The 210,755-nt window shown below is 35.7% G+C and carries 165 protein-coding genes, 1 tRNA gene, 1 pseudogene and 2 riboswitches (1 of these 169 only partly in view); of the genes and pseudogenes, 100 read left to right on the top strand and 67 right to left on the bottom strand.

Features of this window, described 5'->3' with window-relative positions; genetic code table 11:
• Positions 1-322: 322 nt before the first annotated feature.
• The gene (locus K7G79_RS03070) at positions 323-1,645 is read left to right on the top strand and encodes an alpha-L-fucosidase (protein ID WP_223549026.1); all 1,323 of its coding nucleotides are present in this window, start codon (positions 323-325) and stop codon (positions 1,643-1,645) included.
• Positions 1,646-1,844: 199 nt separating this feature from the next.
• Here the strand turns inward: K7G79_RS03070 and K7G79_RS03065 are convergent, their stop codons facing one another.
• Together K7G79_RS03065 and K7G79_RS03060 are read right to left on the bottom strand one after the other, a co-directional pair.
• Complete coding sequence (locus K7G79_RS03065; RefSeq protein ID WP_223549025.1) at positions 1,845-2,090, bottom strand: hypothetical protein; 246 nt, start codon at positions 2,088-2,090, stop codon at positions 1,845-1,847.
• Positions 2,091-2,168: 78 nt separating this feature from the next.
• Positions 2,169-3,431, bottom strand: a complete 1,263-nt coding sequence (locus K7G79_RS03060) for a 3-deoxy-D-manno-octulosonic acid transferase (protein ID WP_223549022.1) — start codon at positions 3,429-3,431, stop codon at positions 2,169-2,171.
• A 126-nt stretch (positions 3,432-3,557) separates the two neighbouring features.
• Here K7G79_RS03060 and K7G79_RS03055 point away from each other — a divergent pair, with 126 nt between their 5' ends.
• Together K7G79_RS03055 and galE are read left to right on the top strand one after the other, a co-directional pair.
• Positions 3,558-4,691: a DegT/DnrJ/EryC1/StrS aminotransferase family protein gene (locus K7G79_RS03055; RefSeq protein WP_223549021.1), complete on the top strand. Its 1,134-nt coding sequence runs from the start codon at positions 3,558-3,560 to the stop codon at positions 4,689-4,691.
• Positions 4,684-5,703: a UDP-glucose 4-epimerase GalE gene (gene galE, locus K7G79_RS03050; protein ID WP_223549019.1), complete on the top strand. Its 1,020-nt coding sequence runs from the start codon at positions 4,684-4,686 to the stop codon at positions 5,701-5,703. Before K7G79_RS03055 ends, galE begins: the two co-directional genes overlap by 8 nt.
• Before the next feature lie 52 nt (positions 5,704-5,755).
• On the opposite strand, the gene K7G79_RS03045 is transcribed toward galE, so the two are convergent.
• Both K7G79_RS03045 and K7G79_RS03040 read right to left on the bottom strand, forming a co-directional pair.
• Entirely contained in the window at positions 5,756-6,871 is a 1,116-nt protein-coding gene (locus K7G79_RS03045) for a sensor histidine kinase (protein WP_223549017.1), read from the bottom strand.
• A gap of 8 nt (positions 6,872-6,879) precedes the next feature.
• Positions 6,880-7,674 carry a LytTR family DNA-binding domain-containing protein gene (locus tag K7G79_RS03040; protein WP_223549015.1) on the bottom strand — a complete coding sequence of 265 codons (795 nt, stop codon included), beginning with the start codon at positions 7,672-7,674 and terminating at the stop codon, positions 6,880-6,882.
• Between the two features lie 523 nt (positions 7,675-8,197).
• Between K7G79_RS03040 and K7G79_RS03035 the strand changes: the two genes are divergently transcribed.
• Both K7G79_RS03035 and K7G79_RS03030 read left to right on the top strand, forming a co-directional pair.
• Positions 8,198-11,269, top strand: coding sequence for a SusC/RagA family TonB-linked outer membrane protein (locus K7G79_RS03035; protein ID WP_223549013.1), 3,072 nt, complete (start codon positions 8,198-8,200; stop codon positions 11,267-11,269).
• 11 nt (positions 11,270-11,280) lie between these two features.
• Positions 11,281-12,852 carry a RagB/SusD family nutrient uptake outer membrane protein gene (locus K7G79_RS03030; protein WP_223549011.1) on the top strand — a complete coding sequence of 524 codons (1,572 nt, stop codon included), beginning with the start codon at positions 11,281-11,283 and terminating at the stop codon, positions 12,850-12,852.
• Positions 12,853-12,897: 45 nt separating this feature from the next.
• On the opposite strand, the gene lspA is transcribed toward K7G79_RS03030, so the two are convergent.
• The 4 genes from lspA to K7G79_RS03010 all read right to left on the bottom strand — a co-directional run bounded on the left by lspA (position 12,898) and on the right by K7G79_RS03010 (position 16,381).
• Complete coding sequence (lspA, locus tag K7G79_RS03025; RefSeq protein WP_223549010.1) at positions 12,898-13,386, bottom strand: signal peptidase II; 489 nt, start codon at positions 13,384-13,386, stop codon at positions 12,898-12,900.
• Positions 13,387-14,280 carry an ACP S-malonyltransferase gene (fabD, locus tag K7G79_RS03020; protein ID WP_223549009.1) on the bottom strand — a complete coding sequence of 298 codons (894 nt, stop codon included), beginning with the start codon at positions 14,278-14,280 and terminating at the stop codon, positions 13,387-13,389.
• A 123-nt stretch (positions 14,281-14,403) separates the two neighbouring features.
• Positions 14,404-15,519: a DUF6340 family protein gene (locus tag K7G79_RS03015; protein WP_223549007.1), complete on the bottom strand. Its 1,116-nt coding sequence runs from the start codon at positions 15,517-15,519 to the stop codon at positions 14,404-14,406.
• Positions 15,470-16,381, bottom strand: a complete 912-nt coding sequence (locus K7G79_RS03010; RefSeq protein ID WP_223549005.1) for a dihydrofolate reductase — start codon at positions 16,379-16,381, stop codon at positions 15,470-15,472. The genes K7G79_RS03015 and K7G79_RS03010 overlap by 50 nt, the downstream gene beginning before the upstream one ends.
• A gap of 277 nt (positions 16,382-16,658) precedes the next feature.
• On the opposite strand from K7G79_RS03010, the gene K7G79_RS03005 reads away from it, so the two are divergent.
• Entirely contained in the window at positions 16,659-16,955 is a 297-nt protein-coding gene (locus K7G79_RS03005) for an isoamylase early set domain-containing protein (RefSeq protein ID WP_223549003.1), read from the top strand.
• Between the two features lie 54 nt (positions 16,956-17,009).
• Here K7G79_RS03005 and K7G79_RS03000 read toward each other — a convergent pair whose 3' ends face one another.
• From K7G79_RS03000 to K7G79_RS02980, 5 genes are all read right to left on the bottom strand, one after another.
• On the bottom strand, positions 17,010-17,834 hold the full coding sequence (locus K7G79_RS03000; protein ID WP_223549001.1) for a thymidylate synthase: 825 nt from the start codon (positions 17,832-17,834) through the stop codon (positions 17,010-17,012).
• Between the two features lie 197 nt (positions 17,835-18,031).
• Positions 18,032-19,567, bottom strand: a complete 1,536-nt coding sequence (locus tag K7G79_RS02995) for a NupC/NupG family nucleoside CNT transporter (protein WP_370634182.1) — start codon at positions 19,565-19,567, stop codon at positions 18,032-18,034.
• A gap of 10 nt (positions 19,568-19,577) precedes the next feature.
• On the bottom strand, positions 19,578-20,189 hold the full coding sequence (locus tag K7G79_RS02990) for a bifunctional nuclease family protein (protein WP_223548999.1): 612 nt from the start codon (positions 20,187-20,189) through the stop codon (positions 19,578-19,580).
• Positions 20,190-20,311: 122 nt separating this feature from the next.
• A complete protein-coding gene (locus K7G79_RS02985) occupies positions 20,312-21,271 on the bottom strand; it encodes an electron transfer flavoprotein subunit alpha/FixB family protein (RefSeq protein WP_223548997.1) in 960 nt (319 codons plus the stop codon).
• A gap of 95 nt (positions 21,272-21,366) precedes the next feature.
• Positions 21,367-22,113 (bottom strand): electron transfer flavoprotein subunit beta/FixA family protein, encoded by a 747-nt coding sequence (locus tag K7G79_RS02980; protein ID WP_223548995.1) that lies wholly within the window; start codon positions 22,111-22,113, stop codon positions 21,367-21,369.
• A 234-nt stretch (positions 22,114-22,347) separates the two neighbouring features.
• Here K7G79_RS02980 and K7G79_RS02975 point away from each other — a divergent pair, with 234 nt between their 5' ends.
• Positions 22,348-23,325, top strand: coding sequence for a pyruvate dehydrogenase complex E1 component subunit beta (locus K7G79_RS02975; protein WP_223548994.1), 978 nt, complete (start codon positions 22,348-22,350; stop codon positions 23,323-23,325).
• Positions 23,326-23,388: 63 nt separating this feature from the next.
• On the top strand, positions 23,389-25,893 hold the full coding sequence (locus tag K7G79_RS02970; RefSeq protein ID WP_223549038.1) for a DUF5686 and carboxypeptidase-like regulatory domain-containing protein: 2,505 nt from the start codon (positions 23,389-23,391) through the stop codon (positions 25,891-25,893).
• A gap of 135 nt (positions 25,894-26,028) precedes the next feature.
• Here the strand turns inward: K7G79_RS02970 and K7G79_RS02965 are convergent, their stop codons facing one another.
• The 3 genes from K7G79_RS02965 to K7G79_RS02955 all read right to left on the bottom strand — a co-directional run bounded on the left by K7G79_RS02965 (position 26,029) and on the right by K7G79_RS02955 (position 29,805).
• Complete coding sequence (locus tag K7G79_RS02965; RefSeq protein WP_223548992.1) at positions 26,029-26,904, bottom strand: hypothetical protein; 876 nt, start codon at positions 26,902-26,904, stop codon at positions 26,029-26,031.
• 157 nt (positions 26,905-27,061) lie between these two features.
• Positions 27,062-27,553, bottom strand: coding sequence for a YdcF family protein (locus K7G79_RS02960; RefSeq protein ID WP_223548990.1), 492 nt, complete (start codon positions 27,551-27,553; stop codon positions 27,062-27,064).
• Positions 27,554-27,588: 35 nt separating this feature from the next.
• Positions 27,589-29,805 carry a M1 family metallopeptidase gene (locus tag K7G79_RS02955; RefSeq protein WP_223548988.1) on the bottom strand — a complete coding sequence of 739 codons (2,217 nt, stop codon included), beginning with the start codon at positions 29,803-29,805 and terminating at the stop codon, positions 27,589-27,591.
• A gap of 131 nt (positions 29,806-29,936) precedes the next feature.
• Here K7G79_RS02955 and K7G79_RS02950 point away from each other — a divergent pair, with 131 nt between their 5' ends.
• From K7G79_RS02950 to K7G79_RS02940, 3 genes are all read left to right on the top strand, one after another.
• Positions 29,937-30,464: an inorganic diphosphatase gene (locus tag K7G79_RS02950; protein ID WP_223548986.1), complete on the top strand. Its 528-nt coding sequence runs from the start codon at positions 29,937-29,939 to the stop codon at positions 30,462-30,464.
• Between the two features lie 127 nt (positions 30,465-30,591).
• Positions 30,592-32,985 carry a sodium-translocating pyrophosphatase gene (locus K7G79_RS02945; RefSeq protein WP_223548984.1) on the top strand — a complete coding sequence of 798 codons (2,394 nt, stop codon included), beginning with the start codon at positions 30,592-30,594 and terminating at the stop codon, positions 32,983-32,985.
• Positions 32,986-33,093: 108 nt separating this feature from the next.
• Positions 33,094-34,089, top strand: coding sequence for an App1 family protein (locus K7G79_RS02940; RefSeq protein ID WP_223548982.1), 996 nt, complete (start codon positions 33,094-33,096; stop codon positions 34,087-34,089).
• Here the strand turns inward: K7G79_RS02940 and K7G79_RS02935 are convergent.
• Genes K7G79_RS02935 through K7G79_RS02920 form a run of 4 tightly spaced genes read right to left on the bottom strand, consistent with a single transcriptional unit; the run spans position 34,086 to position 37,697 of the window.
• The gene (locus K7G79_RS02935; RefSeq protein ID WP_223548980.1) at positions 34,086-34,700 is read right to left on the bottom strand and encodes a deoxynucleoside kinase; all 615 of its coding nucleotides are present in this window, start codon (positions 34,698-34,700) and stop codon (positions 34,086-34,088) included. The two genes, K7G79_RS02940 and K7G79_RS02935, sit on opposite strands and share 4 nt — an antisense overlap.
• 1 nt (position 34,701) lies before the next feature.
• On the bottom strand, positions 34,702-35,481 hold the full coding sequence (locus K7G79_RS02930; RefSeq protein WP_223548978.1) for a hypothetical protein: 780 nt from the start codon (positions 35,479-35,481) through the stop codon (positions 34,702-34,704).
• A 34-nt stretch (positions 35,482-35,515) separates the two neighbouring features.
• The gene (locus K7G79_RS02925; protein ID WP_223548976.1) at positions 35,516-36,199 is read right to left on the bottom strand and encodes a response regulator transcription factor; all 684 of its coding nucleotides are present in this window, start codon (positions 36,197-36,199) and stop codon (positions 35,516-35,518) included.
• Positions 36,192-37,697: a sensor histidine kinase KdpD gene (locus K7G79_RS02920; protein ID WP_223548974.1), complete on the bottom strand. Its 1,506-nt coding sequence runs from the start codon at positions 37,695-37,697 to the stop codon at positions 36,192-36,194. Before K7G79_RS02920 ends, K7G79_RS02925 begins: the two co-directional genes overlap by 8 nt.
• Before the next feature lie 123 nt (positions 37,698-37,820).
• On the opposite strand from K7G79_RS02920, the gene K7G79_RS02915 reads away from it, so the two are divergent.
• From K7G79_RS02915 to K7G79_RS02895, 5 genes are all read left to right on the top strand, one after another.
• Complete coding sequence (locus K7G79_RS02915; RefSeq protein WP_223548972.1) at positions 37,821-38,675, top strand: GLPGLI family protein; 855 nt, start codon at positions 37,821-37,823, stop codon at positions 38,673-38,675.
• 103 nt (positions 38,676-38,778) lie between these two features.
• Entirely contained in the window at positions 38,779-39,639 is an 861-nt protein-coding gene (locus K7G79_RS02910; RefSeq protein WP_223548971.1) for a GLPGLI family protein, read from the top strand.
• A gap of 102 nt (positions 39,640-39,741) precedes the next feature.
• Positions 39,742-40,605, top strand: a complete 864-nt coding sequence (locus tag K7G79_RS02905) for a GLPGLI family protein (RefSeq protein WP_223548969.1) — start codon at positions 39,742-39,744, stop codon at positions 40,603-40,605.
• A 36-nt stretch (positions 40,606-40,641) separates the two neighbouring features.
• On the top strand, positions 40,642-43,362 hold the full coding sequence (locus K7G79_RS02900) for a TonB-dependent receptor (protein ID WP_223548968.1): 2,721 nt from the start codon (positions 40,642-40,644) through the stop codon (positions 43,360-43,362).
• 249 nt (positions 43,363-43,611) lie between these two features.
• Positions 43,612-43,694: transfer RNA gene (locus K7G79_RS02895), tRNA-Tyr, on the top strand.
• Between the two features lie 277 nt (positions 43,695-43,971).
• On the opposite strand, the gene metK is transcribed toward K7G79_RS02895, so the two are convergent.
• The gene (gene metK / locus K7G79_RS02890) at positions 43,972-45,225 is read right to left on the bottom strand and encodes a methionine adenosyltransferase (RefSeq protein WP_223548966.1); all 1,254 of its coding nucleotides are present in this window, start codon (positions 45,223-45,225) and stop codon (positions 43,972-43,974) included.
• Between the two features lie 693 nt (positions 45,226-45,918).
• Here metK and ilvD point away from each other — a divergent pair.
• The 5 genes from ilvD to ilvA are packed head-to-tail and all read left to right on the top strand — an operon-like array spanning position 45,919 to position 52,719.
• The gene (gene ilvD / locus K7G79_RS02885; RefSeq protein WP_223548964.1) at positions 45,919-47,604 is read left to right on the top strand and encodes a dihydroxy-acid dehydratase; all 1,686 of its coding nucleotides are present in this window, start codon (positions 45,919-45,921) and stop codon (positions 47,602-47,604) included.
• Positions 47,605-47,644: 40 nt separating this feature from the next.
• The gene (ilvB, locus tag K7G79_RS02880) at positions 47,645-49,381 is read left to right on the top strand and encodes a biosynthetic-type acetolactate synthase large subunit (protein WP_223548962.1); all 1,737 of its coding nucleotides are present in this window, start codon (positions 47,645-47,647) and stop codon (positions 49,379-49,381) included.
• An 11-nt stretch (positions 49,382-49,392) separates the two neighbouring features.
• Complete coding sequence (gene ilvN / locus K7G79_RS02875; protein ID WP_223548960.1) at positions 49,393-49,926, top strand: acetolactate synthase small subunit; 534 nt, start codon at positions 49,393-49,395, stop codon at positions 49,924-49,926.
• 15 nt (positions 49,927-49,941) lie between these two features.
• Positions 49,942-51,417 (top strand): ketol-acid reductoisomerase, encoded by a 1,476-nt coding sequence (ilvC, locus tag K7G79_RS02870; protein WP_223548958.1) that lies wholly within the window; start codon positions 49,942-49,944, stop codon positions 51,415-51,417.
• 36 nt (positions 51,418-51,453) lie between these two features.
• A complete protein-coding gene (gene ilvA, locus K7G79_RS02865) occupies positions 51,454-52,719 on the top strand; it encodes a threonine ammonia-lyase IlvA (protein WP_223548956.1) in 1,266 nt (421 codons plus the stop codon).
• A 73-nt stretch (positions 52,720-52,792) separates the two neighbouring features.
• Here the strand turns inward: ilvA and K7G79_RS02860 are convergent, their stop codons facing one another.
• From K7G79_RS02860 to K7G79_RS02850, 3 genes are all read right to left on the bottom strand, one after another.
• Positions 52,793-54,412 carry a RagB/SusD family nutrient uptake outer membrane protein gene (locus K7G79_RS02860; protein ID WP_223548955.1) on the bottom strand — a complete coding sequence of 540 codons (1,620 nt, stop codon included), beginning with the start codon at positions 54,410-54,412 and terminating at the stop codon, positions 52,793-52,795.
• Between the two features lie 12 nt (positions 54,413-54,424).
• Positions 54,425-57,721, bottom strand: coding sequence for a TonB-dependent receptor (locus K7G79_RS02855; protein WP_223548953.1), 3,297 nt, complete (start codon positions 57,719-57,721; stop codon positions 54,425-54,427).
• A 212-nt stretch (positions 57,722-57,933) separates the two neighbouring features.
• Positions 57,934-59,100, bottom strand: coding sequence for a FecR family protein (locus K7G79_RS02850; protein WP_223548951.1), 1,167 nt, complete (start codon positions 59,098-59,100; stop codon positions 57,934-57,936).
• Positions 59,101-59,203: 103 nt separating this feature from the next.
• Here K7G79_RS02850 and K7G79_RS02845 point away from each other — a divergent pair, with 103 nt between their 5' ends.
• Positions 59,204-59,794, top strand: coding sequence for an RNA polymerase sigma factor (locus tag K7G79_RS02845; protein ID WP_223548949.1), 591 nt, complete (start codon positions 59,204-59,206; stop codon positions 59,792-59,794).
• A gap of 63 nt (positions 59,795-59,857) precedes the next feature.
• Here the strand turns inward: K7G79_RS02845 and K7G79_RS02840 are convergent, their stop codons facing one another.
• Entirely contained in the window at positions 59,858-61,303 is a 1,446-nt protein-coding gene (locus K7G79_RS02840) for a Gfo/Idh/MocA family protein (protein WP_223548947.1), read from the bottom strand.
• A gap of 14 nt (positions 61,304-61,317) precedes the next feature.
• Complete coding sequence (locus K7G79_RS02835) at positions 61,318-62,115, bottom strand: DUF1080 domain-containing protein (RefSeq protein WP_223548945.1); 798 nt, start codon at positions 62,113-62,115, stop codon at positions 61,318-61,320.
• A gap of 427 nt (positions 62,116-62,542) precedes the next feature.
• Between K7G79_RS02835 and K7G79_RS02830 the strand changes: the two genes are divergently transcribed.
• The 12 genes from K7G79_RS02830 (at position 62,543) to K7G79_RS02775 (ending at position 84,865) form a co-directional block, all read left to right on the top strand.
• Positions 62,543-64,135 (top strand): NADP-dependent glyceraldehyde-3-phosphate dehydrogenase, encoded by a 1,593-nt coding sequence (locus tag K7G79_RS02830; protein WP_223548943.1) that lies wholly within the window; start codon positions 62,543-62,545, stop codon positions 64,133-64,135.
• Positions 64,136-64,266: 131 nt separating this feature from the next.
• Positions 64,267-64,782 carry an azurin gene (gene azu, locus K7G79_RS02825; protein ID WP_223548941.1) on the top strand — a complete coding sequence of 172 codons (516 nt, stop codon included), beginning with the start codon at positions 64,267-64,269 and terminating at the stop codon, positions 64,780-64,782.
• Positions 64,783-64,948: 166 nt separating this feature from the next.
• Positions 64,949-66,835, top strand: coding sequence for a DUF1080 domain-containing protein (locus tag K7G79_RS02820; RefSeq protein ID WP_223548939.1), 1,887 nt, complete (start codon positions 64,949-64,951; stop codon positions 66,833-66,835).
• A 5-nt stretch (positions 66,836-66,840) separates the two neighbouring features.
• Complete coding sequence (locus K7G79_RS02815) at positions 66,841-68,778, top strand: auracyanin family protein (RefSeq protein WP_223548938.1); 1,938 nt, start codon at positions 66,841-66,843, stop codon at positions 68,776-68,778.
• Between the two features lie 615 nt (positions 68,779-69,393).
• The gene (locus tag K7G79_RS02810; RefSeq protein WP_223548936.1) at positions 69,394-69,984 is read left to right on the top strand and encodes an RNA polymerase sigma factor; all 591 of its coding nucleotides are present in this window, start codon (positions 69,394-69,396) and stop codon (positions 69,982-69,984) included.
• Positions 69,985-70,511: 527 nt separating this feature from the next.
• Complete coding sequence (locus K7G79_RS02805) at positions 70,512-71,957, top strand: LamG-like jellyroll fold domain-containing protein (protein WP_223548934.1); 1,446 nt, start codon at positions 70,512-70,514, stop codon at positions 71,955-71,957.
• Between the two features lie 143 nt (positions 71,958-72,100).
• A complete protein-coding gene (locus K7G79_RS02800; RefSeq protein ID WP_223548932.1) occupies positions 72,101-73,279 on the top strand; it encodes a FecR family protein in 1,179 nt (392 codons plus the stop codon).
• A 142-nt stretch (positions 73,280-73,421) separates the two neighbouring features.
• A complete protein-coding gene (locus tag K7G79_RS02795; RefSeq protein ID WP_223548931.1) occupies positions 73,422-76,820 on the top strand; it encodes a TonB-dependent receptor in 3,399 nt (1,132 codons plus the stop codon).
• Between the two features lie 11 nt (positions 76,821-76,831).
• The gene (locus K7G79_RS02790; protein WP_223548929.1) at positions 76,832-78,658 is read left to right on the top strand and encodes a RagB/SusD family nutrient uptake outer membrane protein; all 1,827 of its coding nucleotides are present in this window, start codon (positions 76,832-76,834) and stop codon (positions 78,656-78,658) included.
• A 31-nt stretch (positions 78,659-78,689) separates the two neighbouring features.
• Positions 78,690-79,733, top strand: coding sequence for a discoidin domain-containing protein (locus K7G79_RS02785; RefSeq protein WP_223548927.1), 1,044 nt, complete (start codon positions 78,690-78,692; stop codon positions 79,731-79,733).
• 429 nt (positions 79,734-80,162) lie between these two features.
• On the top strand, positions 80,163-84,176 hold the full coding sequence (locus K7G79_RS02780; RefSeq protein WP_223548926.1) for a discoidin domain-containing protein: 4,014 nt from the start codon (positions 80,163-80,165) through the stop codon (positions 84,174-84,176).
• On the top strand, positions 84,173-84,865 hold the full coding sequence (locus K7G79_RS02775; RefSeq protein WP_223548924.1) for a hypothetical protein: 693 nt from the start codon (positions 84,173-84,175) through the stop codon (positions 84,863-84,865). The genes K7G79_RS02780 and K7G79_RS02775 overlap by 4 nt, the downstream gene beginning before the upstream one ends.
• Positions 84,866-85,121: 256 nt before the next feature.
• Here the strand turns inward: K7G79_RS02775 and K7G79_RS02770 are convergent, their stop codons facing one another.
• The 12 genes and pseudogenes from K7G79_RS02770 to K7G79_RS02715 all read right to left on the bottom strand — a co-directional run bounded on the left by K7G79_RS02770 (position 85,122) and on the right by K7G79_RS02715 (position 101,276).
• Positions 85,122-86,564 carry an alpha-L-fucosidase gene (locus tag K7G79_RS02770; protein ID WP_223548922.1) on the bottom strand — a complete coding sequence of 481 codons (1,443 nt, stop codon included), beginning with the start codon at positions 86,562-86,564 and terminating at the stop codon, positions 85,122-85,124.
• 42 nt (positions 86,565-86,606) lie between these two features.
• Complete coding sequence (locus tag K7G79_RS02765; RefSeq protein WP_223549036.1) at positions 86,607-87,599, bottom strand: c-type cytochrome; 993 nt, start codon at positions 87,597-87,599, stop codon at positions 86,607-86,609.
• Between the two features lie 72 nt (positions 87,600-87,671).
• Positions 87,672-89,966: pseudogene (locus K7G79_RS02760) on the bottom strand (ThuA domain-containing protein); the annotation flags it as partial.
• A gap of 11 nt (positions 89,967-89,977) precedes the next feature.
• Positions 89,978-92,788, bottom strand: a complete 2,811-nt coding sequence (locus K7G79_RS02755; RefSeq protein WP_223548920.1) for a TonB-dependent receptor domain-containing protein — start codon at positions 92,786-92,788, stop codon at positions 89,978-89,980.
• A gap of 102 nt (positions 92,789-92,890) precedes the next feature.
• The gene (locus K7G79_RS02750; RefSeq protein ID WP_223548918.1) at positions 92,891-93,250 is read right to left on the bottom strand and encodes a transmembrane 220 family protein; all 360 of its coding nucleotides are present in this window, start codon (positions 93,248-93,250) and stop codon (positions 92,891-92,893) included.
• Positions 93,251-93,264: 14 nt separating this feature from the next.
• Entirely contained in the window at positions 93,265-94,707 is a 1,443-nt protein-coding gene (locus tag K7G79_RS02745; RefSeq protein WP_370634180.1) for a Gfo/Idh/MocA family protein, read from the bottom strand.
• Positions 94,708-94,719: 12 nt separating this feature from the next.
• Positions 94,720-95,643, bottom strand: a complete 924-nt coding sequence (locus tag K7G79_RS02740) for a TIM barrel protein (protein WP_223548917.1) — start codon at positions 95,641-95,643, stop codon at positions 94,720-94,722.
• A gap of 12 nt (positions 95,644-95,655) precedes the next feature.
• Positions 95,656-96,984: a Gfo/Idh/MocA family protein gene (locus K7G79_RS02735; protein ID WP_223548915.1), complete on the bottom strand. Its 1,329-nt coding sequence runs from the start codon at positions 96,982-96,984 to the stop codon at positions 95,656-95,658.
• A 25-nt stretch (positions 96,985-97,009) separates the two neighbouring features.
• Positions 97,010-97,957 (bottom strand): SUMF1/EgtB/PvdO family nonheme iron enzyme, encoded by a 948-nt coding sequence (locus K7G79_RS02730; protein WP_223548914.1) that lies wholly within the window; start codon positions 97,955-97,957, stop codon positions 97,010-97,012.
• Between the two features lie 6 nt (positions 97,958-97,963).
• Positions 97,964-98,725: a DUF1080 domain-containing protein gene (locus tag K7G79_RS02725; RefSeq protein ID WP_223548912.1), complete on the bottom strand. Its 762-nt coding sequence runs from the start codon at positions 98,723-98,725 to the stop codon at positions 97,964-97,966.
• A 207-nt stretch (positions 98,726-98,932) separates the two neighbouring features.
• Positions 98,933-99,538 (bottom strand): gluconate 2-dehydrogenase subunit 3 family protein, encoded by a 606-nt coding sequence (locus K7G79_RS02720; protein WP_223548910.1) that lies wholly within the window; start codon positions 99,536-99,538, stop codon positions 98,933-98,935.
• A 13-nt stretch (positions 99,539-99,551) separates the two neighbouring features.
• Positions 99,552-101,276 (bottom strand): GMC oxidoreductase, encoded by a 1,725-nt coding sequence (locus tag K7G79_RS02715; RefSeq protein WP_223548909.1) that lies wholly within the window; start codon positions 101,274-101,276, stop codon positions 99,552-99,554.
• 78 nt (positions 101,277-101,354) lie between these two features.
• Here K7G79_RS02715 and K7G79_RS02710 point away from each other — a divergent pair, with 78 nt between their 5' ends.
• The 6 genes from K7G79_RS02710 (at position 101,355) to K7G79_RS02685 (ending at position 107,769) form a co-directional block, all read left to right on the top strand.
• A complete protein-coding gene (locus tag K7G79_RS02710) occupies positions 101,355-102,431 on the top strand; it encodes an AraC family transcriptional regulator (protein WP_223548907.1) in 1,077 nt (358 codons plus the stop codon).
• Between the two features lie 175 nt (positions 102,432-102,606).
• Positions 102,607-103,563, top strand: a complete 957-nt coding sequence (locus K7G79_RS02705; protein WP_223548906.1) for a sugar phosphate isomerase/epimerase — start codon at positions 102,607-102,609, stop codon at positions 103,561-103,563.
• 25 nt (positions 103,564-103,588) lie between these two features.
• The gene (locus tag K7G79_RS02700) at positions 103,589-104,752 is read left to right on the top strand and encodes a sugar MFS transporter (protein WP_223548904.1); all 1,164 of its coding nucleotides are present in this window, start codon (positions 103,589-103,591) and stop codon (positions 104,750-104,752) included.
• 25 nt (positions 104,753-104,777) lie between these two features.
• The gene (locus tag K7G79_RS02695; RefSeq protein ID WP_255575932.1) at positions 104,778-105,926 is read left to right on the top strand and encodes a Gfo/Idh/MocA family protein; all 1,149 of its coding nucleotides are present in this window, start codon (positions 104,778-104,780) and stop codon (positions 105,924-105,926) included.
• 18 nt (positions 105,927-105,944) lie between these two features.
• The gene (locus K7G79_RS02690; protein ID WP_223548902.1) at positions 105,945-106,997 is read left to right on the top strand and encodes a sugar phosphate isomerase/epimerase; all 1,053 of its coding nucleotides are present in this window, start codon (positions 105,945-105,947) and stop codon (positions 106,995-106,997) included.
• Positions 106,998-107,022: 25 nt separating this feature from the next.
• On the top strand, positions 107,023-107,769 hold the full coding sequence (locus tag K7G79_RS02685) for a DUF1080 domain-containing protein (protein WP_223548900.1): 747 nt from the start codon (positions 107,023-107,025) through the stop codon (positions 107,767-107,769).
• 36 nt (positions 107,770-107,805) lie between these two features.
• Here K7G79_RS02685 and K7G79_RS02680 read toward each other — a convergent pair whose 3' ends face one another.
• Both K7G79_RS02680 and K7G79_RS02675 read right to left on the bottom strand, forming a co-directional pair.
• On the bottom strand, positions 107,806-108,246 hold the full coding sequence (locus K7G79_RS02680) for a doxx family protein (RefSeq protein WP_223548898.1): 441 nt from the start codon (positions 108,244-108,246) through the stop codon (positions 107,806-107,808).
• A 90-nt stretch (positions 108,247-108,336) separates the two neighbouring features.
• The gene (locus K7G79_RS02675) at positions 108,337-109,815 is read right to left on the bottom strand and encodes a vanadium-dependent haloperoxidase (RefSeq protein WP_223548896.1); all 1,479 of its coding nucleotides are present in this window, start codon (positions 109,813-109,815) and stop codon (positions 108,337-108,339) included.
• A gap of 246 nt (positions 109,816-110,061) precedes the next feature.
• Between K7G79_RS02675 and K7G79_RS02670 the strand changes: the two genes are divergently transcribed.
• A complete protein-coding gene (locus K7G79_RS02670; protein WP_223548894.1) occupies positions 110,062-110,742 on the top strand; it encodes a LytTR family DNA-binding domain-containing protein in 681 nt (226 codons plus the stop codon).
• Here K7G79_RS02670 and K7G79_RS02665 read toward each other — a convergent pair.
• Positions 110,726-113,359 (bottom strand): sensor histidine kinase, encoded by a 2,634-nt coding sequence (locus tag K7G79_RS02665; protein ID WP_223548892.1) that lies wholly within the window; start codon positions 113,357-113,359, stop codon positions 110,726-110,728. The two genes, K7G79_RS02670 and K7G79_RS02665, sit on opposite strands and share 17 nt — an antisense overlap.
• A 470-nt stretch (positions 113,360-113,829) precedes the next feature.
• On the opposite strand from K7G79_RS02665, the gene K7G79_RS02660 reads away from it, so the two are divergent.
• The 12 genes from K7G79_RS02660 (at position 113,830) to K7G79_RS02605 (ending at position 126,366) form a co-directional block, all read left to right on the top strand.
• Positions 113,830-114,447, top strand: a complete 618-nt coding sequence (locus tag K7G79_RS02660; RefSeq protein ID WP_223548890.1) for a GNAT family N-acetyltransferase — start codon at positions 113,830-113,832, stop codon at positions 114,445-114,447.
• 4 nt (positions 114,448-114,451) lie between these two features.
• The gene (locus K7G79_RS02655; protein ID WP_223548889.1) at positions 114,452-115,630 is read left to right on the top strand and encodes an argininosuccinate synthase; all 1,179 of its coding nucleotides are present in this window, start codon (positions 114,452-114,454) and stop codon (positions 115,628-115,630) included.
• A gap of 51 nt (positions 115,631-115,681) precedes the next feature.
• Positions 115,682-116,665, top strand: a complete 984-nt coding sequence (argC, locus tag K7G79_RS02650; protein ID WP_223548887.1) for an N-acetyl-gamma-glutamyl-phosphate reductase — start codon at positions 115,682-115,684, stop codon at positions 116,663-116,665.
• 43 nt (positions 116,666-116,708) lie between these two features.
• Complete coding sequence (gene proC / locus K7G79_RS02645) at positions 116,709-117,503, top strand: pyrroline-5-carboxylate reductase (RefSeq protein ID WP_223548885.1); 795 nt, start codon at positions 116,709-116,711, stop codon at positions 117,501-117,503.
• 1 nt (position 117,504) lies between these two features.
• The gene (locus K7G79_RS02640) at positions 117,505-118,641 is read left to right on the top strand and encodes an aspartate aminotransferase family protein (RefSeq protein WP_223548883.1); all 1,137 of its coding nucleotides are present in this window, start codon (positions 117,505-117,507) and stop codon (positions 118,639-118,641) included.
• A 50-nt stretch (positions 118,642-118,691) separates the two neighbouring features.
• On the top strand, positions 118,692-119,888 hold the full coding sequence (locus K7G79_RS02635) for a glutamate-5-semialdehyde dehydrogenase (RefSeq protein WP_255575931.1): 1,197 nt from the start codon (positions 118,692-118,694) through the stop codon (positions 119,886-119,888).
• Position 119,889: 1 nt separating this feature from the next.
• Positions 119,890-120,654: a glutamate 5-kinase gene (proB, locus tag K7G79_RS02630; protein WP_223548882.1), complete on the top strand. Its 765-nt coding sequence runs from the start codon at positions 119,890-119,892 to the stop codon at positions 120,652-120,654.
• A gap of 9 nt (positions 120,655-120,663) precedes the next feature.
• The gene (locus K7G79_RS02625) at positions 120,664-121,605 is read left to right on the top strand and encodes an N-acetylornithine carbamoyltransferase (protein WP_223548880.1); all 942 of its coding nucleotides are present in this window, start codon (positions 120,664-120,666) and stop codon (positions 121,603-121,605) included.
• 93 nt (positions 121,606-121,698) lie between these two features.
• A complete protein-coding gene (argB, locus tag K7G79_RS02620) occupies positions 121,699-122,475 on the top strand; it encodes an acetylglutamate kinase (protein ID WP_223548878.1) in 777 nt (258 codons plus the stop codon).
• 1 nt (position 122,476) lies between these two features.
• Entirely contained in the window at positions 122,477-123,544 is a 1,068-nt protein-coding gene (locus tag K7G79_RS02615) for a M20 family metallo-hydrolase (protein WP_223548876.1), read from the top strand.
• A 66-nt stretch (positions 123,545-123,610) separates the two neighbouring features.
• Entirely contained in the window at positions 123,611-124,885 is a 1,275-nt protein-coding gene (gene argH, locus K7G79_RS02610; RefSeq protein WP_223548875.1) for an argininosuccinate lyase, read from the top strand.
• Between the two features lie 116 nt (positions 124,886-125,001).
• The gene (locus K7G79_RS02605) at positions 125,002-126,366 is read left to right on the top strand and encodes a TrpB-like pyridoxal phosphate-dependent enzyme (RefSeq protein ID WP_223548873.1); all 1,365 of its coding nucleotides are present in this window, start codon (positions 125,002-125,004) and stop codon (positions 126,364-126,366) included.
• A 168-nt stretch (positions 126,367-126,534) separates the two neighbouring features.
• On the opposite strand, the gene leuB is transcribed toward K7G79_RS02605, so the two are convergent.
• Together leuB and K7G79_RS02595 are read right to left on the bottom strand one after the other, a co-directional pair.
• Positions 126,535-127,653: a 3-isopropylmalate dehydrogenase gene (leuB, locus tag K7G79_RS02600; RefSeq protein WP_223548871.1), complete on the bottom strand. Its 1,119-nt coding sequence runs from the start codon at positions 127,651-127,653 to the stop codon at positions 126,535-126,537.
• Positions 127,654-127,663: 10 nt separating this feature from the next.
• Positions 127,664-128,839 (bottom strand): 2-isopropylmalate synthase, encoded by a 1,176-nt coding sequence (locus K7G79_RS02595; protein WP_223548869.1) that lies wholly within the window; start codon positions 128,837-128,839, stop codon positions 127,664-127,666.
• A gap of 148 nt (positions 128,840-128,987) precedes the next feature.
• Between K7G79_RS02595 and K7G79_RS02590 the strand changes: the two genes are divergently transcribed.
• The 4 genes from K7G79_RS02590 to K7G79_RS02575 all read left to right on the top strand — a co-directional run bounded on the left by K7G79_RS02590 (position 128,988) and on the right by K7G79_RS02575 (position 136,789).
• Entirely contained in the window at positions 128,988-130,538 is a 1,551-nt protein-coding gene (locus K7G79_RS02590; protein WP_223548867.1) for a hypothetical protein, read from the top strand.
• Positions 130,539-130,630: 92 nt separating this feature from the next.
• Positions 130,631-130,774, top strand: a riboswitch (SAM riboswitch).
• A 115-nt stretch (positions 130,775-130,889) separates the two neighbouring features.
• On the top strand, positions 130,890-132,167 hold the full coding sequence (locus tag K7G79_RS02585; protein ID WP_223548865.1) for an O-acetylhomoserine aminocarboxypropyltransferase/cysteine synthase family protein: 1,278 nt from the start codon (positions 130,890-130,892) through the stop codon (positions 132,165-132,167).
• On the top strand, positions 132,167-135,568 hold the full coding sequence (gene thrA / locus K7G79_RS02580) for a bifunctional aspartate kinase/homoserine dehydrogenase I (RefSeq protein ID WP_223548863.1): 3,402 nt from the start codon (positions 132,167-132,169) through the stop codon (positions 135,566-135,568). Before K7G79_RS02585 ends, thrA begins: the two co-directional genes overlap by 1 nt.
• Positions 135,569-135,616: 48 nt before the next feature.
• Positions 135,617-136,789, top strand: coding sequence for a PLP-dependent aspartate aminotransferase family protein (locus K7G79_RS02575; protein ID WP_223548861.1), 1,173 nt, complete (start codon positions 135,617-135,619; stop codon positions 136,787-136,789).
• Positions 136,790-136,793: 4 nt separating this feature from the next.
• Here K7G79_RS02575 and K7G79_RS02570 read toward each other — a convergent pair whose 3' ends face one another.
• Together K7G79_RS02570 and K7G79_RS02565 are read right to left on the bottom strand one after the other, a co-directional pair.
• The gene (locus K7G79_RS02570; RefSeq protein ID WP_223548859.1) at positions 136,794-138,002 is read right to left on the bottom strand and encodes a DUF2264 domain-containing protein; all 1,209 of its coding nucleotides are present in this window, start codon (positions 138,000-138,002) and stop codon (positions 136,794-136,796) included.
• Positions 137,999-139,195: a glycoside hydrolase family 88 protein gene (locus K7G79_RS02565; RefSeq protein ID WP_223548857.1), complete on the bottom strand. Its 1,197-nt coding sequence runs from the start codon at positions 139,193-139,195 to the stop codon at positions 137,999-138,001. The genes K7G79_RS02570 and K7G79_RS02565 overlap by 4 nt, the downstream gene beginning before the upstream one ends.
• A 173-nt stretch (positions 139,196-139,368) precedes the next feature.
• Here K7G79_RS02565 and K7G79_RS02560 point away from each other — a divergent pair, with 173 nt between their 5' ends.
• The 16 genes from K7G79_RS02560 to K7G79_RS02485 all read left to right on the top strand — a co-directional run bounded on the left by K7G79_RS02560 (position 139,369) and on the right by K7G79_RS02485 (position 156,894).
• Positions 139,369-139,806, top strand: coding sequence for an Rrf2 family transcriptional regulator (locus tag K7G79_RS02560; RefSeq protein ID WP_223548855.1), 438 nt, complete (start codon positions 139,369-139,371; stop codon positions 139,804-139,806).
• A 141-nt stretch (positions 139,807-139,947) separates the two neighbouring features.
• Complete coding sequence (locus K7G79_RS02555) at positions 139,948-140,247, top strand: DUF2061 domain-containing protein (RefSeq protein ID WP_223548854.1); 300 nt, start codon at positions 139,948-139,950, stop codon at positions 140,245-140,247.
• Complete coding sequence (locus K7G79_RS02550; protein WP_223548853.1) at positions 140,247-140,867, top strand: phosphoadenosine phosphosulfate reductase family protein; 621 nt, start codon at positions 140,247-140,249, stop codon at positions 140,865-140,867. The genes K7G79_RS02555 and K7G79_RS02550 overlap by 1 nt, the downstream gene beginning before the upstream one ends.
• A 13-nt stretch (positions 140,868-140,880) precedes the next feature.
• Positions 140,881-141,798 (top strand): sulfate adenylyltransferase subunit CysD, encoded by a 918-nt coding sequence (gene cysD, locus K7G79_RS02545; protein ID WP_223548851.1) that lies wholly within the window; start codon positions 140,881-140,883, stop codon positions 141,796-141,798.
• Between the two features lie 94 nt (positions 141,799-141,892).
• Positions 141,893-143,140 carry a sulfate adenylyltransferase subunit 1 gene (locus K7G79_RS02540; RefSeq protein ID WP_223548849.1) on the top strand — a complete coding sequence of 416 codons (1,248 nt, stop codon included), beginning with the start codon at positions 141,893-141,895 and terminating at the stop codon, positions 143,138-143,140.
• 113 nt (positions 143,141-143,253) lie between these two features.
• Positions 143,254-145,356 carry a HEPN domain-containing protein gene (locus K7G79_RS02535; RefSeq protein ID WP_223548848.1) on the top strand — a complete coding sequence of 701 codons (2,103 nt, stop codon included), beginning with the start codon at positions 143,254-143,256 and terminating at the stop codon, positions 145,354-145,356.
• 9 nt (positions 145,357-145,365) lie between these two features.
• Complete coding sequence (gene cobA / locus K7G79_RS02530; RefSeq protein ID WP_223548846.1) at positions 145,366-146,127, top strand: uroporphyrinogen-III C-methyltransferase; 762 nt, start codon at positions 145,366-145,368, stop codon at positions 146,125-146,127.
• Between the two features lie 3 nt (positions 146,128-146,130).
• Complete coding sequence (locus tag K7G79_RS02525; RefSeq protein ID WP_223548844.1) at positions 146,131-146,715, top strand: bifunctional precorrin-2 dehydrogenase/sirohydrochlorin ferrochelatase; 585 nt, start codon at positions 146,131-146,133, stop codon at positions 146,713-146,715.
• A 1-nt stretch (position 146,716) separates the two neighbouring features.
• The gene (locus K7G79_RS02520; protein WP_223548842.1) at positions 146,717-147,769 is read left to right on the top strand and encodes an NAD(P)/FAD-dependent oxidoreductase; all 1,053 of its coding nucleotides are present in this window, start codon (positions 146,717-146,719) and stop codon (positions 147,767-147,769) included.
• A 48-nt stretch (positions 147,770-147,817) separates the two neighbouring features.
• The gene (gene epsC, locus K7G79_RS02515; RefSeq protein WP_223548840.1) at positions 147,818-148,561 is read left to right on the top strand and encodes a serine O-acetyltransferase EpsC; all 744 of its coding nucleotides are present in this window, start codon (positions 147,818-147,820) and stop codon (positions 148,559-148,561) included.
• Positions 148,545-149,435: a cysteine synthase CysM gene (gene cysM / locus K7G79_RS02510; protein ID WP_223548838.1), complete on the top strand. Its 891-nt coding sequence runs from the start codon at positions 148,545-148,547 to the stop codon at positions 149,433-149,435. Before epsC ends, cysM begins: the two co-directional genes overlap by 17 nt.
• Before the next feature lie 78 nt (positions 149,436-149,513).
• Positions 149,514-149,636: riboswitch (SAM riboswitch) on the top strand.
• A 52-nt stretch (positions 149,637-149,688) separates the two neighbouring features.
• On the top strand, positions 149,689-150,708 hold the full coding sequence (locus K7G79_RS02505; RefSeq protein WP_223548836.1) for a homocysteine S-methyltransferase family protein: 1,020 nt from the start codon (positions 149,689-149,691) through the stop codon (positions 150,706-150,708).
• A gap of 223 nt (positions 150,709-150,931) precedes the next feature.
• Positions 150,932-153,607, top strand: coding sequence for a methionine synthase (gene metH / locus K7G79_RS02500; protein WP_223548834.1), 2,676 nt, complete (start codon positions 150,932-150,934; stop codon positions 153,605-153,607).
• A gap of 368 nt (positions 153,608-153,975) precedes the next feature.
• Complete coding sequence (gene metF, locus K7G79_RS02495; RefSeq protein ID WP_223548833.1) at positions 153,976-154,932, top strand: methylenetetrahydrofolate reductase [NAD(P)H]; 957 nt, start codon at positions 153,976-153,978, stop codon at positions 154,930-154,932.
• A 34-nt stretch (positions 154,933-154,966) separates the two neighbouring features.
• Positions 154,967-156,064 carry an acyloxyacyl hydrolase gene (locus K7G79_RS02490; RefSeq protein ID WP_223548832.1) on the top strand — a complete coding sequence of 366 codons (1,098 nt, stop codon included), beginning with the start codon at positions 154,967-154,969 and terminating at the stop codon, positions 156,062-156,064.
• Between the two features lie 83 nt (positions 156,065-156,147).
• Positions 156,148-156,894: a head GIN domain-containing protein gene (locus K7G79_RS02485; RefSeq protein ID WP_223548830.1), complete on the top strand. Its 747-nt coding sequence runs from the start codon at positions 156,148-156,150 to the stop codon at positions 156,892-156,894.
• A gap of 156 nt (positions 156,895-157,050) precedes the next feature.
• Here K7G79_RS02485 and K7G79_RS02480 read toward each other — a convergent pair whose 3' ends face one another.
• From K7G79_RS02480 to gldA, 3 genes are all read right to left on the bottom strand, one after another.
• Positions 157,051-158,238 carry an acetate/propionate family kinase gene (locus K7G79_RS02480; protein ID WP_223548829.1) on the bottom strand — a complete coding sequence of 396 codons (1,188 nt, stop codon included), beginning with the start codon at positions 158,236-158,238 and terminating at the stop codon, positions 157,051-157,053.
• Between the two features lie 3 nt (positions 158,239-158,241).
• Entirely contained in the window at positions 158,242-160,332 is a 2,091-nt protein-coding gene (pta, locus tag K7G79_RS02475) for a phosphate acetyltransferase (protein ID WP_223548827.1), read from the bottom strand.
• A 118-nt stretch (positions 160,333-160,450) separates the two neighbouring features.
• Positions 160,451-161,347 carry a gliding motility-associated ABC transporter ATP-binding subunit GldA gene (gene gldA / locus K7G79_RS02470; RefSeq protein ID WP_223548825.1) on the bottom strand — a complete coding sequence of 299 codons (897 nt, stop codon included), beginning with the start codon at positions 161,345-161,347 and terminating at the stop codon, positions 160,451-160,453.
• Between the two features lie 281 nt (positions 161,348-161,628).
• Here gldA and K7G79_RS02465 point away from each other — a divergent pair, with 281 nt between their 5' ends.
• From K7G79_RS02465 to K7G79_RS02450, 4 genes are all read left to right on the top strand, one after another.
• Positions 161,629-162,456 (top strand): prephenate dehydratase, encoded by an 828-nt coding sequence (locus K7G79_RS02465; RefSeq protein WP_223548823.1) that lies wholly within the window; start codon positions 161,629-161,631, stop codon positions 162,454-162,456.
• A complete protein-coding gene (locus K7G79_RS02460) occupies positions 162,453-163,598 on the top strand; it encodes a pyridoxal phosphate-dependent aminotransferase (RefSeq protein WP_223548821.1) in 1,146 nt (381 codons plus the stop codon). The genes K7G79_RS02465 and K7G79_RS02460 overlap by 4 nt, the downstream gene beginning before the upstream one ends.
• A gap of 109 nt (positions 163,599-163,707) precedes the next feature.
• Positions 163,708-164,559, top strand: a complete 852-nt coding sequence (locus K7G79_RS02455; RefSeq protein WP_223548820.1) for a prephenate dehydrogenase — start codon at positions 163,708-163,710, stop codon at positions 164,557-164,559.
• An 89-nt stretch (positions 164,560-164,648) separates the two neighbouring features.
• Positions 164,649-165,731: a bifunctional 3-deoxy-7-phosphoheptulonate synthase/chorismate mutase type II gene (locus K7G79_RS02450; protein ID WP_223548818.1), complete on the top strand. Its 1,083-nt coding sequence runs from the start codon at positions 164,649-164,651 to the stop codon at positions 165,729-165,731.
• A 46-nt stretch (positions 165,732-165,777) separates the two neighbouring features.
• On the opposite strand, the gene K7G79_RS02445 is transcribed toward K7G79_RS02450, so the two are convergent.
• The gene (locus K7G79_RS02445) at positions 165,778-166,230 is read right to left on the bottom strand and encodes a hypothetical protein (protein ID WP_223548816.1); all 453 of its coding nucleotides are present in this window, start codon (positions 166,228-166,230) and stop codon (positions 165,778-165,780) included.
• Positions 166,231-166,316: 86 nt separating this feature from the next.
• On the opposite strand from K7G79_RS02445, the gene rsgA reads away from it, so the two are divergent.
• From rsgA to K7G79_RS02400, 9 genes are all read left to right on the top strand, one after another.
• Complete coding sequence (rsgA, locus tag K7G79_RS02440) at positions 166,317-167,264, top strand: ribosome small subunit-dependent GTPase A (protein ID WP_223548814.1); 948 nt, start codon at positions 166,317-166,319, stop codon at positions 167,262-167,264.
• A gap of 26 nt (positions 167,265-167,290) precedes the next feature.
• On the top strand, positions 167,291-167,743 hold the full coding sequence (dtd, locus tag K7G79_RS02435; RefSeq protein WP_223548812.1) for a D-aminoacyl-tRNA deacylase: 453 nt from the start codon (positions 167,291-167,293) through the stop codon (positions 167,741-167,743).
• Between the two features lie 176 nt (positions 167,744-167,919).
• Complete coding sequence (locus K7G79_RS02430) at positions 167,920-169,842, top strand: DUF3857 domain-containing protein (RefSeq protein WP_223548811.1); 1,923 nt, start codon at positions 167,920-167,922, stop codon at positions 169,840-169,842.
• Positions 169,835-171,775: a DUF3857 domain-containing protein gene (locus tag K7G79_RS02425; RefSeq protein WP_223548810.1), complete on the top strand. Its 1,941-nt coding sequence runs from the start codon at positions 169,835-169,837 to the stop codon at positions 171,773-171,775. The genes K7G79_RS02430 and K7G79_RS02425 overlap by 8 nt, the downstream gene beginning before the upstream one ends.
• Positions 171,776-172,102, top strand: coding sequence for a nucleotide pyrophosphohydrolase (locus tag K7G79_RS02420; RefSeq protein WP_223548808.1), 327 nt, complete (start codon positions 171,776-171,778; stop codon positions 172,100-172,102).
• 119 nt (positions 172,103-172,221) lie between these two features.
• Entirely contained in the window at positions 172,222-173,454 is a 1,233-nt protein-coding gene (locus K7G79_RS02415) for a 3-phosphoshikimate 1-carboxyvinyltransferase (RefSeq protein ID WP_223548807.1), read from the top strand.
• A gap of 170 nt (positions 173,455-173,624) precedes the next feature.
• Positions 173,625-174,674, top strand: a complete 1,050-nt coding sequence (queA, locus tag K7G79_RS02410; RefSeq protein WP_223548805.1) for a tRNA preQ1(34) S-adenosylmethionine ribosyltransferase-isomerase QueA — start codon at positions 173,625-173,627, stop codon at positions 174,672-174,674.
• A gap of 233 nt (positions 174,675-174,907) precedes the next feature.
• Positions 174,908-175,948, top strand: coding sequence for a 23S rRNA (adenine(2503)-C(2))-methyltransferase RlmN (rlmN, locus tag K7G79_RS02405; protein WP_223548803.1), 1,041 nt, complete (start codon positions 174,908-174,910; stop codon positions 175,946-175,948).
• Between the two features lie 207 nt (positions 175,949-176,155).
• Positions 176,156-177,133 (top strand): polyprenyl synthetase family protein, encoded by a 978-nt coding sequence (locus K7G79_RS02400; protein ID WP_223548801.1) that lies wholly within the window; start codon positions 176,156-176,158, stop codon positions 177,131-177,133.
• Between the two features lie 34 nt (positions 177,134-177,167).
• Here the strand turns inward: K7G79_RS02400 and K7G79_RS02395 are convergent, their stop codons facing one another.
• Positions 177,168-177,548, bottom strand: a complete 381-nt coding sequence (locus K7G79_RS02395) for a DoxX protein (protein ID WP_223548799.1) — start codon at positions 177,546-177,548, stop codon at positions 177,168-177,170.
• A 183-nt stretch (positions 177,549-177,731) separates the two neighbouring features.
• Between K7G79_RS02395 and dnaG the strand changes: the two genes are divergently transcribed.
• Positions 177,732-179,690 carry a DNA primase gene (gene dnaG / locus K7G79_RS02390; protein WP_223548797.1) on the top strand — a complete coding sequence of 653 codons (1,959 nt, stop codon included), beginning with the start codon at positions 177,732-177,734 and terminating at the stop codon, positions 179,688-179,690.
• On the opposite strand, the gene K7G79_RS02385 is transcribed toward dnaG, so the two are convergent.
• Together K7G79_RS02385 and nadE are read right to left on the bottom strand one after the other, a co-directional pair.
• A complete protein-coding gene (locus tag K7G79_RS02385) occupies positions 179,691-180,323 on the bottom strand; it encodes a response regulator transcription factor (protein ID WP_223548796.1) in 633 nt (210 codons plus the stop codon). It lies immediately after the preceding gene.
• A 106-nt stretch (positions 180,324-180,429) separates the two neighbouring features.
• Positions 180,430-181,218 carry an NAD(+) synthase gene (gene nadE / locus K7G79_RS02380; RefSeq protein WP_223548794.1) on the bottom strand — a complete coding sequence of 263 codons (789 nt, stop codon included), beginning with the start codon at positions 181,216-181,218 and terminating at the stop codon, positions 180,430-180,432.
• Positions 181,219-181,313: 95 nt separating this feature from the next.
• Here nadE and gldB point away from each other — a divergent pair, with 95 nt between their 5' ends.
• Positions 181,314-182,282 (top strand): gliding motility lipoprotein GldB, encoded by a 969-nt coding sequence (gldB, locus tag K7G79_RS02375; RefSeq protein WP_223548792.1) that lies wholly within the window; start codon positions 181,314-181,316, stop codon positions 182,280-182,282.
• Complete coding sequence (gene gldC, locus K7G79_RS02370; protein WP_223548790.1) at positions 182,283-182,618, top strand: gliding motility protein GldC; 336 nt, start codon at positions 182,283-182,285, stop codon at positions 182,616-182,618.
• Between the two features lie 70 nt (positions 182,619-182,688).
• Here gldC and rodA read toward each other — a convergent pair whose 3' ends face one another.
• The 7 genes from rodA to K7G79_RS02335 all read right to left on the bottom strand — a co-directional run bounded on the left by rodA (position 182,689) and on the right by K7G79_RS02335 (position 190,662).
• Positions 182,689-183,966: a rod shape-determining protein RodA gene (gene rodA / locus K7G79_RS02365; RefSeq protein ID WP_223548789.1), complete on the bottom strand. Its 1,278-nt coding sequence runs from the start codon at positions 183,964-183,966 to the stop codon at positions 182,689-182,691.
• Positions 183,967-183,974: 8 nt separating this feature from the next.
• A complete protein-coding gene (gene mrdA, locus K7G79_RS02360) occupies positions 183,975-185,903 on the bottom strand; it encodes a penicillin-binding protein 2 (RefSeq protein WP_223548787.1) in 1,929 nt (642 codons plus the stop codon).
• Positions 185,900-186,406: a rod shape-determining protein MreD gene (locus K7G79_RS02355; RefSeq protein ID WP_223548786.1), complete on the bottom strand. Its 507-nt coding sequence runs from the start codon at positions 186,404-186,406 to the stop codon at positions 185,900-185,902. The genes mrdA and K7G79_RS02355 overlap by 4 nt, the downstream gene beginning before the upstream one ends.
• Complete coding sequence (gene mreC / locus K7G79_RS02350) at positions 186,399-187,211, bottom strand: rod shape-determining protein MreC (protein WP_223548784.1); 813 nt, start codon at positions 187,209-187,211, stop codon at positions 186,399-186,401. Before mreC ends, K7G79_RS02355 begins: the two co-directional genes overlap by 8 nt.
• 22 nt (positions 187,212-187,233) lie before the next feature.
• A complete protein-coding gene (locus K7G79_RS02345; RefSeq protein ID WP_223548782.1) occupies positions 187,234-188,262 on the bottom strand; it encodes a rod shape-determining protein in 1,029 nt (342 codons plus the stop codon).
• 220 nt (positions 188,263-188,482) lie between these two features.
• Complete coding sequence (gene purH, locus K7G79_RS02340; protein WP_223548780.1) at positions 188,483-190,015, bottom strand: bifunctional phosphoribosylaminoimidazolecarboxamide formyltransferase/IMP cyclohydrolase; 1,533 nt, start codon at positions 190,013-190,015, stop codon at positions 188,483-188,485.
• Positions 190,016-190,206: 191 nt separating this feature from the next.
• Positions 190,207-190,662: a GAF domain-containing protein gene (locus K7G79_RS02335; protein WP_223548778.1), complete on the bottom strand. Its 456-nt coding sequence runs from the start codon at positions 190,660-190,662 to the stop codon at positions 190,207-190,209.
• Positions 190,663-190,702: 40 nt separating this feature from the next.
• On the opposite strand from K7G79_RS02335, the gene xrtF reads away from it, so the two are divergent.
• The 3 genes from xrtF (at position 190,703) to K7G79_RS02320 (ending at position 192,914) form a co-directional block, all read left to right on the top strand.
• Positions 190,703-191,305, top strand: coding sequence for an exosortase family protein XrtF (xrtF, locus tag K7G79_RS02330; RefSeq protein WP_370634179.1), 603 nt, complete (start codon positions 190,703-190,705; stop codon positions 191,303-191,305).
• Complete coding sequence (locus K7G79_RS02325; RefSeq protein ID WP_223548774.1) at positions 191,298-191,732, top strand: exosortase F system-associated protein; 435 nt, start codon at positions 191,298-191,300, stop codon at positions 191,730-191,732. The genes xrtF and K7G79_RS02325 overlap by 8 nt, the downstream gene beginning before the upstream one ends.
• Before the next feature lie 72 nt (positions 191,733-191,804).
• Complete coding sequence (locus tag K7G79_RS02320; RefSeq protein ID WP_223548772.1) at positions 191,805-192,914, top strand: exo-alpha-sialidase; 1,110 nt, start codon at positions 191,805-191,807, stop codon at positions 192,912-192,914.
• Positions 192,915-192,958: 44 nt separating this feature from the next.
• Here the strand turns inward: K7G79_RS02320 and K7G79_RS02315 are convergent, their stop codons facing one another.
• The 8 genes from K7G79_RS02315 to miaB all read right to left on the bottom strand — a co-directional run bounded on the left by K7G79_RS02315 (position 192,959) and on the right by miaB (position 200,766).
• Positions 192,959-193,597: a DUF6090 family protein gene (locus tag K7G79_RS02315; protein ID WP_223548770.1), complete on the bottom strand. Its 639-nt coding sequence runs from the start codon at positions 193,595-193,597 to the stop codon at positions 192,959-192,961.
• 113 nt (positions 193,598-193,710) lie between these two features.
• Entirely contained in the window at positions 193,711-195,342 is a 1,632-nt protein-coding gene (gene groL, locus K7G79_RS02310; RefSeq protein ID WP_223548768.1) for a chaperonin GroEL, read from the bottom strand.
• 98 nt (positions 195,343-195,440) lie between these two features.
• Entirely contained in the window at positions 195,441-195,716 is a 276-nt protein-coding gene (groES, locus tag K7G79_RS02305; RefSeq protein ID WP_223548767.1) for a co-chaperone GroES, read from the bottom strand.
• Between the two features lie 159 nt (positions 195,717-195,875).
• Complete coding sequence (secG, locus tag K7G79_RS02300) at positions 195,876-196,244, bottom strand: preprotein translocase subunit SecG (protein WP_223548765.1); 369 nt, start codon at positions 196,242-196,244, stop codon at positions 195,876-195,878.
• A gap of 2 nt (positions 196,245-196,246) precedes the next feature.
• Positions 196,247-197,197 carry a hypothetical protein gene (locus K7G79_RS02295; RefSeq protein ID WP_223548763.1) on the bottom strand — a complete coding sequence of 317 codons (951 nt, stop codon included), beginning with the start codon at positions 197,195-197,197 and terminating at the stop codon, positions 196,247-196,249.
• A gap of 189 nt (positions 197,198-197,386) precedes the next feature.
• Entirely contained in the window at positions 197,387-197,893 is a 507-nt protein-coding gene (gene lptE, locus K7G79_RS02290; protein ID WP_223548761.1) for an LPS assembly lipoprotein LptE, read from the bottom strand.
• Between the two features lie 69 nt (positions 197,894-197,962).
• Entirely contained in the window at positions 197,963-199,231 is a 1,269-nt protein-coding gene (locus tag K7G79_RS02285) for a sigma-54-dependent Fis family transcriptional regulator (protein WP_223548759.1), read from the bottom strand.
• Between the two features lie 89 nt (positions 199,232-199,320).
• Positions 199,321-200,766: a tRNA (N6-isopentenyl adenosine(37)-C2)-methylthiotransferase MiaB gene (miaB, locus tag K7G79_RS02280; RefSeq protein ID WP_223548757.1), complete on the bottom strand. Its 1,446-nt coding sequence runs from the start codon at positions 200,764-200,766 to the stop codon at positions 199,321-199,323.
• 380 nt (positions 200,767-201,146) lie between these two features.
• On the opposite strand from miaB, the gene K7G79_RS02275 reads away from it, so the two are divergent.
• The 8 genes from K7G79_RS02275 to gldN form a co-directional block, all read left to right on the top strand.
• The gene (locus K7G79_RS02275) at positions 201,147-201,917 is read left to right on the top strand and encodes a hypothetical protein (protein ID WP_223548755.1); all 771 of its coding nucleotides are present in this window, start codon (positions 201,147-201,149) and stop codon (positions 201,915-201,917) included.
• A gap of 17 nt (positions 201,918-201,934) precedes the next feature.
• A complete protein-coding gene (locus tag K7G79_RS02270; protein WP_223548754.1) occupies positions 201,935-202,702 on the top strand; it encodes a hypothetical protein in 768 nt (255 codons plus the stop codon).
• A gap of 138 nt (positions 202,703-202,840) precedes the next feature.
• The gene (topA, locus tag K7G79_RS02265; RefSeq protein WP_223548753.1) at positions 202,841-205,324 is read left to right on the top strand and encodes a type I DNA topoisomerase; all 2,484 of its coding nucleotides are present in this window, start codon (positions 202,841-202,843) and stop codon (positions 205,322-205,324) included.
• Positions 205,325-205,570: 246 nt separating this feature from the next.
• Entirely contained in the window at positions 205,571-206,737 is a 1,167-nt protein-coding gene (locus K7G79_RS02260) for a formimidoylglutamase (protein WP_223548751.1), read from the top strand.
• Positions 206,738-206,892: 155 nt separating this feature from the next.
• Positions 206,893-208,260 (top strand): gliding motility lipoprotein GldK, encoded by a 1,368-nt coding sequence (gldK, locus tag K7G79_RS02255; protein ID WP_223548749.1) that lies wholly within the window; start codon positions 206,893-206,895, stop codon positions 208,258-208,260.
• Positions 208,261-208,338: 78 nt separating this feature from the next.
• Positions 208,339-208,974 (top strand): gliding motility protein GldL, encoded by a 636-nt coding sequence (gldL, locus tag K7G79_RS02250; RefSeq protein WP_223548747.1) that lies wholly within the window; start codon positions 208,339-208,341, stop codon positions 208,972-208,974.
• A 50-nt stretch (positions 208,975-209,024) separates the two neighbouring features.
• A complete protein-coding gene (gene gldM, locus K7G79_RS02245) occupies positions 209,025-210,584 on the top strand; it encodes a gliding motility protein GldM (protein ID WP_223548745.1) in 1,560 nt (519 codons plus the stop codon).
• A 96-nt stretch (positions 210,585-210,680) separates the two neighbouring features.
• A protein-coding gene (gene gldN, locus K7G79_RS02240) for a gliding motility protein GldN (RefSeq protein ID WP_223548743.1) crosses the window boundary here: on the top strand, positions 210,681-210,755 show its 5' end (the start). Its footprint extends 816 nt past the window's final position; 75 of the gene's 891 nt are visible here — the first part of the coding sequence; it begins with the start codon at positions 210,681-210,683; its stop codon lies beyond the right edge, outside the window.

The following is a 210,755-nucleotide window of genomic DNA, read 5'->3' as shown; positions in this document are numbered from 1 at the left end:
CAAGGATAACTCAGTGCCTTTATTCATCAATGTAATTTAAAGCACAAAGAAAATTATTTTTCTCTTTAGACCCAACTTTTGAGATTGATCCGTTTTCTTGGTAATATGTAGTTTCATGCTAAACTTGAAATTTTATCTATATTTGATTAGTTGTGTAAAAGGAATTAATATAAAACGAATTTGCAGTTTGGATTAAAAATCAGTGATTTTCTTTTGGGCTCAACGAACTAACTTAATGCAAAACATAGTGTGTAAGCATTAAGCTAGTGAGATTTAATTAGTATAAATAAAGTATAATAGTTGAAATAAAATATAGTCTAACATGAAATTACGTATAATTTTAGTATTTATCTGGTTAAGTGTAATATCCGTAAAGGTTAATGCACAAGAGGTAAAACCATTAAATCTAAACAAGCCTGAAAGAGAGCAATGGTTTACAGACTTGGGTTTTGGAATGTTTATCCATTGGAGTATGGATGTTCAATTAGGAATGGTTATAAGTCATAGTATGGTTGGTGCTTCGAACGATTATCTTAACAGGTATATAAATGAACTTCCTAAAACCTTCAATCCTGTAAATTTTGATGCAAGAGAATGGGTGAGTGCAGCTAAGCTAGCAGGTATGAGATATATTGTTTTTACAGCCAAGCACCATAACGGCTATTGCATGTATGATACTAAAACAACCGATTTCAACATAATGAATAGTCCTTATGGTAAAGATGTTACAAAGATGCTTGTTGATGCTTGTCGTGAGGCTGGTATAGCAGTAGGGCTATACTTTTCTCCAGATGATTTTTATTTTCTACATAAACAAGGAACACTCATATCAAGGGTGCGAGAGGAAGCTCTTGCTAGTAGTAATCCTGAGTTAAACGCCTATGTAAAAAAACAAATGAAAGAGCTTATGATCAATTATGGAAAAATTGATATTGTCTTTTTGGATGGCATGGAACAATTTTCAAAAACGGAGTTGGCAAAGGTGTGCTGGGATATAAATCCAGATGTAGTCGTTACCCGGGGAGCTATGGAAACCCCTGAGCAGGAAACTCCTGAAACCCCAATTCCTTCCCCTTGGGAGGCGTGCTACACCTTTGGAGATCAATGGCAATATAGGCCCACAAATGAGAATTATAAAACAGCTAAAGATGCCATTCTTAAACTTATAGAAATAAAGGCAAAAGGAGGTAATTTATTATTAAATTTTGGTCCCGATGCATTCGGTAATTTTCCAAAAGAACAACAAGGTGCTTTAAATGAAATTTCTTTATGGATGTTTATTAATCAAGAGGCATTTAATCAAACCGAGCCACATCATACTATTAAGGAGGGTAACATGTGGTTTTTAACATCTAAAGATAAAAAAACAGCATATGTGTTTATAGATACGGACGAATGGAAATATGGTGATCGTAAATTATTTAGTATTGAAACATTGAAAGCTACAAAAAAGAGTCAAATTTTTGTTTTGGGCCACAATGGAATAGTTAAAGAATATGACAAGAATGTGGATCCAGCTCCTGTTATTAAACAAACAAACGAAGTAATGGAGATATCGATTACAAGGTCTCAGCGAATCTATAATGACCGTAAATGGAACAACCCTATTGTTGTAAAAATAACAGAATTAGATATAAGTGAGTAAACAAACTCCACGACATTAATATATTTTAAAAGTAGACAGGGATAGGTTTTAAATCTATTTTGATGATTCAAAATGGAATAGTCCCCGATAAAAAAGAACACCTCCAATATTTTGGTAGCGTTTGTTTAAAGTATTGGTTTCAACCTATAAAAAAGACCGTTTTAAAACGGTCTTTTTTATATGGATACTATGAAGTTTTTTATTCTTCCTTTTTTATGGCATCGCCGACTGCTTCAACAGCATCTTCGGCTGCTTCTACAGCATTTTCAGTAGCTTCAGCGGCTTCATCCATAGCTTTTCCAGCTTCTTCTAATGCTCCTTCGGTAGCTTCAGTTGCATTTTCAATAGTAGCTTCCATAGTGTCTGATTTTTTAGTATCTCGACATGAAGTAAAAGATAATACTAGTGCAAGTACAAGCACCATACTTAATAATGTATTTTTCATAATTTTCAATTTAGGTTAATTGTTTTTAAGTCAAAAGCCAATTATAAATTTTTATTGACAATTATATTTCTAGGCATACTATATACGTAGATAATCCAGTATTTGGATGACGGCACCTTTATTTTCTTTAATATAGTCTTGATTTTTTGCGCCACTAATCGATCGAAAATTAGAGTTTTGAAGTAATTTGTTTAGAATGGAATTAAATCCATTTGTGTCTTTAATCGAAAACATCCCACCCTTGGTAATCATAGCTTTGGCTTCTGGGAATTTTTGATGATGGTTTCCTATTATAATGGGAACGCCAAATACAGCAGGTTCTAAGGTGTTATGCAATCCTGTATTGCCTATGGCACCACCTACGTAGGCAATATCTGCATAACTGTAAATTTTAGAAAGCAAGCCAATAGTGTCAATAATTAAGACCTGACTATTAGCCAATGCATCTTTCTTTTTTTCAGAAAATAGTACAGACGTAGTATTGATCTGGTTTTTAAGTCTTTGTATTTGATTACTTTTTATATTGTGTGGAGCTATAATAAATTTAGTGTCTTTTGAAGCTTCTGTATTAATGTAATTTATAAGTAGTACCTCATCTTCAGGCCAAGTGCTACCAGCAACAACACACAGTTTGTCTTGTTTAAAGCTTTCCATAAAATCAAGAGCGTTATTTTGTTTCAACTGATTGGAAACCCTATCAAATCGTGTGTCTCCTGTAACAGTGACATCAAGGTAATTAATAGATTCTAAAAGTGTCTTTGAATTTTCGTTTTGGGTGAAAATATGTTCAAAAGCTAATAATGCATGCCTAAACAATCCACCATAAAATTTAAAAAAACGTTGATTTTTTCTAAATGCAGCAGAAATTAAGATGGCCCTTAAGTGTCTCTTGTTGATTTCATTCAAATAGTTGGGCCAAATATCATACTTTACAAATATTGTAAGGTCAGGGTTAACAATATCCAAAAAGCGTCTCGCATTTTGTTTGGTGTCCAATGGAAGATAAACAACGCAATCTGCGACTGGGGAATTCTTTCTAATTTCATAGCCGGACGGTGAAAAAAAACTAAGTATTATTTTATGTCTTTTATAATGATTCCTTAGCTCATTAAAAACAGGTAGCCCTTGTTCGTATTCACCAAGCGATGCGCAATGAAACCATAAGGTTTTGTCTCCTTGATTTAAATGTTCCTTAAGAATACTGAAGGTTTTAGAACGACCTTTAACTCCCAAAGCAATTTTTAGGTTAAAATTTGCAATGGATTTTAGTCCTAAATTAGCTAATCTTATAATATTGTCATATAAAACCCCCAATCCTATATTGTTTGTGCTAAAATACATTTCTTTAGAAGAAAACTATAAATAAACAGTATGAATTTTGTAATTTTGTGGGCTCAAAAATGACATACAAAATGCAAATCTAATTATGGTCATCCAGGTTAGATTTTGGTTCTTTAAACATAAAATATGAAGAAAATCCAAATGGTTGACCTTAAAGGTCAGTACTCCCAAATAAAGGATGTCGTTAATCCTGCTATACAAGAAGTTATTGAAAACACTGCTTTTATAAATGGCCCAAAAGTCCACCAGTTTCAGAAGAACTTGGAACATTATTTAGGCGTAAAGCATGTTATACCTTGTGCCAACGGAACGGATGCGCTTCAAATAGCTATGATGGGGCTTGGGTTAAAACCAGGCGATGAGGTTATTACTGCCGATTTCACTTTTGCAGCTACTGTAGAAGTTATTGCTTTATTGCAATTAACACCAGTTTTAGTTGATGTAAATGAAGACGATTTCAACATTAATATTGAGGCTGTTAAAAAGGCTATTACACCCAAAACCAAGGCCATTGTACCAGTACACTTATTTGGACAATGTGCAAATATGGAAGCTATAATGGAGATAGCCCATGCACATAATCTGTATGTGATTGAAGATAATGCACAAGCCATTGGTGCTAATTATACCTATAAAAATGGGGAAAAGGTAAAAGTGGGTACCATTGGACACGTTGGGGCGACTTCTTTTTTTCCATCCAAAAATTTAGGTTGTTATGGTGATGGCGGTGCTATTTTCACCAATGATGACTCCTTAGCTAATACCATTAGGGGAATTGTTAACCATGGGATGTACGAGCGTTACCATCATGATGTAGTAGGTGTAAATTCTAGGTTAGATAGTATTCAAGCCGCAGTTTTAGATGCAAAATTACCGCACTTAGATAGCTATAATACAAAACGAATTGAAGCAGCCAATAAGTATGATGGGGCTTTTAATCAAGTACCTAATATTGAAGTTCCTGTAAGAACAGGAGATATAGATAATCATGTGTTCCATCAGTATACATTAAAATTAAAAGATATAAATAGGGATGCTTTAGCCAAACATTTAAATGAAAAAGGCATTCCTTTTGGGATATATTATCCCATACCACTTCACAAACAAAAGGCGTATGCCGATGTGCGATACAATGAAACTGATTTTGTTGTAACCAATCAATTGGTTAAAGAGGTTATTTCTTTGCCTATGCATACTGAATTGGACGACGAGCAAATTGAATATATTACATCAACAATAATTAAATTTATAAATGGATAAAATATTAGTAACGGGAGGATTAGGGTTTATAGGATCACATACCGTTGTAGAATTACAAAATGAAGGATACGAGGTTGTTATTATTGATGATTTATCCAACTCGTCAATTAGTGTTTTAGACGGTATTACTTCGATTACAGGTAAGAAACCTGTTTTTGAAAAGTTGGATTTAAAAGATAAAGCAGATGTAGATGTTTTTTTTAATACCCATAATGATATTAAAGGAGTTATCCATTTTGCTGCTAGTAAAGCCGTTGGTGAAAGTGTTGAAAAACCGTTATTGTATTACGAAAACAATATAAATACCTTAGTTTACTTACTGAAACAATTAAAAGAGTTACCAACAGCTTCATTTATTTTTAGTTCCTCCTGTACGGTTTATGGTCAGGCAGACAAATTGCCAATAACAGAAAATGCGCCGGTAAAACAAGCAGAGTCACCATATGGTAACACCAAGCAAATAGGAGAGGAAATAATTAGAGATACTTGCAAGGTTACACCAAATTTAAAAGCTATAGCCCTGCGTTATTTTAATCCTGTAGGGGCACATGAATCAGCTAACATAGGAGAGCTCCCTATAGGGGTTCCTCAAAATTTAGTGCCTTTTATCACCCAAACAGGAATAGGCTTGCGCGAGCAACTGTCTGTTTTTGGAGATGATTACCCAACTCCCGATGGTACTTGTATTAGAGACTATATACATGTGGTTGATTTAGCAAAAGCTCACGTTGTAGCACTTAAGCGTTTGTTGGAAAATAAGAATAAAGCCAATTATGAAACGTTTAATCTTGGAACAGGCAAGGGTAGTTCAGTTTTGGAAGTGGTTAAGGCCTTTGAGCGTGTTTCAGGTAAAACACTCAATTATAAAATTGTAGGCAGAAGGGAAGGCGATATTATTTCGGCTTATGCAGATACTACAAAAGCTAATGAAGAATTAGGCTGGGAAACAAAACTAACCTTAGACGATGCCATGCGCTCTGCTTGGAAATGGGAGCAGAAGATAAGAAGCTGATTTAAATTTTACATATTGAGAAAGGGCTGCTTATTAAGCAGCCCTTTCTTTGTTATTGATAGTCTTCACTTATTTCGGAGATTGAATATTGAATAGGGAAAATAATTTCGGTTATCACCCTGCTCTCATGATTATAGATTTTTAAATCATATTCAGTTTTGTATAGTGTTTTCAGTCGTTCATTGATGTTGCTTATCCCATTACCTTTTTTTAATAAAGCAAAAAGGGATTCGTTTATTTGTTTACCAGTGTTTTCAATTTTAATTTTAAGTTTTTCCTTGGCTTTTTTAATTGAAATATTAACATCAATGGTTTTATGGACGTTACTATAGCCATGTTTGGTGGCATTTTCAATAATGGGTTGCAAAATCATATTAGGCACTAATACGTTTTCTAAACTATCTTCAACATCAATAGTAAAGGTTAGTTGATCGGAAAAGCGTGTTTTTTTTATATGGATGTATTTTTTAAGTATGTCTAACTCCTCCTGTAATTCAATTAAGTTTTGGTCTTTTTTATCCAAAACATTTCTTAAGAGATCGCTTAAATCGACAATCATAGTTTTAGATTTTTCAGTATTGATATCTATCAATGAATGAATGCCATTTAAGGTGTTAAATAAAAAATGGGGATGCATTTGTGTTTGTAAAAACCTTAAATGGGCTTGAGATAATTTATCCTGCAATTTTATAGTTCTTAATTCGCTCTCTTGCGTTTTTTTAAAGTAGTAATACATGTATATAATGGTTACTAAAGAGATATAAATTAAAAAATGTAAATCTATAAGTCGAATAAAATGTATAACCATATCACTTAAGTCATTTTTCATATCAGCTTCTGTGGTACTTAATAAATCAATTCCCCATGAAATTCCTAGAGTGAAAGCACCAATAAAGAATGAGAAGAATAAATGAATGATAACTATATGTAAAAATTTTACTTTTTTAACAAATAAGTATTTGGTTGTCATGGCTATAAAAATCATAAAGACGGTAATAAGACACCAATCCAAAACATTTTCAAAAATGAAATTTCCCCAGGCTGTGTCTCTACCATGATAAATTCTCAAATACGCATTTTTAAATGAGTAAATAATGACGAAAACAGCATATACAAGAGACAAAATGCCTATAAGCTTAAAGTCGATGTGTTTTTTTAAGTTTCTCATCGTGAAATTTATATACCCATTTTTTTCTGAAACTCTTTTTTGTGAGTCTTACTTATCCTAAATAATTTTTCATCTTGCATTTTTACATCAATCTCACCATAATTGGAATATAATACTTCCTTAATTAAGGCTATATTAATAATTGTCGATCTATGTATACGTTGGAACTTATTTGCTTTAAGTTGATCGAATAATGAATTTAAGGACTCTCTTAAAACGTATTTCTTTTGTTCGGTATAAATTTCGGCATAATAACCCGATGCTAGAATATATTTTATATCATCTTTATTTATAAATGAGATTTTCCCGTTGGCCTTTATGGCCAATTTGGTTTGTTTTACTTCTGAAAACTCCTGATTGGGATTTTCAATATATTTTAATAGGTTGGTTATTTTTTTGCTTAAACCATTGGATTTATTAGAATTGAAAAGTTCAATAACCCGGTTTGTAGATTGAAAAAAGCGTTCATCCTTAAAAGGTTTCAACAAATAATCAAAAGCAAAAAAATCGAAAGCCTTTAAGGCAAATTCATCAAAAGCGGTTATAAATATGACCAAAGGCATATTGTTTTGATCTATTTCCTTTAAAATATCAAACCCAGTCATATCTGTAATTTTAATGTCTAAGAAAATTAAATCTGGCTTTATTGAGTTGATTTTTGCGATAGCCTCTTTTCCAGAGCTGCACTCATCTATAACCTCAATGTCCTTAATATCATTTAATAGGTTAGAAACACGCTTTCTAGCCAAAAATTCATCATCAATTATTATTGTTTTAATAGGACTAACCATAGGAATTGGCATTAATCAAGGTCTAAACTAGCATAAAAAAATGACTTAGCATGAGTGAATTTGTGTTGTTTGCATCAATTAATAAGCAACTCATATCATTTTAATCACTACAAACTTCAAAAAAATATATGTTCACATCAATATTGGAGCAATTTATTTCTGCTAGTTGTAAAAACGGTTTATTATTTTTAAATAACTGAATATAAGTGAGTTAAAATATTTTTATTCGAAATTTAAATATTCAAAGGTTAATTTATAATAACTTAAGTTTAATTGTATCATAAAAAGCTTATTCTACCCCATTTTATAAATAGGTCAAATCATAATTTTGTTAAGCGTACAATTAAACCATTTCCTTTACTAATGCAATTGTAAAAGGTAAGGTGGTTTAGAACTTTACTTATACACGCTGAGGTTTTCGCTAAACTTTAGTTTTTATTTTTTAGTATCGAATTTTTTTGAATTAGTCCTTAAAAAAAATCTTCGCCGCCTACCTTTCTTACAATCTGCTTAGACTAACTCAAATTTAAATAATATGAAAACAAAGTTTCACAGAATGCTGGCACTGTTCCTAGCGTTAGCTGTGCAATTTTCTTTTGCACAAGAAAAAACGGTTACGGGTAAGGTTTCAGATGGAAATGGATTACCATTGCCAGGGACAACCGTTTTAATTAAAGGTACTACTACAGGTACTTCAACTGATTTCGATGGTAATTATTCCATTCAAACTAGACAAGGACAAACACTAGTCTTTAGTTTTGTGGGCTATACTACCCAAGAAATTGCTGTTAGCTCATCAAATACCATTGATGTTACCTTAACAGAAGATGCCGAGTCTTTGGAAGAAGTGGTTGTAATAGGTAGTGCCCAAGGAAAATCAACAAAAGAACTAAGTTTCTCGGTTGGGCAGGTTAAAAATGATCTTTTGGAGAATGTTCCTGCAACCGATGCCGCTTCAGCATTGCAAGGTAAAATTGCTGGTTTGTCTGTGACGCCTTCAGGGGGTAATCCAGGCAGTAATGTGTCTATTCAATTGAGAACAGCTAACTCATTGGCCACAGGACAAGATCCTTTAGTTATTGTTGATGGCGTTATTTTGGAAGGTGGATTGGCCGATATTAACACTGAAGATATTGATAGAATTGAAGTAGCCAAGGGCGCTGCGGGAGCTTCTTTATATGGGTCTAGGGCTTCCAATGGGGTTATTCAGATTTTCACTAAAAGAGGAAAAGGAAATAACAAGGTTAATGTGACTTATAGAACGGAACTTGGTTGGAAAAATATACTCGATAAGTATGATTTAGCAACAACACACCGCTTTAAGTTAACGGCTGATGCTTCTGCATTCGATTTAACTAGTGGCTCACGAGAAGTAGATGCAGATGGTTTATCCGATAACCCTTACCCAGGAACTAATTACGACTATCAAGGTGAAGTTTTTGAAACGGGGATTTATAATACACATTATGCCTCTGTTACTGGAGGAAATGAAAATGCTAGGTATCTATTTTCTTATCAAAGACTTCAGGATGAAGGTATATTAGCGTTAGTAGAGGACTATAGAAGAGATAATTTTAGGTTGAACTTGGATAATACCATTTCAGAAAAAATTAAATTAAAAACATCATTCTTCTATAGTAATTCCAATAGGGATGCATCCATAAATGGAGGTACAACCTCTGAAAATCCTTTGTTCGAAGCCTTGATTACGGAGCCTATTTACGATTGGCAAGCACTGAATGAAGAAGATGGATCACCTTACAATTTTGATAGTAATACGTTCGATCCAAACATTTATAATCCTCTATATGAATTGGCCAATAGGGATTTGGTTGAAAAGAGAAACCGATTTTTAGGCAATGTATCCTTAGACTATCAGGTATTGCCTTGGTTAAAGTTAAACGGTGCCTATTCAGTAGACTTCGAAAACAACGCCTTTGAAGATTATATCCCTAAGGGGTATTTGTCAGCCAGTCCAGATGGACAAGCACAGAATATTGGATTTATTCAGCGATCAACATTTAATGGTAGGGCTCAAAACATTAGGTTCAACAGTTTAATAACCAAATCTTTTGGAGCTGATGATGATTATAACCTAAGCTTAAGATTGAGTTATCTGCATGAACGCTATATTAATGAATTTAATAATGCAGAAGGGTATAATCTTGCTGTATCCGATATCCGTTCTTTAGATAATATTTCAGATAGACCTTCTGTCTCTTCGGCCACCCAAGAAATTTTAACGGACAGTTATTTTGCTGTTGCAGATTTCGATTATCAAAAGAAATACATATTTAGTGGTGTTATAAGACGTGAAGGTTCTTCTTTATTTGGTCCGGATACCAGATGGGCAAACTATTTTAGAACAAGTTTGGCCTATCGTATAACAGAAGATATAGAAATCCCTGGCATTCAGGAATTAAAATTGCGAGGTTCTTATGGTACTGCCGGTATTAGGCCAACATACGAAATGCGTTTTGAAACTTTTGCTTTGCAAAATGGATCTCCTACCAAATCCACTTTAGGAAATAATGAATTAAAACCTGCAAAAACTGGAGAGTTGGAACTTGGTATTAATGTGGATTTCTTGGATCGTTTTTCTTTTGAATTCAATTATGTGAAAGCAAAAACCGATGATCAAATTTTAAGAGTACCCTTATCGGCAGCAACTGGTTTTGGAGCACAGTGGCGTAATGCAGGTGAAATAGACGCCACCACCTATGAGGCGTCTCTTAATGCCAATATTATAAAAAATGATGATTTTTCATGGGATTTGGGCATTATTTGGGACAAATCCAAACAAAAGATTAGTCGTCTAGATGTTCCATCATACTTAACTGGGCCTGGAGCACAGGAAACGACATTGTTTAGAATTGAGCAAGGTCAAAATTTTGGTGTCATGTACGGTAATATATTTATTAGAAGTTTGTCCGATTTGCCTACTGGGTTGGATCCTAATAACTATGCCATTAATGAGTTTGGTTATGTGGTTGATGCCGCTACAGGAAGTACAGCTGTAAAACAAGTAGATAGTGGAGGTAATGAATTCTTTGTTATGGGTGATATTACGCCAGATTTTAGAATGGCATTCAATACCACTTTAAAGTATAAAAATTTAGCATTTTATGCTCTTGTCGATTGGAAACAGGGTGGCGATATTTATAATAAAACCAAGCAGTGGTTATATAGGGATGGTAGACATTTAGATATTACCAGTGGCTTGCCGTATAACTTTTTCCAAGGTTTATACAATACCAATTTGGCGAGCTCTGCTTTTGTAGAGGATGGTACTTTTGTTAAGTTAAGAGAACTTTCACTTTATTACACTCTTAAAGGTGATGCGCTAGGAAACGTTGGAAACTTTGTCAACAATGTCAAGTTTGGCTTTGTTGGAAGGAACCTATTTACCATTACAAATTACTCTGGTTTTGATCCTGAAATCACAACGCAATCTGAAACTAACAGAGCTAATTTAACGTCTAGGGATACAGATGGTATTGGTAGTGATGTGAATACCCCTGGAGGTGATCCTAATGTTTTTAAGATTGATAATTTCCCATATCCTTCAACAAGAACATTTAGTTTTTCTGTACAATTAACCTTTTAAAAAAATTGAAAATGAAAAAAAATAATATTATAAAATTACAATTGGTTTTTGCCAATTTCTTGTTGCTGTTTTTTTCATGTAGCAATGAGATTGATAATGTTGTAAATTCGAATAACCCCGATAGGAATCAAGTTATCGCTAATGGTTCAGATTTAATAGGGGTAGTGAGCGGCGGATTTGTTACTTGGTGGCAATCTACGAGTAGGGATCTTTACCCGCCTTTGGCCGTAGCCGGTGATATTGCCACTTGTTCTTGGGGTAACTTTGGGATGCGTGTATTGTCAGCCGAACCTAGAAACCCAATTATCAATGCCGCATCATGGGCAGATGTTAGTGTATTGGAACAACCATGGCAAGGATGTTATGGTGCCATATCGTCTGCTAATGACGTTTTGGGTGCCATAAATAATAATGGAGTGACTTGGGTAGTTGCAGGTACCGATAATACACCTATGGTTTCAGCGGCAGCGTATCTACTTAGAGGGCTTTCTTATGGAAATTTGGGACTTTTATTTGAAAAAGGATTTTCGGTTGATGAGAATACAGATCTTTCCCAAAAATTGGAATTTGTTCCTTACCAAGATTTGATTGCATTAGCAATTGCAGATTTAGATAAAGTGATTCAATTGGCCAATTCCAACAGTTTTGAAATCCCTAATACGGTCATTAACGGAGTTTCATTGCCTTCGTCAGAACTAATAAAATTGTGCAACTCCTATAAGGCTAGGTTCATGGTGCAATCGGCTAGGGATATGACCGAAACCAACGCGGTGGATTGGAACCAAGTTAAAACCCTAACTGAAAATGGTATCACAGCAGATTTCGGGCCAACCGGAGATAACGGTATCAGTTGGTGGAACAATGCCAATGTATTAATGGATTCGCCCAATGGCTTTGGACCTTTTGGTGCACGGTTGGATATGCGGATTGTACATTTGTTAGACCCAAGTCAGCCCGAATTTTTCCCTGCCGGTTCAGGTTCTACATTAGATAATCCACAGATGACCACCAACGACGCTAGGGTTGGTCCCGGTAGGGATTTTGAATTTAGATCCGATATTTTATTTAGGTCGGAAAGGGGTAGATTTCATTATTCGCATTATATCCATACGCGATTCCAAAACGACCCAACCTTTTCTGACGGTGCTGATGCAAAACAGATCAAGACTTTTACTTTTGAGGATAACAGATTGTTAATGGCTGAGGCCAAAGCACGTACTAATGATTTGTCTGGAGCCATTGCCGATGTTAATGCTGGTTCGAGGACGGCTAGAGGAGGATTAGCCGATTTGCCATCGGATGCAATGCAACAAGATATACTTGATGCCATATTCTACGAGCGTTTTATAGAGTTATTTAATACCGCTGTTGGAAGTGGGTATTTTGATAGGAGAAGGATTAATCAACTGCAAGTAGGAACCTTTAGACATTTACCAGTACCTGCAACCGAATTGGAAGTGCTATCTGAAGCATTATATACTTTGGGCGGAACCGATGCAGACCCATCGGGAAGGGTGCCACATTACAATTTAGCGGCTAAGCCAGAACGAACTGACGATTCTTTTATACCAACGTTTAATTAACCAACGTTCATAACAAGCCGTCCAAGTTTGGTTTTGGGTGGCTTGTTATTTTTTATCTTTTTTAAAATTAACTATAATTAAAATAGCCATTCCAGTGGTAACAAACATATCGGCCATATTAAAAATCCCTGTTCTTAGAACATCTGTAAGCTTAATAAATAGAAAATCGGTTACCGACCCGAAGGCTATTCGGTCAAAAACATTTGCAATACCACCTCCAATAATAGCAGAAAAGGCAAATAAAGACCATTTATCCAAAGCTTTGTCTTTAATGATATAGCGCAAGACAAAACCTAATACTACAACGGGTAAAATGAGTAATAAAATAACACGTAAAGGTTCATTTAATTCACTTCCCATACCCAAAAAAGCCCCTTCATTCTCTACGTTATGCAGTGAAAAAAAGTTACCAATTACAGGGATAACTTCATTTTTTTCGATAGAAGCCCTAACAATAACTTTAGTAATTTGGTCTATAACTATAGTTATTATTATTGAAGCAATAATAAAAATATTTCGATTGGATAACTTCATCTAGGCATTCATTTCAAAAGTTGCCGAAACGGTTTCTGCTTCCCGGTTTATTTTTTTAACCAAACCTTGCAATACCTTACCAGGACCTACTTCAGTAAATAAAGTGGCACCATCGGTAATCATCTGTTGTACAGATTGTGTCCAACGTACTGGAGCAGTTAATTGTGAAATTAAGTTTGCTTTAATGGCAGAGGAATCAGTAACCGCATTCGCAGTCACGTTTTGGTAAATAGGACAGTTTGGTGTTTTGAACGCTGTGCTTTCAATAGCTGCTGCAAGCTCTTCTCTGGCTGGTTCCATTAATGGAGAATGAAAAGCACCTCCAACAGGTAAAACTAAAGCTCGTCTGGCACCTTCTGCCTTTAAGGATTCACAGGCTTTATTGATAGCTTCAATTTCTCCAGAGATGACCAATTGTCCTGGGCAGTTGTAATTAGCAGCAACCACAACACCTTCAGTAGTAGCACAGATTTTTTCAACAATGTCATCATCCAAGCCCAAAACGGCGGCCATAGTACTTGGTTGCAGTTCACATGCTTTTTGCATGGCCAAAGCACGCTGGGAAACCAATTTTAAACCATCTTCAAAATTTAAAGAGCCATTAGCTACTAATGCAGAAAACTCACCAAGAGAATGACCAGCAACCATATCAGGTTTAAAGCTATTTCCTAATGTTTTAGCTAAAATAACAGAATGTAAAAATATAGCTGGCTGGGTAACTTTGGTTTCTTTAAGGTCTTCTGCAGAGCCCTCAAACATAATATCAGTAATATTAAAACCAAGAATATGGTTGGCTTGTTCAAACAGCTCTTGTGCTAGAGGTGAATTCTCATAAAGATCCAACCCCATGCCTGTAAATTGGGCACCTTGACCAGGAAATATATATGCGTTCATTTTAGTTCATTTTTAGTGCAGCAAAAGTACATGTTTTTTTTTATTTATAAATTCTGGTATAAATGAAAAAAAACATGTACAAGCCTAGCCGTTTCTCATTAGAAAAATAGGAATAAATTAGAACTAAAATGTATTGTAATTTTGTTCTGCCAGCCTTTGGTTTTGTGATACCCGATACTTAAGAATATTTAAGTATCGCAATGCTTCTTTGTTATTGTAATCACTATAAGCTTTTGATGCCCATTCAATAGCAGTCTCTATATCGCCATTAATTTCATTGATTATTGCCATATTGTAACAAGCGCGCCCTGCGATTTTGGATTTAGGGTTAGCAAGTTCCCGTTCCCAATGAAGTGCAGCACCATCCCAATCTCCTGTTTGGGCCTTGCGTTTGGCTATTTCAAATTGATCTGTGCCCTTTACAAAATAGTCTCGGGCCACTCTGGTTCTGTAAGGTACAATGCTTAATGCGTAGTTTTCTCCAATGAGCCTGCTAGCATCCATAACAAGGTCTTTTCGCATTTTAAGGGCCTCGAGTGCCTTGGCAGGATTTATGCCTTTCCCTGAAGTGGTAATCCCTTTAGAGAATGAAAATGAATCCAAAATCAATCGGTTGGTAGGGTCATAAATTTTAAAACCACCTTTTATAAGGGTGTTTGCCGTAGCATGGTGTTCTAAAACAGGAATTTTTACACCCAGTACATTTTGTGAAAAGGCTTGTTTTGTGTTATAGCTTATTTTGGAATCGGTATCAAAAAAGGATAAAACGTAAAGTACATCCACATCGCTAGCTTTACACAATTGTTCTACTGTATCCCAAGTTAAAGCTGTTGGGAAATCTACAGTATTGTTTGAAACTAACAATGAATCGTTTACAATAACAACATCAAATCGGTCTTGTTGTTTCAGTAATTCGTTTAAGCCTTCAATAACCTTGTTTGATGCGTCTCGGTCAAAGTTTTTGCCTTCAGCAGAGAAGACTTCATCAATTTTACTTATAACATTATCTGAGGTATTGTTAAATCGGTTTAAGATACCCACCCTGCTAATGTTTTTTGGTATGCTTACAGGGGCTGGTTCAGTGACGCTTATGGTTAATCTGTTAGTCGAAGCGCAACTAACCATGAGCAAAATAATACATAAAAAGGGAAACATTTTTTGTAGGGGCTTGGTTTCCATAATAGCTTTTTTATAGGCGTTTATAAGTAATGAAGGAGTACTTATAGTCGTTGTTTTCATCTTTGTCATGCAAAGTGTGTGCCATTTCTTTCCAAATGGTTGTATCAATATTTGGGAAGTAGGTGTCTGCATCAAAATTTTCATGTACTCGGGTAAGCTCAATTTTATCGGCAATAGCCATAGCTTGGTTATATATTTCTCCACCTCCAATGATAAAAGGTTGAGAATCATTTTTAGCAGCATCTAGAGCATCATCTAAATTGTTTACTACAATAACACCGTCAGGGACAGTATAGTTTTCTTGCCTCGTAATAACTACATGGGTTCTATTGGGTAAAGGTTTAGGGAAGCTTTCAAAGGTTTTGCGACCCATTATAATAAAATGACCATTTGTTAGGTTTTTAAATCGTTTTAAATCGTCACTCAAATGCCATATTAATTTATTGTCCTTTCCAATAGCATTGTTTTTGGCAGCTGCGGCAATAATTGTAATTTCAGGCTTTTTATTCGAAGTCTTTTGAGTGTTTGTCAATTCATTTTTTACTGCTGCAGATTCATCTTTAATGAAATTAGCTTTTAGTTTTTCAATACGTTCCTGTTGTTTGGCAACCAATTTTTCCAATTGTCGTTTTTCCCAAGGTTTACCCATAAATTTATTGGTAATAAACACATTGAAAACATGATATAGAAAAAAGAAAGTCCATAATAAAATAGCATAAAGAAACCATGCTTTACCAAATAAGGTATATTCTTTACCAATACCCAATAGCGTATTGCTTATTATGAGCAATATGGTGCCAATAAGAAAACCGACAAAGTGTATGTATAGCCATTTTTTCTGCCTAATCCGTTTTTGAGCATTTTCTATAAGCTCTAATTGGTCTTTATCAATCTTTATTTCTGGTTTCTTTTTTCCAAACATACTATTAGGTTAATTGCTGTAAATTTAGAACATTTTACCGAATTCCTTAAGTCTAATTGGGGAATCAATTAATTATTAAGGGATGTGTAAATCAATAAAAAGGCTATTTTCAGTATGCTAATTTTATAATTTAAGCTTTAAATTTTTTTAAACATTAAATTAATGTAAAGGCATATTATGAAATTGATAATTCTTTAGGGTTTAGTATCATAGCGTATGAGTTGCCTCACTTCTTATTGTAAATTTGCCCTATGTTTAATGTCTAAAATAAGGAATTATGGCTATTAAAAAACAATACTTAAAAAGTAAACCGGTATGTAAAGTAACTTTTTCTATAGAAGCTGAAGAAGCTAAGAAAGTTTCAGTTGTTGGAAGTTTTAACGATTGGAATGCAAAAGAAGCACCTTTAAAAAAATTAAAAAATGGAACCTTTAAAGGGACGCTTGACTTGGAAAAAGACAATTCTTATGAATTCAAGTACATCGTTGATGGTGACTACGTTAACGACAGTGATGCAGATGCTTATGCTTGGAATGATTATGCAGGCTCTGAAAATAGTGTAGTAGCTGTATAATGATGTATCTCATTAAAAAACTAAAGGCTTCCCTAATGGAAGCCTTTCTCTTTTTTACACAGCCACCACCCCTTTGATATGGGGATGCGGGTTATAATCGACTAAAGTAAAATCTTCAAACGTAAAGGCGAAAATGTCCTTTACTTCTGGGTTTAAAATCATTTTTGGTAAAGGTCTTATGTCCCTTGATAGTTGTAGTTCCAATTGCTCATAATGGTTGCTGTATATATGGGCATCACCAAAGGTGTGGATGAATTCCCCTGCCTCATAGCCACATACCTGCGCCATCATCATGGTGAATAGGGCATAGGAAGCGATGTTAAACGGCACACCTAAAAAGATATCGGCACTACGCTGGTATAATTGGCAGGACAGTTTGTCGTTAGCTACATAAAACTGAAAAAAGGCATGGCAAGGCGGTAATGCCGCTTTACCATTGGCTACATTATCACTAAAGCTTTTTGATATGTCTGGAAGTACAGATGGATTCCATGCCGATACTAACATACGGCGGCTATTTGGATTGTTTTTAAGGGTATGGATAACCTCTTTTATTTGATCAATGTCATCACTATTCCAGTTGCGCCATTGGTGTCCGTATACAGGGCCCAAATTACCATTTTCATCGGCCCATTCATTCCAGATTCGTACCCCATTTTCAGTTAGATAGTTAATATTGGTATCCCCTTTTAAAAACCAAAGTAATTCATAAATGATTGATTTTAAATGCAATTTTTTTGTAGTGACCATAGGAAACCCTTCACTCAAATCAAAACGCATTTGATAACCAAAAACACTTTTGGTTCCCGTTCCTGTCCTATCATTTTTTTCGTTTCCGTTTTCTAAAACGTGCTTTACTAAATCGTGGTATTGTTTCATAAGCCAAATTCCTGTGAAAAACAGGAATCTCTCAATTAGTTAAAAATTAGTTGTATAATCAAACATGATTAGGCATGGACGAATTTAAACAAAATGATGTTTTCAGAATGGATTTTAATAAGCCTAAATATTAAAAAGTTATTAACGTTGCAAAAGAGAGTTGGTCGACTAGATTTCCTGCTTTCGCAGAAAGTGTTTTACCCTATAATCATCCCAGCAATCGTAGCAGAAACCAAAGAGGCTATAGTACCACCAATAAGGGCTTTCATGCCAAATTGAGATAAGGTTTTGCGTTGTCCAGGTGCTAAAGAGCCGATACCTCCTATTTGAATGCCAATGGAGGCAAAATTGGCAAATCCACAAAGCATATAGGTGGCCATGATGATTGATTTTTCATTGTTGAGGTGAATGACGTTCGACATGTTTTTTAAATCGGCTAACTGAATATATCCAATAAATTCACTAGCTACTAATTTAATGCCAAGTAGTTGTCCCATAAGTGTCATGTCATCCAAAGGAACACCAATTAACCACATAACAGGAGCAAATAAATAGCCCAGCAAAAACTCTAATGAAAACGCATCATAAGTTGTATTATCTACAATCCAAGTATTTAAAGTAGTTACATTTCCAACCCACCCTAATATACCATTAATCATAGCGATAAAAGCTAAAAACACTAGCAACATTGCACCAACATTAACTGCCAGCCTTAAACCTTCTGAAGTACCATTGGCAATTGCATCTAGAATATTTGAACCAATGTTGTCCTTGGTTACTTTTATTTGAGAATTTATTTTTTCTGTCTGTGGATAAAGGATTTTAGAAATTACAACAGCACCAGGGGCAGCCATAACAGAGGCAGCCAATAAATGCTTAGCATAAAATATTTCCATCACTGGATCTCCTGCCCCCAAAAATTTTATGTAAGCAGCTAAAACGCCGCCAGCAACAGTTGCCATACCGCCTATCATGACAAGCAGTATTTCAGAACGATTCATTTTTTCCAAATAAGCTTTTATCATTAGGGGAGATTCTGTCTGACCTAAAAAGATATTACCAGCTACACTCAAACTTTCCGCTCCTGAAATTTGCAAAAGTTTAGTTAACAACCATGCAAGACCCTTAACTATTTTTTGGATAACACCTAGATAGAATAAAACGGACGTTAAGGCAGAAAAGAATATTATTGTAGGTAGTATGGTTATTGCAAAATTGACAAGAGAGCTTTCCAGTTCTTTAGAAACAAAAGAGTTAAATAAAAATTCTGTGCCAGCCATTGTAAAGTTAAGTATGTCCACAAATCGACCTCCTACCCACTCAAAAGTCAATTGTATAAAAGAAACCTTTAAAACTCCAATGGCCAGTAAGACTTGAGCTCCTAATCCTAGTCCAACGGTTTTCCAATTAATGCCTTTTCTGTTTTTACTAAATAGAAACGCAATAAAGATTAAGGAAATCATTCCTAAAACACCATGCCATAAACTTTTAAAAGAAAAGCCTTGACTAGGAATCAACGTTTGAGGCGTTTCTGAATTTATTTTTGATGAAATTTGGGTCTCAGTAGTTTCGGTTATTATTGTGTTTTCCATTTGGGCGATGGAATCTTTTACCGCAGTACTTTCTATTGTAATTGTGCTATCCGAAGCAATAGGAGTATTACCATCTTGAGCGTGTAAATTAGTGAAAAAGCATAGCAACAAGATGAAAAAGAATAATCGAAACTGCTTCATAAATCAAGGGTTATCGTTTGGAAATCTCGTCGCGAATTTTGGCAGCCTTTTCATAATCTTCATTTGCAACAGCTTCATCTAAAAGATTATGGAGCTCCTCTAAACTTTTGGTTTTGTAGGTTTCTTTTGGAACTTCCTCTAATTCATCTGCCATTAAATCGTCAACCAAAACACTGTCTTCTTGTTCATCGTCGTCTTTTTTCGGATTGACTTTTAAATAAATGCCAGCTTTATCCAAAATGTTTTTGTACGTGAAAATAGGGGCGTCAAAACGTAATGCCAATGCAATGGCATCACTCGTACGTGCATCAATTATTTCTTCAATTTTGTCCCGTTCACAAATTAAGCTGGAATAAAATACGCCATCAACTAATTTGTGAATAATCACTTGCTTTACAACAATATCAAATCGATCTGCAAAATTTTTAAACAAATCGTGGGTTAAGGGTCTGGGTGGACGAATTTCTTTTTCAAGTGCAATGGCAATAGATTGCGCTTCAAAGGCACCAATAACTATGGGTAATTTGCGGTCACCATCAACTTCATTTAAAATAAGTGCATAAGCACCGTTTTGTGTTTGGCTATACGAAATGCCTTTTATGTTTAACCTTACTAAGCTCATAAATTATAAAAACGCAAAGAACTGTTTAAATTAGGACTTTACCAACTGCCAAGGCAGAATTTGGAAATTTTATGCTAACTTAAGCAGTTCTAATACGGTTATACAAGTTATAAAAAAATAATTTATTGTTGTGCTTTAAAGGCCTTTAATTTTTCAATCAAAGTTGGTACGACTTCAAATGCATCACCTACAACACCATAGTCTGCAGCTTTAAAGAAAGGTGCTTCTGGATCTGTATTGATAACGACTTTAACCTTTGAGGCGTTTATTCCTGCCAAATGCTGAATGGCACCAGAAATACCTATAGCAATATACAAATTTGAAGCTACAGGTTTACCTGTTTGCCCAACGTGTTCGCTATGTGGTCTCCATCCTAAATCGGATACAGGTTTGGAACATGCCGTGGCAGCACCCAATATATTGGCTAGTTCTTCTATCATGCCCCAGTTTTCAGGACCTTTTAAGCCACGCCCTCCAGAAACAACGATATCGGCATCAGCAATGGTCACTTTGTCTGTGGCTTTATCAACAGACTCAACTTTAATGGTGTTTTCTGAAAGTGTAGGAGAAAAAGCTTCTTTAGTAGCGTCACTTTTGTTTTCAACCAACCCAAAAGAGTTACTGGAAATACCAATAATCTTTATCTCAGTATTTATTTGTGTTAATTCAAAAGCCTTATTGGTAAAAGCACTACGTTTTATAACAAAAGGTGATAAGCTTGTGGGAGCGGCTACTACATTTGATACATAACCTGCTTGCAGTCCAACAGCCAAAAACGGTGACATATACTTGCTGTTTGCTGAAGCGCTAACAACTATCACTTTAGCACCTTCTTTTTCGGCAGCTTGTTGTATGGCTTCAGCGTAAGACTTTGCATTAAACGAATCTAATTGTGAATGGACTATACTTAAAACTTTATCAACACCATAGTTGCTCAGTTCATTGGTATTATCGGCATTAATAGTAACCGCAGTAACGGTTGTGCCTAATTGGTTGGCAACAGATTTAGCGTAAGATGCCACTTCGAAAGCTATTTTTTTAAATGCTCCTTGTTCGGATTCGGTATATACTAAAACAGACATAATTATTACAGTTGTTTGGGCACTGAGGCTCTTGAAGTGCCTTGAAATTGTTTAATTGTTCATTTCGAGAGCCTCAAAGAACAAGTTTTACCAATTTAAATCACCTTAGCTTCTGTATGAAGCAAATCAATCAATTCATCCAAATTATCTGAAGCTACCAGCTTAACGGCGCCTTTTGGTGCAGGTTTTTCATAAGATACTGAAGTTGTATGTACTTTAGATTCTATGGGTTCAGTAATTGTTAGTGGTTTTTGTCGCGCCATCATAATGCCACGCATATTAGGTATACGCAAATCACTTTCTTCCACCAACCCTTTTTGACCAGCAACGACCAATGGTAATGTTGTAGAAACCGTTTCTTTACCGCCATCAATTTCACGAACAGCTTGGGCGATACCATCATTAATTTCTAAGCCAATACATTTATTTACAAAATTCATATTGGTCAACCCTGCAATCATACCTGGTACCATGCCACCGTTATAGTCGATAGATTCGCGGCCGGTAATTACTAAGTCAAAATCGCCATCTTCAACCACTTTCGCCAATTGCTTTGCTACAGAAAATCCGTCAGTTGCCGGGGTATTTATCCTAATGGCTGCATCGGCACCAATGGCCAAGGCTTTGCGTAGGGTAGGTTCAGTTTCTGGGCCACCAACATTAACAACTGTTACATTTGCACCTTGTTTTTCCTTAAACCACATGGCACGGGTTAAACCAAATTCATCGTTAGGATTTATAACAAATTGCACACCATTAGTATCAAATTTGGTGTTATTTTCTGTAAAATTGATTTTCGATGTAGTGTCCGGAACATGACTAATACATACTAATATCTTCATTTTTTAAATACTTTTTAAAGATTGTATTTAACCGTAACCCAGCCAAGTGCTTTTATATTTGATTTCAAGAAAAAATTGCGGGTTAAAGCTAAAAAAGAACGATTAATTTTAGGATACGAAGGTAAATATTTTATTTCGATTATTTACTATGCACGCATAATAAAATTACATAATTCTTTTAAAGAGATTATGGCATTAATTATTATTTTTGCAATTCGATAAAAAACAGATTAAATGAAGACTATTCAATTTAGAGAGGCTATTTGTGAGGCCATGAGTGAAGAGATGCGCCGGGATGAGAGTGTGTATTTAATGGGAGAGGAAGTAGCAGAATACAATGGTGCCTATAAAGCGTCTAAAGGTATGTTGGACGAGTTTGGACCTAAGCGTGTTATAGATACTCCTATTGCTGAGCTTGGGTTTGCAGGAATTGCTGTGGGGTCAACTATGACAGGCAATAGACCCATAGTAGAATACATGACCTTTAACTTTTCTCTAGTTGGAATTGATCAAATAATAAACAATGCCGCTAAGATTAGACAAATGTCTGGAGGACAGTTTAAATGTCCTATCGTATTTCGTGGGCCAACGGCTTCGGCGGGACAGCTTGGTGCAACTCACTCACAAGCTTTTGAAAACTGGTTTGCCAACACTCCTGGTTTAAAAGTGGTTGTGCCTTCTACACCTTACGATGCTAAAGGCTTATTAAAAGCAGCTATTAGAGATGATGACCCAGTGATTTTCATGGAGAGTGAGCAGATGTACGGAGATAAAGGTGAAGTGCCAGAAGGAGAATATATTTTGCCACTTGGTGTTGCCGATGTCAAGCGAGAAGGTACCGATGTAACTGTTGTATCTTTTGGGAAAATAATAAAAGAAGCCCATAAAGCTGCAGATGTATTGGAAAAGGAAGGTATTTCCTGTGAGATAATCGATTTGCGTACCGTTCGACCTATGGATAAGAATGCTATTATAGAGTCGGTTAAAAAAACCAATCGTTTGGTCATTTTAGAAGAAGCTTGGCCATTTGCAAATGTCGCTTCTGAAATTACTTATGTGGTACAGAACGAAGCTTTTGATTATTTAGATGCACCAATAATTAAATTAAACACAGCCGATACGCCTGCACCATATTCTCCTGTATTATTGGAAGAATGGTTGCCAAATAGTAACGATGTTATAAAGGCCGTTAAAAAGGTGCTTTACAAATAAATATAATTTTTTTACGTTATATAAACTTCATTAGCATATTTGTTGATGGAGTTTTTTTGTATGATGAACATAAAACGACTTATACTCCTGTTTTTTTTCATAAGCAGTTCTACGTTTGCCCAAACCAAGGTAAGTGGTTATGTTTTTGATGAATATGATGCTCCAATTTCCTTTGCCAATGTCATTTTTAAAGGCTCTACAAAAGGGACGATTACCGATGAAAATGGTAAGTTTTATTTGGAGTCCGATGAAACATGGGATGCCTTAACCGTATCGTTTATAGGCTATGAGATCTTAAATATTCCTTTAGAAAAAAGGGTAAACTACAATTTAAGATTTATATTAAAAGAAGAAACGGCACAGTTGGGTGAGGTGGTTATTATTTCTGGGAAACAATCTAAAAAAAATAATCCGGCCATAGATATTTTACGCAAAATATGGGCTAATAAACGTAGCAATGGCTTAAAGCAGTTTAAGCAGTACGAATACGATAAATACGAAAAAGTAGAGTTCGACATCAATACCATCGATAGTGCCTTAATAAAAAGCAAATTGTTTAGGGGTATGGAATTTGTCTTCAATGAGGTGGATACGTCTCGGGTGACAGGAAAGACATACCTTCCTATGTTTATTAATGAGGCTATATCGAAAGTTTATGGCGATAATAACTCTAATAAGAAAAAGGAGGTGTTAAAGGGAAATAAAAACTCTGGTTTTAGTGATAATCAGGTTATTATTGATTTTGTAGGTGACCTCTACTCCGATTTTAATGTATACGATAACTATTTAAAATTTTTCGATAAAAGTTTTGTGAGTCCACTGTCTAGAACAGGAATTAATACCTATAACTATGTGTTGTCCGATAGCACCTATATCGACAATAAATGGTGCTATAATATTATTTATTACCCGCGCCGAAAAAACGAACTCACCTTTAAAGGTGATTTTTGGGTAGCAGATACCACCTATGCCATCAAGGAAATCAATATGCAGGCTTCCAAAAGTGCAAACATTAACTGGGTAAAGGAAATTTATATTGAGCAGGAGTTTGAAGTGTTGAACGACTCACTGTTTTTGGTAAAGCGCGATTATATGATGAGCGACTTTGCATTCAACAAAAAGGAAGCCTCCCGCGGTATTTATGGTAAGCGCACCACACTCTACGACAATTACCAATTTGATATTAAGAAAGACGAAAAGTTCTACGATACCGAGGTTTATAATTACGATCAGGATATTTACGATAGGGACGATGCGTTTTGGGATGCCAATAGGTTAGAAGCACTTAGCAAAGATGAAAAAGGGGTTTATAAAATGTTGGATACCCTAAAGACGGTTAAAAAGTTTAAACAGCTTTACAATTTGGGAAGTATTTTGGCATCGGGTTATATTGAATTTAATAGCTTGCCCTTAGATTATGGCCCCATCTTTTCAACATTTGGTTTTAATGAGGTAGAAGGCTTACGCTTACGAACTGGTGGACGCACCTATTTTGGAAGAAATGACCTTTGGCGTATGGAAGGCTTTGTGGCCTATGGTTTTAGAGATGATAAATTTAAATATGGTATTTCGGGGAAATGGTTGTTGGATAAAAAAAGCCGACTTATTATTTCTGGAGGGAACCGTCGCGATGTGGAACAAATAGGAGCCAGTTTAACCACCTCTACCGATGTATTGGGGCGTAGTTTGGCATCATCGTCGGTAGTGGGCACCAGTGCCAACGATAAGTTAACCTCTATTAACCTAACGAGTTTTGCTGTTGAAGCAGAACCTTGGCGAAACCTTATTTTTAGATTGGGCGGTAATTACCGTACTTTAGAATCGGCATCACCAACTTTTAGCTTAGATTATAATACACCAACCGGGGTAGAATCTGAGATCAAACAATATGAAACCACCTTTTCCTTATCCTATTTTCCTAAGCGTAAAATGACCGGTTTTGGCGTGGAACGCAAAACTGCCAATGATGATTTTGCACGTTTGTTTGCCCAAGTGAGTCGAGGCGATAAAAGCCTATTTAATAGTGATTTCGATTATACCAAAGTACAATTCTCTTATGTGCAGCCTTGGCAAGTGGGCGGTTTTGGACGTTTGGTAACTACCGTGGAAGCTGGAAAAACCTTTGGTGAAGTGCCCTTGGGCTTACTGAGCGTTATTCCTGGAAACCAATCTTATTTCTCCATTTACAATACCTTTTCACAACTCGATTTTTATGAGTTTGTAAGTGATACCTATACGTCCTTTCATTTTGAACATAATTTTAATGGCAGGTTCTTTTCCAGAGTGCCACTTTTGCGTAAGCTTAATTTAAGGGAGATTATTAGTATACGAGGTGTTTGGGGAGAGATTTCCCAAGAAAATATTGCTTTAAACACGACCAACAACCCGAATAACATTCCGTTAATTGCCCCTAACGATAAACCCTATTACGAGTACAGTTTAGGGGTGGGTAATATTTTTAAGGTCTTTCGTATCGATTTTAACTTTAGGGGCAATTATAAAGATCCTGTGCTAAACCCCGATGCTCGAAAATTTGGCGTAACGGGTAGTTTTGGGTTTTATTTTTAAAGGTTGTTTAGCATTCAGGTTTATGAAAAATAATTTCATTCAGTATGCAGAATGTTTTTATCATTTAGTTGATTTTCGATTTTAATTGATGTTCTAGAGTAAATAAACTATTTTTATTTGCTATGTTAAGTGTTATTATTTCATTTGGATAATATACTCCTCAACAGATTTATCATCAAGTGATGTAACCTCTCTAGTGAAAATCATATACGTTGTCCATCCAGATCCATGAATTCTATTAGTAACATAGGTTTCGTTTTTTAATTCTGGTATTTGATCTTCTGGGATATTCAGTTTTTTTGCTACGACTTTTTTTAACTGATTTTCGTTAACATTTTGATAAGTTCTTAAGATATAATTGTTGTTTTCGGAGTCAATTTCATCAAGCCAAACCGTTACTTTTGTATCAAATGGATTATTGGTGTCATAGTTGTTTACTGTTTTCAAATTTCCATTGTATTCTTCATTTAAATCATACTTAGCTCCGTGAAATGTGTAAAAACTTGATATGTCTTTAATTGAATTCGTTAATATGTATTCAGGATTTTCAAATTGTTTTCGAGCTGAATTTATGGCTTCTAATGTTTGTTTGTCATCAGCATATGTATTCGATAATGAATTGAATTTTTCTCTGTAATATTCAGTTAATTCTTCAATATTCAGGATCTTTTTAAAAGCTCCAAGTTCATTTGTTTTAAAAACTACTTGAATTGTGTCTTTACCTCCAGAGAGTTTTCTAGCTAATTCCGTTCCTTGAATAAATTTGTGATTATGGTATATCCATCGAATGGTGTATGTTGAATCTGTTTGGCCTAAAACTTTAATGTTTACATCATAGTTCATTTTTGAGAGATAAATGGTGTCCTGATTTTTGACCTTGTAATTGTCATAGCTTCCCGAAAAAGAATATTCTTCATTCAAGTCCCAGTATGCAACTGTTTGAACAGAAATTTGTGCATTTGATATAGTGAATGAAAGTAGAAATACGATTAGTAAAGATGAAATTCTCATTAAATAAATTTAGTTTATTGTATAGAAATTTTAAAACTTGGAGCTTATATTTTTTATTTAATAATGCCTAACTATAGTGGATATAGAGTCGCTTTAATGATATATACAAAAGCAAAACGAAGGTAGCCGAAAATTTTTACAAAGCCAACGGGTCCTTCTAAAAATAAAGCCCATGTTTTAAAATAGACTGTACCGCTTTTTCTTCATGGGCCAATAGGGACTTGTACTGGGCTTGGTCTAGATTACTTTTGGCTCCTATATATTCTATGGCATATTTTTTAAAAACGGCATTAAAGATCAGTTTCACTCGTTTTAAATGAAAGTCCGATGTAATAACAGTTAAAGCAACAGCATCCAATTTAGAGATAATCTCATGAGCTTTTACGGCATCTTCCACTGTATGTTTTGATAATGCAAATTCTAAAAAAGCACTTTCGGGTATGTCTTTACTTATAAGGTATTGCTTGGAATAAAAGGCATGAGGTTGTTGGGACGTATTAAAATGTTCGCCCCAACCACCCGTACAAAGGATTTTCATATTGTCCTTAAAATGGGCTAAACAACAATTTAACCGACTTAAGGCTATATCACTTAACTCACCATGAGGGCCATTGGGCGATCCCAAGACAATTACTATTTCGGTTGGCATGATGATGCAGAATCTTTTTACGGCATTAATTCGAGTTATTGATTGTTTTTAAATCGATCAAACACACTTTGCGATTCACTTTTTGGAAAACTGTTATTGTCCGTATTGGTATCAGCAAACTCAAAATTGGGATCGAGTGTTACGGTCTTAACCTCTTTATCCTTAACAAAGGTGTGTTTGACTTCGTATTCGTTTCTGCGCCATATATCGGCTGGCAATCGGTCTATTTCGGTAGAGCCATCGGTGTATGTCCATTCAATGGTGACGGGCATGACCAAGCCACCTACATTTTTAATGTTAACCTCATAGAGGTTTTTGCCCAATAGCTGCTGTCTTACTGCTTCTTCGTCCAATCTGGATAAAAAACCACCATAAGCATCATCTGGTGTGGCGCTCATTTTAATTACCTCAGGGCCATCTGAGAAATCTTGTGTTGCTACTCGCGTGTCTTGGTTTTCTGATTTTAATTGTATGTTTTGCTTGCGGTTTTCAATGTTTTGCTCAGCTTCATACACCTTAAACCATGTAACATTGCTTAATTCCATATCCACATGGTCTGTGGTAAAAAACCAGCCCCTAAAAAACCAATCCAAATCGGTGGCTGTCGCATCTTCAAGGGTCCTAAACAAGTCTCCTGGATTGGGATGCTTGTATTTCCAGCGGTTGGCGTATTCCTTAAAGGCGGCATCAAACAATTCTTTGCCAACAATAGAGTTTCTTAGCATTTGCAACCCTACGGTAGGCTTTCTGTAGAAGTTGGATCCAAACTGACTCAGCAGTTCGTTATCGGAAGTCGTCATGATAGGGCGTAAAATATTTTTATCACCACTCATGAAAGGCACAATGCTTTTAGGCGTGGTGCTGCTAAAATCGGGATAACGTTCTGCAACTGTACGTTGGTGCAAAAAGGTGTTTAGACCTTCGTCCATCCACATCCACTTACGTTCGTCTGAGCTAACAATCATAGGAAACCAATTGTGGCCCACCTCATGTATAATAGTGCCTATCATACCCGCTTTTGCATTTTTGGTCATTTGTCCATTTTTCGGCCTTCCCCCATTAAAACTAATCATGGGAAATTCCATGCCAATATTAGAAGTGTTTACCGAAATACAAACAGGATAAGGATAATCAAAAGTCGCTTCAGAATAAACTTCTAAAGCATGTTTAATGGCTTTGGTCGATTCTTCTTGCCATACAGGCATGCCTTCCTTTGGGTAAAACGACATGGCCATAACCGTATTGGTAGGTAATTTAACCGCTTGGGCGTCCCATATAAATTTCCGTGATGAGGCAAAGGCAAAGTCACGTACATTTTTAGCTTTAAATCGCCATGTTTTCTGTTTTTTTGTTTTTGTCTTTTCGTTGGCTTTGGCTTCTTCTTCAGTTACAATTAAAATGGGTTGGTCAAACGATTGCCTTGCTTTCTCCAATCGGTCACGCTGTGTTTTGCTAAGTACATCTTCTGCATTCTGTAATGTTCCTGTTGAAGCTACAATATGGTCTTCGGGTACGGTGATTTCAACCTCATAATCCCCGAATTCCAGAGCAAATTCACCCAGCCTTTGAAATTGTTGGTTTTGCCAGCCTTCGGTGTCATTATATACCGCCATTCTTGGGAACCAATGTGCAATTAAATAAACGGTATTGTCATCACTAGGGAAATATTCGTAACCTTCCCTGGATAGTTTAAACATACTGCGATCGGTAATAGTATAAGACCACCCAATTGAGAACGTTAAAGAGCTTCCTGATTTTAACGGTGTGTTCAATAACACTTTCATCATGGTATTGTTTATCAAGAATTTCAAAGAGTTGCCTGAATTGTCCTTTATATATTTAATGGAATAACCAGCAGGGAAATCTATAGCTCTAGTTAAAAATTGCATGTTCCTTGCGGTGATGCCATCTTTTAAATCATTGCTAATACCCCCAAAATCCTGATTCCCTTTTTTATTAACGTTTTGTTCCAACTGAATCCACAGATAGTTTAAATCGTCTGGGGAGTTGTTATAGTATGTTATGGTCTCATTACCTGAAATGGTGTTATTGGTTTCGTCTAAAGTTACCTTTATGTTATAATCGGCACGTTGTTGCCAATAGGCTTTTCCAGGGGCGCCACTGGCCGTTCGGTAGCTATTAGGCGGCGCAATCATATGGTCAATGGGTTCAAATTTACCTTGCCAAGGTTGTGTTTGTGCTTGCATATTCAGAAAAAATAAAGCACAATAACAGATTAAAATAGTTTTCATAGTATTTGAGTTAGTCACATTCAAAATAAAATAAGTTTGCCAAGGTAAGAAATAAAGTATAAATCTAGGCTTTAATTGTTGTTTAAACTTGAAGTGTTCAGTACATTTGCAGTCTTTTAAGACTAAAGTATATGAGCGAAAATAAAAAAATAACATTTGATGTATTGATAGAGATACCCAAAGGAAGTAGAAATAAATACGAATACGATTTTACTTTACATAAAATTAGGTTCGACCGTACTTTGTTTTCTTCTATGATGTACCCTGGAGATTATGGGTTTGTACCAGAAACATTGGCGCTGGACCAAGACCCTTTAGACGTATTGGTTTTATCAACAGAGCCTTCTTACCCTATGGTAGTTATGGAGGTTAGGCCTATTGGGGTATTTCATATGGCAGATGAAAAAGGACCAGACGAGAAAATTATTTGTGTGCCCGTATCTGATCCTGTTTGGAGTCAACGTAGTGATATAACCCATTTGAATCCACATCGTTTAAAGGAAATAGAACACTTTTTTCAAGTGTACAAGGATTTAGAAAAGAAAAAAGTTGATGTTGGTGGATGGGGTAATGCTAAAGAAGCAGAGGAAATTTACCTTAAATGTGTGAAGCGTTATGAAGAAAGTGAACACAAGAAAAAAAGAACGTTTACTATCTAATTGAAAGATTAATAATTCAGCCTAAAAAAATTAAACCATCTTTAATTTAAGGTGGTTTTTTTTATCACTTATATTTTCCTATTTTTAGCTCCGTTAATTTTTTTTTACTAACAACTAATCTAAAAAAATGGAATTATTATTAAGATTTTTACCTGCTTTTGGAGCTTTAGGTCTCCTTTTTGTTTTTATAAAAAACGTTTGGATTACCAAACAAGATGTTGGTTCGCAAAAGATGGCCAATATCGCAAAACATATAGCAGATGGTGCTATGTCATTTCTAAAAGCCGAATACAGAATTTTAGCAATTTTTGTGATTGCAGTAGCCATACTGTTATTCTTTAAGGGAAATTCTGAAGAAGGTTCCCATGGTATGGTTGCTTTATCTTTTGTGGTTGGAGCTATTTGTTCAGCTTTAGCAGGATTTATTGGTATGCGTGTAGCTACTAAAGCCAATGTAAGGACAACACAAGCAGCTAGAACATCCTTAGGAAAAGCCTTAGAAGTGGCTTTCGCTGGTGGCTCAGTTATGGGGCTTGGTGTGGTTGGATTAGGTGTGTTGGGCCTAAGCGGCTTATTTATAATTTATCAAAATATATGGCCGGGTTCAGAAAATATCCCTATGGTTTTAAATGTGCTTTCTGGCTTTTCTCTTGGGGCATCTTCTATTGCGCTTTTTGCCCGTGTGGGTGGCGGTATTTATACTAAAGCGGCAGATGTGGGAGCCGATTTGGTTGGAAAGGTTGAGGCTGGAATTCCTGAGGATCATCCATTAAATCCTGCAACTATAGCAGATAACGTGGGAGACAACGTAGGCGATGTTGCTGGTATGGGAGCCGATTTATTTGAATCTTATGTAGGGTCTATTATTGGTACTATGGTATTGGGAGCTTTTATCTTTACCCCAGAATATGGAGGATTGGGCGCCGTTTATTTGCCATTGGTGCTTGCGGCTGTTGGTATTGTGATGTCTATTATAGGAACACTGTTAGTAAGGGTTAAAGACGGAGGGTCACCTCATAAAGCCCTTAATTTAGGTGAGTTTGGTTCTGGGTTATTAATGATTATTGCATCTTATTTTATAATTGATATAATGCTGCCTGAAACTGTTGAAGGGTTGCCTTATGGTTCTTTTGGCGTATTTTGTGCCACACTTGCAGGTTTAATTGCTGGTTTTTGTGTTGGAAAAGTTACAGAGTATTATACAGCAACAGGAACAAAACCTGTATCGTCTATTGTTAAACAATCTGAAACGGGATCTGCTACAAATATCATTGCCGGTTTGGGTGTAGGAATGATGTCAACAGCACTTCCAATAATATTGATTGCTGCTGCTATTTTAGTATCGCACTACTATGCTGGATTATATGGTATTGCTATTGCAGCTGTTGGTATGCTTGCCAATACAGGAATTCAATTGGCTGTAGATGCTTATGGACCGATTTCAGATAATGCTGGTGGAATTGCTGAAATGGCAGAATTGCCAAGTGAAGTGCGTCAACGTACCGATAAATTGGATGCTGTAGGAAATACAACTGCTGCAATTGGAAAAGGCTTTGCTATCGCTTCAGCAGCGCTAACCGCATTGGCATTATTTGCTGCATTTATGAAGACTGCAGGTGTTACAGCAATCGATGTATCTCAACCTAAAATCATGGCAGGGTTATTAGTGGGAGGTATGTTGCCATTTGTTTTTTCTGCTCTGTCTATGAATGCTGTTGGGCGTGCGGCTATGGCCATGATTGAAGAAGTACGTCGCCAGTTCAGGGATATCCCTCAACTAAAACAAGCTTTAGAAGTGATGCGTAAGTATGATTCGAATATGAGCAAAGCTACTGAGGAAGATAGAAAAATATTTGACGAGGCCGATGGTTATGCTGAATACGAAAAATGTGTGGAAATTTCTACAACAGCTTCCATTAAAGAAATGGTATTACCAGGATTATTGGCATTAGCGGTACCTGTTGCCGTTGGATTTTTAGGAGGTGCAGCAATGTTAGGTGGTCTTTTGGCCGGTGTAACTACTTGTGGCGTACTTATGGCAATTTTTCAGTCCAATGCTGGAGGTGCATGGGATAATGCTAAAAAAACAATAGAGGAAGAAGGTCGTAAAGGAACCGATGCCCATAAGGCAGCTGTTGTAGGCGATACAGTAGGTGACCCTTTTAAAGATACTTCAGGACCTTCATTAAATATTTTGTTAAAATTAATGAGTGTTGTGGCCTTGGTAATTGCCCCTAGTATTGCAATGACATCCGATACGTTAACAGCTTATAATAGCAGTACAAGCGAAGTTGAAGAGGTGTTTAAGGAAGTTAAAGTTAAAATGACGACTAACGATGATGGAACTGTTACGGCTGTTGTAACTACAGTAACTACTAAAAATGGAGAAACGTTCACAGCTTATGAAACTTTTGAGGGTACAGAAGGTGAGGTTAAAAACAGTATAGAAGCTTTAAAAACTAATGTGCATACGGTAAAAGACAAAGTTGTTGAAGACATTAAAGAAGAGGTTACGCGCTAACCTTTTCAAGTTTAAAATTAAAACCACATCTTCTTTCCGCTAACCAGAAAGGAACGATGTGGTTTTTTTATTTTTTAACCACCAAATTAAGATTTAGTAGACGATTATATGTTTAAAAAAGATCCGCTTCAAATTATTGTTTTTCAAACTTATGGAACTTCTAATCATGTTTACTTAAGGGGAAGGGCTATTGAAGATGAGAATATCAATTTAGAGGAGAAAGGAGCTTTTAAGTTACTTTTTAATGCTTGGAAACGATTTGAAACAGACGAAATAAAAAATTCAAAAATTAGAATTAGATTGGGTGACAACCATCCTTTTTATGTAAAAACCGATAATGACGGTTATTTTTTGTTTGATGAAACGATAGAAGGTATTGGTAATTTTGCCAATAGTGAGGGTTGGGTGACTTTTGAACTCTCCTATGAAGAAAGTCAGTTGAAAAGGGATATACAATCTAAAAATTGTTTCCCGGGAGAAATGCTTATTCCCTCCCAAACGGCTTCATTTGGAGTGATAAGCGATATAGACGATACTATATTGCATACAGGTTTGGTGTCTGTTTTAAAATGGCGTGTTGTCTTTAACACATTATTGACTTCAGCAGCTAAGCGTTTGCCTTTGGAAGGTGCACCAGAATTTTATAATTTATTGCACCAAGGTAAAACAGGAGAAGAAGCCAATCCTATTTTTTATGTAAGCCATAGCCCATGGAACTTATATCGTTATTTGGAATATTTTTTAAAGAAAAATCATTTTCCAAAAGGACCTATAATTCTAAGAAATTTCCCGAAGCCGTTTTCAAAAAAGAAAACGGAAAAACCTCAAAAGCAAAAAGAAATTTTAAACCTTTTAAAGACCTATCCAAAATTAAATTTTATACTTATGGGAGATAGTGGTGAATATGATCCGGATATTTATTTGGAAATTGCTCGGCAGTACCCTAACCGTATTTTGGCAATTTATTTAAGAAGTGTAAACCACCAAAAGAGAACGTTGCGTGTCTCTAGTTTATATGAAGGTTTTGAATCCACTCCCGTACTGTTTATGGAAAGTAGTGAACAAGCCATAATACATGCCAAAAAACATGGGTTTATAAATTAAAATAAGCCGTGTATTTCGGCATCAATTCTATTGATAACATTTCCTAAATCTTCAGGGTTATCTACAAAGTTAAGTTTGTCAACATCTATAATCAATAATTTACCTTTGTTGTAACCATGAATCCAAGCTTCATAGCGTTCGTTCAAACGACTTAAATAATCAATGCTTATAGAGTTTTCGTAATCACGGCCGCGTTTATGTATTTGAGATACCAAATTAGGAATGGAACTTCGTAAATAAATTAATAAATCGGGTCCCTGAACCAAGGACTCCATTAAATCGAATAGATGACGGTAATTTTCAAAATCCCTGTTGGTCATCAAGCCCATAGCATGTAAATTGGGAGCAAAAATGTGGGCGTCTTCATAGATGGTTCTATCTTGAATAATATCCTTACCACTTTTCCTTATTTGTAACACTTGACGAAAACGGCTATTTAAAAAGTATACTTGCAAATTAAAGCTCCAGCGTTCCATTTGGTTGTAAAAATCATCCAAATAGGGATTGTCTACAACATCTTCCAATTGAGGTTCCCACCTATAGTGTTTAGCCAAAAGCTTTGTGAGTGTTGTTTTTCCGGCTCCTATGTTTCCAGCAATTGCAATGTGCATGTTACTTTAATTTTAAATGGTATTCGTAAAGAAATTTAGAATCGTAAATATACAAGGTTTCGTTGGTTGCAAAAAACTGATTTATCAACAAATTTGAGGTTTCAATAGGTGCAGGGGTTCCTTTGCCTTGCTTTAAATAAAATAAACTATTCTCCTTTTTTAAGTAGAGATTATTGTTGTTTTCAGAGAGTTGTGTATAACCGTTGTTTTTCATTTTTGCCAATAAACTACCAAAATAATTGTATACATATAAATACTCTTTAGTGAGTAACCAACAGGTGTTGTAGTTACTTTTTAAATCTAAAGTCTCGGTTTGTACAGGTAGGGTTTTGGCTTTTGTATAATTGGCTTTATAATCGTAAAGCTCCAATTGTTGGGTATCTTGGTTAAACAGCCAAAGTGTATTGTCATGTCCGGTAGATACATGTGTCACATTTCTATATTCTGAAACGGTATTAAAATCGATTTTAAATATTTCGGCCAATCTATTATCTAAAATAATAACGGTATTGAAGTCTTTGTAAAACAAATTGATTTTAAGTGGATTAAAAATATAAATACTGGTTAGATTACCTAACTGTAAATTATTATAGCTTATGGTTTTTAAAGCCGAATTTTTATAAAAGACATTATTTTGAATATAGTAAGTCGATTTAAAATTATCAATGCCTACGAAGGTTTCGATTTCTAATTTCGTTTTTTTGATAAGTGTGGTTGCTATAGTTTCTTGGGAAACTAAAGATAATGGAAATGATAAAAATAAGTAAAATAGCGTTTTCATGTGCGACATGAAAAATACAAAAATCAAACCACATTTAGCAAATTAACTTATAGCCAAATCCACGTACGTTAATGATTTGTATGTTCTCGTCCGAACTTAGCTTTTTACGTAGTTTGGTGATGAACACATCCATGCTTCGCGCACTAAAAAAATCATCATTGCCCCATAGTTTTGTTAGTATTAATGAGCGATCCAATACCTGATTTTTATTTTTAATTAAATGGAACAACAAGTGAGCTTCCCTGTGGGTTAATTGTACTTGGGTTTCTTCTTTGTATTGAAGCAACTGCTTAGGGAAATTAAATTTATAGTGCCCTAAATGTAAAATTGTACTTGCTTTCTGTAGCTTAGTTCGGTTTAATAAATTGTTAATACGAACAATAAGCTCTTCCATACTAAAGGGTTTTTTTAAATAATCGTTGCCACCAATGGTAAAGCCTTCAACCACATCTTGGGTTTGCGATTTGGCCGTTAAAAAAATAATGGGAATGGTGTCATCTAAAGCTCTTACGTCTTTTGCTAAAGTAAATCCATCTTTTTTTGGCATCATCACGTCTAGAACCAACAGCTCGGGATTTTCCTTTTGGTACACGTCAAATGCATCTATCCCATTTTCACACAGCAGTACCTTAAAATTTCGGGTTTCCAAGCTCTCTTTTATAATTTGTCCCAATGCTGGTTCATCTTCTGCTAAAAGTATCGTGGTCGTATTATCCATTTGGAAGAATAATTTTAAAAGTGGTTTTGTGGTTAGACACATCAACTTTTATTGAGCCATTGTGTTTTTCTATTATGGTTTTGGTATAGTAAAGTCCTATGCCAAAACCTTTAATGTCGTGGGTGTTTCCCTTAGGCACGCGGTAAAACTTTTCAAATATTTTGTCTTTGTTGGCTTTTTTTAAGTTGTTTCCATTATCTAAAATGGAAATGTTGAGATTGGCCTTGTCTTGAGTTAAATAGATTTCAATACTGTTACCACCATATTTAACAGCATTGTCCAAAATGTTGTTTAGTGCATTTTCAATATGAAAGGCATCAGCATAAATATTTTGTATATCAGAATAGTTGCTAAGAATGAATGCTTTATCTTGATGTTGCATTTTATAGCGGGTCACTAGGATTTCCAGTAAGTTGGCCAAATTCAGATTTTCTTTTTTGAGTTCTAGGGTCTCACTGTTTAAAGTTGCTGTTTCCAATAGTTTTTCAACCATAATATTTAATTTGTTTAGTTGGTTGGAAGACATATCTAAATATGTTTTGGTTTTAGCTTTATCATTAATAACATTAAAGTTGTTGATACTTTCTAATGCTACACCAATAGTAGCTATTGGGGTTTTAAACTCGTGTGTAATATTGCTTATTAAGTCGTTTTTTACTTCGGCCAGTTGCTTTTGGTGCTTTATGATTTTTAATAGGAAAAATAAACAGCTTACAATGGCTAGTACTAAAAGAGTAGATATTAAAATGCCAAACAGGCTTCGCTTTAAAATGGTTTTTGTGGTGTTGTTAAAATATACTTTTAGTTTAGTGTCTTGAGGCAAATAATTAGAACTAGAAATAACATTTAAGCTTGAGGAATTAATATTTTCAGGTTTTAGTTTCTGAATTATTTTTAAAGGCGATTCTAGGGTTATTCCATAATCAAGGTCAATTTGTTTTCTTAGTAATGCTTTGTTGAAAAGACTATCTATGGTATTAAGTTGTATATTGTCATTGGTCATTGAAATAATGACTTTAGTGGTTAATCTTCGAAAATCTTTGTAATTAAAAATTGATCCAGAATCCTTTACAGAAAATTTTCTTGTAGTAAGTTGTGTTGAATCACTATAACCGTTATGTAAAATACCAAATAAAGAATCAACACTTTTGCTTTTAAAAATGGAGACATTTTCAGTGAATTCTCTTGGAATTGAATCTATATTTATGGTTTTATGAGCTTTTAATCTAATAGTTTTTAAAATACTGTCTATCTCTTTGTTGTTGTCAAACAGGCTGTCAGTCGATTCGCTTTCTATAGCATAGGCAATAGTGCTTTTTTCTGCAAGATTGGCAAAATAGGTTTCAATAGCACCATCAGTACACTGTTGCACATCATTAGTTAATTGCTGTTTGTTTATAAGATAGTTTTTGTAATTCCAATACACCTGAATGCCAATTGTGGTTATAATTACAAGTACAATAGAGTAGAGCAACCAACTGTATTTCATGTTCTTCATAATTCAAAAATAGAAGTAAAAACTAAAGAAAACTAATCGCTTAACACTAGTTAACACTAGTTAACGCTTTTATTGATATGAATCTTCCATTTTTGTACTGTTAAATCAAAATCAAATCAAAAAATGAAACAGTTAATTATTATATGCCTGGCGTTCTGCCAAATGCAACATACTTTTGCTCAGGATTTTCAGGGTATTGCTACCTACAAATCGTCCCGCAAATTGGATATTCAATTAGACAGTACCCAGATGAATTCTGAAATGCACCAACGCATGATGGATATGATGAAAAAGCAATTCCAGAAAACTTATCTTTTGAGCTTTAACAAATCGGCATCTATTTACAAGGAGGATAAAGAGCTAGGACCCCGACAACCAATGGGTATGGAAGTTATTATTGTAAGTTCGGGAGATTCAGATATTTTGTATAAAAACTTAAAAGAAAATCGATTTACCAATCAGAATGAATCCTTTAGTCGATTGTTTTTAATTCAAGATGAATTACAAAAACACGATTGGACTTTAACCAATGAAAAGAAATTTATTGGAGCGTATGAATGCTTTAAGGCGACTAAAATGATCGAAGTACCCATAATGCGTACAAGAATTAGTATGAATGGAGATAGGGATTTGGATGCTGAAGAGGAAAACAATGATCCAGAAACAAGAATGCAGGAAGTTGTGGCTTGGTATGCACCTAAAATTCCAGTAAATAACGGACCAGCAAATTATCATGGCTTACCCGGGTTGATTTTAGAGATTAATGATGGCACAACAACTATAATTTGCAGTAAGATTGTGTTGAATCCAGAAAAAGGTGTGCGTATCGTTGAGCCTAAAAAGGGTGATAAAATGAATCAAGAGAAATACGATGCAATTATGGAGAAGAAGATGAACGAAATGCAGGATCGTATGCGCGATAACCGTAGAGTTAGGGATGATGGTGCTCAGGAACTTGAAATAAGAATTAGCGGTTAGTTTTAAGAATAATTTAACGTTTTAATAATTAAACCTAGTACTCTGGTTTTGGTCTAAGAGGGATAATGTGTTAGTTTTAAAAAACTAATAAAAAATTAGACCAATGGTGCGCCGTGTAATTAAAATTCGACTTTCAATTATTTTTATCCTAACTACTTTAAATTCATTTGCCCAAAAAGATTTCCAAGGAAAGGCCTATTATGAATCGAAAACTACTGTAGACATGAGTAATTTTGGTGGTGGGCAATTAAGTGAAGAGCGTAAAAAACAAATAGCCGACCGTATGAAAAGTGCCTTAGAAAAAACTTTCATACTTAATTTTAATCAGTCGGAATCCCTATACAAAGAAGAAGAGCGTTTGGATGCACCTGGACAAGGGCGAGGCTTCCGATTTGGTATGATGAGTAGTACTGGAGGCGATTTATATAAAAATGTGAAATCGCAACAGTTGTTGCAAGAACAAGAGTTTTTTGGAAAGCAATTTTTGGTAAAGGATAGTTTAAGCAAGCTGGATTGGCAATTGGGTTTAGAAACTAAAACTATTGGTCAATATACTTGTTTTAAGGCCACCGCCGTAAAACAAGTAACGGGTTTCGATTTTAATAGCTTCAGGAGAAGACCAAGTAACGAAAAACCAAAAGACTCAACAAATACTCAAAACGATGAAAATAATGATAATACCAAAACGCCTAGAAAAGTTTTTGTAACTGCTTGGTATACACCACAAATACCAGTTAATCAGGGTCCTGATGTATATTGGGGTTTACCAGGATTAATATTGGAGCTAAATGTTGATAGAACAACCATTTTGTGTTCTAAAATTATTTTGAATCCATCAGAAAAAGAGGTTATAAAAATGCCATCAAAAGGAAAAGAAGTGTCACAAACAGAATATGATAAGATTGTAAATAAAAAAACTGAGGAAATGCGAGAGATGTTTAGGGGCAGAGGAGGACGAAGATAAGGTATAGAAAGATGATTAGTCTTGAAAATAATAATTAAATGTTAAAGCTAATATATTGTTTAATAAATACTTATATTTGTTAAACAAAAAATTATATTAATTATGAAGAAAATATTAATAAGATTATTAGCTTTTTCGTTAGTGTTATTTATAAATAAAACTCTTAGTGCTCAGAGTTTTCAAGGTAAAGCATATTATTATAAGAAGACCAAAATGGAACTTGGTAGTTTTGGTGCTCGTATGAGTGAGCAACAAAAAAAGCAAATAGAGTCACGACTGAAAAATAGACTTGAAAAGACATATCTGTTAGCATTCAATAAAGAAGAGTCAATTTATAAAGAAATTGAAAAATTGGATGGAATATCGGGAGCAACAGACTCTTGGGGCAAAAACTTTTCTCCTGGTAAGTTATATAAAAATGTAAAAACAAATACATTACTTCAACATCAGGAATTTTATGGTAAGAGGTTTTTAATTAAAGATAATTTACAGTCACTAAAATGGAATTTAGGTTCTGAAACAAAACAGATTGGAAACTATACTTGTTTTAAGGCTACTGCAGTGGTACCTAGTTCAGAATTAGAATGGTGGTCGTTCTCTTGGGATAGATTGAGTAACATAGATAGGACAAATGCCCAGCATAATGATACTATAAATAAGGAAGCTGAATCAAATATGGATTTAATGGATAAGGATAATATTCAATTAACCCAGGTTTTAGCTTGGTACTCTCCGCAAATACCTGCTGCCCATGGTCCATTGGAATATAATGGGCTTCCTGGATTGATTTTGGAGGTTAGTGCAGGTAATACCGTTATACTTTGTTCCAAGATAATTTATAATCCTGATGAAAAAGAAGAAATTGATAAGCCTAGTAAAGGAGAAGAGGTTACCAAAAAGGAGTATCAAGAGATTGTTATTAATAAAATGAGAGAGTTCAGGGACAATCGACTGGGAAGAAGGTAAGGGCTTCATTTATGTTTTCAACCAAATAATAACCAAATGAATAAAGCTAATAGTACATTTTATATTTTGCTTTTTAGTATTAGTTTCATCGCTAAAGGCCAAGTTAAACTAGAAGGAGTCGTAAAAGACAGTATTGGAACACCGCTCGAATTAGCAAATGTTATAGCCATTAATCAAGAGTCACAAAAACTAGATTCTTACGGGATAACTAACAACGAGGGTTATTATAAGTTATCACTGGAAAAAAATACCAATTATAAAATTCAAGTGAGTTATATAGGGATGAAAACTGCTCAAGAAGATGTTCAAACTACCGAAATTGATTTAGTTAAAAATTTCATCCTTCAAAATGACAATACTTTAGACGAAATTGAACTGATTTACGAAATGCCCGTTACCGTTAAAGGCGATACCATAGTTTACAATGCCGATTCTTTTACATCGGGTACAGAGCGTAAATTGGGTGATGTGCTTAATAAGCTGCCAGGTGTTGAAGTGAATGACGAAGGACAAATTGAGGTAGAAGGTAAAGCGGTAGGTAAAGTGATGGTTGAAGGCAAGGATTTTTTTGACGGCGATTCTAAATTGGCTACCCAAAACATACCGGCTAATGCGGTCGATAAAGTAGAAGTTCTTAAGAATTATGCTGAAATTGGGCAGTTAAGTGGTGTAACAAATAATCAAGATAATATTGCTATAAACATTAAACTTAAGGAAGGCAAAAAGAATTTTTGGTTTGGTAATATTACAGCTGGTGCAGGTGGAGCTGATGATAAAACATTGTATTTGGCTCAGCCAAAAATGTTTTATTATAGTCCGGAGTACAGTTTAAATTTTATAGGAGACATGAACAATATTGGCGAAATAGCCTTTACCCGACGTGATTATTTCAATTTTATGGGAGGTTTTAGGAGTCCCAGTAGAAGCAGTGGTACTAACATTAATTTAGGTAGTAATAATTTAGGTTTTTTGTCCCTTCAAAATAACAGGGCAAAGGATATTAATACCAAGTTTGGCGCAGCTAATTTCAGTTACTCACCAAAAAAGACATTAGATTTAAGCGGGTTTGCCATTTTTTTAAGTAGTAGAACCGATTTGCAGGAAAATAGCTCAGTGGTTTATACTAACCCAGATTTAAACATTCCAGATGAAACCACAGAAAGTAACACCACACAACGTAGTGATTTGGCTATGGCTAAGTTTAGTGCCAAGTACAAACCCAACACCAACAATCAGTTGGATTATGACGTTTTGGCACGGACTTCAAAAGAATCACAAGACCAGTTGTTTTACTCTTCTGTAAATGGTAACATAAATGAATTGGAAAACGCAAAGCCTTTTAGCATCAATCAAAATGTGAATTATTATTATACCTTGGATGACGCTAATATTTTTGCTCTAGAGGTTCAGCATTTGTGGCAGGATGAAGATCCGTTTTATAATGCGTTTCTAGAAGACAAAGATAGTTATATCAATACTGCTCAAGTTTTAGGATTTGATAATACCCAAATAGGTTATGATGTAGCACAGGAAAAGCGTGTAAAATCTAACCAATTAGATGCCAAGTTGGATTATTGGAATATTTTAAACACCAAAAGCGACATTAATTTCACTTTAGGGACCATTTATAGCAAGCAGGATTATAATTCTGATATTTTCCAATATCTTGATAATGGAAGCAAATATGACAATGTGCCTACCCAAAATAACGGATTGGACATAAATGATATTGCCTATCGCTTTTCTGATGTGTATTTGGGTATTCATTACCGTTTGAAATTGGGGATTTTTACGTTTACCCCAGGTTTTTCAGCGCATGCTTACAGTGCTAAGAACAGTCAGTTTAATGAAACGTATACCGATAACTTTTTCAGACTCTTGCCCGATTTCAACACTCGAATCCAATTAAAAAAGAGTGAACAGCTTATTTTCAACTATAGAATGCAAACCCAATTTACCGATGTCAACCAATTTGCAAGGGGTTTGGTTTTAAATAGTTATCGTTCAATATTTTCAGGAAATCCGGAATTGGAGAGTGCCTTGTCCCATAATGTGAATTTGTCCTATTTCAGTTTTAATATGTTTAACTATACCAACGTAAATGCAAGTATAAACTATAGCAAAGCGGTAGATAGAATAAGAACCACATCCCAGTTTTTGACCAATAGTGTAGTGCGGGTTAGTACACCATTTAATTCTGGTTTGGCCGATGAAAGTGCAGGAGCCAATGCACGCATCCAAAAAACATGGGGTAAATTTAGGGGAACGCTTAACGGCAACTTTAACTATAGTAAGTTTAACCAGATTATTAATGGACAAACCTCGGTAAATGAAAACTATTCCCATAGCTATAGGGCAGAACTACGAACTAATTTTAGGGAAGCGCCTAATTTTGAACTGGGCTATCGCTATAGCATACAAGATAATGACCAAGGCGATCGACGCACCAAGTTTTTTACTAAAGCACCTTCGGTAGAATTTGATGCGCTTATTTTTAAAACTTTCACGTTTAAAACTAACTATTCCTATAATAGTTTTAGTGACGAAGACAGAAAAATCAATTCCTTCGAATTTTGGGATGCCTCGCTAGCTTACAGGAAAAATGCAGACAGCAAATGGGAATATGAAATTAAAGCCACAAACTTATTGGATACCCAATCACAGAACACCAGTAGGTCGGGGAATATTTCAGTAAGTGCTACCGAGTATTTTATCCAGCCCCGATTTATTACGTTTAGATTACGTTATGAATTATAGTCAATTTCTCTTGCTAAAAGATATTTTTATAAAACAGGATTTTCCTTTGCATAATAGAGAAACAATAATATATTTGCGCTCGGTTATACCGGTTCTGATTTAAAATTGCTCAAATAAAACACAGTAATTTTTTTATCTAGGCAAGAAAGAAAATTTAAGCATAGCCTAAGCTACGGTTAAATTTTATTTTGAAGCATAGGAGAAAAAGGGCAAATTTTAATGAATAATTTTAAGTTAGAAATGGTATTAGGGAAGATACTCAAGCGGCCAACGAGGACAGACTGTAAATCTGTTGGTTTTCACCTTCGCAGGTTCGAATCCTGCTCTTCCCACGAATAAACAAAAAAGCCAAACGTCAAATCAAGCTTGTTTGAATTTGTAAGTTTGGCTTTTTTGTTTTCAAAGCGAGATAAAAAGGATATGCAATCCTGCATGGCTTTTTATCTCGTTTTGTATCTATTACAAGTTGTTCATTGACTTATTGAAAATAAAGATTTGCTATAGTAGTGAGGCTTTTTATTTTCGGGAGTGGATAAAAAGGATATGCAATCCTACCTGACTTTTTATCTCACTTTATATTTAAAAATGTATAGGATAATAGTTTAGTTTTTACAGTCCAAAAATTTCCTTTACCCTATCAACATAATCCAGTTTTTCCCAAGTAAACAACTCAACATCTAAGGTTACACTTTCTCCATTAGGTTGGGTAAAGGTTTTGGTAACAGTTTCGTTGGTGCGCCCCATATGGCCATAGGCTGCTGTTTCACTATACATGGGTGAGCGTAGTTTTAAACGTTTTTCAATAGCGAAAGGACGCAAATCAAAAATCTGTGATACTTTTTCTGCGATTTCGCCATCGGTCATGTTAAACGGACAAGTGCCATAGGTGTCAATAAAAATACCCATAGGTTCTACAACACCAATAGCATAACTTACTTGTACCAAAACTTCGTCGGCAACACCAGCAGCGACTAAGTTTTTAGCAATATGCCGAGTTGCGTAGGCAGCACTACGGTCTACCTTGCTAGGGTCTTTCCCAGAAAATGCACCACCGCCGTGGGCACCTTTGCCTCCATAGGTATCAACAATAATTTTTCGCCCGGTCAATCCCGTATCACCATGAGGGCCGCCAATAACAAACTTCCCTGTGGGGTTGATATGGTATTTAATATCCTTATTAAATAAAGCTTGTGTGGCTTCTGGTAATTTGGAAACCACACGTGGGATTAAAATGTCAACAATGTCTTTTCGTATTTTAGCCAACATGGTCTCATCATCGGCAAAATCGTCGTGTTGAGTAGATATTACAATAGCATCAATTCGCTGAGGGATATTGTCATCGCTATATTCAATGGTCACTTGGCTTTTGCTATCAGGTCTTAAATAAGTAATGTCTTTGTTTTCTCGTCGTAGCTCAGCCAACTCCTTTAGTATACGATGTGATAAATCTAATGCCAATGGCATATAATTTTCAGTTTCATTAGTAGCATATCCAAACATCATCCCTTGGTCACCAGCACCTTGCTCTTCTTTAGTTGCTCTATCTACACCACGGTTAATATCGTCCGATTGTTCATGAATAGCCGAAAACACCCCGCAGGAATTTCCGTCAAACATGTATTCTCCTTTAGTATATCCTATTTTATTAATAGTATCCCGGGCAATTTTCTGCACATCTAAATAGGTATGCGATTTAACCTCACCAGCAAGTACTACTTGTCCCGTGGTAACCAAGGTTTCACAAGCCACTTTCGACTCTACATCAAAAGCCAAAAAGTTATCGATTAGGGCGTCGCTAATTTGGTCAGCAACTTTATCTGGATGTCCTTCAGAAACACTTTCTGAAGTAAATAAATAAGCCATAAAATAAAATTTATCGGGAGATTTGACGATAGCGTCAAAGGAAGTTTACACTGCCTTTAGCATTTTTTCTTGAGGTTGCAATCAGTCAAATCTATCCTCTATTGTTTTACTCAGGCAAAATTAAAAAAATAAAAAGAAATGAAGATGAATTACATATCGATTTTAACTTTTTTTTCAAAATTAAAATTGAGCTTAAAATTTATTTTTGAAAATTTGTAGTCTTGAAGATTAATGAACAAGTGTTTCATATCATTTCTGTTATTGTGCTTATGTCAATAGAAAAAACATGATATATGATAATATAAAGTGTATTGGGCCTTCCTTAACAGGAAGGCTTTTTTTATTGCTTTAAGTTATTGCCTTAAAGCAATAATCCTGAATTCATTTTAGGATTTATATATAGAACTATTTAAAGAATTATTCTTCAAGTAATAGCTTATGGGTTTGAGTGCATATTTTTTGATTTTTTGAACGTCATAAAAAACACAATTTAAATTATTGATATATAGCTTTTTATCTAAAATTTTAGTGTTGTGGGTTTAACCTAGTTTTATAAAGAAAACAATGTATAAGTGATCAATAATTTAATTTCGACAAGTATTTTAAAATATTGAAGATTTTTTACAAAAAAACTTAAAACGCAAAGAATAATAAATCATAATAAGACAGAACCTGAAATTATCTGTAATAAAAATGAAGGAACTTAATAAATATAGCAAAAGACTAACACAGGATGAATCGCAGCCTGCATCACAGGCCATGTTATACGCCGTAGGATTGACTGATGAGGATATGCATAAACCCCAAGTGGGGATTGCCAGTACGGGTTATGATGGTAACCCGTGTAATATGCATTTAAACGGTTTGGCAGGTGAAATAAAGATTGAGTGTAACATAGCGGGCATGGTTGGTTTAGGGTTTAATACCATTGGTGTTAGTGATGGTATATCTATGGGAACTTCTGGTATGAACTATTCCTTGGCTTCTCGAGATATTATTGCAGATTCTATAGAAACGGTAATGAATGCTCAAAGCTACGATGCGTTGATATCGGTTGTTGGATGTGACAAAAATATGCCTGGAGCGATTATCGCCATGTTGCGTTTAAATAGACCGTCTATAATGATGTACGGTGGTACCATAGCTTCTGGGAATTATAAAGGTAGAAAATTAAATGTCGTTTCGGCTTTCGAAGCGTTAGGACAAAAAGTAGCAGGAGAAATAGATGAAGAAGAATACCGTGAAATTATAAAAAGGGCCATTCCTGGTGCTGGAGCTTGTGGTGGTATGTATACGGCTAATACTATGGCTTCGGCAATCGAATGTATGGGCTTAGCCTTACCCTATAATTCATCTATTCCAGCTGAAAATCCAAACAAGCTTTCTGAAGCAGAAAGAACAGCAAGGGCTATTAAAAACCTACTGGAATTGGATTTAAAACCGTTGGATATTATTTCTAAAAAATCCATTGAAAATGCTATTACATTGGTTAATGCCTTGGGTGGTTCTACGAATGCGGTATTGCACTTTTTGGCCATTGCTCATGCAGCCGATATTGAATTTACATTGGAGGATTTTCAACGTGTTAGTGACAGAACCCCATTAATAGCCGATTTAAAACCATCTGGTAAATATTTAATGGAAGATGTTCATGGCGTAGGAGGAACACCAGCAGTAATGAAATATTTATTGGATAAAGGCTATTTATATGGTGATTGTTTAACTGTAACGGGCAAAACATTGGCTGAGAACTTAAAGGATGTGGCACCACTTGAATTTGAAAATGATCAGGATGTCATTTACCCAACGGACAAAGCTTTAAAATCGTCTGGTAATCTTCAGATCCTTTATGGAAACCTAGCTACCGAAGGTGCTGTTGCAAAAATTTCAGGAAAAGAAGGTTTGGTGTTTGAAGGTAAGGCTGTGGTTTTCGATGGCGAACAGGCAGCCAATACAGGAATATCTAATGGAGAAGTTGAGAAAGGTGATGTGGTTGTTATCCGATACGTTGGTCCCAAAGGTGGGCCAGGTATGCCAGAAATGTTAAAACCTACGTCGTTAATTATGGGTGCAGGATTAGGAAAGTCGGTAGCTTTGATTACTGATGGCCGATTTTCTGGTGGAACACATGGTTTTGTGGTCGGCCATATTACTCCCGAAGCACAAACAGGAGGAGCTATCGCGTTGATTAAAACAGGAGACCGTATTCGCATTAGTGCTGAAGACAATTCCATAAACGTCCTTTTGTCCGATGAAGTATTGGTTGAAAGAAAGGCACAATGGCAAGCTCCAGAATTGAAACATAAAAAAGGAATATTATATAAATATGCAAAATCGGTAGCTTCGGCCTCAAAAGGTTGTGTTACTGATGCATTTTAATTCCTGCGAAAGCAAGGAATCTTTCAAAATAGTTAAGCTTATGAAAGAAACACAAACTTTAGAAACAAAGAAAAATTCAGAACGTTCAACCGAACGTATCTGTGGAAGCGAGGCCGTTATAAAATGTTTAATAGCCGAAGGTGTTGATGTGCTTTATGGTTATCCTGGAGGGGCTATTATGCCGGTATACGATGAGTTATTCAAATATCAAGACCAGATTCATCACGTACTTACCCGACATGAACAAGGGGCTGCCCATGCCGCACAGGGATATGCTAGAATATCTGGTCGAGTAGGTGTAGCAATGGCTACGTCTGGTCCTGGGGCAACCAATTTAATTACGGGCATTGCCGACGCACAAATAGACTCTACGCCATTGGTGTGTATTACGGGGCAGGTACCATCCCATTTATTAGGTAGTGATGCTTTTCAGGAAACAGATATTGTTGGTATTTCTACGCCGGTTACGAAATGGAATCACCAAGTAACCAAGGCAGAAGATATTCCTGAAGTTATAGCCAAGGCGTTTTATATTGCGAAAAGTGGACGCCCTGGGCCCGTATTAATTGATATTACAAAGAATGCCCAGTTTGGAGAACTGGATTTTAAATATGAAAAATGCACGGGTGTTAGAAGTTATATTCCAGTGCCAAAAACAGCTCCCGAATCTTTGCAAGCGGCAGCCGATTTAATTAATAGAGCCAAGAAACCAATGGTTGTTTGGGGGCAAGGCATTATTTTGGGAGAAGCCGAAGCCGAACTAAAAGCCGTTATTGAAAAAGCGGGTATACCAGCAGCTTGGACCATTATGGGAGCTTCGGCAATACCAACATCTCACCCGCTAAATGTAGGTATGGTTGGGATGCATGGCAATTATGCACCAAATGTTTTAACCAACGAATGTGATGTATTGATAGCTATAGGTATGCGTTTTGATGATCGTGTTACGGGCGATTTAAATACTTATGCAAAACAAGCTAAGATAATTCATTTTGAAATCGATCCTGCTGAGGTCGATAAAAATGTAAAAACTGATGTGGCTGTTCTAGGAGATGCCAAAGCTAGTTTGCAAGCTTTATTGCCTTTACTAAATGAAAATTCGCATACAGATTGGCTACAAGAGTTTAAAAAGCTTTACGACATCGAGTTTGAAAAAGTAATAAAGCATGATATTACGCCTACCAAAGAAGGTTTGACCATGGGTGAGGTACTCAAGGAAATTAATAAACAAAGTGGTGGTAATGCAGCTATTGTTTCCGATGTGGGACAGCACCAAATGATTGCTTGTCGCTATTCTGAATTTAATAAAACAAAAAGTAACATTACCTCAGGAGGTTTGGGCACTATGGGATTTGCACTACCAGCAGCTATGGGTGCTAAAATGGCTGAGCCGGAACGCGATGTGGTTGCTATTATTGGTGACGGTGGCTTCCAAATGAATATTCAAGAGTTAGGAACCATTTTTCAAACGCAAATACCAGTAAAAATTGTGGTTTTGAACAATGAATTTTTAGGTATGGTACGTCAGTGGCAACAATTGTTTTTCGATAAACGTTATGCCTCGACCGAAATGACCAATCCAGATTTTATAACTATAGCTAAAGGATATCATTTAGAAACAAAACGCGTAACAATAAGAGAAGAATTGGCTGGAGCTGTAGAAGAAATGATGGCCTCAGAAGGAGCATACTTTTTAGAGGTTTGCGTAGAAAAAGAAGATAACGTATTCCCTATGATTCCTTCAGGAGCATCGGTTTCAGATATTCGATTAAGCTAAATTTTGAAAACATGAACGAAGCAATAAAAACATTTACGATATCGATTTATACCGAAAACAACATCGGTTTACTAAATCGTATTTCAGCAATTTTTCAGCGTAGACATATCAATATCGAAAGTTTAACCACGTCTCAGTCAGAGATCGAAGGGGTTAATCGTTTTGTAATCGTGGTGAATATTACCGAATCTCAGGCTAAGAAAATCATTGGTCAGATACAAAAGCAAGTTGAGGCCATTAGAGCCTATTATCATACCGATGAAGAGACCATTTTTACAGAGTCTTGTATGTTTAAGATAAAGTCCGATTTATTGTTTGAAGAACCACAAATTCAAAATATCATAAAAGACAGTGATACCAGAATAGTTACGGTAAACAAGGAATTTTTTGTATTGGAAAAATCTGGAAGACGTCACGAGATTGAAAATTTACGTAAGGCCTTAAGTGCTTTTGGGATTATGCAGTTTGTGCGCTCGGGTCGAATAGCCGTAACAAAAGAAGAAATGAAAATAACCGAAATGCTTTTAGCATTCAATAATCAATAGTAATTAAAATTAGAAATGGGAAATTATTTTAACACCTTATCATTAAGGGACAAATTAGAGCAGTTATCGAAGTGTAGATTCATGGAAACTTCAGAATTTGGAGATGGTGTAAATGCTCTTAAAGGAAAGAAAATAGTTATAGTAGGTTGTGGGGCTCAAGGCCTTAACCAAGGATTAAATATGAGGGATTCTGGATTGGATATTTCTTATGCTTTACGGGCTGAGGCCATAGCAGAAAAGCGTAAGTCGTTTGTTAATGCCTCAGAAAACGGATTTAACGTAGGAACCTATGAAATGTTAATTCCAACAGCCGATTTAGTATTAAACTTAACACCAGATAAACAGCACACTAGTGTGGTAAACGCGGTTATGCCTTTAATGAAAAAAGGGGCAACATTATCTTATTCTCATGGCTTTAACATTGTTGAAGAGGGAACCCAAATTCGTGAGGATTTAACCGTAATCATGGTGGCACCTAAGTGTCCGGGATCTGAGGTAAGGGAAGAGTATAAAAGAGGATTTGGTGTGCCAACACTAATAGCAGTACACCCTGAGAATGACCCAGAAGGAAAAGGTTGGGCGCAGGCAAAAGCGTATGCAGCTGCAACTGGAGGTGATAGGGCAGGTGTTTTGGAGTCCTCTTTTGTGGCTGAGGTAAAATCAGATTTAATGGGTGAGCAAACTATTCTTTGTGGTTTGTTGCAAACAGGATCTATCCTTTGTTTCAATAAAATGATTGAAAAAGGAATTGAGCCTGGATATGCATCAAAATTAATCCAGTACGGATGGGAAACCATTACCGAAGGTCTTAAATATGGTGGTATCACCAATATGATGGACAGGCTTTCTAATCCAGCTAAAATTAAAGCGTTTGAGTTATCGGAAGAATTAAAAGACATCATGCGTCCGTTGTTCCAAAAGCATATGGATGATATTATGGAAGGTCGTTTCTCTAGCGGCATGATGGAAGATTGGGCTAATGGTGATGAGAAACTATTAACATGGCGAGCAGCAACTGCAGAAACAGCTTTCGAAAAAACGCCTGCAGGTGATGTTGAAATCACAGAACAAGAGTACTACGACAATGGCGTACTAATGGTTGCTATGGTAAGAGCAGGTGTGGAATTGGCTTTTGAGGCTATGACCGATTCTGGAATTATTGATGCTTCAGCTTATTACGAGTCATTACACGAAACACCACTTATAGCCAATACTATTGCAAGAAGGAAATTATACGAAATGAACAGTGTAATATCTGATACGGCGGAGTATGGGTGTTATTTATTTGATCATGCCTGTAAGCCATTATTGTCAGATTTCATGAAAACCATTGACACCGATGTAATAGGAAAGGCTTATGCAAAAGATAACGGTAAGGCAGTTGATAATGCGAAACTTATAGCAGTGAACAAAGCATTACGATCCCATCCTGTTGAAAAAATAGGTGAATTTTTAAGGGCATCGATGACGGCTATGAAGCCTATAGTGTAATATAAAGGCTCGAGAATTCAAAAAAAACAGTTTGTCATGAATCAGGAAAAAATCACATATTTTCCTAATATTAGTGATATAAAGCTAGCTGCTGATACGATTAAAAACGTATCGGCAGTTACGCCTTTAAGCCCTAGCTTTAGGTACTCCAAACAGTTTGATGCTAATATCTATTTTAAACGTGAAGACCTTCAACAAGTACGTTCTTATAAAATAAGAGGGGCGTACAATAAAATTAATTCTCTAAATTCTGAACAGGCAAACCATGGAGTGGTTTGTGCAAGTGCGGGAAACCATGCCCAAGGAGTAGCTTTATCTTGTAAATTATTACAGATACATGGAACCATTTATATGCCAGCACCAACACCTAATCAAAAGGTGGAGCAGGTTAAAATGTTTGGTGAGGATTATATAGATATTAAACTAGTAGGTGATACCTTCGACGATGCCTATTATGCTGCCATGAAAGAATGTGATGAATTGGAAAAAGCATTTATTCATCCTTTTGATGACGAAAAGGTTATTGAGGGACAAGCTACCATAGGATTGGAAATATTAGAGCAATCGAAAGTCGCATTAGATTATGTATTTGTTCCCATAGGAGGAGGTGGTTTGGCCGCAGGTTTATCGACAGTGTTTAAAATCTTATCACCTAATACAAAGATTATTGGGGTTGAACCAGAAGGTGCCCCCGCCATGCAAATCAGTATTAAGAATAACAAAAACACGGAGTTAGAACACATTGAAAAATTTATTGATGGCGCTGCCGTAAAACGTGTGGGTGATTTAACCTTTGATATCTGTAAAGCCCAACTTGATGATATCGTAACCGTTCCAGAAGGTAAAGTATGCCAAACAATTTTAGAACTGTACAATAAAGATGCTATAGTGTTAGAACCTGCGGGCGCTTTAAGCATCTCGGCATTGGATTTTTATACTGCTGATATTAAGGGTAAAAACGTGGTTTGTGTGGTAAGTGGTAGTAACAATGATATTACCCGTACCCCAGAGATTAAGGAACGCGCTTTGTTGTACGCTAATTTAAAGCATTATTTTATTGTGAAGTTTCCCCAACGTGCGGGTGCTCTTAGAGAGTTTGTAGTTGATATTTTGGGGCCAAACGACGACATTACCTATTTTCAGTATGCCAAAAAAACCAATCGTGAAAATGGATCTGCGGTAGTTGGTGTTCAGTTAAAAGCTGCTTCTGATTTGGAACCACTTATTTCCAAGATGAAAAAACACAATTTTTACGGTAATTACTTGAACAACAAACCCGACCTGTTCCAGTTTTTGGTGTAAACAATAAAAAAAGAGGAGCCTTTAGTGCCCCTCTTTTTAACAAACAAACTAATTGAAAAACTAACTTCGAATATTAATACCCAGGATTTTGTGTCATATTAGGATTAGAGTCCATTTCTTCCTGTGGAATTGGCCATAGGTAATCTCTTGGAGCAATAAAACTTCTAATATCAACAATTCTTCTTACATATTGCCAGTCTGCTGTTGTTCCCATTCCATCACCAGGATAGGATTGATCTTTAAGATAAGTATGGTCATAACCTTCAGAGTTAACCATAACGTCCTCTCCTATTTTCCATCTTCTTATATCATTTAACCTTAGACCTTCATATAAAAATTCAACTCTTCTTTCGTTTCTAATAACCTCTCGCATTTCGGACTGACTTAACCCTGGCATAGCAGCAGTTAAAGTTGTCATCCCAATGCGATTCCGTAACTCATCTATAGCAGCATACACAGAAGCATCAGGTCCTGAAGCTTCATTTTTTGCCTCTGCATAGGTTAACAAAACCTCTGCATACCTTAAAAATATTTTATTGTTTCCTTCTCCACTCCATCTATCCATTTGTTTTCCATCATTCATCCATTTTTTGGGTTTAAATCCTGTTCCACCTAGTATCCAATTTTCTTGAAATCTGTTATCAGGAGCTGTTCTTCCCCAAAACTCTACTCTCCAAGGTGCTCCTGGATAATAAATAGAAGCATATAACCTTGGGTCTCTGTTCATATAAGGATTATCAGGATCGTAACCTGAACTTGGATCTGTAATAGGTAATCCATTATCCATATAGTATGCTTCTGCCATACTAAGGGACGGAAGCACCATAGGCCACCATTCCATTATCGGTGTTTGGAAAAAGGAGGCATTAACATTTGGTGTATAAAAGACTTCTAAAATAGCTTCTGAATCTGAAACTGCAGATTCATTTACCTCTAGAAACAAACCTTCATAATCTGAGAATAATGAGTAAACCCCTAAATCCATACATTCTTTTGCTACTGCAGCTGCTTCATTCCAGCGTTCTTCAAACAATAGTACTCTTGCTTTAAATGCAATTGCAGCTCCTTTTGTAATCTTTCCTTTTTCATTGCCAGTATATGAAAGTGGTAAAACAGGTATTGCTTCGTCCAAATCCTTTAAAATTTGGGTTATTACTTCAGCTTTTGGAGTCCTGCTTGGTTGTCCATCTGCCAAATCAGGCTTCCCTAGCAATAATGGAACATCACCATAAAACATAACTAGATCATGATAATACCAAGCTCTTAAAAACTTGGCTTCAGCAAAATATCTAGGAATCTTATCAGATTCTATTGGAGATTCACTTACCAAATCTATAAATGTATTTGCTCTGGCTATTCCTTGATAATTGCGTTTCCATTTCCATCTTACTCGCTTATTATTGGCTGGAACTCCTCCTTTAGCAAAGGCAGTTGTCCCATGCCAGGGCTGTAAATCAACAGAATTGTCAGTCATATTATCAAAAACAAAAGGGTTCAGTTTTTGGTCAGCATCATTGGTCCCACCAAAATCCAATTGGTGATATACGCCATTTAGTAAGATTTCTACTTGTGCTTCATTTTCTAGGAAAGTTGCAGGAGTAATAAAATCCTTAGGTGTTGTATCTAAGTAGTTTTCACTACACGAATGAACCAAAATTCCTAGTATAAATAATTTTATAACTAATTTTTTCATTTTCATAATAGTTTAAAATTTTACGTTAATTCCTAAAGAATAAATTCTTGATTGCGGGTACTGCAAAGAACTTGTTGTAGAACCCGGTTTTTCTGGGTCAAAACCATATCTCATTTTAGTCCAAGTTAAGGCATTTTGTATATTACCATGAATTCTAAAACTGGTTATGCCTAATCCATCTACCAAAGATGAAGGAAGTGAGTAACCTAAAGTGATATTTTTTAGCCTTAAATAGGAAGCATCTTCTAAATAATAATCAGATATAAGATCAAATCTACTATTGTCTGTGATTACACGTTGTATGGTTTCACTTGGGTTTTCCTGAGTCCAACCATTTTTATACCAGGCACCAGTTCCTGCAGCACCACCATGGAAGGGAAATACTGCGAATTGACGATTAAAAGTGTTTAATCCTGTTACCCCTTGGAAGAATAAAGATAAATCCCAATTCTTCCACTTAAAATCAAGATTTGTTGAAAATATCCAATCAGGGAAAGATTGTCCTAAAATAGTTTTATCATCTTCATTAATTAAACCATCATTATTTCTATCTTTTAATCTTATATCTCCTGGTTCAGCTACTAAACCAGCATAAGTATTACCCATACCCGTAGCAGTTAAATGAGCATCTATTTCGGCTTGAGACTGGTAAATACCTTCTGTTTGATAGCCATAAAATGAATTGAACGGATGTCCTTCTTTCCAAATAATATCATTAAAAACAATAGGATCTTGACCAGCTAAATCAGTAATTTTAGTTTTTGTATTAGATGCTGTTAGATTTGCATTGAATTGAACTTCTTTTATCTTTCCAGAATAACTTAATAGCAACTCAATTCCCTTATTCTCCATGGCAGCAACGTTTTGATATGGGAATGTTGATAAACCTAAGGTGCTTGATAATGGTAATTGCATTAGGATATCAGAGTTCTTTTTAACAAAGTAGTCTATTGAACCTGTAATTTTATTCTTTAAAAGACCAAAATCTACTCCAAAGTTAACCTGCTCTGACGTTTCCCAGCTTGTGGCTTGATTAGCAAGAATAGTAATTGCACCTGCAGGAGTTACACTATTGTTAAAATTAGCAAAAAGATTAAGGCTTAATTCATCTGAAGCTGCATAGTAGGAGTTAATGTTCTCATTACCCAACTGACCCCATGAAGCTCTTAATTTCAAGCTGTTAAGGAACTCGTTGTCTTTTAAAAAGTCTTCATTAGACACCTTCCAACCTACCGAAACAGAAGGAAATGTTCCCCATTTATCAAGAAATCTCGAACTCCCATCTCGTCTTAAAGTACCTTCAAGAAGGTACTTGTCACTAATATCAAGATTAACCCTACCAAAATACGATAGCCATTTACCTTCCAGATCACTTCCTCCATTTTTTTGAGTACTAGGATCTCCAATCTCTAAGTTAGGTAAGTTTGCTGAAAAATTGGATCTGCTCATAAACTTACTTGAAAAGTTATATTCTCTAGCCTCAAGACCAGCCATGACATTTAGCTTAAATCCTTCAATTAGCTCTGTATTGTAGTTAACTTGTGAATTAAAAACTTTCGTTAATGATTTTGAGGTATTAATTTCTAAACTAGAGTTACTTGGGGTACTTTCAATAATAGTACCATCTGCTTGTAAGCCGAATGTAGTAACAGATGGCCTCCAAATTTCTAACTCATCTCCTGTTCTATAAAAATTAAGAGACGACTTAACTTCTAAGTTATCCAACAGCTTAAGGCTACCCGCTAAACGAACGGTAATAGGAGAAGAATTTGAATTTCTGCCACCACCAGCATCTAAGACTGCCCAGTTATATCCTGCTCCAGTATAACCTACTCCTTCCAGGTGTCGTCTTGTTAATGGTGATTGTACAAACGTATGGTACATAACCTCACCTATACCTGTTACAAAGTCTTCTGTATTTTGGTCATACCCTGAAAGATTTAAGTCTAAACGCAATCTATTATCTTTTAAAAAATAAGAAGATAAATTGGTTCTAAAAGTTAATCTTTTTGTAGCATTCCCATCAACAATTCCTTCTTGGTCTAGATATCCAACAGATGCTGAATATTGGAAATTATCCTGTCCACCCGAAATATTGATATGATGGTCATTAATTATGGCATCTACAATGATATCGTCAGACCAGGAGTAATTTGTTGGCCATCTTTGTTCGTCAACTTTATTTATGAAATTTTGACGAACTTCTTCCGTGTACCAGGTTGGAAAAATACCTCCGTTTGCATTTGCAACCGCCAAAGCATTTAAGTCATAGTGGTCTAATCCTCTTAATAATTCAGGAAAGTCTGTAACAGATTGAACACCTAAATAACCAGTATATTCAATTTTGTTTTTCCCTTTTTTTCCTCTTTTGGTCGTTATTAATATAACACCATTTGAGGCCCTGTTTCCATAAATGGCAGCCGAAGCAGCATCCTTTAGAACAGATACTGATTCCATGTCTTTTGGGTTTACATCTTTTAAGCTACCTTCCATTCCATCAATAATTACTAAAGGATTATTGTTGCCTAAAGATCCAATACCCCTAATTAAAATAGTAGCTTGATCATTTCCCGGTTGTGCTCCATTTTGTGAAATGAAAGCACCTGCAACCTGACCCTGTAATGCAGAACTAGCTTGAGTAATTGGTCTATCGCTAAGGCCTTCTACCTTAACAGTCTCTACTGCCCCAGTAAGATTTACTTTTCTTTGGGTTCCATACCCCACAACAACAACTTCGTCTAATTCAGATGCTGATTCCTGTAAGGCTACTGTTATATTAGATTCATTGTTTAAAGGAATTTCCTTAGTTGCAAAACCAATATAAGAAACTACTATAATGGCATTTCCAGATGAAACATTTAAGGAAAACTTACCGTCAAAATCAGATTGGGTTCCATTATTGGTTCCTTTCTCAAGTATAGTTGCTCCAGGTAGTGGCACACCATCTTTATCTGTAATTGATCCAGAAATTTCAACTTGTTGTAGTTGGTTTGAAGAAATTGAATTATTCTCAATAAGAATAGCATTATTTGAATTTACAGTTACCTTTAAATCACCTTTTGATAAACTTAAATTTAAAAGCTTGTTGGTTCGAATAACACCCTTTTTTAAAATAACTTTTGGGAAATCTTTAAAGATGCCTTCTTCATAAAAGAATTTATATTCTGTTTGTTGCATAATGAGATCAAAAACCTCATCTACGGTCATTATCGTATCCTTATCAATTTCTATCTTAGAATTTTGGGATACGACATTGTTTGGAGAAAATGCAAAAATAGTTGTACATAAAAGAAAAATTAAAGTTTTCATAACTATTTTTAAGAGTCTTTTTCTAAATAGAAAAAGACCGCTAATTAATTTGGTTTTCATAAATTTGCTAATTATTAGTTAGTTAAATTTTTAATTAATTGATAATAATACTAGGGGATATTGTTAAATACTTTTGCGGGTAAAACTTTATCCTCTTTTCTCTTTAAGTGATTAGTGTTGCATAGGCGATTTATTTATGATTAGTTAGGTTTTTATTTCAATACTATAGTTTTTCCTTTGATTTCATAATCGTTAATGGTGTTGGTTTTCATTATGGCTAAAACTTCTTCGATGTTTTGATCTTTACCTAAAACACCCTTAAACTTCAATGATTCTAAATCTTTATTTAGGAAGATGACATCTACATCATACCATCTGGATAAAACTTTCATGATGTTTTTTAATGGTTTTCCTTTAAAGGTAAAGAGTCCTTTTCGCCATGAGATTTCGGTATTCACATCTATAGGGTAAATGTCAATAGTTTGGTTATTAATGTCGATACTAGATTGTTGATTTGGTGCTAAAATCCGCTTTTTTTCATTGTATGATATGATTACTTCGCCTTCAACAAGTGTAGTATAAATAATAGTTTCGTCTTGGTAGGCTTTAATATTGAATTGGGTTCCCAGTACCTCAATATTTTGGCCTTGATTAATAACATTAAATGTAGAACCATTATGTTCTATGCTAGGGGAAACATCAAAATAAGCTTCACCATATACCAATTCTACTTCACGAGGTAGCCCTTCTGCAAAGGTCACAGGATATTTAAGCAGTGATTCTGAATTAAGCCAAACAGCAGTACCATCTGATAGCACTAAGTGGTATTGCCCCCCCCGTGGAATGTTTAAATAATTATACGCAATTTCTTTTGGTTTTGCGTCTTTATTTTTTTGTGTAGTATATACAATTTGCTCTCCATTGCTACTGGCATTTTGTGTCTGCATTGTTTTTCCTTTTTCTAATATAACAATAGAGCCGTCTTCTAATGTAAGAGTGGCCTTATCACTACCTGGCAATATGGCATTGGTGTTCACAACAGTAGGAATTGTATTGGGGGTGTCTTGGTTAAACCATTTGTTCTTATACAAGTATCCAGTCGTTAATAGCCCAAATATTATAACAGCAGCATATTTAAGTATATTATAACTTTTGGTTTTCCTTTTCTCTTGCTTAATACGCTTGGCAATTATTTTTTTTGCCTGTTCTTTATTGTATGTTTTCAAAACTCTATTGGCATAAGTATTGGTTTTTATATATTCCAAAAATAAAGTCTCATTTTCTGGATTGTTGATCCATAATTCCAATTGAAGGAGTTCTTCTAAATTCGCTTCTTTAGTTAGGAATTTTATAATGAATTGTTCAATGTTTGAATTCATTCTTATATAAATGTTGTACCCTTATAACGAAGCTAAAATGATATACCACCATAAATTGAAAAAAAAAATTAAATTTGTTTTCATAATTATTCTCATTAATTTTTTGAAAGGAAAGTTTACAAACGATAAAAAGCTTATCAACCATCTTAAAAAAGGAAATCCTAAGGCCTATACTTTTTTGGTAGACTTGTATTATAATAAACTTTGTGGTTATGCTAGTAATTTGGCTAGGGATGATTTTAGGTCAGAAGATATTGTTCAGAACGTTTTTGTTAGAATTTGGGAACAAAGGGAATGGCTAAACTCTAAGACTTCAATTAAAAATTATTTATATCGCTCTGTCTACAATGAATTTATAGATCAATATCGAAAGGAAATCGCTATAAGTACATTGGAAAAAAAATACATTGAGGTTGTTGATACAATTGTTGAGATAGAAGGTGACAGGGAAGATAAGCGTATCTTATCGCTTATTGAACAGGAAATAGCACAATTGCCTGCGAAATGTAAGGAAACATTCATTTTAAGTAAAAAAGAAGGGCTTACCTATCTGGAAATAGCTGAATACCAAAATGTCTCGGTCAATACTGTGGAAAAACAAATGGTGAAGGCCTTTTCTGTACTGCGCGAAAGGCTTAAGGAAAAAATATTGCCATTTTTGATTTTGTTTTTTAGGAAAGAGCTAAAACTCTAATTTTATTAAAAATAGATAAAATTTCCACCAATAGAGGAAGTCCTGTATTAGGTTTCATGATTTTTATTTAAAACGCCTATAATCCCCTTCTAAATAGTTATTTGCTTCTTCTTCAGTAAACTTTGCATTTTTACTGTCCCAATGTAGGGTCTGGTTAGGGAAACGACCAGCAATAACGCCTAAGAGAATGGTCTCGGTTAATTTAGAAGCATAAGAAAATGGTGCACTACACGAGGCTTTTCCCAGACAGGCATCTATAAATTCGTGGTAGTGTTTAGGGCCTTCAGAATCGTAATTGCGAATGGGTTCGCCCAAGTTATTGGCTTCTGAAATAGCGCTAATTTCTGCCGAAATATCTACGTATTCACCATCCACTATTTTACTTGGTAATTGCATAAAGTGCGGTAATAGTAATCGCCCTTTTTCACCTACAAACATGGCCCCTTGCTCTGGTAATTTGCCGTCATCGGCAATTTTAGCGTCTAACGATATTTTATCTTCTAAACTAGCATCTTGCTCACTGGAGGCGCTATTGTTTTCTAAAATTTCAGATCCAGGTAATTTTAAATCTTCATGGTCTCTAGGAGCACCTGGGCCATCGTACCAAATCCAGGTTAAAGTTTCTGTGGTGAATTGGGTTTTGGGGAATTGATAGGTAACTATATTGTGTTCTGGATATCCAAAGCCATTGGATGCCTCACATTCGTTTTTAATCGTTAAGGGAACGTCTAAAGCTAAAGCGTTGTATGGTGTATCGAAAATATGAACACCCATATCACCTAAAGTGCCACAGCCATAGTCCATTAGCTTGCGCCAATTTCCAGGGTGGTAATACCCTGTTTTATAAGGTCTTTCTTTAGAAGTGCCCAGCCAAAGGTTCCAGTCTAGAGTTTCTGGGATAGGGTCACTACCTTTAGGTGCTTCACCGTTAAAACCCCAGTTTTTTGGAGACCAAGCATGAACGGTATGTACTTTTCCGATGATACCCGATTGAATTAAAAGAGTTGCCAATTTATAATCGTAAAATGAATGCACTTGAATCCCCATTTGGGTAACTAGATTCTTTTTCTCAGCCAGTTTGTTCATTGCTCTAGCCTCAGATACATAATGTGTTAGCGGTTTTTGACAATACACATCTTTTCCTAAATTCATGGCAAGCAATGAAGCAGGGGCATGGGTATGGTCTGGTGTGGAAACAACAACGGCATCTATCTCATCTTCAAGCTCTTTAAGCATTACCCTGTAATCTGTGTAGGTTTTTGCATTGGGATGCAATTTTTTTGCTTCTGAAAGAAAATTAGAGTCTACATCACATAGGGCAACAACATCCACTAAAGGATGTGAGGCTATGGCATTAAGGTCCGCATTGCCCATATTGCCAACCCCAATATGAGCTGTTCGAATACGTGTTTTAATAACAGGTTTTTCTTTACACATAACTAGTGATGGAGCTAAAACCAATCCAGTGACTCCTAAGCTACTTCTTTTTAAAAATTCTCTTTTGTTCATGATCTAAGTTTTAGCTATAGTTTTTTAATTTTAATGTTTCTAAACCAAATGGAACTGGCATGGTCTTGTAGCCCAATATACCCCGTTTTATATTTTCCATAATCTGGGCTGTTTTTCCACTTATCGGAATTCTTTTTTTCATGCCAAGCTTCATCCCAAGGTACAAATTCTAATAATTTTTTTCCATTAAGCCAATGCTCAACTTTTTCTGGTGTAAAAATAATTCTAGAGGTATTCCATTCTCCAATGGGGTTAAGTACTTTTTGCGACTGATCGGCGGGGTGCATGGCGTAATCCGATCCTGTTTTTTGTAACGGTTTTAACTCTTCGGGATTTTCAGTATAACCTAAACTTAGGTTGTATTCGGTAAGGTCGTGAATTTTAGCATAACCTAAATCATCAATAAGTTGGTATTCAGGAGAAGTCTCTGGTAAAGATTTATGGCCTTCTTTAACATGGTAAAAAATACCACTGTTACCGCCTGGTGGAAGTTTCCATTCCACGTGAAGCTCAAAATTATCAAATTCTTCAGCAGCATAAATAATATCCTTTCCACCGGTGTAATTCTGCTCTAGGCCAAGTTCTGTATTAAATGTTAGAACATTGTCTTCTATAGTCCAACCTGGAGGTAAGGCCTCCTCGTTGTATGCACGCCAGCCCTCTAGGCTAGTACCGTCAAATAGATAAACCCAATCGCTATTGTCTACTTGATTTTCTTGGGTGGCTTCTAGAGTAAGTTGTTCCGATTTTTTTTCTTCTTTACAGGATATTAAAACTGTTGTAATAGCTAATGCAGTAATTAAATATTTCATCTGTTAATATTATTTGTTTTTAATTGTCAGATGGAATGCCCTAATTATCATTATCGGTTGGTTTGCAACTTTTGTTAATGGCATTTCATAGATAAAAATTCAAAAGTTGCTAAATATAATAAATCGAAAGGTTTTGTGACGGGATAGATTGAACTTTTATATATGAAATAGATAATTTTTGATTTCAGCATAACAAAAATGATAAAACCATAAGCTTTGATAAATAATTCGAAATAAAATTAATAACCGAAAACGATTGCGTCTTAAATTATTTATGAGCAAGTGATTGAAGTGTTGAAAATTTAGAATTTCTTTTGGATTAGTTCTCTGATAATAAGGGGGTTCAGTCAAAATATAGATATCTTAGTACTTGCAAAACACATTTTAATCTTACCAAAGTTATACTACTACTTAAAACTACAAAAACATGAAAACGCCTTTTATTGAAATTCCTGAGGAATACAAAATAAAATCACTTCGCCATCAAACGACTTATTTGGTGAACGGAGAATTAAAACAGTGGAAAGGAAATACAACTAAAGTTTTATCCACGATTTCTTGTACTCAAGAATATAAACCAACGCTTTTAGGTTCCATACCCGAATTGGGAGAAAAAGAAGCTTTAGAAGCATTAGATTCAGCAACTTCGGCTTATAACAAAGGCCAAGGCCTTTGGCCAACCATGAAGGTTGCTGATAGGATTTCCTGTATGGTAAAATTCGTAAAACAAATGAAGACCAAGCGGGACGAAGTAGTTAAGCTTTTAATGTGGGAGATTGGTAAAAACCTACCAGATTCTGAAAAAGAGTTCGATAGAACGGTAGATTATATATACGATACTATAGAGGCTTACAAACAAATAGACAGGGATTCGGCAAAGTTTGAAAAACATTCGGGTGTTTATGCGCATATACGTCGGGGGCCTTTAGGCGTTGTGCTTTGCCTTGGCCCTTATAACTATCCGCTTAATGAAACCTTTACCTTACTCATCCCTGCTTTGATTATGGGGAATACGGTAATCTTTAAGCCTGCTAAACTAGGGGTGTTGCTAATTTCACCACTGATGGAAGCTTTTCAAAGTAGCTTTCCCAAGGGGGTTGTGAATATTGTTTATGGCCGAGGGCGTGTTTTGGCAACACCTATAATGCAGACGGGCAAAATTGATGTACTTGCTTTAATTGGAAATAGTACATCGGCAAATGCTTTGCAAGCTGTTCATCCAAAAGGTAATAGATTACGTATGGTACTAGGCTTAGAAGCCAAGAATCCGGCCATAGTATTACCAGATGCCGATTTGGATTTAGCTGTTGAAGAATGCATCACTGGAGCTTTGTCTTTTAACGGGCAGCGTTGTACGGCACTTAAGGTATTATATGTGCACGAATTTGTAGTTGAAGAATTTAATAGACGGTTTAGTTATAAAGTAGATCGACTTAAGTTTGGTAATCCTTGGGAAGCGGGAACTACATTAACGCCACTACCAGAAAAAGATAAACCAGCTTACATTCAGAAATTGATTGATGATGCCTTAAAAAACGGCGCCAAGGTTTTAAATAATAAAGGCGGGGAAATGAGTGAAAATTTTATTTTCCCAGCGGTATTATATCCTGTAACTAAGGCTATGCGCGTGTACAAGGAAGAACAATTTGGCCCTGTTATTCCAATTGTTTCTTTTTCTAATATTGATAAACCTTTAGACGATATGGCAGAATCTAATTATGGACAACAGGTAAGCTTGTTTGGTAAAAATATCCATACCCTTTCGCCTTTAATCGATACCTTGGTTAATTTGGTTTGTCGTGTAAATTTGAACAGTTCCTGTCAACGTGGTCCAGATGTATATCCTTTTACGGGCAGGAAAGATTCTGCTTATGGAACCTTAAGTGTACATGATGCGTTGCGCTCTTTTTCAATACGTACCTTTGTGGCTTCTAAAGATAATGATTACAATAGGGCTATTTTAAAGGAATTATTGGAAAAGAAAACTTCTAACTTTATTAGTACCGATTATATTTTATAATGAAACCCTTATTATAAGGATTTGTAGTTATAATTTTTTTCAGTGAACAATAATGAACAAGTGTATAGGTTTATATACTTATATTGCCGAGCTAAAATTAGGTTAACAACTATAAAATATTAAATATTGAAATGAATTTACTAAAGTATGCAATCGTATCTATTTTTTCCTTTATCCTTTTAATAGGTTGTGGGGGAAAAGAAGAAAAGAAAAAGGACGGGTTCTCTTATGAAAAAAAGGAAAGTGAACCAAATAAAAAGGTTGATGAAAATGTTGCTAATGTGGTCATTTCTGGGAATGACATGATGAAGTTTGATAAGACAGAGATAAAGGTAGGAGCAGGTAAAAAAGTAAAGCTAACTCTAAGGCACACGGGTCAATTGGATAAAAATGTTATGGGGCATAATTTTGTGCTACTAAAACAAGGAGTTGATTTAATGGCTTTTGGTATTAAAGCAGCTAGTGCTAAAGATACTGGTTATATTCCTGTCGATGCAAAAGATGATGTGATTGCCTATACCAAGTTAATTGGAGGGGGTGAAACTACAGTTGTTGAGTTTGATGCTCCCGAATCTGGTGAGTATGATTTTTTGTGTAGTTTTCCGGGTCATTATGGCATGATGAAAGGAAAATTTATTGTCGAATAATTAACGTCATATCGTAAAAAATAAAATCCAGGGTTCTGTGGCCCTGGATTTTTTGTATTTTTTAATTGAATGAGACTGCACATAAAAGTGTGTTTATATTTATATATTTGGTATAAAGGCCTTTAAATAAAATTTAAACTAAGTAAACCATGTCAAACTCCAGAATATGAGAATAAAAAAACTATTGTTAATTTTCCTTATTGGACTACAAGCAAATGCCCAGGAACAATTGGAGCTCATTAATTTGAATGGGTTTTTACCACAAGTTGGGAATTGGCAAATAGTTGGTGAGGTTTTGGTGAATCCAGATGTGGATGTTCATAATATTAGCAATCATGAAAAAGAGGTAACCTCTAAAAGGAAAAAAAGAAGACGTAAAGAAGAGCAGGAAGAACCAAAACCAATAACGTTCAGATCTGGTAAGGGTATTCTTTTAAATATTAACGATTCGAAAAAAAAGGATCGCTTACAAACCAAGTGGGAGCATGGTGATATTAAAATGGAATTAGAAGTGATGTTACCTAGGGGATCTAATTCAGGGATATATTTACAGGGCAGATACGAACTACAATTAAAGGATAGTTGGGGGGTAATTAACGCGAAAGTATCCGATATGGGGGGCATTCATAACAATTGGGAAACAACTGAAGATAAAATTTTTCGAGGTATACCACCATTAAGTAATGCTTCCAAGGCCCCTGGTTTATGGCAATCTTTAAAAATTCATTTTAAGGCTCCAAGATTTAATGATAAAGGAGAAAAAATAGCCAATGCCAAATTTGTTTCGGTTTTGCTTAATGGTGTACCAATCCATACTAATGTGGAAGTACCACACTATACAGGAAGCCCAATTGAGAAAAATGAAGTTTCTAGAGGGCCTCTTGTTATTCAAGGCGACCATGGGCCAGTTGCATTCAGAAACATAAATTACCAATTATTGGAATCTTCAAATGTGTCTGTTTCTTCTTTGACGTACCAAGTATACAAAGGCAATTTTAAAGGTTTTGAAGACCTTAGGGAAGTAGATCTAATTTCAGAAGGTGAAACCAATTTAATTGATGTCAACTTAACGGGAGAGGAAGATGCTTATGGAATTCGTTTTTCAGGAATTTTGAATATTCCACAAGAAGACCAATATAGTTTATCTGTAGGTTATACAGGAGGAATTGATCTAGAAGTTAATGGGATGTCTGTATTTCATGTAAATGCTTCCGATAGACAAGAAGTAAGGGATACTATTTTACCATTAGCATCGGGTAAATACAATTTTGTGTTGACCAATATTAAGTCGGCTGGATGGCGATCACCCCGATTGGGATTTACAGTTGGGACAGCAGCAACATACCCTAAAACACTTAATGTGTACGATTCCTATCCACCATCCATTAACTCAGTCTCACCCATTTTTGTGAAGCCCGATTCCCAACCACGTTTGTTAAGGGCCTTTGTAAGCTTTGGAGGAGATGGTAAGCGCCTCTCCCATACTATTGGAGTGGGTACTCCACAAGGTATAAATTATGTATACGATTTAGGGTCGGGAAATCTTGTTGGGGTTTGGCGAGGTGACTTTGTAGATGCGACACCCATGTGGCATAGTAGAGGGGATGGTTCTTTTAAACCTAGAGGGGCTGTGCAATGGACTTTTTTGAATCAGCCTATAGCACAACTTTCAAGTTTTAATGAAGCTTTTCCTAAAACAGGGACAGCTCCAGATTTTATTTCAAAAGGGTATGGTATTGATGAAGCTACCCAATTGCCTATTTTCAAACATAGATATAAAGATGTGGAAATTGAAAATAGTATAGTGCCTAGCGCTACGAATACCCATATTGTTCATGAAATCCGTTTTTCTAAAACAGGATTACAAAATTGGTATTGTAAATTGGCTTCTGGTGAAATTCAAAAGATGCCAAATGGTGCTTACAATATAAATGGACAATACTATATAAAACTTATTACAGGCCAAACTCCTGCAATAAGGGAAGTAGATGGGGAAACGGAATTGGTGATTCCCGTTGATGGAAGTAAAGTAAAATATGAGCTAATTTGGTAAGGGTTATGAAGCGAACAAGTAATAAATTTAGAATATTAGTAGTTTTATTAATCGTAGGGTTTTTACAAAATACTATTGCCCAAAACACACCGAAAGAAGAGGATTATTATCGAATAACCACTATACCAACTCCCGAAGGTGTTTTAATTGAGGGGGGAGGGGTGTTATCCTTACCCGATGGTAGTATAGCGGTATGCACTAGGCGCGGCGATGTGTGGATAATAGAAAATCCAAACATGGCTAATGGCCAGGCGTCTACTTTTATAAAGTTTGCCTCTGGATTACACGAACCTCTAGGTCTTGCGTATAAAGATGGCGCTATTTATACTGCGCAACGTGGTGAACTAACAAAATTGGTTGATACTAATGGTGATAGAATTGCCGATGTGTATGAAACTGTATATGCATGGCCGTTATCAACACATTACCATGAGTATTCCTTTGGGCCTTTGCTGGCTCCGGATAATTCCTTTTTTGTTACAGCCAATGTCGCCTTTGGTAGTGAAGAGTGGTGGCGTGGTGAAAGTCGTGTGCCATGGCGTGGTTGGACTATGAAAATCACTGAAGATGGACAAATGGAACCATGGGCTACGGGAATGCGCTCCCCTGCAGGATATGGACTTATAGATGGTGAATTGTTCTATACCGATAACCAAGGCGATTGGATTGGCTCTGGAGGATTATGGCATTTGAAAAAAGGCGTGTTTACAGTGCACCCTGCTGGACTTAAATGGTCTCAGCTAGAAGGTTCGCCAGTAAAACTTACGGAAAAGGAGTTTTACAGTAAAATTGATAAGCGGCAGGTTAGAGAAAACGGACGTTTTATTAAACCCGAAAATATTCCAGATGAGGAAGATCCCGATTTTCTATATGAGGCAAAAACCTATTTCCCGGAATTACAATTGCCGGCCGTGATATTGCCCCATGGTATTTTAGGAATTTCCAATTCTGAAATAAAAGTAGATAATACTCGTGGCAAGTTTGGACCTTTTGAAGGTCAGGTTTTGGTAGGCGATATGGGACAAAGTAAAATAATGCGGGTGGTTTTAGAAAAAGTAAATGGCGAATATCAAGGTGTAGCATTCGATTTTAGATCTGGATTTCAATCGGGGGTAATGCGTATGGATTTCGACAATGAAGGCAACCTTTTTGTTGGTGAGACCAATAGAGGTTGGGGCTCGGCAGGAACAACAAATTCAGGGTTGGAATTTGTGTCATGGACAGGTCGCATGCCTTTTGAAATGAAAACCGTTAAGGCCATGCCCGATGGTTTTGAAATAGAGTTTACTAAACCTGTTGATAAAGCTAGTGCAGAAGATTTAGATTCTTATAAAGGTAAAAGCTATATATATAAGTATCATCCAGTGTATGGTAGCCCACAAACGAATGTGGAAGATGTTATTATAAAAGGGGTTAAAGTAAGTGATGATGGTTTAAGGGTTCGTGTGGTAATCGATAATTTACGACAATACTATGTGCATGAATTGACATTGCAAGGTGTTAAGCTAAAAGGAAAGGATGAAATTACATTGCACCCAACCTTCTATTATAACCTAAATAATATTCCAGAGGGTAATAAATTGCCTTTGTTTGAATTGTCTACTAAGCGTTCTAGTGCTAAAAAGAAAGTTGTAAAGAAGACCACTGTTAAGAAAAAGACTGGTGCTAAAAAAGTTGTTGTATTGAGTGATGAAGAAATACAGCCTTTGTTAACGAATAATACCTGTGTGGCTTGCCATAATAAAGATAAGCGTGTTGTAGGCCCATCTTTTAAGGAGGTAGCTAAACGTAACTATTCTAACGAAAAGATTGTGGAGCTTATCTATAATCCTCAACCCAAAAACTGGCCAGAATATGCGACACCTATGGCGCCAATGCCCCAGGTTCCTAAAACAGAAGCGCTTAAAATAGCAGCTTGGATAAATTCGTTGGATAATAAATAAACTGTGAGTTGAGTTAGAAAGTAAGGCTAATTGCACATTTAAATTTAAAGGAACGGGGCCGTAAATCTTTACGGTCCCTTTTTTGTATTTAGGGGTAAGGTTATAATTTTAATTTCCCTTGTCTGTCTTTTTCAGGATTCGAAATACGATGTTATTGTTGTTAACAAATCAAAATGTTATTATGAAAGCCTGAAAAGGTTAATAAATTAAACTATTATATAGGGTTTGTCTCTTTTTATAGCCTAAATTAGACAATCTAGTAGATTCTTATAATGTTTATACTTCAAAATTTTAATTTTTTAGCATATTGAAATCGATTAAAAGGATATTCAAATTCGTCAAAAGGGTGGATTGATTCTTCTTTTTTTGTCTAAAACAATTCACTGTTATTATTGATAAGTGGTAGTGTATGTTAGCAATAGTAAGGTTTTTATGGAATTGTTGCTATATGCTTAATCAATATCTTTGGACAAGCATAAGTAATGAGCTTGTTTTTTTTAACAAAATTTTAACACTTTGGTTACAGATTTATTATCTAAATTGAGCGACTAATACTAATATCCCATATTTGTTTGTCATTTAATAGAAACAAGAATAATTTACGAATTAGATTTGATGAGTAAAAACTATCAGAATAATGATTCTTTTTTAGTAAGGCAAGTTTCAAATAACTGTGAAAATGCTTTTCTAAATTTATTCAACTTCTATAAGAACGATATTTACAGATATAGTATAAGCATGGTAAAGCAAAAAGAGTTTGCAGAGGAAATAGTTCAAGATGTATTTCTAAAGGTTTGGTTGAACCGTGAGAACCTTAATCCTAATTTGTCTTTCAAGTCTTATATTTTTACCATAACTCGTAATTTAACCCTAAACTTTTTGCAAAAGGCTGCTAACGATAAGAAAAAAAGAGAGCGTGTGTTTTATGAAGTTCCTGAATATTCCAATCCTACTGATGCTATATTCGAAGAGGCTTATCTTGAAAAACTAAAACAACAGGCAATAAATAAATTATCACCTAAGCGAAAAGTCATTTTTGAACTTTCAAGAGATAAGGGATTGAGCCATGAACAAATAAGTCAGGAATTAGGGATATCCAAGAGCACGGTTAAAAACCAAATGAGCAGTGCCCTAGATAGCATAAGAGATTTTTTGTTTGCCCATGAAAATTTAACTTTCCTGTTTATTCTTCCTTTAATTTACTAGGTTTTAATAAAGTTTATTGTTTGTTAATGTGTTAAAATTCAAACATTTAAATTTTAAATTAAAAATTTTATTAAAAAAATGCTGTTTTGGAATAGTACTTTGTCTGTTTGGAACTGTACTATAAGTACGTAATCATAAGATTATTTATTTGCTATTAAACTAAAACTATGAAAACAATCAAATTAGCATTATTAGTATGCTTTTCTACCTTGTTCTGTAATTACTCATGTAGTAAAGTTGAAGCTACATGGGGAGACCAGGAAATGGTATAGATCGATGCCAAAGGAGGTTCGCCTACTAATAGTTTAACCATAGTATAGGTAAAGTGGTTTGAGTTTTTTGATTTAAGATGAAAATGTATGAAAATTATCTCAATTGAGATTGTTTTGGAAGAGCATAGAGTAATAGTAATTTAATATAAAAAGGTTAAACCACTTTATTAGGAGATCAAAAATTGCAGTAACCCCAAAATACCTGTTTTTAAAAGTTGTGTTAATGGTTTTTGTATAATTTAATATAATAACATTATGAAATTAAAGATTACTTTTTTATTGATTTTTTTAGGGATGAACCTTGTGGTTAATGCTCAAACAGATCCTTTGGCGGGTAAAGCTTATCATGGAACCAAAGGTCAATGGACCGATGCTCGAGCAACAGGGTTTACCGTTCCCAATACCGCAGAGATGACCATAACGGCTTGGATAAAACCTGTGGGAGACCAAGATGAATGGGCCGCAATTGCATCGTTTAATTGCAGTACGGCACCAACAGGGACCTTAGCATTGAACCTAAAAGCAGTAACAGGGGAGACCCATAACCGGCAGTTAGGGTTTCACTGGCCGGGAACAGCACATTATGGATATGACACAGGTTTGATCGTTCCAGATAATGAATGGTCTTTTGTGGCCATATCTGGTAATGCTACCAAAATAACCATTGTTCTTAACGATCAGGTGTGGGAAGTAAATGACCCTGCACCAAGTGCAATAACTACAGAGAACACAACGCTTTGGATAGGAAGCTATAATAATTATAGTAATAGAATATTCAATGGGTATATAGATGAAGTTACCGTGTATAGCCGGGCTTTAAGTATCGACGAATTAAGGTTGGCAAGGCACTTAATTAAATCGCAAACGGATTTGGACAACGACGCTAGTATTATAAGCTACTACCAGTTTAATAGCTTTATGGATGACACAACAAATTACATCCATGATTTTAAAAGTGGTTACGATGCTCGTATTGCAGGAGCTACTTTGCCTACATTAGACCCCTCTATGGCACCAATAGGAACCGGAGCAAGTGAAAAAATGACCATAAATGGAGCAGGAACCTATAATTTTAGTACGGCTAAAGCTTCAATGACGTTTATAGATGCTGGCCCAGGAGGTGATGTGGTGGTTACAAAATTGGATAATGCGCCAAGTAATTTGCCTGCTACCAACGCCATTGATGATACCTATTGGATAATAAATAACTATGGCACCAACAGTTCTTTTACTGCCATAAGTGACATTACATTTTCTGGAATTAATAATATAGATGGAACAACAGTGCCTAATACAGAACTTTTTAAGCGGTCAAGCAGCTCGGATGCCCAAGGTGATTGGGGAGCGTCGATTGCAACGGCATCATCAATAAATACAACAAACAAGTCGGCAAGCTTTAGCGGAATAACCTCTTTTAGCCAGTTTTATGTTGGTAGTAGTGCTGCTTTGGGAATTTATGATTTACAGAAAAGTAATTTCAAGGTATATCCCAACCCTGTAGAGAAAGGTAATGTGCTGCGAATTAAAGACCTAAATGAAACGGCAGCTTTTTCTTTATTTGATGTAGCTGGAAAAAAAGTGTATAATTTAAAAATAGAAACAGGAAATAAGATAGATATCCCAACACTATCAAGAGGAGTATATTTTTACCGATTGGAAACAGCATCAAAAATTGGCGTTGGAAAATTATTGGTAAAATAGAATGCTTCTTGTGGTGTGTTTTTGAAGCATATTAATCACAAGTTAGTTTTTTTTGTAAAAAAATGTATTTCGAGTAGTACTCTATGCATTTATTTTCAACTGTATTATAAGTAAACAGCCCAAGAATATTTATAAATTAGTGCATGATCAAAGATCCACATATTAGAAACTTACTAAAGAAACATGCGTTAAATACATGTTCTAAAGAGGAAAGAGAAGAGCTTGTAAATTTCTTTAAAACACAAGGTGTAAAGGATATCGATTCCATTCCAGATGTTGAAGAGATCAACGAACTTATGGGTGAAGATGACTTTGAAATGGAAGAAGAGGCTTCTTTTCATATTTATAAAGACATAATAGCTCATACTAAGGATCAAAATAATGGTAGTGGGGCCGTTAAACGGTTCTTGAGGGTAGCCGCAATTTTTGTAGGTTTTATTTTAGTAGGGACGCTTTATAAAATGAGCCACAATTCCTCAAATCTGGAAGTGGATATAGAACATATCCGACAAGACAAGGTTACACTTCAGTTGGAGAATGGGGAGGTAAAAGTTATAGATATTAACCTTACACAAGATTTAACCAATGAAAAAGGAAGTATTGTAGGTAAACAGGTTAGAAATAGCATTGCCTATTCTAATAAAGTAGAAATAGAGACACTTACTTATAATACCTTAAATATTCCCTATGGACAAACATTTGAATTACTATTGTCCGATGGTACAGTTGTGCATTTAAATGCAGGGACGTCCATTAAATATCCCGTTAAGTTTTTAAAGGGATATAGTAGAGATGTTTTTTTGGAAGGTGAAGCCTATTTTGATGTAGCTAAGGATAAAAAGCACCGCTTTGTTGTTAATAACAAGGGAGTTAATGTTGAGGTTTATGGAACCAAGTTCAATGTGTCTACCTATCCTGAGGATGAGGTTACCGATGTAGTGTTAGTAGAGGGTTCCGTTAGTATGTATAAGACAGATGAACAAGTTGATTCTCAAGAACAAGCAAAGGTTATGCTAAAGCCTGGCATTAAAGGGAGTTTTAATAAAAAGGACAAGGCTATTGAAACAAAACCAGTTATAACAAGTATTTATACTTCTTGGATTCATGGAGAACTGGTGTTTAGGGATATGACTTTTGAAAACATCCTTAAAAAATTAGAACGTCGTTATAATGTGTCAATCACCATAGAAAATAAAGTGTTTGCCCAAGAGGTTTTTAATGCGAGCTTTAAAGACGTTCCTATTGAAAAAGTATTAGAATATTTAAAGATAACATACAATATAGATTATACAATAAACAACAATTATATAACCATTAAATAATAATGACTATGAAATAAAACGACTCCTTTTATCACATTTTCAATCAAAAAATTACTTGTAAAAATAAACCAGAAACTGTTGGAGCCAGTTTCCGGTTTTAGATAAGTGATTAAGAATAACCACAATTAAACAACTTAAAAGTATGAAAAAAATTCTTTATCAAAAGAACAAACACATTCTGTATTTAAAATTTAACCTTAAAATGAAATTAAGTGTCTTATTTTTACTTGTTACGTTATTTACAGTACAGGCAAATACAAGCTATTCTCAGGTTACAAAAATTTCTTTAAAGCTGGAAAATGTTAAAGTTAATCAGCTTATTGATGTTATTGAGAGTAAAAGCGACTTTCGTTTTATATACAAACTAAAAGATGTAGACTTAGAACGTATTATTTCCGTTCAAGCTAAAAATGAGAAAATATTTTCCATTTTAGATAGGGTGTTCGATAAAACGGAAACAGCGTACAGTGTTATTGATAGGCAAATATTCTTAATAACAAAATCAAAAGATAAGCCTGTAGATGAACAAGAAATAAAGCAACAAGATGTAATTGTTAAAGGAAATGTAATAGACGAAAGTAATTTGCCAATGGCGGGTGTTACAATTCTTGTTAAAGGAACTGCTACGGGTACATCTACAGATTTTGATGGGAATTATAGCCTCTTAGTCAAAGATCCTAATGCAATACTGGTATTTTCCTATGTTGGTTTTGAAACACAAGAAGTTCCATTAGAAGGACAAACCACAATAAACATTATTCTAAAAGAAGATACTGCCCAGTTGGATGAAGTTGTGCTGGTTGCTTATGGTACACAGAAAAAGGAAAGTGTTGTTGGGGCTCAATCTACCATTAAATCAAGAGAATTAAAAGCCCCGGTTAGGGATTTGTCAACAGCGATTGCAGGTAAATTAGCAGGTGTAGTTGCTACCCAGAGGGGAGGCGGGCCAGGAGCTGATGGCGCAGACCTATTTATTAGAGGAATTGCTACTTTTTCATCTAGTCCACAAGGGCCATTATTGGTAGTAGATGGTGTTCCGGATAGAAGTATTAATAACATCGACCCCGAAGATGTTGAAAGTTTTACCGTGCTTAAAGATGCCACAGCAACAGCAGTTTATGGTACACGTGGTGCAAATGGTGTTATTTTAATAACAACTAAGAGTGGTAAGGCAGGGAAACCAGTAGTAAATGCAGAGATTAACTCGGCGGTTACCAAATTTACTGAGCTCCCTGATTTTATAGATGGGCCAACATTTATGACCTTGTATAATGAGGGACTAACAACAAGGGGGCAAAATCCAGCCTTTACTCAAGAAGAAATTAATTTAACCGCTAGTGGGGTCGATCCAGATTTATATCCTAACGTAGATTGGTATGATTTGCTGTTCCGTGATTTTGGAACTAATAATCGTATTACTGTTAATATTAGTGGAGGTTCAGATAAATCAACCTATTACATTTCTGCCGGGTATTTTGGAGAAACTGGGCTTTTTAAGACAGGGGATGTAGAGGCTTTTAACTCTAATTTAAAATTAGATCGTTTTAACTTTACAACTAATGTAGATGTAAATGTTACAGAGAGTACAAAAATCGATTTTGGAATTAATGGCTTTATAACAAATTTCAACAGGCCAGCATATGGAGGCTCTGTAGCAGATATTTTTCACTTGGCAACTGCTTCTGCACCACACATTATACCACCCCAGTATAGTAATGGCCAATGGCCACAGCTTCAAGGAACCCTTGCTAGCCCTTATATGGCTTTAACCCAATCTGGAGTTACCAATGAAACAAGAAATACGGTACGTTCAAATTTACGGGTTACACAAAGTATGGATAAGATTCTTGAAGGCTTAAGCGCAACGGCCATGTTTGCTTTTGATGTTAATTCATTTAATGGTTTAAGAAGGGGGCGTAACTTACCAACGTATTGGGCTACAGGGAGAGACGACGATGGAAATTTAATTACTGAAATTTCAAGTACGGGATCTGAAGATTTAAGCTTTTCATTGGGACGTTACGGGGATAGACGTTTTTATTTGGAAACGGCTTTAAATTACGAAAATACTTTTGGTAAACACGACGTATCCGGCTTGTTGCTTTTTAATCAATCAGATTATAGGGATGCCACGAGTAGAGTGGGAACTTATACAGCGGCTATTCCATATAGACAGCGTAATCTTGTAGGGCGTGTTAATTACGGTTTTGAGAATAAATATTTTGTTGAAGCTAACTTTTCCTATTCAGGATCTGATAACTTTATACCTAGCAAGCGTTACGGGTTTTTTCCTTCGTTTGGTGCGGGTTGGGTAATTTCAAAAGAGAAATTCTTTGAACCTTTAACAGATGTTATGTCATTTTTTAAAGTACGCTATAGTTATGGGCTTTCTGGTAATGCAAATATTAATAATCCAAATAATAGATTCTTGTATTTAAGTACTATAGGGGATTCAGGTGGCTATACTTTTGGTGTGCCTGGAGCTACAAGAGGCTATACCGGTTTTGGGGAAACAAGAATTGGAGGTAATGTTAAATGGGAAACCTCATATAGACACAATCTAGGTGTTGAAATGAATTTCCTAAATAACGATTTAAAGTTAATTGTAGAACTGTTTAAAGAACGTCGTGAGGGGATATTGTTACGAGATTATTCAATTCCATATACTTCAGGGTTTACAGCGGGCAATATTCCGTTCAACAATGTTGGGAAAACTAAAAATCAAGGTATTGATGTAACCTTGGAATATAACAAATCATGGACAGAAGAGAATTTCTTCCAATTTAGGGGAACATTTAACTACAACGAGAATGAGGCTGTATTTGATGGCCTGCCCGAATGGAGGTACCCTTATTTAAATAGAATTGGACAACCCATTAGCCAAAGGTTTGGATATATTGCTACCGGGTTATTCGAAAATGATGATGAAATAGCTAATGCAGCCGTACAAGCAGGAGATGTTAGAGTGGGGGACATTCGTTACAAGGACTTAAATGGAGATGGCATTATTAATAGTAATGACCAAACGGCTATTGGATACGGTAGTGTACCAAGAATTGTTTATGGTATCTCGATAGGAGGAGGTTTTAAAGGATTTGATGTCAGTTTGTTTTTCCAAGGTGTGGCTCAGGTTGATTTTAATTATTCAGGAGGTTTTGGTACGACACCTTTTTCTCAAGGATCTAGTTATGGTAACATGTATACCAACGTATTAGATAGATGGACTCCAGATAATCCAAACCCGCAAGCGTTTTACCCGAGATTGTCTACAAATCAGACCCAAACAACAAATTATTATACAAGTACTTGGTGGGTTAAACCAGCCGATTATGTTCGTTTAAAACAAGCAGAGTTAGGTTATACACTACTTGGTGAGGAAAACAATATTAAAATGTTTAAAAAGTTTAGAATATTCCTTAGCGGAACAAATTTGCTAACCTTTTCTAAATGGGATTTTTGGGATCCTGAATTGGGTGATGGTAGAGGAGCTACATATCCAAACATTACTACTTATAACTTAGGAGTTAGACTTACTTTTTAAAAAAAAATAATATGGAAAGATTTAAACATAAAATTAAAAACACTGTACTTGGTGCATTAATTATATTTAGCATTGCTGGTTGTAACGACGATTTTTTTGATACACAGCCAGATAATTTACTTTCGATAGAAAGTATCTTTGAAAACAGACAGCAAACAGAGCGTTGGTGGGCAGGTTTGTTTTCAAGCATTCAAGATATTTGGGCCTATCCTTATAACTATCAATATGGTCTAATGTGTGATGAAATGGATGCCAGTAACTGGACAAATCCATCTATAAATTCAGGAGCAATTAGTGCAGATAGTTATTATTTTGGATTTACAGGACATTATGAGAAAATTAGATTGGCTACTATTTTTTTAGAAAACATAGATAACAATGATGAAATATTAGCACTTAATAATGGACCTGAAATAATCCGTCAATATAAAGGAGAAGCTCAATTTTTAAGGGCGTACAATTATTGGGTAATGATGAAACATTTGGGGCCTGTGGTAATTCAGCCGTTAGAAGTAGGAAGTCCAGACGGTGATTACCAAATTCCAAGAAGCACATGGAGCGAATGTATTGATTTTGTTCTTTCTGAAATGGCTCAGGCTAAAGAAAAACTTCCAGTAGATTATTTCCAATCGGGAACGGCCGTAGTTGATGGAACCCAAGTGGGGAGAATCAATAAAATGATTGTAGAGGCGGTAGAATCGCAAATATTGCTTTACAATGCAAGTCCTTTGTTTAATGGAAATACAGAGTTAGCTGACTTTAAAAACCTTGATGGAACACAATTAATCCCTCAAACATACGATGCCAATAAATGGACATTAGCTGCTAATGCGGCAAAAGAAGCTATAGATTTAGCTGAGGCCAATGGAAAGGGTTTGTACCAAGCAAGTGGAGCAGATGCTTTTACTACAGCTTACAATTCTGTTAAAAACCTATATTGGGATGGATGGGATGTAGAAGGTATTTGGTTAAGACCTTCAACAGGTAGTTACAATTGGGAAATTCATTGTGCTCCCAGGTCTACCCAAAACACTGGATACAATGGTTTAGCTGTAGTACAACGATTGGTAGACGATTTTAGAATGAGTGACGGAGAATCAATAGAAGATAGTCAAACTTATACAGAAACTGGATACTCAGGAAGTAGCACACCTTACTATGCTGCAGGTACTAACAATATGTATGTTGATCGTGAACCACGTTTTTATGCTTGGATCAATTTTAATGGAGCGGTACATCCTAGTATCCCAAGAGCTGGTCAACCGTATGTTGAGTTTTATAATACAGGTAATTCGGGTAAAAATGGAGCCCCTAGGGATTGGCCTAAAACCGGGTACACTGTTAGAAAAAATACTCATCCAGCTTTCAGGTCAGATCAAGGAACTTTTGGGCGTCCAGCTATGCTCATTAGGTTAGCTGAACTTTACCTTAATTATGCTGAAGCTTTGAATGAAGCAGATCCAGGGAATTCCAATATTTTAATCTATTTAAATAAAGTTAGAGTTAGGGCAGGACTTCCAGAATTGTCTGCAGGTATGAGCCAAGACGAAATGCGTGATCAAATTAGATTGGAGCGTAGGGTTGAGTTTTGTTTTGAGGCTGGCCACAGATTTTTTGATGTTAGAAGATGGAAGATAGCCGATAAATCAGACTCGTACCAAGGAGGAGTTTACTATGGTATGAATATGAATGAAGGAACTGAGTTGTCTAGCGACGAATTCCATACACGTGTTCCGGCATTTACAAGAACACAATGGCAACGTAGGTATTATTTCTTCCCTTATGGACAAAATGAAATGGATAGGAATAAACAATTAGTTCAATTTCCAGGATACTAATGTTAAATAACCATAAATTAAATAATTAATTATGAGATCAATAAAAATAATAGTTTTACTTCTATTGGCTATAATGTTTGGAGTTTATAGCTGCGAAGAAAAGACCCCGCTATATGAGCAATTAACAGACTCTAAAGAAGGAACCAATATTTTTCTTGCTAAATCCAATAAAGGCATAGAGAAACTGACTATTTTTCCAGCTGATGAAGAAACAAGAATAACGACAGTTGGAGCAGGCTATGGTGGGTTAGGTATACCTGCCAATAACATTGATGTTACGTTAGGTATAGATACACATGTATTGGATAGCATTAATGAGACAAGAGTAGTAAATGGTAAAACGCCTTACGAATTATTTCCAGAAGAGGCTTATGTATTTGACAAAATGAATCTTACAATTCCTGCCGGTGAATTGTATTCAGATTTGAGCACGCTTACCTATTATCCCGAAAAGTTTGATATGGAAAAAGGGTATTTATTGCCCATTTCCATTTCTGATGCATCTGGTTACCCTTTTAATAGGCTATCTAAAACATTGGTGTTTTTAGCACCTAAAGGACCAAGATTGGAAATTGCACAAAACTTTTATGATACAACAGGTTGGGAAGTCATAGACTTTAGTTCAGATGAACCTTATGAAGCTAACTGGAGTGCATATGAACAAACAGGTAGTGCCAGAGCTGTAATAGATGGGATTTTAGATTCGTTTTGGCATACATGCTGGGCTGGATGTACGGCAGAGGAGGTTACAGTTTACCCACATTGGCTTACAATTGATATGAAAGAAGTAAAGTCGTTGGATGGCATAAGATTTCATCAAAGACAATCTAATACAAGAGCAGTTAAGGATTTAGAAATCCTTATTAGCACAGACAATCAAACTTGGGTTAGTCTGGGGGATTATCAACTGGAAAAGAAGATAGCTGCTCAAGATATTGACTTTGAATCAACGCAAGAAGCGAGGTACTTTAAAGTTTTGGCAAAGACGGCTTGGGATGGTACCAATTTTGCTGCTATGGCAGAAATAACTCCTTATGTAGTTGAAGAAACTTATGTGTTTGATGATGAAGATTAACTAGTTTTTTTATTTTGAATTGAAAAAAGCTGTCACAAATTAATTAGGCAGCTTTTTTGTTCAAAGTTAGACGGTAGATATGTTTCATGTATAGATTTTAATTGTGACTAAAATTTCTATCTATTGAATAATTGCTTAGGATGTTTAAAGCTATTATAGTAAATAGTAATCTCAAGGAGAGGTTAGTATAAAAGTAATTACATATCGGTAGCGTCCATTTGTATGAAAAGTTATAGGTTTAGCTTGAGAGAGAGTTGTGGGTAAATAATCCACCATTAAGCTTAAAATGACCCCGAAAACATTCACATAAAATTTTAAAATTTGTTACGTGTTTAAATGTTTGGAAATAATAGTAACTTAGCATAAATTGTTAAGGTTTAGTGTGTGAATAATACAACCAAAATAACCATGAAACCCTTTTACATAACTATGATGAAACAACTAAAATATGCAATAACCTTTATGTTGTTGGTATATGTTGGCGTCTTGAACGCCCAGCAATTATATACCCCTTACGATGATCTTCCAGGAATCATTAAGACCTACAAGCCCTTGTTTGACAATAATTTCCCAGAATGGGCCAAAAAGCTCTACGAATATCCAACCAACTATTTCGAAATAGAACAAGGATTTAAAGAGTATACCGCTACCTATGGAAAGCAAAAGAGCCCCATAACACGCTATTATAAAATTTGGAGGCAGGTGGTGGCATCATATGTCAATGATAAAGGAGAAATTGTTATACCCGACTTCGATCAAATAGCAAAGACCCAAAATGCTTTGGCTAAAACATCAGGAGTGAATAAAACAGTAGATGCTTCCAATTCCAATTGGACGTTTTTGGGACCCAAACAAACCTTTTGGTTAAATGATGGCTCTATGGGAATACCTGGGGTAGCACCCTGGCAGGTGAATGTGTATAGCTTGGCAGTAGCCCCTTCAAATACAGACATTATATATGTGGGTACTGAAACTGGGTATCTCAACAAATCTGTCGATAAAGGCCAAAATTGGACTTTACTTGCACCAAATTATGCGTTAGGAGGCATTACGGCCATAACTATACATCCAACCAATCCCAATATCGTATACATGGCCAGTTTGGGTAAAATTCATAAAACAACAGATGGAGGCATTACCTGGAATGTGGTATTAAGTAATGTAGAGGCCAACCATATTCTAATAGACCATACCAACCCGAGTAAGATAGTGGCGTCTACAAACCAAGGAATTTATATAAGTTCCAACGATGGTACTAATTGGACCAATAAAGCTTCGGGAAAATTTTATGATGTGGAGTTTAAACCAGGAGATTCCAATGTATTATATGCGTTAAAGCAAAATGCCTCGAGCAAATTAGATGCCATGATGTCTTCTAATGGAGGGGATACGTTTACTGCATTACCAAATTTTCCAAATCAGTTTAATGATGGCAGTGGAGGGTTGCTGGCAGTAACGTCAAATAATCCAAATATTATATATACAACACTACTTAGCGATAATAATACACCACAGTTATATAAGGGAACAAATAATAATGGTAGCTGGACATGGAGTAAAGTGATAGATTGTAATACAGATACTTTTAAATACAATAATGGCCAAGGATATTACGATTTGGTATTAGAAGTCAATCCTAATAATGAAAATGAGTTTTTTGTAGGAACCACTACCTTATTTAAAACTTCTAATGGAGGTAGTACGTTTGATGCTATTGGAGGATATTTTGGTCGCTTTTCCATACATCCCGATATTCAGGATATGAAATGGCTAAGTGATGGTTCTGTTTGGGTCGCTACCGATGGGGGTATGAGCTTCTCTACCGATGCCTTTGAAAACGATTTTCAACCTTTGATCAACAATTTAATTGGATCCGATATGTGGGGCTTCGATCAAGGATGGAATGAAGATATTGTTGTAGGAGGAAGATACCATAACGGTAATACCGCTATAGCCGATTTTTATGGAGATAAAGCCTTGCGTATGGGAGGTGCCGAATCCCCTACAGGTTGGGTGTTACAGGGAAAAAGCAGGCACGTGGCGTTTAACGATTTGGGCAATGGATGGATACTGCCCAAAACAGCCGAGGAGCAAGAAGAAGGACGCTTTTTGTTTACTAAGTTTCCTAACATGCTGGAATATGGAGGTAACAGGGGAAGTCTGGTACACCATCCAAATTATTACGAGATCCTGTTTTTGGGCGAGGGCAATGACCTATGGAAGAGTGCCGATATGGGCGTTACTTTTGAGTCGCTTCACACTTTTTCCGACAAAGTCATGGGGGTTTCAATTAGTGTAACAAATCCTAATGTGATGTATGTTGATGTAAAAGGCAACGGATTATATAAAAGTACCGATCAAGGACTAACATGGACTCATAAACCAGCTTTAAGTAGTTCGTCTAACGGCGGAAGTAAAATGAAAGGCAGAACAAGTTTGGTCGTTTCGCCTTACGATGAAAATACCATTTATGCCTGTTATGCTAATGGTACTTGGTCTTCAGATAAGGGTTTGGTATTTAAATCGACCGACGGAGGGGACACTTGGACCAATATTTCTGGAGCTATCGATGCCTACACCAAATGTTTGGCTATTCAACCTACAAGTACGGGCAATGAAATTATCTATTTATTTACCACCCGAAGAAACGGAACCGGAGCCAAAATATATTATAGAAGGTCCGATATGAACAGTTGGAGTTTGTTCGAAAACAACTATCCACAAAATTTTGATGTCAATACAGCCATTCCTTTTTATCGTGACGGCAAAATTAGGGTCGCTGGTAGTGGTGGTGTATGGGAGTCACCCATGCAGGAAGATTTTAAGCCTATTGTTAATCCATGGGTGCAGAGACAAGCATTTAACTGTATGTCGGATACCTTATATTTCGACGATCACTCTATTTTAAAACACAGCGGCGCTTCATGGAAATGGAACATATCTCCAGCTCCTCAATATATTAGCGATGTAAATATCAGAAACCCTAAAGTGGTGTTGGGTAGCCCAGGTTCTTACGATGTAACGCTAACCGTAACCCAAAACGGAATCGATTATGTAAAAACCATCGCAGGTATGGTTAGCACTACAACCTGTCCTTCTATAAATGACTGTAGTAATCCTGCAGAATTGCCAAAAGAAGAATGGTCCTTATTGTATGCAGACAGTGAAGAAGTTAATTATCCAGGTTTGGCAACAATGGCTTTCGACGGCGATCCAGATACCATTTGGCATACCAGATATAGTACGGGAACAGATCCTTACCCCCATGAAATCCAAATTGACTTAGGAGGATTTTACAGTCTCAGTAAGTTTACATATTTGCCAAGGCAGAGTGGACAAAATGGACGAATAAATGAATATGAAATTTATTTCAGTACAGATAATACAAATTGGGGTGAGGCCGATTTTACTGGAACCTTCGAGAATTCCTCTGCACCACAAAGTTTAGAGTTTGCTACACCTGAAGTAGCTAGGTACATGAGAATTAAGACCCTGTCTGAAGTTAATGGTGGTGCCTGGACTTCCATCGCAGAATTAACACTTGTTGGATGCATCTACGATAACTGTCCCGATGTGGACAATCCAGACCAAGCCGATTTTGATAATGATGGCTTAGGGGATGCTTGCGACGACGACGATGATAACGATGGCGTATTGGATGCCAATGATCTTTGTCCAGAAACTCCTATAGGTACGATGGTGGATGAAAACGGATGTGAAGTATTTAATTTACCAGTCAATAATTTTGATATCCAGGTTGTGGCAGAAACATGCAGGAACAACAATAATGGAACAATTAGTATTACAGCAGTAGAGACCCATAACTATCAGGTATCATTACAAGGAGATAATGGCCAATCCAATTACAGTTTTACCAATCAATTAACCATCGATAATTTAAGTGCTGGAGTCTATCAATTGTGTATTACGGTAGAAGGTGAGGCTAACTTCGAGCGCTGTTACGACCTTACTGTAAAAGAACCATCCGATTTAGCTGTGCTGGCAAAGTTCGATACGAATACTAAGGCTGTGGATCTGTCAATGTTTAATGGAGAGGTATATAATGTGACTTTAAATGGACAAACCACAACCACTACGCAAAGCAAGGTTTTCTTAAACTTAAAGTCTGGTGTAAACACTATAAAAGTAACGACCAATAAAGATTGTCAGGGCGTATTCGAAAAAACAATCATGCTTAATGACGATATACTGGTATACCCTAATCCATTTGTAGAAGACCTGTATATTAATTTAGGAGGTGAAGAGGCTAAGGTGGCTTTTGTTAAAATGTACAATAACAATGGAACGCTTGTGTTGGCACGTGTTCTAGCGGTTGCAAGTCAGACAGTAAAAGTAGAGGCGGCCTTTTTAGCTACAGGAATATATCACGTTAGCTTAAAAACAGAAAACGGTGAGCGTAATTTTAAAGTTGTAAAACAATGAAAAAGTTAATCTATATAAGTATGGCATTATTGGTAGTGTCATGCAGTTCGGGAGGGGATTCCACAGAAAAGAAAGTGTCAAACCCAGAAAAGGCTATTTTAGTTTCTCCCGAAAATAATTCTGAGTGTTTCGAAGGTCAGATTATCAATAGTGAAAAGAGTACAGTAACATTTAAATGGAGTGCTGCAAATTTTGCAGATAGTTATGATGTGAATGTTAAAAATCTGAATGATCAAACTTCAAAACTATATACAGCGACAGGTACCTCTTTAGACATCGATATCGATAGGGGTACACCTTATTCTTGGTTTGTAGTTTCAAAATCTAAAAAGTCAACATCAACGGCAACAAGTGATACTTGGAAGTTTTATAATGCGGGTGAAGGTGTTACCGAACATGCCCCTTTTCCGGCAGAAATTGTAGCGCCTTCGTATAACGAAGCGGTTACGGTATCTAATGGGAAAGTCACTCTGGATTGGACGGGAAGTGATGTGGATAACGATATTGAAAGTTATGAGGTGTTCTTTGGAGAGGCAGACCCTCCTGGATCATTTCAAGCTAACATTCAGGAAAGTGTTTTGAATGATGTATCTGTTAGCTCTGGAAAGAGCTATTATTGGAAAGTGAAAACTATAGATGAAGAAGGTAACACGTCAATGTCTGATGTGTTTAGTTTTAAGGTTAATTAAGTTATAAATATAGCTTAATAATTAACGTGAGTTAGATATAAGAAAATCACTTGATTTGGATGCGAGATTTCTTTGGAATTCCACTCAATCTGACATTATTTTCATTAAAAAACTGTCAACCCACCTAACTGGACGGGCAGGTTTGAGTGATTTTTCGAAGAAAAATAGTATCGAAAATAAGTTTTTGAATATCGGTTAGATGACGTCGATCTTACGTCAATTATAAAAAATATTCATATGGGAATTTTTTTAGGCTTTAGTTTTTCAAATTGCCCACTATTTGAAAAGTGCTAATTAGTGGGCATGCTAGTGCATTTTCAATTTTTAGGCGTATACCATCACTTTTAGGAAATTCAATATCTGTAGCAGAGGCTCTACCCTCTAGTATGATGCGTTTGTAACCTATTTTTTTGCCCGAAAAAACCGTTTTCCATTTGCCGTCTACACGACACTCTATAGTATACCCATCAATGCGTTGCCCAAGAGGTATGTATTCCTGAATAATAAAACCGTCTATTTCTTGTTTTTCTCCCAAGTCTATTTCAATAACCGCATTTTTTTCTTCATCGTTGGTTGCAAAAAAAGTATCATAGTTATCATCGATAATCATTTTCGGGGCATATTGTTTGGCTTTTCCACGGAAGCTGGTAGCTGAAACTTTAACATTTTTACCTTTAGTCAAATCATTGCCATGTAACTGGTCGACCCATGTTTTAAATTCAACAAGTCTTTCAACGGTTTCTTCGTCTATTAGTCCATCGGTATTTGGAGAAATGTTCATTAAAGGGGTAACACCATAACCTACCGAGGTTAAATAATAATCTTGTATTTTCTCAAGGCTAACAACAGGAGTATTGTTATGGAACCAGTTGCCTTGTAAAATAATTGATGGCTCCGATGGATACCAGCGTAAAGTGTCGTTTATTTCTACTCGATAATTTTGGTCGGGGGTTATACCTCCATGGTTCCCTGGAAATGCAATACAGCGATCGGGGATATGTTCTACCATAGTCCCAGAGTCGTATATAACTGCATTTGGTTGCTCTTTTTTAATTAAATCTGAAATGCGTTTATAATCAATATTTAGGTTATTGGCTTTATATCCATCGAACCAATATTCATCGATGGTGCCATATTTGGTGCTTAATTCCTTTATTTGATTGTAATAGTATTCATCATACCCAGAGTAGTCTCCTGCAATGTGTTTTTCGTAATATTTATCGATGAGTGAAACATAAATTCCAAAATAAACACCGCCTTCCCGACATGCTTCGGCCAATTCTTTTATAATATCGCCTTGTCCATCTTTCCATGGTGATTTTTTAACGTTATGGGGCGATAGTTCAGATTGCCAGTTACAGAACCCATCATGATGTTTGGTTGTCAATACAATACCTTTAAATCCACCTGCTTTAGCGGCTTCCACCCATTGCTTTGCATTAAACTTTACCGGATTAAACTTTGCTGGGTCCTCATCGCCATAGCCCATGTGGTCGTTGCTGGGATAAAAAGTTTTCATTCCAAAATGAACAAACATGATATATTCTGCCTTATGCCAGTTTAATTGAGCCTTGTTAGGGACAGGTAAAAAGGGTTTAGGGGCATCTATTGGTGCATTACTAATACAGTTAAACATCAATAGGGCGCAAAGTGTCATTAAAATAACAGGTGTTGTATGTTTTTTGGTTAAAAAATTCATTTTATGGTGTTTAAAAATTAGAACGCATTGTTTTATAATCAACTAACGTCTATAATTCATCAAGATCCAATTTACATTTGTTATGTATTGTTCTTTGTCCTTTTCATTTTTAAAAACTAAGAACAAAGTATTTTTATCTGATTTGGGTTTTACTGGTATATCGTAATATTTTAAAGCACTTTTGCCTTTGTTGAAATATTTAAAATGGTTTTTGCCAATTAGGTTGCCGTTTGGGGCACCTTCTCTTATTTCAACATCGCCTTCATAGGCATAATTGTTGTTGAAATAAGTCGAAAGCTTTATACTTTCCAAATTTTTCAAGTTTAAGGTATCAAATTTAAGGTATGCATTATGAAGAATGCTGCCAACTAAGGTTTCATCTAGAGCCTTCCAATTGCCAAGGCCGTCACTTTTCTCAATAGCATCTTCGGCTTCAATTTTAGCAGACTTGAAAACCATTTTCTCTTGGGCCGATAATGTTGACTCTGGCTGTCCTTCTGCACCGTTGTCCAAATAAGAAGCCATCAACACATAGATGCCTTGTTTATCTTTTCCAATATGATCCTTGAATGCTATAGTTCCTTCAAGGGGTAGGAGGTTTTGATTAGAGTTTTTGTCTGGTTTTAGCGATAAAATATATCGAACCATTTTTTCGGTCTCATCAGGGGTTAATTGTGGGTGGGCAGACATCATGGTCTCACCCCATACGCCTTGTCCACCTTTTATAATTTTGCTTACTAAATACCCAATGTCGTCTTTTGAATATTTTTTGGCAATATTAGTATAGCTAGGGCCATTTACTTTAATGTCGCTGGCGTGGCAAGCTGTGCAATCGCTGCCATCTATTAGTTTTCTGCCTTCGGGAACGGTGTTTTGTTGGTGTCCAATAGTAGCTTTAATTAAATCCTTACCCTCGGGGATATAATCTAAAGTAACTTTAACTTTATTGGGAGCTATAGTGCCATCGGTGGTGCTACCATCTTGATTGTCCTTAACCGTTACTTTGTAGTTTATCTTTTTGTTATCAAAATACATAAGGTCCTCTGTGTCTATTTGAATGCTTAGTTCTGGAGGATCGTTGCCTACTAAAATTTTGGTTTTGGCACTATTTGTTTTGCCTTCTTTGTCGGTTACTTTTAATCTTACGTTATAGGTTCCCGAATTGGTAAATGTAAACTTAGGTGTTGCAGATGTTGATTGTACTTCATCAGTTGTAAAAAACCATTCATAGGTTAAAGGATCATTGTCGTAATCTAAAGATTCGAGCGCAGAGAAGTTTACGGTTAAAGGGGTGGCCCCTACAACTTTATCTGATATAATTTTAGCAATGGGTTCTCTATTTCCCTTTATATATGATATTCTATTTAACCGGGCATCTAAATTTTGTGTTTTCCATTTTTGTCCATATTCTAGGACATAAAGATGTCCGTCTGAACCAAAAATCATATCCATGGGATGTGAAAATTCGGTAGAAGGCATAAAAGGTTCGGATTTTTTATAATTGTAGTTGTCGTCTAGTGTAACAACATAAATCCAATCTCTCATCCATTCGTAAACAATTAATTTTCCTTCAAAGTAAGATGGAAATTTGTCTTTGGCTTTTGGATAGTCTGAAGCGTGGAAAATAGGACCGGCCATAGGATTAACCCCGCCTTTGCCCAACCATGGGAATTCCTCAGACTTATCGTAAGAATACCAAATAAGCGATTCTTGTGCAGGGGGAAGTTTTTTTAGTCCCGTGTTGTTTGGTGAATCGTTGATTAAATTATTGGGGTCGAACTTTGAACCAGATGTTTTTGAGTTAAAATCATAATCATTATACACTTGGTTATTGCCTCGAGTATAAGGCCACCCCCAGTTTCCGGCACTTCTGGCTTGATCTATTTCTCCCATGCCTTTAGGGCCTCGGTTAGGATTGTCTTTGCCAGAATCTGGGCCAACATCACCCCAGTATACATATCCAGTTTCACTATCGATAGAAGGTCTAAAAGGGTTTCTGCAGCCCATTATATAAATCTCGGGTCTTGTGTTTGGCATACCAACTGGAAAAAGATTGCCTTCTGGAATGGAATAAGTGCCATTGTCTTCGGGTTTAATTCTTAAAATTTTACCGCGTAAATCATTGGTGTTGGCAGCCGACTTTTGGGCATCCCATAGTGCTCTTTCTTCGCGTTCGTCTATGGGAGCAAACCCAGAAGATTCAAAAGGATTGGTGTTGTCTCCCAAAGAAATGAATAGATTTCCGTTTGGGCCAAATTCAAGAGCGCCTCCACTATGGCAACAGGCTCTTATGGTTGGGACTTTTAGTAAGATTTTTTCAGACTCAAAATCCAGTTTATCATCCTTTAAATCAAATCTGGAGATATGCTGTATGGGTTCTTCTCCTGCAGCAGAATAGAAGAGGTATATCCAGTGGTTTTGTTCATAATTGGGGTCTACGGCCAAACCAAGCAGTCCATCTTCATTGTCATAAAACAACTCCAATTGGGCTATGGTTTTGGTTTGCTCGGTTTTAAAATCAAACAGTTTTAGAGCACCACGGCGTTCTGCAAATAAGATCCCTTGTCCTGGTAGCTCATCCAGTTCCATAGGTTCGTTTAGATTAAAATCCAATACCTGTCTTACAAATCTGTTTTCTGGAGGAACACGATCGGTTGTTGCTTTACTATAATCAAGTTTGTTTTTACCTATGGCATAGGTAATGCCACCAAGCAAATGTTTTAAAAAGGTAGCGTCTGCATAGGTTTCGTTGGTGTGTCCCATTTCGGTGTAAAATGAACGTCCGCCATCGTATTCATGGTACCATGAAATAGGGTGGTTATCGCCATTTGTTCCGCCTTCGTAACTGTTTTCGTCTATTGTAATAAGTACTTTTATTTCTGGGTAGATGTCCCTAAAATTATACCATTCATCTTCTCTGTTCCAGATATCATTGAGTGATGTTGTTGAAGGATGCATTTTATCAATAACTTGAAGTGTCGCTTCCTGAATTTTAGGGTGATTTTTAAAATAGGCGCCTACAAGTTTGTTCTACCAAGGTCATTCATATTCGGTATCGGTGGCCGAATGTACGCCTACAAAACCACCTCCTGCTTGTATATAACGTTCAAAGTCTGCTTGTTGCACTTCATTAAGGATGTCTCCTGTGGTGTTTAGGAAAATAACCGCTGAAAATTGTTTTAAAGAATCTTCAACAAAGTAGGCGGCATCTTCGGTTGCCAACACTTCAAAGCCATTATCTAATCCTAATTGCGTAATGGCTTCGATTCCAATTTCAATCGAGCTATGCCTAAATTCTACAGTTTTACTGAATACCAATATTTTTTTATCCTTGGTAGTACATGCAACCAAAACAATAAGGGCAAAACATATTAAAACTGGTTTTAGAATATTTAGCCTCATCTTTCTAATTTTTAAAAACTATAGTTTAATCTAAATAGGGCATTACGCTGCAAAATAGGAAAAACTACAAAACTTGCATCGGGATTAGCTGAAATGAATTGTGGTGTGGCTCCATTAGCGTTGGCTCCAAATGTGTTGGCTCCAAAAAAGTTTGCCAATCCCGAGGAGTTAAATACATTATTCACAAATACATTTACTGATATATGATTGCTAATTTTATAACCCCCTCCAATATTAAATATGTTGTACGAAGACAACTTAAAACCATTGGCAACATTGCCGTATCTTTTCCCCATAAACTGCCATTTAATAAAGGTCGATAGCTTTTTATTATTGTAATCGCTCTCAAGGTTAAACATAAGCTCAGGATTAAAAGGCAATACCTTGCCCGAATAATCTATAATTGAATCGTCACTGGTATCCGTGGTGCCTGCAGCATCATAAACCTTCCATTTAGAGGCCTTTGGATTTTGAAGAATACCATTAAAGCGAAATGCAATTTGTTGTATAGGTTTATACACACTTTCCCATTCCAAACCAATAGTTTTTGAAGTATTAAAAAGAATTGGCGTGTAAAAAATGTTATTGTTATTTGGATCGAATTCAAAATTAGCAATGCCAATGTTTTTTAACTCGCTCCAAAACAAGGTGCTAGTAAACGAAAAATCGTTACCACTTTGTTTTACACCCAGTTCAAATTGATTGATGTTTTGAACTTGGCTTTTTTTGTTTATAGGGACATTATCAAAATTATTGAAATAATAATTGAGTTCTGGGGCTTTATGCCCATTTGAAAATCTAGTAAATAGAGCTGTTCTATCATTTATGTTATAATTGATCCCTCCAGAAAAAGACAAATAATTATAGTTGTAATTGAATTTATCTTTTTCTCCTGTTGGGGTTAGAACACCATTATCGTAAGTAGTGTTTGTATTTCCATCCAATCCACCGTTCTGTAGAAAAGGCTCATACCTGTCTTTATGGCCTTTATGACCAATGGTTTCATAACGCAACCCTAAATCTAAATTGATATGCTCGGTAAGTTTCCATAGATCATTAATAAAAAGAGCTGCTTGTTTCACTTTAGCTTTTGCATTTACATAAAACAATCCGCCATAATTACTAACGCCATTGGAATCTGATAATTGGATTAAGGGGCTTCCAGGGTTTTCCAAGGTGACCTGCAACATTCTAGGGTTAGGCTCGTAAGTAACGTAGGCAAAACTACCTTGTGTAAATAATGAAGGGTTGGAAAATCCTAAAGCAAAACCTGCTGTGATATCATGTTTTTCCAGTTTTTTTCTTAAACTGAATTGATTCATAAATTCATCGGCATTCATGTCTTTATACCACGCCGATGTGCCCATAATGGCATCATTTGGTAAAGTGCCACTGTTTAAGTATTGTGCTGGTTGCCCAGCCAAAATACCACTATTGTCAACACGTGCAAGTTCAGAGCCAGTTTTTACATCTTTAAAAACCACTTGCCCAATGGGGAAACCTGCACCACTAACAAAATAAGCTGTGGGGTCACTTAAAGACACATAAGTATTACTTATTGAAGTTTGCCAATTCGCTATTTTAGAAGAAAATTTAAAATTGTTTTTAAAGGACCAATTGTTACCTAAGTCTTGTAACAGTTCTAAGCCGAAAGCTAAATCTTGAGCATATACTCCTTGAGTGGGATTGAAACTATTCGTTTTTTCTAGATTTCTGCCATCAGGAATATTGGCATCATAACTTGGCATTAAAAGTGATGTAGAACTAAAGTTTTGTCCGAAAGCAGGTGTAGGGTCATCCCAATTGGTAGCAGCAACACCAGTCCATCGATTAGTGTAGTCATCCAATAATTTCCCGTAAAATTTAATATGGCCTCGTTGGTGTTTTTTAATAAGGTTAAATTTAAGTTGACCACCTTTGCTAAAGGTGAAATCGGTATTTCGCAAGCCATCATCTTTTCTGTAATTGCCTCCCAAATTTAAAAACCAATTATTTCCCAAAGGGCCTCCTAATTCCCCGTCAATCCTATAGAGCGTATTGTTGTCGCTCTGTGAACCACCAGATAATTGAATTTGCCCTCCAAAAGTATTTCTAATTCCATGAGAGATGAAATTATAGATGCCTCCTGGTGCATTTAAAGCTGTTATCGTAGAACTTCCACCTCTAATAGCTTCTACTTTTTTGGTTGTTAGGTCAACACGATGAAATAGGTCTGGGCCATAGTACGAATGTTGAACGAGGCTTACTGGGAGCCCATCTTCCTGAAGGGAAACATAGTACCAGCCCATATCATCTTCTGCCGAAGCAGAAATCCCCCTAGTATAAACTTTTGTATATACTTCACCAGCAGAAACATCGGTAAAAGTACCGGGGATATTTTGGAGTATACTAGCAGTGCCCATTGTATAAATCAGTTGGAGAGATTGAGCATTTAGTTCACTAACAGAAGTACTTGATTCCAACGCAATTTTAGGTGTAAAACTACCAGTGACTATTATGGTTTGTAAATTGAGTAAGTCGTCATTTAAGGTAAAGTTGTGTGTAGTGTTGTCGTGGTTTACTGTAATAGTTTCCTTTAACGTTTTAAAGCCCAAATGAGATATAGTAATTAGATACTCGCCATAAGGTACATTACTTAGGGTAAAGACACCATTGGAATTGGTTGTTGTATTAAAATTATTGGGGGTTAAACGAATATTAGCATATGCTAAATAATTACCGTTATTGTCTTTTACTTCTCCTGTTAGGGTAGTTTGTCCTTGTACAGACTTAAAAAATAGACTTGTTAATGTAAAAAGACAAAATACTGTAATCTTCCTCATACGTTTTTAAAAGCGATTTTTGGATTATTTTTTGAAAGTCTAAGATATTTATTTAGTCGAATTAACCTGTTAATGGTTTTTATAAATTATTGAGAATAATTGTCAGAACTTTTTAGATTTCAATATATGTATCATTGCAGCCGCAGCCATTAACAATCCAATAAATTCCCTAGTGCCTTCCAAATAAGGTTTTTCATAGACCATAGCTCCAAAAATTTCTTCTTTATGTTTAGTTTTTAGATAGTCTATAAATAATGAAATGTGAAACGTTGCATAAGCAAATAACCCAATAATAACAATAACTAAGAGAGCTCTAGATATAGTTATAAAATTTTGAAAAAGGCATATTATTGCTACAATAAAATAGATGATAAACCATATCCAACCATCAGGATCATTAAGCTGCAAAATCGCAAATATGAGAAAGATTACAAATAAAAGATAGTTGATTGTTTTATTCACTATTGTTCTAGGTTTTATAGGGTCCACCCCTCTCGGTATTCTCTTTTTACAAATTGATTCGCTTCATCAAAATTAGTAACTTTCATGTTCTCACCATCCCATAACAGTTTTTTTCTACCAGAATATTCAAATCCATTACCCTTAGGGGTTCTTAAGTTATAGCTTCTAATAGCTAGGTTACCCATTAAAATGCTTTCGGTTAAAGGCCCCGCATAATTAAATGAAGAGGTTAAAGCCTTATGTTTTGTTTTGTCATAGCCTTCTTTGCAAGCTTCAACCCAAGACACATGGTGTCCATATTCTGGAAGGGAATTCTTTTCCGAATCATCAAAAGTCAACAAGTCACCATTGTTTAAATACACTTTTGGTAACTTGCCATAAACATCACAGGTCATAATGCCTTTTTCTCCAATCATGATAACACCATTAGCACTGTCATTGCCACCAATAGGGTGATCTGCCGGGATTAAATCGGGATGGAAGGGACGTAATCCTCCATCGGTCCATGTTAATGTTACTTCCGATTTATTTTTAGCTGATACAGGAAACTTTAATTGTGTTCTTGAAGAGGGCGGACAGGAATCGGGTAAATATTCTGGAGACCAGTCTCTTTTAAAAATAGCACCAACACTGCTTTCAACTTCGGTTGGATAGCCTAGGCCTAAAACCCTATAAGGGGGATCCATTAAATGACAACCCATATCGCCTAATGCACCTGTACCAAAATTCCACCAACCACGCCATTTAAAAGGATGGTATAACGGATGGTAATCTACCCATTGAGCTGGACCAATCCAAGTATCCCAATCCAAACCATCCAATATAGTTGGCTTTTCAATTGGTGTTGCAATGCCTTGCGGCCACACGGGCCTGTTGGTCCAAACATGTACTTTACTTACATTACCAATAATGCCTTCGTCAAACCATTTAATCATTTGTTTGACACCTTCTCCAGAAGCTCCTTGATTACCCATCTGGGTAACAACTTTATGTTTGTTGGCAGCTTCTGTAAGCACTCTAGCTTCATGAATACTGTGAGTGAGCGGTTTTTGAACATATACATGTTTCCCAGATTTAATAGCAGATATAGCAATGACAGCATGAGTATGGTCTGGTGTAGAAACTGTTACGGCATCAATATCCTTTTGCTCATCAAATAACTTTCTAAAATCTTTGTATTTAGCTGCATTTGGAAATTTTTCCATTAATCTTTTGGATTGGTTCCAGTCCACATCACAAATAGCAACAATGTTTGATGTGCCTTTGTTCCATACGTTTAATGCATCAGAATAGCCTTTGCCACCACCACCTACTACAGCAATATTTAATTTGTCACTAGGAGGTACAAAACCCTTTCCCATTACATGTCTTGGTATTATACTAATGCCTATACCAGTTAATGCAGTATTTTTTATAAAAGATCTTCTGCTGTTGGGGTTATTTTTTTTCATCATCATTTAGAACTATTTTTAGAAGCTATCTGAAGCTCGGTATGCTTCAATGACCTTTATTTCGCCTTTTTTACCGTTAATGGAATTGCCATGCTCCATACCTAAAATACCATTGTAGCCTTTGTTATGGATAAATTTAAAAACATTTTTATAATTAATCTCACCAGTTGTGGGTTCATTGCGACCAGGGTTGTCGCCAATTTGAAAATAGGCAATTTCATCCCAGCAAGCATCAATATTCGGGATTAAATCTCCTTCCTGAATTTGTTGGTGGTAAATATCGAATAATATTTTACAAGCAGGAGAATCTACAGCTTTACAAATTTGGTATGCTTGTGGTGATCCGCTTAAGAATAATCCTGGGTGGTTTCTATAATTTAGAGGTTCCAATACCATAGTCAGGTTATGAGGTTCTAAAATAGTTGAAGCTCGTTTTAAGGACTCAACAACATGGGCAGTTTGGTAATCTTTATTTTGACTTAGATCCACATGTCCGGGAACAACCGTCATCCATTTCGCATTTACGCGTTTGGCAACTTCAATTGAAGATTTAATTTGGTTTAGAAATTCCTCGCGTTTGGCTTGGTTGCCACTAGCTAGACTGGGCTCTTTCCAATAGATTTTATGAGCTACAAAAACACCCATGGTAATTTTTCTGCTCTCCATGGTTTTGGCCATTTTCTCCTGAACATCTATAGGACGATTTTTCATGCCATTGTCTTCAAAAGCTGTAAATCCCTGGTCTGCTATAAAATGTAATTGATCTATAGGGTCGTTGCCTGCGTGGCTTTTAAACATGCCTAGATGTGGGGCGTAATTCAGCTTGAACTTATGTTTTGAGACTATTTTTTTTGAATTTTGTAAAGCATGTAAGCCCGTAACACCAATACTCAATGCAGATGCTGTAGCTGTTGATTTTTTTATGAAATCTCTTCTTTTCACGTTTGGTAAATTTTAAAAAAATGAGGTTTGTCCAGGGACAGGTATAGGATATTCGCCATGTTCGTTTGGAACTACCGGTGGAAGCGAGTTGAAATCTAAGAGATCTTCATTGGGTACTAGCTCTAAATTAGAATCCATTGCAGCATCCCAAGTAATCTCTTTACCAGAATATGTAGCCATACGCCCCATAATTGCGGTCATTGTACTTTCAACTCCAATATCCGTATCATTAATCACTTCTTCTCTGCTTCTTATGGCAGCAAAAAGGCGGTCGTGCTCTACCTGGTATGGATTTCTGTCATTTTCACCATTATGTTTGTATATGTTGTTTCCCGAATAAGATTTCAAAATGGCTGTATTGCCACCTCCTGTATAAGAGGTGCCTTGTGTGCCCTGGAAGGTCTCGGCTACCTGACTAAAACATCCTGGTTGATGCCTGCATTGGCTGGAAATAATAGTGCCACTAGGATAGGTGAATTCTACGAAATGATGATCGAATATTTGTCCGTGATCCTTTCCTTTCCTTACCTCCCTACCACCCATACCTTGAGCTTTAATGGGATGTTCACCAATAAACCAATTGGCAACATCTATATTGTGAATATGTTGCTCTAAAATATGATCTCCACAAAGCCAGTTAAAGTAGTACCAATTTCGCATTTGGTATTCCATTTCGGTCATGGATGCTGTTCTTGGTCGTACCCATACACCGGCACCATTCCAGTAAATTTGTCCGGAAATAACTTTTCCTAATTCGCCATTTTTTATGCGTTTGTTTACCTCTAAATATTCAGTTTGGTAGCGTTTTTGTAAACCCACCACAACGTTTAGTTTTTTTTGCTTAGCTAGCTTAGCAGCTTCGAGTACTTTTTTAATACCTGCTATATCGGTAGCAACAGGTTTTTCCATAAACACATGTTTGCCCTGTTCTATGGCATATTCAAAATGTTGAGGCCTAAATCCGGGAGGCGTAGTTAAAATAACTACATCGGCTTCGTCTATGGCTTTTTTGTATGATCCAAACCCTGCAAACTTCATGCTTGGCTTTACTTCAATACGACTAGTGCCAAATAATGAGGATAGGTTGGTAAAAGCCTTTTCAATTTGATCTTCGAAAGCATCGGCCATAGCTATCAATTTTACATTGTCGTCTGCTTTTAGAGCTTGGACTACAGCTCCTGTACCTCGACCTCCACAACCCACAAGGGCCAATTTTAACGCTTTTTCCTTTTTAAAAGATGAGGTGGGAGAGCCAAATAATGAAGTGCTTAATAAAATGCCTCCTGTTGCCAAAGAGGATTCTTTTACAAAATGCCGTCTAGATATTTTTTTTTGTTCCATGTTAGTGGTTTTTAATTGGTGAAGGCTAAAAATCTGTAAATGCTTTAAGCCAATATGCTTTTATGTCTTCTTTTGAAGGGAGAACTCTGGGCCTAACTACCCTAAAACCAATAAAAGGGGCATCGGTATGCCACCAATTACTTTTTGGTATTTGAGGATCTCTGCGTTTCCATTTTGGATTTGAAGTTTGTCTTGAAGAACAGCATAGTTTGTCCGCAGTGTCTTTCCAAGATCCACCACGTAATACACGCGGATATAGTTTGGTAGGCTTGTTCCAAGGGTTTGATTTAGGTGAATTCTTATAATAATCTGTATCGTATTGATCTAAAACCCATTCTGATACATTACCCAATAAATCATGGATACCTAAATCGTTGGCTTCCTTAGTACCTGTTTTTTTATATTTTTCGCTACTGTTCTCAGCATACCAACTAATATCATTTAGGGAGTCTTTTTTGGTATTACCTTTTTTGCAAACGTATTCCCATTCAGCTTCTGTTGGTAATCGATAAAATACCCCCGTTTTTGAAGAGAGCCATTTGCAATACATTAAAGCTGCGTATTGGGTCATGTTTACAGCAGGAGAACGGCCTTTTCCCATATTAAAGCTCATATCAACATAAGGAGGGGTTGCCCCGGTAACGGCATCGATTCCTAAATCTTTTAATTTGTCTTTACTTTTAAATTGTTCTGGACCAAATTCACCAAAAACAAAGGCATCGTATTGGTCCCAGGTAATTTCGTATTTGCCAATCCAAAAATCATTTACGGTGACTTCATGGACTGGTTTTTCATCTTCTTTACCATTGTTATTGCCCATTTGAAAGTTGCCTCCTTTTACAGCAACTAGGTCTATAGTAATGTTCTCTCCATTTACTGTTTGAGAATAATCTTCGAAGTTTTGTGATTGGACAAAGTTAACCTGACAAAAAATATAAAACAGAAAAATTAATTTAATACAACACGAGTTCATTATGGCTTATAATTCTAAAATCTCAATATTTTTAAATTCAACAGGATGACTCTCACTTTGTAATGAAATAAATCCTTTTTTAAGAGGTGTACCCATTTTGCTTTCCCACAAATCGTTATTGTAATCTACAGGCCCTCCAATTTGAGGTTTATAATAAGTGAGTACATTATCGCCATTTATAAAATGCTTAATAATGGAATCGTTTCTTACTTCAATCTCAACATTCACCCATTGGTTTCCATTATACGTTTTTGATGACGAATTGATACAGTGGGGGGTATACAGTTCGTTGTTTATAACAACATGGGTGCCTGGTGTACATAAATTACCTGTGGGACGTTCCCCATTGCCTAGACCTCCAAGAAGCTGAACTTCAATTGAAACTGGGAAATTCTGGTTTAAGCCTATGTTTTTTGGATCTTCGCAGTGTACCATAATACCACTATTTCTGGTTGCCCAACCTGCGCCTCCTTTTAATTGTTCTCCGGTAAAACGGTATTGCATTCTAAATTTATAGTTGCTAAAAGGTGTTTTGTAGTAAATGTGTCCAAAAGCATTGTTGAAAGAGTCATATTCTTTATAGTTAACTTTAATAGCACTGTCTTCAACAATAAAAGTATTTTTGTAATTTTCGCCAAGTGGATGTCCCTTAATTTTTATAACCCAATCGCTTAGGTCCTTCCCATTAAACAGAGGTTTCCATCTTTTTTTGTTTTGACAATTAGTTAAAGTTATCAAGCAGATAAGAAGAATAAGGTAATTTTTCATTCGTTTAAATATTAATAATTGAGCGTATTAAATTAATTACAAAATTTAAAATACCTAGTAGAAACAGGGATAATCTCTACTTGCATACGTTCAATAATGGTTCTTTTTAGGCGGGCGGTCACATTAACAAATTTTAAATATTGCCTTTTGTAAAGTAAATATTAAAATTTATTAATACTAGTTATATTTATACTATATGTTTCATGGTTATTTATATACTGACCAGGATTTGCCACCGGTTAATTCATTTAAATCTCCACAGTAATAGGCACCGGGTATAGGATCGTACGCCAATACATTTTCACCAATATATTCGGATGTTTTATAGGCATTTATAGTCATCCATTTGATGTCATTTAATAATTCGGATTTTGTTAGTGCCAAGCTTTCAGGATTGGCTTTCCGTTCTTCATCAATATCACTTTTAATCATTAGGTGATTATCTAAAAGGATTTTGTAGTTTTCGGGTGTTACTTTTTCTATGGTGTGAGATGCATTAGGTTTTAATAAAGCTATTATGTTCCCAAAAGCAGATTTATACCGTGCCTGCATATCTTCGTCAAAAACCTCGTTTGCATATTTGTCTATAAATTGGGGGATGTTAAGTTCTGAAGCAGAAGGCAGTTCTTGGGTTTTGGGTAAAATCACATCGACTAAATTTGATAAAACAATACCTTCTTCTTTACTAAAAAAATCTGGAATCCAAGTTTTGGTTTCAGCGGTACAACTTTGCAATAAACTAATTACAGGAGGTGTTACCGTAAAAAAGGCAGTAGTTAAACCTATGTTTTTTAATGCGTCTCTCCGTTTCATAAGATGATGTTTGTTAAATATTAGATTTTTTAAGTTCTTCCACGGCATAATTTGCTGCCCTAGCGGTAAAGGCCATATAGGTTAAGGAAGGGTTTTGGCATCCTGATGAAGTCATAAAAGCACCATCGGTAACAAATACATTTTTACAGGCATGAATTTGATTGTGTTTATTTAATACAGATGTTTTTGGATTATGTCCCATTCGTGCTGTACCCATTTCATGAATGCCAAGCCCCATGGCTCTGCTATCAGTAAGATCGTAGCCTTGTACATTTTCAAAACCAGCTGCTTTTAATATTTCAATGGCTTGGAGTTTCATGTCTTCCCGCATTGCCAATTCGTTTTCTCCAAAATCGGCATCAAAAGTAACCGTTGGTAAACCCCATTCGTCTTTCTTTTCATAATCAAGGTACATTCTGTTGCTGTGGTTTGGAAGAGTTTCCCCAAATCCGGTTAAACCAACAGACCATTCACCAGGCTTTAATAATTCTTCTTTTAATTGGGAGCCATACTTAAGTTCAGAGACCAATTCGCTAAAACGCTCTCTAGAGGCACCGCCTTGGTAACCATAACCGCGCAAAAAATTGGGGGAATCGGTCTTGCCACCTAAGTTTCTGAAGCGGGGTATATAAATACCACTAGGGCGCCTGCCTTTATAATATTTGTCGTTAAAACCCTTTACAGTGGCCCTTGCACCAATTTTAAAATGATGGTCCATGATATTATGTCCTAATTCACCACTGTCGTTACCTAAACCGTTAGGGAAGCGTTTGGATTTTGATTGTAAGAGGATAGCTGCCGATGCGATTGCCGAAGCGCATAAGAAAACCATTTTAGCTTTAAAGATATGTGTTTCTTTAGTTTCGGCATCAATCACTTTAACACCGGTAGCTTTTTGAAGTTGTTCATCGTAAATAACTTCGCTAACTATTGAGTGGGGTCTCAATGTCATATTTCCAGTGGCCTCTGCCATAGGGAGTGTTGACGAATTACTGCTAAAATAGGCACCATAGGGGCAGCCTCTCATGCATCTGTTTCGGTATTGGCAGGTGCTTCTTCCAAATCCAGGTTTGGTACCTTCTGTTATATGTGCATTCCTACCTATGGTAAGTATGCGGTCGTCAAAATGTTCGGCAATCTTGGTTTTTAAATGTTCTTCCACGCAGTTTAAAGCCATGGGTTTGAGAAATTCGCCATCAGGCAATTGGGGTAAGCCCAATTTTTCTCCACTTACACCAATGTGGTTTTCAACATAACTATACCATGGGGCAATGTCTTTATATCGAATTGGCCAATCTACACCGTGACCATCTTTTTTATTAGCTTCAAAGTCAATGTCACTCAATCTGTAACTTTGCCTACCCCACATGATGGAACGACCACCTACATGATAACCCCTAATCCAATCAAAGCGTCGGTCTTCATTATAGGGGTGTTTTAGGTCGTCAACAAAATAATGCTGTTGGGCGGTATACATAATGTAGATGCCAGACCTGTTTTGTTTGTGCTTACGTATTAATTGTTCCCTTGTAGGGGCACCTCCATTGGGTAAATCCCAAGGATCTAAATAGGCAGTATGATAATCTTCAATGTGTTTAATCATTTTGCCACGTTCAAGTACAAGGGTTTTTAGCCCTTTTTCACAAAGTTCTTTAGCTGCCCAGCCGCCAGAAATTCCAGTTCCCACAACAATGGCATCAAAAATATCTTCGGTTGGATTTGTACTGGATGTATGCATGTAGATTGTTCTATTTGGTTTGGATAAATAAATTTAATTGAAAATAATGAATGTTTAAATTCAGGAAAAATAATTATTTTGCAGACATTTAATGTTCATTATCTTTCAGTGAAAATAAATATACAACAAATAACGCCTTTTGAAGCAGAAGGAGTGGTTTATCATGCCGATACGTGCTTGCCCTTAGTGGATGCCGTTAAAAGAAGGAAGTTAAAATTTAAAGCTTTGGCGCGTTATACCTATCCTGGCGATAGGTTAACGGATGATACATCGGGTTTGAATAGTATAGGTTATTGGGATGCCAATGAACCACAGGATTGGGGGTTGGATTGGCACAGGAATGAAGGTATTGAAATCCATTTTTTAGAGTCGGGTACAATGCCGTATTCCCAAGAGGGTCAGGACATGGTGTTGTCTCCTAATAGCCTGACCATAACTAGACCATGGGAGGTTCATAAAGTAGGTAACCCTCAAATTGGAATGGGTAAGTTTTATTGGGTGATATTGGATTTAGGAGTGCGCAGACCACATCAAAAATGGGTGTGGCCAGATTGGATTATGTTGGCGCCTAATGATCTGGAGCGGTTGACTGCCATTTTGAGGCAAAACGAGAAAATACATTGGAGAGCAGATAATAGGATTCGCGATTGTTTTCAACGGATAAGTCAGGTTGTAAATACTGATTTTGAAGGGAGTAATGCATCAAGAATAAGATTGCTCATTAATTATTTATTAATTTCAATTTTGGATTTGTTGGATTCAGAAGACGTAAAACTTAATGAAGGTCTTATTGACAGTTCAAGAAGTGTACAATTATTTTTGAATGAATTGGATAAAAACCTTTCTGATGATTGGACAATTGGTAAAATGGCAAAATCGGCAGGTGTAGGTTTAACACGATTTACGCATCACTGTAAGCGTTTAACCAACTTAACTCCAATGCGTTATTTGATGATTAAACGCGTAGGGTTGTCAAAGAAGCTTTTATTGGAAATGCCAGATTTAAGCATTGCCGAAATTGCCTTTAGCTGTGGTTTTTCAACCAGTCAGTATTTTTCAACTGTTTTCAAAAAGCACGAAAAATGTACACCTATAGAGTATCGTGATAAGTTCTTGCTTAAGGAAATGCCGATTAAAGAAATGGTTTCTTTTTAAATTTCTTACTAAAAACTTGTATAAATCCTTTCACTGAATAAAAATAAACAAGAAATGTAAATTGATTTTATAATTTCACAATAATTAATTTCGAATTAGACAACTTAACATAACAGATAACTAAAGATATATTGTTTGGTTTCGATGGTTGTTTCTTTTGTATAATATTATATGTATGAAACTTAAAAAATCAATTTTTAAAATGTCTACAACTGTTATTTTGCTTCTAGCGGTTGTTTCATGTGCTGATGGCAAGAAAAAAGAGGAAGCTGTCAACAATTCATTAAAACAAATGGATTCCAAATCTTTTTTTAAAATTTCTTTAGCGCAATGGTCTTTGCATAAAAAAATTAGGAGTGGGGAAATCAGTCCTTTCGATTTTGCTAAGGAAGCTCATGATTTGGGCTTTGAGGCTATTGAATATGTAAGCGTATTATACAAGAGTGACGTTGAGGAAATTGGGATTAACGAGGTCGTTAATAAGATGAAGGGCGAAAGTGAAAAGTATGGAGTAAAAAATCTTTTGATAATGGTTGACGGTGAAGGTAATTTGGCCACTAGTAACCCAGAAGAACAAAATATTGCTATTGAAAACCATAAAAAATGGGTCGATGCAGCAGAAAAGCTAGGGTGTCATTCAATCAGAGTTAATGCTCATGGGGACGGTAGTTACGATGAGGTTATGGCTCAAGCTGTTGTAGGTTTGGGAAAATTATCTGAATATGCAAAAACTAAAAACATCAATGTTATTGTTGAAAATCATGGAGGATATACTTCTAATGGTCAGTGGTTGGCTTCGGTTATGAAGCAGGTAAATATGCCCAACTGCGGAACGCTTCCCGATTTTGGTAACTTTTGTGTCAAGGGGAGTGTCCATAATTGTATAGAAGCCTATGATAAATATAAAGGCGTAGAAGAGTTAATGCCTTTTGCTAAAGCCGTGAGTGCTAAGTCGTATGATTTTGATGAAGCAGGGAATGAAACCAATATAGACTATGGCCGTATGCTCAAAATTGTTAAGGAGGCCGGTTATAAGGGTTATATTGGCGTGGAGTATGAAGGGAGTAATTTAAGCGAAAAAGAAGGGATTCTAGCAACTAAGAAGTTACTTGAGAAATTACAAAGCATTTAATAGTAAATAACTAAACAACCAAAATATGGATAATATAAACAAGAACAGACTTTTTATTGCTAGCTGTATTGCATTAATAGTTACGGCAATGACGTTTGCCATTCGAGCACGACTTGAAACGGTATTTGGGCCCGAAGGCATTGGTTTAACACTAGAGCAGATTGGTTATGCTTTTACGCCTGCATTTTGGGGGTTTACCTTGGCTATGATTGTTGGAGGACCTTTGGTTGACTCTTTAGGGATTAAAAAAATTACTTGGATTGCATTTGTAACCCATGCCATTGGAATTGTATTAACGTTACTGGCTACCTCAATGACATCACTGTTTGTTGCCACGCTTTTTGTAGGTATTGGAAATGGTATGGTAGAAGCGGCTTTAAATCCTATGATAGCTTCTATATATCCAGACAACAAAACCAAAATGTTAAACAGATTTCATGTATGGTTTCCTGGAGGCATAGTAATTGGAGCGTTAGTGGGGTATTTAATTATGGATATTATCGGCCTCAATTGGCAAGTGATGGTAGCAACGCTCTTTATTCCTCTAATTATTTATGGTTATTTGTTTTTTGGGCAAAAATTCCCGGTTACAGAACGTGTACAAATGGGTGTAAGTTATGGTGATATGTTTAAAAGTGTTTTAAGGCCCTTGTTTATTTTTATGGTGCTTTGCATGTTTTTAACAGCGGCTTCAGAATTGGCAAACACTCAAAGAATAGAATCCTTGTTAAGTAAGTCTATAGCAAAACCTTTATTGGTTTTGGCGTTTATTAATGGTATTATGGCTCTTGGTCGTGCTTTTTCAGGTCAAGTTATTCACAGGTTAAAACCAGCAGGAATGTTGCTCTTTTCAGCTATTTTTACTTTTGTTGGGTTATGGTTGCTAAGTTCGGCTACAGGAACCATGGTTATTGTGGCTGCGGCTATTTTTGCCATAGGCGTAACCTTCTTTTGGCCAACTATGTTGGGTTTTGTAGCTGAATATTTACCAGAAACAGGAGCTTTAGGCTTGTCGATTATGGGAGGTGCAGGTATGTTTTCTGTATCTGTAGTATTGCCAATAATGGGTAATATGTTAGATAATGCCAGCCCTGGCGAAGTATTGCGTATTATGTCTATACTTCCAGCTATATTAATTGTGGTATTTATAGGATTGAATGTTTATATGAAAAAGCGTAAAAACAGCTGATGCAGAAAATTAAAATGCTGGTCTAATGATTAGAAAATTAAGAATGGGAATGATTGGTGGAGGAACTGGTTCGTTTATTGGAGATGTACACAGAAAAGCAGCTTCTATTGACGGTATGATAGAGTTAGTTTGTGGAGCTTTTAGCAGTAATGCTGAAAAATCTGTAGCATCTGGAAAAGCACTTTTTCTTCCTGAAGAAAGATGTTATGGCGATTTTGAAGAGATGATTCTCATAGAGAAACAGCTTCCTGAAAATGAAAGAATGGATTTTGTTGCTATTGTAACGCCTAACCATATGCATTTTCCACCTGCAAAAATGGCTTTGGAACATGGGTTTCATGTGGTATGCGATAAGCCAATGACTTTAACCTTGGATGAAGCATGTGAGTTAGAAAAGGTTGTAGAAAGAACGGGTAAATTATTTGCCTTGACCCATAATTACACTGGACACCCTATGGTAAAACAAGCTAAGGCTTTGATAGCTAACAATGATTTGGGGGCCATTAGAAAAATACAAGTTCAATATTTACAAGGGTGGCTCTCCACAGCTCTTGAAAAAAGCGACCATAAGCAAGCATCGTGGCGTGTTGATCCAAAAAAATCTGGTATAGGAGGGGCCCTTGGTGATATAGGAACGCATGCTGAAAATTTAGTGGAATATATTACAGGGTTAAAGATATATGAATTGGCGGCAGATTTGGGGCGTTTTGGAGAGGACAGGATATTGGATGATGATGGTAATGTGTTAATACGCATGAATAATGGAGCAAAGGGGACCATGTCCTTTTCACAAGTGGCTTTGGGAGAGGAAAATAATTTAGCTATTAGGGTTTATGGTGAAAAAGGGAGTTTGGAATGGTATCAGGAAAATCCTAATGAGCTAATAACGCGTTGGTTAGGAAGTTCTAAAAAAACATTTACACCTCAAAGCAGTGATTTATATCCTGAAGCTCTTAATGCTTCAAGAATTCCGGCAGGACACCCTGAAGGGTATTTAGAGGCGTTTGCTACCATTTATAAAAATTTTGCAACACATTTACTGGCCGTTTTAAACGATGAATATATAGAAGTTCCTGATTACCCAACGGTAAAGGATGGTGTTCGTGGGATGCAATTTATTTACGCCTCTGTAGAAAGTGATAAGAATAATGCCAGTTGGACGAAATTAAATTAATATATATTTAGAAAATAGATGAAGACAATAAAAGGTCCTGCGGTTTTTTTAGCCCAATTTGTGAGTAGTGAACCACCATTCAATAGTTTAGATGGTATTTGTCAATGGGCTGCAGATTTGGGGTATAAAGGCATTCAAATTCCTACCTGGGAAACTCATTTAATCGATATAGAAAAGGCTGTGGAAAGTCAGGTCTATTGTGATGAATTAAAAGGAAAAGTGAATTCATATGGATTGGAGATAACTGAATTGTCCACACATTTACAGGGACAGTTGGTTGCAGTTAATCCAGCTTATGATACCATGTTTGACGGTTTTGCTCCGGAAGCAGTAAGAAAAAATCCAAAATCCAGAACAGATTGGGCCATAGATTTTGTAAAAAAATCGGGAACGGCTAGTAGAAGGTTGGGCTTAAATGCTCATGCTACATTTTCTGGAGCTTTGTTATGGCATACTATTTATCCTTGGCCACAACGTCCCAACGGTTTGGTAAATATTGGATTTGATGAGTTGGCAAAACGTTGGTTACCTATATTAAATCATTTTGATGAACTAGGTGTAGATTTGTGCTATGAGCTTCATCCTGGTGAAGATTTGCACGATGGTACAACGTTCGAAAGGTTTTTGGAAGCTACTGGAAACCATAGTCGAGTCAATATACTTTACGACCCCAGTCATTTTGTGTTACAGCAATTGGATTATCTTACATTCATTGATTATTACCATGAGCGTATTAAGGCATTCCACGTAAAGGATGCAGAGTTTAACCCAACTGGCAGACAAGGTGTTTATGGAGGTTATTCAGATTGGAAAGATCGTGCGGGGCGTTTCCGTTCTTTAGGTGATGGTCAAACTGATTTCAAAGGTATTTTTTCAAAATTAACACAATACGGATGTAATGTTTGGGCTGTTATGGAATGGGAGTGTTGTATAAAGTCATCCCGCCAAGGGGCACGAGAAGGAGCACCTTTTATTCAAAAGCATATTATTAAGGCGGCAGAGCGTAGTTTTGATGATTTTGCAGGAGGTGATATTGATAAAGAGGATCTTAAAAACATATTGGGTATTTAAACCCACCTAATAATATTTTAGATATATGAATAGAATATTGATTCTAATATTTGGTTTTTTGTCGTTGATTTCCTGTAAAAAAACGATAAACACTAATAGTTATGAAACTGTTAATGAAGAAGGGCTAGAAAAAAGATTGGAAAATAATACTTCGGAATGGATAATACTTTTCGATGGGACATCCTACGATAATTGGAGAGGCTATTTAAAGGAAGGTATGCCTAAAGAATGGGCTATTGAAGAAGGGTCTATGGCTTTTAAACCTAGTGAAGAGGGAGGTAAAAGTATTATAACAAAACAAAAGTTTACCAATTTTGTTTTGTCGTTGGAATGGAAAATCTCGGAAGGAGGCAACAGTGGTATTTTTTGGGGTATTTTTGAAGAAGAAACACTGAAACAACCCTATGAAACCGGACCGGAAATACAGGTCTTGGATAATGATCGCCATCCAGACGCTAAAGCCAATCCTAAATTTCATCAAGCTGGAGCTTTGTACGATTTAGTTCAACCCATGCATGATGTGTGTAAGCCAGCTGGTGAATGGAATTTATGTATTTTAGAAGTCAATTATAAAACAAACAAAGGTTCTGTAAGGTTAAATGGAACCCAAATTGTAACTTTTCCCCTATATGGAGACCAATGGGATGCTATGGTTGAAAGCTCCAAGTTTAAAGGGTGGGAAGGTTTTGGTGAATACCATACGGGACACATAGGTTTACAAGATCATGGTGATAAGGTATGGTACAGAAAAATTAAGATAAAACCACTTTAAAAAATCACTTCCTTTTTCAATCAATAATAGTTATTATTAAACCGCCTTTGCTTTGTAATTGTCTAATGGATAAATAAATAACAGAGCACTAATAATTACTATGTTCTTAATAATATACTGTCCCACAAGTGTTAGAACTAATGGGGCTTCTGCAAATGAGACTTCTGGGAAAAACAAGACAGGAATAAACGTTAATATTAAATGTAAAATGGCTACCGTTATGGTTTTTTTAATTTGAAAATTACAAATTAAAAATATACCAATTGTAACCTCTATAAAGGCTAGCATTAAAATGCTAATAGTCTCAGGAATTAGTCCAATAGTTAAAAACGTAATTGTTTGTTTGGCTAAGGCATCTGCCGGACTTAATTCTGGAAAAAATTTTAGTAAACCAAACCATACATAAATGACTCCTATGCTAATGCTTAATAAGCGATGTTTGTTTATTCTTGAAATGAAATGTCCCATGTTACTCATGCTTTTTGTGTTTGCCCCTCAATATTAACATAAAATATTGAGGGGCGAACTTGTTAACTAAAACCACACTATTTAACTAAATTATTATTACTAGTCTCCTCCAATAAGCTCTAGATATTTTTTGTAATTGTATTGTGCTATATTGCGACCTAAATTAAGTCCTTCAATATTGTCAGCCTGAATATGGTAACCGCCCATAACTCTTGATATCCCAGCCATTTCGCCAGTTTTGGTAAATGTTGGAAACTTAAGAACTACCGGATCCCCTAAATTATTGGGTTCGGTAAGTGCACCAGGAATTAGTTCTACTTCCTCTCCAAAGGTATCATCTCCAGTAAATAGTTTTAGCGCTTCAGCACATCCACCACTTATGGTACTGTGTCCAGATACATAACTTGGGAACGGGGGGCATAAAAAGGTGTCAGGGGAGTAGGGTCGCCATTCTTGCCCCTTCATTTTCATCATGCCCTTATCGGGGCCTCCCCAAGCTTCAATAACTTGATTTTGATAATAGTCATGAACCAAGGCATATGGTCTGGCAAAATCGTAATGCATTTTAGAGTCCCAACAGGCTATAAAACCATCCATAGCTACAGATTCTACAAAAAAATACATTTTTACATCTTCATCAAGGGTATGCATGTCCCTTCTCGATACATCTTGGGCAAATTTTAACCAGTGACCCGCTTGTTGAACCGATTTAGGACCATCACGCATAAACTCAACCAAAGCTTTATTCTCTGGAGTTAAATTAGCCTGAAGATCTATAACTTCTTTGACCTCCTTTTTTAATTGTTCAGAACCAATCATAGGCGGTGGTCCTGGACGAAATTGATCAGCTGTCTCTAGTAAAAGGGGTTTTACTTTTTGCCAATAGGGCGTTAAACAACCTGGTGCAAATTTACCACCTTTACCGTCTGAAAAGTATTTAGGCTGCCATCTGTTGAGGTCTACCATATTCTCTACATCATTAACTGGAGAATATCCAGTGTAATCAAAATATGGCTGTCCATCCGAGCCTTCCACATCACCGTATTGGTTGGAGCCATCATGCCTGCGTGCATAGATAACCATTTTAGCTGCAAGGTTGCCAATGCCTTCTGGAGTACTAGGGTCTAATGAGGTGTTATTAGGATCTAAACCTAATTTTATCATTTTATTCTTGAACATGGTACTATCTGTATAGTAGTATTCACATAAAGCACGGTAGGCAGCATAGCTTACCGCTATTTCTTTATTTTTTATGGTTCTTTTGTCTTTAGATTGTCTTGCAACGTCTTTAAGATAAACTGGATTTGCCTTGTCGTCATAACGTGTCCAAGCATCAAACATAGAAGTGAAAATTAATCCTAGAAATCTTGAAGTTATTGTTGGTCTAGGTTTAAACCTATCGGTATCTTCTGCGGTACCTTCAAGCGCTATAAAAGCCCATTGGTAAGCGACATTATCTTCTCCTTTAGCTTGTTCTTCTATTTGGGTTGAAGTAATATCTTTTTTTTCAGTTTTACAATTAGTAAAAAAAACTAGGGCAGCCATTAATAGTATCGCCTGTGGTAATTTTAATTTCATAAATTTTGGTTTTAGTTATACCAATATTAATGTTTTACCTAACATATTTCTTTATTATTGTACAGATTCATTACCTTGCTTGATGAAATGTGTTTTTTATTTGATGAACTTATGAAATGTGCATAAGCAAATCCCATAATTGCATGATAGCCCATATGATTAAAATTTTATCATAATTTCTTAAGAAGTTGTATCGAGGCTCAGGGGTAGTTTCATATTTTTGATAAACTCTAAAATTTTAAACAGATGAAATGTCTTATTGTAGATGACGACCCATTAATATGTGATTTGCTTGAACATTTCTGTAGTAAGATAGATGGTATTACCAGTGTAGTAACAACAATTTCAGGCTTTGAGTCGATTAATCTTATTAATAGTTCGCCTTTTGATATTATCTTATTGGATTATAACCTTCCCGATATTACGGGTGAGGATATTTTGAAAATAGCGTCTCCAAATACGGCTGTGGTTATGATAACATCAAATAAAAATTTTGCTCCAAAATCTTATGACTATGACCAGATAGTGGATTTTTTAGTGAAACCCATTAATTTTACGCGTTTTTTTAAAGCGTTTCAAAAAGTACAGACATTCCATTCTAAATATCAAAATAATGAACCGAGATTGTTTATTAAAGATGGCAATAAGTTAGTGAAGATAAATTTAGAGGACGTTTGTTATTTTAAGTCCGAAGCTAATTATATTTCTGTAGTTATGACAAAGAAAAAGGTATTAACTTTAATGGCCTTAAAAGATCTTGAAGTTAAATTGCCCAATTTTTTTCAGCGTGTTCATCGCTCCTACATAGTTAATCTCAATAAAATAAGTACAATTGGGAATAATGTTCTAGAAATAGGAAAAGACCATATCCCGCTCAGTCAGAGTTATGAAAAAATATTGTACCAGAAAATCAACCTTTTAAATTAATTCTTTTTTCTACTCTAAAGCAACACAGGTAATAGGCAAAAGCATTTATAATGGCTGATAATCCTTTTAAGTTAAGGGTTTCAACTTTTTCTGGCAAAAGCGTTAAAAGAGAATTTAGTTCTAAATTATTTATATGGGCGATTAATTTATGTAAAATGGCATTCCATTCATTTTGATCTTTACGTTTTATTGTTTTTTCTATACGGGTTTTGTAAGTTTCAAATTCATCAATAAGTATATTAAGCACCTTTACTATTTTTTCTGGATTGTTGTCGTAGTTATTGTAAAGGTTTGAAAAATTAGGTGCAGAGAATTCATTTGATCCCAAAGTTTTAAAAGTATAATCCTTTAACTCATTTATGTTGAATGGCTTTTGGAAATAAATGGAGGTAATGGATTGCATAATTTTTGGTTCGGTTGCGGAAACCAATACTAGCGGACAGCTTATTGTTTTTGATTTTAACAATTGTTTCAAGGGTTTTTTTAAATCTAAATGATTTAATAATAGGTCGCTAAAAATAAGGTTGGGTTCATGTTCTTCTATATAGCTTAAAGCGTCACTTAATTTACTTACTTGTTTTAATTTGATAGAAGTCCCCAAAAAAAGATGTTTTACAAGCTCTAGGGTAGGTGTGTCATCTTCAATATGAAGTATTTTATAATTCTGTTTTAATTCGGGAAAATCTTGAGCTTTCATTGAATTAACATGATCAGCTTTAACCTCTTTAACAGGTACTGTTGGCATTGTAATGCAAAATGTTGAACCAACACCTTTTTTTGAATTTATATTTAGTTGTCCTCCAAACAATGAGGCTAATAGTTTAACTATGGATAGACCAAGACCATAGCTCCCATAACGTCCAGACAGTTCTTTTTGTTCCTGAAAGTAGCGGTTGTTTATTTTGTTAATGTTTTCTGGAAGGATACCAACTCCTGAATCAACCACTTTTATTTCTAATTGTGTTGATCTGTGCTTTATCTGTGCTAGTAATTTAACTTCACCTTCGTCAGTAAATTTAAGGGCATTTACCACTAAATTTGTTACCATTTGAGACAATCTTAATGGGTCTGTTTTAAAATTACTTTTTTCAAGCCTATCATCTATTTCTAAGGTAAAGTCTAACCCTTTTCTTATGGCTTCGTATTGATAGCTAGAGTAAATGTCCTTTAATAAACGGGCTATATTTGTAGATTCATATTCAATATGTAACGTGCCTTCTATTAGCTTTTTATGGTCTAGAACATCATACACCAAGCCGGCTAAGTTAGTTGCACTCCTGTCTAAGGCATCAATAATAGGTGATTGGGAACTTGATGCTGCATTTTTTTTGAGTAACTGTGTGAGTCCTAATATGGCATTAAGAGGTGTACGCAATTCATGGCTCATATTTTGCAAAAACTCATCCCGTTGCTGTCTCGCTTGCAATTCTTTTTCAAGCGCTGCATTTAGCTTGTTAACATTCTGATCAATTTTGGTCTTCATTTTTTTGAACGTCCTAGCTAATACCCCTATCTCGTCATTTCTATTAGTCGGCAATGGTATGTCGCTTGCTGTTCCTTCATCATAGGTACTTATAGCCTTGGTTATTTGATTAATTTTTTTAGACATTATGCTCACGAAAAACCAAGAAAGCAAAATACAGACAAAGCACACCAAAAGAAGTGCTTGTATACTGTTGTCCCTAACCTTATGGGCGCTTTGCAATAAGATATATTGTTTTACTGCAACCACTAAATAGAGGTTACGTTTACCATTAAAATAGCTTAATGGTTTTATGTAGCTAAGCATATTAGTGCTTAAGTTTGTGACTTTCCCCGTGCTTAAATTATCCTGATTAAGAGTAATGGTTGAATCTATTTTAAAATCCATAATAAAATTATGTGTTTGACCAGTTTGTGAGGCAAATAGTTTGTCTTTTTCGGGCGCATAGAAATATTCACCATCTTTGTTTATTAGGTATAGTTGAGATTCTTCTTTAGATATTTTATCCAGGGTTTGATATAGCTTGTTTAAGTCCACATTAATAATAACAATACCTGTAACTTGGTTGGAAGCATTAAAAATAGGACTTGCGGCTCTTAATGTTGGGGTATAAGGTTTGCTTATTATACCATATTCTTCATTAAGGTTAATCTTTGAAAAATAGAGATCTCCTTTTTTAATGTTGATGGCTTCTTTAAAATAATCCCGATTACCTTTTTCCTGAAGATCCTCCGATTGCATTACTATACCGTTCTTTTTGTCAAAACGAATAATTTCCTTTCCATTATTTTTTATCCCTATATAACGAATTTGAAAGTATGAAGCTTTGTTGCTAAGAGTGCTTTCGAATAACAGATTTACATCTTGAAGGGCCTTTATTGAGGATGTATTTACATAATTGTTTAATGAGGGATTTGAGGCTATGACTGCAATGTCGTTGGAAACTTCATTTAGCAATGCATAAAAAGCTTGTTCAGCCAACTCCGATTCATGAATTATGCGGGTCTTTGCGTATTCGGTAATAACTTTTGAAGATTTTTCGAAAACTAAATAACCTGACAATAAAATAGATAATATAATCAAGCCTGTGAAAAATAGTGCCAAGCGGATTACTATGGAATTTCGAAACTTCATAAAAATTAGCTAATATAAAACATTACCCAAATAATGTAATTTTTAAAAAATCAAATAGTTACCTTGAAACATTCATTATTTTTCAATAAACAGACCTTTTTTATTGAAAATTTGTAATTCTCTTTAAAAGTAAATGATTTTTATTCATGGTATTAATTAAAATTAATAGTTTTACATTATGAAAAATTTAAAAAATAAAATACGTAGGTCTATACCCAGTTTGCCGGTGCGCCGTCGCCGCTGTTGCTAATACTTCAAATTAGTAAAACCAAACGTCATTTTAATTTTTTTCACATTGTCCAAAAACCCAATCATAACATTTCAAAGCACAGTTAATCCAATAATTAACCCTAATTTCATGCGCCATAATTTTCCTCGTCGCCCGTAAGGGTGTTTAGTAGTTTATTGAACTAGGTGAGTCCAGTTCAGCAATAAAAAAGAATAATATTGAACTTAATACAGACAAGGAAATGAAGGTTGTAATAGCCGATAGATCACATATTAAATACGCTGAGATTATTAGCGAAACCATTGCAGAGTCTGCAGCGGTTAGAGGCACGGGTATAGCAAGACGTACCCCTGAATACATTGCCACGAAAATGGAAAATGGTAATGCCGTAATTGCGTTGGATGGCGATAAATTTGCAGGATTTTGTTATATAGAAAAGTGGGGTCATGGCAAGTTTGTGGCCAACTCAGGCTTAATTGTTCATCCCAATTATCGGGGAGGAGGTTTGGCTAAGCAGATAAAACATAAAATTTTCGCCCATTCTAGGGCAAAATTTCCAGAAGCCAAAGTGTTTAGTATTACTACTGGGTTAGCTGTTATGAAAATGAATAGCGATTTGGGATATAAACCAGTCCCATTTTCAGAGTTAACAGACGATGCTACTTTTTGGGATGGCTGCCAAACCTGTAAAAATTATGATGTGTTAACACGAACCAATAGAAAAATGTGTTTGTGTACGGGCATGTTGTATGATCCTAAGTCAAAAGAAAATAAGAAACACAAATTAATAAAAGAAAAGGTTTTCAATAGGCTTAAGCATATTAAGGAAACCATGTTTTTAAAACGAGATAAAAAATAAGATCATGAAGAAATTAGTTATTGCTTATAGTGGTGGATTAGATACATCGTATTGTGCGGTAAGTCTGTCGAAAGAGTTTGAAGTACATGCTGTAAGTGTTAATACAGGTGGATTTACCAAGAAAGATATAGACTATATTGAAAACAATGCCTATAAAATGGGTGTTACAACTTATAAAAATATAGACGCGGTAACCACATTTTATCAAAAAGTGGTAAAGTATTTGATTTTTGGTAATGTATTAAAAAACAATACCTATCCATTGTCTGTTAGTGCAGAGCGAATTATTCAAGCCATTGAAATAATTGAATATGCTAAAAGTATCGATGCAGAATATATCGCCCACGGTAGTACAGGTGCTGGAAATGATCAAGTGCGTTTTGACATGATTTTTCAAACATTGGCACCTACCATAGAAATTATCACTCCAATAAGGGACAAAAAATTAACAAGACAGGAAGAAATAGACTATCTAAAATCAAATGGTGTTGATATGTCATGGGAAAAAGCCAAATATTCAATTAATAAAGGATTATGGGGCACAAGTGTTGGAGGTTCTGAAACCTTAACTTCAGATAAACCATTACCTGAAGATGCTTATCCGTCACAAATAAAACATGCCGAAGAGGAAAAAGTGAAACTAACCTTTGAAAAGGGCGAATTGGTTGCTGTTAACGGTATTGAAAACGATCCTGAAGTTAATATTGAAATCTTAAACAATTTAGCTTCAGGCTATGCCATAGGACGGGATATTCATGTAGGGGATACCATTGTGGGCATAAAAGGACGTGTTGGTTTTGAGGCAGCTGCTGCTTTAATCACTATTAAAGCACACCATTTGTTGGAAAAGCATACCTTAACTAAGTGGCAGTTGCAGCATAAGGAATATATTGCAAGTTTCTATGGCATGCATTTACACGAAGGCCAGTATTTAGATCCCGTGATGCGAGATATGGAAGCCTTTTTAGAAAGCAGTCAAGATAAAGTGAGCGGTAATGTTACAGTGACCTTAAAGCCTTACCATTTTTCATTAGATGGTATTTCATCAAAACATGATTTAATGAGTGCTAAATTTGGAAGTTATGGTGAGGAAAATAAAGGTTGGACTGCTGATGAAGCTAAAGGGTTTATTAAAATTCTTGGTAACCAAAACAAAATATATCAGCATGTAAATTCAAATTAAATGATAAGCCTAAGTTATTTCGATATGACTTATTGATAAAATAGAATGATAATGAAAAACATAAAAGTAGGCATTGTAGGCGGTGCAGGGTATACGGCAGGAGAACTTATTAGACTATTAATAAATCACCCGAATACAGAGATTAATTTTGTGTACAGTACAAGTAATGCAGGAAATAAAATAACTAAAATACATCAGGATTTAGTAGGGAATTTAGATTTGGAGTTTACAAATACAACTAACCCTAACGTCGATGTGTTGTTTTTGTGTTTGGGTCATGGTAATTCGGTTAAGTTTTTATCGGAGAACACATTTTCTGAAAATACTAAGATCATTGATTTAGGAAACGATTTCCGTCTGGGAAAAGACAAGTTTTTTAATGGCAATACTTTCGTTTATGGTTTGCCCGAATTACAAAAGGAGGCCATAGAAGCAGCTAATTATGTAGCCAACCCAGGTTGTTTTGCAACGGCAATTCAATTGGGATTATTGCCTTTGGCAGCTAGTGGTTTATTGAAGAATGATGTGCATATTAATGCGGTTACCGGGGCTACTGGAGCTGGAACTTCATTATCTGCAACATCGCATTTTCCGTATCGCGACAACAATTTTTCATATTACAAACCTTTTACGCACCAGCATTTAGGTGAGATTAATCAGTCTGTGAAGCAATTGCAAAACAGTTTTTCATCAGACATTTTGTTTATGCCTAATCGCGGGAATTTCTCGAGAGGGATTTTTGCTACACTATATACCGATTTTGAAGGCACAGTTGAAGAAGCCATCAGCATATATAAATTATTTTATAAAGATGCTACATTTACTTTTGTTTCAGATGACGTATTACATTTAAAACAAGTAGTGAATACCAATAAATGCTTGATCCACTTGTATAAATACAATAATAAAATATTGATTACTAGTATCATAGATAATTTATTAAAAGGAGCTTCTGGACAAGCTATACAGAATATGAATTTAATGTTCGAATTGGGGGAGACCACAGGATTAAACCTAAAAGCTAATTATTTTTGAGCTTTATCCAATAATTACATAACCAATAACTAATGACTTTATCATGAAAATAGCTATTATAGGAACTGGAAATTTAGGAAGCTCTATTGCTAAGGGGCTTATAAAGAACAATAATTTTACATCGTTGTATTTAAGTGATAGGAACACCTCGCATGTCGATGCGTATAAAGACTTTGATAACGTAACGGTAACCAACGATAACCTTTTGGCAGTCAAAGAATCAGAAATGGTCATTTTTGCCTTGCAGCCCAAGCATATTAATGGGGTATTGGAAAGTGTGGCTTCGTTGATAACTTCTAACCATGTGTTGATTTCGGTAGCGGCAGGTGTTGATATTGCACGTATTGAAGGTATCGTGGGCAGTGATAAAAACATTATCCGCGTTATGCCAAATACGGCTATTTCTATAGGTAAATCTATGACCTGTATTTCTGCTAACCAAAAAGCACAAGATAAGGTGGCTATGGCACAGGAAATATTCAATCAGTTAGGTGTAACGATGGTGATTCCTGAGGATTTAGTGCAGGCAGCAACGGTTATATGTGCCAGTGGTATTGCCTTTTGGATGCGGTTGGTACGTGCTACTACACAAGGAGCTATCCAATTGGGATTCGAAGCTGAACAGGCACATGAATTGGCTATTCAAACCTGCTACGGTGCAGCAAGTTTGTTGATTGAGTCTGGCAAACACCCAGAACAGGAAATAGATCGTGTTACCACACCTAGCGGTTGTACAATAGAGGGTTTAAATGCTATGGAACATCAAGGGTTAAGTTCAGCTTTAATACAGGGGATTGTGGCCTCGTTTGAGAAAATTAATCAAATTAAAAAGAATTAAAATGCCATTATTTGACGTTTATCCATTATATGATGTCACCCCTATTAAAGCCAAGGATATTTTGGTTTATGATGACCAAGGGACAGAATATTTAGATTTATATGGGGGACATGCTGTAATTTCCATTGGGCATTCGCATCCAACCTATGTGTCTAAAATTAGTGAGCAGTTAGAAAACTTAGGGTTTTATAGTAATTCTATTAAAAATCCTTTACAAATGGCTTTAGCTGAAAAACTAGGGCATCTATCTAGTTGTGAAGATTACCATTTGTTTTTGTGTAACAGTGGTGCCGAAGCCAACGAAAATGCCTTGAAATTGGCTTCTTTTTATACAGGAAAGAAAAAGGTGATTGCATTTAAGAATGGATTTCACGGACGAACATCAGCGGCAGTAGCGGTAACCGATAATCCAAAAATTATTGCGCCAATAAATGCGCAGCAAGAAGTTGTTTTTGTCGATTTAGGTGACGTGGAAGCTGTTGAAATTGCGTTACAGTCAGGCGAAGTGTGTGCGGTAATTGTAGAAGGGATTCAAGGGATTGGTGGACTGGACGAAGCGTCAACCGATTTTTACCAAAAGCTAAGTGCTTTATGCAAACAATATGGAGCTTTGTATATCGCCGATGAAATCCAGTGTGGTTATGGTCGTACGGGTGACTTTTTTGCATTTCAAAGGCATGGCATAACCCCCGATGTGATATCTCTGGCCAAGGGTATGGGTAATGGCTTCCCCATTGGAGGCATATTAATCCATCCCAACATTAAAGCATCCTTTGGATTGTTAGGGACCACCTTTGGAGGCAATCATTTGGCCTGTGCTGCGGCGTTGGCGGTTTTGGAGGTTATGGAAAACGAAAACCTGATGCAAAATGTTCGGAACGTATCGACTTATTTTGTTGAGAAAGCTAGTAGTATAACCTCAGTAAAACAAATAAAAGGACGGGGTTTAATGTTAGGTTTGGAATTCGATTTTCCAATTGCCGAGCTTAGAAAACAGCTTATTTTTGAGCATCACATATTTACTGGAAGTGCTAAAGATCCTAATATCTTACGTATCCTTCCACCATTAACCATTCAAAAGGCACATATCGATGCTTTTTTTGAAGCATTGCAAACTGTGTTAAAAAATTTAACATAATATTATAAAAATAAAGTAGACTGTCAGCTAACATAAAAAAAATAAAGAAAATGAACACCTTACTATCTATCGAAAAAAGAAACGCCGTTTTATTGCAAATGGCAGAACTTTTAGAAAAGGAAAGGAATGTGATTATTGATATTAACAAAACTGACTTAGATGCCTACACGGGTAACGATATTTCCATGTACGATCGTTTAAAGGTTGACGATGCCAAGGTAGATGAAATGATAAATGCTGTAACCCACTTAGCTTCACAGGACGACCCTGTGGGTGTGGAGCGCTTTCGGTTTAAACACGACAATGGCATGCAAGTGTACAACAAGACAGCATCGTTCGGCACCATATTGATTATTTATGAATCACGTCCCGATGTTACTGTTGAGGCGGCAGGAATTGCATTCAAATCGGGAAATAAGATATTATTAAAAGGCGGAAAAGAGTCCTTAAAATCCAATTTAAAGATTGTGGAACTGTGGCATCAGGCTCTAAAGCATAATGGAGCTTCAACCGATTGGGTAGAATATTTGCAGTTCAATAGAGCTGAAACCCAGACCTTTTTGGAAAAACCAACCCAAAAAGTCGATTTAATCGTCCCACGAGGTGGTGAACATCTAATTGCTTTTGTACAGCAACATGCTTCATGTCCGGTAATCGTTAGTGGTCGTGGCAATAATTTTGTGTATGTGCATGAGGAAGCCGATTTGGATATGGCCTTAAAGATAATCGTGAATGCCAAAACGGCAAAAATTTCAGCTTGTAATGCCTTGGATAAAGTGCTGATTGATGAAAATTTACCGAATAAATCAGAGTTCATTCGAACCTTAATTTCAAAATTAAAAGTATTTAATGTTGAGATAATGGGGGGAAAGAAGGTTTCAGAATATGAAGGAGTTGATTTGATACCTTCCAAAGACATTTGGTATGAAGAGTTTTTGGATTATAAAATTGTGATTGGGGAAATCGCTTCCAACGAAGCGGCTATTGCCAAGATTAACAAATATTCTGGAGGTCATTCGGCATCAATCATCACCACCAATGAAGCAGAAGCTAAATTGTTTATGGAAAATGTGGATACAGCAGCTGTGTACCACAATGCCTCCACACGATTTACCGATGGTGGTCAGTTAGGATTGGGCGGTGAGTTGGCTATTAGTACCGATAAATTGCACCAACGTGGTCCCATTGGCTTGCAGCATTTGGTAACTAACAAATGGTACGTTCACGGTAACGGACAAATACGATAACATGCAAAAAAAGAAACGCATATTACTAAAGATAGGCTCCAATACTTTAACTAAGGAGACCGATAATATTTCAAGAGGTAAGATTGAAGATATTGCCAATCAGATTGAACAATTAAAGAATACCTGTGAGTTTATTATTGTAAGTTCTGGGGCGATAGCTGTTGCAAAGCAATTTGTGAAATTGGAAAGCAAGCAAGAAGATGTATTTGTAAAACAGGCCTTGGCATCTATTGGTCAGCCACACTTGATTCGCATTTATCAGGAAATTTTTAGGGAGTATGGCTTGTTGACTTCACAATGTTTGTTGTCTTATTCCGATTTTGAGAAAAAGAAGAGTAGAAGCAATATTGTGAATACCATTAATGTATTGGTCAATAATAATTACATTCCAATCATTAACGAAAACGATACAGTAGCCACCGATGAAATCAAGTTTGGCGATAACGATAAGTTAGGAGCATTGACCGCTTCGCTGTTAGAGGTTGATTTGTTTATTATTGCGACCAACACCAATGGTATTTATACCAAGGAATCAATAGAAAACGGGACGCCAAAAACCATAGACCAGGTTACGGACTTTAAGGCATTGGAAAAGCAGGTTGTCGATTCTAAATCGTCCCATGGTAGTGGCGGGATGCAATCTAAAATCGAAGCCGCTTCCTTAACCCAAAAAGCAAATATAGAAACGTGGATTGTAAACGGTATGAAAGATGATTTTATTATCAATGCCTTTGAAAATAGAATACCGTTTACCAAAATAAAATAAAACCAAAACATGAGACACTACACCTCCATACACGATATCGATAACATCAACTCTTGGATTGAGGAAGCCAAAGCATTAAAGGCTAATTCTTTAAAACATGTTGCGTTAGGAAAGCATAAAACCCTCGGATTATTGTTTTTTAATTCTAGTTTGCGCACACGGTTGAGTACCCAAAAAGCTGCTTTGAACTTGGGGATGGATCCTATTGTGATGAACGTATCAGGAGATGCTTGGGGCATTGAATTTGGAGATAGTACGGTTATGAACGGCAACACTGCCGAACATATTAAAGAAGCTGCTGCTGTGGTGTCACAATACTGCGATATTATTGCAGTAAGGGCCTTTCCGACTTTAGTCGATAAGATTAAAGACGAAAGCGAGGAAGTGTTGAAGTCGTTTGTAAAATATGCTTCCGTACCCATTGTAAATATGGAAAGTGCCACAGGTCACCCGTTACAGGGGTTGACCGATGCCATTACCATTTCAGAGCATGCCAAGACTGCTAGGCCTAAGGTGGTATTGAGTTGGGCGCCGCACATCAAGGCCTTACCACATGCCGTGGCAAATAGCTTTACCCAAGCCATGCAAAGAATGGAGGTTGATTTTGTAATAGCAAACCCTGAAGGTTATAATTTAAACCCAGAAATAACTGGAGATACGCCAATTATCCATAATCAACATGAAGCGTTTAAGGATGCCGATTTTGTGTATGTAAAAAACTGGAGTAGTTATGATAATTATGGTAAGGTAACAAACACCGATTCCCATTGGATGATTACCAAAGAAAAAATAGGTAAAGCCAAGTTTATGCACTGTTTACCGGTACGACGAAATGTTATTGTTGACGATGCTGTATTGGATAGTAATAGTTCGTTGGTGATTCAGCAGGCGAATAACAGAACTTACGCCGCACAGTTGGTGTTGAAAAAGTTGTTAGAGAACATTAAATAGATTTGACAGGTTGATCCCGTCACATAGAGCGGAGTCGATATACTAGACCTAGATTTAACTTTTGACTCTGGTCGGGGGATAAAAAACAGGAAAATGAAAAAACTATCCATAGTAAAAATAGGAGGGAACATCATAGAAGACAAAGTGGCTTTAAAAGCATTTCTAAAACTGTTTGCCAATATGCAAGACCATAAGATCTTGGTACATGGTGGTGGAAAACGTGCCACACATATTGCTTCAAAATTAGGTATTGAATCCAAAATGGTCAATGGCAGACGCATTACCGATGCCGAAACCCTTGAGGTTATTACCATGGTCTATGGAGGCTTGGTCAATAAAAACATTGTGGCCCAATTGCAAGCTTTACAGATTAATGCCATTGGCTTAACGGGAGCCGATGCCAATAGCATACTTTCGGATAAACGTCCTGTAAAAGAGGTCGATTTTGGTTTTGTAGGCGATGTAAAACAAGTTGCTCACGAATCAATCAATAAGTTAATTGAATCTGATTTTACTCCTGTATTTTGTGCCATTACCCATGATGGTAATGGACAATTACTGAACACCAATGCCGATACTATTGCTTCACAAATAGCAGTGGGCATGAGTAATATTTATGAAACTTCCATTTACTATTGCTTTGAGTTGGATGGTGTGTTAAGGGATATTAACGATAAAAGTTCGGTCATCAAGCACATGGATGCGAAGTTGTATGCTGACTTGTTGGATCAAGGTATTATTGCCGACGGTATGCTGCCCAAGTTGGAGAATTGCTTTGATGCCTTGCATCATGGTGTAAGAACTATAAATATGGGTAATACAGCCATGTTGACCCAAGAAAACAATAATTTTACAAGAATAACATTATAGTATGACGCTGCAAGAATTAACAAGGGATGCTATTGCACTGTTGAAACAATTGATAGAAACCCCTTCGTTTTCATCAGAAGAAGACCAAACGGCATCGTATATTGAAGCTTGGTTTAAGAGTTACAATATCGATTATAAACGTACTCAAAATAATGTATGGGCAACGAATAAACATTTTGATGCCAGTAAACCAAACTTGTTGTTAAACTCACATCATGATACGGTAAAACCCAATAGTGCCTATACTAAAGATCCGTTTAAGGCCATTGTAGAAGATGGGAAATTGTATGGACTGGGTAGTAACGATGCTGGAGGCTGCTTGGTGTCGCTTATAGCAACCTTTACTTATTTCTATAAGCTAAAGGACTTAAAATACAATTTGGTTATTGTCGCTTCAGCCGAAGAAGAAAGCAGTGGACCTAATGGTTTGAACAGCATGTTGGCGGTGATTCCAAAAGTAGATGTCGCTATTGTAGGAGAGCCTACCTTAATGAATTTGGCCATTGCCGAAAAAGGCTTAGTCGTTTTCGATGCGGTCGTTATGGGAACCCCTAGCCATGCAGCGCATCCAAATGATGATAACGTCATTTATAAATCCATTGAAGTCTTAAAATGGTTTAAAGATTATAAATTTGAAAAAGGCTCAGAAGTTTTAGGTGATGTTAAATTGACCGTTAGCCAAATAAAAGCAGGAAAACAACACAATGCCGTTCCGGCCGATTTGAAATTGGTAATAGACGTTCGGGTGAATGATGCCTATACCAATGCAGAAATCGCTGAAATTTTAAAAAAGGAAGCTCCTTGCAATAACATCATACCTCGTAGTTTACGATTGAATTCATCATCGATTCCTGTTGACCACGAATTGGTTCTGGCTGGAATAGGTATGGGAATGACCACTTATGGATCGCCAACCTTATCGGATCAGGCAGTGTTGTCCTGCCCCAGTTTAAAATTGGGGCCAGGAGATAGTAAACGGTCGCATTCGGCAGACGAATTTATTTATATAAACGAAATAGAAGAAGGAATACAAACTTATGTAGAACTGTTAAAACGAGTGATTGCATAAACAGTTGAGTTGTTGATAGTGTAGTCGTTTAAGCTTATCAACTCATAAAGAAATAAACAATTTAAAATGAAACTCTGGGACAAAGGTATATCAATTAATAAGAAAATAGAACAATTCACTGTTGGTAATGATAGGGAAATAGACATCCATATTGCGAAATATGATGTGATAGCCTCTAAAGCTCATGCCAAAATGCTTCAAAAAATAGGGATTCTAAATACAATTGAATTGGAGCAATTAATGGATAGTTTACAGGTTTTGGAAAACCAAATTGAAGTAGGTGAATTTGTCATTGATGAACAGTTTGAAGATGTTCATTCCAAGATAGAGTATGATTTAACAATAGCCGTTGGTGAGGTTGGTAAAAAAATCCATACAGCACGTTCAAGAAACGATCAGGTATTAGTGGCTTGCCAATTATACTATAAAGACAATCTCAAACAGGTTTATAATAAAACTCAAACCTTATTTAACACTTTACTTGATTTAGCCGAAACCCATAAAGACAAAGTGCTTCCTGGTTATACCCATTTGCAGGTCGCTATGCCATCATCCTTTGGTCTATGGTTTTCTGCCTATTCCGAATTGATGATAGACGATGTGTACTTATTAAATGCCGCCATTAAGACGGTGGATCAAAATCCCTTAGGATCGGCAGCAGGTTATGGTAGTTCTTTTCCTATCGATAGAGAATTCACCACTCAAGAAATGGGCTTTGAAACTTTAAAGTATAATGTAGTAGCTGCTCAAATGGGAAGGGGTAAAAACGAACGTACCATAGCATTAGCCTTGGGGAGCTTGTGCAATACTTTAGCTCGTTTTGCTATGGATGTGTGCCTTTATATGAGTCAGAATTTCGGATTTATTTCTTTTCCAGATGAATTGACAACGGGCAGCAGCATTATGCCTCATAAAAAGAATCCTGATGTATTTGAGCTCATTCGTGGGAAGTGCAATAAAATACAAGCCTTACATACCGAAATGGTGTTGATTACCAATAACCTTCCAAGTGGCTATCATAGGGATTACCAGTTGTTAAAAGAAAACATGATTGGCGCTTTTGAAGAATTAAAGGACATTCTCGATATTTTTAATTTTTCAATCCAACAGGTTGTTGTTAAGGATGTTGATGTTAATGACGATAAGTACAAATACCTGTTTACGGTAGATAATATAAATACCTTAGTGGTAAAGGGTATGAGCTTTAGGGAGGCTTATCAAAAAATTGGTGGAGAGGTACAGAATGGGACTTATGTACCAGACACCTCGAAAAAACATACACATGCTGGAAGTATCCACAATCTGTGTTTGGAGCAAATAAGGGCCAAGTTTCCGGTCTAACTTGACTATATGAAAAAATACCATTACTTTCGTTTGTCACACTTAGATATATACATTGTTTAGGTGCTATATGTCGTTTTTTGTGATACCACACCATAAGTTTAAAACCAGAATAAATGAAACCAAGAAAAATTTTATTGACTGAAAAGGACATCCCTGAAAAATGGTATAATATCATTGCAGATATGCCAAATAAGCCATTGCCGCCTTTACATCCTGTAACTAAAGAGCCAATAGGCCCCGATGCTTTGGCGCCCTTGTTTCCAATGGAGTTGATAAAACAGGAAGTCACAACAGATAAGTGGGTTGATATTCCAGATGAGGTAAGGCACATTTATTCATTATGGAGGCCAACACCACTTTATAGGGCCTATGGACTTGAAAAGGCTTTGGATACGCCTGCAAAGATTTATTATAAATATGAGGGGGTAAGCCCATCAGGTTCACATAAACCTAATACCTCCGTACCCCAAGCATATTATAACAAGAAAGAAGGCATTAAAAGAATTACAACGGAAACTGGTGCAGGGCAGTGGGGAAGTGCATTGGCATTTGCATGTAACCATTTTAATATTGAATGTGAGGTCTTTATGGTAAAGCTATCCTATTTACAGAAACCATATAGAAAGATAATGATGAATACTTGGGGAGCAAAGGTTTTTCCGTCTCCTTCTGAGATAACCGAAGCAGGAAAAAAAGTTTTAGCTGAAGACCCCAATACAACAGGTTCTTTGGGAATTGCCATTTCAGAAGCTGTTGAAAGGGCAGCGACAAGGGACGATACAAAATATGCTTTGGGTAGTGTGTTAAACCATGTTAAATTACACCAAACCATAATAGGGCAGGAAGCCTTGGCACAAATGGAAATTGCCGGAGATATGCCAGATATAGTTATTGCCCCATTTGGGGGTGGTTCCAATTTTGCAGGGCTTGCTTTTCCTTTCCTTAGGTTAAATTTTGATGAAGGGAGAAATATTCGATGTATTGCAAGTGAACCTTCCTCTTGTCCTAAATTAACTAGAGGGGTCTTTAGGTACGATTTTGGAGATACTATAGGGATGACACCTCTGTTACCTATGTATACCTTGGGGCATAATTTTGTTCCAGCACCAATTCATGCAGGAGGATTAAGGTACCATGGAGCTGGAGTAATTGTAAGCCAATTATTAAAAGATAAGTTGATCGAAGCAGTTGCACATGACAATATTGAGGTTTTTAAAGCTGGTGTTACTTTTGCAAAGGCTGAAGGTATTATCCCAGCTCCTGAAGCCACTCATGGTATAGCAACTGCAATAGCAGAAGCCGAAAAGTGTAAGAATGAAGGAGTTTCAAGAACAATATTGTTTAACTTATGCGGTCACGGTAATTTTGATATGAAGGCTTATGAAGATTATTTTTCAGGTAATATTGTAAAACATGAATTAAGTGAAGTGGATATTCATCAATCACTTGCAAAATTAGATACACCTGAAATACTTTAATGAAATTTTTCATCTAAAATTATTCCATTTACATAAGTTATAGATCGTTTAAATTTCGCCTTTGAAATTTAAACGATCTCTTTTTTTTGTTTCTAAAAAAAAAAGCGCACCTTATGATGCGCTACAAAAATCCCATTTTTTTAATTTTTGGTGACTAACTCAAAATAATTAAATAATAGTGGATTGTCCTATATGTATGTTTGTAAAGTTTAAATTCGTTTCGTTAGGGTTGCTAATGAAATCTTCTATAAAATCGCCTACCTTAGTAGTTGTTATATGGTCATATTTGGTGTTTAGATCGGGTGTGGTAATCTGTAATTGCAACGATTTGTTTACCGCTGTCCTTATTAGTGCTGCTTCTTCATCCAGTCCAAAATGATCCAATAACATAGCTGCCGACAAAATAGAGGCAATAGGGTTGGCAATACCCTTATTGGCTGCCTTAGTGTAAGCTCCATGTATGGGTTCGAACATCACATAGTTATCACCTTTTGATGCCGACGCCAATAAACCAATTGATCCTACAATAACACTAGCTTCTTCCGATAGGATGTCACCAAACATGTTTTCAGTTAAAATAACATCAAACTGTTTAGGGTTGATAATAAGCTCCATGGCCGCATTATCAATGTAAATGCAATTCAACTCCACATCTGGATATTGGATTGCTAATTCTAAAACTACCTTACGCCAAAGCTTGGAGCTGGCAAGTACATTGGCTTTGTCAACCAAGGTAAGTTTTCGTTTTCTAGATAGTGCTGCTTTAAAGGCTTGATGTGCAATACGTTCAATTTCAAAGCGAGTATAATGACAAACATCCCAAGCGGCATTGCCATCTTCGTTAAAGTCCTTGTCTCCAAAATAAATACCACCAGTAAGCTCTCGATAAATTAAAATATTAGTGCCTTTTATTTGTTTCATTCGAAGTGACGATTTGTGCAATAAATCGTTGTAGGCAATTACAGGCCTAATATTGGAATAAAGATCGAATGTTTTTCTAAGACCCAAAAGCCCTTGTTCGGGGCGTATAGTAGATGAGGTGTCGTTATTATATTTAGTATGGCCAATGGCTCCAAATAAAATAGCATCTGCGTTTTCGCAAATGCTAATGGTTTCTTCGGGTAACGGACTTCCCGTTTTATCTATAGCGCAAGCGCCCACCAATGCTTTTTGAAAGGTAAAGACATGATTAAATTCCATAGCTATGGCCTTCAAGACCTTTACAGCTTGCGCAGTAACTTCTGGACCGATGCCGTCGCCCGGTAAAACAGCTATGTTTAGTTTCATTTGTCTTTAGTTAAGCAGAAGTAATTTCTTTATAAACTTTGCTATTTTCAATAATTTGATGGATATCATCATCGTCTACCTCTTTCTTTTTATCTGCAAAATTCAGGAAATCCATGTAAATTTCATCCAATTGTAATTTGGTCAATTCGTAACCAATATTTTTTGCCCTATAAGCCAATGCCGCCCTACCGCTTCGTGCTGTTAGCACAATAGCAGATTCGGTGACACCAACTTCTTTAGGGTCTATGATTTCGTAAGTTTCACGATTTTTAATCACACCGTCCTGATGGATCCCAGAACTATGGGCAAAAGCATTTGCTCCAACAATAGCTTTATTAGGTTGTGTATAAATACCCATACTGTCTGATACCAACTGACTAATGCCATAAAGCATTTGGGTTTCAATTCCCGTATCTAAATTTAAATAAGGATGTTGTTTTAATATCATGACCACTTCTTCTAAAGCGGTATTTCCAGCACGTTCACCAATACCATTAATAGTACATTCAATTTGTCGTGCCCCATTAATTACACCCTCAATAGAATTGGCTGTTGCCAATCCAAGATCGTTGTGGCAATGGCAGGATAAAATAGCTTTATCAATACCTTTCACATTTTCCTTGAGGTATTTAATTTTTGCACCGTACTCATGGGGTAAGCAATACCCAGTTGTATCTGGTATATTTAAAACTGTCGCTCCGGCTTTAATGACTTCTTCACAAACTCTAGCCAAATAATCGTTGTCTGTTCTACCGGCATCCTCTGCATAAAATTCAACATCTTCAACAAACGATTTGGCATAGCTTACTGCTTTTACGGCACGCTCTATGATCGCTTCGCGATTAGACTTAAATTTATGTTGAATATGTGAATCGGAAGTGCCTATGCCAGTATGGATTCTAGCCTTTTTGGCATGTTTTAAAGCTTCGGCTGCAACTTTTATATCATTTTCAACCGAGCGAGTTAAACCACAAACAGTAGCGTTTTTTACAATTTTAGAAATGGCTTCAACCGATTTAAAGTCACCAGGACTTGATACCGGAAAACCAGCTTCTATAATATCTACCCCCAAGTTATCCAGTTGTTCGGCTATAACTAATTTTTGTTCAGTATTTAATTTGCAACCAGGAACTTGTTCACCATCTCTTAACGTTGTATCAAAAATTTGGACTCTATTATTAGACATTTATTCAAATATATTTTCTTATTGTAGTACGAATGTATATTTTGGTTTCGTAAAAACAGAATTCAACGTCTCGTTATTACGATGTTTAAATCAATAACGATGTATTTAAAAAACTGTAAATCAACTATTTAATATTGTTTTTGCAACTATGACAAGAGAGCAAAAAGATAATTTGTTTGTATTAGTAAAGTCGTTGTCTAAGTCTGAAAAAAGACAATTTAAGCTTTATGTGGGTAGATTGGGGGTAAATGAAGATTCAAAATTTTTAACCCTTTTCAATATCTTAGATAAACTTTCTGTGTATGATGAATCGGTAATTCTTAAAAAAGGTATAGTTAAGAAGCAACAGTTATCAAATTTAAAGGCTCACCTTTATAAACAAATATTGATAAGTCTGAGATTGAACCCCTCACATCAAAACATTCGAATTCAAATTAGGGAACAACTCGATTTTGCGACCATATTATACCATAAGGGCCTATACAAGCAAAGTTTAAAAATACTTGACAAAGCAAAAACCATGGCCATAGCTCATGAAGAAAAAAATGTAGCCTACGAAATTGTGGAACTGGAAAAGGTTATAGAGTCTCAATACATTACCCGAAGTATTAGCAATCGTGCCGATGAGTTGACCATACAGGCCAAGGAACTTAGTCTGCAAAATGTTTTAGCAAGTAAACTGTCTAATCTGTCGTTACAGTTATATGGCATATTTTTAAAAACGGGTTATGTAAAGAATGATAAAGAACAACAAGTTATTACCAAGTACTTTAATAGCCGATTGCCCAAATATGATATCAATGAGTTAGGATTTCGTGAAAAACTATGGCTTTACAAATCCTATTTATGGTACAGTTTTTTAACGGTCGATTTTTTGTCTTGTTATAAATACGCCTCTAAATGGGTGGATCTATTCTATGAAAACAAGGATATGATTGTTCTTAATCCTGTATTTTTTTTAAGGGGCAATCATTATTTATTGGAAGCCTTGTTTTACTTGAGGCAATATGAAAAGTTTAGAAATACATTAACACAATTAGAAGCGGTAACTAAGGAAAAATGGTTTCCGCTAGATGATAATAATGAAAGCCTAGCTTTTTTGTATGTTTACAACAACAAATTTAATTTACATTTCATAGAAGGTAGTTTTAAGGAAGGTTTACCACTGATTGATGAGGTTTTAAAAGAGCTTCAAAACTACAGGGATAGAATAGATGAGCATCATATTATGGTATTCTATTACAAAATAGCGAGCATGTATTTTGGAACGGGTGATACTAAAAAATGTATTTTGTTTTTAGACAAAATCATAAGTAACAAATCGTTGCAAATGCGTGAGGATTTACTGTGTTTTTCTCGAATTTTAAATTTGGTGGCACATTATGAGGCGGGCTTGGACTATAATTTAGATGTGTTGATACGCAGTACTTATAAGTTCCTTATTAAGATGGAGGATCTGTATGAAGTACAGAAGGAAATCATAAAGTTCTTAAGAGGCTTGGGTGATATTTACCCACATGAGGTCAAAGGTGAATTTATCAAACTTCATGAAAAATTGAAGGTCTTTGAGAATGACCCTTATCAAAAGCGGCCTTTTTTATATTTGGATATCATTTCTTGGTTGGAATCTAAAATAAACAATCAGCCAATTGCAGATGTGATTCACAACAAATTTTTAAAGAATCAAGAGAAAAAGTAATTTTTTCATGAATTTCTTTATGAAAAATTTGGATATTAAATTATTCTAACTGAATATTTGCATTCACAAAGTTCAAAAAACTTATTGAAATGTTATCAAGAAAGGTGGAGGGATTAGACCCTATGAAACCTTAGCAACCCTTTAATTCTATTAAAGAAGGTGCTAAATTCTACCCTGTCCCTAACGTTGCACTTAGCATAGTATAAGTGTTGTTTTGGGTCCAGCGGGATAGATAACCATCAAAATTACTTCCGGTAATTATTGTAATTTCTTTTTAACATTTTTCTATGAAGTACACCTTATAGGTGCATTTGACTTTTTAATTAATTATTAATAAAAAAAATTAGAAAAATGAGTACACACAGTCTAACAACAAACGCATTACATGCTGGACATGATGTAACCCAGCATGCTGGCACTAGAGCAATCCCAATTTACCAAACAACATCTTATGTATTTAGGGATTCTGAACATGCTGCCAATTTATTTTCACTTAAGGAATTAGGTTTTATTTATACCCGTTTAAATAATCCAACTAACCAAATTTTACAAGAGCGACTTGCTGCTGTTGAGGGAGGGATTGGAGCAGTTGTTTTTGCATCTGGAACATCGGCTATTTCTACAGGGCTGTTAACCCTTTTACGCGCTGGAGACCATATTGTGGCTTCAAGTAGTTTGTATGGTGGAACGTATAACCTATTGAATGTCACCTTACCTAGATTGGGTATTACCACTACCTTTGTGGACGCTTCGAATCCCGAAAATTTTGCAAAAGCGGTACAGGACAACACCAGAGCATTTTTTGTAGAATCATTGGGAAACCCTAAATTAGATGTGTTGGATTTGGAAGGGATAGCTGAACACTCCAAAGCAGCAGGGGTACCATTTATCGTAGACAATACGGTAGCAACACCAGTTTTGCTAAACCCAATACGGCATGGAGCTAATATTGTTATTCATTCCTTAACCAAGTACATTGGCGGGCAAGGAACTTCTATAGGTGGTGCAATTGTAGATGCTGGAACGTTCGACTGGTCTAATGGCAAATTTCCAGAATTTACTGAACCTTCTGCAGGGTACCATGGCTTAAAATATTATGAGACATTGGGTGCGGCCTCATATACCTTTAAACTTATTTTAGAAGGTTTACGTGATTTTGGAGGGGCCTTAAGTCCAACCAATGCCTTTAATATCCTTCAAGGATTAGAGACTCTGCCTGTTAGAATTAAACAACATAGTGAAAATGCTTTAGATCTGGCAGAATGGTTGGAGGAGCAAGATGAAGTGGCTTGGGTGAATTATCCTGGTTTGGAGAGTAGTAAATATAAAGCTTTGGCCGATAAGTATTTACCTAAAGGACAAAGTGGTATTATAACCTTTGGTGCCAAAAGAGGTTTTGATGCCGCTAAGACCATTGCAGATGAAACTAAATTATTTTCTTTGTTAGCGAATATAGGAGATACTAAATCATTAATCATTCACCCAGCAAGTACCACACATCAGCAGTTATCTGAAATAGAACAGATATCAGCTGGTGTTTCGGCCGATTTAATAAGGCTATCTGTGGGTATTGAGGATGTGGAAGATTTAAAAGCGGATTTAAAGCAGGCTTTTGAAAAAATAAAATAGTGAATCAAGAATTGCAACATATCATTATTAATGACTTTACCACAGAAAGTAAAGTACGCATTCCTGAAATAAAGTTAAGTTATCAGTTATTCGGACAAGCTTTAAGTAAGGCCCCTGTAGTATTGGTCAATCATGCACTTACAGGAAATAGCAATGTGGCAGGGGAAGATGGTTGGTGGAAAGACTTAATTGGCAACGATAAAGTAATAGATACCAAATTATATACGGTTTTAGCCTTTAACATTCCTGGGAATGGATATGATGGTTTTGTAATTGATAATTACAAGGATTTTGTGGCCCGCGATGTCGCCAGTCTTTTTTTAAGAGGATTGCAGCGACTCAATACGGGGAAACTTTTTGCTGTAATTGGGGGATCCTTGGGAGGCGGCATAGCATGGGAAATGGCGGTTTTAAAGCCTGATTTTACAGAACATTTGATCCCTGTGGCCACCGATTGGAAATCAACGGATTGGCTCATTGCCAATTGCCAGATTCAGGAGCAGTTTCTGTTGAATTCTAAAAATCCGGTACACGACGCTCGCATGCATGCCATGTTGTGTTATCGCACTCCAGAATCTTTTAAGGAACGTTTTCAACGGTCTAAAAATGAAGATTTGGAAATTTTTAATGTAGAGAGCTGGCTGTTGCACCATGGTAAAAAATTACAGGAACGCTTTCAGCTATCTGCTTATAAATTGATGAACCAGTTACTAAAAACCATCGATGTGACCAAAGACCATAAAGCCGATTTTAACGTGTTGGAGCTTATTGAAGCAAACATCCATATTATTGGAGTAGATTCTGATTTGTTTTTTACGGCTGAAGAAAACAGGCAAACGCACAAACAACTGGCGGTAACACATGCTAATGTAACATATAATGAAATTCATTCTGTACATGGGCACGATGCTTTTTTGATGGAATATGAGCAATTGGAAAAAATTATAGAAGGCATATTTGTGCCAAATTCTAAAAAGAAAAGAATGAAAGTACTAAAGTTTGGAGGGAAGTCCTTGTCCAATGGCAAAGGGTTGGAGAAAGTCCTTTCCATTATCGAAAATAAAATTAAATCAGGAGAGCGCATTACCGTTGTGGTCTCTGCGCGGGGCAATGCTACTGATGAACTCGAAACTATTTTAGATGAAGCCCTTAAAGGTGAAGATTACAAATCATCGTTGGAAATCTTTAAAACGTATCAGATAGAACCGTTACCATCGATAAATTTTTCAGAGGAATTCTCCATTTTAGATAAGTTGTTCGAAGGGGTTAGTTTACTTAGGGATTACAGTAAAAAAACTAAGGATGAAATTTTGGCACAAGGGGAACTGTTGTCTGTTAAAATGATTTCAGCTTTGCTGAACCAACGAAATATTAAAGCCAAGGCAACAGACTCGAGACAGTTGATTAAAACGAATGATGTATTTGGTAATGCGCAACCCATTTCGCAACCTTCAAAGGACAACATCAAGCAGTATTTCAAACAAAACAATGGCGATACTATTAACATTGTAACAGGGTTTATAGCATCTAACCTGAAGAATGAAACGACCACCTTGGGTAGGAATGGTAGCAACTATACTGCAGCCTTGTTGGCCAATTATTTGGATGCTGAAGAATTACAAAACTACACCCATGTTAATGGTATTTACACGGCCAACCCTGATTTGGTTGAAGATGCTAGAAAAATTAAGGAACTGTCGTTTAGTGAAGCTAACGAGTTGGCCAATTTTGGAGCCAATGTATTGCATGCAAAGACCATTATTCCATTAGTTGAAAAAAATATAAACCTTCGCATATTAAATACCTTTAATGAAGACGACGAGGGTACCTTAATTACAGCTAAACCAAGTTCTAAGGAAGTAACGTCGTTATCGGTTTTAGATAACGTCGCTTTACTGAATTTAGAGGGTAGAGGATTGTTAGGGAAAAGTGGTGTGGATGCCCGTATTTTTGGAGCCTTGGCCAATAAGGATATTAGTGTAAGCATTATTTCACAAGGATCTTCCGAAAGAGGAATCGGTTTGATTATAGATGCCGATAAAGCTACGCAGGCTGTTATTGCTTTGGAACATGAATTCGAAAAAGATTTCTATTCGCAGGATGTTAATAAGATAGATGTGGTTGATGATGTGTCGGTCATTTCTATTGTGGGAATAGAATTGAGTTCATTCCACAAACCGTTCAACGCCTTGATTAAAAACCAAATCACACCTTTATTGTTCAATAATACTGTAACGGGCAAAAATGTGAGTTTGGTAGTGCGTAAAGGTGAATTGCACAAAGCTTTGAATGTAATTCATGGTGAGATTTTCGGCATTTCAAAAAAGGTAAATATTGCCATATTTGGCCATGGTGGTGTAGGAGGTGCCCTTATCAATCAGATATTAAAATCGAAAGGGGAGATTGAAAAACGTAAGGGTATCAACTTAAATGTGTTTGCTATTGCCAATTCTAAAAAGTTGTTGCTAAGCAAAAATGGTGTCGATTTTAATTGGAGTGAAAACATTCAATCTACGTCTCAAGAAAGTCGAGTTGAAGATGTTATCGCCTTTGCAAAAGCACACCATTTGGAAAACTTGATTGCAGTAGATAACACTGCAAGTTCAGAGTTTCATAATAACTATACATCTTTTGTGGATGCTGGTTTTGATTTGGTATCGTCCAATAAAATAGCTAATACCATTTCTTATGGTTTTTACAACAATTTGCGAGTTCATTTAAAGAACCATAATAAACAGTACTTGTACGAGACGACTGTTGGTGCTGGTTTGCCATTAATTGATACTATTAAGTTGTTACACGAATCTGGGGAAAATATTACCAGAATTCGAGGAGTGTTTTCAGGAACCTTGAGTTATCTTTTTAATAACTTTTCTGTAGAGGACAAACCGTTTAGTGTCATTGTTCAAGAGACTATTGATAAAGGATATACTGAGCCGGATCCTCGCGAGGATTTCTCAGGAAACGATGTTGCTAGAAAACTATTGATTTTGGCCAGAGAATTGGATCTACAAAACGAGTTTGAAGATGTTTCGGTACAAAATTTAATTCCTGAAGTCTATCAAAATATTTCGGTAACCGAATTTTTAGGGCAGTTGGATGTTTTGGATGATACATTTCAGAAGATAAAGAGAGACCAAAAACCTGGACATGTATTGCGTTATGTAGGCGATTTATCGGGCGATTTGTCTCAGGATAAAGGTGATTTGGAAGTGAAATTAGTTTCTATTCCAGAAGATAGTACCTTAGGTCATGTAAAAGGAAGTGATGCTATTTTTGAAATATTTACCGAAAGTTATGGCGAGCAACCTATTGTTATCCAAGGAGCCGGAGCAGGAGCCGAAGTAACAGCACGAGGTGTTTTTGGTGATATTTTAAGGCTGTCCAAACATATCAATTAAAATTAATATCAGGTTGAGCGGAGTCGAAACCTAATTAAATAGGATAAAATGAACAAGAAGAGTAACAGGTTTGAAACCGAAGCTATCCGTACTCAATTAGAGCGAACTGAATTTTTAGAACATACTAGTCCGTTGTACCTAACGTCGAGTTTTATATTCGAGGACGCAGAAGATATGCGGGCCTCATTTACCGAGGAAAAGGAACGTAACATTTATAGCCGTTTCACCAACCCCAATACCACCGAGTTTGTAGAAAAAGTGTGTCAAATGGAAGAGGCTGAAAGTGGTTATGCCTTTGCTACGGGTATGGCGGCCATTTTTTCCACTTTTGCGGCTTTATTGGAGAGTGGTGATCATATTGTTTCGGCGCGTTCGGTGTTTGGTTCAACGCATACCTTGTTTACAAAGTACTTGCCTAAATGGCAAATAGAAACCACATATTTTGACGTTACCAAACCAGAAACAATTGAAGGTTGCATAACAGCTAAGACTAAGATTTTATATGCTGAATCACCAACCAATCCTGCGGTTGATATTATAGATTTGGATCTATTGGGAAATATTGCTAAAAAGCATAATCTTATTTTAATAATAGACAACTGTTTTGCAACCCCGTATTTGCAACAACCCATAAAACATGGAGCGCATTTGGTGATCCACAGCGCGACTAAACTCATGGATGGCCAAGGACGCGTATTGGGAGGTGTTACTGTGGGTAACGCTGATTTAATCCGTGAGATTTACTTATTTGCCAGAAATACGGGCCCTGCCTTATCGCCGTTTAATGCCTGGACACTATCCAAAAGTTTGGAAACGCTTGCTGTTCGTGTGGATAAACATTGTGAAAATGCTTTAAAAGTAGCTGAGTTTTTAGAAAGCCATCACAAAGTGAATTGGGTAAAGTACCCGTTTTTAAAATCGCATCCAAAATATGATGTTGCTAAAAAGCAAATGAAACTAGGAGGAAACATCGTCGCTTTTGAAGTAAAAGGCGGTATAAAAGAAGGGAGAGAGTTTATAGATGCCATAAAACTGTGTTCGTTATCAGCTAACCTGGGAGATACCCGAACCATAGTAACGCACCCAGCAAGTACAACGCACAGTAAATTGTCTGAGAAAGATAGACTAGAGGTAAGTATTACAGATGGCTTGGTTCGTATTTCAGTTGGACTGGAACATGTAGATGATATCATCGCCGATTTGGAGCAATCGTTAGGGTAATGCCTTAATTTTTATAAGAATCCCGTTTTACAGAAGGATCTCCATCCCAAATCTTTACCATTGACCAAGGTTCTGGTTTTGAAGTCCAGAACGAATGGTTTTCAGGTAACCCTAAACATAAAAAGCCTAGTGAAGTTAAATATAGGCTTCCGGTACAGATATAAGGTTCTGCCATTTTAGGTTGGTGGCCAGCGACTCCAATTTGAAGCCAATTGTTTTCATTGAAAACACCTTCAGATTGATGTAATCTAATAAGTACTTTGGTTAGTGCTGCTCTTACTTGTCCTTCGGTTAATGTTTCGGGAAGTTTTTCTAAAAGTGCAAGTTGGGATAATGCTTGAAAAGTTCCAAACCTATACACTGAAGACCGACCTATAATTGGATAAGTGCCTTCTGGCGATATTTGGCGTTCTAAAATTTCGCTATAGCGTTGTGCTCGGGTTAAAATAGTATCATATAATTTTTTTAAGGAATGTAAAGTGTCTTGCAAAACAATCGCTATGTCAAGAAGCATTGGGTGAATAACAAAAGAGTTGTAGTAGTCCCAATGGTAATATTTTCCATCAGCATATAGGCCATCACCCACATACCATTCCATGTGCTTGTTTAAGGCATATTCAATACGTAAAAAATCTGCCCCTTCATCAAATTTTACAAAGAAAGCCTCTACAGTGGCTGCAAACAAAAGCCAGTTATTGTAAGGAACATTTTTTATAGTCCTTGATTTTTTAAAAGCATTTGTAACCATTTGTTTGGTTTCCAGCGGCAGAGGATGCCATAGTTGATTAGGTGCTCTTAGAAAGGCTTGGGCTAAAAAGGCAGCATCAACTAAAGGTTGGCTTCCCGTATCAAAGTTCAAATAATCTTTCGACTTGGGATTTACAGCATTGTAAATGGCCTTATGGGCAAGATCAATATAGACTTTCCGTAACTGTCCTTCATTAGTGTTACTTGGGCCTAATTCCAACCATGGCGCTATGCCAGCCATTAATCTTCCAAAAGCTTCCAAACCTGCAAAGGTGCTTCGGTCTCCATATTCAAAACTACTTTGTTCTATGGGCATGGTTTGTTTAAGTTCATCGTTAGCTAGTGCTATTAATACTGGTTTTGCCATTTTGGTAAGTTCATTTACCCAAATGGTTCTGTCATTTTGAGATAGTACAATAAAGGAAATAAAAAACGCAATAAGTATGGATATAATTTTTTTCATCATTCATTCAATTGTTTTAATCGGTATAAGGCTTCCAGAAAATAATAATCGGCATAGTTTAAAGGGACATCAACTTCAACACCATGGGGTAAACTTCCAACCGAGTGTTTTAATAGAAAACCTGCGTTGGTTCCATTATCTGCAAAATAGCTTGGGCTGCATAAGTTAAACATTATTTCATCGGCAAATGTTTTGTATTCGTTCCCTTGACTTTTTAAGAAACCACTTAGCTCATACAAAGCCGAGGCGGCAATAGCAGCAGCAGAAGCATCTCTTGGGGTATCACTCTGGTTAGGAGCGTTATAGTCCCAATAAGGAATGTTGTCTTTAGGTAAATTAGGATGGGTTTTTATAAATTCTGCTATTTTAAGTGCTTGTTCTAAGTATCTTTTATCTTTAGTTTCTCTATAACATACCGTAAAGCCATATAATCCCCAAGATTGACCTCTTGACCAAGCAGAATCATCTGCTAAACCTTGATGCGTATTTTTGATAAGGACATTGCCATTGTTGATATCATAATTTAAAACATGGTAAGAACTGTTATCTACTCTAAAATGGTTCTCCAATGTTTTATCGGCATGTGAAACGGCTAAATTATAATAGGTTGAATCACCACTAATTTTTGTGGCATGAAAAAGTAGTTCCAGATTCATCATGTTGTCAATAATGACTGGACAGTTCCATTTCTGGGAAGCGTTCCAGGACTGTATAATCCCTGCATTCGGCCTAAAACGTGTTGATAATGATTTGGCGGATTGAACGATAACACTGTCAAATGCTTTTGAAGGCAATTTTTTTAAGGCGTTTCCATAAGAACATTCTATCATAAACCCAATATCGTGATTGCCAATCCAATATTGTATAGAATCTAATCTTTTGGTATATTTTAATGCTAACTGTTCCCATTTTGGATTCTCGGTTAAAAAATTTAAATACCATAAAGATCCAGCATAAAAACCACTGGTCCAGTCATATATATTTACATATGAGATTCCACCAATATCTTTTATTGTTCTTGGAATAAAGTTTTTACTTTTAAACCCTGAATAAACTGAATGTGAAAGTAGAGCGTATTGGGCTTCGGCATCTTCAATAATGGTCTCGTCATAATTAAAAGTTATGGGCTTTTCTTTACAGCTTGAAATTATAACTGAGATAAAAAAAAGGAGAATTAAAACATCGGTTTTTTTCATGAAAATTATTCTTTATAAGACGATTTCAATAAGGTATATATTTTTAACCTAAAAACAAATAAACGAAACCTCTTTTGTCGTTTATTGTAATTTCTTGGATATTTATACAGTACATGCTTTGCTTTAGCCAAATAAATTATAATCGTTATTAGTTAATTATTTATATTAGCACCATGCTATCCAAAAAAACCAAATACGGCTTAAAGGCATTGGCCTATATTGCCAGAAGGGAGGACGATACCCCTTCTCAGGTAGGGGAGATCGCCAAAAGCGAACGCATTCCCCAAAAGTTTTTGGAAAGTATTTTACTTACCCTTAGAAAGGCTGGAATCCTTGGTTCTAAAAAAGGGAAGCATGGTGGGTATTATCTTAGAAAAACTCCTTCGGAAATTTTAATGACCGAGGTGATGCGTGTTTTGGAAGGTCCTATTGCGATGGTACCCTGTGTAAGTTTAAACTTTTATGAAAAGTGTGATGATTGTCCAGATGAAAATCTATGTAGTGTCCATAAACTTATGATTCAAGTTCGGGATAGTACACTCAATGTCTTTAGAAACACAACCTTAGAAGATCTTTCAGGTAAAGAAACAGGTAGTGATTTCATAAAATAAGCTCCATTTACTTTCATTTTTATCACTTTATCAATAAAAAGTTACATTTTTTCTAAAAAATTATAAAAGAGGTTTGCCATGTTGTAAAAAGTTCTACTTTTGTAATTCCTAGTAAACCGATAGGAATAATATTTAATTGATATGATAATTGACGTTGTTTTAAATAGAAGTAATAAGGAAGTAAAAGAAGTTAACATTAGCAGTCCAGAAGTTACAAAAGCATTAGAGGGTAATAAACAATCTTCCGAAAAAGTAAAGCGTAGTTTGGTTAAAACCATTAGCTGGAGGGTTATAGGAACCTTGGATACTTTGATTTTATCGTGGTTAATTGTAGGTGAAGTTAAGACTGCTGCTGCTATTGCTTCTGTTGAGTTTGTGTCTAAGATGATATTGTATTTCTTTCACGAGCGTGCATGGAATAATATAAAATGGGGAAAATAATGTTTACTGAAAAACAAATAGAGGAACTAAATGAGGCTTTTAAAAATCTAACTCCAACAGAAATCATAAAGAAAGCCTTAGAGTTTAGCGGTGATGCGGTTGTAACTACAAATTTTAGGCCTTATGAAGCGGCAATTTTACATGCCGTAAGTACGGTAGAGGATAAAATCCCAGTAGTATGGTGTGATACTGGTTATAATACACCACAAACTTATCGTCATGCAGAACAAGTGATTAAAGATTTAAACTTAAATATCTTCTTATACGTGCCCAAACAAACTTCGGCCCATCGTGATGTGGTTTTGGGAATTCCAAGTATTGATACACCTGAACATGATTTGTTTACAGAACAGGTGAAGTTGGAACCCTTTAGAAGAGCTATGGAAGAGCATCAAGCCAAAGTCTGGTTCACCAACCTGCGCCAAGGACAAACAGCCTTTCGAAACACTATAGGTGTTTTTAGCTTGAGCAAAGCTGGTGTTTTAAAGGTCAGTCCTTTTTATTATTGGTCTGATGATAAATTAGATATGTATTTAGAGGAAAATAACCTGCCTAACGAATTTAAATATTTTGATCCAACGAAAGCATTGGAAAATAGGGAGTGTGGGTTACATGCTTAAGATAAATAATATTATGAATAGTAAGATTAAAAAAGATACATCGCACATTAATTCGCTGGAAAACGAAGCGATTTACATTATGAGAGAGGTAGCAGCGCAGTTTGAAAGGCCTGTCTTGTTATTTTCTGGAGGTAAGGATTCTATAACTTTGGTAAGGTTGGCCCAAAAAGCCTTCTATCCAGCTAAAATTCCGTTTCCTTTAATGCATATTGATACTGGGCATAACTTTCCTGAAACTATAGAATTTAGGGATAATCTAGTTAATGAATTAGGTTTGGAGCTTATTGTAAGGCATGTTCAGGATTCGATAGATGAAGGAAAGGTAAAGGAAGAATCAGGTCGTTATGCCAGCAGAAATACTTTGCAAACAACAACTTTATTAGATGCAATTGAAGAGTTTAAGTTTGACGCTTGTATTGGAGGAGCTCGTCGCGATGAGGAAAAGGCTAGGGCTAAAGAGCGCATTTTTTCAGTACGTGACGATTTTGGACAATGGGATGAGAAAAACCAACGACCAGAATTGTTCGATATGTTGAATGGAGAAATAGATTTGGGACAAAATGTTCGAGTATTCCCGATTTCCAATTGGACAGAATTGGATGTTTGGTCATACATTGAAAAAGAAAATATAGAAATACCTTCAATTTATTTTGCACATACAAGAGCTACTTTCCTTAGGGATGGGTTGATCTGGTCTGCCGATGATGATGTGGTTTATCGGGATGATCATGAGGAAGTAGCAGAACGTGTAGTGCGTTTTAGAACTGTAGGAGATATGAGTTGTACAGCTGCTGTACTGTCAGAAGCGACAACCATTTCTAGAGTGGTTGCAGAGATTAGGGAGAGTACCATTTCTGAGCGTGGCGCCCGAATAGATGATAAACGTTCTGAAGCTGCCATGGAAAAACGTAAACAGCAAGGGTATTTTTAAATTACGAATACCCGATTGTTATGGGAGAAGTAAGAAATTAGAAGTAAAACAAAATATTAGCTACTAGCTAAAATCTAGTGGCAAACTAAATAAAATGGAAGTATTAAAAATAGCAACCGCAGGAAGTGTAGATGATGGAAAGAGTACCTTGATTGGACGTATACTTTATGATACCAAATCACTTACTACAGATAAATTGGAAGCCATAGAAAAAACCAGTAAGCAGCGTGGTTATGATTACTTGGATTTCTCTTTAGCAACGGATGGTTTAGTCGCTGAGCGTGAACAAGGCATTACTATAGATGTCGCACATATCTACTTTTCAACCGCTAAGAAAAGTTATATTATAGCAGACACTCCTGGGCATGTTGAATATACGAGAAATATGGTAACGGGCGCTTCAACGTCACAGGCCTCTATTATTCTAATCGATGCAAGAAAAGGGGTGATTGAACAAACCAATCGCCATTTCTTTATCAACAATTTATTACGCATTAAGGACATTGTTGTTGCCATTAACAAAATGGATTTGGTAGATTATTCTCAAGAGGTATACAACAAGATTAAAACCGATTTTGAGGAATTAATGAGCAAACGCGATTACCAAGACCAAAAAATCACCTTTATTCCTGTTAGTGCCCTAAAAGGAGATAATGTTGTGCATCTTTCAGATAAAATGCCTTGGTATAAAGGAGAAGCATTATTAGAACATCTTGAAAAATTAGACAAGGCAGATATTTTCAATGTAGGAACTCCGCGTTTTCCAGTCCAATATGTTATTCGTCCAAAAACGGAAGAGTTTCACGATTTTAGAGGTTATGCGGGAAAAGTGTACGGAGGGAATTTAAGTGTAGGTGATGAAATTATTGTATTACCATCTAAAACCAGATCTAAAATCAAAGATATTTATGTTTACGATCAAAAGTATGAAACTGCTTCGAGACGTTCATCGGTAACGATAACTTTAGAAGATGATATTAATGTGAGTCGTGGTGATATGATTGTTAAGGAAGGTGATTTGCCAACCATCGATAAACAATTTACGGCCAATGTATGTTGGATGGATTCTGAACAGTTAATAACAGGGGGGAAATATGTTGTTCAGCATGGTGTTAATAAAGTACTGGCGAAGGTAGATCGTATTAATCATAAGATTCATCCGGATTATTCAGGAATTGAAAATGATGTTTCTGGATTAAGTATGAACGATATTGCTTCAGTAAGCTTTAAACTAAATAAACCTATTTTTTACGATCAATTTAAAAATCATAGGACCAATGGGTCGTTTATTTTAATTGACGCCAAATCCAATAACACAGTAGGAGCTGGTTTTATCCAGTAAATCTACTAACATATTTAGGTTAGTAAGATTAAATAAAAAAATAAAAACACTAAAAATTTCTTCATAAGCCTGCGTTTACTGCAGTCGAAATAGGGAGATTAGGAGGGATTGTCATGCAAAGTTTTAGAACAGAAATAGAAAATCCATTAGTTGAAAGGGATATTATTGAATTGGCCAATAAAATTGAGCTATTCAATAACGGAAAGATAGACGAGGAAAAATTTAGAAGCCTACGTTTGGCACGTGGTGTTTATGGTCAGCGTCAAGAAGGCGTGCAAATGATCCGTATAAAATTACCCTATGGAAAAGTAAAGAGCAACCAATTACTTCGCATTTCTGAAGTTTCCGACGAATACTCTCGTGGACGTTTACACATTACCACGCGTCAGGATATTCAAATTCATTATGTCGATTTAAACAGAACGCCAGAATTATGGGCCGAATTGGAACGTGATGATGTAACGCTTAGGGAGGCCTGTGGAAATACAGTTCGTAACGTAACAGCCAATGAAACATCGGGTATTGATGTTAACGAACCATTTGATGTGTCGCCGTATGCCGATGCCTTGTTCCGTTTTTTTTTAAGAAACCCTATTTGTCAGGAAATGGGACGTAAGTTTAAGGTGTCCTTCTCATCCTCCGATGAAGATACAGGGCTGTCTTATATGCACGATTTAGGTTTTATTGCCAAAGTAAAAGATGGTGAGCGCGGATTTAAAGTGATGATTGGTGGTGGATTGGGCTCACAACCCCGTCATGCCGATGTACTTTATGATTTTGTTTCCACTGATAAAATTATCCCAATTATGGAAGGGGTGTTACGAATTTTCGATCGTCATGGTGAACGTCGAAGCCGTGCTAAGGCTCGTATGAAGTTTTTAATAAAGGATATTGGATTGAATGCTTTCAAAGCATTGGTTGATGAAGAACAAAATGCCATTGAATTAAAATCGGTTCCTATTGATGTTGATGCTTATGAAGTGTCTAAGCCAGTTGAAGTTCATGATATTCCGCTGGTAGATATAAAAGATCAACAAGCATTTGAAACTTGGAAATCGACCAATCTTATCCCTCAAAAACAAGAAGGTTATGTTGCTATTGGTATTAAAGTACTTTTGGGAGATTTTTATACAGATAAAGCTAGATTATTAGCCAATTTGGTTGAAAACTATGCGGCAGGTGAACTGCGATTGACTTTACGCCAAAATATTGTTATTCCGTTTGTAAAACATGAATTGGTACCGTTTTTCTACACCGAATTAGAAAAATTGGGATTTGTGGAAGCTGGTTACAATAAAGCTGTCGACATAACTGCTTGCCCTGGAACCGACACCTGTAATTTGGGAATTGCCAGTAGTACTGGTATAGCCAGTGAGTTGGAACGTGTTATAAAAACAGAATTTCCACAATATTTGAAAAACCAAGATTTGGTTATTAAAGCTAGTGGCTGTATGAATGCCTGTGGGCAGCACAATATGGCCAATATAGGGTTTCAAGGCATGTCTGTGCGTACACCTGATAAATTGGTAGCACCAGCATTACAAGTACTGTTAGGTGGTGGAAACCTAGGGAACGGTAATGGCATATTTGCCGATAAGGTAGTTAAAGTACCTAGCAAACGAGGGCCTGAAGCCTTAAGACGTATTTTAAATGATTACGAAGCCAATGGCAATGGACAAAGGTTTGTTGATTATTATAAAGCCAATGGGGAACGTTATTTTTATGATTTATTGCAGGACTTGCAAGATGTTACTAATCTAACCCAAGCCGATTTTATCGATTGGGGCAATACCGAAAAGTATGAAAAGGAAATTGGTGTTGGTGAGTGTGCAGGAGTGGTTATTGACCTAGTGGCTACCTTATTTTTAGAGAGTGAAGAGAAAATTGAAAATGCTAGTGAGTCATTTGCCAATAATGTATTCTCTAGTGCCATTTATCATGCGTATAGTTCTATGATAAATTCGGCAAAGGCCATGTTGCTTGCTGAAAATAAACGCACAAATACCCACGCAGGTATTGTGAGTCAGTTTGATGAGCTATTTATTGCTAACAATAAAATCAATTCAGATGTTTCGTTTTCAGAATTGGTATATCAAATCAATAAGTTTTCACCTACTAAGGAATTTGCGTCTAGTTATATAGAAAACGCCAATCAGTTTTTGGAAAAAGTAAAAGCTTTTAGAGAAGCTGAAATGACTTTAGGTAAGGCAGTTTAATTCAGAGCCATGAATTTGAAAACACCAACATTAACAGTAGTAGGTGCTGGTCCGGGGGATTTAGATTTAATAACCTTAAAGGCTATTAAAGCCATCGAATCAGGCGATGTTATTCTATACGATGCTCTTGTTAATAAAGCGTTATTGCATTATGCTCCTAAACAAGCAGAACTTATTTTTGTGGGTAAACGCAGGGGGTGCTATGCTTTTCAACAAGAACAAATCAATGAACTTATTGTAGCAAAGGCTAAGGAAAAAGGCCATGTGGTACGTCTTAAAGGTGGCGACCCCTTTATTTTTGGTCGTGGTGCAGAAGAGATCGATTATGTAAAACCCTTTGGTCTGGAAACTTTTGTGGTACCTGGTATTTCATCGGCTACTGCAGTACCGGCCTATCAGGGTATTTCCTTAACCAAGCGAGGAGCTTCAGAAAGCTTTTGGGTAATAACCGGGACAACCAAAAACCATCATTTGTCAACTGATGTGGCTTTGGCAGCTAAGTCTACAGCTACTGTAGTTATACTTATGGGCATGCATAAACTGGATGAAATAGTTAGTGTGTTCTCCGAAGAAAAAAAAGAGGATATACCGGTTGCTGTTATCCAAAATGGAACGACTTCAGATGAAAAAGTAGGTTTAGGCACCATAAGTACCATTCAAAAGATTGTAGAAGAAAAGCAGTTGTCTTCACCAGCCATTATTGTCATTGGTGAAGTGGTTAAACAAAGAGCGGTACTGAACTCGATTTCTAATGATGTTGCCTTGGTATAAGCTATGGATCACAATAATTTATATCCCATTTTTTTAAAAGCAAACCATCTAAATATACTCATAGTAGGCGGTGGTTATGTAGCTGAGGAGAAATTGACTTTTTTATTAAAGTCCAGTCCAGATGCTAAAGTGTCCATGGTTGCGCCCATATTTAAGGAGGGGACCGAAACCTTGTCTAAACAAGGAGATGTTACCTTAATTAAAGATGTTTACAAAAAAAAATATCTAAAAGGAAAACATATAGTTGTTGCTACCACCGATGTTCCTGAGGTAAACATTAAAGTTTATAAACATTGTAGAAAGCTAAACATTTTGGTAAATGTGGCCGATAATCCGCCTTACTGTGATTTTTATATGGGTGGTATTGTTACCAAAGGAAATGTAAAAGTAGCCATTAGCACTAATGGTAAATCGCCTACAACCACTAAGCGGTTACGACAATTTTTTGAAGATGTGATTCCTGAAAACATTAATGATTTGGTGAAAAATTTAAACCATTATAGAAAAAAAATAAAAGGTGATTTTGAACAAAAAGTAGAAACCTTAAACGAAGTTACCAAAGGATTAATTGAAAAAGAAAAACCATAATATGATTAAAACCGATATACTAATAATAGGAGCAGGTCCAACAGGTTTATTTACTGTATTTGAAGCTGGATTATTAAAATTAAAATGCCATTTAATAGATGCCCTGCCACAACCTGGAGGGCAATGTTCGGAGATATATCCTAAAAAACCGATATATGATATTCCAGGGTTTCCTGAGATTTTGGCAGGCGATTTAACGAAGAATTTATTGGAGCAGGGCAAGCAATTCAAACCTGGATTTACTTTGGGTGAACGAGCGGAGACCATCGAAAAATTAAAAGATGGATCATTTATTGTAATTACTAATAAAGGCACTAAGCACCATGCTCCTGTAGTGGTCATTGCAGGTGGTTTAGGGGCTTTTGAACCAAGAAAACCTACTATTGAAAGTATTGCAAATTATGAAGATAATGGTGTCGATTATATCGTAAAAGACCCTGAGGTTTACAGAAATAAACGTGTGGTGATTTCAGGTGGAGGTGATTCTGCATTGGATTGGAGTATCTTTTTAGCCAATGTCGCTTCAACAGTCACATTAATCCATAGAAGAAATGAGTTTAGGGGAGCGTTGGATTCTGTAGAAAAAGTAAGGGAGCTAACCCTATTGAATAAAATCAATTTAATTACCCCTGCCGAAGTTACAGCCTTGCATGGTGATGGTAAAATTGAAGCAGTTACTGTAACCAAAGAGGGTAAGTCGGCTTTAATAGAAACTGACCATTTTATTCCGTTATTCGGATTGTTACCAAAATTAGGGCCTATAGGAAACTGGGGGTTAGAGATTGAAAAAAATGCTATTAAGGTGGATAACACATTAAACTACCAAACCAATATTCCCGGGATATTTGCCATAGGAGATGTGAATACCTATCCAGAAAAATTAAAATTAATACTTTGTGGATTCCACGAAGCGACTTTAATGTGCCAAGCTGCTTACCGCATTATTAATCCAGGGAAAAGGTATGTGCTAAAATATACAACAGTGAGTGGTATCGACGGATTTGATGGATCGCGTAAAGAAGCCCCAAAAGCGGTGATTCAGGCTATTCAATAAAATTATAATTGTGTAACTTAGTCATTTAATTTACGATAATATTCACGAATGAAAAGCTATAATGTTTGCCTAAAAGATACCGTTAAAACATTTACTAAGCGCTTGTTCTATTCACTTTTTGATGAAGAACAACATAATGAATATGAAGCATATTTAGAATCGACATTTCTTAAAATCCTTGCCAAATTAAGTATTGAAAAGGGTGAGGAACACTGGGATACATTTAAGGAAAAATTGCCCGAATTAAGACTTATGTTGGATTTAGATGCCATAGCTTTTGAACGTAATGACCCAGCATCACATAGTTTACAGGAAATTTATTTGGCCTATCCCGGGTTTTATGCTATTTCTATTTATAGGCTAAGCCATCAGTTATACAAGCAAAAGGTCCACATATTGCCTAGAATGATGAGTGAGTACATTCATGGTATTACGGGTATCGACATACATCCAGGTGCGACCATTGGCAAATCGTTCTATATCGACCATGGAACGGGTATTGTCATAGGTGAAACTTCAATAATAGGCAATCACGTTAAAATTTACCAAGGGGTAACTCTTGGGGGTATTTCAGTAGCTAAAAGTTTGGCATCTACCAAACGACATCCTACCATCGAGGATAATGTATGTATTTACGCCAATGCCACTATTTTGGGAGGGGATATCGTTATTGGTAGAGATAGTGTTATTGGTGCAAACGTATGGATTACCCAATCGGTTCCAGAAAATTCATTGGTAACTTACCAAACCGAAATAAAAATTAGACCCAAAAAGAATGGCATTCGAAAATAGTATCATTGGTCAAATAGGTAATACGCCGTTGGTAGAGGCTACACATCTTATTTCAAAAAAAGGGGTAAGGTTGTTTTTAAAATTAGAAGGGAATAACCCCGGAGGAAGTGTAAAAGATCGACCTGCCTTTAATATGATTAGTGAAGCCTTAAAACGGGGAGATATTAAAAAGGGGGGTACTTTGGTTGAAGCCACTAGTGGTAATACAGGTATTGCTTTAGCATTTATCTCTAAGTTATTAGGGCTGAATATGATACTAATTATGCCCGAAAACTCCACTGTAGAACGAGTAAAAACAATGCGAGCTTATGGTGCTGAGGTTATTTTAACACCAGCTGATATCGGGATTGAAGGCTCCCGCGACTTGGCATTTAAGCTAAGGGACGAAAAAGGCTATACTCTTTTAAACCAGTTTGAAAATAACGATAATTGGAAAGCGCATTACAAAACCACAGGGCCAGAAATTTGGGAAGCGACTCAAGGTAAAATAACACACTTCGTATCGGCCATGGGAACTACCGGAACCATAATGGGAGTGTCAACCTATTTGAAAGAGAAAAATAAAGACATAACTATTATAGGAGCACAACCGGATGATAATTCCAGAATCCCTGGGATTAGAAAATGGCCTGAAGAATATGTGCCTAAGTTTTTTGATAGATCTAAAGTCGATGTGATTGTTGAAGTGACAGAAGCAGATGCTAAGGAAACCACACAAAAATTGGCGTGGGAAGAAGGGGTTTTTGCAGGGATGAGTAGTGGCGGATCTGTGTATTGTGCTTTAAAAATCGCTGAACAAATAAATGAAGGCCTTATTGTAGCGGTTATATGTGATCGAGGGGATCGCTATTTATCTTCAACCTTATTTGAGTAATGAAAGTAGTTTTTTCTTATTTCATAGGATAACAAAAATATAGTTGCTATTTTTGCCGTTCAGTTCATAAATGTACTAGTGTTATCAAGAAAGGTAGAGGGAATAGACCCGTTGAAACCTTGGCAACCCTTTTCCTAACAATCACACAAGGTAAAGAAGGTGCTACATTCTACTAACTGTATTTTGTTAGAAAGATAACGAAAAGTGTTTTCTTAGCTTTTCTTGATGACATATAGATATAAATAATGTCGAAATGTCGAAAATAAAACAGGCTTTACAAGATCGTATTTTAGTGTTGGATGGTGCTATGGGTACCATGCTTCAACAATATAAATTTACTGAAGCGGACTTTAGGGGGGAGCGCTTTAAAGATTATCCTGTACCCTTACAAGGGAATAACGATTTGTTGTCCATTACTCAACCTGAAGCCATTAAAACCATACACGCCAAATATTTTGAGGCTGGGGCGGATATTGTGGAAACCAATACCTTTTCGGGAACAACAATAGCAATGGCCGATTATCAAATGGAAGATTTGGTTTATGAACTGAATTATGAGTCGGCTAAGTTGGCCAAGGAAGTCGCAGTTGAATTTACAAAAAAAGAACCTTATAAACCACGCTTTGTAGCAGGATCCATTGGGCCTACAAATCGCACGGCCAGTATGTCGCCCGATGTTAACGATCCAGGATATCGAGCGGTTACCTTCGACCAGTTGCGCGTAGCTTACAAACAACAGGTAGAAGCACTTGTTGATGGTGGAGCCGATTTATTATTGGTGGAAACGGTTTTTGATACGCTTAACGCCAAATCGGCGTTGTTTGCAATTGAAGAAGTTAAGGAAGAAAGAGGAATCGATATTCCAATCATGTTGAGTGGAACTATTACAGATGCTTCTGGAAGAACCTTGTCTGGGCAAACGGCAGAGGCTTTTTTAATTTCGTTATCTCATATTCCTTTGTTGTCCATTGGGTTTAATTGTGCTTTGGGAGCCAATTTATTACAGCCCCATTTAGAGGCCATTGCCAATAAAACAGAGTTTGCCATATCGGCACATCCTAATGCAGGACTACCAAATGCCTTTGGAGAGTACGATGAAACTCCAGAGGAAATGGGTGAACAAATAGAGGAATACCTAAAAAAGAATTTAATAAACATAATAGGAGGTTGTTGCGGCACAACACCAGAACATATTAAAGTAATTGCCAATATAGCAGCGAAATATAAACCTCGTAATTTTGGCACCCTGAAAGCAGTCGAAGGGACTCATTAGTTATTAATGATGATTTTAGAAGTTAGCATATTATAGCATCTATGAAAGGATCTGTTATACATAAGTTAAAAACGTGTTTAGGCATGCGAAAGTATATCTTATTGGTGAATTGGGAAAGGGTATAAAATCATGAAATAGGATTCCGTAAATGGGATAATATCAAAAAAGGAAAGACTTGTTAAACCATTTTATAAGCCTTTTCTAGTGGTAGAACATATTAATAATGAAGATAAAACAAACAAAATACATGAAGCTTTCGGGACTGGAACCCCTAGTCCTTAACGAGAACAGCAACTTTATAAACGTCGGAGAACGTACCAATGTAGCAGGTTCCCGCATGTTTTTGCGATTGATAAAGGAAGGTAAGTTTGATGAGGCCTTAGATATAGCTCGTCATCAAGTAGAAGGTGGTGCACAAATCATTGACATTAACTTTGATGACGGACTTATAGATGGTAAGGAAGCCATGGTTAAGTTTCTAAATCTTCTTGGAGCTGAACCTGATATTTGTCGTGTACCCATAATGATCGATAGTTCTAAATGGGAGATTATCGAAGCAGGCTTACAAGTTGTACAAGGTAAATGTGTAGTGAATTCCATTTCACTTAAGGAAGGCGAAGACAAATTTATTTGGGAGGCCAAGCAAATTAAACGTTACGGTGCAGCGGTAATTGTTATGGCATTCGATGAAGTAGGACAGGCCGATAATTATGAAAGGCGTATAGAAATAGCAAAACGCTCGTATGATATTTTAATAAACAAGGTGAATTTTCCATCGGAAGATATTATTTTCGATTTAAATGTGTTCCCAGTGGCAACTGGGATGGAAGAACATCGAAAAAATGCTGTAGATTTTATTGAAGCCACGCGTTGGGTGAGGCAAAATTTAGAAAATGTAAGCGTTAGTGGAGGGGTGAGTAATGTGTCGTTTTCATTTAGAGGTAATAATGTGGTACGTGAAGCCATGCATTCGGTGTTTTTATATCATGCCATCCAAGCAGGTATGAATATGGGTATAGTAAATCCAACTATGTTGGAGGTGTACGACGATATTCCCAAAGACTTGTTAAAGCATGTTGAAGATGTTATTCTAGATAGGCGGGATGATGCTACTGAGCGCTTGTTGGAATTTGCTGAAACAGTAAAAGGTGTTTCCAAAGAAAAAACCGTTGACTTGTCATGGCGCAAAAAACCACTTCAGGAACGTATTACCCATGCTTTGGTAAAAGGTATTGATGCTTTTATTATTGATGATGTTGAAGAGGCTAGGCTGCAAGCCCATAGACCAATAGAGGTTATTGAAGGACATTTAATGATTGGAATGGACGTTGTGGGCGATTTATTTGGTGCGGGTAAGATGTTTTTACCACAAGTAGTTAAGTCGGCTCGAGTGATGAAAAAGGCCGTGGCGTACCTAAACCCGTTTATCGAAGCCGAAAAGTCCGATAAGCAAGAGCCTGTTGGCAAGATATTGATGGCGACTGTAAAAGGAGACGTACACGATATTGGTAAAAATATAGTGAGTGTGGTATTGGCCTGTAATAACTACGAGATTGTAGATTTGGGTGTGATGGTGCCACCTGAAAAAATTATAGAAACAGCCATAAAAGAACGGGTTGATGCTATTGGACTTTCGGGACTAATTACACCATCACTTGACGAAATGGTATACTTGGCCAAGGAAATGCAACGCCAAAATTTTGAGTTGCCATTACTTATTGGTGGAGCCACCACATCCAAAGCACATACTGCAGTTAAAATAGATATCCAATATCAAAATGCTGTGGTTCATGTCAATGATGCTTCAAGAGCGGTAACGGTAGTTGGTGATTTGTTAAACAAGAAAACGTCCCGTGAATATGTAACCAAGCTAAAAGCCGATTATGAAGATTTCCGTACTAAGTTTTTAAAGCGGGGCAAAGAGAAATCTTATATTTCAATAACTCAAGCACGCCAAAAAAAATATGTCATCGATTGGGATAATTCATCTATTGTTAAGCCAAAAGAATTGGGAGTTCAGGTATTAAAGCAATTAACTTTAAAGGATTTATTACCATTTTTAGATTGGAGTCCGTTTTTTAGAAGTTGGGATTTACATGGTAAATTCCCCGATATATTAAGCGATGAGGTTGTTGGAGAACAGGCAAAGCAGTTGTATGATGATGCTCAAGAGATGATTCAGCAAATTGTAGCCAAGCAAATGCTAAAACCGAAGGCAGTTTTTGGCTTATTTGAAGCCAATACCATAAATGATGATGATATTTATGTTCTAAAAAAAGGCAAGGAAATTGGCGTGTTCAGAACCTTGCGTCAACAGTTGAAAAAACGGGAAGGTATTCCAAATATTGCCTTGGCAGATTTTATAGCACCTAAGGAAACTGGCAAAACCGATTATATTGGAGCCTTTTGTGTCGCAATTTTTGGAGCTCAGAAATTAGCAAAATCCTATAAGGACAAAGGCGATGATTACAATGCTATTATGGTTCAAGCTGTAGCCGATCGATTTGCAGAAGCCTTTGCTGAATATTTACATAAGCAAATACGAACCAAGCATTGGGGTTATTCTGAAGATGAAGATTTAACTAATGACGATTTAATTAAGGAGAATTATAAAGGCATTCGCCCTGCGCCAGGTTATCCTGCCTGTCCAGATCATTTAGAAAAAGAAACCATTTGGCAGTTACTTGATGTTGAAAAGTTAATAGGGGTCAAGCTTACCGATAATTTGGCTATGTGGCCAGCAGCAGCTGTTTCAGGATATTATTTTGCAAATCCGGAAGCGAAATATTTTGGATTAGGTAAAATTACCGATGATCAGGTTACCGATTATGCCTTAAGAAAATGTATTGATAAGGATAAAGCTAGAAAGTGGTTGCATCCTAATATTGCCGATCAATAAACTTTAAGCATTATTGTTTGTTGCGACATCCTTTTGTTTTCAATTCGAGTATGTGAAGCAAGTATCGAGAATAACACAAAAGATATATTAGAATGTGTGACTCTGCATAAATAGAGTGACGCCTAATAATAAATTAACAATTTGTTGTATTTCGTCTAACGGCATAAAACTTAATTAGTGCAAATTTTGCAGTGAAAATAAAAAATATGAAAAAAAATAGAGCAGAATTAGTATTCTTTGTTCAGCTATTAATACTTACTGTTACTGCACTAACTATTGCTTATTTTTTTAAATAAAAAGAAAGGGCTATCGGGAATCATTTGTAAATTCGTGGCTAATTTAAGTGATACTGAAATAAATCAGCATAAATGAAAGTAACAGAGCACATAAAGAAAGCAAAAGGAGAAACCTTGTTTTCATTTGAGGTGATACCACCAAAAAAAGGTATGAACATTCAAGACTTGTATAATAATATAGATCCTTTAATGGAATTTAATCCTCCTTTTATTGATGTGACTACATCAAGGGAAGAATTTGTCTATATTGATAAGGGAAAAGGCCTGTTAGAAAAGCGAATTACTCGTATGCGCCCTGGAACTGTTGGTATCTGTGCTTCTATTATGCATAAATACAAGGTAGATGCTATTCCACATTTATTGTGCGGTGGATTTACAAAGGAAGAAACCGAATATGTGCTGGTAGATTGTCATTATTTGGGGATTGATAATGTTGTTGCCTTACGTGGTGATGCTAGAAAGGACGAACCTTATTTTGTGCCTACCACAGGCGGTAATGCTTATGCTAGAGAATTGGTTGAACAGATAACAAATTTAAATAAAGGGCAACATCTACATGATAATGTGGAAACAGAACATAATTATGATTTTTGTATTGGTGTGGCTGGTTATCCTGAAAAACACATGGAGGCACCCTCATTGGCTACCGATTTAAAACGTTTAAAAGAAAAAGTAGATGCTGGTGCAGACTACGTTATAACCCAAATGTTTTTTGATAATAAAAAGTATTTTGATTTTTTAAACAAGGCTAGAGAAATAGGGATTAATGTCCCTATTATTCCAGGTATTAAGCCTATTGCAGTAAAACGCCATTTACAGGTTTTGCCTCAAATATTTAAAATTGATTTACCCCAAGACCTTATTGACGCTGTTGAAGCCTGTAAGGATAATAAGGCGGTAAGGCAGGTTGGTATTGAGTTTGCTATACAGCAGTCGAAGGAGTTGAAAGAGGCAGGCGTACCATTTTTGCATTACTACTCCATGGGTAAAAGTGACAACATTAAAGCGATAGCATCAGAGTTATTCTAATAATTCATGTACTTTTGCCTGAGAACCAATCTACATGAGGCTAATAGTTTTATGTTTTTTATGTGCAGTTTGTAGGATGTCCTTTTCTCAGGACAAAGCATATACATCCTTTATTGATGTCAATTATTTTAGCGGGAATATTGCATTACATAACAATGATATACTACATTTAATACAAGGACATCCTGAAGGCGTTATTTTTGGATGGAATAAGAAAACCTATGGATTCAATGCATGGGAGCAAAGGTATAACTATCCCGATTATGGTATGTCCATAGCTTATCAAAACCTTAAAAATAAGGTGTTGGGTAATGTGGTGTCAGCTTATGTTCATTACAATTTTTACTTTTTTAAGAGATATTTAATGTTTCGTATTGGTCAGGGATTAGCTTATACCAATAATCCTTATAATAAGGAGAACAATTTTAGGAATATTGCATTTGGAACGCATATTATGAGTAGTACATACGCTTTATTGAATTACAAAAAAGAATGTTTGTTTGATAACATTGGATTTCAAGCAGGTTTATCTTTTATCCACTATTCCAATGCTAATGTAAAAGCTCCAAATACCAGTATTAATTCAATATCTTTAAATGTAGGAGTGACTTATAGATTAGAAGAAAATAGTCCTGAATATCAATACACTTTAATTGAAAATGACAGAGGATTTAGGCAATCCATAAAGTATAACTTGGTATTTAGAACAGGTGTTAATGAAAGTGATGTAGTGGGAAGCGGGCAATTTCCATTTTATATTGTTTCGGCTTATACCGATAAGCGCATTAATCGAAAAAGTGCCTTACAGTTGGGGGTAGATGTGTTTTTTTCAAACTTTTTAAAGGAATTGATCTATTATAAAAGCGTGGCTTTTCCAGAGGATAATATTTCAGGCGATGAAGATTTTAAACGTGTTGGTGTTTTTGTGGGACATGAATTGTTTATTAATAAAATATCCATATTGTCACAGTTGGGGTATTATGTTTATTATCCTTTTGATTTTGAAGGACGAACTTATTTTAGGATAGGTGTTAAACGTTATTTTGGCAACAAGTGGTTTGGAGCTTTGACATTAAAATCACATGGCGCAAAAGCTGAGGCGGTTGAGTTTGGAATTGGGGTTAGACTATAGTTTGTTATTCCTGAGAAGAGGAATCTTTTAAATTGAACTCTATAATGAATATATAGATTCCTGCTTTCGCAGGAATGACAGTAATGAAAAACATACTTTACATACTTACATTTATGTTGATTGTAGCTTGCAACAGTGAAGATGCAAACGATTGCTTTCAAAACACGGGAAGCATAGTTAGGCAGGAAATGGTGTTGGCTTCTTTTGATAAGGTTCTGGTGAATCGGGATATTGAACTGATTGTAAAGGAAGGTACGGAGCAAAAAGTGGTTATTGAAACGGGAAAAAACTTAATCAATGATGTTAAAGCTGTAGTTATTGATGGTCGATTATTATTAACCGATAACAATAGCTGCAATTATGTACGCGATTATGGGGTTACTAAAGTCTATGTAACTTCGCCCAATATTACCGAAATACGAAGTTCCACACAGTATGATATTAGTTCCAATGGGGTATTGACTTATCCCAGTTTAACCATTTTATCCGAAGATTTTAATGCGCCAGACACTTTTGCCAATGCTAATTTTAAATTACAGATAGATAACAATACATTCCGATTGGTGTTTAACAACTTGTCCAATGTCTATATTTCGGGCAAAACCAATAACTTACATATTACATTTGCCGCAGGAACATCTCGTTTTGAGGGTCGTGATTTGGTAGCTCAAAACGTGACGCTGTGGAACCGCAGTTCTAACGATATGATTGTTAACCCACAACAATCTTTAAAAGGAAAAATTTCAGGTACGGGCAATGTGATTTCAGTTAACGAGCCTCCTTTAGTTGAAGTGGAGGAATTGTATAAAGGCCAATTAATTTTTGAGTAAAATTTGTCATTCGAATGGAGGCTTTTAGTCGACTGAAGAATCTTTTTTGATTAGAGTACTTTCCTAACTTTCTGAAATAGAGACTGTGCAAGAGATTCTATCTATTATAGGAATGCAACCTTTAAAAATAGTAGAGGCTAGTGTCGAAATAGATTTTTATGATTGGTATAATCCCGTAGCCTGCTTGGCAATTTCTAACTCTTCATTTGTAGGAATGACTAAAATTTTTGCTTTTGAATGTAATGCGTTTATTTCCCTAATTTGGCCAGATCGCTCTTTATTTTTTTCTTCATCTAATATAATCCCAAGAAAATCTAGGTTTTCACAAACCATTTTTCTAATTAACACAGAATTTTCACCAATACCAGCTGTAAATACAATAGCATCCAATCCGTTTAAAATGGCAACGTAGCTACCAATGTATTTTTTTATGCGATACACATTCATTTGCAAAGCCAATTGGCAAGCTTTGTTACCTCTTTGGGCTTCAGCTTCAATTTCCCTTAAATCACTGAACCCAGTTAAACCGAACATGCCGCTTTGCTTTTGTAGAAGTGTATTGATTTCATCTAAACTATATTTGTATTTTTCGGCTAAATAAAAAATAATCGCAGGATCAATGTCACCAGAACGTGTTCCCATAATTAACCCGCTAACAGGTGAAAATCCTAAAGAGTGGTCAATACTTTTACCATCTTTAATAGCGGTCATGCTACACCCATTTCCTAAGTGTATGGTTATGATTTTTGAATCTTCTTTTCCTAAATATTTAACAGCTTGTTCTGAAACGTACTTATGGCTTGTGCCATGAAATCCATATACGCGAATGTTGTGTTTTTCCGAAAAATCGTTAGGTATAGCATATTTGTATGCATACTCTGGAATAGATTGATGGAAAGCTGTATCGAAAACAGCCACTTGCTTAGCGTTTGGAAAAATAGTAGCGGCAACTTCAATACCCTCTAAATTGGCTGGGTTATGTAAAGGTGCCAAAGCAGATAAGGCTTTAATCTTGGCTTTAACGGCTTCGGTAATCTCTGTGGTGTCACTAAAATGTTTCCCGCCATGTACAACGCGATGCCCAACAATGTCAATATCATCTGGAGATTTAATAATACCTGTGTTGTTATCTAAAAGTTGTTGAGACAAAAGCTCCAAGCCTATTTTATGGTTTTTTATAGGTGTAACCGTTTCTATGGTTTTTCCATTTGTTTTGAATTTGAATTTGGCATCTTCGAACCCAATACGTTCAATAAGTCCAGAACATAAAATAGTGGCTTCCGGCATGGAGAACAATTGAAATTTTAACGATGAACTTCCGGAATTTAAAACTAATACTTGCATAACTTATAGATCTTGGGCTTGAATGGCAGTTATTATAACAGTACTGTAAATATCGTCAGAAGTACAACCACGACTTAGATCATTAACAGGTTTGTTAAGCCCTTGAAGCATAGGGCCAATAGCTAATGCTCCAGTTTCTCGCTGTACCGCTTTATAGGTATTGTTTCCTGTGTTTAAATCTGGGAAAATCAATACACTGGCTTGACCTGCTACTTCGGATTCCGGTAGTTTACTTTTACCAATCCGTAAATCTACAGCAGCATCATATTGTATGGGGCCTTCAATTTTAAGGTTTGGTATTTTGTGTTTCGCGATTTCGGTAGCAGTTCTCACTTTATCCACATCGGCACCCTTGCCAGAAGCACCAGAGGAATAAGACAGCATGGCCACCTTTGGTTCTATGCCAAAATCCTTAGCGGTTTTAGCTGAGGATATGGCTATCTCTGCCAACTGCTCTGCATTAGGATTTGGGTTTATGGCACAGTCACCAAAAATAGATACCCTATCCTCTAAACACATGAAGAACACAGAAGAAACAATATTTACCCCAGGTTTGGTCTTAATAAATTGTAAGGCTGGACGTAAAGTGTGTTGAGTGGTATGTACTGCACCAGATACCATGCCATCGGCATGTCCTTTATAAATCATCATAGTGCCAAAATAGGACACGTCCGTCATCATGTCTCTAGCCATTTGTAGGTTTACATTCTTATGTTTTCTAAGTTCATAGAAGGTTTGTGCGTAATCTTCAAAATAGGGTGATTTTGTTGGAGAGACAATATTTATTTTAGTAATATCTAAAGGAATGTCCAATTTTACGATACGTTCTTTAATTTTGTCGACTTCTCCAATTAAGGTAATATCTACTACCTGGGCATCGATCAATCTAGAGGTTGCCCTCAATACACGTTCGTCGTAACCTTCTGGGAGTACAATATGTTTTTTGTTTTTTAAGGCACGTTGCAACAAGTTATATTGAAACATCCTAGGTGTGAAAATATCCGATTCGAAAGTAATTAAATCATTAGCCAGTTTTTCTGTATTTACGTGTTTTTCAAACGTAGCAATTGAGGTTTGGATTTTATCAATGTTTTCGGCATAGATCTTCGATTTAATTTTTCCAATTTCATTGGTCACAGCAAAGGTGCCACCCTGCACAGAAATAATGGGAACAATACTAGAAAGTCCTTCAATAAGTTTTAAAATAGGATCTTCGGGAATGAGTCCCCCTGTTAAAACAATACCCGAAATTTTAGGATAGTTTTTTGATATATTGGCCTGTAAAGCACCTAAAATAAGGTCAGCACGGTCTCCTGGGGTAATTACTAAAGCATTTTCTTTTAAATGAACAAGGTAGTTGCGCAGTTGCATAGCTCCTACACTAAAGCTTTCGGATTGGTTGTTTATTAATTCTTTGCCAAAAAGGACGTTACCATTTAAGGTTTTTACTATTTCCTTAATGGTGGGGTTGGCCAAGCTTTTAATTTTGGGTATTACACTTATGTCTGTACTATTAGGAATACGATTTTGAAGCTGAACCTTTAATGTTGAAACAAAGTCTGATTCAATTTTGTTGGTCATTATGGACAGTACATCAACATCTTCTTTATAAGTATCGTGTGCCAGTTGGACACTATCAACAATTTCCTCAAGCGTTTTATTGTTGCCTTGCATGACGATTATAACAGGCAGTCCCAAATTTTTTGAAATTAGGATATTAATGTCTAATTCCAGGCTTGAATTTTCATGAGAAAAATCGGTACCTTCAACGAGTACAAAATCAAAACGTTTTTCCAGCTTCTTATATTTCTTTATGATTTCATCAATAACATGTCCCGATTTACCTTGATTGTATAGGTTAAGTACTTCATTTCTGGTATAGACATAGGTATTTTTATAATCTATATTAATATCAAAATAAGATACTACCGTATTGATATGGTTGTCCTTTTCTTCGTTTTCAGTATCTTCTATAATGGGTCTAAAATAGCCTACCTTTGCGGTTTTTCCTAAAAGCATACGCATTAAACCCAATACAACAACAGATTTGCCGCTATTAGGTTCTATAGTTGCTACATAAATTCCTTTGCTCATGGTGTTTTAGAGTATCTAGTATTTGTCAATGCAAAATTAAGGTCTAAAGTTTAGGACAAAGATGATATTTGTCATGCATTTGTTTAAAATATGACTGGTTATAATATTTTAAAATGATTTAATTTTTGGTCAAATCCCTAAACAAACTTTCCAAACTTGCGTTTTTTTGATTTAGTTGAAGGATTTTTAATTGGTTGTCGTAGGCAAAGTCAAAAACATGAGAGCGCATATCTTCCGAAGTGTTAAAGGTGATTTCATAAACAAAATCATGAATATTTACCACGCGATCTACTTTGGGAAGGGCTAATAAAAAGGTGTCTTCCACACGATAATCAAACTCTACAATTACGGTCTGTTCTTTTTTCTTTCTTAAGTCTTTCAAGTTATTATCAGCAACTATTTCACCTTTGTTAATAATAATTACCCTGTCGCACATGGCTTCGACTTCCTGCATAATATGGGTGGATAGAAATACGGTTTTGGTTTTGCCTATTTGTTTTATCAAATGTCGAATATCAACCAACTGATTGGGGTCTAATCCAGTGGTTGGCTCATCCAAAATGAGCACATCGGGATTGTGTAATAGAGCACAGGCCAATCCTACCCGTTGACGGTAGCCCTTAGAAAGCTGTCCTATTTTTTTATGTGCTTCAGGCGTTAGACCTGTAAGTTCAATAACCTCATCGATACGTTCCTTTTTCACATTATAGATATTGGCATTAAAGTTTAAGTATTCCCTAACATAGAGTTCTGTGTATAAGGGGTTATGTTCTGGCAAATAACCTACACTTTGTTGTACACTTTTAGGATTGTTATTTACATTAAAACCATTAATTTTTGCACTACCACTTGTGGCTTTTAAATAAGTTGTTAATATTTTCATCATGGTTGATTTTCCAGCACCATTAGGCCCTAAAAAGCCAACTATCTCTGGTTTATCAATGGTAAAAGATATTTTGTTTAGTGCTTTTTGGTTACCGTAAAGTTTTGTAATACCTATAACTTCTATTGACATATTTAAAATAGTTTGTTCAAAAGTAATGATTATCTAACGTATTGTGTGATTTGTTGTAAAATCTTTAAATCTTTTACAAAAATGCAAAAAAACGTTTTTTAGTATTTTAATATTTTAAAATATTATTTACTTTAGCCGCATAATTATGACAGCAACAGGACATTATACATATTTTAACAATTGGTTTTATTTCTTTTTTAGCTAAAGGAACGAGACGTTGTATGTATAATTTAAAGTATAAATTTAATATGGGGTCTCGATGAAAATCGAGACTTTTTTTTATGATTAAGACAGTAGCTATACAGGGTGTAAAGGGATCGTTCCATCATATTGTATCCCAGCAGTTTTTCAACAAAGATGTTGAAGCTATTGAGTGCTTGACATTTGATAGGGTAGTTGAGGCTCTACTTAACCAAGAATGTGATGCCGCTATCATGGCTCTAGAGAATTCTATTGCGGGATCTATATTGCCAAATTATGCACTTATTGATGGTTGTAATTTGCATATTGTTGGAGAACATTATGTTGATGTTCAGCATAATTTAATGGTTTTGCCTGGACAAAGTATTCAGGATATTGAAGAGGTATATTCACATCCCATGGCTTTGCTACAATGTAAGGAGTTTTTCAAAAAGTACCCACATATTAAGTTGGTTGAAGATAAAGATACTGCCGAGGTTGCACAACGTATTCAGAAAAAGCAGTTGAAAGCTGTTGGAGCTATAGCCAGTGTTTTGGCTTCTGAAATTTTTGAGCTTGATATTTTGGCCCATAGCATTCAAACCATTAAACATAACGAAACCCGTTTTGCCATTGTAAAGCGAACCAATTCTGAAGTACCTGAAAGTGAAATAAACAAAGCCTCAATAAAGTTTGAAACCGATCACAAGCGAGGTAGTTTAGCGACCATATTAAACGTTATGAGTGATTGTAAACTTAATTTAACTAAGATACAGTCTATGCCAGTGGTAGAAACGCCTTGGAAATATTCTTTTTTTGTTGACGTTACATTTCAAGCTTATTTGGATTTTAAAAAAGCCAAATCCGTAATAAAAATTATGGGCCATAATTTAAAAGTTTTAGGGGAATATAAAAATGGGAAGTCATGATTGAAGTAGCAAATAGATTGCATACTGTAGAGGAATACTACTTCTCAAAAAAACTACGGGAAGTAAATTTGCTTATTGCAAGTGGTAAACCTGTAATCAATTTAGGTATTGGTAGTCCTGATTTAAGTCCGCCACAAAAAGTGGTTGATGCTATTGCCAATAGTTTGTTCGATTCCAATGCGCATAAATACCAAAGTTATCAGGGGCTACCAGAGCTTAGGGAGGCTATGGCTACTTTTTATAAGGCACATTATAACGTGTCTTTAAGCCCGAAATCTGATATTTTGCCGCTTATTGGAAGTAAGGAAGGTATTATGCATATTTCCATGGCTTACTTAAATCAAGGCGATGCAGTATTGATACCTAATCCTGGGTATCCAACTTACCAATCGGTTACAAAACTTATGCAGGCGACACCTGTTTTTTATGAGCTGGACGAAAGGAATAACTGGCAGCCAGATATTAAGGCCTTAGAACAAAAAGACTTAAGTAAAGTAAAACTCATGTGGGTCAATTACCCACATATGCCAACGGGAGCTGTGCCTAGTGAGCACACCTTTAGGGAATTGGTGGATTTTGCAAAGCGCCATGATATTTTAATTATAAACGATAATCCGTACAGTTTTATATTAAATGATAATCCTACAAGTATTTTAAATATTGAAGGAGCTAAAGATGTCTGCTTAGAGTTAAATTCATTAAGTAAGACTTTTAATATGGCAGGGTGGCGTGTAGGTATGGTTGTCGGTAATGGTGATCATATTAATAATATATTGAAGGTTAAAAGTAACATGGATTCCGGTATGTTCTATGGTATACAAAAGGGAGCTATTGAAGCCTTGAATTGCTCGAAAATGTGGTTTGTTACACTTAACAGTGTTTATAAAAAGCGTCGGGATTTAATATGGAAATTAGCAGAGTCTCTTAATTGTACTTACGATAAGAAAGCTTCTGGATTATTTGTTTGGGCAAAATTACCTGCTTTTGTTAATGCGGAAGAATTTATTGATTTAGTATTAAAAGAGCATCATATTTTCATAACGCCCGGAACTATTTTTGGAAGTAAAGGAGAAGGTTACATACGTTTTTCATTATGTGCTCAAACCGAAGATTTAGAAGAAGCAATAACTAGAATTAAATAGGTAAGAGGTTCCGATAGTAATCTGGAATAATGGCAGATTGTAGTAGAAAAAAAATAATAATTAAAGTTCTCTCCGTTTGGAGGGATGCCGTAAAGGGGTGACAAAGGAAATGAAACAGATTTATGCTTTAGGAGTAGGTTTAATTGGAGGTAGTTTGGCAAAGGATATTAAACGCCATGATCCTGAAGTGGTTATACATGGAATTAGTAGAAAGGATGCAACACTTAATGAAGCCCTGTCCTTAAAATTAATAGATAAAAAGGCGACATTGGAAGATCTATCAAAAGCCGATTTGGTCATTGTCTCTATTCCTGTAGATGCCACGGTAAAATTATTACCAACCATTTTAGATAAGATTCCAGATACAGCATTGGTTATTGATGCAGGTTCTACAAAAGAAGCTATTTGTAAAGCTGTGGAAGATCACCCAAAGCGAAGAAATTTTTTGGCCATGCATCCTATTGCGGGTACGGAATTCTCGGGGCCTAGTGCAGCGATCGATAATTTGTTTGTAGGCAAAACAAATATTATTTGTGAAGTTGAAAAAACAGCATTCAAGCTACAGGAAAAAGCCTTAAAGCTGTTTGAAGCCATAGGGATGCGCATTCGGTATATGAATCCTGTTGCCCATGACAAGCACATTGCTTATGTATCGCATTTATCACATATTAGTTCTTTTATGTTGGGAAAAACGGTTATTGAGAAGGAGAAAAATGAGCGCGATATTTTTGATATGGCAGGCAGTGGATTTGCGTCGACGGTTCGATTGGCTAAAAGTTCTCCGGAAATGTGGGCACCCATATTTAAGCAAAACAAAGCTAATGTTATTGAGACTCTAGAAGAGTATATCAATAATCTTATGCTTTTCAAGGCCTTTATGGAGGAAGATGATTATGAGGCCATTTTTAATGAAATGAAAGACGTCAATCATATAAAAGATATTTTAAACGGAATAATCTAAAAGGTTGAAGTAAAAAATTAAATATTAAAACTAAAATAAATTTATAAATAGATTTTTCCGAAGGAAAAAATCTGAAAGACAAAAGGGATATGGAAAACAAGAAAGAAATGAGAACTTGGTTAGATGATTTAAACTTAGATCATCCGTTAGTTATTGCAGGGCCATGTAGTGCTGAAACCGAAGAGCAAGTGCTTAAAATTGCTAACGACTTAAAGGATACCGATGTCAATTATTTTAGGGCTGGAATATGGAAACCTAGAACCCGTCCAGGTATGTTTGAGGGTGTTGGGGCTTTAGGTTTAAAATGGTTGCAAACGGTAAAGCAGGAAACTGGTATGAAAGTGTGTACCGAAGTTGCCAATGCAGCCCATGTAAAATTAGCTTTAGAGCATGATGTAGATTTACTTTGGATAGGTGCTCGTTCTACGGTAAGTCCATTTATTATGCAGGAAATAGCTGATGCTTTAGAAGGTACCGATAAGCCAGTTTTAGTAAAGAATCCTGTTAATCCAGATTTATCGTTGTGGTTAGGTGGTATTGAACGCATTTATAGTTCTGGTGTTAAGAATATTGGAGCTATTCACAGAGGATTTTCAACCTACCAAAAGACCAAATATCGTAATATTCCAGAATGGCAATTGGCTATTGAGTTTCAGAATAGGTTTCCAGATATTCCACTAATCAATGATCCGTCTCACATTACAGGTAATCGTAACATGATTTTTGATGTGTCCCAAGAGGCACTGGATTTAAATTTTGATGGCTTAATGATTGAGACACATATCGATCCAGATAATGCTTGGAGTGATGCCGCACAACAAGTAACACCATCAACCTTGGTGCAAATAATGAGAGATTTGAAAATAAAGAAAGAAACCGATGCTGAAGCAGAATATGTTAATGCACTTAATAATTTAAGGGCTCAAATAGATGTTGTGGATAACCAGCTCATAGAACTATTAGGCAAACGTATGAAGGCAGCCGATGGTATAGGAGAACTTAAAAAGAGTAAAAACGTAGCGGTTTTACAATCTAAGCGTTGGAATGAAATTTTAGGTAAAATGGTGCTGGAAGGTGAGCAACATGGTTTAAGTGAAGAGTTCATTTTAAAAATGTTTAAGGCTATTCACCAAGAATCGATTAATCATCAAGAAAAGATTATTAATGGGTAGTTTATAAAAAAGCCTCGCTAGGCGAGGCTTTTTTATAAAAATATAATTACTGTCTGTTTCTTTTAAAAATATATCTAGTAATGAAAATACCTTGGCCATCATCTTTCCCACTATCACTCTCAACAGCACTAGTAACAAAGGCTAGTTCCCAGCCTTCTTCAATCATGGCATTAACTTTAGAGCTAACTACGGCATCGTTGGCTGCAATATTTTGAAATCTAATACCGGCAATATTGTAAAAGTTAAGTAGTTTGGTTTCTTCAAAATCTTTCACTCTAATATCTTTTCTATTCGACTTATTTCTTGTGTGGTCTTCTTCAGTTTGTTCAGATGTAAACTCTTTATAGTCTCTTTCACCAACGGAAGAAATTATGCGTGATCTTCCCAAGCCGCTAGGCACTATAGATTCAACAGTTGTTATAATTTTGTACTCAATTTGAGCATTAGTTTCAATAAAGGAAAAGAAACACAGGCTTAATAGAATTAATAATTTTTTCATAATGTGATGAATTTTGAAGTTAAGTGACCAATTTAACTATTTTTCTAACGGGAATAATTACTTTTTTTCAATTACTTTTGAAAATAATGACAGGAACAGTTTATAAATCTACAGGTAGTTGGTATACGGTTAAAACCGAATTAGGTCATGTATATGAATGTAGGATAAAAGGAAAGTTCCGCATCAAAGGGATTAAGAGTACCAACCCTATAGCTGTTGGAGATGTAGTGGATTTTGAATTGGAAACCAATAGTGACAATGTTTCAGGAATTATCCATAAGATACACGATAGAAAAAACTATATTGTTAGAAAGGCAGTGAACCTATCTAAACAAACCCATATCATCGCCACAAATTTAGATCAGGTATTTCTAATGATTACCATTAACAATCCTCCTACATTAACTAGTTTTATTGATCGGTTTTTGGTAACGGCCGAAGCCTATTCCATTAAAACTATTCTTCTTTTCAATAAAGTTGATACATACAATGATGAGGCCCTTATGGAAGTAAAATATTTAGCCCATGTGTATCGTAATATAGGCTACGAGTGTATTGGAATTTCTGCTAAAACAGGAAAAAATATAGAAAAGGTTAAGGCGCTTATGACGGGTAAGGTAAGTATGTTTTCGGGGCACTCCGGTGTTGGAAAATCGACTTTGGTCAATGCTATTGAGCCTACATTGGATTTAAAGACTAAGGAAATTTCCAGTTTGCACTTGCAAGGTCAACATACCACAACCTTTGCTGAAATGTTCGATACAGGTTTTGGAGCAAAAATAATAGACACTCCTGGTATAAAAGGTTTTGGAGTTGTGGATATGGATAAAGAAGAAGTGGGGGATTATTTCCCAGAAATTTTTAAACTCAAACAAGATTGTAAGTTTAACAATTGCCTACACATACAAGAACCTAAATGTGCAGTAAAAAGGGCTTTAGATAATGACGAGATTGCTTATTCACGGTATAGGAGCTATTTGCAAATACTACAGGGAGAAGAAGAGCATTATAGAACCGATAATTGGGATAATTAGAAAACAGTTAAGATAACGATAGGAATATGAAAATAGTCATCCAAAGAGTATCTAAAGCTAGTGTAATTATCCAAGACAAAAAAGTAGCTTCAATAGACGATGGGCTTTTAATATTTCTTGGTATTGTTGAGGAAGATTCTTTGGAAGATATTAAGTGGTTATCCAATAAAATAGTTAACCTACGTATTTTTAATGATGAACAAGGTGTGATGAATAAGTCTTTAATCGACAACAAAAAGGATGTTGTCGTTGTGAGTCAATTTACCTTGCACGCTTCTACTAAAAAAGGGAATCGACCCAGCTATATTAAAGCTGCTAAACCAGATGTTGCTATTCCATTATATAAATCTTTCATAAAACAGTTGGAAAACGATTTAAGAAAGTCGGTTCAAACCGGTCAGTTTGGAGCCGATATGAAGGTGGAACTAGTCAACGATGGGCCAGTGACCATTATAATTGATTCAAAACAAAAAGAATAGGTTAGTTTAGCATTATGACCTAATTTTTAAGAATTTTTTTTCATTTTTCAACAAATTTCTTACATCCTTTTTTTATATTTGAAACACAGGATTTTTGTATATCCTATTTGCTACAGGTTTAAAATTCTGAACTTCTCTCAAAACATTTTATTGAAAAACATCGTAAGCGTTGTGCTATGAAAATTAAATTATTGCTTCCCCTTTTTATATTGTTTTATAACGGTAATTTCATCTACTCTCAAGGCAATACATACTCTGTTTCAAATATTTCAGACGAATTAAAAAAAAATGCTAATGCTGTTATTAGATTGAATGATATACAAATTGTTATTGAATCGCAAAGAAAAATTAAGACTTCCTTGCACAGAGTAGTTACTGTTTTAAATGAAAAAGGAGATCGATATTTAAATGCAGGTGTTGGATTTGATAATTACATTAAAGTCAAATCGATACAAGCAATTGTTTTTGATGAATTTGGCGAAGAAATCAAAAAAATTAAAAAAAAGGACTTTATAGATCATAGTGCAGTCGATGGTGGTACTCTGTATTCTGATTCTAGAGTATTGTTTATGGCTTATACACCAATAAAGTACCCTTATACAGTTAGTTTTACCTGTGAGATTGAATCTGTTAGTACAGCGTTAACACCAATGTGGAGGCCAATTAATGATTATTATGTAAGCATAGAAAAAGATACTTACACTTTGAATGATTTTGCTAACCTGGGACTAAGATTTAAAGAGAAAAACTTTGATGGCTATAATATAGTTTCCAATACTACAAATACTTCATTGTCTTATGCCATTTCTAATGTTCCATCTTTAAAACCAGAAGATTTGAGTCCTAGCTTTTCTAAAATCACACCTCAGGTTATGGTTGCAACTGAAAAGTTTCATTATAATGGAGTCGATGGTCAAGCTAAAGATTGGATGGAATTTGGAGCATGGATTAAGAATTCGCTATTGGATGGTAGAAATGAAGTGACTGAAAAAACAAAACAGGCAATACTCTCATTAGTGGAAGGTATAGATGATCCTCTTGAAAAAGCCAAAAAGATTTATGAATTTGTTCAGGAAAATACAAGGTATATAAGTGTTCAAGTTGGAATTGGGGGAATACAGCCTATTGCCGCAATAGAAGTGGATAAGGTAAAATATGGAGACTGCAAAGGGTTAACAAATTATACCCAATCTCTTCTTGAAATAGCAGGTATTACTTCATATTATTCTGTAGTAGAGTCGGGTAGAGAAATTGTTGATTTTGATACGGATTTTGCATCCTTAGCACAAGGAGATCATATTATATTAGGAATTCCATCCGAAGATAAGATGATTTGGCTTGACTGTACGAGTCAAGTTCACCCTTTTGGATTTATAGGTAGTTTTACCGACAATAGAAACGTACTTGCTATAAAAGGTGATACTGGAGAAATAATTAAAACTACAGTCTATCCAGATAAAGATAATTATCAACTTACTATAGCTGAAGTTGAGCTTAATCCTGATGCTAGCATAGCATCTGATGTGTCTATAAAGACCAAAGGGATTCAATACGATAAACGATTTGGTATTGAACGAGAATCCAAAAAAAATGTTATCGAATATTATAAAGAGTACTGGAGCAATGTAAATAATTTAGAGGTTCTTGATTATACCTTTGAAAATAATAAAGAAATAGTAGAATTTACAGAAACAATTAAGTTTTATGCGTCAAACTATGCTTCTTCAAGTGGAGACAAGCTCATTTTTGCACCCAATACATTTAACAAAAATTCATTTGTTCCTAATAGGTATAGAAATAGAAGATTGCCTGTTGAAATACAAAGAGGTTACTTGGATGAAGATGTTTTTATTTACAAAATACCTATGGATTTTGAGGTTGAGTCTATACCCGATAATATTCAAATTAAAAATAAGTTTGGAGAATATAGTGCCGAGTATATTGTTCGGGATAGTGAAATTCAATACAAAAGAAAACTGTTAATTTCAAAAGGTGATTTTCCAAAGTCTGACTATGATTCATACCGAAATTTTAGAAAAAAGATAGCAAGTAACGATAATTCCAAGATAATATTAAAAAAAACATCTAATCATGATTAAAAAAATCAGTCTAATAGTATTTATAATATCGATTCAGTTTAATTTTTCGCAAGAAATAGATTTTGGTAAGGTATCTAAAGAGGAATTATTGGAAGAATCCTATGTTCAGGACCAATCGGCAAATGCAGTTGTGTTATATAGACATCAAAACACCTATTTATTGTCTACAAATGTTAATACGGAATTATTGACCGAGATCCACGAACGAGTTAAAATATATAATAAAGAGGGTTTTGATTATGCTACGCATGAAATAGATTTGTTTAAGAGTGGCAGTGCTAGAGAAACCGTAACTAAAATTAAAGCCTTTACCTATAATATTGAAAATGGGAAAATTGTTGAAACCGCTTTAGATAAAGACCAAATTTTTAAAAATGAAGTGAGGTATAATTATGATCAAACAAAGTTTACCATGCCAAATGTAAAGGAAGGCTCTGTAATTGAATATAAGTATACCATTAGGTCACCGTTTTATTTTGATATTGATGAGGTTAGGCTACAGTATGATGTCCCAATTAAAAAGATGGAAGTGGAAATAAGGACACCAGAAGGCTATAGGTTTAATAAAACAAGTAAAGGCTATTTAAGTTTTTATCCTAAAGTGGAGACAAAGCGTGACAATAGAATAGGCATGAATGTGGTATCAACAAAATACTTTTTAAATAATGTCCCAGCTCTTAAAGATGAAAGTTATGTAGATAATATAGATAACTATAGGGCAGGAGTATTATTCGAACTAGTATCTGTAGAGTTACCAGGATATTATAAAAGTTATTCGCGATCTTGGGGTGATGTAGCGCAATATATTGGAAATACTGATGATTACAAGAATAAATTGGATAAGACAAATTCCTTTAAAGACGAATTGGAAGAGCTTTTGTCTGGTAAAACAGATCAAATTGAAAAAATGGGACTCATTTTCAAATATGTTAAAGATAATATTAAATGGAATGGAATAGATGGAAAGGGATTTTATTATGGTATTAAGAAAGCATTAAAGGAAAAAAAAGGAAATACAGGAGATATAAACTTAACATTAATAGCCATGTTAAGGGACGCAGGTATAAAAGCCAATCCAGTAGTAATAAGTACCAAAGACAATATAATCCCTTTTTTCCCAACGGTAGATAGGTTGAATTATGTTATTGCTTATGCTGAAATTGACGATAAGAAATACTTTATGGACGCTACTGACGAATTTAGTGACATAAATTTATTACCCGTTAAAGATTACAATTGGAAGGGGATATATATAGATAATGACAATTTGGTTTGGAAACAAATAGAAATTCAAACTCCCGAAGCTGCCATTTCTCAATATTCAATAACTGCAAGTTTGAATGAAGAAGGAGAAGTTAATGGCCATTTAATGTCAAGACATACAAATCATAGTGCTTATAAATTTAGAGAGGCATATAAAAAAGCAGATGAGGAGAACTTTATTATCAATTTAGAAGAAAAGTACGATAATATTGAAATATCTAATTATGAAGTAAAAAATACTGAGACATATGATGGTTATGTTTCCGAATCTTTTGACTATTATCAGGAAACGGGGGCAGATATAATTGATGATAAAATTTATATTCACCCAATGTCCTTTTTAAGGATTAAAGAAAACCCATTTAAGCTTGAGGAAAGAAAATTTCCGATTGATTTCGGGTATCCGTTTAGTCAAAAAGCGGTGGTGACTATTGAAATACCTAATAATTACCAATTAGAGTCTCAACCTGAACCTGTAGTTATGAAAATACCAGACGACTTAGGTTTATTTAAGTTTATACCAAAAGTGGTTGGTAATAAAATACTTTTAATGGTTGATTTTGAGATAAGTAATGCACAGATATATCCAGATCATTATTTATTTTTGAAAGAATTTTTTAATCAAATGATTATAAAAGAAAATGAACAAATAGTTCTAAAAAAGGTATAGATGGACATAAAAAATGCACAGAAGGTAGTAGACGATTGGATTAAAGCACACGGAGTTAGGTATTTTAATGAGCTTACCAATATGGCGCAGCTTACTGAAGAAGTAGGTGAAGTAGCGCGTATTATTGCTAGACGTTATGGTGAACAAAGTGAAAAAGAAAGCGATAAGGATAAGGACTTAGGTGAGGAATTGGCTGATGTGCTTTTTGTTTTATTATGTTTGGCCAATCAAACAGGAACCGATTTGGAACAGGCATTTGACAAAAGAATGAATAAAAAAGCAAAACGTGATCACGATAGGCACCATAATAATAAAAAGTTGAAATGAATACTTTAAAATAAATTGGTTTAAGAATTAAAACTATACTTAAAAAAATAGCAAGTTTCGTAGCATTAATCTCGATTATCGAGTAAATTTGCAGGCTTAATAAGCAAGGCAATTTTACAATGGATATTATACTTCGCCAATCTAAAATCGTAAATCGTAAATCTGAAATCACAATAACGGGTTCAAAAAGTGAATCCAACCGTTTGTTGCTGCTCCAAGCTTTGTATCCAGAATTGAAACTTAACAATGTGTCAAATTCCGATGATAGTAATTTAATGACCAATGCGTTAAGCTCAGATGCTGAGATTGTGGATATTCATCATGCAGGAACAGCGATGCGATTTTTAACAGCTTATTTCTCAATTCAAGAATGTAGGGAGGTTGTCTTAACAGGATCCAAACGTATGAAGGAACGTCCTATAAAAATTTTGGTTGAAGCCTTACAGGAACTAGGTGCAGATATTGCTTATGAAGAAAATGAGGGGTATCCACCCATTCGAATAAAAGGTAAAAAACTTACCAAAAATAAAGTATCGCTAAGGGCTAATGTAAGCAGTCAATACATATCGGCACTTTTGTTAATCGCTTCGAGATTGGAAAATGGAATTCAGTTGCATCTAGAAGGGGAGATCACATCTGTTCCTTATATAAAAATGACCCTGGCTTTATTGGACGGACTTGGTATTGAAAACACATTTATTGGTAATACAATCACGGTAAAACCAAAAACCGAAAGCCCAGAGCCTAAAACGTTGACCGTAGAATCCGATTGGTCTTCGGCTTCCTATTTTTTTAGTATTATAGCACTGTGCGATGTTGGTACTGAAATTACTTTATCCTCATACAAGGCAAACTCATTACAAGGTGATTCGGCTTTAATTGAATTTTATAAACATTTTGGGATAGAGACTGTTTATGGAAACAATACTATTAAGCTTAAAAAAGTTTCGGAAGTAAATAAAGAACAAACAATCGCATTCGATTTAACTGAATCGCCAGACATCGCACAAACCATTTCAGTGACTTGCTTTGCACTTGGTATAACCTGTAACTTAACAGGATTGCACACCCTTAAAATAAAGGAAACAGATAGATTAGTGGCCTTAAAGGCCGAAATTGAAAAATTAGGAGGAGTTGTTAAGATTACGGATAAGTCATTGCATCTTTCAGCTTCAGAGCATATTAATGAAATGGTTGCAATAGATACGTATAACGATCATAGAATGGCTATGGCTTTTGCACCGTTAGCTTTAAAAGTTCCCATAATTATAAATGATGCCATGGTGGTCTCTAAGTCCTATCCAACCTTTTGGGAAGATTTGCAAACTTTGGGTTTTCAAATTGCAAAATAAAAATCACCCATTTACTTGACAACCCCTACCTAGACATTGTATATTTGCAACTTTCTTAAAAAGAAGCAATAAAAATAAACACATGAAACTTTAATCGAGTTAAGCGGATTGTTTAGTGAATGACGCTTAGAAAGTTACATGTGACCTTTGAAAAAAATAAATACTAACACATGAAATTATCAAACTTTGGTTTCAATTTACCAAGCGATTTATTAGCAGAATACCCTTCAGAAAATAGGGATGAGGCACGTTTAATGGTTTTAAATAGAAAAGACCAAACCATTGAACATAAATATTTTAAAGACCTTATCGATTATTTTAATGAGGATGATGTATTGATTTTAAACAATACTAAAGTGTTCCCTGCTAGGTTATATGGAAATAAAGAAAAAACAGGTGCGCGTATAGAAGTATTTTTATTAAGGGAACTTAATGAGGAACAACGTCTTTGGGATGTTTTGGTAGACCCGGCTCGTAAAATACGAATTGGCAACAAGTTGTATTTCGGTGATGATGATACCTTAGTGGCAGAAGTTATAGATAATACAACTTCTAGGGGTAGAACCCTTCGTTTTTTATATGATGGATCTTATAAAGAGTTTAGAAATAAGCTCAAAGAACTTGGTGAAACTCCGCTTCCAAAATATATAAAGCGTGAGGTAGAGCCGGAAGATGAAGATCGTTATCAAACCATCTATGCAAAAAATGAAGGCGCTGTAGCAGCTCCAACAGCTGGATTGCACTTTTCTAAACACTTGTTAAAGCGTTTAGAAATAAAAGGAGTTAATTTCGCTGAGGTAACATTACATGTTGGTTTGGGTACTTTTAATCCTGTTGAAGTTGAAGATCTCTCCAAACATAAAATGGATAGTGAAGAATTGACTATAGATGCCAAAGCCGTACAAACTGTTAATTTAGGTATTCAAAATAAAAAACGTGTTTGTGCTGTAGGTACCACAGTTATGCGAGCTATTGAAAGTGCAGTATCATCTAACGGTATGTTAAATGAAATGGATGGTTGGACCAACAAGTTTATTTTTCCACCGTATGATTTTAGTATAGCAAATTGTATGGTTACCAATTTCCATACACCAAAATCAACCTTGTTGATGATGGTATCTGCCTTTGCTGGTCATGATTTTATAAAGAGGGCCTATGAAGAGGCTATAAAGGAAAAGTATAAATTTTACAGCTATGGTGATGCCATGTTAATCTTATAAAGTATATGCCCTGACTAGTTCAGGGCTTTTTTGTTTTTGAACATTAACGTACTTATAAGTGTTGGTTGGACTTTTTTAGTAGTCTTTATCGTAAATACTTTAGGAACACCTTGGTCTTCAATGTAAAGAGCTCCAACAAAATTTCTATGCCTAACGCAAAAAGAATTGTAGTATGAAAATCGTTAAACCATAATGCTTCAATAGCAATTCCTTTCACTATTTTTGTACCACTTATGGGAGCTAACAAAAAAGATATACGTGCATTTACCAAGGAACAGTTACGCGACTTCTTTGTAAAACAAGGTGATAAGGCCTTTCGGGGAAATCAGGTATACGAGTGGCTTTGGCAAAAATCGGCGCATACTTTTGATGATATGACCAATATATCGAAGTCAACTCGACAAATGCTTGAGGATAACTTCGTTATTAACCACATTCAAGTGGATAACATGCAACGTAGTAGTGATGGAACTATTAAAAATGCTGTAAGGCTTCACGATGGTTTAATTGTGGAATCGGTTCTAATACCTACATCTACAAGAACTACGGCCTGTGTATCCAGTCAGGTTGGCTGTAGTCTAGATTGTAAATTTTGTGCTACGGCACGGTTAAAGCGTATGCGCAATTTAAACCCCGATGAGATTTATGATCAGGTGGTGGCAATCGATAATGAGAGTAGGTATTACCATAACCGTCCATTAAGCAATATTGTGTTTATGGGTATGGGCGAACCACTTATGAATTACAATAATGTGCTAAAGGCCATAGATAAAATCACATCACCAGAAGGCTTGGGCATGTCGCCTAAGCGCATTACTTTATCGACTTCAGGAGTGCCTAAAATGATTAAAAAGATGGCCGATGATGGCGTTAAGTTTAATTTGGCAGTATCCTTACATTCTGCAATAGATGAGGTTAGAACGTCCATAATGCCATTTAATGAAACCTTTCCCTTGGATGATTTGCGTGAAGCTTTGGAGTATTGGTACACCAAGACAAAAAGGAAAATAAGCTATGAATATGTGGTTTGGAAAGGGGTTAATGACACCCAAGAAGACATCGATGCTTTCGTGAAGTTTTGTAAATATGTGCCCTGCAAGGTCAATATTATAGAATACAATCCAATTGATGACGGAGGCTACCAACAAGCTTCAAATGAAGCATTGGAACAATATATAAGGACCTTGGAACAAAACAGAATCGTGGTTAATGTACGCCGAAGCCGAGGTAAGGATATTGATGCTGCATGTGGACAGTTGGCAAATAAATCTTAAAATAATTATGATTCGTGTGTAGAAGGTTTTTTTTAATAAATCCATATTTTTATGTCATGATATCTATTTTTCTATGACCGTACTTCTACTAACTCTACATAAGTTTTAACATTATATCTATATATCTATCCTTGTTTTTTGTGATTAAAAATTAATAATGAATGTTTCATTTGAAATAGTATCTTTGAATCTGCTTAATAGGCTGATTTGAAAATAGTCGAACAAATAAAACAACCCATCGCTTTTGAGATGGAACTTTTCGAGCAAAAGTTCCAACTTTCTATGTCCTCAAAGGTGGCGCTGCTAAATAGAATTACGCATTATATAGTAAATAGAAAAGGCAAACAAATGCGCCCTATGTTTGTTTTTTTGGTAGCCAAAATGGTGTCTAATGGAGAGATAAGTGAGCGTACCTATCGTGGAGCATCGGTTATTGAGCTTATCCATACAGCAACTTTAGTGCATGACGATGTAGTAGATGACAGTAACCGTCGCCGTGGATTCTTTTCGGTAAATGCACTATGGAAAAATAAAATTGCGGTGTTGATTGGTGATTTTTTATTGTCTAAGGGCTTGCTTTTGTCTATTGATAATAACGATTTTGATTTACTTAAAATTATTTCCATTGCCGTTCGCGAAATGAGCGAGGGCGAATTACTGCAAATAGAAAAAGCACGTAGGTTAGATATAACTGAAGATGTGTATTATGAAATCATACGTCAAAAAACAGCAACATTAATAGCTGCCTGTTGTAGCTTGGGGGCGGCTTCGGTAAAACCAGATTCGCAACATGTTGAGGATATGCGCAAATTTGGTGAACTTATAGGAATGGCATTTCAAATTAAGGATGATTTATTCGATTACGGTGATACACAAATTGGTAAGCCTACAGGTATAGATATTAAGGAACAGAAAATGACCTTGCCTTTAATACATGTGCTTAACCACGCCTCCAAGAAGGACAAAAACTGGTTAATCAATTCCATAAAGAATCATAACAAGGATAAAAAACGGGTAAAGGAAGTTATTGCCTTTGTTAAAACTAATGGCGGACTGGACTATGCTATAAGCAAAATGAAACAATTTCAGGAAGAGGCTTTAAATATGCTTCAATCCTACCCAAAGTCAGATTATAAGGATTCACTTCAGCTTATGGTGAATTATGTAATAGATAGGAAGAAATAAGTTTGAAATTTTTGTTCTAGTTGAATTAAAGCTATTATTTAAAAAGCGGTTTGTACTTTTCCTTATAACCTAACAACAGCATAATATTTAAAAAAGCTACAATTAAAGCGGTCCATATTTTGCTAAAATCATTATCAGACAGATTAAAGATTAAAAAGGAAACGCTTAGCGGAAACAATACAATTAAAATAAATGGGACCCATTTGTTAAAGATCAAGAATAGTCCTATTATTATTTCAAAAATATACAAGTAGGGTAGGTAAATGGCAACGGCATCAATGAAATCCCTAGTATTTTCAGGCATTTCACCATAAGTAAATGGTATGAAATGGAAAAATTGGTTGAGGGCATATACAATCAAAAATAAACCTAAAATAATCCTTAAAAGCGGAGAAAATTTTGCAGATGTAGCCATGACTTTAAGATTAATAAATTAAAATGTTTAGTATTTATATTAAGTGCAAAGTAAAGATACTTTATGCGGATTTTATAAAATATGACTAATGTCATGTGATTGAGAAGAAACATTGATCAGGCTATTTATAATTTCTATAATCCATAGTTTATAGTATTTTTACAATTCTTATAACTTTATATTGTGATATCACAATCTTCCATAGACCAAGTATTTGAAACTGCCCGAGTAGAGGAGGTTATTGGCGATTTTGTTCAGCTTAAAAAGGCAGGCAGTAACTTTAAGGGGTTGAGTCCATTTAGTGATGAACGTACCCCGAGTTTTATGGTGTCGCCCGTAAAACAAATATGGAAGGACTTTAGTACAGGAAAAGGAGGTAATGTTGTTGCCTTTTTAATGGAACATGAGCATTTCACCTATCCAGAAGCTATAAAATATTTAGCTAAAAAATATAATATCGAAATAGAGGAAACCGAACAGACCAATGAGCAAAAAGAAGCTGCCAATGAGCGTGAGAGTTTGTTTTTGGTTAGTGAGTTTGCCAATGATTATTTTCAAAAGATACTTTATAAAACCGACCAGGGCAAGTCTATTGGACTAAGTTATTTTAAGGAACGTGGTTTTACTGAAGATACCATAAAAAAGTTCAATTTGGGATATTCCCTAAACGAATGGCAGGCTTTTACTGATGAGGCCTTAAAAATGGGCTATAACATCGATTATTTGGAAAAAACGGGACTAACAATAGTTAAGGACAACAAACGATTCGACAGGTTTAAAGGACGGGTCATATTTCCCATAAAGAGCATGAGTGGGCGGGTATTGGGCTTTGGAGGACGCATTTTAATAAACGATAAGAAAGCAGCCAAATACCTTAATTCTCCTGAAAGTGACATATACCATAAAAGTAAGGTGCTTTATGGTATTTTTCATGCCAAGCAAAGTATAGCTAAAGAAGATAATTGCTATTTGGTTGAAGGCTATACCGATGTCATTCAGTTTTACCAAACGGGAATTAAAAACGTTGTGTCATCATCTGGCACGGCTCTAACACCAGAACAAATTCGCTTAATAAACAGGTTAACCAAAAATATTACAGTCTTGTTTGATGGTGATGCGGCAGGCATGCGTGCTTCCCTTAGAGGTATTGACCTTATTTTGGAACAAGGTATGAATGTTAAGGTGTGTTCATTTCCAGAAGGAGAAGATCCCGATAGTTTTGCAAAGCAAAATACACTAGAGGAACTTACACACTATTTGGAAGAGAATGCCAAGGATTTTATTCAATTCAAGGCATCCGTACTCTTTGAAGATTCCAAGAACGATCCTATTAAAAAGGCAGAAACCGTTAGGGATATTGTAAACAGTATTTCTAAAATTCCAGATCGTATAAAAAAGGAGATATACATTCAGGAATGTGCTCGTATTATGGATATTAGTGAAGCCGTTTTATTCAGTACGCTGGCACAGATTAACAAAAAAGAGTTTCATGAAGAAAACCAAAAGTATAGGGCCGAACGCAAAGCTTTTGAAGTTATAAAGCATGAACAACCAATTAATAAGATAGATGTTCAATATGTTTTGGAACGTAAAATTATTGAGATTCTATTGCTTTATGGAGATAAAACTGAAGATTTTGAAGATTTAGTGCTTAAAGAAAACAATAAGGGAGAATTAATTTTAGAACCTGTTGTGCATCAAGCTAAAGTTTTCGAAAAGGTGTTTTTAGATCTTCAGGATGATGAAATGGAATTCACCAACCAAAAGTTTAAAAGTCTTTACTATACCATAATAGATGCCTTAAATCAAAATCCTGAATTTGAACTAAAAACATTTATCAACTCTGTAGATCAAGATATGACTAATGAAATCACTTCCATTTTAATGGATGATGAACGCTATCATCTTGATAACTGGCAACGTATGAATATTTATCCTAAAGAAAAAAATCATACAGTTGCCCAGTTAGTAAGTGAAACTATTTTAAGTTTAAGGTGTTTTTTAATAGATCTTAAGGTAAAGGAGTTTCAGCAAGAAACAGAGCAAAACAAATCTAACTCAAATAAAAATGTACTTGAGGAGGTAAAGGATTACTCTAGTTTAAAAATGCTATTGTCTAGAAAATTAAACCGTGTCTTGTAGCTAATGAACTTGCTCCGAAAGTTTAGCTTGATTTACCAAATCTACCAAGTTATTGACTTTAAGCTTTCGCATCAAACGTGCCTTGTATGTGCTTACCGTTTTTTCGTTAATGTCCAGTTCTTTAGAAATTTCCTTGTTCTTTTTGCCTACAGTTAATAGTTTTAAAACTTCAGCTTCCCTAGTAGATAACTTTTTATAAAATCTTCCAGATTTATTAGTTCGTGTTCCAAATGCAAGCTGTTGTGTAAGTTCATTGCTAAGGTAAATACCGCCTTCGTGAACTTTCATTATGGCTTCACTAATGGTGATAATATTAACTGTTTTTGAAACGAAACCATAAGCGCCAGCTTTAATGGCGTTTATAGCGTAAACTTCTTCTGGTTCGCCACTAAAAATAATGGTTTTAATGTCTGGATAGTCATTTTTTAAATGCCTTAGTACAGTTAAACCATTTAATTTAGGAAAATTAACTTCGGTTAAAATAATATCCACCGGATTGTTCTTAACAAATTCTAGAATGGCTTCACCATCATCTACACTTCCAACAATGTCAATACTTGAGGAAGAAGTTAAGAGTAGTTCTAAACCCTTTCTAATAATAGGGTGGTTGTCTGCTATTAATAATTTTATCATATCTTTTAGCTTTTAAGTATAATCATTTAAGAGTATGATTATATAGGTTGGTTGAGAGACTTAAGCTATAATGTAAAGATACTACTTTTTTTACAATTTTAATGTATTAATTAAATTTCTTCGGGATATTGCAGACAGGTATGGGGACCATTTTGTGCTTGTTTGAACTGTTATAGCGTTTGTATATTTTAAAGACTTCTTGTTTGCGTCCAGTAAAGTCTTTAGAAGTTTTGTTTTTGTTATCCATATCCATAGCCCATTCCAATTCGGGATACGAAGCGCCAATTTGGTCCTCATCACTTCTAGCATCTCCAAAAAGGCCATCACTGGGTACTGCTTTCATAATACTTTCAGGGACCTTTAAAAAATCTCCCAATTGATAAACTTCAGATTTTACCAAATCGGCAATTGGACTCAAATCAACTCCTCCATCACCATATTTAGTAAAGAATCCAACACCAAAATCTTCGACTTTGTTTCCTGTTCCGGCTACAAGTAGCTTATATAAACCGGCATAGTAGTATAGGGTAGCCATACGCAAACGGGCTCTGGTATTAGCTAGTGCCATATCTACAGTAGCCTGACTGCCATCTGCTATAACTTCTGTCTTAAACGATTCAAAAACAGGAGTTAAATTGGTGCGTATGTCCATAACGTTATCAAATCTGGATTTTAATTGAGCTATGTGTTCTTGAGCTCTTGTTACATGACTTTTTGCTTGGTGAATGGGCATTTCTAAACATAAAACTTTTAAGCCAGTTTTAGCGCATAAAGTTGAAGTGACAGCAGAGTCAATACCTCCCGAAATACCAACAATAAAACCATTCATATTTGCTTTAGTAGCATAATCCTTTAACCAATTAACAATATGGTTTACTACTTTTTCTGTTTGCATATTACGCTAAATTTAAATCTAAGAATAGTACCTTTGCAAACAAAAATAAAAGAAACCCCTCAATATATAAAAGATTAAACCGTTTAAGTTTTTATATGAAGTATACGAGATTACTTTTCATTATGCTTATGTTGGCCGCTTCTTGTAAAAAGGACGATAAGTTTGAACAAGACATAGCTAAAATAAATACTAATATAACCGTTGAACGTTTTGACAGAATGTTTGCCAACACTGATGTTAAAGATTTGCCGAAACTAAAGCAGGTTTATCCGTTCATGTTTGCCGAAAAATATCCAGATTCGTTTTGGGTTGCCAAAAAAAATGACACTTTGCAACGTCAGTTATACGCTGAGGTTGAAAAAGCTTTTCCGAATTTTGATGATATAGAATTGGAAATTGAATCGTTATTTAATCATCTACGCTATTATTTTCCTGAGTTTAACCCGCCAAGAATTATTACCGTAACAAATGATGTGGACTATAGAAATAAAGTAATTGTTACAGATACTATTGCCTTATTATCTATTGATTCCTATTTAGGGGATGATCATGAGTTTTATGTAAATAGCCGTATACCTAAATATATATATGAAGATTTAAAAAAAGAACAATTGGTAGTCGATTTATCTAGTGCTTATGCTAAGAAATATATTTATCAATCTCAAAGACGATCGCTTTTGGACGAAATGATTTATTTTGGAAAGCTTTTGTATTTTAACGACATAATGATTCCTTTTAAAACAGAAGCAGAACGTATCAGCTATTCAGAAGATGAACTACAATGGGCTGTAGCTAATGAAAGTTATATTTGGCGTTATTTTATAGAACGAGAACTATTATATAGTACAGATTCAAAATTACCAAATCGGTTTATTAACCCAGCTCCTTTCACTAAGTTTCGACTAGAGCAAATAGATAATGAGTCTCCAGCAAGATTGGGACAGTATATTGGTTGGCAAATTGTACGTGCTTATATGGCAAACAATGATGTGTCTCTAAAAGACATGCTTACTAAAAGTCCTGAAGATATTTTTAATAATTCTAAGTTTAAACCCAGAAAATAAATGGCAAATCACTTAACATCAAAAATAGAGCTGCTAGTAGAATTGGACGAAAATCGTGTTCCGGAAAAGTTGCAATGGACGGCAGTAGACGGAGGGATTACTAAAGAAGAGGCTAAAGCTATGTTGCTTTCGGTTTGGGATAGTAAAGCTAAAGAAACATTACGTATTGATCTATGGACTAAGGATATGCCAGTGGATGAAATGAAGGTGTTTTTTCACCAAACCTTGGTAGCCATGAGTGATACATTTAACCGAGCAACACAGGATGCGAAGATGACAGCCACCATGAAGGATTTTTGTGATTATTTTGCCGAAAAATTAGAGTTGAAAAAGTAGGGACAAAAGTTTCATTTTAAGGGGTAAAAAGGCTAAAATCAGTACTGTCTTTAACACATTATCTACTGGGTCACCATTCATTTATTCTGTTAGAATCTAGTTTAATAAAGACAAACAGTAAAAAGGTAAATGCCCAAAGACCTGAACCTCCATAGCTAAACATAGGTAATGGAATACCAATTGTTGGAATTAATCCCATAACCATACCAATATTAATGAGAAAGTGCATGAAAATTATTGAGGCCACGCCGTAACCATAAACCCTACTAAATTGTGACTTTTGTAATTCAGCCAAATGAAGGATACGTAACAGTAACAAAACAAAAGTAACCACTACTAATGCACTTCCAATAAATCCCCACTCCTCACCAACAGTACTAAAAATATAATCAGTATGTTGTTCTGGTACAAACTTTCCGGTCGTTCGGGTACCTTCCAAAAAACCTTTTCCAGAGATACCTCCAGAGCTAATCGCTTTTTCTGACTCATTAAGATTGTAAGCAAAGGTTTTTTTCATTTGCTCTAATTTTTCTGGATCCTTTTCCAAACGTAACCAAAGACTAATCCGATCTTGTTGATGGGGTTTTAAAATATCCTGATAGAAAAATTTCACACTAAAGGATAAACCCATACAGAGCAATAGGACTATTAACGACATTACAATTGGAGGTTTCTTTTTCGATAAAAAATAAAGTGCAACAATTGAGATAGCTGCTATAATAGTTGTGATTAAAAACCCGAATTTCAGTGAAAAAAGCGATAGAAAAATAACAACTACCCCTAGTGTTAAAAATATTTTAGGCAGGCCTTCCCGGTACAGTACAAAGAAAAAAGCGCCATAGACTACGGTGCTTCCGGTATCGTTTTGTAATAGCACTAAAAGCGCAGGAATTATAATTATGGTAAAGGTTTGTAGTTGGTCTTTAAGTTGCTTAATATCGGTGTTTAAGTCGCTAATGTATTTAGCAACGGCCAAGGCTGTAGCTGCTTTGGCAAACTCACTGGGTTGTAACGTCATACCACCAATGGCATACCAAGACGTAGCGCCATTAACATTTTTGCCAAAAAGGAAGAGGCCTACAAGAGAGACCATAGAAATTATGTAAATGATACTAGAGAACCGTTCATAAAACTTGGCTTCTACAGATAGAATTAAAATTATTAACCCAAAGGTAAGTAGTATAAAAATTAATTGCTTACCGTAAGGTTGTGATAAGTCAAAGTAATCTATTGTTTCGCCAGTATGTGAAGCCGAAAAAATATTTAGCCATCCAAAACCTACCAGTAGTAAAAAAAGAAAGATGGTAATCCAATCGAATTTAAAATGCCTGTTGGTTTCTCTAACCATTAACTTTTTTAGTTTTTAAATTGTTGCAGTCGTTTTTTTAATCGCTCATACTCTAGGTCATCAACAGGATGAACTATTGTTTTGTCATTTATGTTGAAAGGTTTACCAGAGTATGGTTTCTCGTATTCATTTTCTAGACCATATCTTAGAAGCCAATCTTCTAGATCTGTTCTAGTAATTTCATCCTTTATATGTTTTTCAATCATTAAACTGGCTACTTTACCAGCAAATCGACTACCCCAATACCCATTTTCAATAAATACCGCAATGGCTATTTTTGGATTTTCTTTCGGTGCAAAAGCAACAAAAATAGAGTGATCTGTTAATTGTTTTCGTTCACCATCAATCCTTGTAAAATTCTCTACGGTTCCTGTTTTTCCACAAATGTCGATATCTTTAACCTGTAACCATTTGGCCGTACCATTTTTGTATACTTGATGCATGCCTTCAATAACAGGTTCAAAATGTTGCTTATCGATAGAAGTATAGTTGCGAGTGGTGAATTTTTTTGGGATGGTGTCACCGTCAATAGACTTTATTATATGGGGTGTGTAATAGTACCCTCGATTAGCTATAGCGGCTATCATATTGGCAAGTTGAATTGGTGTTGTGGCTATTTCTCCCTGTCCGATGGCATTTGAAATGGTATATGTTGAATAAAAGGTGTTTGGGTAAACTCGTTTGTAGTAATTTCTATCGGGTATTCTTCCCGGTTGACCTACTTTTAAATCATAGCCCAAAAAATTGCCCAACCCAAAACTTTTGGCATGTTTGCTCCATACATCAATGCCATCTGAAGCATTGCCGTTCTTGTCTAAAATTTTTCTATATACGGTTGCGAAATAGGCATTACACGATTCCTGAATGCCAGAAATCATGTTATTGCGTCTGCCAATATAACAATGGCATTTCATAAATCTATTGCCATATCTATAACCTGCATAGCATGTCACCGTTTCATGAGGTGTTATAACACCTTCCTGTAGACCTATTAAGGCATTCATTAATTTGAAGGGGGAACCAGGCTCATACTGCCCTTGTAGGCTTCTGTTGAATAAAGGATTGGCTTTTTTATCGTTATATAGTTTGGTAAAGTTTTTCGAGCGGTTTCTACCAACCAAAATGTTTGGGTCGTATGAAGGAGCAGCCACCATGGCCAAAATTTCACCAGTTGCAGGTTCAATGGCAATAACACCACCGCGTTTGTTTTGCATAAGTAACTCACCATACTCTTGTAACTTAGCGTCAATAGTAATGGTAATATCCTTGCCTTGTTCTGGAAGAATATCCAGTTTTCCTTCTTTGTAAGGACCAATATCTCTATTAAAGCGATCTTTTTGAATAAATTTTAAACCCTTTACACCGCGTAAAATATCCTCATAGGAAGCTTCAACGCCCTGTTTTCCCATTAAATCACCCATAGTGTAGTAGGAATCAGATGTAATATCCCTGGAATTAACCTCTCCAATATCGCCCAATACATTGGCGCCAATGGATCTTTGGTAATGCCTTAAGGATCGTTTTTGAATATAGAATCCTTCATATTTTCGCATTTTTTCTTGAAGCACGGCGTAATCTTCCTTAGATAGGTGAGATACGAAAACCGAAGGAAGTCTTGGAGAGTAATTTGTCGCCTGTTTTAATGTTTTGTTATATTGAACCGTATCAATTTTTAACAGTTTACAAAATTCTTCAATATTGAAAGAGTCAACTTCCCTTGGAATGACCATGACATCATAAGATGGCTGATTGGCAACCAAAAGCTCGCCGTTTCTATCGTATACAAAACCACGTTTGGGGTAATCATAAACCTTTCTAATAGCATTGTCTAAAAATAAATCGTGTTCAGAAGCGGTATATACCTGAAGATAAAATAACCTCCCAATAAAAATAAATCCAACACTAATTACTGATAAGAAAAGCAAAAATTTTCTCATGCCTTATTCCTGGAGAATATTATAGTTAACAATACACATAAAAGTATAGTAAATATACTTGAGAATAACGCTCTTTGCAGGGTTAAAATTATTTTTGAAGCACTAAATATTTCCAGAGAGAAAAGAACTATGTGATGAATAGCTGTTAAAAAAGTAATGTAGGTAAGTTTTGAGCCAAACTCTACTGCGCTAAATTTAATGGTTTGGTGTTCGTAAATCATACCGAAAGATGATTTTAAAAATATTGGCCTTGCATAAGCAATCAATACAGATGAAGCTGCATGTATGCCACCGGTGTCCAAAAACATATCCACTGTTAGGCCCAATAAAAAACTTAAAAAAATAAATAGCATCCTATTATTTTTTACAGGGTAAAATAAGATGAATAATAAGTATGGATAAGGATTGATATACCCTAAAAAATTAATATGGTTAAAAATAAGCGCTTGGGCTAACACAAGTATTATAAAACGAATGGTATGTATGGAAATAACACTATTCATTTAGCAGATTGGTTATTTCGGGTTTGTCTATGTTTTCAATAATATGTACATGCTCGATATTGGTCATGTCATTAAATAACTTTACGTTTAGTGTATAAAAATTTTCGGCATCGTCCAATTTAAAATCTTGGACAGCTCCAATCAGAATGCCTTTTGGAAATATTGAAGAACGCCCTGACGTTATGATAGTGTCACCAATTTTTACAGGGGCAACTTTTTGAATATCTACAAGTTGTACAAGTTCAGGGGAATTTCCGTTCCATTTTAACGAGCCATAGTGGTTTGTGTTTTTTAGTTGTGCACTTATTTGACTTGTTGTACTCAATATAGAAATTACTGTAGAGTAATTAGTACTACTTTTATCGACTATACCTATAATACCTTTTGAAGAAATAACTCCAAAATCTTCTTTTATACTGTCGTTTTGACCTTTGTTCAATAACAACATGTTATTGTGTAAATTATAGCTATTCTTTATGATATTGGCAGAGGTGAATCGGTATTGACTTGAAAATTTTGTACTATCTATAAAACTTGTATCTACTTTATTGGAATTATTGTATAAAAGTGAATTTAACCTATTGTTTTCCTCGGTTAAAATTTTGTTCTGGGATTTTAAGCTAAAGTATTCACTTATATTATTTACTTTATTGTAAATGCCTCCAGTTAAAAAATTAGCAGAATTAATGAACTTACTTTTGTGGTAAGAGTGCGATTGGATGATAAAAAAGATAGATAAGGAAAACAGCAACAAGAACAACAAAAAGTTTTTGTTTCTTATAATAAAATTTACAATTTGTTGCATGGTTTATAGACCTGTTTTTACTCTACTTTATCAATACACTTTTGTATTTAGGTAAGTTTTTAAGTGTAATACCAGTTCCCCTTACTACAGCACGTAATGGGTCTTCGGCAATGTAAACAGGTAAATCTGTTTTTTGTGATAAACGTTTGTCCAGACCTCTTAACATTGAACCACCACCTGCTAAGTATATACCAGTATTATATATATCGGCAGCCAGCTCGGGAGGGGTTTGTGAAAGCGTTTCCATAACCGCGTCTTCAATACGTAAAATTGATTTGTCAAGTGCCTTGGCAATCTCACGGTACGAAATAGATACCTGTTTTGGTTTTCCGGTAAGCAAATCACGACCTTGAACACTCATATCTTCTGGAGGTAACTCTAGATCTTCTGTTGCAGCACCTATTTGTATTTTTATTTTTTCAGATGTACGTTCTCCTACGTATAAGTTATGCTGTGTGCGCATATAGTAAACAATATCGTTGGTGAATACATCACCAGCAATTTTAACCGATTTGTCACAAACAATACCGCCTAAAGCAATCACGGCAATTTCGGTAGTACCACCTCCTATATCTACCACCATGTTACCTTTGGGTTGCATGATGTCTACGCCAATACCAATGGCAGCTGCCATTGGCTCATGTATTAAGTAAACCTCTTTACCATTCACACGTTCAGCACTTTCCTTTACAGCACGCATTTCTACTTCGGTAATTCCGGAAGGAATACAGATGACCATACGCAATGCTGGGGTGAAAAACTTCTTTTTTAAGGCCGGGATATTTTTAATGAACATGCTTATCATTTGCTCTGAAGCATCAAAATCGGCAATTACACCATCCTTTAAAGGACGAATGGTTTTAATGTTTTCGTGGGTTTTTCCCTGCATTAAATTAGCTTCTTGACCTACTGCAATAATTTTACTTGAAATCCTGTCCCGAGCTACAATTGAAGGAGCGTCAACAACAACTTTGTCGTTATGTATAATAAGTGTATTTGCAGTACCTAAATCTATTGCAATATCTTCGGTTAGGAAGTCAAAAAATCCCATGTGTAATATCTGGTGTTAAAAGGTTTAAACAACGAATGTCGTAAATGTAATAAAAGTTAATAATATACTAGATATTATAAAGCTGAAAATTCTGTAGATTTAAAGTATATTAAGCATATACGTTGTTCATCGGTTTTTAGATTGCAAATGTTACTGATCATTGAATACCGCTTATTGAAAACTGAAGAGGCTCAATTACAACTATTAACATAAATTAAATCTAGTGTTTAAAGTGACGTGTGCCAGTAATCACCATAGTCACATTGTTTTCGTTGCAATAATCGATACTTAATTGATCTTTTATGGAACCACCAGGTTGAATTACAGCAGAAATACCTGCGTTCTTAGCAATTTCAACACAATCAGGAAATGGAAAGAAAGCATCACTGGCCATTACTGCACCGTTTAATTCAAAATTGAAGGATTTTGCCTTGTGTATAGCTTGATTTAAGGCATCAACGCGACTGGTCTGCCCGGTTCCGCTGGCATATAGTTGCTTGTCCTTGGCTAAAACAATGGTATTCGATTTTGTATGTTTGCAAATTTTTGAAGCGAACAACAAATCGTCTATTTGGGATGCTGTTGGCGCTAATTTAGTTGCATTTGTTAAATCGTCAGCACTATCGGTAATGTTATCCTTATCCTGAACCAAAACACCATTCAAACAACTTCTTACATTGGTTTTAGGCAATTCAATGTCCTTTAAAACTAAAAGGATTCTGTTTTTTTTGCCTTTTAAAATTTCTAAAGCATCTTTTGAAAAAGCTGGTGCAATAACTACTTCGCAGAATAAATTATGGATTTCTTCAGCCGTAGCCTTATCTATTTCAGTATTACTTATTAAAATACCTCCAAAAGCTGAAACAGGATCACCAGCAAGAGCATCTTTGTAAGCCTCAAGCAAGGTGTCACGTTGCGCTAAACCACAAGCGTTGTTATGTTTAAGGATAGCAAATGTTGGTGCGTCACCTTTAAATTCTCCCATCAAATTAACTGCTGCATCAACATCCAATAGGTTGTTGTAGCTTAATTCCTTGCCGTGAAGTTTATCGAAAATAGCATCAAAATCACCAAAGAAAAATCCTTTTTGATGCGGATTTTCACCATAGCGTAACACATTGGCATTCGGTTCACTAATTTTTAAGACAGTTTCATTGCCATCTTGATTGAAATAGTTAAAAATAGCGGTGTCATAATGTGATGAAACATTAAAAGCTTTTGCAGCAAAGCGTTTTCTGTCTGCTTCAGAAATAGTACCATTGTTCGCAGAAATCAACTCTAAAAACTCGGCATAATCATTCACGGAAGATACACAAATTACATCGGCATAATTTTTTGCAGCAGCGCGGATCAATGAAATACCTCCAATGTCTATTTTTTCAATAATATCTTGGTTACTCGCGCCAGAGGCTACTGTTTTTTCAAAAGGGTATAGATCGACGATAACCACATCAATTTGTGGAATGTTGTATTCAGCTAATTCGGCAACATCACCTTCATGGTTTTGTCTGTTTAAAATGCCGCCAAATACTTTGGGGTGAAGAGTTTTTACTCGCCCACCTAAAATGGAAGGATAGGAAGTAATCTCTTCGACAGGAACAACATCAATTCCTAAATCCTTTATGAATTTTTCGGTACCACCGGTTGAAAAAATGGTAACCCCTTGTTGGTTTAATTTTTTCACAATAGGTTCTAATCCATCTTTACTAAATACCGATATTAAAGCTGATTTAATGGTTTTGTCGTTGCTCATTTTTGTTGTCTTATAAAATTCTCAAAACGAGAAGTTAAAGTTGAGTTTGTTAAAAAATATGTGATTTTAAATAAAATGCAAAAGTAACTATTTATAGCAGAAAAATCGCTTAGAAATTTTAAAATGAATGTAATTTTTTAACGAAAAGAGGTGTTTGTTAACAAGGGAAATTCAAACTTGAAAGTTTAAATCTATAGTATTTCAGACACTTTAGCGCAAATAAATTCTAAAAAAACTTCGTCGGCTTTAGTAAAGGGATCTGCAGTGTTCGAATCAATATCTATCTGTCCTATGTTTTTACCGTTTACAAAAATGGGAATAACGATTTCTGCTTTAACCGAAATGCTGCACGCTATATAATTGTCTTGGGCAGAAACATCGGGCACTACAAAGTTCTTATTGCTTACAGCCACTTGGCCACAAATGCCTTTTCCAAAGGGAATTATAGTGTGTTCCGTTGGAGCGCCAACATAAGGTCCTAGTACTAATTCTTCTTTATTGCCATTTCTAAAATAGAAACCAACCCAATTATAATAGACTACATATGTTTCTAGTAATTGACATATTTCAAAGAGACGGTTGTCTACAGTTTGTTGGGTATTGGAAACTATAGATTCTACCATTGGTTTTAATTGATCAAAAGTCATGACAATAAAATTTTGGTAAAAGTATTTAAAAAGGCGTAATTTGAATACCCGTTTCACTCAATTTAACAGAATTAACTGTTTCGTTTTTTTGAAAAAGCTACTCATAAAATACAAATTAGTAATAAGATTTATACTGACGTTCTTATTAGTGTATATTTTACTCTCTCTTTCCTATAAATTTTATTTAGATTTTTCAAAATACACCAAGTTTTATCCTGATTACATAACGCATTTGGTTGCTAAACAAATTGAACATTTGATAGGTGATTTGGGTTATGATGTTCATGTTGTACCCCATCCAGATGAGCCTTCAATGAAACTTATCATAAACAAAAAATTTGTAGCAAGAATTATTGAGGGATGCAATTCCATTAGTGTCATTATTATGTTTGCTTCTTTTATTGTGGCTTTTTCAGGAAGATTAAAACAAACAGTTATGTTTTTGTTTTCGGGATGTGTGCTGATTTATGTCGTTAATTTGTTTAGGATAGTAATTTTAAGTATAGGCTTGTATCATTACCCTTGGCGAAGGGAAATTTTGCACACCGTTATTTTTCCAGCTATAATTTATGGTATGGTATTTTTTTTATGGATGATTTGGGTAAGGCATTTTGCAACCATAAACAGAAAACAGAATGAATAGATATACTAGATATTTTCTTTTAGTTTTCCTTTTTGGATTGTTAATTTTAATTCGTGTTTTCGAAAACGAATTATTTTACGATCCGTATTTGGTGTTTTTTCAAAATGATTATTTATACATCGATAACCCAAGACGTGAGGTGTTTAAGTTAACAGTTTTTACGGGTTTGCGTTATGGACTCAATAGTATCATTTCCATTATCATCTTATATGTTGCCTTTAAGGATAAAAATATCATTAAATTTTCTGTAATGATATATGTTTTGGCTTTTGTCATTTTAATTTTTATTTACTTATACTTTGTTGTTAATCCAAGACAAGAAGATTATTATATGTTCTTTAACGTACGAAGGTTTCTTATTCAGCCTATTGTATTGTTGTTATTGTTGCCTGCGTTTTATTACAATAGGCTTAGAACTAATGCTTAGATATTAAGAAATATAGCCATATTAATTGTATGTGATCTTAGTTGAATCAAAAAAATAATAAAAGAGTTATGTATGAGATTTTTATATAATGGTGTTTTTATAGTTTTGTCTTTAGCCTTATATTCACAGGAACACAAAACTCAAATATTGGATTATAAAGTTTTGTTTAGTGCTAAAAACAATACTAAAGTTTCCTGTTATAGAATTCCAGCTATTGTAACAGCGCCTAATGGTGTTTTGGTTGCAGCAATTGACGAAAGAGTGCCATCATGTGGAGATTTGAAATGGAGTAACGATATCAATATTGTATTAAGAAGAAGTGATGATAATGGGATAACATGGTCTAAAATAGAAACCGTAGTAGATTATCCTTTGGGTCAATCTGCTTCAGATCCTTCTATGATAGTCGATAAAGTAACAGGGGATATTTTTCTGTTTTATAATTATATGGATTTAAATCATGAAAAGGACGTGTATTATTTAAAAGTTATTAAAAGTTCCGATAATGGAAAAACTTGGGGTGAGCCAAAGGATATCACTAGGCAAATTTCAAAGACCGAATGGCACAAAGATTTTAAGTTTATAACCTCGGGTAGAGGTGTTCAAACCACAAAAGGAATATTATTGCATACACTAGTGAACCTTCAAAAGGGGTTGTATGTTTTTGGAAGTAAAGATCATGGAAAGACTTGGCATGTTATTGATACTCCAATCGCTCCTGCTGATGAATCTAAAATTGTAGAGTTGGCCAATGGTGATTGGATGATCAATAGCCGAGTAAATAGCAAAGGGTTTAGGTATGTTCATAAATCTTCTGATAATGGTGAAACCTGGTGTACACAACCTGATTCTTTGCTTATTGATCCTTCATGTAATGCCAGCATAATAAGGTACACTTCAATAATAAGTGGAGATGATAAAAATCGACTTTTATTTTCTAATGCTAAGAAACAAGGTGATAGGATGAATATGACAGTTCGCATTAGTTATGATGAAGGTAAAACTTGGACAAAGGGGAAGACTATATACTCTGGAAGTGCTGCCTATTCTTCAATGACAGTTTTAAACAATGGAGATATTGGCCTTTTGTTTGAAAAGGACAATTATACTGAAAATGTTTTTGTTCGTTTAACTTTAGAGTGGTTAACCAATGGAAAAGATGTCTATAAAAGAGATAGATAAAATCACCTATTTTGCAAATTTCTAGAGGTGTAAACCAAAACTAATTATTTTAAAATAACCAATAAACTATCACAGTTTTTAATACCTCGGATGGTAGCTAGCCTTTTTATCCAAAAAGAACCATTCATGCTTTGTAAAATGTTTTTAAATAGGACTTCATTGCTAAATCCAAAAGCTCCTTTTTTCATGTCGTCATAATTTGCATGATTAACCATGTAGTTGCTTAAAAATTCCTTGTGTATATTTTCTTGTCGGGAATAATCCTTAAGAATTGATTTATAACTCGCATAATGCTTTTCTATCGCAGCTTTTAATTCAAATTCATTAATGAGTTTAAAATCACCCGAATTTATCATGGTTTGGTAAGTGATATCATTTGGATAAAATTCAGTTATATTAAACGTACCAAATAGTTCTTGTCGTAATTTTATTTTTTCTGGAGAATCTGTGTTTATTAACGGAATAATTTCTTTTAAAGTTTCAATTTTAGTATTTATTTCTTTTAAGTTTTGTTCTAAATTCTTTTTATCTACTTTAATGTCCTCCTTTAAGCTTTTAATATATAATGATTTTAGATTTTCATTTTTTTTGGTATCGGCACACTTATTCAAGCTAAAGGCTATTGAAATACCAATAATTACAATTAATATTTCTCCAAGCGCATAACGCAATTGTTTTTTCATTTAGATAATGTTTGTTTAAAGCTATAAAATATTGACCAATAAAAAAACGCCTCAAGATGAATTGAAGCGTTTTTTTGAATGTTTGAGCTAGATGGTAGTTGAGCTTATCGAAATTACATCATACCAGGCATTCCACCGCCACCCATTGGAGGCATTGCCGGAGCATCTTCTTTAATATCGATTAAAGCGCATTCAGTAGTAAGAATCATACCAGAAACCGAGGCTGCATTTTCCAGAGCAATACGTGTTACTTTTTTAGGATCTATAATACCTGCTTTAAGCATATCTACATAAGCTTCAGACTTAGCATCATAACCAAAGTCCTTTTTGCCTTCCAGTACTTTATTAATTACAACTGAACCTTCACCACCAGCATTTTCAACAATAGTACGTAAAGGTGCTTCAATAGCTTTATTAACAATTTGAACACCCGTGGTTTCATCTAAATTAGAAGTTTCTAGCTTTTCAAGAACAGCTTTGGCTCTTACTAGAGCAACTCCACCACCAGCAACAATACCTTCTTCTACAGCAGCTCTTGTAGCATGTAAAGCGTCATCTACACGATCTTTTTTCTCTTTCATTTCAACCTCGCTAGCGGCACCTACATATAAAACAGCAACCCCACCGGCTAGTTTAGCTAAACGCTCTTGAAGTTTTTCCTTATCGTAATCACTAGTTGTAGTTTCTATTTGGGATTTAATTTGGTTTACGCGAGCTTTAATAGCTTCTGTGTCTCCTGCACCATTCACTATAGTTGTGTTGTCTTTATCTACAGTTACAGTTTCAGCTGTACCCAACATGCTCAAATCGGCATTTTCAAGAGTGAAGCCTCTTTCTTCTGAAATCACTGTTCCTCCAGTTAATATAGCAATATCCTCAAGCATGGCTTTACGTCTATCACCAAATCCAGGCGCTTTAACCGCAGCAATTTTTAATCCTCCACGTAATTTGTTAACTACCAAAGTTGCTAAGGCTTGTCCGTCAACATCTTCTGCAATGATTAATAAGGGACGGCCAGATTGCGCTACAGGTTCTAAAATGGGAAGAATCTCCTGTAAGTTAGAAATCTTTTTGTCAAATAATAAAATGTAGGGATTTTCTAAATCGGCAATCATTTTATCAGCATCAGTGATAAAGTATGGCGATAAATAGCCTCTGTCGAATTGCATACCTTCAACAACATCTACATAAGTATCCATGCCTTTGGCCTCTTCAACAGTAATAACACCTTCTTTACCGACTTTAGAGAATGCTTGAGCAATCAATTCGCCAATGGTATCGTCATTATTTGCAGAAATAGCAGCAACTTGCTTTATTTTTTCTGAAGAGTTACCAACTTCTTGTGATTGTTTTTCCAAATCCGCAGTAATGGCCTCAACAGCTTTATCGATACCGCGTTTTAAATCCATAGGATTCGCTCCTGAAGCGACATTTTTTAAGCCTTCTTTTACAATTGCTTGAGCCAATACGGTTGCAGTAGTGGTTCCATCACCTGCTAAATCGTTGGTTTTGCTAGCTACTTCTTTTACCATTTGTGCACCCATGTTTTCATGTGCGTCTTCCAATTCGATTTCCTTAGCTACCGTAACTCCATCCTTAGTAACTTGAGGGGCACCAAAACTTTTACTAATAATTACGTTACGTCCTTTTGGACCTAAGGTTACTTTTACTGCATTTGCCAACGCATCTACACCGCGCTTTAAACCATCGCGTGCTTCTATTTCAAATTTTATATCTTTTGCCATGTTTTTAGTGTTAAAAAGTTTAATGTTCAAAGTTAATAGTTAGTTTTTCAAGCAAGGTAACTTCGAACTTGAAACCTTAAGCTTGAAACCTAAATTGTTTAAACTATTGCCAAGATGTCGCTTTCGCGCATAATTAGATAGTCTTTTCCGTCTAGTTTAAGCTCTGTCCCTGCATATTTACCATATAAAACAGTATCACCAACTTTAACGGTAATAGGATCGTCTTTGGTACCGGGACCGGCAGCTACAACAGTACCTCGTTGTGGTTTTTCTTTAGCGTTGTCCGGAATAATAATTCCTGATGCTGTTTTAGTTTCAGCTGCAGCTGGTTCTATAAGAACACGGTCTGCTAATGGTTTAATGTTTAAGCTCATAAGTTTATAATTATTTTTTATTTTAATTTTGATTAACGATGTTGTTTTAAGCTAAAAATGTGCCAACCCAATATAACTGACAAACTTGCAGATTAAAACTATATAAACAAAAAATGCCAACTTAAACAGTTGGCATTTTTTGTAAAGTTTTGTAGTAAATTAGTCTTCGGTTGTATTTACTGGTGTATCAGTTGCGGCATCAGTAGTTGTATCAGTTGCAGGGGTAGATACTGGTAAAGGTTGTGTTGTTTGTGCATCAGGATCTAATGCTTTAGAATCTACACTTTCCGAACCTCTATTTATGGCAACATTGGAAACTAAGATCAACACCAAAAGTAATGTTGCTAAAGTCCATGTACTTTTGTCCAAAAAGTCGGTTGTCTTTTTCACACCACCTAACTGTTGAGTTCCCCCGCCTCCAAAAGAAGAGGATAATCCCCCGCCTTTAGGGTTTTGAACCATGATGACCACTACTAGCAAAAATGCCACGACTACGATTAATGCTAAGAATATTGTAAACGTACTCATTATTATTTATTATTTTGTTCTTGTAATTGCTCTACTGCTTTAATTTGGTTTGCAAAGAAACCACTTTTTTCTGGATATTTCAAACTTAATATTTTATAAGATTGAATGGCCTTTTTATAGTTTTTTTGTTCAACATAAATACGGGCCAAAGTCTCTGTCATTAAAGCTTCAGGTTGTATCATTTGAGCTTCTGCCAAATTACCTTTGTTCACTGAAGATAAAGTTGGTTTTATTTTTGGATTATTAGTGATAAATTTATCTATAAGCTTGAACTTTTTAATTTTTTCATCTTCTATAGAAGGAAGTTCTTGTTTAAGTTCTATTGCAGGCTCATTTGAGTCTTTTGTACGATCTATAGGCTTGTATCGCGTTAGTTTTAACCACTCGTTAAAGGAATGCGTTTCGGTTTTATCGAAAGGTAGAGGTTGCCCTAAACTCAAAATGGTTTCTGCAGATACTTCCTGCGTTTTAGTGTTTTCGGTTACGGGCTCAATGGTTTCAGATTCATTCAAACTAAAAGTTACTGCTTGTTTGGTTAGAGTCTCTTTTGGTTGAAATAAGGAAGGATCCAAAACACCTAGTGTGTCTTGTATTTGTTGTTTAAGAAACTCGTCTATTGCGACACTTTTGTTTACCGATATATCTTCTGCAGTAACTTCTATATGTTTTAAGTACTCAATATTTCGTTTAATGAATTGAGAAATTTCATTTTGAATAAAAACATCTGAAGTAATGTAATCAAATAAAATGCTACGGTCTGTGGTGAAAGCAGCCGTCGTTTTTAGTTCCTGATTATAATTTAAGCTACTTTGATCCTTTAATCCTTTTAGATATACTGCCCGAGCCGATTGCATATAGGGAAAGTCATCAATAATCGATTTTATGTCCTCGATCTGTTGGTGGGTCATAGCCTGTGGGTGCTGTAATAAATATGTGAAATCGAGGGTGTTCAATGGTTTGGTTTAAGCTAAAGCAAATATATGTTTTTTTATTTTTTGGTGGTTTCGAGAGTACTTCGACTGCGCTCAGTATGACACCTCAACCACCAAAAGTGTTCTTTAAATAATAAAAATTGGTAGCTGGGGTGTCACACTTAGTAACTTATGCTGAGCTTGTCGACGCAAGTAAAAGTGCTGTCGAAGCTACCATCTTGCTAATGTAGCATTTATAATATCTTGCGTTATTCTATCAAAAATCTCTTCATGGGCTGTTGTTTTTTGTGCTCCAATGAGTTGTGCGCCTCCGGGATAGTCATAAAAGAAAGAAAATGTTTGTTCTAAATCATCCTCTTCGTTGTTTCTATTGTAGAATCTAACTTTTACACTTATGGTCAATCTGTTTTGGGCAGCCCTATTGTCCGAGGTCGCTGTGGTGGGTGATATTCTATAATCTGTAATTTCACCCTCAAAAACCAAATCGGCATTAGTTGTTTCTAATTTATAGTTGGTTTGATCTTGTATTAAGTCTTGCAATGTGTTTTGAAACAGAAGGTCTAAGCCAGGCTCAAACAAAAGGGATGTGTTTTCAAATCGATTTACTTGAAACGTTTCAGCATCTATAGAACTGGGTTGTGTGAAACCATATTGCACTTTACAACCAAAAGAAGTAATAATAATTAAAGGTAAAAGAATGTATTTTAATAGTTTCATGTTTTAATTTATGCTTTGTTAGCTTCAATTATGATTAGTTACTAGTACTATTGGTAACTGCGAATTTGTTTAAAGGTCGTATTGTTTAATCTTTCTATATAAAGTACGTTCGCTAATCCCTAATTCAGCTGCTGCTAATTTACGTTTTCCGTTATGACGTTCAAGCGATTTTTTTATTAATTCCAATTCTTTGTCCTGTAACGACAGCGTTTCCTCTTCTTCAATCTCTTCAGCAAAATGATACTTATCTGTGTTTGAAGTCTCTTCTATATTGGTACTGTGTTCTGGAATCGATAATAATTCGGCTGTGTCTTCAGTAGCTTCAAGTGCTTCCTCTTCAAAGTCGTCGTTACCATAAATTTTTTGAATTAAGCCCTCATGGTCTTTTTCAACATCCTTAACATTTCCCGATTTCATGAGTTCCATGGTGAGCTTTTTTAAATCGTTCAGGTCACTTTTCATATCGAAAAGGACCTTGTACAGGATTTCACGTTCACTACTAAAATCGCTTTCAGACTTAGATGTTTTTATTACGGCAGGTAAATTTGTGTTGGCTGTAGCTGGTAAATAACTGCGTAAAGTTTCAGCTGTAATGGTTCTGTTTTGCTCTAAAACCGATAGCTGTTCTGCAATGTTGCGTAACTGACGAATATTACCGCTCCATCGGTGTTTCAACAGTACTTGTATGGCATTATCAGTAAGTTTTACCGTTGGCATTTTGTATTTTAAGGCAAAGTCGCTGGCGAATTTTCTAAATAATAAATGGATGTCGTCTTGGCGTTCCCGAAGCGGTGGTAAGTGGATGTCTACAGTGCTCAACCTATAAAATAAATCTTCCCTAAACTTTTCTTTTTCTATGGCTTCAAACATATTTACGTTGGTAGCCGCTACAATACGAACATTGGTTTTTTGCACTTTGCTGGAACCTACTTTGATAAATTCCCCATTTTCCAAAACACGTAACAAACGCACTTGGGTGGTTAAAGGTAATTCGCCAACTTCATCTAAAAATATGGTGCCGCCATCGGCTACTTCAAAATAACCTTGCCTGGTTTGAGTAGCGCCTGTAAAGGCACCCTTTTCGTGTCCGAACAATTCACTATCTATGGTGCCTTCAGGAATGGCTCCACAGTTCACAGCAATATACTTGTTGTGCTTTCTATGGGAGAGTTGGTGAATTATTTTTGGAATACTCTCCTTGCCAACCCCACTTTCGCCGGTAACCAATACAGAAATATCGGTTGGCGCGACCTGTATCGCTTTTTCAATGGCACGATTTAAGGCGGCTGTATTGCCAATAATTCCGAAACGTTGTTTTATAGTTTGAACAGATTCCATGTAATTTTTGTTTTGGACATAGAGACTCTCAAAATGCTTAGGCTCAATGTTTTAATGAACACTTCGGGAATCTTAGTGTTCCTAGTTTTTTAATTATTAATTGAATATCCCAAAGCCTCACCTATAAGTGTTGCACTGGTACAGTCAGTTATTTTTACATTTACAAAATCCCCTACTTTATAGTTTTCTTTTGGGAATACAACAACGGTGTTTTGACTGTTGCGACCCGACCAATGGGCATCCGATTTTTTAGAGGACTTCTCAATCAGGACTTCTTCAACCTTGCCCAGATGTTGTTGCGTTCTGTAAAGTCCATGTTTTTGTTGTAATTGGATGATTTCGTTTAAGCGACGTTTTTTGGTGTCTTCTGGTACATCGTCTTCCATTTTGCGCTCTGCCAATGTTCCCGGACGTTCTGAATAGGCAAACATAAATCCGAAGTCGTATTTAACATGCTCCATTAAACTCAAGGTGTCTTGATGGTCTTCTTCGGTTTCGGTTGGGAACCCGGAAATCATATCCTGACTAATGGCGCAATCTGGGATAAGACGTTTTATGTTGTCTATCAATTCAAAATACTCCTCGCGAGTATGCTGACGGTTCATTTCCTTTAGGATACGATTGCTACCACTTTGTACCGGTAAATGGATATAGTTACAAATGTTGTCATGTTTGGCCATGGTTTCAATAACGTCCATGGTCATATCTTGGGGGTTCGATGTTGAAAAGCGAATACGCATTTTAGGTTGTGCTTCTGCGCACAGCTCTAACAGTTTTGCAAAATTGGTTGCAGTAGCTTTTTGTAACTCACTGGCTTTGTCAAAATCTTTTTTCAGTCCGCCCCCATACCATAGATAGCTATCCACGTTTTGCCCCAATAGGGTCACTTCCTTGTATCCTTTACTCCAAAGATCATTCACTTCTTCCAAAATACTTTGTGGATCCCTACTGCGCTCACGTCCTCTTGTAAACGGCACCACGCAGAAGGTGCACATGTTGTCACAACCACGGGTAATGGAAACAAAAGCGGTAACACCATTACTGTCAAGACGAACAGGTGAAATATCGCCATAGGTTTCTTCTTTGGAGAGGATAACGTTAATGGCATCTCGACCTTCATTAACTTCGCTAAGCAGGTTGGGTAAATCTTTATAGGCATCTGGACCAACCACAAGGTCTACGATTTTTTCTTCTTCTAAGAACTTGTTCTTTAAGCGTTCTGCCATGCAACCCAATACACCCACTTTCATGGTTGGATTTATTTTTTTTACGGCGTTGTATTTTTCGAGACGTTTACGAACCGTTTGCTCTGCCTTATCACGTATAGAACAAGTATTTACTAAAACCAAATCGGCATCCTCTAACTGCTGTGTGGTATTATAGCCTTCTTTTGCTAATATAGAAGCTACAATTTCACTATCACTAAAATTCATTTGACACCCATAGCTTTCAATAAAAAGTTTACGGGTGTTGCCTTCCTTTTGCTCTAAAATTAGCGATTCACCTTGTTTGTTTTCGTCAATTATTTTTTCCATAAAACTTGAGTTAACCATAGTGGTCAATATTCGTGCCCGTCAGCTGTAAGGCAGCTGCAAAGATACAATTAATTTGTATTTTGTGACAAAGTGGCAGTTTTAAATTTTAATGTGTTTGTAAAAAAAATGAACCCTTTAACACAAGTATTTTATCGTGGAAGTATCTTAAAACTAAGATAATGTCGAACTATGAAACTAAAACAGTTTGTATATAATTGCTGAAAAACAATTTATTGATAAAAATGTTTAGAAAACGATGAACTACTAATAAGAACTTTTTTTATTGTAATAACATTTTATAAGAATCCTGCTTAAGCAGGATTTTTTATAGAGAATGTTTATCTTTAACCACAAACTAAATCAAATGAAAGCTAAAATATATGGATACACTTGAGTCACTAACCAACAAAATTAATAATGCAAAGGCCTTAGATTTTGGCGATATTATATCCAATTCAATAGATTTTTTCAAAAAAGTATGGCTTAAGGGCTTTTTGGTTATTTTGATTTTGATGGCCTGTGGATTTGTTGTAGGCCTACTGTTTTCATTTATAGGCTTGGGGGTGCAAGGAAACCCTTTTGTAGAAGGATTTAACTTAAATTCATACTACGATTTTTATTTTTCAAACATTATTTACAATATACCCCAGGGTATTTTAGTGAGTACTTTAACCTTGGCGCTGCTGTCTTCTTTTTATCGCATCTGTAAACAGGTATATTTAAAGGAAAATATTACAGAGGATTATTTTTATTTTTTTAAGAAAGAGTACAGTTCCAGGCTATTGATGTTAGGTATAATTTATACTGGAATAGGCACATTAGCGCAATTAATGTTCATTATTCCCTATCTATATGTGTTTGTTCCTTTATCTTATTTTGCGATCGTTTTTGCCAACAATCCACATTTAACAGAAATGGAAGTGGTGAAAGCTAGCTTTAGAATTGGTAACAAAAAATGGTTGATCACATTTGGAACCATATTCGTAACCGGGATATTGGCTATGCTTGGGATATTAGGGTGTGTTATTGGTTTGCTGTTTACCATGTCTATTGTTTACTTGCCTGTGTTTTTTATTTACAAAGATATAGTGGGGTTTGATGGTGCTAGTGAAATAGACCAAATAGGGGTTAGGGACGATTCAGATTATTAATTCAATACAAATATTATATGGAAACAATCAATGCTATTTTAGGAAAAATTGAAAATGCCAAAGCCTTAGATTTTGGTGATATTTTCAATAAGTCAATCGAACTATTTAAAAAGGTATGGTTACAGGGGTTAGTTATGTTGTTGTTGACCTTTGTACTAATACTCCCTTTTTACATAATCATGTATTTGCCTTTAATAGCTATGGGTTTATTTGATTTTGAGTTATTGCAGCAAGGGCAAGAACAAAATCTTGCCATTCTTGTTCCCTTTTACATATTTATATTTGTATTTTCTTTTTTTGCTATGATTATTGGGTTTGGGTTAAAATCTGCTTTTTATAGAATATGTAAAATTAAGGACTTAAATGAAGCTGGGTCAGATGATTATTTTTATTTTTTCAAAAGACCTTATTTGGGTAAGACCATAAAATTAGCGGCTATGACCTTTGGAATTAGTTTAGTGGCCTTGCTTCTATGTGTGTTGCCTATTTTTTATGCGATGGTTCCCATAGCGTTAATAAATGTGGTTTATGCGTTTAATCCTGATATTTCTGCTTCCGAAATTGTGAAAATTGGTTTTAAATTAGGGAATAAAAAATGGCTGTTAACTTTTGGGCTTTTATTTGTTTCTTCAATATTGGCGCAATTGGTTGGTATGATAATGTGCTTTATAGGAGTTTTTGTAACAGCTTCTTTTGCATATTTACCAATGTATTTTATTTATAAAGAATCCATAGGTTTTGAAGAGGCTGATGAAATAAACTCTATTGGAGACACTTCAGAATAAATCGTTTTGAAATTTTTTAAAAGTACTGTGTTTATCTATAAAACCCAGTGCTTTTTTTATTGTAAAATTAGTAGCAATGCATCTGAAATTAGGTGCATAAAAAAATTTTCACATACATTTGTAGCCTAAAAATCGAGTATGGCAAAGAATTTAGTAATCGTTGAGTCACCTGCAAAAGCAAAGACAATAGAGAAATTTTTAGGAAAGGATTTTAAAGTTGAATCTAGTTTTGGGCATATTTCCGATCTGCCCTCAAAAGAACTAGGCGTTGATGTTGACTGCGATTTTAAACCTAAATATGAAGTTTCCAAAGACAAAAGAGCGGTTGTAAAAAAACTAAAGGAGCTTGCTCAAAAAGCCGATACCATTTGGTTGGCCAGTGATGAAGATCGTGAAGGAGAAGCTATAGCTTGGCATTTGGCAGAAACTTTAAAACTCGATAAAGAAAAGACAAAACGTATAGTTTTTCATGAGATTACAAAGTCGGCCATTCAAAAGGCTATTGAGAATCCGCGTGGTATAGATTACGATTTGGTCGATGCCCAGCAAGCACGTCGTGTGTTGGATAGGATTGTAGGTTATGAATTATCTCCGGTTTTATGGCGCAAGGTTAAAGGAGGGCTGTCTGCAGGTCGTGTACAGTCGGTATCAGTACGATTGATTGTCGAACGGGAACGTGAAATTCAAGAATTTACACCTCAAGCTTCTTATAGAATTGATGCTGAGTTCTCCAATGAAGACGGACAAACCTTCAGGGCAAAGTTGCCTAAAAACTTTGCGACCAAAGAAGAAGCTCAAACGTTTTTGGAACAGAATGCCTCAGCTAATTTTAAAGTGGCCGATTTAGAAAAAAAACCAGCTAAAAAATCGCCTGCAGCACCGTTTACAACATCTACCTTGCAACAGGAAGCTTCAAGGAAACTGTATTTTTCAGTAAGCAAAACCATGACCATGGCGCAGCGTTTGTACGAAGCGGGATTGATTACTTATATGAGAACCGATAGTGTTAACTTATCTGATGAAGCCAGACAGGGTGCACAAAAAGAAATTGAGCAAACATACGGTGCTAATTATAGTAAGCCAAGAAATTACACTGGTAAAACTAAAGGAGCACAAGATGCCCACGAAGCTATACGTCCAACCGATTTTTCCTTGTCTTCAATTGATGTTGATAGGGACCAGGCCAGGTTATACGATTTAATATGGAAGCGTGCTATAGCATCTCAAATGAGCGATGCGCAATTGGAGCGTACCAATGTAAAAATAGAGGCTTCCACACACAATGAAACATTTAGCGCCAATGGAGAGGTGATTCAGTTTGATGGATTTTTAAAGGTGTATTTAGAAGGGACCGATGATGAAGTTGAAGAGCAGGAAGGTATGTTACCTATGCTTAAGGTAAACGAGTCACTATTCAATAATTACATAACAGCAACCGAACGCTATACGCGTCCTCCAGCACGTTATACCGAAGCGTCTTTGGTTAAAAAATTGGAGGAACTGGGAATAGGTAGACCTTCAACTTATGCACCAACCATCTCTACAATCCAAAATAGAAATTATGTAGAGAAAGGTTCTGTGGATGGTGAAGACCGCAAGTATACCCAACTCACCTTAAGGGCAGGGGCAATCAAAGCTAAATCCTTAACGGAAAAAGTAGGTTCAGATAAAGGTAAGTTGGTACCAACAGATATTGGTATGATAGTGACCGACTTTTTGGTAAACCATTTTGAACATATTTTAGATTATAATTTTACAGCTAAGGTAGAATCGGATTTTGATAATATTGCTGAAGGAAAGGAAGACTGGACCAAAATGATGAAGATGTTCTATAAGGACTTTCACCCTCAAGTAGAAGACGTTAAAGAAAATGCCGACCGCGAATCTGGTGAACGTATTTTAGGAACCGATCCAAAGTCGGGTAGACAAGTTAGTGTGCGTTTGGGTAAGTTTGGGCCTATGGTACAGATAGGAACGGTTGACGATGAAGATAAACCGTTGTTTGCTAGCCTAAGCCCAGATCAACAATTGAATAATATTACCTTTGAGGAGGCTATGGACTTGTTTAAGTTGCCAAAACACCTCGGTGCTTATAAAGGTGAGGAAGTTGAAGTTAATAATGGTCGTTTTGGGCCTTATGTAAGATATGGTAAATCATTTGTTTCCTTACCTAATGGGACCGATCCATTAAGTGTTGAGCTTGATGAAGCTATTGCACTTATAGACGAAAAGAAAAAAGCAGATGCTCCTATATATATGTATCAAGGGTTGCCTGTCCAAAAAGGGAAAGGTCGTTTTGGACCATTCATCAAATGGAATAATATGTTTATTAATGTCAATAAAAAATATGATTGGGATAATCTTTCCGATAGTGATATTGTTGAATTGATTGAAGATAAAGTTCAAAAGGAAAAGGATAAATTAGTTCATTACTGGGAGGCTGAAGGCATTCGTGTTGAGAAAGCGCGTTGGGGAAGACATCATGTAATAAAAGGCAAGACTAAAGTAGAGTTAGCCAAAACTGTAGATGTAGCAGATATGACTCTAGATGAAGCTAAAGCATTAATTGAAGCTAATGCACCAAAGAAAAAGGTGACTAAGCGTACTGCTAAGAAGAAATAGTCAGCATTAAAGCTAAATTATATTTGGCCAAACTGGTTTTACACTTGTTTGGCCATCTTTTATTCCGTAATGTATTTATGTTTTAAACATTATATTCACAGTAGCAATATGCGTTTTTGCAAAGATTTAAGGGAATTCAATAATTACGGATCTTTTTTATCTTAAATAGTGCGTGAAAATCATTTATTCTTTTAATATTTGTGTAAAAGCCCCGAAAAGGGCGACAGTTTAGCTTACGCATTAGTTATGAATTTTACTTTTCTTTCACCAGTTTCAGATTTGGTGCTTGCGCACAACGAATTATTGTCCACTCAAGCCTTAGGGAGAAAACTCAGAATCCATTCTGCACAAAACGGTATGCCGGATTTAGATGGTGTAAAAATTGCACTTGTTGGTGTTTTGGAAAACAGAAACGATATTAACTATATAGGAGAGGAGTTTCAGCTGCATGAGATAAGAAAAGCATTTTACGAACTTTTTCCTGGGAGTTGGACAGTTGCTGTTGCTGATTTAGGGGATATTAGTAAGGGAGAGAGCGTAGAGGATACCTACTTCGCTTTAAAAACAGCTATTGCCGAATTAATCAAAAAAAACATCATACCTATAATAATAGGTGGAACCCAAGACCTTACCTATGCTAATTACCGGGCTTATGATGATATTGTTCCAATGGTTAATATTGTTAATGTAGATAGTAAGTTCGATTTGGGAGATTCTGCAAAACCAATCAAGAACAATAGCTTTGTGGGGAAAATTATTTTAGAGGAACCATATAACCTTTTTAACTATGCGACCATTGGTTATCAAACCTATTTTAACTCGCAAGAGGAAATAGATTTAATGGATAAACTTTATTTTGAGGCATACCGCTTGGGGCAAATATCAAAAGATGTTACTGTGGTGGAACCGGTATTACGTGATGCCAATTTGGTAAGCGTTGATTTAGGGGCAATCAAAAGTTCAGAACTAAGCTTGAACCAAAAATATTCTCCCAATGGATTAGACGGTAAGGAAATTTGTGCCATTGCACGTTATGCAGGAATAAGCAATAAGGTGTCTTCATTTGGTATATATGAATACAAGCCTTCAAAAGATGATGAAATTACGTCTAGGCTTATTGCTCAAATGATATGGTACTTTATAGAAGGTTACAATTTTAGGGTCAAGGATGATGATTTTTCGGATGAAAGCAACTATCAAAAATTTATTGCTCTTGTAGAAGAACAGGAATTAGTCTTCTACAAGAGCAATAAGACGGGACGTTGGTGGATTGAGATTCCTTTTTTGGCCGAAGTCAATAATAAATTAAAGAGACATACGTTATTACCTTGCATGCACCAAGATTATAAGGATGCTTGTAACAATGTGGTGCCAGACCGCTGGTATAAAGCATTTCAAAAAAATAGCGTATAGTTAAGATAAGTATATAAGATGTTAATTTTATCGATGAAATGCTTATTTTTTACGATAAAACGTATTTTTTTTAGAAAAAAAGTTGCTTTTTAAAAAATATATAGATATGTTTACGCTCTCAAAATTAAAGCAGATTAATTAACCTCGAGTTTTCTATGGATATGAAGAAGTTTATTTTATTAACCACATTACTAACAATGTTCGCAAGTTGTGGCTCTAAAGATAGAGGCGAGCTTGTTGGTGTTAAAGGAAAGAAATGGCATCCAGAAAAGCCCTACGGTATGGAACTTGTTCCAGGAGGTGCTTTTACAATGGGTAAAGCAGATGATGATTTAGCAGGAGTGCATAATGCTCCAGCCAAAACAGTAACTGTTAGGGCCTTTTATATGGATGAAACCGAAATAACTAACAGTGAGTACCGTCAATTTGTAAATTGGGTCAGAGATTCTATTATTAGAACCAAATTAGCCATTTTAGCAGATGAGGTTGGTTTAACCCCAGAGGATGGAGGTATTGGTGAATTTGCATTTAAAGATGCCGATACGGCTAACATGACGGCCTACGAAAAATACATGCACGATAATTATTTTGGGTTAGGAGAGGATCCTTATGAAGGATATAAACTTAACCGTGATATTGATTTAATATTTGATACTGCAGAATATCCAGACGAATATTATTCTGAGGTAATGGATACTATGTATTTGCCATTAGAAGAATCTTATAATGGTCAACGTACTTGGGATGTAAAGAAATTTAAGTTCCAGTATACTTATATGGATATTCAAAAAGTTGCAAAAAACAGGGCTTTAAAACGCAAAGATGCTATTAAAAAAGAAGCTGTTGAGGTATATCCAGATACTACCACATGGATTAGGGATTTTACTTATTCTTATAACGAACCCATGCATAATGATTATTTTTGGCATGATGCTTATGGCGACTATCCGGTTGTAGGTGTTACATGGGCACAGGCACAGGCTTTCTGTCAGTGGCGTACACTTTACAAAAATTCGTATCAAAAAAGTAAAAAAGGAGCTCATTTTGTAAACGCATTTAGATTACCACTTGAATCTGAGTGGGAATATGCTGCCCGTGGTGGTTTGCGTGGTGCTACTTTCCCTTGGGGAGGACCTTATGCAAAAAATGATAGAGGTTGTTTTATGGCCAACTTCAAGCCGGTACGTGGTGATTATGCTGCAGACCAAGCACTTTATACTGTTGAAGCAGATTCATACGAGCCAAACGATTATAACCTTTACAATATGGCGGGTAACGTATCAGAATGGGTGAACGATTCTTACGATCCATCATCATACGAATATGTTTCTACGGTTAACCCAAGTGTAAAAGATAATAAAAACCACCGCAAAGTGGTGCGTGGTGGATCTTGGAAAGATGTAGCATACTTTTTACAGGTGAGTACTAGGGACTATGAGTATGCAGATTCAGCAAGATGTTATATAGGATTTAGAACTGTTCAGGATTACATGGGGACAAAGGTAACCAAGAACGGTAAATAACATAAATCAAATCAATTTTAAATAATACTATTAATTAACCTACTTAAGTATTCGTACTTAACTTAAAAATCGAAAATTATGGCACAGTCAAAAGCAAGTAAAAAGTTTATGAATTTAGCTTACGGTTTAGGAGCATCAATTGTAATTGTTGGAGCACTATTCAAGATTATACATTTTGAAATTGGACCGCTAACAGGTAACGTTATGTTAACCATTGGTTTGGTAACAGAGGCAATTATATTTGCAATATCGGCATTCGAACCTGTTGATGAAGATTTAGATTGGTCGTTGGTATATCCAGAATTAGCTGGAGGTCAAGCCAACAGCAAAGAACCAAAAGATGCTCAAGGCCTTTTGTCTAAAAAATTAGATGAATTACTAAAAGAAGCTAAAATAGATGGTGAATTATTAACCAGTTTAGGAGACAGCATCAAGAACTTTGAAGGTGCTGCCAAAAGTATTTCACCTACTGTAGATTCTATTCAAGCGACCAAAAAATACGGAGAAGAATTATCATTAGCTGCTGCTCAAATGGAGTCGTTAAACAGCTTGTACAAAGTACAGTTGGAAAGCATTAATAAGCAAGCGGCTATTAATGAAGAGTCTGTAGAAAACGCAGCTAAACTAAAAGAACAAATGCAATCATTAGCCTCTAACCTATCATCATTAAATGGTGTTTATGGTGGTATGTTATCTGCAATGAACAAGAGCTAATTAGGGGTTAACCCAAATTGATATTAATTAACCAAAAAACCTAATTAGACATGGCAGCAAATAATCTATCTCCTAGACAGAAAATGATTAATTTGATGTATTTAATCTTCATAGCAATGTTAGCATTAAATATGTCGAAGGAAGTCCTTTCTGCCTTTGGATTAATGAATGAAAAATTAACGGAGTCCAATCAAGCGGCAACCGAACGAAATACTGCTTTTATTGCCAGTTTAGAACAAAGAGCAATAGATCAGAAGGAAAAGTACGAACCTTTAAAGGAAAAAGCTGTTCAAATAAAGGATTTAGCATCTACATTTGATACTTATTTAGAAGATTTAAAATCGAAAATGTCAAGTACGGTCGATGATCCTGAAGATTATGAAATCATGGACAAAGGGGATTACCTCGATGAAAACTTCTTTAAAGGAGACAAATTGAAGCCAGCTGGAGAAGAATTTATGGCACAAATGGCTGCGTTTAGAGATGGTGTAGCTAATGTTTTAGCCGATCAACCAGGAATGGAAGAGATTGTAAAAGATGTTCAAGAGAAATTCAATACAGATGACACTAAACGAGGTGCTGGAACACAATCTTGGCTAGACCGTAATTTTAAAGGATTCCCTTTGGTAGCTTCTTTAACCAAAATGACACAGCTTCAAGCAGATATTAAAACGACTGAATCTGAGGTGTTGTCTAATATGTTACAAGGTACTTTAACTAGTGAGGTATCTATGACTAATTATACAACCTTATTGGAAACCACTAAATCGGCTTACTTTAACGGAGAGACCTTTGATGGTCAAATAGTATTGGGAAGAAAAGATGCAACTACTAAACCAAATCGTGTAGAGTTGACTTTAGATGGTAGACCTTTAACCGAAAACCAATATACAATTGAAGATGGTAAAGTGAAATTAAATGTGGGTACGGGTGCTCCAGGTGAGCATAAAATTGAAGGAAAATTAATTTTTGCTCAGGACGGAGAGGATATTGAAGTTCCTGTATCATCATCATTTGCTACAGTACCTAAGCCAAATGCAGCAACGATTTCTGCAGATAAAATGAATGTGGTTTACCGTGGGGTGAAAAACCCAATGACCATTTCTTTTGCAGGTATTTCAGATAATAATGTTAGTGCTAGCGCTCAAGGGTTATCTAGAGTTGGAGGAAGCAAATACGTTATGGATGCAACTTCAATTAAAGGAAGAGAAGTTACTATTAACGTTTCTGGTAAATTACCAGATGGACAAGGCGTAAGCGATAAAGCAACCTTCAGGATTAAAGATTTACCAAAACCAACAGGAACCGTAAGAGGAGAAGATGGACAGGTTAAAATGCAACGTCAAAGCTTAGAGATATCAACTATAGGCGCTATGTTCGATGATTTCGATTTCGAATTACCGTTGCGTGTAACTGGTTTTATGTTTAAAGTCTCTGGTCAACCAACCATTCAAGTGAATGGCAATAAATTAGATAGTCGAGCCAAAGGTGCATTGCGTAAAGCCAAGCGTGGTTCTGATGTTCAAATATTTAATATTGAAGCCAAAGCAAGTGGCGTAAGTGTGATACTTAAAAAAGTGTCGCCTGTAATTATTGAACTTACAAATTAAAATAAACAGCTATAGTCAAATATATGGGCTATAGCTGTTACATACTGTGCTAATATAGCCCCAGATATGAACATTGTGAAAAATAAAATGGAACAGATGAATTTTAAAAGTTTTTTATTAACCGTATTAACTGTTTTTGCAGTATCGCATGTATTTGCACAGGCTAATATA

This window comes from Aestuariivivens sp. NBU2969 (assembly GCF_019931125.1).
In the GTDB taxonomy this organism is placed as follows: Bacteria; Bacteroidota; Bacteroidia; order Flavobacteriales; family Flavobacteriaceae; genus Aestuariivivens; species Aestuariivivens marinum.
This window is presented reverse-complemented; position numbering and strand designations above follow the sequence as displayed.

Excerpts from the sequence above, each read along its gene's own strand:
- K7G79_RS03070 (WP_223549026.1), top strand. The coding sequence starts at position 323 with ATGAAATTACGTATAATTTTAGTATTTATCTGGTTAAGTGTAATATCC.
- K7G79_RS03065 (WP_223549025.1), bottom strand. The coding sequence starts at position 2,090 with ATGAAAAATACATTATTAAGTATGGTGCTTGTACTTGCACTAGTATTA.
- K7G79_RS03060 (WP_223549022.1), bottom strand. The coding sequence starts at position 3,431 with ATGTATTTTAGCACAAACAATATAGGATTGGGGGTTTTATATGACAAT.
- K7G79_RS03055 (WP_223549021.1), top strand. The coding sequence starts at position 3,558 with ATGAAGAAAATCCAAATGGTTGACCTTAAAGGTCAGTACTCCCAAATA.
- galE (WP_223549019.1), top strand. The coding sequence starts at position 4,684 with ATGGATAAAATATTAGTAACGGGAGGATTAGGGTTTATAGGATCACAT.
- K7G79_RS03045 (WP_223549017.1), bottom strand. The coding sequence starts at position 6,871 with ATGAGAAACTTAAAAAAACACATCGACTTTAAGCTTATAGGCATTTTG.
- K7G79_RS03040 (WP_223549015.1), bottom strand. The coding sequence starts at position 7,674 with ATGCCAATTCCTATGGTTAGTCCTATTAAAACAATAATAATTGATGAT.
- K7G79_RS03035 (WP_223549013.1), top strand. The coding sequence starts at position 8,198 with ATGAAAACAAAGTTTCACAGAATGCTGGCACTGTTCCTAGCGTTAGCT.
- K7G79_RS03030 (WP_223549011.1), top strand. The coding sequence starts at position 11,281 with ATGAAAAAAAATAATATTATAAAATTACAATTGGTTTTTGCCAATTTC.
- lspA (WP_223549010.1), bottom strand. The coding sequence starts at position 13,386 with ATGAAGTTATCCAATCGAAATATTTTTATTATTGCTTCAATAATAATA.
- fabD (WP_223549009.1), bottom strand. The coding sequence starts at position 14,280 with ATGAACGCATATATATTTCCTGGTCAAGGTGCCCAATTTACAGGCATG.
- K7G79_RS03015 (WP_223549007.1), bottom strand. The coding sequence starts at position 15,519 with ATGAAAACAACGACTATAAGTACTCCTTCATTACTTATAAACGCCTAT.
- K7G79_RS03010 (WP_223549005.1), bottom strand. The coding sequence starts at position 16,381 with ATGTTTGGAAAAAAGAAACCAGAAATAAAGATTGATAAAGACCAATTA.
- K7G79_RS03005 (WP_223549003.1), top strand. The coding sequence starts at position 16,659 with ATGGCTATTAAAAAACAATACTTAAAAAGTAAACCGGTATGTAAAGTA.
- K7G79_RS03000 (WP_223549001.1), bottom strand. The coding sequence starts at position 17,834 with ATGAAACAATACCACGATTTAGTAAAGCACGTTTTAGAAAACGGAAAC.
- K7G79_RS02995 (WP_370634182.1), bottom strand. The coding sequence starts at position 19,567 with ATGAAGCAGTTTCGATTATTCTTTTTCATCTTGTTGCTATGCTTTTTC.
- K7G79_RS02990 (WP_223548999.1), bottom strand. The coding sequence starts at position 20,189 with ATGAGCTTAGTAAGGTTAAACATAAAAGGCATTTCGTATAGCCAAACA.
- K7G79_RS02985 (WP_223548997.1), bottom strand. The coding sequence starts at position 21,271 with ATGTCTGTTTTAGTATATACCGAATCCGAACAAGGAGCATTTAAAAAA.
- K7G79_RS02980 (WP_223548995.1), bottom strand. The coding sequence starts at position 22,113 with ATGAAGATATTAGTATGTATTAGTCATGTTCCGGACACTACATCGAAA.
- K7G79_RS02975 (WP_223548994.1), top strand. The coding sequence starts at position 22,348 with ATGAAGACTATTCAATTTAGAGAGGCTATTTGTGAGGCCATGAGTGAA.
- K7G79_RS02970 (WP_223549038.1), top strand. The coding sequence starts at position 23,389 with ATGAACATAAAACGACTTATACTCCTGTTTTTTTTCATAAGCAGTTCT.
- K7G79_RS02965 (WP_223548992.1), bottom strand. The coding sequence starts at position 26,904 with ATGAGAATTTCATCTTTACTAATCGTATTTCTACTTTCATTCACTATA.
- K7G79_RS02960 (WP_223548990.1), bottom strand. The coding sequence starts at position 27,553 with ATGCCAACCGAAATAGTAATTGTCTTGGGATCGCCCAATGGCCCTCAT.
- K7G79_RS02955 (WP_223548988.1), bottom strand. The coding sequence starts at position 29,805 with ATGAAAACTATTTTAATCTGTTATTGTGCTTTATTTTTTCTGAATATG.
- K7G79_RS02950 (WP_223548986.1), top strand. The coding sequence starts at position 29,937 with ATGAGCGAAAATAAAAAAATAACATTTGATGTATTGATAGAGATACCC.
- K7G79_RS02945 (WP_223548984.1), top strand. The coding sequence starts at position 30,592 with ATGGAATTATTATTAAGATTTTTACCTGCTTTTGGAGCTTTAGGTCTC.
- K7G79_RS02940 (WP_223548982.1), top strand. The coding sequence starts at position 33,094 with ATGTTTAAAAAAGATCCGCTTCAAATTATTGTTTTTCAAACTTATGGA.
- K7G79_RS02935 (WP_223548980.1), bottom strand. The coding sequence starts at position 34,700 with ATGCACATTGCAATTGCTGGAAACATAGGAGCCGGAAAAACAACACTC.
- K7G79_RS02930 (WP_223548978.1), bottom strand. The coding sequence starts at position 35,481 with ATGAAAACGCTATTTTACTTATTTTTATCATTTCCATTATCTTTAGTT.
- K7G79_RS02925 (WP_223548976.1), bottom strand. The coding sequence starts at position 36,199 with ATGGATAATACGACCACGATACTTTTAGCAGAAGATGAACCAGCATTG.
- K7G79_RS02920 (WP_223548974.1), bottom strand. The coding sequence starts at position 37,697 with ATGAAGAACATGAAATACAGTTGGTTGCTCTACTCTATTGTACTTGTA.
- K7G79_RS02915 (WP_223548972.1), top strand. The coding sequence starts at position 37,821 with ATGAAACAGTTAATTATTATATGCCTGGCGTTCTGCCAAATGCAACAT.
- K7G79_RS02910 (WP_223548971.1), top strand. The coding sequence starts at position 38,779 with ATGGTGCGCCGTGTAATTAAAATTCGACTTTCAATTATTTTTATCCTA.
- K7G79_RS02905 (WP_223548969.1), top strand. The coding sequence starts at position 39,742 with ATGAAGAAAATATTAATAAGATTATTAGCTTTTTCGTTAGTGTTATTT.
- K7G79_RS02900 (WP_223548968.1), top strand. The coding sequence starts at position 40,642 with ATGAATAAAGCTAATAGTACATTTTATATTTTGCTTTTTAGTATTAGT.
- metK (WP_223548966.1), bottom strand. The coding sequence starts at position 45,225 with ATGGCTTATTTATTTACTTCAGAAAGTGTTTCTGAAGGACATCCAGAT.
- ilvD (WP_223548964.1), top strand. The coding sequence starts at position 45,919 with ATGAAGGAACTTAATAAATATAGCAAAAGACTAACACAGGATGAATCG.
- ilvB (WP_223548962.1), top strand. The coding sequence starts at position 47,645 with ATGAAAGAAACACAAACTTTAGAAACAAAGAAAAATTCAGAACGTTCA.
- ilvN (WP_223548960.1), top strand. The coding sequence starts at position 49,393 with ATGAACGAAGCAATAAAAACATTTACGATATCGATTTATACCGAAAAC.
- ilvC (WP_223548958.1), top strand. The coding sequence starts at position 49,942 with ATGGGAAATTATTTTAACACCTTATCATTAAGGGACAAATTAGAGCAG.
- ilvA (WP_223548956.1), top strand. The coding sequence starts at position 51,454 with ATGAATCAGGAAAAAATCACATATTTTCCTAATATTAGTGATATAAAG.
- K7G79_RS02860 (WP_223548955.1), bottom strand. The coding sequence starts at position 54,412 with ATGAAAAAATTAGTTATAAAATTATTTATACTAGGAATTTTGGTTCAT.
- K7G79_RS02855 (WP_223548953.1), bottom strand. The coding sequence starts at position 57,721 with ATGAAAACTTTAATTTTTCTTTTATGTACAACTATTTTTGCATTTTCT.
- K7G79_RS02850 (WP_223548951.1), bottom strand. The coding sequence starts at position 59,100 with ATGAATTCAAACATTGAACAATTCATTATAAAATTCCTAACTAAAGAA.
- K7G79_RS02840 (WP_223548947.1), bottom strand. The coding sequence starts at position 61,303 with ATGAACAAAAGAGAATTTTTAAAAAGAAGTAGCTTAGGAGTCACTGGA.
- K7G79_RS02835 (WP_223548945.1), bottom strand. The coding sequence starts at position 62,115 with ATGAAATATTTAATTACTGCATTAGCTATTACAACAGTTTTAATATCC.
- K7G79_RS02830 (WP_223548943.1), top strand. The coding sequence starts at position 62,543 with ATGAAAACGCCTTTTATTGAAATTCCTGAGGAATACAAAATAAAATCA.
- azu (WP_223548941.1), top strand. The coding sequence starts at position 64,267 with ATGAATTTACTAAAGTATGCAATCGTATCTATTTTTTCCTTTATCCTT.
- K7G79_RS02820 (WP_223548939.1), top strand. The coding sequence starts at position 64,949 with ATGAGAATAAAAAAACTATTGTTAATTTTCCTTATTGGACTACAAGCA.
- K7G79_RS02815 (WP_223548938.1), top strand. The coding sequence starts at position 66,841 with ATGAAGCGAACAAGTAATAAATTTAGAATATTAGTAGTTTTATTAATC.
- K7G79_RS02810 (WP_223548936.1), top strand. The coding sequence starts at position 69,394 with ATGAGTAAAAACTATCAGAATAATGATTCTTTTTTAGTAAGGCAAGTT.
- K7G79_RS02805 (WP_223548934.1), top strand. The coding sequence starts at position 70,512 with ATGAAATTAAAGATTACTTTTTTATTGATTTTTTTAGGGATGAACCTT.
- K7G79_RS02800 (WP_223548932.1), top strand. The coding sequence starts at position 72,101 with ATGATCAAAGATCCACATATTAGAAACTTACTAAAGAAACATGCGTTA.
- K7G79_RS02795 (WP_223548931.1), top strand. The coding sequence starts at position 73,422 with ATGAAAAAAATTCTTTATCAAAAGAACAAACACATTCTGTATTTAAAA.
- K7G79_RS02790 (WP_223548929.1), top strand. The coding sequence starts at position 76,832 with ATGGAAAGATTTAAACATAAAATTAAAAACACTGTACTTGGTGCATTA.
- K7G79_RS02785 (WP_223548927.1), top strand. The coding sequence starts at position 78,690 with ATGAGATCAATAAAAATAATAGTTTTACTTCTATTGGCTATAATGTTT.
- K7G79_RS02780 (WP_223548926.1), top strand. The coding sequence starts at position 80,163 with ATGATGAAACAACTAAAATATGCAATAACCTTTATGTTGTTGGTATAT.
- K7G79_RS02775 (WP_223548924.1), top strand. The coding sequence starts at position 84,173 with ATGAAAAAGTTAATCTATATAAGTATGGCATTATTGGTAGTGTCATGC.
- K7G79_RS02770 (WP_223548922.1), bottom strand. The coding sequence starts at position 86,564 with ATGAATTTTTTAACCAAAAAACATACAACACCTGTTATTTTAATGACA.
- K7G79_RS02765 (WP_223549036.1), bottom strand. The coding sequence starts at position 87,599 with ATGTATTTTGATAACAAAAAGATAAACTACAAAGTAACGGTTAAGGAC.
- K7G79_RS02755 (WP_223548920.1), bottom strand. The coding sequence starts at position 92,788 with ATGAGGAAGATTACAGTATTTTGTCTTTTTACATTAACAAGTCTATTT.
- K7G79_RS02745 (WP_370634180.1), bottom strand. The coding sequence starts at position 94,707 with ATGATGATGAAAAAAAATAACCCCAACAGCAGAAGATCTTTTATAAAA.
- K7G79_RS02735 (WP_223548915.1), bottom strand. The coding sequence starts at position 96,984 with ATGGAACAAAAAAAAATATCTAGACGGCATTTTGTAAAAGAATCCTCT.
- K7G79_RS02730 (WP_223548914.1), bottom strand. The coding sequence starts at position 97,957 with ATGAACTCGTGTTGTATTAAATTAATTTTTCTGTTTTATATTTTTTGT.
- K7G79_RS02725 (WP_223548912.1), bottom strand. The coding sequence starts at position 98,725 with ATGAAAAATTACCTTATTCTTCTTATCTGCTTGATAACTTTAACTAAT.
- K7G79_RS02720 (WP_223548910.1), bottom strand. The coding sequence starts at position 99,538 with ATGAAACGGAGAGACGCATTAAAAAACATAGGTTTAACTACTGCCTTT.
- K7G79_RS02715 (WP_223548909.1), bottom strand. The coding sequence starts at position 101,276 with ATGCATACATCCAGTACAAATCCAACCGAAGATATTTTTGATGCCATT.
- K7G79_RS02705 (WP_223548906.1), top strand. The coding sequence starts at position 102,607 with ATGAAACTTAAAAAATCAATTTTTAAAATGTCTACAACTGTTATTTTG.
- K7G79_RS02700 (WP_223548904.1), top strand. The coding sequence starts at position 103,589 with ATGGATAATATAAACAAGAACAGACTTTTTATTGCTAGCTGTATTGCA.
- K7G79_RS02695 (WP_255575932.1), top strand. The coding sequence starts at position 104,778 with ATGATTAGAAAATTAAGAATGGGAATGATTGGTGGAGGAACTGGTTCG.
- K7G79_RS02690 (WP_223548902.1), top strand. The coding sequence starts at position 105,945 with ATGAAGACAATAAAAGGTCCTGCGGTTTTTTTAGCCCAATTTGTGAGT.
- K7G79_RS02685 (WP_223548900.1), top strand. The coding sequence starts at position 107,023 with ATGAATAGAATATTGATTCTAATATTTGGTTTTTTGTCGTTGATTTCC.
- K7G79_RS02680 (WP_223548898.1), bottom strand. The coding sequence starts at position 108,246 with ATGAGTAACATGGGACATTTCATTTCAAGAATAAACAAACATCGCTTA.
- K7G79_RS02675 (WP_223548896.1), bottom strand. The coding sequence starts at position 109,815 with ATGAAATTAAAATTACCACAGGCGATACTATTAATGGCTGCCCTAGTT.
- K7G79_RS02670 (WP_223548894.1), top strand. The coding sequence starts at position 110,062 with ATGAAATGTCTTATTGTAGATGACGACCCATTAATATGTGATTTGCTT.
- K7G79_RS02665 (WP_223548892.1), bottom strand. The coding sequence starts at position 113,359 with ATGAAGTTTCGAAATTCCATAGTAATCCGCTTGGCACTATTTTTCACA.
- K7G79_RS02660 (WP_223548890.1), top strand. The coding sequence starts at position 113,830 with ATGAAGGTTGTAATAGCCGATAGATCACATATTAAATACGCTGAGATT.
- K7G79_RS02655 (WP_223548889.1), top strand. The coding sequence starts at position 114,452 with ATGAAGAAATTAGTTATTGCTTATAGTGGTGGATTAGATACATCGTAT.
- argC (WP_223548887.1), top strand. The coding sequence starts at position 115,682 with ATGAAAAACATAAAAGTAGGCATTGTAGGCGGTGCAGGGTATACGGCA.
- proC (WP_223548885.1), top strand. The coding sequence starts at position 116,709 with ATGAAAATAGCTATTATAGGAACTGGAAATTTAGGAAGCTCTATTGCT.
- K7G79_RS02640 (WP_223548883.1), top strand. The coding sequence starts at position 117,505 with ATGCCATTATTTGACGTTTATCCATTATATGATGTCACCCCTATTAAA.
- K7G79_RS02635 (WP_255575931.1), top strand. The coding sequence starts at position 118,692 with ATGAACACCTTACTATCTATCGAAAAAAGAAACGCCGTTTTATTGCAA.
- proB (WP_223548882.1), top strand. The coding sequence starts at position 119,890 with ATGCAAAAAAAGAAACGCATATTACTAAAGATAGGCTCCAATACTTTA.
- K7G79_RS02625 (WP_223548880.1), top strand. The coding sequence starts at position 120,664 with ATGAGACACTACACCTCCATACACGATATCGATAACATCAACTCTTGG.
- argB (WP_223548878.1), top strand. The coding sequence starts at position 121,699 with ATGAAAAAACTATCCATAGTAAAAATAGGAGGGAACATCATAGAAGAC.
- K7G79_RS02615 (WP_223548876.1), top strand. The coding sequence starts at position 122,477 with ATGACGCTGCAAGAATTAACAAGGGATGCTATTGCACTGTTGAAACAA.
- argH (WP_223548875.1), top strand. The coding sequence starts at position 123,611 with ATGAAACTCTGGGACAAAGGTATATCAATTAATAAGAAAATAGAACAA.
- K7G79_RS02605 (WP_223548873.1), top strand. The coding sequence starts at position 125,002 with ATGAAACCAAGAAAAATTTTATTGACTGAAAAGGACATCCCTGAAAAA.
- leuB (WP_223548871.1), bottom strand. The coding sequence starts at position 127,653 with ATGAAACTAAACATAGCTGTTTTACCGGGCGACGGCATCGGTCCAGAA.
- K7G79_RS02595 (WP_223548869.1), bottom strand. The coding sequence starts at position 128,839 with ATGTCTAATAATAGAGTCCAAATTTTTGATACAACGTTAAGAGATGGT.
- K7G79_RS02590 (WP_223548867.1), top strand. The coding sequence starts at position 128,988 with ATGACAAGAGAGCAAAAAGATAATTTGTTTGTATTAGTAAAGTCGTTG.
- K7G79_RS02585 (WP_223548865.1), top strand. The coding sequence starts at position 130,890 with ATGAGTACACACAGTCTAACAACAAACGCATTACATGCTGGACATGAT.
- K7G79_RS02575 (WP_223548861.1), top strand. The coding sequence starts at position 135,617 with ATGAACAAGAAGAGTAACAGGTTTGAAACCGAAGCTATCCGTACTCAA.
- K7G79_RS02570 (WP_223548859.1), bottom strand. The coding sequence starts at position 138,002 with ATGATGAAAAAAATTATATCCATACTTATTGCGTTTTTTATTTCCTTT.
- K7G79_RS02565 (WP_223548857.1), bottom strand. The coding sequence starts at position 139,195 with ATGAAAAAAACCGATGTTTTAATTCTCCTTTTTTTTATCTCAGTTATA.
- K7G79_RS02560 (WP_223548855.1), top strand. The coding sequence starts at position 139,369 with ATGCTATCCAAAAAAACCAAATACGGCTTAAAGGCATTGGCCTATATT.
- K7G79_RS02555 (WP_223548854.1), top strand. The coding sequence starts at position 139,948 with ATGATAATTGACGTTGTTTTAAATAGAAGTAATAAGGAAGTAAAAGAA.
- K7G79_RS02550 (WP_223548853.1), top strand. The coding sequence starts at position 140,247 with ATGTTTACTGAAAAACAAATAGAGGAACTAAATGAGGCTTTTAAAAAT.
- cysD (WP_223548851.1), top strand. The coding sequence starts at position 140,881 with ATGAATAGTAAGATTAAAAAAGATACATCGCACATTAATTCGCTGGAA.
- K7G79_RS02540 (WP_223548849.1), top strand. The coding sequence starts at position 141,893 with ATGGAAGTATTAAAAATAGCAACCGCAGGAAGTGTAGATGATGGAAAG.
- K7G79_RS02535 (WP_223548848.1), top strand. The coding sequence starts at position 143,254 with ATGCAAAGTTTTAGAACAGAAATAGAAAATCCATTAGTTGAAAGGGAT.
- cobA (WP_223548846.1), top strand. The coding sequence starts at position 145,366 with ATGAATTTGAAAACACCAACATTAACAGTAGTAGGTGCTGGTCCGGGG.
- K7G79_RS02525 (WP_223548844.1), top strand. The coding sequence starts at position 146,131 with ATGGATCACAATAATTTATATCCCATTTTTTTAAAAGCAAACCATCTA.
- K7G79_RS02520 (WP_223548842.1), top strand. The coding sequence starts at position 146,717 with ATGATTAAAACCGATATACTAATAATAGGAGCAGGTCCAACAGGTTTA.
- epsC (WP_223548840.1), top strand. The coding sequence starts at position 147,818 with ATGAAAAGCTATAATGTTTGCCTAAAAGATACCGTTAAAACATTTACT.
- cysM (WP_223548838.1), top strand. The coding sequence starts at position 148,545 with ATGGCATTCGAAAATAGTATCATTGGTCAAATAGGTAATACGCCGTTG.
- K7G79_RS02505 (WP_223548836.1), top strand. The coding sequence starts at position 149,689 with ATGTCGAAAATAAAACAGGCTTTACAAGATCGTATTTTAGTGTTGGAT.
- metH (WP_223548834.1), top strand. The coding sequence starts at position 150,932 with ATGAAGATAAAACAAACAAAATACATGAAGCTTTCGGGACTGGAACCC.
- metF (WP_223548833.1), top strand. The coding sequence starts at position 153,976 with ATGAAAGTAACAGAGCACATAAAGAAAGCAAAAGGAGAAACCTTGTTT.
- K7G79_RS02490 (WP_223548832.1), top strand. The coding sequence starts at position 154,967 with ATGAGGCTAATAGTTTTATGTTTTTTATGTGCAGTTTGTAGGATGTCC.
- K7G79_RS02485 (WP_223548830.1), top strand. The coding sequence starts at position 156,148 with ATGAAAAACATACTTTACATACTTACATTTATGTTGATTGTAGCTTGC.
- K7G79_RS02480 (WP_223548829.1), bottom strand. The coding sequence starts at position 158,238 with ATGCAAGTATTAGTTTTAAATTCCGGAAGTTCATCGTTAAAATTTCAA.
- pta (WP_223548827.1), bottom strand. The coding sequence starts at position 160,332 with ATGAGCAAAGGAATTTATGTAGCAACTATAGAACCTAATAGCGGCAAA.
- gldA (WP_223548825.1), bottom strand. The coding sequence starts at position 161,347 with ATGTCAATAGAAGTTATAGGTATTACAAAACTTTACGGTAACCAAAAA.
- K7G79_RS02465 (WP_223548823.1), top strand. The coding sequence starts at position 161,629 with ATGATTAAGACAGTAGCTATACAGGGTGTAAAGGGATCGTTCCATCAT.
- K7G79_RS02460 (WP_223548821.1), top strand. The coding sequence starts at position 162,453 with ATGATTGAAGTAGCAAATAGATTGCATACTGTAGAGGAATACTACTTC.
- K7G79_RS02455 (WP_223548820.1), top strand. The coding sequence starts at position 163,708 with ATGAAACAGATTTATGCTTTAGGAGTAGGTTTAATTGGAGGTAGTTTG.
- K7G79_RS02450 (WP_223548818.1), top strand. The coding sequence starts at position 164,649 with ATGGAAAACAAGAAAGAAATGAGAACTTGGTTAGATGATTTAAACTTA.
- K7G79_RS02445 (WP_223548816.1), bottom strand. The coding sequence starts at position 166,230 with ATGAAAAAATTATTAATTCTATTAAGCCTGTGTTTCTTTTCCTTTATT.
- rsgA (WP_223548814.1), top strand. The coding sequence starts at position 166,317 with ATGACAGGAACAGTTTATAAATCTACAGGTAGTTGGTATACGGTTAAA.
- dtd (WP_223548812.1), top strand. The coding sequence starts at position 167,291 with ATGAAAATAGTCATCCAAAGAGTATCTAAAGCTAGTGTAATTATCCAA.
- K7G79_RS02430 (WP_223548811.1), top strand. The coding sequence starts at position 167,920 with ATGAAAATTAAATTATTGCTTCCCCTTTTTATATTGTTTTATAACGGT.
- K7G79_RS02425 (WP_223548810.1), top strand. The coding sequence starts at position 169,835 with ATGATTAAAAAAATCAGTCTAATAGTATTTATAATATCGATTCAGTTT.
- K7G79_RS02420 (WP_223548808.1), top strand. The coding sequence starts at position 171,776 with ATGGACATAAAAAATGCACAGAAGGTAGTAGACGATTGGATTAAAGCA.
- K7G79_RS02415 (WP_223548807.1), top strand. The coding sequence starts at position 172,222 with ATGGATATTATACTTCGCCAATCTAAAATCGTAAATCGTAAATCTGAA.
- queA (WP_223548805.1), top strand. The coding sequence starts at position 173,625 with ATGAAATTATCAAACTTTGGTTTCAATTTACCAAGCGATTTATTAGCA.
- rlmN (WP_223548803.1), top strand. The coding sequence starts at position 174,908 with ATGGGAGCTAACAAAAAAGATATACGTGCATTTACCAAGGAACAGTTA.
- K7G79_RS02395 (WP_223548799.1), bottom strand. The coding sequence starts at position 177,548 with ATGGCTACATCTGCAAAATTTTCTCCGCTTTTAAGGATTATTTTAGGT.
- K7G79_RS02385 (WP_223548796.1), bottom strand. The coding sequence starts at position 180,323 with ATGATAAAATTATTAATAGCAGACAACCACCCTATTATTAGAAAGGGT.
- nadE (WP_223548794.1), bottom strand. The coding sequence starts at position 181,218 with ATGCAAACAGAAAAAGTAGTAAACCATATTGTTAATTGGTTAAAGGAT.
- gldB (WP_223548792.1), top strand. The coding sequence starts at position 181,314 with ATGAAGTATACGAGATTACTTTTCATTATGCTTATGTTGGCCGCTTCT.
- gldC (WP_223548790.1), top strand. The coding sequence starts at position 182,283 with ATGGCAAATCACTTAACATCAAAAATAGAGCTGCTAGTAGAATTGGAC.
- rodA (WP_223548789.1), bottom strand. The coding sequence starts at position 183,966 with ATGGTTAGAGAAACCAACAGGCATTTTAAATTCGATTGGATTACCATC.
- mrdA (WP_223548787.1), bottom strand. The coding sequence starts at position 185,903 with ATGAGAAAATTTTTGCTTTTCTTATCAGTAATTAGTGTTGGATTTATT.
- K7G79_RS02355 (WP_223548786.1), bottom strand. The coding sequence starts at position 186,406 with ATGAATAGTGTTATTTCCATACATACCATTCGTTTTATAATACTTGTG.
- mreC (WP_223548784.1), bottom strand. The coding sequence starts at position 187,211 with ATGCAACAAATTGTAAATTTTATTATAAGAAACAAAAACTTTTTGTTG.
- K7G79_RS02345 (WP_223548782.1), bottom strand. The coding sequence starts at position 188,262 with ATGGGATTTTTTGACTTCCTAACCGAAGATATTGCAATAGATTTAGGT.
- purH (WP_223548780.1), bottom strand. The coding sequence starts at position 190,015 with ATGAGCAACGACAAAACCATTAAATCAGCTTTAATATCGGTATTTAGT.
- K7G79_RS02335 (WP_223548778.1), bottom strand. The coding sequence starts at position 190,662 with ATGACTTTTGATCAATTAAAACCAATGGTAGAATCTATAGTTTCCAAT.
- K7G79_RS02325 (WP_223548774.1), top strand. The coding sequence starts at position 191,298 with ATGAATAGATATACTAGATATTTTCTTTTAGTTTTCCTTTTTGGATTG.
- K7G79_RS02320 (WP_223548772.1), top strand. The coding sequence starts at position 191,805 with ATGAGATTTTTATATAATGGTGTTTTTATAGTTTTGTCTTTAGCCTTA.
- K7G79_RS02315 (WP_223548770.1), bottom strand. The coding sequence starts at position 193,597 with ATGAAAAAACAATTGCGTTATGCGCTTGGAGAAATATTAATTGTAATT.
- groL (WP_223548768.1), bottom strand. The coding sequence starts at position 195,342 with ATGGCAAAAGATATAAAATTTGAAATAGAAGCACGCGATGGTTTAAAG.
- groES (WP_223548767.1), bottom strand. The coding sequence starts at position 195,716 with ATGAGCTTAAACATTAAACCATTAGCAGACCGTGTTCTTATAGAACCA.
- secG (WP_223548765.1), bottom strand. The coding sequence starts at position 196,244 with ATGAGTACGTTTACAATATTCTTAGCATTAATCGTAGTCGTGGCATTT.
- lptE (WP_223548761.1), bottom strand. The coding sequence starts at position 197,893 with ATGAAACTATTAAAATACATTCTTTTACCTTTAATTATTATTACTTCT.
- K7G79_RS02285 (WP_223548759.1), bottom strand. The coding sequence starts at position 199,231 with ATGGAATCTGTTCAAACTATAAAACAACGTTTCGGAATTATTGGCAAT.
- miaB (WP_223548757.1), bottom strand. The coding sequence starts at position 200,766 with ATGGAAAAAATAATTGACGAAAACAAACAAGGTGAATCGCTAATTTTA.
- K7G79_RS02275 (WP_223548755.1), top strand. The coding sequence starts at position 201,147 with ATGGATACACTTGAGTCACTAACCAACAAAATTAATAATGCAAAGGCC.
- K7G79_RS02270 (WP_223548754.1), top strand. The coding sequence starts at position 201,935 with ATGGAAACAATCAATGCTATTTTAGGAAAAATTGAAAATGCCAAAGCC.
- topA (WP_223548753.1), top strand. The coding sequence starts at position 202,841 with ATGGCAAAGAATTTAGTAATCGTTGAGTCACCTGCAAAAGCAAAGACA.
- K7G79_RS02260 (WP_223548751.1), top strand. The coding sequence starts at position 205,571 with ATGAATTTTACTTTTCTTTCACCAGTTTCAGATTTGGTGCTTGCGCAC.
- gldK (WP_223548749.1), top strand. The coding sequence starts at position 206,893 with ATGGATATGAAGAAGTTTATTTTATTAACCACATTACTAACAATGTTC.
- gldL (WP_223548747.1), top strand. The coding sequence starts at position 208,339 with ATGGCACAGTCAAAAGCAAGTAAAAAGTTTATGAATTTAGCTTACGGT.
- gldM (WP_223548745.1), top strand. The coding sequence starts at position 209,025 with ATGGCAGCAAATAATCTATCTCCTAGACAGAAAATGATTAATTTGATG.